The sequence below is a fragment of the Paenibacillus swuensis genome (genome assembly GCF_001644605.1).
Taxonomy (GTDB): domain Bacteria; phylum Bacillota; class Bacilli; order Paenibacillales; family DY6; genus Paenibacillus_N; species Paenibacillus_N swuensis.
Map to the genome: position 1 here is coordinate 2,805,515 of NZ_CP011388.1, position 230,686 is coordinate 3,036,200.

195 protein-coding genes, 5 tRNA genes, 1 pseudogene and 1 riboswitch (2 of these 202 cut by a window edge) are annotated in these 230,686 nt (G+C 49.0%); of the genes and pseudogenes, 150 read left to right on the plus strand and 51 right to left on the minus strand.

The annotated features are described in order from the left end of the window. From SY83_RS12400 to nagZ, 3 genes are all read left to right on the plus strand, one after another. On the plus strand, nt 1-202 hold the end of the coding sequence (locus SY83_RS12400; RefSeq protein WP_068606918.1) for a carbohydrate ABC transporter permease. Its footprint begins 629 nt before the window's first position; only the last 202 of its 831 coding nucleotides appear in the window; its start codon lies beyond the left edge, outside the window; its stop codon occupies nt 200-202. Between the two features lie 29 nt (nt 203-231). Beyond that, entirely contained in the window at nt 232-2,052 is a 1,821-nt protein-coding gene (locus tag SY83_RS12405; protein ID WP_068606920.1) for a cache domain-containing sensor histidine kinase, read from the plus strand. Between the two features lie 399 nt (nt 2,053-2,451). Then, nucleotides 2,452-4,080 carry a beta-N-acetylhexosaminidase gene (gene nagZ / locus SY83_RS12410; RefSeq protein ID WP_068606922.1) on the plus strand — a complete coding sequence of 543 codons (1,629 nt, stop codon included), beginning with the start codon at nt 2,452-2,454 and terminating at the stop codon, nt 4,078-4,080. Here nagZ and SY83_RS23100 read toward each other — a convergent pair. Continuing rightward, on the minus strand, nt 4,022-4,312 hold the full coding sequence (locus tag SY83_RS23100) for a hypothetical protein (RefSeq protein WP_157279849.1): 291 nt from the start codon (nt 4,310-4,312) through the stop codon (nt 4,022-4,024). The genes nagZ and SY83_RS23100 overlap by 59 nt on opposite strands. A 458-nt stretch (nt 4,313-4,770) precedes the next feature. Here SY83_RS23100 and SY83_RS12420 point away from each other — a divergent pair, with 458 nt between their 5' ends. From SY83_RS12420 to SY83_RS12440, 5 genes are all read left to right on the plus strand, one after another. Further along, the gene (locus SY83_RS12420; RefSeq protein WP_068606926.1) at nt 4,771-7,086 is read left to right on the plus strand and encodes an arylsulfatase; all 2,316 of its coding nucleotides are present in this window, start codon (nt 4,771-4,773) and stop codon (nt 7,084-7,086) included. A 192-nt stretch (nt 7,087-7,278) separates the two neighbouring features. Beyond that, nucleotides 7,279-8,046, plus strand: coding sequence for an ABC transporter ATP-binding protein (locus SY83_RS12425; RefSeq protein ID WP_068606929.1), 768 nt, complete (start codon nt 7,279-7,281; stop codon nt 8,044-8,046). A gap of 12 nt (nt 8,047-8,058) precedes the next feature. After that, nucleotides 8,059-9,120 carry an aliphatic sulfonate ABC transporter substrate-binding protein gene (locus SY83_RS12430; protein WP_068606931.1) on the plus strand — a complete coding sequence of 354 codons (1,062 nt, stop codon included), beginning with the start codon at nt 8,059-8,061 and terminating at the stop codon, nt 9,118-9,120. Next, nucleotides 9,120-9,995 carry an ABC transporter permease gene (locus SY83_RS12435; RefSeq protein WP_068606933.1) on the plus strand — a complete coding sequence of 292 codons (876 nt, stop codon included), beginning with the start codon at nt 9,120-9,122 and terminating at the stop codon, nt 9,993-9,995. The genes SY83_RS12430 and SY83_RS12435 overlap by 1 nt, the downstream gene beginning before the upstream one ends. Before the next feature lie 37 nt (nt 9,996-10,032). Then, nucleotides 10,033-11,004: a TauD/TfdA dioxygenase family protein gene (locus SY83_RS12440; protein WP_082882498.1), complete on the plus strand. Its 972-nt coding sequence runs from the start codon at nt 10,033-10,035 to the stop codon at nt 11,002-11,004. Between the two features lie 75 nt (nt 11,005-11,079). Here the strand turns inward: SY83_RS12440 and uvsE are convergent, their stop codons facing one another. Together uvsE and SY83_RS12450 are read right to left on the minus strand one after the other, a co-directional pair. Beyond that, complete coding sequence (uvsE, locus tag SY83_RS12445; protein ID WP_068606935.1) at nt 11,080-12,027, minus strand: UV DNA damage repair endonuclease UvsE; 948 nt, start codon at nt 12,025-12,027, stop codon at nt 11,080-11,082. A gap of 82 nt (nt 12,028-12,109) precedes the next feature. After that, nucleotides 12,110-12,901, minus strand: a pseudogene (locus SY83_RS12450) (formylglycine-generating enzyme family protein); the annotation flags it as partial. A gap of 501 nt (nt 12,902-13,402) precedes the next feature. Here SY83_RS12450 and SY83_RS23105 point away from each other — a divergent pair. Together SY83_RS23105 and SY83_RS12460 are read left to right on the plus strand one after the other, a co-directional pair. Then, nucleotides 13,403-25,606 (plus strand): tandem-95 repeat protein, encoded by a 12,204-nt coding sequence (locus tag SY83_RS23105; protein ID WP_068606939.1) that lies wholly within the window; start codon nt 13,403-13,405, stop codon nt 25,604-25,606. Nucleotides 25,607-25,810: 204 nt separating this feature from the next. Continuing rightward, entirely contained in the window at nt 25,811-26,992 is a 1,182-nt protein-coding gene (locus SY83_RS12460) for an MFS transporter (RefSeq protein ID WP_068606941.1), read from the plus strand. Nucleotides 26,993-27,028: 36 nt separating this feature from the next. Here SY83_RS12460 and SY83_RS12465 read toward each other — a convergent pair whose 3' ends face one another. Continuing rightward, the gene (locus SY83_RS12465; RefSeq protein ID WP_068606943.1) at nt 27,029-27,811 is read right to left on the minus strand and encodes an IucA/IucC family C-terminal-domain containing protein; all 783 of its coding nucleotides are present in this window, start codon (nt 27,809-27,811) and stop codon (nt 27,029-27,031) included. A gap of 265 nt (nt 27,812-28,076) precedes the next feature. On the opposite strand from SY83_RS12465, the gene SY83_RS12470 reads away from it, so the two are divergent. The 4 genes from SY83_RS12470 (at nt 28,077) to SY83_RS12485 (ending at nt 32,997) form a co-directional block, all read left to right on the plus strand. Next, nucleotides 28,077-28,934 (plus strand): ABC transporter ATP-binding protein, encoded by an 858-nt coding sequence (locus tag SY83_RS12470; protein ID WP_068606945.1) that lies wholly within the window; start codon nt 28,077-28,079, stop codon nt 28,932-28,934. 124 nt (nt 28,935-29,058) lie between these two features. Continuing rightward, the gene (locus tag SY83_RS12475; protein WP_231891245.1) at nt 29,059-30,099 is read left to right on the plus strand and encodes an ABC transporter substrate-binding protein; all 1,041 of its coding nucleotides are present in this window, start codon (nt 29,059-29,061) and stop codon (nt 30,097-30,099) included. A 155-nt stretch (nt 30,100-30,254) separates the two neighbouring features. Beyond that, complete coding sequence (locus SY83_RS12480) at nt 30,255-32,222, plus strand: iron ABC transporter permease (RefSeq protein ID WP_231891246.1); 1,968 nt, start codon at nt 30,255-30,257, stop codon at nt 32,220-32,222. A gap of 118 nt (nt 32,223-32,340) precedes the next feature. Then, nucleotides 32,341-32,997, plus strand: a complete 657-nt coding sequence (locus SY83_RS12485; RefSeq protein ID WP_068606947.1) for a bifunctional 4-hydroxy-2-oxoglutarate aldolase/2-dehydro-3-deoxy-phosphogluconate aldolase — start codon at nt 32,341-32,343, stop codon at nt 32,995-32,997. Nucleotides 32,998-33,622: 625 nt separating this feature from the next. Here SY83_RS12485 and SY83_RS12490 read toward each other — a convergent pair. After that, on the minus strand, nt 33,623-35,074 hold the full coding sequence (locus tag SY83_RS12490) for a methyl-accepting chemotaxis protein (protein ID WP_068606949.1): 1,452 nt from the start codon (nt 35,072-35,074) through the stop codon (nt 33,623-33,625). A gap of 231 nt (nt 35,075-35,305) precedes the next feature. Then, nucleotides 35,306-35,498: riboswitch (Lysine riboswitch) on the plus strand. A 104-nt stretch (nt 35,499-35,602) separates the two neighbouring features. Between SY83_RS12490 and SY83_RS12495 the strand changes: the two genes are divergently transcribed. The 6 genes from SY83_RS12495 (at nt 35,603) to SY83_RS12520 (ending at nt 42,489) form a co-directional block, all read left to right on the plus strand. Next, the gene (locus SY83_RS12495; RefSeq protein WP_068606952.1) at nt 35,603-37,036 is read left to right on the plus strand and encodes an amino acid permease; all 1,434 of its coding nucleotides are present in this window, start codon (nt 35,603-35,605) and stop codon (nt 37,034-37,036) included. A 138-nt stretch (nt 37,037-37,174) separates the two neighbouring features. Further along, entirely contained in the window at nt 37,175-37,753 is a 579-nt protein-coding gene (locus SY83_RS12500; protein WP_068606954.1) for a sigma-70 family RNA polymerase sigma factor, read from the plus strand. Further along, nucleotides 37,740-39,329: an ABC transporter substrate-binding protein gene (locus SY83_RS12505; protein WP_068606956.1), complete on the plus strand. Its 1,590-nt coding sequence runs from the start codon at nt 37,740-37,742 to the stop codon at nt 39,327-39,329. Before SY83_RS12500 ends, SY83_RS12505 begins: the two co-directional genes overlap by 14 nt. Beyond that, the gene (locus tag SY83_RS12510; protein WP_068606958.1) at nt 39,322-40,713 is read left to right on the plus strand and encodes an ABC transporter substrate-binding protein; all 1,392 of its coding nucleotides are present in this window, start codon (nt 39,322-39,324) and stop codon (nt 40,711-40,713) included. Before SY83_RS12505 ends, SY83_RS12510 begins: the two co-directional genes overlap by 8 nt. Nucleotides 40,714-40,846: 133 nt before the next feature. Continuing rightward, nucleotides 40,847-41,611, plus strand: a complete 765-nt coding sequence (locus tag SY83_RS23800; RefSeq protein WP_068606961.1) for a 3D domain-containing protein — start codon at nt 40,847-40,849, stop codon at nt 41,609-41,611. Between the two features lie 56 nt (nt 41,612-41,667). Then, nucleotides 41,668-42,489: a serine/threonine protein kinase gene (locus tag SY83_RS12520; RefSeq protein WP_068606963.1), complete on the plus strand. Its 822-nt coding sequence runs from the start codon at nt 41,668-41,670 to the stop codon at nt 42,487-42,489. Here SY83_RS12520 and SY83_RS12525 read toward each other — a convergent pair. Next, complete coding sequence (locus SY83_RS12525) at nt 42,486-42,689, minus strand: hypothetical protein (RefSeq protein WP_068606965.1); 204 nt, start codon at nt 42,687-42,689, stop codon at nt 42,486-42,488. The genes SY83_RS12520 and SY83_RS12525 overlap by 4 nt on opposite strands. A gap of 202 nt (nt 42,690-42,891) precedes the next feature. Between SY83_RS12525 and SY83_RS12530 the strand changes: the two genes are divergently transcribed. The 4 genes from SY83_RS12530 to SY83_RS12545 all read left to right on the plus strand — a co-directional run bounded on the left by SY83_RS12530 (nt 42,892) and on the right by SY83_RS12545 (nt 46,041). Beyond that, the gene (locus SY83_RS12530; protein ID WP_068606967.1) at nt 42,892-43,221 is read left to right on the plus strand and encodes a PadR family transcriptional regulator; all 330 of its coding nucleotides are present in this window, start codon (nt 42,892-42,894) and stop codon (nt 43,219-43,221) included. Then, nucleotides 43,214-43,759 (plus strand): HAAS signaling domain-containing protein, encoded by a 546-nt coding sequence (locus SY83_RS12535; protein ID WP_068606969.1) that lies wholly within the window; start codon nt 43,214-43,216, stop codon nt 43,757-43,759. Before SY83_RS12530 ends, SY83_RS12535 begins: the two co-directional genes overlap by 8 nt. A gap of 7 nt (nt 43,760-43,766) precedes the next feature. Continuing rightward, complete coding sequence (locus tag SY83_RS12540) at nt 43,767-44,603, plus strand: DUF4097 family beta strand repeat-containing protein (RefSeq protein WP_068606971.1); 837 nt, start codon at nt 43,767-43,769, stop codon at nt 44,601-44,603. Nucleotides 44,604-44,751: 148 nt separating this feature from the next. Continuing rightward, complete coding sequence (locus SY83_RS12545) at nt 44,752-46,041, plus strand: glycoside hydrolase family 18 protein (protein WP_068611078.1); 1,290 nt, start codon at nt 44,752-44,754, stop codon at nt 46,039-46,041. A gap of 61 nt (nt 46,042-46,102) precedes the next feature. On the opposite strand, the gene SY83_RS12550 is transcribed toward SY83_RS12545, so the two are convergent. The 3 genes from SY83_RS12550 to SY83_RS12560 form a co-directional block, all read right to left on the minus strand. Beyond that, nucleotides 46,103-46,999: a manganese catalase family protein gene (locus SY83_RS12550; protein ID WP_068606973.1), complete on the minus strand. Its 897-nt coding sequence runs from the start codon at nt 46,997-46,999 to the stop codon at nt 46,103-46,105. Nucleotides 47,000-47,118: 119 nt separating this feature from the next. Next, nucleotides 47,119-47,382 carry a YuzF family protein gene (locus SY83_RS12555; RefSeq protein WP_082882502.1) on the minus strand — a complete coding sequence of 88 codons (264 nt, stop codon included), beginning with the start codon at nt 47,380-47,382 and terminating at the stop codon, nt 47,119-47,121. A gap of 151 nt (nt 47,383-47,533) precedes the next feature. Beyond that, nucleotides 47,534-48,631 (minus strand): ParM/StbA family protein, encoded by a 1,098-nt coding sequence (locus SY83_RS12560; RefSeq protein ID WP_157279852.1) that lies wholly within the window; start codon nt 48,629-48,631, stop codon nt 47,534-47,536. Between the two features lie 188 nt (nt 48,632-48,819). Between SY83_RS12560 and SY83_RS12565 the strand changes: the two genes are divergently transcribed. The 3 genes from SY83_RS12565 (at nt 48,820) to SY83_RS12575 (ending at nt 50,606) form a co-directional block, all read left to right on the plus strand. Next, a complete protein-coding gene (locus SY83_RS12565; protein WP_068606977.1) occupies nt 48,820-49,866 on the plus strand; it encodes a M23 family metallopeptidase in 1,047 nt (348 codons plus the stop codon). Continuing rightward, nucleotides 49,866-50,297: a bactofilin family protein gene (locus SY83_RS12570; RefSeq protein ID WP_068606979.1), complete on the plus strand. Its 432-nt coding sequence runs from the start codon at nt 49,866-49,868 to the stop codon at nt 50,295-50,297. Before SY83_RS12565 ends, SY83_RS12570 begins: the two co-directional genes overlap by 1 nt. An 84-nt stretch (nt 50,298-50,381) precedes the next feature. Then, on the plus strand, nt 50,382-50,606 hold the full coding sequence (locus tag SY83_RS12575) for a hypothetical protein (RefSeq protein ID WP_068606981.1): 225 nt from the start codon (nt 50,382-50,384) through the stop codon (nt 50,604-50,606). Nucleotides 50,607-50,699: 93 nt separating this feature from the next. On the opposite strand, the gene SY83_RS12580 is transcribed toward SY83_RS12575, so the two are convergent. Together SY83_RS12580 and SY83_RS12585 are read right to left on the minus strand one after the other, a co-directional pair. After that, entirely contained in the window at nt 50,700-51,641 is a 942-nt protein-coding gene (locus SY83_RS12580) for an SPL family radical SAM protein (RefSeq protein ID WP_068606983.1), read from the minus strand. A gap of 149 nt (nt 51,642-51,790) precedes the next feature. After that, a complete protein-coding gene (locus SY83_RS12585; protein ID WP_068606986.1) occupies nt 51,791-52,402 on the minus strand; it encodes a nitroreductase family protein in 612 nt (203 codons plus the stop codon). 191 nt (nt 52,403-52,593) lie between these two features. Between SY83_RS12585 and SY83_RS12590 the strand changes: the two genes are divergently transcribed. Then, nucleotides 52,594-52,995 carry a hypothetical protein gene (locus SY83_RS12590; protein ID WP_068606988.1) on the plus strand — a complete coding sequence of 134 codons (402 nt, stop codon included), beginning with the start codon at nt 52,594-52,596 and terminating at the stop codon, nt 52,993-52,995. A gap of 63 nt (nt 52,996-53,058) precedes the next feature. Here the strand turns inward: SY83_RS12590 and SY83_RS12595 are convergent, their stop codons facing one another. After that, the gene (locus SY83_RS12595) at nt 53,059-54,441 is read right to left on the minus strand and encodes an MATE family efflux transporter (RefSeq protein ID WP_068606990.1); all 1,383 of its coding nucleotides are present in this window, start codon (nt 54,439-54,441) and stop codon (nt 53,059-53,061) included. A gap of 78 nt (nt 54,442-54,519) precedes the next feature. Then, nucleotides 54,520-54,789: a hypothetical protein gene (locus tag SY83_RS12600; RefSeq protein ID WP_068606992.1), complete on the minus strand. Its 270-nt coding sequence runs from the start codon at nt 54,787-54,789 to the stop codon at nt 54,520-54,522. Nucleotides 54,790-54,908: 119 nt separating this feature from the next. Between SY83_RS12600 and SY83_RS12605 the strand changes: the two genes are divergently transcribed. Further along, nucleotides 54,909-55,613, plus strand: a complete 705-nt coding sequence (locus SY83_RS12605) for a DUF554 domain-containing protein (protein WP_068606994.1) — start codon at nt 54,909-54,911, stop codon at nt 55,611-55,613. 67 nt (nt 55,614-55,680) lie between these two features. Here SY83_RS12605 and SY83_RS12610 read toward each other — a convergent pair whose 3' ends face one another. The 7 genes from SY83_RS12610 to SY83_RS12640 all read right to left on the minus strand — a co-directional run bounded on the left by SY83_RS12610 (nt 55,681) and on the right by SY83_RS12640 (nt 61,756). Next, on the minus strand, nt 55,681-56,442 hold the full coding sequence (locus SY83_RS12610) for a hypothetical protein (RefSeq protein ID WP_068606995.1): 762 nt from the start codon (nt 56,440-56,442) through the stop codon (nt 55,681-55,683). Between the two features lie 168 nt (nt 56,443-56,610). Next, entirely contained in the window at nt 56,611-56,721 is a 111-nt protein-coding gene (locus SY83_RS22795; protein WP_082882504.1) for a sporulation protein YjcZ, read from the minus strand. Between the two features lie 597 nt (nt 56,722-57,318). Further along, nucleotides 57,319-58,920 (minus strand): UDP-glucose--hexose-1-phosphate uridylyltransferase, encoded by a 1,602-nt coding sequence (locus tag SY83_RS12620; protein ID WP_068606999.1) that lies wholly within the window; start codon nt 58,918-58,920, stop codon nt 57,319-57,321. 23 nt (nt 58,921-58,943) lie between these two features. Next, nucleotides 58,944-59,933, minus strand: coding sequence for a UDP-glucose 4-epimerase GalE (galE, locus tag SY83_RS12625; RefSeq protein WP_068607001.1), 990 nt, complete (start codon nt 59,931-59,933; stop codon nt 58,944-58,946). Beyond that, complete coding sequence (locus SY83_RS12630) at nt 59,933-61,111, minus strand: galactokinase (protein WP_068607003.1); 1,179 nt, start codon at nt 61,109-61,111, stop codon at nt 59,933-59,935. The genes galE and SY83_RS12630 overlap by 1 nt, the downstream gene beginning before the upstream one ends. Before the next feature lie 252 nt (nt 61,112-61,363). Then, nucleotides 61,364-61,555 (minus strand): hypothetical protein, encoded by a 192-nt coding sequence (locus SY83_RS12635; protein WP_068607005.1) that lies wholly within the window; start codon nt 61,553-61,555, stop codon nt 61,364-61,366. 12 nt (nt 61,556-61,567) lie between these two features. After that, nucleotides 61,568-61,756: a hypothetical protein gene (locus SY83_RS12640; protein ID WP_068607007.1), complete on the minus strand. Its 189-nt coding sequence runs from the start codon at nt 61,754-61,756 to the stop codon at nt 61,568-61,570. A 92-nt stretch (nt 61,757-61,848) separates the two neighbouring features. On the opposite strand from SY83_RS12640, the gene SY83_RS12645 reads away from it, so the two are divergent. Then, on the plus strand, nt 61,849-62,712 hold the full coding sequence (locus SY83_RS12645; RefSeq protein ID WP_068607009.1) for an AraC family transcriptional regulator: 864 nt from the start codon (nt 61,849-61,851) through the stop codon (nt 62,710-62,712). A gap of 52 nt (nt 62,713-62,764) precedes the next feature. Then, the gene (locus tag SY83_RS12650) at nt 62,765-63,172 is read left to right on the plus strand and encodes an RDD family protein (RefSeq protein ID WP_068607011.1); all 408 of its coding nucleotides are present in this window, start codon (nt 62,765-62,767) and stop codon (nt 63,170-63,172) included. Between the two features lie 4 nt (nt 63,173-63,176). Here SY83_RS12650 and SY83_RS12655 read toward each other — a convergent pair whose 3' ends face one another. From SY83_RS12655 to SY83_RS12675, 5 genes are all read right to left on the minus strand, one after another. Next, nucleotides 63,177-63,440 carry a hypothetical protein gene (locus tag SY83_RS12655; RefSeq protein ID WP_197479847.1) on the minus strand — a complete coding sequence of 88 codons (264 nt, stop codon included), beginning with the start codon at nt 63,438-63,440 and terminating at the stop codon, nt 63,177-63,179. A gap of 56 nt (nt 63,441-63,496) precedes the next feature. Next, the gene (locus tag SY83_RS12660; protein WP_068607015.1) at nt 63,497-63,808 is read right to left on the minus strand and encodes a hypothetical protein; all 312 of its coding nucleotides are present in this window, start codon (nt 63,806-63,808) and stop codon (nt 63,497-63,499) included. Nucleotides 63,809-64,048: 240 nt separating this feature from the next. Next, nucleotides 64,049-64,678, minus strand: a complete 630-nt coding sequence (locus SY83_RS12665) for a TVP38/TMEM64 family protein (RefSeq protein WP_231891247.1) — start codon at nt 64,676-64,678, stop codon at nt 64,049-64,051. Nucleotides 64,679-64,755: 77 nt separating this feature from the next. Beyond that, nucleotides 64,756-65,940: an MFS transporter gene (locus SY83_RS12670; RefSeq protein ID WP_157279853.1), complete on the minus strand. Its 1,185-nt coding sequence runs from the start codon at nt 65,938-65,940 to the stop codon at nt 64,756-64,758. Then, complete coding sequence (locus SY83_RS12675) at nt 65,924-67,126, minus strand: MGDG synthase family glycosyltransferase (protein WP_068611081.1); 1,203 nt, start codon at nt 67,124-67,126, stop codon at nt 65,924-65,926. Before SY83_RS12675 ends, SY83_RS12670 begins: the two co-directional genes overlap by 17 nt. A 253-nt stretch (nt 67,127-67,379) precedes the next feature. Here SY83_RS12675 and SY83_RS12680 point away from each other — a divergent pair, with 253 nt between their 5' ends. From SY83_RS12680 to SY83_RS12695, 4 genes are all read left to right on the plus strand, one after another. Continuing rightward, nucleotides 67,380-68,393, plus strand: a complete 1,014-nt coding sequence (locus SY83_RS12680; protein WP_068607019.1) for a methionine ABC transporter ATP-binding protein — start codon at nt 67,380-67,382, stop codon at nt 68,391-68,393. Continuing rightward, on the plus strand, nt 68,394-69,068 hold the full coding sequence (locus tag SY83_RS12685; RefSeq protein ID WP_407944594.1) for a methionine ABC transporter permease: 675 nt from the start codon (nt 68,394-68,396) through the stop codon (nt 69,066-69,068). Between the two features lie 93 nt (nt 69,069-69,161). Then, the gene (locus SY83_RS12690; protein ID WP_068607022.1) at nt 69,162-70,019 is read left to right on the plus strand and encodes a MetQ/NlpA family ABC transporter substrate-binding protein; all 858 of its coding nucleotides are present in this window, start codon (nt 69,162-69,164) and stop codon (nt 70,017-70,019) included. Between the two features lie 413 nt (nt 70,020-70,432). After that, a complete protein-coding gene (locus tag SY83_RS12695; RefSeq protein ID WP_068607024.1) occupies nt 70,433-71,377 on the plus strand; it encodes a hypothetical protein in 945 nt (314 codons plus the stop codon). Here SY83_RS12695 and SY83_RS12700 read toward each other — a convergent pair. Then, the gene (locus tag SY83_RS12700) at nt 71,292-72,395 is read right to left on the minus strand and encodes a serine hydrolase domain-containing protein (RefSeq protein ID WP_082882505.1); all 1,104 of its coding nucleotides are present in this window, start codon (nt 72,393-72,395) and stop codon (nt 71,292-71,294) included. The two genes, SY83_RS12695 and SY83_RS12700, sit on opposite strands and share 86 nt — an antisense overlap. Before the next feature lie 154 nt (nt 72,396-72,549). Between SY83_RS12700 and SY83_RS12705 the strand changes: the two genes are divergently transcribed. The 7 genes from SY83_RS12705 (at nt 72,550) to SY83_RS12735 (ending at nt 79,388) form a co-directional block, all read left to right on the plus strand. Beyond that, nucleotides 72,550-73,428, plus strand: coding sequence for a S1C family serine protease (locus SY83_RS12705; protein ID WP_068607026.1), 879 nt, complete (start codon nt 72,550-72,552; stop codon nt 73,426-73,428). 275 nt (nt 73,429-73,703) lie between these two features. Beyond that, a complete protein-coding gene (locus SY83_RS12710; protein ID WP_068607028.1) occupies nt 73,704-73,898 on the plus strand; it encodes a hypothetical protein in 195 nt (64 codons plus the stop codon). 204 nt (nt 73,899-74,102) lie between these two features. Next, nucleotides 74,103-74,855 carry a type I methionyl aminopeptidase gene (gene map / locus SY83_RS12715; RefSeq protein WP_068607029.1) on the plus strand — a complete coding sequence of 251 codons (753 nt, stop codon included), beginning with the start codon at nt 74,103-74,105 and terminating at the stop codon, nt 74,853-74,855. A 64-nt stretch (nt 74,856-74,919) separates the two neighbouring features. Then, entirely contained in the window at nt 74,920-75,744 is an 825-nt protein-coding gene (locus tag SY83_RS12720) for an AAC(3) family N-acetyltransferase (protein WP_068607032.1), read from the plus strand. An 11-nt stretch (nt 75,745-75,755) separates the two neighbouring features. Further along, on the plus strand, nt 75,756-76,148 hold the full coding sequence (locus SY83_RS12725; RefSeq protein ID WP_068607034.1) for a kinase-associated lipoprotein KapB: 393 nt from the start codon (nt 75,756-75,758) through the stop codon (nt 76,146-76,148). A gap of 56 nt (nt 76,149-76,204) precedes the next feature. Then, nucleotides 76,205-76,777, plus strand: a complete 573-nt coding sequence (locus SY83_RS12730) for a TetR/AcrR family transcriptional regulator (RefSeq protein ID WP_068607036.1) — start codon at nt 76,205-76,207, stop codon at nt 76,775-76,777. Between the two features lie 385 nt (nt 76,778-77,162). Continuing rightward, nucleotides 77,163-79,388, plus strand: coding sequence for an Ig-like domain-containing protein (locus SY83_RS12735; RefSeq protein ID WP_068607038.1), 2,226 nt, complete (start codon nt 77,163-77,165; stop codon nt 79,386-79,388). A gap of 234 nt (nt 79,389-79,622) precedes the next feature. Here the strand turns inward: SY83_RS12735 and SY83_RS12740 are convergent, their stop codons facing one another. After that, nucleotides 79,623-80,849, minus strand: coding sequence for a stalk domain-containing protein (locus tag SY83_RS12740; RefSeq protein ID WP_068607040.1), 1,227 nt, complete (start codon nt 80,847-80,849; stop codon nt 79,623-79,625). A gap of 268 nt (nt 80,850-81,117) precedes the next feature. Between SY83_RS12740 and gltB the strand changes: the two genes are divergently transcribed. The 17 genes from gltB (at nt 81,118) to htpG (ending at nt 108,440) form a co-directional block, all read left to right on the plus strand. After that, nucleotides 81,118-85,716, plus strand: a complete 4,599-nt coding sequence (gene gltB / locus SY83_RS12745; protein WP_068607042.1) for a glutamate synthase large subunit — start codon at nt 81,118-81,120, stop codon at nt 85,714-85,716. Nucleotides 85,717-85,889: 173 nt separating this feature from the next. After that, on the plus strand, nt 85,890-87,644 hold the full coding sequence (locus SY83_RS12750) for a sensor histidine kinase (protein ID WP_157279854.1): 1,755 nt from the start codon (nt 85,890-85,892) through the stop codon (nt 87,642-87,644). Beyond that, complete coding sequence (locus SY83_RS12755; RefSeq protein ID WP_068607046.1) at nt 87,641-89,104, plus strand: response regulator transcription factor; 1,464 nt, start codon at nt 87,641-87,643, stop codon at nt 89,102-89,104. Before SY83_RS12750 ends, SY83_RS12755 begins: the two co-directional genes overlap by 4 nt. A 111-nt stretch (nt 89,105-89,215) precedes the next feature. Further along, entirely contained in the window at nt 89,216-90,910 is a 1,695-nt protein-coding gene (locus SY83_RS12760; RefSeq protein WP_068607049.1) for an extracellular solute-binding protein, read from the plus strand. 125 nt (nt 90,911-91,035) lie between these two features. Further along, the gene (locus tag SY83_RS12765) at nt 91,036-91,890 is read left to right on the plus strand and encodes an ABC transporter permease (RefSeq protein WP_068611084.1); all 855 of its coding nucleotides are present in this window, start codon (nt 91,036-91,038) and stop codon (nt 91,888-91,890) included. Nucleotides 91,891-91,907: 17 nt separating this feature from the next. Further along, nucleotides 91,908-92,792: a carbohydrate ABC transporter permease gene (locus SY83_RS12770; RefSeq protein ID WP_068607051.1), complete on the plus strand. Its 885-nt coding sequence runs from the start codon at nt 91,908-91,910 to the stop codon at nt 92,790-92,792. A gap of 137 nt (nt 92,793-92,929) precedes the next feature. Beyond that, on the plus strand, nt 92,930-95,650 hold the full coding sequence (locus SY83_RS12775) for a PA14 domain-containing protein (RefSeq protein WP_068607054.1): 2,721 nt from the start codon (nt 92,930-92,932) through the stop codon (nt 95,648-95,650). Nucleotides 95,651-95,819: 169 nt separating this feature from the next. Then, complete coding sequence (locus SY83_RS12780; RefSeq protein ID WP_068607056.1) at nt 95,820-96,770, plus strand: lysylphosphatidylglycerol synthase transmembrane domain-containing protein; 951 nt, start codon at nt 95,820-95,822, stop codon at nt 96,768-96,770. Continuing rightward, on the plus strand, nt 96,767-98,323 hold the full coding sequence (locus tag SY83_RS12785) for an alkaline phosphatase family protein (protein WP_068607058.1): 1,557 nt from the start codon (nt 96,767-96,769) through the stop codon (nt 98,321-98,323). The genes SY83_RS12780 and SY83_RS12785 overlap by 4 nt, the downstream gene beginning before the upstream one ends. Then, complete coding sequence (locus tag SY83_RS12790; RefSeq protein WP_068607060.1) at nt 98,320-99,153, plus strand: glycosyltransferase family 2 protein; 834 nt, start codon at nt 98,320-98,322, stop codon at nt 99,151-99,153. The genes SY83_RS12785 and SY83_RS12790 overlap by 4 nt, the downstream gene beginning before the upstream one ends. Next, nucleotides 99,083-100,747: an ArnT family glycosyltransferase gene (locus SY83_RS12795; RefSeq protein ID WP_068607062.1), complete on the plus strand. Its 1,665-nt coding sequence runs from the start codon at nt 99,083-99,085 to the stop codon at nt 100,745-100,747. Before SY83_RS12790 ends, SY83_RS12795 begins: the two co-directional genes overlap by 71 nt. A 102-nt stretch (nt 100,748-100,849) precedes the next feature. Further along, nucleotides 100,850-102,025, plus strand: coding sequence for a hypothetical protein (locus SY83_RS12800; protein ID WP_068607064.1), 1,176 nt, complete (start codon nt 100,850-100,852; stop codon nt 102,023-102,025). 20 nt (nt 102,026-102,045) lie between these two features. Next, a complete protein-coding gene (locus SY83_RS12805) occupies nt 102,046-103,542 on the plus strand; it encodes a copper amine oxidase N-terminal domain-containing protein (RefSeq protein ID WP_068607066.1) in 1,497 nt (498 codons plus the stop codon). A gap of 90 nt (nt 103,543-103,632) precedes the next feature. After that, on the plus strand, nt 103,633-104,547 hold the full coding sequence (locus SY83_RS12810; protein WP_068611085.1) for an FTR1 family iron permease: 915 nt from the start codon (nt 103,633-103,635) through the stop codon (nt 104,545-104,547). 132 nt (nt 104,548-104,679) lie between these two features. Continuing rightward, complete coding sequence (tuaD, locus tag SY83_RS12815) at nt 104,680-106,005, plus strand: UDP-glucose 6-dehydrogenase TuaD (RefSeq protein WP_068611086.1); 1,326 nt, start codon at nt 104,680-104,682, stop codon at nt 106,003-106,005. Between the two features lie 66 nt (nt 106,006-106,071). Beyond that, nucleotides 106,072-106,392: a DUF4870 domain-containing protein gene (locus tag SY83_RS12820; protein ID WP_068607068.1), complete on the plus strand. Its 321-nt coding sequence runs from the start codon at nt 106,072-106,074 to the stop codon at nt 106,390-106,392. Between the two features lie 167 nt (nt 106,393-106,559). After that, nucleotides 106,560-108,440, plus strand: coding sequence for a molecular chaperone HtpG (htpG, locus tag SY83_RS12825; protein WP_068607070.1), 1,881 nt, complete (start codon nt 106,560-106,562; stop codon nt 108,438-108,440). A 270-nt stretch (nt 108,441-108,710) separates the two neighbouring features. Here the strand turns inward: htpG and SY83_RS12830 are convergent, their stop codons facing one another. Beyond that, nucleotides 108,711-109,619: a transposase gene (locus SY83_RS12830; RefSeq protein WP_068607072.1), complete on the minus strand. Its 909-nt coding sequence runs from the start codon at nt 109,617-109,619 to the stop codon at nt 108,711-108,713. A gap of 486 nt (nt 109,620-110,105) precedes the next feature. On the opposite strand from SY83_RS12830, the gene SY83_RS12835 reads away from it, so the two are divergent. The 5 genes from SY83_RS12835 to SY83_RS12855 all read left to right on the plus strand — a co-directional run bounded on the left by SY83_RS12835 (nt 110,106) and on the right by SY83_RS12855 (nt 114,320). Beyond that, nucleotides 110,106-110,429: a 2Fe-2S iron-sulfur cluster-binding protein gene (locus tag SY83_RS12835; protein WP_068607074.1), complete on the plus strand. Its 324-nt coding sequence runs from the start codon at nt 110,106-110,108 to the stop codon at nt 110,427-110,429. A 142-nt stretch (nt 110,430-110,571) separates the two neighbouring features. Beyond that, nucleotides 110,572-111,495 (plus strand): ABC transporter ATP-binding protein, encoded by a 924-nt coding sequence (locus SY83_RS12840; RefSeq protein WP_068607076.1) that lies wholly within the window; start codon nt 110,572-110,574, stop codon nt 111,493-111,495. Next, entirely contained in the window at nt 111,479-112,417 is a 939-nt protein-coding gene (locus SY83_RS12845) for an ABC transporter permease (RefSeq protein WP_197479848.1), read from the plus strand. The genes SY83_RS12840 and SY83_RS12845 overlap by 17 nt, the downstream gene beginning before the upstream one ends. A gap of 101 nt (nt 112,418-112,518) precedes the next feature. Further along, on the plus strand, nt 112,519-113,478 hold the full coding sequence (locus tag SY83_RS12850) for an aldolase catalytic domain-containing protein (RefSeq protein WP_068607080.1): 960 nt from the start codon (nt 112,519-112,521) through the stop codon (nt 113,476-113,478). A 179-nt stretch (nt 113,479-113,657) separates the two neighbouring features. Next, on the plus strand, nt 113,658-114,320 hold the full coding sequence (locus SY83_RS12855) for a hypothetical protein (RefSeq protein ID WP_068607082.1): 663 nt from the start codon (nt 113,658-113,660) through the stop codon (nt 114,318-114,320). Nucleotides 114,321-114,789: 469 nt separating this feature from the next. On the opposite strand, the gene SY83_RS12860 is transcribed toward SY83_RS12855, so the two are convergent. The 7 genes from SY83_RS12860 to SY83_RS12890 form a co-directional block, all read right to left on the minus strand. Continuing rightward, nucleotides 114,790-117,192, minus strand: coding sequence for a putative bifunctional diguanylate cyclase/phosphodiesterase (locus SY83_RS12860; RefSeq protein WP_068607084.1), 2,403 nt, complete (start codon nt 117,190-117,192; stop codon nt 114,790-114,792). A gap of 206 nt (nt 117,193-117,398) precedes the next feature. Continuing rightward, on the minus strand, nt 117,399-117,833 hold the full coding sequence (locus SY83_RS12865; RefSeq protein ID WP_068607086.1) for a bactofilin family protein: 435 nt from the start codon (nt 117,831-117,833) through the stop codon (nt 117,399-117,401). Beyond that, nucleotides 117,811-118,836, minus strand: a complete 1,026-nt coding sequence (locus tag SY83_RS23655) for a M23 family metallopeptidase (protein ID WP_068607089.1) — start codon at nt 118,834-118,836, stop codon at nt 117,811-117,813. Before SY83_RS23655 ends, SY83_RS12865 begins: the two co-directional genes overlap by 23 nt. A 72-nt stretch (nt 118,837-118,908) precedes the next feature. Beyond that, complete coding sequence (locus SY83_RS12875) at nt 118,909-120,372, minus strand: GerAB/ArcD/ProY family transporter (protein ID WP_068607091.1); 1,464 nt, start codon at nt 120,370-120,372, stop codon at nt 118,909-118,911. A 21-nt stretch (nt 120,373-120,393) separates the two neighbouring features. Continuing rightward, nucleotides 120,394-120,636, minus strand: a complete 243-nt coding sequence (locus SY83_RS12880; protein WP_068607093.1) for a hypothetical protein — start codon at nt 120,634-120,636, stop codon at nt 120,394-120,396. Beyond that, nucleotides 120,633-121,799, minus strand: a complete 1,167-nt coding sequence (locus SY83_RS12885) for a Ger(x)C family spore germination protein (protein ID WP_068607096.1) — start codon at nt 121,797-121,799, stop codon at nt 120,633-120,635. Before SY83_RS12885 ends, SY83_RS12880 begins: the two co-directional genes overlap by 4 nt. Continuing rightward, nucleotides 121,786-123,420 (minus strand): spore germination protein, encoded by a 1,635-nt coding sequence (locus SY83_RS12890; RefSeq protein ID WP_068611087.1) that lies wholly within the window; start codon nt 123,418-123,420, stop codon nt 121,786-121,788. Before SY83_RS12890 ends, SY83_RS12885 begins: the two co-directional genes overlap by 14 nt. Before the next feature lie 145 nt (nt 123,421-123,565). Between SY83_RS12890 and cls the strand changes: the two genes are divergently transcribed. Continuing rightward, nucleotides 123,566-124,954, plus strand: a complete 1,389-nt coding sequence (gene cls, locus SY83_RS12895) for a cardiolipin synthase (protein WP_068611088.1) — start codon at nt 123,566-123,568, stop codon at nt 124,952-124,954. Here cls and ligD read toward each other — a convergent pair whose 3' ends face one another. The 3 genes from ligD to ku are packed head-to-tail and all read right to left on the minus strand — an operon-like array spanning nt 124,955 to nt 127,615. Continuing rightward, a complete protein-coding gene (ligD, locus tag SY83_RS12900) occupies nt 124,955-125,845 on the minus strand; it encodes a non-homologous end-joining DNA ligase (protein ID WP_068607098.1) in 891 nt (296 codons plus the stop codon). 10 nt (nt 125,846-125,855) lie between these two features. Beyond that, a complete protein-coding gene (locus SY83_RS12905) occupies nt 125,856-126,764 on the minus strand; it encodes an ATP-dependent DNA ligase (protein ID WP_068607100.1) in 909 nt (302 codons plus the stop codon). Next, nucleotides 126,761-127,615: a non-homologous end joining protein Ku gene (ku, locus tag SY83_RS12910; RefSeq protein ID WP_068607102.1), complete on the minus strand. Its 855-nt coding sequence runs from the start codon at nt 127,613-127,615 to the stop codon at nt 126,761-126,763. Before ku ends, SY83_RS12905 begins: the two co-directional genes overlap by 4 nt. Before the next feature lie 241 nt (nt 127,616-127,856). On the opposite strand from ku, the gene tsaE reads away from it, so the two are divergent. The 4 genes from tsaE to tsaD all read left to right on the plus strand — a co-directional run bounded on the left by tsaE (nt 127,857) and on the right by tsaD (nt 130,963). Further along, the gene (gene tsaE / locus SY83_RS12915; protein WP_068607105.1) at nt 127,857-128,369 is read left to right on the plus strand and encodes a tRNA (adenosine(37)-N6)-threonylcarbamoyltransferase complex ATPase subunit type 1 TsaE; all 513 of its coding nucleotides are present in this window, start codon (nt 127,857-127,859) and stop codon (nt 128,367-128,369) included. 148 nt (nt 128,370-128,517) lie between these two features. Continuing rightward, nucleotides 128,518-129,312, plus strand: coding sequence for a tRNA (adenosine(37)-N6)-threonylcarbamoyltransferase complex dimerization subunit type 1 TsaB (gene tsaB, locus SY83_RS12920; protein WP_082882509.1), 795 nt, complete (start codon nt 128,518-128,520; stop codon nt 129,310-129,312). Between the two features lie 14 nt (nt 129,313-129,326). Beyond that, entirely contained in the window at nt 129,327-129,812 is a 486-nt protein-coding gene (gene rimI, locus SY83_RS12925; protein WP_068607107.1) for a ribosomal protein S18-alanine N-acetyltransferase, read from the plus strand. Between the two features lie 104 nt (nt 129,813-129,916). Continuing rightward, nucleotides 129,917-130,963, plus strand: coding sequence for a tRNA (adenosine(37)-N6)-threonylcarbamoyltransferase complex transferase subunit TsaD (tsaD, locus tag SY83_RS12930; RefSeq protein WP_068607109.1), 1,047 nt, complete (start codon nt 129,917-129,919; stop codon nt 130,961-130,963). 43 nt (nt 130,964-131,006) lie between these two features. Here the strand turns inward: tsaD and SY83_RS12935 are convergent, their stop codons facing one another. Further along, entirely contained in the window at nt 131,007-131,348 is a 342-nt protein-coding gene (locus SY83_RS12935; RefSeq protein WP_068607111.1) for a hypothetical protein, read from the minus strand. A gap of 257 nt (nt 131,349-131,605) precedes the next feature. On the opposite strand from SY83_RS12935, the gene SY83_RS12940 reads away from it, so the two are divergent. The 13 genes from SY83_RS12940 (at nt 131,606) to SY83_RS12990 (ending at nt 149,087) form a co-directional block, all read left to right on the plus strand. Further along, nucleotides 131,606-132,511: an SAF domain-containing protein gene (locus SY83_RS12940; protein WP_068607113.1), complete on the plus strand. Its 906-nt coding sequence runs from the start codon at nt 131,606-131,608 to the stop codon at nt 132,509-132,511. After that, nucleotides 132,508-133,755 carry a CpaE/TadZ family protein gene (locus SY83_RS12945; RefSeq protein WP_068607115.1) on the plus strand — a complete coding sequence of 416 codons (1,248 nt, stop codon included), beginning with the start codon at nt 132,508-132,510 and terminating at the stop codon, nt 133,753-133,755. The genes SY83_RS12940 and SY83_RS12945 overlap by 4 nt, the downstream gene beginning before the upstream one ends. A 15-nt stretch (nt 133,756-133,770) precedes the next feature. Next, on the plus strand, nt 133,771-135,195 hold the full coding sequence (locus SY83_RS12950; RefSeq protein ID WP_082882510.1) for an ATPase, T2SS/T4P/T4SS family: 1,425 nt from the start codon (nt 133,771-133,773) through the stop codon (nt 135,193-135,195). Beyond that, complete coding sequence (locus SY83_RS12955) at nt 135,189-136,106, plus strand: type II secretion system F family protein (protein ID WP_068607117.1); 918 nt, start codon at nt 135,189-135,191, stop codon at nt 136,104-136,106. Before SY83_RS12950 ends, SY83_RS12955 begins: the two co-directional genes overlap by 7 nt. 18 nt (nt 136,107-136,124) lie before the next feature. Beyond that, nucleotides 136,125-136,961, plus strand: a complete 837-nt coding sequence (locus tag SY83_RS12960; RefSeq protein WP_068607120.1) for a hypothetical protein — start codon at nt 136,125-136,127, stop codon at nt 136,959-136,961. Between the two features lie 12 nt (nt 136,962-136,973). Then, nucleotides 136,974-137,114, plus strand: a complete 141-nt coding sequence (locus tag SY83_RS23115) for a hypothetical protein (RefSeq protein WP_157279855.1) — start codon at nt 136,974-136,976, stop codon at nt 137,112-137,114. Nucleotides 137,115-137,138: 24 nt separating this feature from the next. Further along, nucleotides 137,139-137,351: a hypothetical protein gene (locus SY83_RS12965; RefSeq protein ID WP_068607122.1), complete on the plus strand. Its 213-nt coding sequence runs from the start codon at nt 137,139-137,141 to the stop codon at nt 137,349-137,351. Further along, complete coding sequence (locus SY83_RS23335) at nt 137,351-137,509, plus strand: hypothetical protein (RefSeq protein WP_197479849.1); 159 nt, start codon at nt 137,351-137,353, stop codon at nt 137,507-137,509. Before SY83_RS12965 ends, SY83_RS23335 begins: the two co-directional genes overlap by 1 nt. A gap of 31 nt (nt 137,510-137,540) precedes the next feature. After that, nucleotides 137,541-137,996 carry a hypothetical protein gene (locus SY83_RS12970; protein WP_068607125.1) on the plus strand — a complete coding sequence of 152 codons (456 nt, stop codon included), beginning with the start codon at nt 137,541-137,543 and terminating at the stop codon, nt 137,994-137,996. Next, the gene (locus SY83_RS12975; RefSeq protein WP_068607126.1) at nt 137,989-138,597 is read left to right on the plus strand and encodes a hypothetical protein; all 609 of its coding nucleotides are present in this window, start codon (nt 137,989-137,991) and stop codon (nt 138,595-138,597) included. Before SY83_RS12970 ends, SY83_RS12975 begins: the two co-directional genes overlap by 8 nt. Nucleotides 138,598-138,672: 75 nt before the next feature. Continuing rightward, the gene (locus SY83_RS12980) at nt 138,673-139,890 is read left to right on the plus strand and encodes an S-layer homology domain-containing protein (RefSeq protein WP_068607128.1); all 1,218 of its coding nucleotides are present in this window, start codon (nt 138,673-138,675) and stop codon (nt 139,888-139,890) included. Between the two features lie 330 nt (nt 139,891-140,220). Beyond that, a complete protein-coding gene (locus tag SY83_RS12985) occupies nt 140,221-146,145 on the plus strand; it encodes a glycoside hydrolase family 78 protein (protein WP_197479850.1) in 5,925 nt (1,974 codons plus the stop codon). Between the two features lie 461 nt (nt 146,146-146,606). Further along, nucleotides 146,607-149,087, plus strand: a complete 2,481-nt coding sequence (locus SY83_RS12990; protein WP_068607133.1) for a hypothetical protein — start codon at nt 146,607-146,609, stop codon at nt 149,085-149,087. 322 nt (nt 149,088-149,409) lie between these two features. Here the strand turns inward: SY83_RS12990 and SY83_RS12995 are convergent, their stop codons facing one another. Next, nucleotides 149,410-149,625, minus strand: coding sequence for a hypothetical protein (locus SY83_RS12995; protein WP_068607135.1), 216 nt, complete (start codon nt 149,623-149,625; stop codon nt 149,410-149,412). Between the two features lie 37 nt (nt 149,626-149,662). Further along, nucleotides 149,663-151,597, minus strand: coding sequence for an ABC-F family ATP-binding cassette domain-containing protein (locus SY83_RS13000; protein WP_068607137.1), 1,935 nt, complete (start codon nt 151,595-151,597; stop codon nt 149,663-149,665). A gap of 167 nt (nt 151,598-151,764) precedes the next feature. Here SY83_RS13000 and SY83_RS13005 point away from each other — a divergent pair, with 167 nt between their 5' ends. The 8 genes from SY83_RS13005 to groL all read left to right on the plus strand — a co-directional run bounded on the left by SY83_RS13005 (nt 151,765) and on the right by groL (nt 157,939). After that, nucleotides 151,765-152,355, plus strand: a complete 591-nt coding sequence (locus SY83_RS13005; RefSeq protein WP_197479851.1) for a 5-formyltetrahydrofolate cyclo-ligase — start codon at nt 151,765-151,767, stop codon at nt 152,353-152,355. Between the two features lie 153 nt (nt 152,356-152,508). Continuing rightward, nucleotides 152,509-152,940, plus strand: a complete 432-nt coding sequence (moaC, locus tag SY83_RS13010; RefSeq protein ID WP_068611091.1) for a cyclic pyranopterin monophosphate synthase MoaC — start codon at nt 152,509-152,511, stop codon at nt 152,938-152,940. Between the two features lie 23 nt (nt 152,941-152,963). Beyond that, nucleotides 152,964-153,464, plus strand: coding sequence for a MogA/MoaB family molybdenum cofactor biosynthesis protein (locus tag SY83_RS13015; protein WP_068607140.1), 501 nt, complete (start codon nt 152,964-152,966; stop codon nt 153,462-153,464). Further along, a complete protein-coding gene (locus SY83_RS13020; RefSeq protein WP_068607142.1) occupies nt 153,454-154,464 on the plus strand; it encodes a molybdopterin-binding protein in 1,011 nt (336 codons plus the stop codon). Before SY83_RS13015 ends, SY83_RS13020 begins: the two co-directional genes overlap by 11 nt. A gap of 96 nt (nt 154,465-154,560) precedes the next feature. Further along, the gene (gene tatA / locus SY83_RS13025) at nt 154,561-154,809 is read left to right on the plus strand and encodes a twin-arginine translocase TatA/TatE family subunit (protein ID WP_068607144.1); all 249 of its coding nucleotides are present in this window, start codon (nt 154,561-154,563) and stop codon (nt 154,807-154,809) included. Nucleotides 154,810-154,877: 68 nt separating this feature from the next. Continuing rightward, nucleotides 154,878-155,651, plus strand: a complete 774-nt coding sequence (gene tatC, locus SY83_RS13030; protein ID WP_197479852.1) for a twin-arginine translocase subunit TatC — start codon at nt 154,878-154,880, stop codon at nt 155,649-155,651. Between the two features lie 254 nt (nt 155,652-155,905). Beyond that, nucleotides 155,906-156,187: a co-chaperone GroES gene (groES, locus tag SY83_RS13035; protein ID WP_068607146.1), complete on the plus strand. Its 282-nt coding sequence runs from the start codon at nt 155,906-155,908 to the stop codon at nt 156,185-156,187. Nucleotides 156,188-156,304: 117 nt separating this feature from the next. Then, on the plus strand, nt 156,305-157,939 hold the full coding sequence (gene groL / locus SY83_RS13040; protein WP_068607148.1) for a chaperonin GroEL: 1,635 nt from the start codon (nt 156,305-156,307) through the stop codon (nt 157,937-157,939). A gap of 180 nt (nt 157,940-158,119) precedes the next feature. On the opposite strand, the gene SY83_RS23120 is transcribed toward groL, so the two are convergent. From SY83_RS23120 to SY83_RS13055, 4 genes are all read right to left on the minus strand, one after another. Further along, on the minus strand, nt 158,120-158,290 hold the full coding sequence (locus SY83_RS23120) for a PIN domain-containing protein (protein WP_157279857.1): 171 nt from the start codon (nt 158,288-158,290) through the stop codon (nt 158,120-158,122). A gap of 5 nt (nt 158,291-158,295) precedes the next feature. Then, entirely contained in the window at nt 158,296-158,520 is a 225-nt protein-coding gene (locus SY83_RS13045; RefSeq protein ID WP_068607150.1) for a hypothetical protein, read from the minus strand. 168 nt (nt 158,521-158,688) lie between these two features. Further along, entirely contained in the window at nt 158,689-160,236 is a 1,548-nt protein-coding gene (locus tag SY83_RS13050; RefSeq protein WP_068611093.1) for an S-layer homology domain-containing protein, read from the minus strand. Nucleotides 160,237-160,405: 169 nt separating this feature from the next. Further along, nucleotides 160,406-162,886 carry an O-antigen ligase family protein gene (locus SY83_RS13055; RefSeq protein ID WP_068607152.1) on the minus strand — a complete coding sequence of 827 codons (2,481 nt, stop codon included), beginning with the start codon at nt 162,884-162,886 and terminating at the stop codon, nt 160,406-160,408. 354 nt (nt 162,887-163,240) lie between these two features. On the opposite strand from SY83_RS13055, the gene SY83_RS13060 reads away from it, so the two are divergent. The 23 genes from SY83_RS13060 to SY83_RS23660 all read left to right on the plus strand — a co-directional run bounded on the left by SY83_RS13060 (nt 163,241) and on the right by SY83_RS23660 (nt 185,719). Beyond that, nucleotides 163,241-164,407 (plus strand): glycosyltransferase, encoded by a 1,167-nt coding sequence (locus tag SY83_RS13060; protein WP_231891248.1) that lies wholly within the window; start codon nt 163,241-163,243, stop codon nt 164,405-164,407. Nucleotides 164,408-164,430: 23 nt separating this feature from the next. Then, nucleotides 164,431-165,510: a mannose-1-phosphate guanylyltransferase gene (locus SY83_RS13065; RefSeq protein ID WP_068607157.1), complete on the plus strand. Its 1,080-nt coding sequence runs from the start codon at nt 164,431-164,433 to the stop codon at nt 165,508-165,510. A gap of 21 nt (nt 165,511-165,531) precedes the next feature. After that, the gene (gene gmd / locus SY83_RS13070) at nt 165,532-166,503 is read left to right on the plus strand and encodes a GDP-mannose 4,6-dehydratase (RefSeq protein WP_068607160.1); all 972 of its coding nucleotides are present in this window, start codon (nt 165,532-165,534) and stop codon (nt 166,501-166,503) included. After that, complete coding sequence (locus SY83_RS13075; RefSeq protein WP_082882517.1) at nt 166,503-167,465, plus strand: GDP-mannose 4,6-dehydratase; 963 nt, start codon at nt 166,503-166,505, stop codon at nt 167,463-167,465. Before gmd ends, SY83_RS13075 begins: the two co-directional genes overlap by 1 nt. Before the next feature lie 59 nt (nt 167,466-167,524). Beyond that, complete coding sequence (locus SY83_RS13080) at nt 167,525-168,298, plus strand: ABC transporter permease (protein ID WP_068607165.1); 774 nt, start codon at nt 167,525-167,527, stop codon at nt 168,296-168,298. Between the two features lie 12 nt (nt 168,299-168,310). Then, entirely contained in the window at nt 168,311-169,531 is a 1,221-nt protein-coding gene (locus SY83_RS13085) for an ABC transporter ATP-binding protein (protein ID WP_068607167.1), read from the plus strand. Then, on the plus strand, nt 169,528-170,982 hold the full coding sequence (locus SY83_RS13090; protein ID WP_068607169.1) for a methyltransferase domain-containing protein: 1,455 nt from the start codon (nt 169,528-169,530) through the stop codon (nt 170,980-170,982). Before SY83_RS13085 ends, SY83_RS13090 begins: the two co-directional genes overlap by 4 nt. A gap of 16 nt (nt 170,983-170,998) precedes the next feature. Next, the gene (locus SY83_RS13095) at nt 170,999-172,057 is read left to right on the plus strand and encodes a glycosyltransferase family 4 protein (protein WP_068607171.1); all 1,059 of its coding nucleotides are present in this window, start codon (nt 170,999-171,001) and stop codon (nt 172,055-172,057) included. A gap of 13 nt (nt 172,058-172,070) precedes the next feature. After that, nucleotides 172,071-173,240 carry a glycosyltransferase family 4 protein gene (locus SY83_RS13100; protein ID WP_068607174.1) on the plus strand — a complete coding sequence of 390 codons (1,170 nt, stop codon included), beginning with the start codon at nt 172,071-172,073 and terminating at the stop codon, nt 173,238-173,240. A gap of 51 nt (nt 173,241-173,291) precedes the next feature. Then, a complete protein-coding gene (locus tag SY83_RS13105) occupies nt 173,292-175,418 on the plus strand; it encodes a hypothetical protein (protein WP_068607176.1) in 2,127 nt (708 codons plus the stop codon). A gap of 21 nt (nt 175,419-175,439) precedes the next feature. Continuing rightward, nucleotides 175,440-175,814: a magnesium chelatase ATPase subunit I gene (locus tag SY83_RS13110; RefSeq protein ID WP_082882518.1), complete on the plus strand. Its 375-nt coding sequence runs from the start codon at nt 175,440-175,442 to the stop codon at nt 175,812-175,814. Between the two features lie 27 nt (nt 175,815-175,841). Beyond that, complete coding sequence (locus SY83_RS13115) at nt 175,842-176,987, plus strand: glycosyltransferase (RefSeq protein WP_068607179.1); 1,146 nt, start codon at nt 175,842-175,844, stop codon at nt 176,985-176,987. Continuing rightward, nucleotides 176,987-177,382, plus strand: a complete 396-nt coding sequence (locus tag SY83_RS13120; RefSeq protein ID WP_068607180.1) for a divergent PAP2 family protein — start codon at nt 176,987-176,989, stop codon at nt 177,380-177,382. Before SY83_RS13115 ends, SY83_RS13120 begins: the two co-directional genes overlap by 1 nt. Nucleotides 177,383-177,397: 15 nt before the next feature. Next, nucleotides 177,398-178,291, plus strand: coding sequence for a decaprenyl-phosphate phosphoribosyltransferase (locus tag SY83_RS13125; RefSeq protein WP_082882519.1), 894 nt, complete (start codon nt 177,398-177,400; stop codon nt 178,289-178,291). An 18-nt stretch (nt 178,292-178,309) separates the two neighbouring features. Beyond that, nucleotides 178,310-179,053: a sugar phosphate nucleotidyltransferase gene (locus tag SY83_RS13130; protein WP_068607182.1), complete on the plus strand. Its 744-nt coding sequence runs from the start codon at nt 178,310-178,312 to the stop codon at nt 179,051-179,053. A 12-nt stretch (nt 179,054-179,065) separates the two neighbouring features. After that, on the plus strand, nt 179,066-179,608 hold the full coding sequence (gene rfbC / locus SY83_RS13135; protein ID WP_068607184.1) for a dTDP-4-dehydrorhamnose 3,5-epimerase: 543 nt from the start codon (nt 179,066-179,068) through the stop codon (nt 179,606-179,608). A 17-nt stretch (nt 179,609-179,625) separates the two neighbouring features. Further along, nucleotides 179,626-180,615, plus strand: a complete 990-nt coding sequence (rfbB, locus tag SY83_RS13140) for a dTDP-glucose 4,6-dehydratase (RefSeq protein WP_068607187.1) — start codon at nt 179,626-179,628, stop codon at nt 180,613-180,615. After that, the gene (gene rfbD / locus SY83_RS13145; RefSeq protein WP_068607189.1) at nt 180,615-181,457 is read left to right on the plus strand and encodes a dTDP-4-dehydrorhamnose reductase; all 843 of its coding nucleotides are present in this window, start codon (nt 180,615-180,617) and stop codon (nt 181,455-181,457) included. Before rfbB ends, rfbD begins: the two co-directional genes overlap by 1 nt. A 6-nt stretch (nt 181,458-181,463) precedes the next feature. After that, nucleotides 181,464-182,408, plus strand: coding sequence for a glycosyltransferase family 2 protein (locus tag SY83_RS13150; protein ID WP_068607192.1), 945 nt, complete (start codon nt 181,464-181,466; stop codon nt 182,406-182,408). Nucleotides 182,409-182,480: 72 nt separating this feature from the next. Beyond that, nucleotides 182,481-183,350, plus strand: a complete 870-nt coding sequence (locus SY83_RS13155; protein WP_068607194.1) for a glycosyltransferase family 2 protein — start codon at nt 182,481-182,483, stop codon at nt 183,348-183,350. An 8-nt stretch (nt 183,351-183,358) separates the two neighbouring features. Then, nucleotides 183,359-184,765 carry an undecaprenyl-phosphate glucose phosphotransferase gene (locus SY83_RS13160; protein ID WP_068607195.1) on the plus strand — a complete coding sequence of 469 codons (1,407 nt, stop codon included), beginning with the start codon at nt 183,359-183,361 and terminating at the stop codon, nt 184,763-184,765. 30 nt (nt 184,766-184,795) lie between these two features. Further along, nucleotides 184,796-185,566, plus strand: a complete 771-nt coding sequence (locus tag SY83_RS13165; protein ID WP_068607197.1) for a tyrosine-protein phosphatase — start codon at nt 184,796-184,798, stop codon at nt 185,564-185,566. Between the two features lie 18 nt (nt 185,567-185,584). Then, nucleotides 185,585-185,719, plus strand: a complete 135-nt coding sequence (locus SY83_RS23660; protein WP_269453451.1) for a hypothetical protein — start codon at nt 185,585-185,587, stop codon at nt 185,717-185,719. A 34-nt stretch (nt 185,720-185,753) separates the two neighbouring features. On the opposite strand, the gene SY83_RS13170 is transcribed toward SY83_RS23660, so the two are convergent. After that, the gene (locus SY83_RS13170) at nt 185,754-186,287 is read right to left on the minus strand and encodes a hypothetical protein (protein WP_068607200.1); all 534 of its coding nucleotides are present in this window, start codon (nt 186,285-186,287) and stop codon (nt 185,754-185,756) included. A gap of 195 nt (nt 186,288-186,482) precedes the next feature. Here SY83_RS13170 and SY83_RS23665 point away from each other — a divergent pair, with 195 nt between their 5' ends. The 7 genes from SY83_RS23665 (at nt 186,483) to SY83_RS13195 (ending at nt 192,883) form a co-directional block, all read left to right on the plus strand. Further along, the gene (locus tag SY83_RS23665) at nt 186,483-186,611 is read left to right on the plus strand and encodes a hypothetical protein (protein ID WP_269453452.1); all 129 of its coding nucleotides are present in this window, start codon (nt 186,483-186,485) and stop codon (nt 186,609-186,611) included. A gap of 80 nt (nt 186,612-186,691) precedes the next feature. Beyond that, nucleotides 186,692-186,817 carry a hypothetical protein gene (locus SY83_RS23670; RefSeq protein ID WP_269453453.1) on the plus strand — a complete coding sequence of 42 codons (126 nt, stop codon included), beginning with the start codon at nt 186,692-186,694 and terminating at the stop codon, nt 186,815-186,817. Between the two features lie 217 nt (nt 186,818-187,034). Further along, nucleotides 187,035-188,297, plus strand: coding sequence for an outer membrane lipoprotein-sorting protein (locus SY83_RS13175; RefSeq protein ID WP_068607202.1), 1,263 nt, complete (start codon nt 187,035-187,037; stop codon nt 188,295-188,297). Nucleotides 188,298-188,486: 189 nt separating this feature from the next. After that, nucleotides 188,487-189,686 (plus strand): alanine racemase, encoded by a 1,200-nt coding sequence (alr, locus tag SY83_RS13180; RefSeq protein WP_068607203.1) that lies wholly within the window; start codon nt 188,487-188,489, stop codon nt 189,684-189,686. A 196-nt stretch (nt 189,687-189,882) separates the two neighbouring features. After that, on the plus strand, nt 189,883-190,164 hold the full coding sequence (locus tag SY83_RS13185) for a CopG family ribbon-helix-helix protein (RefSeq protein ID WP_068607205.1): 282 nt from the start codon (nt 189,883-189,885) through the stop codon (nt 190,162-190,164). Nucleotides 190,165-190,167: 3 nt separating this feature from the next. Next, complete coding sequence (locus tag SY83_RS13190; RefSeq protein ID WP_068607207.1) at nt 190,168-190,518, plus strand: type II toxin-antitoxin system PemK/MazF family toxin; 351 nt, start codon at nt 190,168-190,170, stop codon at nt 190,516-190,518. A 118-nt stretch (nt 190,519-190,636) separates the two neighbouring features. After that, the gene (locus tag SY83_RS13195; RefSeq protein WP_068607209.1) at nt 190,637-192,883 is read left to right on the plus strand and encodes a Tex family protein; all 2,247 of its coding nucleotides are present in this window, start codon (nt 190,637-190,639) and stop codon (nt 192,881-192,883) included. Between the two features lie 81 nt (nt 192,884-192,964). Here the strand turns inward: SY83_RS13195 and cmpA are convergent, their stop codons facing one another. Both cmpA and SY83_RS13205 read right to left on the minus strand, forming a co-directional pair. Then, a complete protein-coding gene (gene cmpA, locus SY83_RS13200; protein ID WP_068607210.1) occupies nt 192,965-193,150 on the minus strand; it encodes a cortex morphogenetic protein CmpA in 186 nt (61 codons plus the stop codon). 131 nt (nt 193,151-193,281) lie between these two features. Further along, the gene (locus SY83_RS13205; RefSeq protein ID WP_068607212.1) at nt 193,282-193,638 is read right to left on the minus strand and encodes a hydrolase/acyltransferase; all 357 of its coding nucleotides are present in this window, start codon (nt 193,636-193,638) and stop codon (nt 193,282-193,284) included. 124 nt (nt 193,639-193,762) lie between these two features. Here SY83_RS13205 and SY83_RS13210 point away from each other — a divergent pair, with 124 nt between their 5' ends. The 10 genes from SY83_RS13210 to SY83_RS13255 all read left to right on the plus strand — a co-directional run bounded on the left by SY83_RS13210 (nt 193,763) and on the right by SY83_RS13255 (nt 201,090). Further along, the gene (locus tag SY83_RS13210) at nt 193,763-194,227 is read left to right on the plus strand and encodes a SprT family protein (RefSeq protein ID WP_068607215.1); all 465 of its coding nucleotides are present in this window, start codon (nt 193,763-193,765) and stop codon (nt 194,225-194,227) included. Nucleotides 194,228-194,267: 40 nt separating this feature from the next. Beyond that, nucleotides 194,268-194,343 (plus strand) — tRNA-Asn (locus SY83_RS13215). A 17-nt stretch (nt 194,344-194,360) separates the two neighbouring features. Beyond that, nucleotides 194,361-194,448 (plus strand) — tRNA-Ser (locus SY83_RS13220). Between the two features lie 409 nt (nt 194,449-194,857). Further along, nucleotides 194,858-194,932: transfer RNA gene (locus SY83_RS13225), tRNA-Glu, on the plus strand. A 46-nt stretch (nt 194,933-194,978) separates the two neighbouring features. Beyond that, nucleotides 194,979-195,054: transfer RNA gene (locus SY83_RS13230), tRNA-Lys, on the plus strand. A 49-nt stretch (nt 195,055-195,103) separates the two neighbouring features. Next, a tRNA-Leu gene (locus tag SY83_RS13235) sits at nt 195,104-195,185 on the plus strand. Nucleotides 195,186-195,596: 411 nt separating this feature from the next. After that, nucleotides 195,597-196,910 (plus strand): hypothetical protein, encoded by a 1,314-nt coding sequence (locus tag SY83_RS13240; protein ID WP_068607216.1) that lies wholly within the window; start codon nt 195,597-195,599, stop codon nt 196,908-196,910. 135 nt (nt 196,911-197,045) lie between these two features. Next, nucleotides 197,046-197,789: a phytanoyl-CoA dioxygenase family protein gene (locus SY83_RS13245; protein WP_068607218.1), complete on the plus strand. Its 744-nt coding sequence runs from the start codon at nt 197,046-197,048 to the stop codon at nt 197,787-197,789. A 38-nt stretch (nt 197,790-197,827) separates the two neighbouring features. Continuing rightward, the gene (locus tag SY83_RS13250) at nt 197,828-198,685 is read left to right on the plus strand and encodes an AraC family transcriptional regulator (protein ID WP_068607220.1); all 858 of its coding nucleotides are present in this window, start codon (nt 197,828-197,830) and stop codon (nt 198,683-198,685) included. A 389-nt stretch (nt 198,686-199,074) separates the two neighbouring features. After that, the gene (locus SY83_RS13255; protein WP_068607222.1) at nt 199,075-201,090 is read left to right on the plus strand and encodes a beta-galactosidase; all 2,016 of its coding nucleotides are present in this window, start codon (nt 199,075-199,077) and stop codon (nt 201,088-201,090) included. Nucleotides 201,091-201,177: 87 nt separating this feature from the next. On the opposite strand, the gene SY83_RS13260 is transcribed toward SY83_RS13255, so the two are convergent. Together SY83_RS13260 and SY83_RS13265 are read right to left on the minus strand one after the other, a co-directional pair. Next, nucleotides 201,178-202,908: a cache domain-containing sensor histidine kinase gene (locus SY83_RS13260; RefSeq protein WP_068607225.1), complete on the minus strand. Its 1,731-nt coding sequence runs from the start codon at nt 202,906-202,908 to the stop codon at nt 201,178-201,180. Beyond that, the gene (locus SY83_RS13265; RefSeq protein WP_068607227.1) at nt 202,905-204,494 is read right to left on the minus strand and encodes a response regulator transcription factor; all 1,590 of its coding nucleotides are present in this window, start codon (nt 204,492-204,494) and stop codon (nt 202,905-202,907) included. Before SY83_RS13265 ends, SY83_RS13260 begins: the two co-directional genes overlap by 4 nt. A 203-nt stretch (nt 204,495-204,697) precedes the next feature. Between SY83_RS13265 and SY83_RS13270 the strand changes: the two genes are divergently transcribed. The 20 genes from SY83_RS13270 (at nt 204,698) to SY83_RS13355 (ending at nt 229,066) form a co-directional block, all read left to right on the plus strand. Continuing rightward, nucleotides 204,698-205,624 (plus strand): ABC transporter permease, encoded by a 927-nt coding sequence (locus tag SY83_RS13270; RefSeq protein ID WP_068607229.1) that lies wholly within the window; start codon nt 204,698-204,700, stop codon nt 205,622-205,624. Further along, nucleotides 205,611-206,510 carry a carbohydrate ABC transporter permease gene (locus SY83_RS13275; RefSeq protein WP_068607231.1) on the plus strand — a complete coding sequence of 300 codons (900 nt, stop codon included), beginning with the start codon at nt 205,611-205,613 and terminating at the stop codon, nt 206,508-206,510. The genes SY83_RS13270 and SY83_RS13275 overlap by 14 nt, the downstream gene beginning before the upstream one ends. Nucleotides 206,511-206,574: 64 nt before the next feature. After that, a complete protein-coding gene (locus SY83_RS13280; protein ID WP_197479853.1) occupies nt 206,575-208,182 on the plus strand; it encodes a DUF3502 domain-containing protein in 1,608 nt (535 codons plus the stop codon). 98 nt (nt 208,183-208,280) lie between these two features. Beyond that, nucleotides 208,281-210,821, plus strand: a complete 2,541-nt coding sequence (locus SY83_RS13285) for a carbohydrate binding domain-containing protein (protein WP_068607234.1) — start codon at nt 208,281-208,283, stop codon at nt 210,819-210,821. A 24-nt stretch (nt 210,822-210,845) separates the two neighbouring features. Next, a complete protein-coding gene (locus tag SY83_RS13290; protein ID WP_068607236.1) occupies nt 210,846-211,859 on the plus strand; it encodes a glycoside hydrolase family protein in 1,014 nt (337 codons plus the stop codon). A gap of 417 nt (nt 211,860-212,276) precedes the next feature. Beyond that, nucleotides 212,277-212,723: a hypothetical protein gene (locus SY83_RS13295; protein ID WP_068607238.1), complete on the plus strand. Its 447-nt coding sequence runs from the start codon at nt 212,277-212,279 to the stop codon at nt 212,721-212,723. Between the two features lie 28 nt (nt 212,724-212,751). After that, nucleotides 212,752-213,252, plus strand: coding sequence for a response regulator (locus SY83_RS13300; RefSeq protein WP_068607239.1), 501 nt, complete (start codon nt 212,752-212,754; stop codon nt 213,250-213,252). 182 nt (nt 213,253-213,434) lie between these two features. Next, complete coding sequence (locus SY83_RS13305) at nt 213,435-215,039, plus strand: sulfatase family protein (protein ID WP_082882759.1); 1,605 nt, start codon at nt 213,435-213,437, stop codon at nt 215,037-215,039. Between the two features lie 42 nt (nt 215,040-215,081). After that, nucleotides 215,082-217,349, plus strand: a complete 2,268-nt coding sequence (locus SY83_RS13310; RefSeq protein ID WP_068607242.1) for a helix-turn-helix domain-containing protein — start codon at nt 215,082-215,084, stop codon at nt 217,347-217,349. A 159-nt stretch (nt 217,350-217,508) separates the two neighbouring features. After that, nucleotides 217,509-218,468, plus strand: coding sequence for an ABC transporter permease (locus SY83_RS13315; RefSeq protein ID WP_231891249.1), 960 nt, complete (start codon nt 217,509-217,511; stop codon nt 218,466-218,468). Between the two features lie 16 nt (nt 218,469-218,484). Beyond that, on the plus strand, nt 218,485-219,375 hold the full coding sequence (locus SY83_RS13320; RefSeq protein WP_068607244.1) for a carbohydrate ABC transporter permease: 891 nt from the start codon (nt 218,485-218,487) through the stop codon (nt 219,373-219,375). 47 nt (nt 219,376-219,422) lie between these two features. Continuing rightward, nucleotides 219,423-221,033: an extracellular solute-binding protein gene (locus tag SY83_RS13325; RefSeq protein WP_068607246.1), complete on the plus strand. Its 1,611-nt coding sequence runs from the start codon at nt 219,423-219,425 to the stop codon at nt 221,031-221,033. A gap of 13 nt (nt 221,034-221,046) precedes the next feature. Continuing rightward, complete coding sequence (locus SY83_RS13330) at nt 221,047-222,408, plus strand: sulfatase family protein (protein ID WP_068607248.1); 1,362 nt, start codon at nt 221,047-221,049, stop codon at nt 222,406-222,408. Nucleotides 222,409-222,467: 59 nt separating this feature from the next. Then, a complete protein-coding gene (locus SY83_RS13335) occupies nt 222,468-225,398 on the plus strand; it encodes a carbohydrate-binding protein (RefSeq protein WP_068607251.1) in 2,931 nt (976 codons plus the stop codon). A 129-nt stretch (nt 225,399-225,527) separates the two neighbouring features. Further along, entirely contained in the window at nt 225,528-226,235 is a 708-nt protein-coding gene (locus tag SY83_RS13340) for a phytanoyl-CoA dioxygenase family protein (protein ID WP_068607253.1), read from the plus strand. A gap of 182 nt (nt 226,236-226,417) precedes the next feature. Beyond that, entirely contained in the window at nt 226,418-226,630 is a 213-nt protein-coding gene (locus SY83_RS23575; RefSeq protein ID WP_231891250.1) for a phytanoyl-CoA dioxygenase family protein, read from the plus strand. Further along, nucleotides 226,624-227,163, plus strand: a complete 540-nt coding sequence (locus SY83_RS13345; RefSeq protein WP_231891251.1) for a phytanoyl-CoA dioxygenase family protein — start codon at nt 226,624-226,626, stop codon at nt 227,161-227,163. The genes SY83_RS23575 and SY83_RS13345 overlap by 7 nt, the downstream gene beginning before the upstream one ends. Before the next feature lie 89 nt (nt 227,164-227,252). Beyond that, on the plus strand, nt 227,253-227,747 hold the full coding sequence (locus tag SY83_RS13350) for a helix-turn-helix transcriptional regulator (protein WP_157279860.1): 495 nt from the start codon (nt 227,253-227,255) through the stop codon (nt 227,745-227,747). 18 nt (nt 227,748-227,765) lie between these two features. Continuing rightward, nucleotides 227,766-227,858, plus strand: coding sequence for a hypothetical protein (locus tag SY83_RS23805; RefSeq protein ID WP_157279941.1), 93 nt, complete (start codon nt 227,766-227,768; stop codon nt 227,856-227,858). Between the two features lie 119 nt (nt 227,859-227,977). Continuing rightward, entirely contained in the window at nt 227,978-229,066 is a 1,089-nt protein-coding gene (locus tag SY83_RS13355; protein ID WP_068607256.1) for a mandelate racemase/muconate lactonizing enzyme family protein, read from the plus strand. A gap of 57 nt (nt 229,067-229,123) precedes the next feature. Here the strand turns inward: SY83_RS13355 and SY83_RS13360 are convergent, their stop codons facing one another. After that, nucleotides 229,124-230,686, minus strand: the 3' portion of a protein-coding gene (locus tag SY83_RS13360; protein WP_068607258.1) for a polysaccharide lyase 8 family protein. Its footprint extends 744 nt past the window's final position; the window shows 1,563 of its 2,307 coding nt (coding positions 745-2,307); the start codon falls outside the window, past its right edge; the stop codon is at nt 229,124-229,126.

Consider the following 230,686-nt stretch of genomic DNA (forward strand, 5'->3'; position numbering starts at 1 on the left):
TCTGCTCGCGAACTTCTTCATCAGCAAAGACAGCCTGAAGACGCTTCCTACCGGGATGGTCGGCTTCCGCGACTCGTATCAGACGAACTACAAGCTCATCTGCACAGGCATTGTGTACAGTGTGACGCCGGTTCTGATCGTGTACGCTTTCCTGCAAGAGAAGATTATCGAGGGCATTACGGCCGGCAGCGTCAAAGGATAACGGACTTAAAGGAGCAGTGAACTTAACCTATGAGGCTTCGCACGAAATTGTTTACTGCTTTCTTCGGGCTCATTATTCTGCCTATCTTCCTGTTAGGCGTAACGGCTTACTTTTTCCTGTCGGATTTGATTGAGCAGAAGTATTCCCGTCAAGCCGAACTGACGCTTCGGGCGCTCAGCCAGAGTGTCGAGTTTATTTTTCATGAGATGAACAAGGTGACGGACAGTACCATCGCGAGCACCGCCGTTCAGCAAGTGCTGGACAGCCGCGGCTACCCGTCCGAAACGGATCTCACCGAAATTGACTACCTGGCGCTCAATGATATTCAGCGGAATTTCCGCGAGCTGCTGGTGAATCATCCTTCCGTGAGCTACGCGTTCATGTATTCTCTGGACGGCATGCGAATTAACAAAATTTATTCCAAAGACCGCTTTAACGCGATGCCGTTTGATGTATTTAAGGAGCAGCCTTTGTACAGGGAAGTGCTTGAGCGCAACGGTCTGCCCAAGTGGGTAGGACCCTTCGAATCGCCGCAGTTGACGGGGCTTGAACCGGTATTTACGCAAATTCGGGTCGTTAAAGACATTAATACTTTAGATAACAAAGGAATTTTGCTCACACAGATTAAGAATTCAGGTTTGCAAAGCTTGTTCCGCTATTTCAGCTTCAAACAGCATGTGTATCAGACCCGTTTCTTTATTGTTAATGAACGAGGACTGATCCTGTTCGACAGTTCGGATAAAGCGCATGGACGCCAAATGAACGAATTCACCGAGGATTCTATGGATATGGGCGAGGGTTATCAGAGCGGACGGGTTACTTTTGCCGGGAATGACAGTATTCTGTCTTCGATAAACTTCGGGGATGAGCGCTGGCATCTCGTGTCCGTGGCGTCCTGGAGCTCGCTGGCCTCTGAAATCAATCAATATTCCAAGTGGGTCGCCGTCATCATCTCGTTCTGTTTATTATCAGCCTTCGTGTTTATCCTGTTCTTCGTTAACCGAATCGCCAAACATATTATCCGGATCGTTCGCTTCATGGGGCGCGTGGAGAGCGGCGAGATGAACATTCGTGTACCGCAGAGCGGCAAGGATGAGCTCGGTTTGCTTTCCAAAGGCTTGAACAGCCTGATCGAGCGGGTACAGGAACTGCTTGGACGAGTGAAGAAGGAGCAGGAGCAGAAGAACAAGGCGGAGATGAGGGTGCTGCAGGCGCAGATTAAACCGCATTTTCTGTTCAATACGCTGGAGTCGATTAATGCGCTGGCTGTGCAAAATGACGGCAAGAAAGTCAGCCAAATGGTGTTGCGTCTGGCTAATATTTTGCGGATCAGCATCTTGGGCAATGAGGAGATTACGCTGAAACAGGAAGTGGATCATCTTAAGAGCTACCTGGAAATTCAGCAGTACCGGTTTGCGGAAGTATTCGATTATATCATCGACATACCCGAGGAATTGATGAGCTGCACGATTCAGAAGCTGACTTTACAACCGCTTGTGGAGAATTGTATTCAACACGGATTTGACGGGTTGACGCGTAGAGGCAGCATCATGATTCGCGCGGCGTCTTCGGAGGGGAAGTTGATACTGACGGTGGAAGATAACGGGATCGGTATCTCGGGCGAGATGCTGTCCCGGTTCCAATACATGCAGGCCGATGAGGAAGCGGCCGAATCAAGCCTCACCGTGAATCACATGGAACGCCGCGGCCTCGGTGTACGAAGCGTGGCGGACCGCATCCGCATTCAGTATGGCGACGCGTATGGTTTGCTCATCTGCTCTTCGGCGGGCGAGGGTACGATCATTCAATGCAAGATTCCGATGTATGAGTACGGGGAGTTTCGTGGGTAGGGAGTGCAATAGTGGCGTAAGTAACAAGAGTAGATTAGTGGCAGTGTGGCGTAAGTAGCAAGAGTAGATTAGTTGCAGTGTGGTGTAAGTAGCAAGAGTAGATTAGTGGCAGTAGTGGTAAAAGCAATATTGGCATTAATGGTGTTCAGCTAATATGATGCACGCGTCCGCTAACGAATGCTGATATCCTTAGCGGTGCTGGTCTGTTGCTTAGGTAACTTTAACGAATCGTGATAACGCTAATCGTGCTTATGAAGCTTTGGAAAGCGTTTACTTAATGGAATAGTAATATGAGGATTCGTTACATTTTGGAAATGGGATGAATGATATGTTTAAGGTTATGAGGATTCGTTAGAACCAGAGAATGGGTTCTATCGCATACTGAAAGGGGCGAACGGGATGAAGGTAAGCGCATTAACGCTCGAGGAGAAGGTTGGTCAGCTGTTTATGGTTGGTTTTCAAGGGACGAAGGTGACGGATGAAGTCCGCACGATGCTCGAGAAGTACCATGTCGGCGGCATCATCTATTTCCGCCGCAACGTGGGGGAGCTCGAAGAGATCGCGGCTTTGTCCTCCGACTTGCAACGCATCGGAGGGAAGGAGCTGCCTCTTCTAATCGCGATCGATCAGGAAGGCGGCATGGTGTCGCGGATCGACCGCGAGGTGACGCTTATTCCAGGGGCGATGGCGCTGGGTGCCGCCCGGGATGCGGATGCGGTCTACGAGACGGCGCGAATCAGCGGACGCGAGTTGCGCGAGCTCGGCATTAATATGAATTTTGCGCCGAGTGTGGATGTGAACAATAATCCGCTCAACCCGGTCATCGGCATCCGCTCCTACGGCGAGGAGCCGGAGCTGGTCGGCGAGCTGGGCGCGGCGGCGTCCGCGGGGTATCAGGAAGCGGGTGTGGCCGCGACCCTGAAGCACTTCCCGGGTCACGGCGACACGGACGTGGATTCGCACTTGGGTCTCGGGCTCGTTCCGCATGACGCGGATCGGCTGGAAGCGGTGGAGCTGCTGCCGTTCGTGCGCTGCATGGAAGCCGGCGTGGACGCGGTCATGACCGCGCACGTCGTGTTCCCCGCGTATGAACCGAACGGCGTGCCGGCGACATTGTCCCACAGCGTGATTACGGAGCTGCTGCGGAACAAGCTCGGCTATGACGGCGTCATCGTGACCGACTGCTTGGAGATGCATGCCATCTCCAAGGAGTACGGGATTCCGCAAGGCGCCGTCATGGCCGTAGAAGCGGGCGCCGACCTGGTGCTCGTGAGCCACACCTTCGCCGAGCAAGCGGCGGCGGTTGAGGCGGTCACGGCAGCGGTCCGCGCCGGGCGTATCTCCGAAGCGCGCATTGACGCTTCGGTAGGGCGCGTGCTCGCGCTGAAGGCGAAGCGCGGCATGGCTTCCGGCGCAGCCGCGGGCTCCGCCGCGCGGGGCGCGATTGGCGCGCCGGCGGACTGGGACGTGGTGCGCCGCGTCAGCGAACGCAGCATCACGCTCGTCAAGGACGAGGGTCAGCTCCCGCTGTCGGCGGGGGAGCGGACGCTCGTGGTGTGGGCGGAACCTCGGGAGTCGACCGAGGTGATCGAGATCATTGAGCAGGACGTGACGCTGGGCACAGCGTTGTCCGCTTATGTTGCCGATGTGCGCGAGATGCGCATCGGCCTGGATCCGGCATCATCCGAGATTGATGCCGTGTTGGCTGCCGCGGAGGGGTGCGCGCAGGTGGTCGTAGCCACGCACAACCCGGTTGCGCGGCTGGGGGCCGGCCAGGTCCGCCTCGTGGAGGCGCTGGCCGCAAGGGAAGGCGTGAAGCTGGTTGTCGCTTCCACGCGTAACCCGTATGACCTGATGGAGTTCCCTCAGGTCAAAACGTACTTATGCGCCTACGAGAACCGCCCGATGGCGATGCAGTCGCTCGCCAAGGTGCTGGTTGGGCGCATTCCGGCACAGGGGCGGCTGCCCGTTACGTTGTCGGAAGCTTACCCGTTCGGATGGCCGACGGCTCAAGCGGCAACGACGTAACTTCAACCGGCAACCCGTAATGGCTGTAACTCGCAATGGTTGCAACTCGTAATCCGCAATGGCTGTAACCCGCAATGGTGCAATTCACAACCCGCAACGCTCTAATTCGCAATGGTTGCAGCTCGCAACCTGCAGTGCCGTAACCTGTATGGGCAACCGGAATCGTTTTTACCCGTAACCCGTCATGAAGGAAACGAGTTACTCTCCTCGGTACCCGAAGTACGTTAATCATAAGTTAGTTTAGACACATCATATATATTAACGATACGGATTTCCTTCGTGTGCGCTCCCGGACGCATACGAGGGAAATCCGTTTCCTTATTCCAAGATTCCGCGGTGAACCTTACAAAAACAAAGAAAATCCGCGATCGCTCAGCGAAAAGAGTTACCTTAATATAATAAATCACGTCATCTCTCTACTTTTACAGACTAGACCGAACAGCCTGCGAGAACCGACTCACCTTATTGACAAGGGAGAAACCTCTCAGCTATAATTACTTTATATAACCAAGTAAACAGGTAGGTTATTAAGGGTATTAAATAGATCCACCGGACTGCCGGAGATCCGACAATTGTGTTGGGTCTCTTTTTTGTGTTGTCTGGCGGCTTATCTGCCGGCTTGACTGCACATTTACTATCCTAGACGCCCGTCATATCCTTTTTTCTAATTCCCCTATAGGAGGTCATATCATGTCCAAGCAACAACCACGCAGAGGCAAGTCCAACCCGGCGAACACGCAACAATTTCAAGGTGTTATCGGCCGTACCGTGGAGGATTCCGTTGCGGATTGGTCCGGCATCAGCCGAGCTGAAAAGGATTCGCCCAACGTTGTATTTATCGTATTGGATGACACGGGTTTCGCGCATCTGGGCTGCTATGGCTCGACGATTACGACCTCCAATCTCGATGATCTGGCCGCTAAGGGACTGCGTTACACCAACTTTCACACGAACTCGATGTGCTCTCCGACACGCGCGTCCCTCTTGACCGGGCGCAATTCCCACACGGCCGGTGTGTCCATGATTACGGAATTCCAGAACGGTTTCCCCAACGCCCGGGGCAAAATCAGCAAGCAAACCGGCACGCTGGCCGAGATTCTGAAGGAACAAGGGTATAACACCATCGCGGTGGGCAAGTGGCATCTGGTGCCGGGCGAGGAGCAGACGTTCGCGGGTCCTTTTGACGGATGGCCGACAGGGAAAGGCTTTGAGCATTATTACGGCTTCCTGAAAGGGGAGACGGACCAATACAACCCCGAATTGGTTTCCTATCATACGACCGTCAAACCGGGCAAATCCGCCGCGGAAGGGTACCATCTGACTGAGGATTTAACCGACAGGGCCATTGACTTTGTACGCAATCAAAAAGCGGCCGCGCCGCACAACCCCTTCTTCTTATATCTCGCTTACGGAGCGACTCATGCACCCCATCAGGCGCCTAAAGCATACATAGATAAATACAAAGGTAAATTCAATCAGGGCTGGGACGCGATTCGTGAAGAATGGTTTTCCCGGCAAAAGTCGCAGGGCGTCATCCCGCAGAATACGGAGCTGCCCGCCCGCAATCCTCTCGTTAAACCTTGGAGCGAGTTAGGCGAAGAGGAAAAGACGCTTTTTGCCCGCGCGCAGGAGGTGTTTGCGGGGTATCTGGAGCATACCGACGACCAGATCGGGCGGCTCACCGCGTATCTTAAAGAGATTGACCAATTCGATAATACGATTATCGTGTTGATCTCAGATAACGGAGCAAGCCCTGAAGGCGGACAGAACGGCACTTTGAACGAATATAAGCACTTTAACGGACTGCCTTCCGATCCCCGGGAGGACATCAAACGCATCGATGAGCTCGGGACAGAAACGGTCTATAACCATTATCCGTTGGGTTGGGCCCATGCGGGGAACACCCCGCTCAAATGGTACAAAACCTGGGTGCACGCGGGCGGCGTCAAGGATCCGCTTATAATTTCTTACCCTAACGGCATTCGTGACGGCGGCGGGGTGCGAAATCAGTATCATCATGTGACGGATATCGTTCCTACCGTATTGGAATTGCTCAATCTGGAAGCGCCCGCCAGTCTGGGCGGCGTTACCCAGAAACCGATTCAAGGCGTGAGTCTGGCCTACTCGTTCGACAATCCGACGGCCAAGTCCCGTAAGCAGACGCAGTATTACGAAATGCTGGGTCATCGCGCCATCTGGCATGACGGCTGGAAAGCGGTGACGAACCATGTGCCGGGCAGCTCGTTCGAGTCAGATCGCTGGGAGTTATACCACGAAGCCGAGGATTATTCCGAGAGCAGGGACCTATCCGCCTTGTATCCCGATAAGCTTCGGGAGTTGATCGAGCGTTGGTGGGCTGAAGCGGGCAAGTATGAAGTGCTGCCGATTGACGGGCGCACCATGATGGAGCGGGCATTCGACTCCAACCTGAACCGGCCGCTAAGTCCTCAGGCGCAAGAAGATGGGAAAGGGAACATTACGTTCCGTTTCAAGCCGTCGAATCTTCAGCTTCATGCGATGCAGGCGCCGTTCGTCAGCAATCGGGCGCATCGCATTACAGCCGAAGTGGAGCGGGCAGATCCCGACGAGCGGGGGGTATTGGTTGCGGACGGAAACCGGTTCGGCGGCTATGCGCTCTTCGTTCAGGATAACCGGTTGGTGTACCATTACAATTGGCTGGGTGAAGCGCATTACACGATTACTTCGGAAGCCATATTGCCGCTCGGATCGGTTACGGTAGAAGCCGAATTCACGCCGACCGGCGCACATGAAGGGACAATCACGCTTTACGTTCAAGGCGCAGCGGCGGGGCAAGGTGAAATTCGCACGGCGCAGCTGAAAGGGCCCGGTGTGTTTGCGGTTGGTACCAATGTGTTGTCACCCGTCAGTCCTGCTTATTCAGGCGAATTCCCTTATAGCGGCGTATTGAAAGAAGTTAGAATTCAGTATCGGGTACAGCATACCGATGCTGCCGAGCTGTTGGAGCTGGAGTTAGCCTCAGAGTGAAATTTTAGTGAAAAAAGGGTTGACGACTACATCCAACCGAGCTATAGTAATTAAAACACACTAAACCAGTAGGAATAGTTTAATATTAGCGGAAGCCGACCGAACAACCGGAGGCGCCTTACAGTTAAGTCTGTAACGGCGCCTTTTGCCGTTTCCGGAGCCAAATCCCATAACTTGTTGGAGGTGTACAATATGTCGCCATTATTGGAGATTCGTCATTTGCACAAAACGTTTCACGGTCAAGGCAGCAGCACACCCGCATTACGGAACATTGATCTCTCCGTGAAGGAGAAGGAGTTCGTAAGCATCATTGGTCCGAGCGGCTGCGGCAAAAGTACGTTACTGAAAATCGCGGCGGGCTTAGATACGGAATTTGAAGGCACGCTGCTGCTGGATGGGGCCAAGGTGGAGAAGCCTAGCAAGAATCAAGGATTTATATTTCAAGAGCACCGGTTGTTTCCGTGGTTAACCGTGGAGAAGAACATTGCGGCGGATTTATCACTCAGCGATCCGAATATTAAGGACAAAGTGCAGGATGCGATCCGGTTGGTGAAACTGGAAGGCTTCGAGAAGGCTTTCCCGAAACAACTTTCGGGCGGCATGTCGCAACGCGTCGCCATCGCTAGAGCGTTGATTCGCAAGCCGAAGGTGCTGCTCCTGGATGAACCGTTCGGCGCCTTGGACGCGTTCACCCGGCAGCATATGCAGGAAGTGCTGCTGGACATCTGGGAGACGAACCGAACGACGATGCTGTTTGTGACGCATGATATCGATGAAGCGGTATTTCTCTCGAACCGTGTGGTGGTCATGGGAGCCAGGCCCGGCACGATTAAGCGAATTCTTCCGGTGGATTTACCATATCCGCGGAAACGGACAGGGACGTCGTTTCAACAACTGCGGCAAGAGGTATTGGAGACGTTCGAGCATAACGATGAGCTGAAAGATGAGTTTGTAATATAGGGGGAACGTGAAATGAGCCACGCAACGAACGTAAAGAAACGGTTGGTCCAAGGAAAGCTGACAGCGATCCTGATCTTATTATTCGCTTCCATCGCGACGGGCTGCGGAAACGGAGAGGAGAAGGCTGCCGCTACGGCGTCAACGGATTCCAATGCGGCATCAGGCGCCAAAGAGAAATTCACCGTTAACATCGGTATTAATTCCGGTATCGGGGTGTTGGCGTTGGCCAAGGAGAAGGGATTCTTCAAGGAGGCTTATGCCGAAATTAACGCGGATGTCACGTTTGCGGATTTCCCGACAGGTCCGCCGCTCGTGGAAGCCGTTGCCGCGGAGCGTATTGACTTAGGGTACTTGGGGGACGCGGCGGCCATTGGCGCTTTGACCGGTAATATTCCGATTACGCTGCTTTCGCAAGTGTCCGACGGCAAGCAAGGTTTGAACCATCTGCTGGTTCACAAGGACAGCCCGATTCAGAAGGTTGAGGATCTGAAGGGCAAGAAGATCGCCCTGACGAAAGGCACAGTGTTCCACGTCTTTCTGGTGAAAGCGCTGAATCAGGTTGGACTGAAGGAAACGGATGTGGAGATCATTCATTTGCAGCCGGATGAGGGCCAACCCGCCTTTGAGTCCAAAGCGGTGGACGCGTGGATCATCTCCAATCCCTATGTCGGTCTGCAAGTGCAGAAGAACGGGGCTCAAATCATTGCCGACGGAGAAAGTCTGGATCTGCCCGCGCCTATCTTTAGTTTTGTCCGTAACGAATTTGCCGAGAAGCATCCCGAAGCCGTTGAAATTTTCCTGAAGGTGTTTAATGAAACGCTGGAATATGAGCGTAACCACAAGGATGAGGCGCTTGAACTGTATGCCAAGTTGAAGAAGGTTGACAAGCAAGTCATTGCCTCGGTGCTGAAGACTTCTCCATCCGTAAACACACCAATTTCGCCGGAAGTGGTTCAGTTCGAACAGAATACCGCGGATTTACTTTATGACCTTAAGTTTCTGAAAAAGAAAATTGAAATTGCGAAATTCATCAATAACGACTATGTGCAAAAAGTGAATGGAGGTAATCCCTAATGGCGATACCCAGCGATAAGTTGACCCCGCCGGTCATCAGCCCGGCAGCCAAGCCGGTTCCCGCGCGCCAACCGTCCGGCCGTACGAACCAGGGAAGCTCCCATCGTTCCAATCGCAAGTGGGCCGTAGCGCTGAAAGGTCTGCTGCTGCCGCTCACGTTGCTGCTTCTGTGGCAGACGGCGTCCTCCAGGGGTTGGCTATCGCCAACCATGCTGCCTTCCCCTATTTTGATCGCCAAGGAGTTCTGGCAATTGATCATCACCGGGGAGTTGTGGCTTCACCTGAGAGTCAGCGTGGTCCGCGCGGCATTGGGCTTTCTTCTGGGCGGATCGCTGGGCCTGGCTTTCGGCCTGGCTGTGGGTTTGTTCCGCAGAGCGGAGCATGTGTTTGATCCCTCAATCCAGATGTTGCGTACCATACCGCATTTGGCCATCACGCCCTTATTTATTCTTTGGTTCGGATTCGGCGAGTTATCGAAGGTGCTTCTCATTTCGCTTGGGGCCTTTTTCCCCTTATATGTAAATACGTTTCTAGGCGTTCGCAGTGTGGATTCCAAACTGTTTGACGTCGCGAAGGTACTGGAATTCAACCGGTGGAAGCAGTTAACGAAGCTTGTGCTGCCGGCCGCCTTGCCCAATGTGTTATTGGGTTTGAGGCTGTCCATCGGGATTGCCTGGCTGGGCTTGGTCGTAGCGGAACTGATGGGTTCGAGCGAAGGCATCGGGTACATGATTACGGATGCCCGTCAATTCAGCCGCACGGCGGTCGTGTTCGTCGGGATTATGCTCTTCGCGGTTGTAGGTAAACTGGCCGATTCCTTCGTGCGTTTGCTGGAGAATCGGTTGCTGCGTTGGCGGGATAGTTACAAAGGTTAAGCGTTCCATACCGCGTAATTAAGAGAGGAGAATGAACATGTCGGAAGCATTAGCATCTTCATCCAACAGTAAGGCTAGAACGAAGGAAGCCCCTAACGTTCCCGTGGTGGAGAACATTGAATTGCCTCGGTGGGGGTTGCACCAAGGACCCATTCCATTGAGAAGATTGTCGGAAGGCGCATCGGAAGCTCCGTACACGCTCTTTAAATTGAAACCGCTGGGTCCTATTATCGGAGCGGAAATTGAAGGCGTCCTTCTGGATGGCGAGATTACCCCTTCGTTGCAGGCTGAACTCCACCGCGCGCTCCTCGAATGGAAAGTTCTCTTCTTCCGGAATCAGGTGATTACCTCTCAGGAGCACGCGGCCTTCGCGAAGCTGTGGGGACCGCTGGAAAGCCATCCGTTCCTGCCGCGGGGCGATTCCGAGGAGGTAACCCGGTTTGCGAAAGACGCGAATACGGCCGGATACGAGAATAACTGGCATACGGATGTTACCTGGCGACTGGAACCCGCGCTTGGCAGTGTGCTTCGCTTGACGGAAGTGCCTGAATACGGCGGGGATACGTTGTGGGCGGACATGGCCGCGGCCTACGACAATTTGCCCGATGTCATCAAGGAGAAGATCGATGGTCTGACCGCCATCCATGATTTCACCCATGTATTCGGGCGGAATCTGCCGCCGGACCTGCTGGCCGCCAAACAGGAGGAATTTCCGCCGGCGGAGCACCCGGTTGTGCGGACGCATCCGGAAACCGGACGGAAAACGCTGTTCGTGAATGCAGCGTTTACCACCCGCATCGTAGGTCTGGAACCGGACGAGAGCCGCAGCTTGCTCCTGTACCTGTTTCGGCAGGCGAGTCTCCCGGAATATCAGGTGCGATTCCGTTGGGAAGCGAACAGTGTCGCTTTCTGGGATAACCGGGCTACCCAGCATTACGCCGTGTCGGATTACTTTCCGCAGCGCCGCGTAGCGGAGCGCATTTCCATCGCGGGCGACCGTCCTTATTAGCACATTACGCAGTAAATAAGCTTCTTCCATTCAGGCGGTTCCTGAGGGAGAAGCTTATTTTTTTGCGGACACGGACTACCATTCCAGGACGGCGCCGTCCAACCGCTTAACCCCGCGGATTTTGCCCAGATCTTCGGCGAGCTTGAAGACGGCGAAATCCTTCATTTTGGCCTCGACCACAACATCGATCTGCTCTAGTCCGGCCTCTTTGCAGGCTTTAAGGAACTGGGACAGGGGCTCTGGATCCACATAGTCGGCATGCGCGCGAAACTCCTTCTCACTCTTGGGCGAGGAAACGTGAATTTTCATGGGAATATCACCCCAGGTCGACTGAATACGGTTAATGATGCTAATCGCTGTAATTTCCGATGGATTGCACCAATCATGATGGAGATCAAGCACCAAGGGACGGCGGATTCGCTCGCAAACCGCGAGGGTTTCCTCAAGTGTGTAGGTTTTGTCGTCATTCTCAAACGTCAGCCTGCGCTTCACATGCTCGGGCACGAGCTCCCAATTGGCGTATAACCGCTCCACCGCAGATGATTTATCCCCGTACACACCGCCGATGTGAATGTTGATAACACCGGATTCATCCATACCCATGCCGTCCAGAATGGCCGCATGATATTCCAGATCATGAATCGCCGCAGCCACAACCGCGTCACTACCGTTCAGCAACGTAAACTGATTCGGGTGCATCGTCAGACGAATTCCCTCTTTGCGCGCGTAGGCTCCCAATTGTTTCAGTTCTTTCTTATAAATGCGGCCGACATCCAGCATGACATCGGGGTGCGTCGCCAGCGGCACGAGCTGGGAAGAGAGGCGGAACGTCTTCACGCCGTGGGCCGCGTTGAAATACAGAATGCGTTGCGTCGCCCGCAAATTGTTATGTCCTACTTCGATGGCCCGCTTCAGTGCGTCCTCTCGCGAGCGTTGGGAGAACAATTTGTACGTGAACGTGGAGCTTGCGGTATTGTTGAAGATCCCCAACGCGATGGAGACGAAACCGAGTCTTACGATCATGGGATCCTCCTATATCTGGTCCGGTTCTAAGATGTGATTAATATAACCGAAATACAGGAAAATAAATCCTTCAATCCTCCATTCAGGAACGGACGCATCGAAAGCCGATATTTCCGCTTGAGCTATCGGGCGTATTGGACGAACGCGCCGCAACGCGGTATCGGTTGCAATAGGAGTGGTGGCATAGATAGGAGCCGCCGCGCATCGCTTTGCGATTGTGCTCCAGGGAGAAGAAATCGGAGCACATTTCCCATACGTTGCCTACCATATTGTAAAGCCCGTATCCGTTCGGAGCATACGTGTCCACGGGGGCCGTGCCGATATATCCGTCGCTTCCTTCATTGTTCACGGGAAACTGCCCCTGCCAAATGTTGCAGCGATGCGCTCCTTCAGGATGCAGCTCATCGCCCCAAGGATATCGCTTCTGGCTTAATCCGCCGCGTGCCGCATATTCCCATTCGGCCTCGGTGGGAAGCCGCTTACCCGCCCATGCGCTATAAGCCTCCGCATCATGCCAGGTCACATGAACGACCGGATGATTCCAACGGTCGGCAATTCCGGAATCCGGTCCTTCCGGATGCTGCCACGAGGCTCCTTCCACCACCCACCACCACGGCGCTTCTTGCACGCAATTATTAACTTTGCGCGATTGCTCGGGCGAGACGAGGGCGTGAAACACAAAGGACCACCCATACCGTTCGGCTTCGGTTACATAACCTGTAGCCCGAATAAATTCACTAAAGGCCGCATTGGTCACCGCATAGGGGTCGATCTCGAAAGCGGCCACCGTTACTTCGCGTATCGGTCCTTCGCCGTCTGCGGGAAACCCTTCCGCATCATTCGTGCCCATGAGGAACGTTCCGCCTGGCAGCCGAATCATCTGCTCAGCGTATGTCGGTTGGACCGTTTGGGCAAGGGGATCAAGAAGTGTATTTACTTGTAGCGGAGTCCGACCCCGTACATCGGGGTTCGCACTGGTACGGGTATGTATAACGCCGGTTCTGGAACCTGAGCAACAAGATGATTTTTTTTCAAATTCGGACATAATTGATGCTCCTTTCAATGAATTAAATAATCCTATAAACTTACTTGGTATTATACGCCAAAAAAACAAGAAAATCGATATTCCTTAAGGAAATAGCCCGATTTCTCGCGGGGGTTAAACTATTTTGCAACCGACAATCCAGAATCCCGTGTTACTGAAGTGATCTTAATCGCCATCACAGCCGCAAAAAAACAAACAAAGCCTGCCGCCACGAACGGAACCGTGTAGTACGTATTTTGCAATTCGAATAGGATGAGGGCGGATGTTGGGCTGTCACAGGTAGGCAAAGTTTCATATCCTGTGATAAAAAAGGAAATGAGGCTATATGGCATGCCGTTCATAACCAGGTATAACACCACGACGAATGGAGCAATTACGTTCACGGGCAACTCCCTCGGACTAAGTAAGCTCAACAACGCCAACGCGCCAGGCACGGCACATTCCATCGGCACCTTTATTACGGTGGACACGTCGCTCAGGGATAACACGTATCCGCTGGGCACGACCGCCAGCTACCTGCTGAACTCTTCAGCCGCTCAATTGCGATTACCTGTTCAGAGTGTGGTTTTGTATGCGGAGCTGATCTGGGGAGGGAGTTATTCCTTCGGCGGCGAGAATGTGGCCGCGGCTTTAAACAATGCCGTGAAGCTGACCAACAATGCAGGTACGTTTAACATCACACCTGAAGCCGCGACGGCCACAACGTTCACGTCCCGGGCTTATTATATACGGTCGGCCAACGTAACCTCCTTCGTCCAGCAGGGAGGCGGCGGCACCTACATTGTTGGAGGGGTGCCGGGAACGCAAGGCAATGCCGAGAATGCCGGAAATGCATGCGGATGGACGTTGGCGGTTGTGTACCAGAATGCTTCACTGCCTTCCAGAAATATGACTGTTTTTGTTGGCAGTGAGCTTGTAGATAATCCTACGAGCACGGCGGCGGCTTCAGTTTCGGGATTTTCCACACCGACGAGCGGGCCGCTGAGCGGACGTCTCTTAGTCAGCGCGGTGGAGGGAGATTCGGCGATCACCGGGGATCAGATGCAATTCGGTCCTACCGTGGCTTCGTTAAGCGCGGTCTTCGGTCCGAATAATGTGATAGATAACTTTTTCAGTTCGCAAATTAACGGGGATACAGGACTTTTGGATACATCAGGTACGTTCGGCACTTTAAATCATCCTTTAGGCGGCGCGGCATCCGGGGCAAGACAAGGATGGGATATTACGAACATCGACGTTTCTTCCAAACTAGTGAATTCGCAGACCAGCGCTTTTCTTAGAGGAACCACTACGGGGGATGTATATATTATCAACGGTCTGGCCCTTCAGGTGAACATCAACGCGCCTGTGCTGGCGGTAACCAAGAGTGTCAATCGAACTACGGCTTTCTTGAACGAGATTATCACGTTTACCGTGCAGATAACGAACACGGGCAACGCAACGGCAACCAATCTCAACCTGAAAGATAATGACACTCCCGGTACGACGTTTATTGCCAATAGTGTCACGGTGAACGGGACAACGCAACCCGGTGTCGATCCGTACATTGGAATGTCGCTAGGGTCGATTGCCAACGGTCAGAGAATTACTGTAACTTACCAGAGCCAGGTGACCAACCAAGCTTTTAACCCGCCTCGTTACGACAATCAAGTGATCATTACGTATCAGTTTCAGAGCGTGACGGGAGGGACCCTATTTAACGGAACGGTTAGCTCCAACACAGCGAGTGTGGCTGCGGGGAATAATCCGCCGGTTACTTCTGATGTAACCGGTACGATAGCCGAGGATACGCTGTTCAGCTCCCAGATTACGGCAACGGACCCTGAGGGTGCTCCCTTGATTTATACGTTGGGTGCCCCGCCTTCAAACGGCACCGTCACTCTGAACGGGAACGGAAGCTTCATATACACGCCTAGACTCAACTACCACGGTACGGATTCTTTCTCGGTTACCGTTAGCGACGGACGCGGGGGGAGTGCGGTAAGCCGGGTCATTATTACGGTTACGCCGGTGAATGATCCGCCTGTGGTATCGGACGTGAATGACTCCACTTCGGAAGATACGCCTACGATGAATCAAATTGTTGCCACGGATGTCGACGGGGATCCCTTAACTTACAGTTTGAATACCCCGCCTTCGAACGGAACGGCTGTAGTGACTCCCGGCGGCGGCTATACGTATATCCCTGATTTAAATTTTAACGGAGTGGACAGCTTTACCGTATTGGTGAGCGACGGTAACGGTGGAAGCGCCGTGGCGACGGTAACGGTAACGGTAACCCCGGTAAACGATCCGCCGGTGGCGGCGGACGCCGAATACACGATAGCCGAAGATACCACTTTGTCCGGGACGATTACAGGGACGGATGTGGATGGGGACGTCCTTACGATGAGCCTGCAGAATTCTCCGGTTCACGGTACGGTGGTAGTGAATGCGGACGGAACATTTCTGTATACTCCTTTTGCGGATTACAACGGACAGGATCAGTTTACGGTGCTGGTCAGTGACGGACAGGGGGGGACCGATTCGGCAACGGTTACGATTACGGTAACCCCGGTAAACGACCCGCCTGCAGCCTTGGATGTGTCGGATACAACGGCGGAAGATATCCCCTCGGTTAATCGGGTTATAGCCACCGACGTGGACGGGGACACGTTAACCTTCCTGTTGGGAGATCCGCCTTCAAACGGGACGGTCGTTGTGAACAGCGATGGTACGTACACTTACACGCCGAATCCGGACTATAACGGAACAGATCAATTTACAGTGGTGGTTAGTGACGGGAACGGGGGCACAGACACGGCGACGGTCACCATCGCAGTTACACCCGTTAACGATTATCCGGTTACCGCAGATGTATTTCTCACGACACCCGAAGATACGCAGGTATCGGGTCAGGTTCCGGGGACGGATGTCGACGGGGATGTGCTCACGTACAGTTTGGAGACTTCGCCTACAAACGGTGTTGTGACCGTTAATGCTGACGGTGCGTTTACGTATACGCCTCAGCAGGATTTCAACGGATTCGACAGTTTCACAGTTCGTGTCAACGATGGGCAAGGAGGGACGGCCGAATCCAATGTCGCCATCACTGTAACTCCGGTCAATGACGCTCCTGTAGCCCAAGACGTAACGGAGACCTTACCTGAAGATACAACTACAAGCGGCAAAATTAACGCCTTGGATGTGGACGGAGACACCCTCACATTTAGTTTGCTGAGCGGCGCCGCGAACGGATTGGCCGTGGTGAATCCGGACGGCACGTATACGTATACGCCGAATGCGGACTATAACGGACCGGACAGCTTCAGCGTGCTGGTGGATGACGGGAACGGCGGCACGGATACGGCAACGGTCTCGATCACGGTCACACCGGTCAACGATCCTCCGGTCACCTCGGACGTAACGTTAACAACACCGGAAGATGTCCCGGTTACCGGTCTGGTTACTGCGGCGGATGTGGACGGAGACGCGCTGATCGTTGTTGTATTTACAGGACCGACCCACGGTACGGTGCTTCTGAACGGTGACGGAACGTTTACGTATACCCCGTTTGCGGACTATAACGGCATCGATTCCTTTACCGTTCAGTTCAGCGACGGGAACGGAGGAACGGCGCAAGCGAATGTATTCATCACGGTGACGCCGGTGAATGATCCGCCTGTTGCGATGGATCTCACGGATACAACGGCTGAGGATGTGCCAAGTGAGAACCGGGTGACTGCTACAGATGTAGACGGAGATGCATTGACCTTTACCTTAACGGTTCCTGCAGAGAACGGAACGGTGACTTTGAACCCTGATGGCAGCTACATTTATACGCCTGACCCGAATTTTAACGGTGTAGACACGTTCACCGTAACGGTAGATGACGGGAACGGGGGGACAGATACCGCGGTTGTAACCATCAATGTGACGCCGGTGAATGATCCGCCAGTAGTTTCAGACGTAAATCTTACGACACCTGAAGACACGGCGGTAGACGGTCAGGTGATTGCAACGGATGTGGATGGGGACCCGTTGACGGCCTTGTTATTGACTGTTCCGGGACACGGAACAGCGGTCGTGAGTCTGGACGGCGCCTTTACCTATACCCCCAATCAGGACTACAACGGGACGGATACGTTTACAGTGCAGATCAGCGACGGCCAAGGCGGTACGGCGGAAGCCAGCATCTTCATTACGGTAACTCCTGTGAATGACGCGCCGGTTGCAATTGATGTATTTGATACAACCTCGGAGGATTTGCCTTCGACCAATCGTATTCAGGCAACGGATGTGGACGGGGATGTTCTCACGTACACGATCAGTACGGCTCCGACTAACGGTACGGTAACCGTCAACCCGGACGGAACCTATACGTATACGCCGAATCCGGACTACAACGGAACGGACGTGTTCACGGTTCTTGTTGACGACGGCAACGGAGGGACGGATACAGCTACCGTGACGATCGTAGTTTCCCCGGTGAATGATCCTCCTGCGGCGGCGGATGTTACGCTGACTACACCGGAAGATACGGCGGTTGGCGGTCAAATTACAGCTACGGACGTGGATGGGGATTCCCTTGCATACCGCGTATTAACCCCACCTTCCCGGGGAGCGGTTGCTTTGGAAACGGACGGAACGTTCTTATATACACCTTTCGCGGATCTAAACGGCACCGATACGTTTACCGTTGAAATTTCCGATGGTCAAGGCGGTACGGCGGAAGCGGGGGTGACGATTATAGTTACACCGGTGAATGATCCGCCGGTGGCAGCGGATATTAGCGATACGACGGCCGAAGATATACCTTCCACCGGCAAGGTCTCGGCAACGGATGCGGACGGGGATATTGTAATTTTCAGTCTGAATACCCCTCCAGCTAACGGCACGGCGGTGGTTAATCCTGACGGAACCTATACGTATACGCCGGCTCCGGATTTTAACGGCACCGACAGTTTTACCGTGCTTGCGGATGACGGAAACGGCGGAACGGATACCGCAACGGTGACGATCCAGGTCACACCGGTGAATGATCCTCCGGTAACGGCGGATATTACCGTAACATTGCCCGAGGACACGGTTGCTGCCGGGCAGGTGACAGCGACGGACGTAGACGGAGATTCTCTCACGTTCGCGTTAAATACGCCGCCGTCCTATGGCGTAGTGAACGTTGCCGTTGACGGAACCTTTACGTATACGCCGAATGCTGATTTTCACGGGCAAGACAGCTTTACAGTTAGGGTCAGCGACGGGAACGGAGGAACCGCAGAGGCGAATGTGACGCTGCTGATTACGCTGGTGAATGATCCTCCCGTGGCAATGGACGTGGCGGACACCACGTCGGAAGACACCGTGTCCAACGGTCAGGTGACCGCCACGGATGTTGACGGAGATCCGTTGACGTATGTTTTGGCAACCGGGCCAGCTAACGGCACGGTCATTGTTCAAGCGGATGGAAGTTACACGTATACGCCTGCTTTGAACTTTAACGGAGTGGATTCATTCACCGTGGAGGTCAGCGACGGCAATGGGGGTACCGATCTCGCCGTAGTCACCGTGACGGTGGTTCCGGTGAATGATCCGCCAACGGCTCCGGATCAGGCCTTAACAACACCAGAGGATACACCCCTTAGCGGATCTATTGGCGCAACGGACGTGGATGGAGATGCGCTGACCTATGTCATTGTATCTCCGGCCGAACATGGAACGTTTACCTTAAACGCGGACGGAACGTTCCAGTACGTGCCGAATCCGGATTTTAACGGAATTGATACCGTCATGATTCAAGTATCCGACGGCAACGGAGGGACGGCGGAATCGGATATTGTGATTACGGTCACGCCGGTGAATGATGCGCCGGTTGCTGAGGATATCAGCTTTGCCGTGCGGCAGGATTCATCGACAATCTCGCAGGTAACAGCTACGGATGTGGATGGAGACACGCTGACTTACGCTTTGTTGATTGCGCCTGTCAACGGAACTGCGGTTGTGGCCGCGGACGGATCTCTCGTGTATACACCGGCGCCCGGATTTACGGGTTCAGATTCGTTTACGGTTATCGCTAGTGACGGAAACGGAGGAACCGACACGGCTACCGTCTCGGTCTTCGTATACCCGACCATTAATGATGATTTGGCTCAGGATGTCAGCTTGACAACAGATGAGGATACGCCGGTAAGTGGAACGGTGCCAGCCACGCCCCCGGTCGGCAATACGCTGGTTTTCGGATTATTCAGTCCGCCTGTCCACGGCAACGCGGCCGTTAACCCGGACGGGACCTTTACGTATACGCCGAATGACAATTATCACGGGGTAGACAGTTTTGCGGTATTGGTTTCTTCCGATCCGGACGGACAGAGCGATATATCTGTAATTTCCATTACCGTTGCCGCAGTGAATGATGCCCCTGTAGCGGAAGACGCAAGCTTAACCATTGCTGAAGATAAATTAATAACTCAGAAGTTGAACGCTTTGGACGTCGACGGGGATGTCCTCAAATATAGTTTGGCGACGGAGCCGGTGAATGGCACAGCCAGTGTGGATGCTGACGGCAATTACACTTATACGCCTAATCCAAATTTCAATGGTACCGATGTGTTTACGATCCTGGTTGAAGATCCCGGAGGCTTGTCGGATACAGCAACCATCAATGTGACCATCCTGCCGGTCAATGATGCCCCTGTTACGACGAATGTAAGCCTGACTTCACCGGAAGGGACCCTTGCAACAGGGCAAATAGAGGCAGATGATGTGGATGGAGATCCGTTAACATTCAGTTTGAACACATCGCCTTCCTACGGTTCGGCCGCTGTGAATTTGGATGGTACATTCACGTATTCGCCTAACGCCTTTTTTCACGGAACAGATAGTTTCACCGTACTGGTTAGCGACGGAAGGGGAGGAACAGCCCTTTCCAACGTCACGGTCACGGTTACACCGGTGAATGATCCGCCAGTTGCGCTTGACGTCAGCGACTTTACTTCCGAAGATGTGCCGTCCAACGGGCAGGTTACGGCAACGGATGTGGACGGAGATGCGCTGACGTTCAGCTTAAACACGCCGCCGGCTAACGGTTCGGCCGTCGTAAATCCGGATGGCAGTTACACGTATACGCCCGCACCGGACTTTAACGGCACCGACAGCTTTACGGTGCTGGTGGACGATGGAAACGGGGGCACGGATATCGCTGTTGTCACGGTGCAGATTACCCCCGTGAACGATCCGCCTGTCGCTTCCGATTTAAGCTTGGCCACAACGGAGGACACCGCTGTGGGTGGTCAGGTTACCGCAACCGATGTGGATGGAGACACGCTTGTGTTCCAACTTCTAACCGAGCCTTCGCGCGGTGTTGTAAGTATGAATCCGGACGGCACTTTTACGTACACACCCGATTTGGACTTTAACGGTCCGGACACGTTTACGGTGCAGGTGACGGACGGGAACGGCGGCACCGATGAAGCCAGTGTGTTCATCACCGTAACGCCGGTCAACGATGCCCCGGTCGCTCTCGACCTCGAGGATACAACAGCGGAAGACATTCCTTCAATCGGACAATTATCAGCATCGGATGTGGATGGAGACGCGCTTGTCTACAGCTTGAACACACCGCCTACCCGCGGAACGGCGGTTGTGAATCCGGACGGTGCTTACACGTATACCCCGGATGCGAACTTTAACGGCACCGACAGCTTTACGTTTCTCGTTTCCGATGGAAACGGCGGAAACGATACCGGTACGGTCACCATTGCAGTCACTCCTGTGAATGATCCTCCTGTTGCGAGTGATGTAAGTTTGATCACTTTGGAAGATACTCCCGTCAATGGCCAAGTGACGGCGACGGATGTGGATGGCGATGTTCTCGTATACGACATCTTCACCCCTGCGTCCAACGGCACCGTTCTTATGAACCCGGACGGATCGTTTACGTATACGCCAAATCTAAATTTTAACGGTGTCGATACGTTCACCGTTCAAGTGTCGGATGGAAACGGGGGAACCAATGAGGCAAGTGTGTCAGTAACCATTACACCTGTCAACGATCCGCCGGCAGCATACGACGTATCGGATACAACTTCGGAAGACGTGTCTACAAGCGGAAGTGTCTCCGCGTTGGATCCGGACCGGGACGTGATCACGTTCACCTTGATTACACCGCCGGCTAACGGAACGGCTGCCGTGAGTCCGGATGGAAGTTACACCTATACACCTAATCCCGATTACAACGGGACTGACAGCTTCGTTGTGCAGGCGGATGACGGCAACGGCGGAACCGACACGGCTACAGTCACCATTGAAATTACGCCTGTCAATGATCCTCCGGTGGCCGAAGATGTAAATGTAACGACGGCGGAAGATACACCGGTCAGCGGGCAGGTCACGGCAACGGACGTGGATGGGGATACCATTACGTTTCAGCTCTTTACACCGCCTTCTCAAGGGACAGTGATCCTGAATTTGGACGGGACGTTTACTTATACGCCTAACCCAAATTATAACGGTCCAGATACGTTTACGGTTCAAGCGAGCGACGGGAACGGCGGAACCGATGAAGCAAGTGTGATTATAACGGTTACCCCTGTAAATGATGCGCCGGTAGCCTTTGATTTAGTCAATACAACTTCCGAAGATGTACCCTCCAGCGGCCGTTTGGCCGCCACGGATGTGGATGGCGATCCGCTTACCTTCAGTTTGGTGACACCGCCGGTCAACGGGACCGTGGTTGTGGAACCGGACGGCAATTACACGTATACGCCTAATCCGGATTACAACGGCACCGATGCGTTCACGATTCGCGTGGAGGATGGAAACGGAGGAAGTGATGAGGCGGTCATTACCATGGTGATTACACCGGTGAACGACGCGCCTGTTGCGCCGGATCTGAACATTACGACTCTGGAGGATACCCCTGTCGGAGGCCAGGTTGCGGCAACGGACGTGGACGGGGATGTTCTGATTTATGTGTTGACCAGCCTGCCTACGAACGGTGCGGTCACTCTGAACGCGGTCGACGGAAGCTTTACGTATACGCCCAACCAAGACTTTAACGGGACCGACAGCTTTGCTGTAACCGTGGACGACGGCAATGGAGGAACGGACGAAGCCAATGTTTCCATCGTAATCACACCTGTTAATGACCCGCCAACCGCGTTTAGTGTGAGTGACCAGACTTCTGAGGATCGGCCTTCCTACGGTCAGGTTATCGCCTTTGATGTGGATGGCGATCCGTTAACCTTTAGCTTGTCAGCTCCTCCTACAAACGGCACCGCCGTTGTAAATCCGGACGGCTCCTATATCTATACGCCGAATCCGAATTTTAACGGACTGGATGTATTCCCCGTTCTTGTGGATGACGGCAACGGGGGATCCACGATTGTCACGGTAACGGTTCAAGTGAACGTAACCCCGGTGAACGATCCGCCGGTCATCACGGATATCACCTTGACTTTGGCGGAGGATACAGCGGTAACAGGGCAAGCGGCAGCCACAGATGTGGATGGTGATTCGCTAACGTACGCTCTGTTCACGAGTCCGTCCAACGGGGTTGCTGTTGTGAACTCTGACGGAACCTTTACGTATACGCCAAATCAAGACTTTAACGGACCCGATACGTTTACGATTCTTGTATCTGACGGGAACGGAGGGACCGCAGCGGGCAGCGTGTTTCTCACGATAACGCCGGTAAACGATCCGCCGGTATTGGCGGACGCCTTCGAACAAATCTCAGAGGATACCGTATTTACATCGCGTTTGCAGGGTATGGATGTGGATGGGGATTCGCTAACGTACAGTCTGTCCGCACCGCCATTAAACGGTAACGCTATCGTGGAAACAGACGGCTCATACGTGTATACACCGAATGTGAATTATAACGGAACGGATACGTTTGAAGTTAGAGTGGACGACGGTAACGGGGCATTCGACACTGCGGTGGTTACCATCACGATCCTGCCCGTGAACGATCCTCCTCTAACAGCGGATATGTTCATAACCACTGCTGAGGATACACCTGTAACCGGCCAGGTTTCCGCCTCTGATGTTGACGGAGATTCATTAACATTTACATTATGGACGCCGCCAAGCAACGGTACAGTAAACCTTAATGCGAACGGTGAGCTTACGTACTTCCCGTTTACAGATTTTAACGGTATGGATAGCTTCACCGTTCAAGTGGATGACGGCAACGGCGGGACCGCCATTTCGGGTGTCTATATTACAGTGACACCCGTCAATGACGCTCCGGTGGGCATCGACGTATTCGATACAACAGACGAAGATGTGCCCTCGGACGGACTCATCACAGCAACGGATGTCGACGGGGATCCCCTAACGTTCGCCTTGGATGCCGGACCTGTGAACGGAACTGTCACCGTTGCGCCGGACGGAAGCTACAGATATGTGCCAAACCCGGATTATCACGGCACGGATGTCTTTACAGTTACCGTAAGTGACGGTCAAGGAGGCGAAGATAAGGTCACTGTGACCATAGAGGTTAGACCGGTGAATGACTCGCCGATCGCGGAGGATCTCGTTCTGACAACTGACGAAGATACACCGGTTACCGCGAGCGTAACTGCATCGGATGTCGACGGGGATGCGCTTGTGTTCAGCTTGAATACGGAGCCTGCTAACGGTACGGTAGCCATCCGAGCGGACGGTACGTTTACGTACACGCCAAACCCCGATTATAACGGGCCGGACGGATTCACTGTATTTGTAACGGATGGGAACGGCGGCAGCGATGTGGCGAATATTATTTTGACCGTGACGCCTGTAAATGACCCGCCTAATGTAGTGAGTGAATCCTTGTCGACCTTAACGAATTTGCCATTCGACGACCGGATTAAAGCAGAAGACCCAGACAGCTCCGCCCTCACTTATTTGTTAAGCGCAACACCTGTCAACGGAACCGTGGATTTGAGAGGAGACGGGACATATACGTACACGCCTGATTTAAACTTCAGCGGGTTGGATTCCTTTCAGGTTACCGTGTCCGATGAAGACGGAGGCAGCTCGGTAAGCACCGTTGAGATCAATATCGTACCCTTGGTTACCGCGCTCGAGGCCATGCTCTATACGTTAGTGAATACGCCTGTTAGTTCTTCTTTTCCCGTAAACCTTGAGGTTATTGTGGCCTCCGTGTTGTCGGTTCAGCCCGCAAACGGCACTGCTACGGTATTTGCGGACGGTACGTTCACCTATGTGCCTAATCCGGATTTTATAGGAAATGACTTTTTTACCATATCTGTTAACGGTATACCGGCTTTCATCCAAGTGAATGTGATCCCGAATAATCAGCCACCGATATTTAATGATATTGCCATTATTACAAGCAGAAACCGTTCCGTGCAGGAACAAATTGTCGCGTTTGATTTGGAAGGCAGCCCGGTCACGTACGCTTTGACAACACCGCCGTCCCATGGTACGGCACAAGTAGGAATCGACGGGATCCTCATTTATACGCCAAACCGTGATTTCACAGGTACGGACTTCTTGACGGTTGCGGCTGCGGACGCTGAGGGCGCCGTGACCTACAAGACATTGTATGTAACGGTTGAGTTCAGCAATGTGGCACCGAACGTACCTGATCTGTTCGTCTCAGCTTCAGAGAATGGCTCGGCATCAGGGATGTTATCCGCTTATGACGAGGACGGAGATGTGCTGATATATCAAATTTTCGGAGGGCCGGCGAATGGCATTGTCACGCTTCGAGACGACGGGACATTCATATATCAGGCAAACCAAGGATTTAACGGCACTGATACTTTTATCGTTAGCGTAAGGGACGCGTTCGGAGGAGAGGATACGGCGATCGTAACGGTAATCGTGGGCGGAATGCAGAGCCCGCCGGAAGTAAGTCCGGTGAATGCGGGCCTTTCGCAAGGCGGCACCATTACTGGACGATTACCGGGATACGATCCCGAAGGCGGGCAAATCCGATTCACGCTGCTAAGACGTCCCGCTAACGGAACAGCCATCATAGGAGACGGAATTTACACGTATACGCCGGATTCGAACTTTATCGGAAGAGATTCCTTCATCGTAAGGGCGACGAGCAGTGTAACAGGGCTTTCCTCGGATATTGTCATCACGATTGAAGTTTACGCAGGGGCGGAACCCGGCAAACGCCCGCCGCTCGATAGGGTTCCAGATGAAGCAAGGCCAGGGAACACAGCGCGGGAGAACCAAGGCGAAAACCCGGAAGATCGTCAAAGCGAAAACCAAGGTTTAACAAGAAGGGAATCTAACCTGGTATTCGATGCGGATAATGAAATGATTCTGACAAGAGATTATGACGTGTTTACGGCGGAAAACCAGCCTGTATCCGGCATAGCAATTGCCAGATCCACAACAGGCAGACGGTTAAGATACTTCTTGGGGATTCGCCCGGACCATGGCCGAGCGGACGTAAGCCCGGACGGAAGCTGGATGTACACCCCGGATTCGCGATATGTGGGCAAGGATGAATTCGTTATCCGAGTTACGGATGGGGAGCGATTCAACGTTTCGCGAATCCGGATCGTAATTGAACCGACATCGGAAGAATAAGAAGCGACATCTGAGACAAAAGAGGAATAAAGAAACCACAGCCAGAATGAAAATAGAAGAGATAACAAATAAAAGGAGCCCGCCCATGAACACATTCGCCAGACCGCCCTGTTAAGACTTAACCGACCGTCCGGCCCGAGCCCCTCCGTTTCTGTCCTAAAGCTGCGCAAAAGCTGAAGCAACAGAGACGGAAAGGAGCTAATTATGGATTACTCGGCAAATGTTTGGAAACTGTACGCGATGCGGTTCTTTTCCAGTTTGATTCCCGCTTATGTAATCGAGAGGCTTTACTGGGAAGAACGGGGGATGACCATTCAGATGGTCATCTACGCGGAGTTGATTTATGCGCTGACCATCGTTCTTCTGGAGGTTCCTACCGGAATACTAGCAGATCGATTCGGCAGAACTCGAATGCTCGTCCTGAGCGCCTTGTTGGGATGCGCCGAGTTCGCGATCCTGATCTATGCCACCGCGTTCTGGCACTTTGCCGCAGTTGTGTTCTTGGCGGGAATTAGCCGTTCGGCGAGCAGCGGTTCGGAGAATGCATTGCTGTACGACACGTTGAAGGTGCAAGGCAAGGCGGCTTCGTTTGAGCGGCAGCTTGGCTTCCTTAACGCTTTAGACCTAACCGCAGCGATCCTTGCCGCGCTATGCGGAAGTTTACTTGCCGGTCGGTTCGGATTAGAACTGAACTACTGGATTTCGTTGGGAAGCGCGGCGGTGGCATGGGTGCTTTCAATGACGTTAAAGGAGCTGGCTCCGATACAGAGTGAGGCTGAATCGGAAGAAGCCATTCCATTCCGTGAGTATGTTAGAGTGTCCTTGCGCTTCTTCCGCAAGAACCCCAATGTCTTGTTGGTGATGTTCACAGGGATGATCACAGGAGCGGCAATGGGTTATATTGAGGAGTTTTGGCAGCTGTACGTGGACAGATTGGGGTTCCAGGTGTTTTATTTCGGAATGATCTCGGGTTCCGTCATGCTTCTGCAATTGCCGGGCAATATCCTTGCGCATTGGTTGATCCAAAAGCTCGGTTATCGCAAGTTGCTGTTTATTCTTCTGGCCGTGTTTACCATCGGTTTTGCCTATGTGGCCACATGCAGGGATGTTGCAGGCTTAACAGCTATGTTGATCATTTGTGCCTGTTCAGGCGTCATGGAACCTCTGGCCTCCGGATACCTCCATCACCGGATCGATTCCTCCAAGCGCGCGACCATGGACTCGTTTCAATCGTTAGGGGAAAATGTGATGAGCATCGTGGCGGGGCTTGGTTTCGGCTATTATGCCACGAAGTATGATGTGTTTGGCGGATATGGATTTGTAGCGTTTCTGTGCTTGGGTTGTTGGATGTGGTTTATAGCGGCGTCACGCCGATTGGAACGATAAAAAGGAGCCCGCGGGCTCCTTTTTATCATATTCATATCAAGAAGACAGCAGCTTTGCCCGATCCGCCTCGGTTAAGGCTGGACAAGAGTAGCATTTCACGCCGCCTTCCTTGCGGTAATAAAAGCAACAACCGGAGCGCACCATGACCGGTTTGTCAGGATGCGACGGATGATCGAAATACTCGGGTTCAAAATCAAACGGGTTTCGACGCAAACCGAACCACTCGGCAGATATCGTCTTAAGCGCGGCATCATCCCGATTGAACGCCTCCATCACAAAGCAGCGGGAATCATGTCCAGGCATATAATCCTTTAAAAAAGCGGCACGCGAACCGAACTGATTCCAGATCAAGCTCGGTTTCACGCCAGCGCGCCACGCGATGGCCTCCGCCAAGGGACGAAGCGTTTGCTCCGTCAGCTTCTCGAACGCCCGAATCACCGCACGCTCCCTCGCTTCGGGTTCTTCAGGCAAAGCCTCACCCCGAACGGAGTTCATGCGAAATAACACCGTAGGATAGCCGTTATCCACTTTGATATGAAACGTCAAATTTCCAAGCGACAGGTCCGGTATCACCTGACTCTGAGCCATGTGAATTTGCGTCGAGCCGCAGAGTCCATACACGGCGAGGCCGAGAAAGGAGGCAGGCAAATCGAGTCCGAACGCGCTCAACTGTTCCTTCCCGATCCGCAGCAATTCATCCATACGCACGCCATGCAGCAATTCCTCGGCCGGACAAGCGATCAGTGCTCCCCCGACATCGTTGGAAGTTAGATTGAAATATTTTTCGGTCAGGCTAAAATCCATCTCAGTCGCGATCAAAGGGAGAACCTCATTTCCGTTCAATAATAGTGATAATCATTATCAATGATAAAGAAATTGTTCTTCGTTGTCAATGAACCTTTTGTTCCCATTATGAAGAGTGTCATGATCCGTCTCGTGAAAGTAGCGATCCAAGAATATAGGGTTGACACTTGTGATGATAACGATTATCATTTAGCATATTGATCAACGTTGATAATGATTCTCAAATGTATGCAAGATAACCCCAACAGGTAAACCTAAGTATAGAAGGAGTGGATTACTCGTGAACCGATTATTCGCGAAACAATTACATATAGGATACGGCGACAAAACCATCGTGCGCGATCTGGATCTGTCTATTCCGGAAGGAAAGATTACCGCATTGGTCGGCGCGAACGGTTCCGGTAAATCCACGCTCCTTAAAGCGATGGCGCGCTTGTTGAAACCGCAGCAGGGCGGTGTGTACCTGGACGGAAAGTCCATTTTTACCATGCCCACGAAGGAAGTGGCGAAGCAGATCGCGATATTGCCGCAGCATCCGGTGGCGCCTGAAGGGTTGACGGTCAAGGAATTGATCTCCTACGGCCGGTTTCCGCATCAAAGCGGTTTCGGTTCCTTAACGAAGCAGGACCTGGAAATTGTGCAATGGGCCATCCAAGTAACGGGTTTGACCGAGTTCGCGGAGCGTCCGATTGAACAAATGTCCGGCGGACAACGCCAGCGCGCCTGGATCGCGATGTCACTGGCGCAAGGAACCGATATGCTGTTTCTGGACGAACCGACCACGTTCCTGGATATGGCTCATCAACTCGAAGTGCTGCAGCTGCTTGAGAAGTTGAATCAGGAAGAAGGGCGCACCATCGTAATGGTCGTTCATGATCTTAACCATGCTTCCCAATTCGCGGACCATCTGGTAGCGATTAAATCTGGGGAAATTGTGTGTGAAGGTCATCCTCAAGAAATCGTGAATCAAGAGATGCTTCGTAATGTATTCGGTGTGGAAGCCGATATTGTGCAAGATCCGCGTACGGGCATGCCGCTTTGCATTCCCTACGGTTTAGCGGGCGGTGCAACCAGAATGAAGGCGAAACCGCAACAAATCAATGTTGAACGTAAGGCGGCCGCGGCGGTCAGTGTCTAATCTCAAAATCTAAAAGTTCATGCCAAAGCCATTTCCGGCCATGAAGCGGGAAGCCTTTTTCAAGATAGGAGGCGTCTTCGGTCGGAGGCTTTTTGTCATGGGCACAAACAGGAGGAATATGGGTATGTTGCGCTATTTTGCAGGAAAAAATGTAATGTTGATGGTGATGCTGTCGGTGATGTTGGGACTGACGGCTTGCGGCGGAAATACAGCGAATACAGCGAATACCTCGGGTACAACCAATGAAAGTAATGCGGGTAATGCAAATACAGGCAATGCACAGGTCAGTGAAGAAGTGAAACGCATCAAGCATCCGCTGGGTACAACCGAAATTAAGGGAATTCCGCAACGAATCGTCGTGCTCGAATGGTCCTATGTGGAAGATTTGCTGGCGTTGGGCGTGAAACCGGTGGGTGTTGCCGATATTGAGAATTATAAAGTGTGGGTGAATGTGAAGAGCGGTGAGCTGGCGGAAGCCACGGATGTCGGAACGCGTCAGGAGCCCAATCTGGAAACGATTATGAGCTTGAAGCCGGATCTGATCATTACAGATGATTTCCGTGTGGCTCAATCTTATGATAAATTAAGCGAAATCGCGCCTACCCTGGTGTTTGCGCCATATTCCGAGGAAGCGGCGAAAGATCAATATGCGGACATGGAGAACGCGTTCCGGACTTTGGCGGATATCGTAGGGAAAACAGCGGAAGCGGAACAAGTGTTAGACGATGTGCAAAAGACATATGACGAGGCCAAAACCAAGCTGGAAGCCGCGGGCAAAGCGGGTCAGGAGATCGTGCTGTCACAGGCGTGGTCGAATCAAAATGCTGCGGCCATGCGTTTATTCACAGATAACTCTTACGCGGTGAAAATCATGGAAAAGATTGGTCTGAAGAACGGCTGGAAGTCCGATAAGCTGGAATCTTACGGGTTTTCAGACGCCACCGTGGAATCTTTGACCAAGGTTAAGCAAGCCAACTTCCTGTACGTTGTGCAGGATGACGATAATGTGTTTGAGACGAAGCTGAAGGATAACGCGGTGTGGAAGGGGCTCGACTTCGTCAAGGAGAACCGGGCGTATGCGCTCGGAGGAGACACATGGCTGTTCGGGGGGCCGCTGACGGCTCAGTTGTTGGCTGAACGCGCTGTAAATCTGTTGACGAAATAATGGGGGAGCTTAAGCGAGGAAAGGTACTTCGTTTGGCGGAAAAGCCGGTTATCCCGTTGAATCAGCCGGCTGAGCAGCAGGGTTTAACCGGGCGACGGGGGCTGTCAGGCAGGGTTGCGCGAGGGTTGCTCGTCTTCGGCGGAGGCTTGCTGCTCTTGGCGGCGCTGCTGTTCGCCAGTCTGACGCAAGGGGAAGCGGATATTACGCTTCAGACCGTGACGGACGCGATTGTGGCTCCGACGGACGACCCGGATCAGGTGCTGATTCGCGGGATTCGGCTGCCCCGCGCCGTGATGGCGATGCTGGCCGGCGCGGCTTTGGCTGCCGCGGGCGTGCTGCTTCAGACCGTCACCCGCAATCCGCTGGCTTCGGCGGGGACGTTCGGCATCAACGCCGGCGCGTACTTTGCGGTGGTGGCGGCGACGGTGTTTATGCCTGCGGCGATTTCGCGGATGCCGCTGCTGATGGCATTGATTGGCGGCGCCGGCGCGGCGATCATGGCCTACTTCATGGCAGGCGGAGTTAAAGCCACACCGGTGCGCATGGCCTTGGCCGGCATGATTGTCGCGCTGGTGCTGTCTTCTTTCACCAGCGCGATTCAGCTCCTGTTCGAGGAATCCACGAACGGACTGTTTCTGTGGGGCTCCGGCTCGGTGGTGCAGAACGACTGGCACGGCGTTCTTTACAGCCTGCCCTGGATCGCGGGCGGACTGCTTGTGATCCTGTTGTTTGCCAGACGGCTGGATGTGCTCGGCTTGGGCGATGAAACCGCCCGGGCTTTGGGACAGCAGGTCGGGTTTACACGGTTTGCGGCGCTCGCCATTGCGATTCTGCTCGCATCGGTGACGGTCAGCGTAGTCGGTCCGATCGGCTTTATCGGACTGATGGCGCCGCATCTGATGCGTCTGACCGGGTACAGACGGCATCTGAGTTTGTTGTTATCAAGCGCGCTGTGGGGCGCGATTATTCTTGTGGGCGCGGACACGGTGGCGCGGCTGTTCGCGAGCGTGATCGGCGAGCTGCCCGCGGGCGCCGTGACGGCGCTCATCGGCGGGCCGTGGCTCGTGTGGCTGGCGGTGCGCGGCACCCAAGCGGTGCGGACGACGGAAGCGACGTCGTCCATGAGCGTGGGCGTCGCCGCGCGCAAGCTGCCGTTCGCGCTGCTCGCGAGCGGGCTCACCGCCTTGCTGGCGGCGGTGTGTTTGGCTGCGCTGAGCATCGGCAGCCTGCGTATTGCGCCGGGCGAGGTGCTGGCCGCACTGGCCGGCGGCGGGGAAGAGCTGACGCGGAACATCCTGTTCGACATGCGTCTGCCGCGTCTGCTCGTCGCCGCTGTGGCCGGCGCGGGGCTCGCCGTTTCCGGCGTGCTCCTGCAAGCGACAGTGCGAAACCCGCTCGCGGACCCGTCCGTGGTCGGGGTTACCTCGGGCGCCGGGGTTGGCGCGTTGCTGTTGATGTTGCTATGGCCAGCGGCGCCTCCGTGGTTGTTGCCGGCAACGGCCTTTGTGGGAGCTGTCGCAGCCGGAGCCATTGTGTACGGCCTGGCTTGGCGCCGCGGAATGAGTCCGACCGTGCTGACATTGGTTGGTATTGCCGTCACGGCCGTCGGTTCCGCCATCATCCAGTTCCTGGTGATTCGCTCCGGCATGGGCGCGGCACCTGCGCTGGCTTGGCTTGCCGGCAGCATCTACGCACGCGGCTGGAGCGATCTTGCGCTGCTGGCGATGCCGTTCGCCGTGCTCATCCCCTACGCGTGGCGGCTCGGCCGCAGCGCCGATTTGCTCGCCTTCGGCGACCACACGGCGCTCGGCCTCGGCCTGCGCTTGACGCGCACGCGCCTAATCGCTGCGCTCACAGGCGTCGCGCTGGCGGCCGCTGTAGTAGCCACCGTCGGCACGGTGGGCTTCATCGGCCTGCTTGCTCCGCATATGGCCCGCATGCTGGCGGGCCACCATCAGCGGCGGCTGACGGTGTTGTCGGCGTTGCTGGGCGCGGTGTTGCTCGTGTCGGCCGATCTGATCGGCCGCGTCGTCATTGCGCCGAAGGAGGTGCCGGCGGGGCTGGTGGTGGCCCTCGTCGGCACGCCGTATCTGCTGGCGCTGATGGTGCGCAGCGCCAAATAAGCTCCTGCGTTCGCGGGAGCTTATTTTTCTTTGTCCGAGTGGTTGACCCGTCGGACAGAGAGGGGGATAATGAGAAGGACATAATTGGGAATAATGAAACGGAGGAGAAATGAACAGTATGAAGACTACAGATTGTTTCGAACTTGTACAGAAGTCCAAATTAATTGCGATCCTGCGAGGCGTGGAGGATAGCAAAGCCGATCAAGTGGTGGATGCTTTGGAGCGAGGCGGTATCACCATTATCGAAGCCACGATGAATACCGAGGGCGCAACCGGCATGATTTCCCGCTGGCGTGAACGCTATGAAGGCCGCTTGCTGATCGGCGCAGGAACCGTGTTGGATGTGGAAATGGCTCGGGAAGCCATTGATGCCGGCTCGCAGTTTCTGATCTCTCCAAACTTTGATCCGGAAGTTGTTGCTTACGCGACGAAACGCGGAATCGATGTGTATCCCGGCGTGATGACGCCGACTGAGATTGTGGCGGCATGGAAATCCGGCGTTAAAGCGGTTAAAGTATTCCCATCCGGTTCCCTCGGACTTAACTATATTAAAGAAATTCGCGCGCCTTTGGATCGGATTCCGATGATTGCGACCGGCGGTGTGAACTTGCAGAACATTGGTGATTTCCTGGCGGCAGGTGTCTGCGCAATCGGCCTTGGCGGTTCGTTGGCGAGCAAGCAAGTGGTAAGCGAAGGCCGTTTTGATGAAATCGAAAAAACGGCACGGGCGTTTGTGAACGCGGTAGAATCGTTTACGGCAGCTTCCGTAAAATAATGTATTGTACCCTGCACGTGGAAGAATAACGAAGAAATTTTACGTTATTTTTGAATTTGATAAAAATAACGTAAATTTTCTACACTATCTCAAGGATTTCGCACTCATTCATGGGTAAATGGTCCCAATAACGTAGATTAATTACGTTATTTTCTACACAAATTTTAATAACGTAATTTATTTACGTTATACATATTTCCCGCGAAAATTTAAATAACCTAAGCCATGACAGAGGCTTAGGTTATTATTTATTCCTGCTTAGATGACAATATGGCCATATCCCAAAGACTCAGCCCCGCGCTGCCCGCGAGCAAATCACACGCAGTCCCGGTCATCGGCCCACACGATATCCCCACGACTCAGCCTATGATGCCGAGTTGCGTTGCGTCCCTGAGCCAGCATGTTGTCTTAATTTAACTCAAATCGGCCATATCCCCACGACTCAGCTCACAGATCTGCCCCCACACGTTGCCCGCGAGCAACTCGCACGCTGTCTTAGTCCGCGGTACACAAGCTATCCCCACCACTCAGCACAATGTCCAGTCCCGCACGCTGCCTTCGAACCAACTCGCACTTTGTCCTGCCGGTCCGCTACTTACACCAGCCACGTAGTTTCTCACTCGTACTAAGCCCGCGAAGCCAAAGCCTCCAGCTCCTTCGTTAACCGGCCGAGTCCCTCGATATCGTCGATGATGGCGGTCACGCGCATGTTCTGTTCCTCGGCGCTGGCGAGAAGCTGTTCCACCGAAGCGGCTGTTTCCTGGGTCACGCTGGATACAGTGGTGATCACATTCACAATATTTTCGGACGAAACCTTCAACTTCATATTCATCTCATCCACAATGGTCGACTTCTCGGACAAATTTTCCGTGTTCTCAGAGATCGCGCTGAAGAGTTCCACGGTCTTCGAAACTTCACGCGTTCCGGATTGAGCGGCGGTTTGACCGATTCGGATTTGTTCTGTGGCATGAGCCGTTAATTTCTGAATGTCACCCAGAATCGTCCCAATCTCGTTCGTAGCTTGTTGCGCATTGTTGGCCAGCTTCTGAATTTCTCCGGAAACGACGGCGAATCCGCGTCCGTGCTCACCCGCCCGTGCGGCTTCAATGGCGGCATTCAGTGAAAGCAAATTGGTTTGGTTCGTAATTTCACGGATCGAGGAGAGAATCGAGCCTATGCTGTTACTTTGGTTATACAATTGTTCCATGACATCCACGTTCATATTGATGATGGATTCGATTTTTTGAATTTCCGTTGCCATATTGTTGGATTGCTCCGTACCGCCTCGGGTCAAGTCTGCCGTTTCTACGGAGAGCTGTTTCATGGACTGGGAATTGTCCGTTACGATGACGATGGAGTGATCAATGGTTGACAAAGCATCGCTGACATCGGACACGCTCGACGTCTGGGACTCGATTCCCCGGGCTATTTCATTGAATGCCATCGTAAATTCACCGGTGATCTGGCCCGCCGCTTTCGCGTTCTGCTGAAGACCATTACTATAGATGACCAACGTGTTTACATTTTCCTTCAACTGAGCCAGAATGGTGTCGACTTTTTCTTTGTTGGCCAATGTTTCAATATGGTTGGTTTGCACATCTTTCATCATCGTTTCGCCGATGCGGCTCTGGGTAATCAAGGCAACCGCTGTTAGGACGAGCAGTAAATTGGTGGACACGATATCTATATTTTGAAAATCCGCTATGAACAGAGGCAATAAATTCGTCATGACCACAGCGCCGGCGGCGGTAAGCAAAATAGGTCTGAAGTTATGATACAGCGCAATCAGAGCCAAACTGAAGTACATCATGAAGTACGAGGTGTACCCGCCGGAAGATGAGAAGTTGAGGATGGCGGTGATGACCAAAAGCTCTGCAGCGATGAAATACATGATCCATTTCGACATAATTCGCTTCCAAACAAAGACGGTGAACAAGGCTGTGAAAGGTACCGTAAAACCCAGTAAAGCAATCAAGGTAACCTTAGCAGTCAGATTGGCCAATATGCCCAAAGCCAGCGCGCCCCATAGTAATTTGATCATCAGTTGATTCCGTAGTTGAAGCTGCGTTGCGTCCATGCCGAACATCTCCTCTGAAGTAATAGTGATCTATGCCAAAAAAAAGTTGTACCTATGTATTCGTCATTTTGCGACAAAATCATTAACCGTTTAACCGAAAAATAGAGCGTCCCCACAACAAGTTTGCGCGTTTGAATTGTTTGCCACTTGATATTTAACCAATGTTTAATTAATATAGTGAAATAGTGTTTAACTGAATAGTTTGAATAGATTTAGAACACCTCATCATACTGGTGAGGTAGAGGTCGCGGTATTTAGGAGTAGTTTGGCGGAGGCTTTCGAGACAGCCCGTGAAACCGAATGAAAGGAAATACTGCCGAAGTCTGTATGTCTCTCTCGAGCATGCGGGCTGGGGCCGTTCCCGAAAGGGACGGAACTGTCACATGTGTACTACCTAGTACAGATGTGTTGAGCTATCTTGCACAGGGATGATTAGGGGACGTTTTTTAGGCAACGACTGGAGCCGCCCGAAGCATTTCGGGCGGCTTCTTTTTATTTTTCTCAACCAGATTAGGGAGTGTTTACACAATGGAGCAGCAACAGCAACTTAGAAGAGGCTTGAAAGCAAGGCATATGATGATGATTTCCCTTGGCGGATCAATCGGGACTGGACTGTTTCTGGCCAGCGGCGGCGCGATTTCGACAGCAGGGCCGGGCGGAGCGCTGTTGGCATACTTGTTGATTGGTATTATGGTTTATTTTCTCATGACCAGCTTGGGCGAAATGGCTACGTACTTGCCGGTTCCGGGTTCTTTTTCCACCTATGCGACTAGATTCGTAGATCCTTCCTTCGGTTTTGCGATAGGGTGGAATTATTGGTATAACTGGGCGATCACGATTGCGGCAGAGCTTTCGGCGGCCACTTTGATTATGAAATATTGGTTCCCGGACAGTTCCTCATTGTTATGGAGCGGACTTTTCCTGGCGATTATGCTGGCGTTTAACCTGCTTTCCGTTCGGGGCTTCGGGGAGAGCGAATATTGGTTTGCGATGATCAAAATAGCTACAGTCATCATCTTTATCGTCATCGGCATTCTGATGATTGTTGGGATTTGGAATGGCGAGGCCAGAGGTTTCAGCCAATTTACCGCAGGTGATGCGCCGTTTCCGGGCGGGTTCCTGACCATTCTGGGTGTGTTCATGGCGGCGGGGTTTTCGTTCCAGGGTACCGAACTCCTTGGTATTGCAGCAGGAGAGAGCGAGGATCCTCGCCGTAACGTGCCGCGGGCGATTCGTTCCGTGTTCTGGCGTATCCTATTATTCTATGTGCTGGCGATTGCGGTGATCGGTTTGCTGATTCCTTTCAATGATCCGAATATTGCGAACAGCGATATTTCACAGAGTCCGTTCACGGTTATTTTTGAAAAAGCGGGCTTAAGTATCGCCGCCTCCGTCATGAACGCCGTTATTCTGACATCGGTGTTGTCGGCGGGGAATTCCGGGATGTACGCTTCTGCTCGGATGATCTGGGTACTTGCCAAAGAAGGCAAAGCGCCGAAGTTTCTCGCGAAGCTCGACAGCCGCGGCATTCCGGTAGCTGCGGTATTGGTTACCGCCGCGGTAGGCTTGCTTTCATTCTTCGCTTCCTTCTATGGCGACGGACAGGTTTATCTTTGGCTTTTGAACGCATCCGGTATGAGCGGCTTCATTGCTTGGTTGGGCATTGCAATCAGCCACTATCGATTCCGGCGGGCTTTTGTAGCTCAGGGTCGTTCGGTTTCGGAGTTGCCTTACCGCTCCTTGTGGTTCCCGTTTGGCACCATTTTGGCGGCTTCCATGTGTATATTGGTCATTGCGGGTCAGGCGATCGGCGCGTTCTCGGACGGCAGCATCGATTGGAAATATCTGATGGCTTCGTATATCGGAATTCCGTTGTTCCTGGTGTTCTGGTTGGGGTACAAGTTTAAACATCGTACGAAAGTATGGAGTCTGAAGGAAGTTGATTTGAGCACGGAGCATTAAGCTGAATTAAATGAGGGAGTCTTCGCCGTTTGATGGTGGAGGCTCTTTTTTTGTGCTTTCCCATTCCCCCGAAAAAAGATTTAATAGAAAGGGAACCTTTTCCAAAGAGGCACGTCCAATTGTAACGAGGTGAATGGATTGAGCTTTGATTACTTACAATCGATAACGGCTGGCTTGGACCGGAATGCGGCGCTGCATGATCTCATGACTGAGTTCGGGAGCGATGTGTGGAATTATATTTATTTCCTGACCCGATACAAGGAAACCGCCGATGACCTGGCCCAAGAGGTGTTCATTAAGGTATACGAAAAAATGTACACGTTTCGCGGTCATTCCAGTGTGAAGACATGGATCCTGTCGATCACACGGAATACGGTTCATGATTACCGGCGATCCGCCTGGTTCCGCAGAGTCATGCTTTCTTCCGGGTTCATGACGGCGCAGCAGGAAACAGCGCCATCGGCGGAGCAGGATTACATGAAGCACGCGCTGAGAGAAGAAACTTGGGAAGTCGTGTTAGAGCTGCCGATTAAACTTCGCGAAGTCCTGCTTCTGTATGCGCATCATCAGTTACCGATGCAACAGATCGGGGACCTGCTCGGCATCTCCCAAGGGACTGTAAAGTCTCGGCTGTCCAGAGCGAGAGCGAAGGTCAATCAACACATGCGCGTTCACGAAGGCGCGGACGAAAGGATGGCCCAGCATGAAGAAACCTGATTCGTTCGATTGGGAAGCGAAGCTGACCGGTTCACCTCTGAATAACGCCGGCTTCAATAAGGAGCTTATGCGTAAAGTGAGGGAGCGTGTGGAAATGAATGAACACACATCACGGAAACGCAGCTGGAAAACAGCTGTTGTATCTTCGGTTGCGGCCGTTATTCTTTTTGTCGGGAGTGTGACTTTATGGGCTGCACCGGGGTTATGGGAGGACACGAGGACGGCTTTTACCAGTTTATTTCAAAAAGAGAAAACACCGGACAAGCCTTTGCCGCAGCTAGATCCGGAGAAAGAATACACTTTGAAATTCAGTCACTTTAACGGAGATAACTTTCTGATGATGCAAGAAGGCCAGAGCTTTATCATCCGTCATCCGAACATGAATCTTCAGGTAACTCAACCGCGTGACTTTAGTAAGCAAGAGGACATAAGCACATGGCTGGATAAGACAGCTCCTGATGTTATAACCATATACTCTACAGAGGAATTCACAAAGCTGATTGAAGACAACCGACTACTCCCGTTGGATACCTACGCTAAACGAGACGGATTCGCGCTGGGGGAAGAAGCTTATGAGGCTGGACCAATGCAGCTGCTGAGAGAATACGGAAACGGAACTCTTTACGGGCTGGCCCCGCAATTTGAAACCTATGCTGTCTATTACAACGAAGAACTGTTTAAGAAGTTTGGCGTGGATCTGCCGACGGACAACATGACTTGGGATGAACTGCTTGCGCTTGCAGACCGCTTTGCCGGATTAAAAGATGGTGCTCAAACCATCTATGGTCTGGAGGGTAGCCGGAACGGCATGTTTGACCTGATTCAACAGATCGGAATGACGAACAACTTGCGTATGGGCGACTTGGAGAAGGGCAAAGCCTACATGAATACAGCGGAATGGCGTGTCATTTGGGAGCGGGTGCTTGCGGCATATGAGCGAGGAACTGTGCATACACCGGAATTTTTTGATACCTCGAAATCGTACACATATACCAAATTGTTGAAAAAGGATGCGTTCGCCAGCGGTTATGCCGCAATGAAAATGGAACGAAGCTCTTATGTGAGCGGTCTGCTGGAGTACACGCAAAAAGAGAATAAATCCCTGAAATGGAACGCGGTCAGTGCACCGGTCTATGCTGCAAACCCGGAGGAGTCTACCTTTTATTCATTCAACGCCATTTATGCCATAAATGCGAATTCTCAAAATCCAAGAGCAGCCTGGGAGTTGATCAAGCATCTTAACAGTAAGGAGGTTGCACAGTCTCATTCTTATACATATGAATTCAAACTTCCAACCCGTTCGGATGTAAAGTGGAAGCAAGAGAATGTAAGACGGGAATCGTTCTATACACTCAGACCTTCCATAGGGAAAATGGATCTAATACAAAGTCATTTTCCTCTATATAGTTTAATAAAACAGGCTTCCATACAGGCGGATCTGGCGGCACAAGGCAAGAAATCTTTGGATGACGCGCTTACTGATGTGCAACAGGAGGCTCAACACACGATAGCCGAATTAAAAGCAAAGAACGAGGATGCCAACACCGGGAAAGGAGCAGATTCCGAAGATGAATAAGCGAAGAGGATCCGTTCGGTTAGGGATACAAATATGCATTTCTATTATCTTCTTACTTTTGGCAGGTTGTACCGAAGCGCCCGAGGAGACCGGAAAAGGAACACTTAAAATTCTAACGTATAGTCAAGACTCATTTGATCAAATGTACGAGAATTACTTCTCCATCAAATTTCCCGATGTGGAGGTTGAGGTCATCCCAATCAGTGACAACCTTGAAGATCCCTATGCGCCCGTATCTAATGAGCAATTGAAGTCCAAGGTAGAACGGCATCGGCCGGACTTGTTAATTATCGATGAGAGAAACTATGCCAAGTCATCCTCCATGGATCTGTTATATAACTTGGAATCATGGATGGCACAGGATAAAGTCATGCATCCCGATCAATTTACGCCGGCAGCAATGGATTGGGCCCGAAAGTTCGGCGGCGGCGACATCTATGGGCTGCATCCGGAATTCACGACAAGAGTTCTTTTTTATAACAAAACCTTGTTTGACCGTTATGATGTGCCCTATCCGACCGACGGTATGAACTGGGAAGATCTAATCCTTACGGCACAACGTATAGTTGAGAGCCAAGGAGACGGGGACAACATCTATGGCTACCATGAGATGGGCATTCGAAATTCGGCAGGGTTGGTCAATGTCATATCATGGTCCGATCGGTTGTTGGCTTACAATTATAATCTCGGAAAGGTTACGATAAATACACCGGCATGGAACAAAGCCTTTACGTTGGCGACGGAGGCCGTGCGTAACGGTTTCTTCAGTAACCTGAAGCAGACTTCCACCCAGATCGACGGCGAAACCTACATCACCAAAGAGGATCAGGAGAACAACGACCTGTTCTTAAAAGGAAAGGCCGCCATGACATCAGAAGGTATGCACCTGTTAGAGCGGCTGGAGCAGAAATCTCCTTCCTTTGATTGGGGCATTGTAACGGCGCCGGCAGGCATGTCCAACCCTGATATGGATACTAATTATTACCCTCATCCGGTGATGGCCATCGGAGCCAATGCCGAGAACAAGGAGCTTGCATGGGAAGTGTTAAAATACTTCCATGGCGAGGAATATGCTAAAGTGCGCTCCAAGCTTGGTACAAGCAACTTGTCTACTCGAGCGGGAGATAAAATCAGCAAGACAGGAATCGCATTGGATACGTTCTATCAACGGAATCAGATTCATGATAAACATGAATTATATGTGGTGGATACCCATGATGAAATAACCCGCGAGTTTTACATAGCTTTTGACAAGCTGCGTGAGGAAAAAACGGACTTAATAATAACAGGTAAACTTACCGTAGATCAAGCGCTCCAGGCGATCCAAAGCGAGGGTCAGTTCCTGCTCGACCAAGCCAAAAAACGCGAGAAGAATACCCCCTAAACTTCACCAGGCATCCGTAAATTGCGGGTGTCTTTCTCATTTAAACAGCATTTTTTCCAATCCCGACGTTTACAATCTAGCATTTCGGTCGACTCTAGGTCTATGAAACTTTCATAGACTTGGAGGAATGAAGATGAATATGCGTTTCAAAGTATGGGGTTGGATTCCTGTTATTGTTACCTTATGTATGATACATGTGCCATCGGCGGGCGCCCATGAGTTTAGCGGCACGAAGCTGAGTGAAGGGGATATCCGCCCCCCGGCCTCCACAAACATACAATCATCGTTGAAACCTGCCTACTCTTCCACTCACATTACCTCAGGCACGCAGGCGACCAAAGCCACGGCCCGGACCGCCATCCATCGCACACCAAAGCCGCTTCAATACAAAGTCAGCTCCGGCGACACCTTATACCGTATTGCCCGCAAGTTTGGGGTAACGGTAGAAGCCATTCAAACGGCCAATCGCCTGGTTAATCCGAATGCGCTGACAATCGGCAAACCATTAGCTATTCCCGCCAGAGGAACAACGCCGGAGACGCTGCTAAGCGGGACCAAGGTCGTTCGCAAGGTGTTCATGGCCAAACTAACTGCGTACACAGCTGGCTACGAATCCACCGGCAAAAAACCATCCCACCCCGCCTATGGCATCACCTCATCCGGCGCTAAAGTGAAAGAAGGCCGTACGATCGCGGTAGATCCCCGCGTCATTCCAATCGGTACGACCGTATACATCGAAGGCATCGGACTGCGTCAGGCTGAAGATACCGGCTCAGCGATTAAGGGCGCGCGTATCGATGTGTTTATCCAAGACCTGAAACAAGCCCGCAAATTCGGCGTGAAGAAGGACGTTAAGGTTTATGTGCTGGCGGGATCAACCGATGTGGCCGCGTTATAAATCTGTTAAACTGAACATAGCATAACCCTCCTCATCCTACGAAACGAGGCAACCGCATGTTCAACTACTTGAGACAAAGAATCGAAGCCTGGAAGGACTATCCGCAGCGTTCGGGCAAACGGATAGGTCCGTATCGTATCGAGCGGTATCTGGGAATAGGCAGTTATGGCATAACTTATATTTGCACCAATGTACGCACCGGAGAAGCGCTGTTGCTGAAACAGGCGAAGCCCAGTAAGGGACGGCGCGCTTTGGAGCTTTTACGCAGGGAATCGGGCATGTTGAAGCGGCTTAAGGATGAGAGGATACCGGCATATCATGATTTTTTGGACCTGAAAAAGTCCGGGTACATGGTGTCTGAACTGGTACATGGATCTACGGTGGAGGAACTCATATTCTTGGAAGGCAGGACGTTCACGGAAGCGGAGATCGTTCATTTCATGCTGCGGTTGTCGGATATTGTGAAGTATATTCACGCTCAGGGCATCGTTCATCTGGATCTTCGGATTCCCAACGTCATCGTATCCGAGGAAGATCGGTTACATGTCATTGACTTCGGCTTGGCGCGTATGATTGGTGATGCGATAGAGGATTTGCCGCTAACCGAGCCTGAAGAAGAACTTGCCGAGTTTCGATTACGGCGTACGCCGGCGGTAGAAAGTGACTTCTATGCGATGGGTCATTTCATGCTCTTCATGCTGTATGCGGAGTACGAACCTTCGCCAGACGAACCGGAGCGGGGTTGGGAAGAGCAACTCACCCTTTCCGCTCATGTAAAAGGCGCCCTGCGGCGCCTATTGCAGCTGGATTCCCCTTACCGGGACGCGGACGAATTGCAGAAGCATCTGATCCTGATTCTGAATACGCTCACCGATTAGCTGGAGCTGCCGTAACGATTCTTGTAGTATTTATGCCCTTGGCGGTGCGAATGCTTAAAGTCCGAGCTGGAGTGTTTAAAGTGCGTCGGCCGGCGTTTGTAATCGCTGCTGCTGTGTTTGTAAGGACGGTAATGTTTGTTGTGCCCGGATTTGGAGCCCAGAAGCGAATGTAACAGTTTGCTTAACAGATGTTTCAACATGCTAACAACCTCCTCAAGGAATCATACTTTACATACGGGATGGGTGCGATAAGGTTTCATTTCATACAAAGAGAACACTATATTGCATTATAGAATAGTGTGTTATATAGTATAGTAAGAGCGAGGGGATTCCATCCCATTTTTTTTGCCCACGTATGCTGTATTGTTGAATAGCTTGTAATGAAAGATAGGTGAGATTTGGATGAATGTTCAATTTAAGAAAGGCGTGCTCGAAATATGTGTTCTGGCTCTTGTTTCCAAGGGTGACCGATACGGCTATGAACTGGCTGTGAAAATCTCGGAACGGTTCGAAGTCGCTGTAGGCAGCGTATATCCGCTTTTAAACCGATTGACACTGGACGGACTGTTTTCCACCTATTTGCAGGAATCTTCGGAAGGCCCGCCACGGAAGTATTACAAGCTGACCGATAAAGGGCGGGGGCACATGAAAGAACTGGTTCAGGAATGGCAGACGTTCACCACAGCTGTGAACGCATTTATAGCGGAAGGGGAAGGGGAAGGACATGAATAAACAAGCATTCTTTCATCAATTGGAATCATCGCTAAGCGAAGTTCCGGAAACACAACGGCAAGAGTGGATGTACGACTACGAGGAGCACTTTCGTATAGCGGAAGAAGAGGGTCGTTCCGAAGAGGAAGTGGTCAGGGAGCTGGGTGAACCTCAATCCATCGCGAAGGATCTGCTGTTGAATTATCGGGTGACCGTAGCAGAGGAGCATGGAACGGTGCCGAATGTATTCCGAGCGGTGTTAGCGGCGGTTAGTCTCGGCTTTTTGAACCTATTGTTCGTGTTGGGACCGTTTCTGGGATTATGCGCGGTTGTTTGCGCGTTGTGGGTATCGGGTGGCGCCCTGATCGTAGCGGGTATCGGATTCTTCGGCAGCGGGATCTATCTGGGAGGCGGAAGTATTTTGCAAGGATTATTTGTCGGCCTCTTACTGTCCTCTGCAGGTGTTCTTGTGTGTTATGGCATGGTTAAAGTGACTCGGACATTCTTAAATTTAACGTTACAATACATTCGATTCAATACGAAGATGGTAAAGGAGTGAGATCACGATGAAGAAGGGGATACGATGGGCGCTGTTAGGATTGGCTGTAGGCTTGGTCGGAACGGTATTAACCTTTAATAAGGGAGAGCTGCTGTCCACGAAGATGGAAGTGTTTTCTGAGACTAGAACGGTGAGTGCAACCGGAGTAAAATCCATCCACATTCAATCTGCAAGAACCAATATTGAAGTTATACCGGGGGAAGGTACCGATATTCGGGCGGATTTGGAGGGCAAGCTGAGCAAGCATATCGTAAACGATATAAAGTTTGAAATGGAGAATCGGAACGGAGAGATGTCCATTCGAACCGAGTTGAAAGATTCTTTTCTTGTCGGGATTAATATCGTTGATGTTACGTTAACGGTGAAGGTGCCAGCCAGAGCGTATGAGCAGCTCAAGATTGTTTCGGACAGCGGCAATATCCTGGTGAACAGCCAGAGCGCGGATTTAATGCATTTGAGCAGTGATTCAGGGAATTTGCATATTCAGAAAGGTAAGACGAAGGAGATTCAGTTTCAAACGGACAGCGGTAACGCTTTAATTCAAGATACACAAGCTAAATTATCGGGGGAGACGGATTCCGGAAACATCGATATTGAGGCGGTCACTTGGGATCAAGATGCCAGACTGAGTACGGATAGCGGACATGTCAAGGTAAAGCTGGCGCAAAAGCCGGATGGGTTAGCGGTTGAATATACAACGGACTCGGGACGACAAGAGATTGAATTTGAGGGGTTCGAGTACGTTAGCCATAAAGAGCAAGAATTTAGCGGGAAGTTTGGCGATGCCAAGCGGACGATGACAGTGAATACAGATTCGGGAAATTTCATCATGGAACCAAGATAATGAATATGGGATGCAAGCTGCCGGAACAATCGGCAGTTTTCTTTTTATTCGGACATGGAATGCCCTGGTCCAGAATACAATGATACCGTGTGGTACGGGCTGGATGGATTCGGCGTATTTCTATGGACAAAAAGGGGGCAAGAAACTGATGCAAATTCATGTCGTGCAGTCAGGTCAGTCTTTATACGGCATTGCCGGCGCCTATGGTTCTACGGTAGATGTGATCGCTTCAGCCAACCGGATCTCCGCTCAAGATCCGCTGGTCGTCGGGCAGACCCTGGTCATTCCCATCACCGGCAGCTTTTACTGGGTGCGCCCCGGGGATAGCTTGGCGACCATCGCGAAGAAGTACGATACAACTCCCGCGGAGCTGGCGCGGGTTAATCGTATCGTACCTACCGCTCCGCTGCAAGTAGGTCAGCGGTTGTATATCCCGCCGCAGCCCAAACGGAGCGCGGAAATCAACGCCTATGTCGAGCCTCGCGGAGATTCGGTATCGGCTCCGTTGCTGGAGGCATCCCGGGAGGCGGCGCCAAACCTGACTTATCTTGCGCCGTTCAGTTTTCAGATCAACCGGGACGCTTCCCTGGATGCCCCGCCGCTTGGTGAATTGCCCGACATCGCAAGGAATAACGGGGTTACGCTGATGATGGTCGTAACCAACTTGGAGAACGGGCAATTCAGCGGCGAGCTGGGCAGCCTTATCCTGAATAATGAGGCGTTGCAGAACAAGCTGTTGGACAATATTCTGTCGACAGCCAAGCGTTTAGGCTTCCGCGATATCCACTTCGATATCGAATATCTTCCTCCCGCGGACCGGGAAGCCTATAACCGGTTTCTGCGCAAAGCGGAGAACCGCATCCACGAACAAGGCTTTCTGATCTCCACGGCGCTGGCGCCAAAGACGAAGGCGGATCAGAAAGGGCAATGGTACGAAGCCCATGACTACAAGGCGCATGGGGAGATTGTTGACTTCGTAGTCATTATGACCTACGAATGGGGTTACAGCGGCGGCCCGCCCCAGGCGGTTTCACCGATTGGACCTGTCCGTAAAGTGTTGACCTACGCGGTCACGGAAATACCGCCGGCCAAGATTATGATGGGCCAAAATCTATACGGCTATGACTGGACGCTGCCCTTTAAACCGGGCGGGGAGTATGCGAAGGCGGTTTCCCCGCAAGCGGCTATAGCCCTGGCGCGCCGAAACAATGCCGCGATTCGCTATGACTATAACGCGCAAGCGCCTTACTTCGACTATACCGACAGCAATGGCAAGGCGCATAAAGTGTGGTTTGAAGATGCGCGCTCCATCCAGGCCAAGTTCAACCTGTTGAAGGAGCTCGATCTGAGGGGAGTCAGCTATTGGAAGCTTGGTTTACCTTTTCCGCAAAATTGGCTCTTGATTCAAGACAACTTTAATGTAAAGAAACGCGTTTAACATGAGGCATAGGAAAACCCCGGGACGCAGCGTATGCGTTCACCGGGGTTTATCATTATTATTAAATGCCCGCGGATCGCTTTAACCGCTCGGCAATTTTCATGAAATCCTCCGCGGAAATTCCCGGCGCGAATTCTTCAGGAATTTCCTCCAGATCCACATTCGGAGCGCCTTCCGGCATGCCCTCAATGACTTCCAGCGGAACGCCCGTTTCCGGATGCGGACCTTTCCATATATACTTTATGTCCTTATAATCCTCGTCGCTCCAGGTATACAATTTATTGCCTAACCCTTGATCCTCGAATTTCCTTGCGGTTTCAAACACGCGGTTGGACAGATTCGGAATAGGCAGCATCTTGGTAACGTCTACACCGGTTGCAATCTCCAACGCTTTGCCATAGGCGACAATATGAACCCCGCCGCGCACCAGCAAGTAACCTACAACTTCACGAAGTACAGGGTGGTCGCTCATTTCGTAAACACGCATTTTGTGCGCGCGGGCGCCGCATTCCAGGAAGAAGTTGTGCAATAAATCCAGTACCAGATTACCGCTGTTAAACACATTGTCGCCGCGCCAAGGATTTCCCATGGAGTCCGCCACCAGTGCCGTCTGGGCATTCGTGATAAAATGCTGTGTATTCCGAAGGTCTTTGGCATTCTGCAGCGGAGCGGCGTCCGGATCTGCGGGGAAAGTAGACCCTTGCAGCAATAAATCGATTCCGGTGGAGACAATCTCCACATGGCCGAATTCTTCGGCCGTAATGCTTGAAACGAGGTCGAAGAAGGGCTTGAGCTTGCGGCGGCCGCGGAAATTAAAGGATTGAAACATGTAATTGTTCAATGTGGACATTTCGCCAAACTTACCGCCGAGCAACTCTTGCATGGCTGCGGCCGCGTTTGGGTCGGCATATTTGGTTTTCGGAAGTTCAATAGCAATCTTATCGAAACGTTTAATCAATGGGATTCCCCCCTGCATGATGTTGGTCGGTAAGGTATATGACGTTTTCGACAAAAAAAGAACACCCCTTCAACAGGAGTGTTCTTACGGGGTGATTTTGACTGTATCCCGTATACGATCTATTCCGGCATAATCCAGATGATTTGTTGGATACGAATAAAGAATGTGGAATCACTGTCGACTGCCTTAATTACAATATGGTCGGGTTTGACGTCTGCTAACAATCCGCGAACCGTTCCGCGAGGAGTGTCGACAACGAGTTTCTTTCCGACAACCGTTTGCAGAGTTTGATAAACGTAGGGATCAATATGGAAAACCGGTTGTGGCATTTGCATCTGCATCGATGTTGCGGTGTTTCTATATAAGTATTGCGGGTAACCCATGAAATTCATTCCTCCTTTGTGCTTTACAGGAACAGTCTATGCGAATACCCAGAATTGGTATGGGCGGTTGCCTACTATGCGCAAATAACAAGCAACAGCCTCGTCCGGGGACAAGGCTGTTGCTCAGGTAAACGTTGTTATAACTTTGCTTCTACTCGACATATCCTGCTTGGTTGATGCGGCTCCTGGCTACTTTCAGATAACCATAGACGTTCTGTAACTCACTCTCGGGTACAAAACGCAGCTTGATCGGACCGGCCGCTTCCAGAATATGCGATTTCAGAGCGGTAGCACCGCCGCCAATGACGTAATAACACTGAATATCGGGATATTTCTTCCAACGCTTCTTAATCAGATCCACGATCCGCTGCGCAGCACGTTCAAAGTACTGATTCACAATCGGTTGGATACTCGCTTGTCCCTCACCGATTCGCTGAATAGTCCAGTCCCGGTTCTTGACGCGCGTGACAAGTTTAGCCCGGCTGGGGAAGGAATAGTTATATGTATCTTCCACATCCCGCATAATGGCATCCAGATAATTGGCCATACCCATTTGCTCGCCGTAGCTGAAGTTGTTGTCAATGCTCATGCGATTGACTACCGGTAGATCGGTAGTAAGCGAGCCGATCTCGCACACACCGATACAACCGTTGTAGATTTCTTCATCCCGCACTTGCAGGTTATCATGTGTCGCCAGATTGAACAATGCCGCCGCGCCCTCAATGGATACGATCGCTCTGCGAATCCGTACCTTGATTCTGCGGTTACGAAGCTGAGGCGAAGTAACGAAAGTAACTTCGTGCTCGCCTATGAGACGAGCCTCGAACGACTCGTGGAATTTCGTGTAGGTTCGAACGGGCAGACCCGTACCGATAATAAACTCCACCTCGTCCGTTTGTGCATACCCTTCGTTGCCGTTGCCCGTTCCTGCAACGCCGGCGTAAGCCAAGGACGTAAGAGCAACAATCAAGGATTGGTCTGACAATGCCTTGTTATCGGTCTCTTCCAATTCATAATTATCTTCCAGTTCCGTTGCCAGTTGACCGACGAACCATCGACGGTTGTTCTGCTTTAATGCCGGGCTGTAGACAATCACATCTAACGCTTTCAGAGGCGAATCCTCTTCCTGCAGAATGTGTCTGTCATAACCGGGCGTGATGATGTTCGGAACAATCAGCGGCTTGTAAGTGCCGTCAAGCACTACCTTAATGCTGTCATTGCCGACATCGATTCCTGCTAGCTTAGCCATTTCTTTCCTCCCCAACATTCCTATCCATGTACACTTAAGTTAATTTCTCTTCTAGGGCATAAAATCCTTCCTACTTTATACCTATTTTTGGCGAATGCCGTCTGATTATGAAGGTTTTTCGTGGTTTTTGTAGAATATAAGGTTGGGATTCCGGAAGCAACATGAAACCATACTCACGAGGAGCTGGCATGAAGATCAAGTGGTTTAAGCGAAAATTAACGTTAGTCATGATACCTGGGGCAAGAGGCACGGTACGAAGGCTTCATCTTCCCTATATGGTACTGTATCTTTCACTTGCCTTATTGACGGCAGGTGTAGCTTCGTTTGTGTACATTTACGCTACGCATGCGCAATCTTTGGTTGCTTATCAGCTTCTGAAGCAGGAGAAGGAGCATGCTACGGCTATTTATGGAGAACAATTGTCGGATAAGAGCAAGCTGATTCGCGAACTTCAGAATCAAGTCATCGGGCTTTCGCAACAAGCGGGAGAAGTGAAGCAGCAGGTTCAAGAGATGAAGAAATTGGAGAGTGATCTGAAGTCGATTTCCAAGGCGGGTCAGTCCCTCTCCCAGCCTGTAACGTATGAACAGAAGATTGCCGATAAAGCCGAAGCGGAGCAGCACACGAGTGTCGCCGGGCGGCTCATGGCCGATCCTTTGGAAGGGAAAGGCGGAACGCTGATTCCCGTGAGCGGTAAGGATATTGTAACGCTATCCGCGAAGGTCGGCAGTGAATACGAACAGTTGTCGAAAGAGATGGATTCCCTCGAGCATCGACTGACAGCGGTTAAGCAAGAAGCATTGCGCAAGGCTAAAGCGCTGCGATATACACCGAACATCTGGCCGACGGATTCGCGCCGTCTGACGTCTCTGTTCGGCTACAGGGAAGATCCTTTCACGTCGACGCCTACGTTGCACGGCGGTATTGATATCGGAGATAAGACGGGATCACCTGTATACGCCACGGCTGACGGTACCGTCATTGCAGCGGAAGAAGACCGCGCCCGCGGATTGAATATTCTGCTGGAGCATAAGAAAAGCATGCGTACCTGGTATATGCATCTCAACAAGATGAATGTAAGCCAAGGGGATGCCGTAACGAAGGGACAGATGATTGGAGAACTGGGTAACACCGGAAGAAGCACTGGCCCCCACCTGCATTATGAAGTATGGCTGAACGGCGAGCGGGTGGACCCGCGGTCGTACTTGGAACAAAACGGAAAGGATGAACATTAATGTTTAGCAAGAAGAAAGCGGCTCTTAATCCCAACACGACAGACACTTTGGTCGGCGAGGGTTCCATATTCGAAGGGAAGATTACCTCGGAGGCAAGCGTGCGAATCGAAGGACAAATTACGGGGGATATCTCTTGTCAGGGTGATGTCATTGTAGGTGAAGAAGGCATCGTGAAATCCAACATAGCCGCCAGGGATGTAGTTATTGCCGGAGCGGTGCACGGAAATGTAAATACGAAAGGCAAGCTGACGATTATGTCTACGGGTAAACTGTACGGGAATACGAACGCGGCGGCTTTCATCATCGAAGAGGGCGGACTGTTTCAAGGCATGAGCAAGATGGACACGGAAGCCGCTGTAGCCGAAGAAACGATTGAGATTGTTGAAAAACAGAAACCTGCGGCTTATGTCGAAAAAACAGTCCTGTTGTAGGTTGAAAATATTGCGTTGAAATACCGATTCACCCCCGAAAGACCAGGGTAAATACTACCAATAAGTTCGGAGGGGGAATGAAAGATGTACGGAACCAATATTGTTCATGGCAAAGTCATTGAATATCGGAACGATCGGGTCATTACCATTGAAGGCGATACGACGAGCACCTATCATCTGCGTTATTACCGCATGCTTCAGGAGGATTCCGTAACGCCAATTGAACCTCAGAAGGATTCTGCAGTCCCTGTGAAGAGCCATGCCGGTAAACTAGCTTTTATAGGACAACTCATCCCGTTCAATAAATGAATGATCTTGCTAATAAACTAAAGTCCCCGCCCAAAGTGACGATTTAAAGCCCAGAGCTGATTCTCACTTGAACGGGGATTTTCTGTGTACTCTTCAGAACGTAAAGCTGAGCTGAATCGGTCCTTCAGGCAGATCCGGGGTTGCATTCTCAGGGGGGCGAATAAACGGTTCCTTGTCAGCCAAACCATAACGAGCGAGCAGAGTATGAACTTTCTTCTTCATGGGAAGACGGTAACCATCTGGCAGGTGGTGTGAAGCATGATAATACGATGCATAAGTGGTTACGAATTCCGGGTAGTGCGTCCTCAGCGTTTCGAAAAACCAATATTTCACTTCGGAGGTATTAAGCCTCAGAAAGGATGGCATCACGAAGGAAGCCTTGCTCGCCGCGGCGACCCGAACAAATAAGTCCAATTCGTTGTCTGTATCTGTAATCAGCGGAAGGATGGGGGCCATGAAAATGCCTGCGGGCAAGCCTTCTTCCACCAGTGTCTTTACGGTATCCAAGCGCTTCGCCGGTGAAGGAGTCGAAGGTTCGAAGCGGCGCCAAACATTGGTGTTGACGGTATGGACACTTAAATTGATGGACGCCACTTTCATGCGTTTAAGTAGTTCCAGATCGCGGAGAATCAATGGAGACCGTGTGGTAACGGACACCGGCACCTCATACTCCGCCAACACTTCCAGGCATTGGCGGGTAAGCATAGCCCTGCTCTCAATCTGTTGGTAGGGATCTGTCGCCGTGCCTATGGCGACTGGACCAAAGCGGTCCAAACCTTGCTTGGATCTGGATGCCTTCACAAGCTGTTCCCGAAGCGCATCGGCTGCATTATTCTTCAGAAAAATATGATGTTGAAACGTATCGTCCGTGCGTTCTCCCAGGAAAGCATGTGTGGACCGGGCATAGCAGAAGCTGCAACCGTGTTGACATCCGCGATAAGGGTTCAAGGAGTAATTAAAGGGCATGGATGTAGCTTTGACACTATTGAGCATCGTCTTGGACTGAATGGATTCATATCTGGTGAGCTTGGCCATATGGTTCACCTGCTTTCCTGAAGGATGAAATTGTGAATTTATTAAATTAGAACGTGAACATATGTTCTTATTTATGCATCATACCACAACAAAAAAAAGAGGTAAAGCAGATTCCCGCTTTACCTCTATTTAGTTATGTTTTAGAACTTTTAGAACGATTCACGAATGACAATATCGGACAACGGAAGGCGTCCTGTCGCACGACCCGGTTGCGCCGCTTCACCGATCGTAATCATCATCACCGGCACGTAACGCTCAGGAACGTTCAATTCTTTAACTACCGCCGCATGATCGAAACCGCCCATGGAACACGTATCGTATCCCTTCGCTTTAGCTGCCAGCATCAATTGCATAGCCGCCAGAGAAGCGTTGCTTAGCGCGGACGAGATGCCCACTTGCGGGTTCTGGTAAGCGCTGTTGATTTGGGAGACCATGTTCGTGCGAACCGCTTCCGGCGCATCGGCGAAAACCGTCTCAGCAACCAGATTAGCTTGAACGTCACCTAGTACCAACACGACTACGGAAGCATCGGAAACTTGTTGCTGCCCGTAAGCCAGCGGCAACAAGCGATCTTTATTAGCTTGCTCGGTTACAACAACAAAACGCCAGTGTTGCAGGTTCCAAGCGGATGGAGCGCTGTGCGCCAAGGTTAGCAATTCGGTAAGTACTTCTTCAGGAATAACTACATCTCTCTTGAACTGACGAACGGAATGACGGGATAGAATAACTTCTTCCGCTGTTAATTGGGTTTGTTGAGTCATGATATCTCTCCTCTTTTCTATAGGTACATTTAACTAATGTATATTATATTACTAAAAGTAAGTTTGTGCAATTAGGTAACTGTAATTTACTTAGAATTAAACAGATGTTGAGCGGTTGGAATAGAGTTTAGAAGGGTAAATCATACTAAGTGCAACTCACATCAACGTATTCGAGAGGAGATTTGATTTCCATGGGAAAACATATTCAAGCTTATTTCCGAAATGAGAACGACGCATTGGACGTTACGACGAAACTTAATAAGTACAGCGCGACCAAAGTAGAGAGTTCGGAGCTTGTAGACCACCTCAACACGGATCGTGAACGGTTTCTGTTTCCGATCGCGGCTGTAAATGCCCCTACAACAGGGACGGGTGCGGGTAATTATGTAGCTCCCGCCGGAGTGCCCACAGCAGCAGGCGGAGCGGGCTTGCTCGGGTTTCTGGATACAACGGATACGGTAGGTCCTTCCGATGACGACAGATTAACGCATACCCTTACCGCTGAAGTCGGCGAGGCGGATTACAGCGAGATCGTCCAGATGATCCGTGAAAACGGCGGATATGTGGACAATGACGGTGACTTGAACCTTTAATGCTCTATCATAGGTTGACCCAGAAGGCCGGGCTTATTCCGGTCTTCTTCGTCATTCCGCTAATCAAGACGAATTCTTGCTCTGAGCCATACGAGCTCGTTTCCATCCGCCATAACGATAATACAGTACATTCAATACGGCGCCCAAAATAAAGCTCGCGGGAAAACTCCACCATATGGCATCAAATCCGTATTCGCGACCTAAGTAGTTAGCCAAAGGGATGCGAATAAACAACAGGGCCGTAAAGGTAATGACCAGAGGAATAATGACCGCACCGGCGGAACGGACAACCCCTGCAATAACATTGAAAATGCCGAAGAGGATAAATGACCATAGAGTCACCGCATTGATGTGAACACCAAGCTCCAGCGCGCGGCTGCCTGCGGGAAGAAATAACGAGAGGGCTTCCCGGTCAAGCCATGTGAGCAGAAGGACTAGGATCCCCGTTAGCGCAATGTTAAAGCCTACGCCGGTCCAGGTTAACCGGGATACCCGGTCCCACTTGCCCGCACCGATATTCTGCGCGGCAAAGGAAGTTACCGCCCCGCCGATCGCCATGGCCGGCATCTGAACGTAGTTGGAGATTTGCATAGCCGCTCCATAGGCCGCCGCCGCGTCTGAACCATACGTGTTAATTAAATGAATTAACAGCAGGTTACTCAGGGATACAACAATCATCTGCAGCCCCATGGGCACACCCTTGCTGATCAGCGTCTTGATAATACTCCAGTTGATTCGCAGAAGGTGGAGATCAGAACCGGTGATGCGCAGGAAATACTTTTTGTGATAAAGGTACAGGATTAACGAAACTAAACTCACACTTTGCGCAATAAAGGTAGCATAAGCCGACCCCGCAATGCCCAACTCGGGCAGTGGACCCAGTCCAAGTATGAGCAAGGGATTAAGCGCGATATCAATGACCGCCGACAGCAGGAGAAAGTAGAAAGGTGTTTTGGCGTCACCTGAGCCCCGTAACACCGCCATAATCAAGTTATACCCGAACATGAACGGAACCCCCGCAAAGATCACGCGTGTGTATGCCACAGCCATGGACTGAACATCTTCGGGCGTATTTAACCAAATGAGAATATCATGCGTGAACACTAACCCAACCGCCGCTACGATCAGGGACAGAATCAGAAAGAACACGGTGCTGGTGCCAACCACTTTCTTCGCCTCATAAGGTTGCTGGGCGCCCAGGTGTTGCCCGATCAGAATGACAGAAGCCATAGCAAAGCCAAATATGGCGCTGATCAAAAAAAACATGATAATGTTCGCATTGGAGGTCGCGGCCAGCGCCTGGCTGCCCAGAAATTGTCCAACCCAGATCGAATTAATGGAACCGTTTAAAGACTGCAGCACATTACCGAATAGAATGGGCAGGGAGAAGATAAACAGTGACTTGGCTATAGGTCCTTCGGTTAAAGAGGGTTTTCCGCTCGGCATGGTTCGCCTCCTGAATCATCAACGATGTAAAACCGCCCCGCGGGGCGGCTTTCAATCCGCAAGTTGGGTTCATTCCAATCAATCCGGGTCTTTCTGATGCCTTGTTCTGTGCTTGGATGCCTGGTTTTCGTTGACCTCATTTCCGAAACGCGGATTCAGCGTCTCCCCGGTGTGCTGTTCATCCATTGGATATTGAATCATGTTCCATTCGGTATTTCCGAGCATAACATCCGCCGGAAACGTTTCTCCGCGCTCCAGATATTCTTCACGGCCCCATTCCGTCTCGTACACGCCGCTGACTTCTACTTTTTCACCGGATACGGGGTCCATATTTTTTGAATTTGCCATATTACAATCCTCCTGTCCCTTTTCATCGATAAAAGCTGTAGCTCAAAGATAGTTTTCCATCCCGGCGAAGGTATATACTATAAGAATGTTTATTTTAACGAGAAGGGGTTTACGGAATCATGGTGCTTTGGGGAACAGCGGTGAATGCGGCGGCGATTATAGCAGGAGGACTGCTGGGTTTGTTACTGCCGAAATTAAAGGACGGAATCAAGGAAACCGTTATGCAAGGGCTTGGCTTATCTGTTGTTGTATTAGGCTTTTCCATGGCTTTGAAGTCGGACAACTTTCTGGTCGTCATCGCGTGTCTGGTGGCAGGAGGAATTGCGGGTGAGTTACTGCGGATTGATAAGGGGTTACAATGGTTGGGGACGCAACTGGAACGCCTTGTCGGAAATGGGGGTTCAGGTAAAGTCGCCACGGGGTTTGTTACGACAACTTTAATTTATTGCATCGGAGCTATGGCTGTTCTGGGGTCGCTGCAAAGCGGCATGGAGCAGGAACATAGTATTCTTTATACTAAATCGATGCTGGACGGGTTCTCGGCGGTCATTTTTGCTTCTACATTAGGGGTAGGCGTCCTGTTTTCCGCGATACCGGTGTTCATCTATCAAGGCATCATCGCATTGGCCGCCACTTGGATTGCGCTGGCTTTCGGCGATGTCATGCTGAACGAAATGATTACGCAAATTACCGCGGTAGGCGGTATTCTGATTATAGGAATCGGCTTGAATGTGCTCGAGATCAAAAAAGTCAATGTTGCCAACTTACTTCCGGCGATTGTGATGGCGGCTTTGTCTGTACCCGTTATGGCGTTGTGGAATTAAGAAAAGTACAGTAGTTTTTGGCCCAAAAAGAAACAAGCTCGTCCACTGGGATGAGCTTGTTGTTTGGTTACAGGTCTTTCATCTTCATCCGCATAGGCTTGCCCTTCGGTCCGGTTCCGTTCACGAAATCGGTGGCCATTTGAGCTGCTTTGGCCAAGTGCTGGTCTGCTTGAGCTTGGGTCAAGCTTCCGTCTTTCACCCGCTGGTTGATGGCGCTCTTCATTTCGGCGACTTGGGCGTCAATCAGCTTCTGCGGATCAACACCTTTGGCTTTGGCGAGCTCCGCCAGTGTTTTGCCGGAATGCAAAGCTTCATGCATAGCGGCTTCGTCCATACCCAGCAGGTTGCGTACGGCGGTCAGATCCATTTTGAACATAAGCCTTTTCTCGCCTGCAAATACGTTACCTTTGGCATCAATCATTTGATCCAGATGGTCCGCGAAGGCGGCTTTCTTCTTCTCCAGCCGGTCATTAAAGTCCTTCGTCATCAGTTCCTTTAGCTGTGTACGAGAAACACCCTGCGCTTCGGCTATGGCTGCCAGGGATTGACCGGCTTCCAATTTGGCTTTAAGTGCCGCCGCATCCAGTTTGAGGGCCTTTAGCAAGGTATCACTGTATCCGGCGCCGAATCCGCCACGTCCCTTACCATGCTTATGGAAATGGTCGAACGGCTCTAGGCCAGCCTGCGTTTGTATTGCGGAAGTGACGTTCGTGCCGGTGATGACATTCTTCTCCTCCGCCGCCGAAGCCGTGATCGGCAATGCCGCGGCGGTTAGAAGGGCTGCTAAGCTAAGTAATTGCATGCCTTTGGTTTTAGGTGATTTCCTCATAACTCATTCCTCCATAGGTATATTTTGTCTTACATCCGCAGTATGTATTCCGCACCTTAAAGTAAGCTTAGCGGAAGCTTAAATGAAGATTAGGCTAAGCTGAAAGTTTACTGAATGCGAAAAGAGGGAACCCCGCAAGCGGAGTTCCCGTTTCGTTCTCACAAAGGATTAGTAGTAAAATCCTTTCAAGATGATAACCAAAAGGATGTAAAGTACAAGAATCGCGCCAACGGAAGTTCCAATTCCGTAACCGCCGCCTGCTCCACAGTTTGCTGTCATTCGAAAGCACCCCCTTCGTGATGAAGTTAAGACAGCATATGCCGGGGGACCATACGTGGATTGGACGTTTACCCTGTATAACGCAACAATGACGCCTAAAAAAACGATGCGGCTGTGAATGAGCAAGGGAGAACGAGCAATGAAGCGACACGAGTTATAGTAAGCGTTAACATTAAGCTTTTTTCGGGTTTTTTTCCTGAAAACGGGGTGTTGCAGAACCTTTACTTTGTGTGTAAGAGATTGTATATTGAGTAGAGAATTTCGAACAGCTTTAAGGCTCACGCAGACCGTCGGAAGCATGCATTACACCACAGAAGGAGACAGAACCTTGCATTTTATTTTTGTTTTCGTTAACTTATTTATCGTCGGCTTTTTACTGCTAAGCTTGTTCGGAGTACAGACAGGCAAGAACGGCCCTTTCTGCCGGAAACGCCGCAGAAACCAAGTGCTCATATCCCTTTCGCAAGCACTTGTATTTTCCTTAGCCTATAACATGTTTCTGTACGTTCATTAGACAAGACATTAATGGAAATGAATAAAGAAGCCGATCCTTGGGATCGGCTTCTTCTCTTTTTGGCACACACATAGCGGAAATACCTATGATTTTGTTTCCTCAAAGCCCGCGTGAACCATGAAGCGTCGGAATGCCGCCTGTCCGGGCAGGTCCTGCTTGTAGACGCCGGCATCCTCCAACACTTGGAGAAACTTTAATCCGACTTCTTTGCGAACAGCCGCTTCTGCTTCATCAGCCTGCATGCTTGTGCCGTAAGATGTCACCATAGCCCGAATCCACTCAGTATGCTTGTAAAGCGGATGCTCGGGGTCTTGCTTCAACCCTTCGCTTAGCTCCTTGGCACCCGTCAGAATCGCGCTAATCTGCTCTAATTCCTCTTTCAGCCGTCCGGGCAGAACGGCAAGACCCATCACTTCGATCAGACCGATGTTTTCCTTCTTAATATGATGCAAGTCCTGATGCGGATGGAAAATGCCGTCCGGATGCTCCTGCGAGGTCCGGTTGTTGCGAAGAACCAAGTCCAACTCATATTCCCCGGCCGCGTTGCGCCGGGCGATCGGCGTGATTGTGTTATGAGGTGTTCGGGTTCCGTCCGTTTCCGTGTAAGCCGCGATATCCAGCATGGGATGGCTGTAGTCGCACCAATGGGCGAACACGCTTGAAGCAAGCTTCAGCAACGATTCCTTGTCCTGACCGGACAAGCGGATGACGGACATCGGCCATTCCACGATGAATCCTTTCACGCCGGGGTAATCCCGGTGACTGAAAGACGTAACCGTCTTGGCGCGCTCCATCGCGAAGGTATGACGGCCGCCCTGGAAATGATCATGGTTCAGGATGGAACCGCCCACAATCGGTAAATCCGCATTCGATCCTATGAAATAATGCGGGAAGCTGTCCAGGAAATCGAGCAGTCGCGCGAACGTTTTGGAAGACATCTTCATCGGAACGTGCTCATTATGGAAGATGATGCTGTGCTCGTTATAGTACACGTAGGGCGAGAATTGGAAATTCCAGGCCTCTTCCGTAAGCGTAAGCGGAATGACGCGGTGGTTCTGGCGAGCCGGATGGTTCAAGCGGCCCGCGTATCCGACATTCTCTACACAGAGCAAGCAGGAAGGGTAGTTGGATTGCTGCACATTCTTCAGCAGCGCGATTTCGCGCGGATCCTTCTCCGGCTTCGACAGGTTGACCGTGATTTCCAGTTCGCCATACGGCGTTTCCGTAAGCCAATACTGATTTTTGCGAATACGGTCCATTCGAATGTAGTTGGAATCCGTAGAGAATTGATAATATGCATCCGTTGCCGCTTCAATGCCGCGAGTTTCCGTTGTGTCCCGGAAACGCCGCACTACCTCCGATTGGCGCGGCATCAGCAGCCCCATAATACGCGCATCCATTAAATCGCGGTGTGTCAGGGTGTCGGCTTCCAGCAATCCGGCGGACGCCGCGTAATCCAGTAACGCTTCCAACACCTCGACCGGGGAATCCAGCGATTCCTCCGGCAGCGGGGCACCGGCATAAGGTTCAGGAATGCCGAACAGATCGAGCAGCGCGTTGCGCGACGGGATGACGTCTAATTCATCCACGAGACCGCGCCGCTGTGCGAATGCCAAGAGGCGTTCGATCTGAAGAGCGGCTTGTTGCACATCAGCTGAATGAAGAACGGTTTCCGTTCCAGTCATGTTGTTTCCCTCCCAAGGGTTGTTTATTGATCTCCGTATCCGTTCGGGTTCGCTTGATGCCAAGCCCATGCGCTTGCGATAATGTCTTTCATCTCGGCGCGCTTCGGATTCCAGCCGAGCTCGCTCTTGATCCGCTCCGAGGAGGCAATGAGCGAAGCGGGATCTCCCGCGCGGCGCGGTTCCACGACCATCGGGATCGGGTGGCCGGTCACTTCGCGGGCCACTTCGATGACCTCTTTCACGGAGAAGCCGTTACCGCTGCCCAGGTTATAAATCGCGCTGTCGCCGCCTTTGCGAAGTTTCTCCACAGCAAGGATATGGGCATCCGCCAAGTCCGTCACATGGATGTAATCGCGGATGCACGTGCCGTCGGCCGTCGGGTAATCTTCGCCGAACACCGAGATGTGCTCGCGTTGTCCCAGCGCGACTTGAAGAATAATCGGAATCAGATGCGTCTCCGGTTGGTGATCTTCTCCGATTTGCCCGCCCGCATGGGCGCCGGCTGCGTTGAAGTAACGCAGGGAAACATACTTGATGTCATGGCCCGTGTCGAACCATTTCATCATTTTCTCCATCGCCAGCTTGGTTTCGCCGTAAGTGTTCGTCGGCAGGTTGCGATCCGTTTCGCGAATCGGCACATTCTCAGGTTCCCCGTAAGTGGCAGCCGTGGATGAGAATACGATGCGCTTGACGTTGTATTCGTTCATCTTCTCCAAGAGACACAGCGTGCCGTACACGTTGTTGTGATAATATTTGGCCGGTTGCTTCATGCTTTCGCCTACAAGAGAATTGGCCGCGAAATGAATGACCGCGTCAATGGCATTCTCTTTGAACACCGCGTCCATAAAATCCGCATCCCGCAGATCCCCGACATACAATTTGCCGCCCAGAATGGCTTGTTCATGACCTTGCTGCAAATTATCGACAATCACAACTTCTTCGCCGCGTTCGAGCAGTTCAGCCACCGTATGAGAACCGATATATCCCGCTCCGCCTGTTACCAGAATAGCCATTACACTTCACGCTCCATTTCTTTGACGCCGTCGCCGATGGTACACACATAGAAATCTGCCTTCAAGCCGGTAGCTTCGGTATATTTCTCGCCTACTGTTTCGATGAATTCCTCGACATGATCTTCATGGACAAGGGAAACCGTGCATCCGCCGAAGCCCGCGCCCGTCATGCGGGAACCAAGCACACCCGGTACGGTGCGCGTCGCGGCAACCAGAGAATCCAGTTCATGACCCGTAACTTCATACAGATCCCGAAGCGAATCGTGAGAACCGTTCATCAGTTGACCGAAACGTTCCAGGTCGCCGCCCTTCAGCGCCTCTACCGATTTCAGCACACGGTCGATTTCTTCCACGACATGCTGCGCGCGCTTCTTCACCACTTCATCCGGGATGAGATGCTTATGCTCATTAAATTGATTCAGCGTCAGCTGACCGAGTAGCGTAACCTCAGGGAAAGCGCCTTGCAGATATTCAACTGCCTTCTCGCACTGCGCTCGGCGTTCGTTATAAGCGGAATCCACCAAGCCTCTGCGCTTGTTCGTGTTGCCGATGACGATCTTATAAGCTTTGCTGTCAAAAGGAACCAAGCTGTACTCCAGCGTATCGCACATCAGCAAGATCGCATGGTTCTCACGGCCGTTGGCCACAGCGAATTGATCCATGATGCCGCAGTTGACGCCGACGAACTGGTTCTCCGCTTCCTGGCTGACCAGAGCGAGGGCGACCGTATCGATGCCGTGGTTCTCCATCGCCATGAAGCCGTAGCCTGTTACAACCTCGAGCGAAGCTGAGGAGGAGAGACCCGCGCCGTTCGGAATCTCGCCGTGGAACAGCACGTCGTATCCGCCGAATGTGAAGCCGCGGTTCTGGAGATGCTTGATAACGCCTTTAGGGTAGTTGGTCCAGTCATGGGCTTCGTCGTACACAATCTCATCCGCGTTTACAGTTACTGTAGCAGGGAAATTGGTGGAAGCGAAATGAATTTCCTTGTCATCCCTCTTACGAATCAGCATGGTCGTGCCGAAAGTTAAAGCTGCCGGAAACACGTAGCCTCCGTTGTAATCTGTATGTTCTCCGATGAGATTTACCCGGCCAGGCGCGTTAAATACACGAACGCCTTGGGCATCGCCTTTGAAAATTTCAGTAAATTTGTCGGTTAGTAATTGGATATCAGCCACGATAGCACCGCCCGTAAATTATTTGTGGAATTGAGGTTCTAACTACCCTTAGTATACTTCTGCTTTCCCTTCGTGCATATGGAAACATGTGATTTTCACATGGATAAATGTCACTTTTGGGAGTAAAATATCAGACATCTAGGAGAATAGTAGTATAAGGTTCTTCCTTCATGGAATGGAGGCGGGACTTGTCTGGGGCTATTTTGGGCAAAAAAAAGACGCTTTAAGCGCCTCCTTAATGATTTAAGTCGTTTATAGATAATTAAGAGCAAGTACGATCAGTGCAAGGATGCCTGCGGCAATGAATAAAGTGATAATCTGGGATCCCAGGGAGGATCCGCCGCCGTTACGAATCTGGTGTTCTTTATCCGCCTGGAGCGATCTAGCTACGTCTTCATCCATCAGATTAGGTTGATTCGGGTAATTAAAACCGCCTTCACTCATCGTTCGGCCTCCTTAATTTGTGAAGTAAATCAGAAGGAACATAAAGATGACAAGCACGCCAATCGAAAAAAGCAGGTTTGCAAGTTTGCGCAATAAGCTGGGGCGGGTACCGGTTACGATCTGTCGTTCCACTTCGGCTTGTCTCGCCCGGGCTGTTTCTTCATTTAGAGGATTCGGTGTGTAGTAGTTGTTCGGGTCCATGATGTCAGACTCCTCAGATGTGGTGTACCTCGTATTATAACAGATTTTCCATATCAAGGGAACGGCAAATATATTGAAAGGGGGAGCAATTCATGCGTACTGAGAGTTATTATGTGGTGTCCAACCCTTCGGTTGCGGTGAAAGATCAGGGGTTACGGGTGCTTTTTGCGGGACATAGCCAAACCAAGCCGGGGCATAAGAACGGTCCGAAAGTGTTTGATTTCTTTCTTGTGCACTACGTAAAGTCGGGGAAAGGGGTTTTCACCTGTCTGGGTAAACATTATGAGTTGCAGGCGGGCGACAGCTTCTTCATTAAACCGGGCAGGCTGGTTACTTATCAGGCCGATGCTCAGGATCCATGGGAATACCGTTGGATTGCTTGCGCGGGGGAGGCGGCAGAGGCGATGTTCGATGAAGCCGGTATCTCATCGCATACACCGGTCATTCGAGTGGCGGGGAATCGGTGGTTTCCGGTGTTGTTTAACCAGATGGAGCGGACGTTGAAGGAGAAGGGCGACAATGTGAACAGGAAGACAATCGGCTATTGGCATCTGCTGCTGGCGGAGTATCAGGAAGCGCAGAGTCCGAAGCGGGATGCGGGACCGGACGTGTTTGACGAGATTGGACAGACCGTGCAGGCGGCGGTTCAATATTTGAGCACCCAGTACTCGGAAGCCGTGACGATTGAGATGATGGCGGAGAGCTTGGGGTATAACCGGGCCTATTTGTCCAAAATCTTCAAGCAACGCATGCAAGAAAGCCCCGTCACGTTCCTGCTTCACATCAGGCTGGATAAGGCGCGCCTGTTGATTCGGGAACGGATGGAGCTGACGCTGGAGCAGATCGCGTCCTCCGTCGGTTTTGGCGATGCGCTCTATTTCTCGAAGCAGTTCAAGAAGCGGTTTAGCCTTTCCCCTTCGGCCTATCGCCGGGAGATGGAGCGGATGGAGGAATGATTATGACGGGAGTTCCATAGAACTATATACATAACCGAAAGTGGGAGATGGTATGACCGTGAATGAACCGGCTGGGTTCTGGATTCGGCTAGGAGCATTGTTGCTTGACGCGCTGATCATAGCGCTGCCGCTGTCTTTAATAATATTGATTATCACGGGAGGGAGGCACTCGGAAGAAAATATATCCGAAATATTGTCGTTTCTATATAACTTGCTTACACCTGTCTTTTGGAACGGCTATACCGTGGGCAAACGAATATGCGGGATTCGGATCGTCAAGGTTAATGACGGAGCTTCGCCGGGCTTAGGAACGATGTTATTGCGGAACGTAGTTGCCTACTTGGTATATGTCTTTACTTTCGGAATTGCCGTCATCGTAAGTGTGATTATGGTGGCTGTCCGGGAAGATAAACGTTCACTTCATGATTTCATAGCGGGGACAATGGTTATAAGGGATTAATTGGTTATTCGGAAAATTGCACCTTTAGAATACGGCCCGTGAAACGATGGATCTTTACTTGAGCAGCTTCTTTGCGCTTCGTCATTCTTAGCGTGATTGTCCAAGTTTTAAAGTCGGATGATAATGAAGAAATTGTGTAAGTATTGGTGCTTTGATTATTAACAGCGGAGTTGGCGATTTGTTTAGCTTCTTCTTCTGTAGTGTACGAAAGTGGCCACACATTGAAGATGAAATATAGGGTGAGCAGATAGATTGCAATTTTACTCAAATTACTTTTATGCAAGATGCGTAGTTCCTCTCGGTGATGTTTAATGATGTTAAGTATTACTGCAGCCTTAAATCGCAAGAAGGACAAATTTCATGTGCCTGGGTAACGCGCTCTCCGCAAGCGGGGCAAGGCTCTTCAAACGTCTCTAATGCACTGGAATTGCTCTTGCCCATGTCATCCTCTGCATTCTTATTCTCCGGTGCGGCTGGGCGCAGATGAGCGGGGGTACCGAACATGGATTCGACGATTTCACGTACCCAGCTCTGCTTGTCCGAATCCTCGGTTGCTAATCTCACTACCATAAACATGCCACCCAGAATTACCGCAGCCACAACAATCACCGCACTGTAGCCAATCAGATTTAGCATGAGCCTGTCCCCCGACCCTATTTTTCAAAATAGTAGCGATCTCGCTACTATTTAAAAGAAACTAACCTAGATAATCGAAATAGGCGCGAAAACGCTACAAATGGTGTATGTCGATCCCAAGATGGGCTTGAACCTTGAGAATAGTAGCGTTCTCGCTACTATTTCCCGAACAAGTAACCTGATTAATCCAAATAGGCGCGATATCGCTACAAATGGTGTAAATCCTGCCCCTGTCCTCCGCTACTGCAACTTATACCGCGCCTCCAGCTTCTTGCCGCCCCACCACAACGCGGTTACCGCGCCGCCGACCAACACGAGCCGCCAAGGCTGTTGCAGCAGGGAGGGAATATCATGGCCCAAAAAGGCGATGATAAAGATCATCACGGCTTTCCCGCACAGTATGGCCAGAGCGAACGTTTGAAACGTCACCGTACTCAACCCCGAAACGATAACCAGAAAGAAAGAAGGCGTAAACGGGAAACAGCATAAGAGAAACAGCGGCGTAAATCCCTTATTCTCCATCCAATCAAAAAACTTCTGCGTATGCGGCATCTTCCGCGTGACAAACCCTCTCAGGCGGTTGCCGAACTTGCGGAAAATCCAGAATACCACAAAGCATCCCGCGCAGACGCCTATGTACGAGTACAAGAAGCCCAGCAACAAACCGTATGCGGATGCATTAGCGATAATAAAAACCCATAATGGCAACGCCGGAATAAACGCTTCCAAAAAAGGTAATAAGATACCCGGCAACGGCCCGTATGACCGATAGTGGTCCATAAACGACCGGATATCTTCCATGTCGATCTCAGATAAATGTCGAAGCCAATCCATTCGCTCACCCCAATGATTCCACACCAATTCTCCCATGATGACCAGTGCAAAAAATGTCGTACCTATCTATTACTCCAAAACCGCCTCAACGGTTTCGCAAATATTACAATGAATTAAGCGTTACGTTCTCCCTTGAAAGCCTCAAACGGAAAGAAAATATAGAAAACTCCGATTACGGCGAATAGTATAGCACTAATAAGCACCGTAGTCGAGGTGCCGTACCAGCTCGCCAACACGCCGCCTAAGGCCGGGCCGATCATGACGCCGATGCCCTCCACCGTAGAGAAGATACCCCAACCCAAGCCTTGTTGCATGGGCGGCACATAATAAGCGAGCAACGCGTTCCAAGCCGGCAACACCGCCGCGTAAGAAATCCCCAGCACCACAGCCCACATGATACTGATCCACAGTCCCGGCTGCGCCGTAGCAATGGAATATAATCCGAATCCGAAGATGCCGAATCCGAGGACGAGGAACCACTTTTTGCCCAACGCATCGGACAGCCTTCCCATCGGAATCAAGCCCAACACCGTAAATCCGCCGCCAGCCATCAATAAATAGGAATATTGCGTGCTCGACAAGCCCAACTCCGCCTCCGCAAAGCCAGGCAAAATCGGCACGAGCATGCTGGCCCCCAACGTTTGCAGCACCATGCCCGGCAGCAGCAGCTTCATCTGCTTCAACCGGTCGAAGAGAAGGGAGAATTGTTCCCGCATCGGCATCGGTTTGACATCTGTCGTCTTCACATTCGTAATTCGCAGGGAAAGGAACCAAGCTAATAAAGACAATCCAACCAACAGCCAGAACGTGAATGCGTAACTGACGTCCATGATGAAGTTCGCCGCAACCGGACCCGCGCCGAGGCCGATAAGCCAAATCGTATAGAGCAATCCCATCTGGGTCGCTCGATTCTCATTGGATACTTTGGTGAGACAGACGATCCAGATCGGGGAAATGCCGATGCCATAAATCGCTGCGGCAACGATGAATACCCAGGCGTAGGACGCGTAATGAATCAGAAACAACCCGACGAACGAAATGAACAAACCCGTATGTACGACAAACCGAACAGAGAAGCGGTCCAGTAAGTAGCCGATGAACATTTTGAGCGCGGTATCTGTTACATAATGGGCTGTGATTGCAATACCGATGATCCCTAAGGACAGACCAAGCGCCTTTTCCCCATAAATAGGAATGAAACTGATTAAAGCGGCACCCCGCACAAATTCAACCAGAAACAGAATGATGGAGAACAGAGCCATTTCTTTGCCAAGCTTCAAATTACGAAAAAGACTCAATACGATGATCCCCTTTGGCTAGCCGGAAGACGTAGTCCGGTTGTTGGTTCGTTAAAGTGGTATGGATGATGTCCGAAACGATACTTTCAGAGGAGTTGGGCTTGTGTAAAGCCTGTATGGCTTCACGCATTTCCGATAAGATCTGAGGATCCTGCAACAAGGTCTTAATCTGCCGGCACAATTCTTTCGGTTTATGGGAGATCAGGGCCGCGCCTTTGCTTTCCAGATAAGAGGCGTTTTCTTGTTCTTGACCGGGCACAGGACGATAGATCAGGATAGGCAGCGCGGAAGAAAGGGATTCGGATAACGTGATGCCTCCGGGTTTCGTCACAATGCAGGTGGAAATGCTCATCAGTTTATGAATCTCTTCCACGTAACCATAGACATGAATGTTCGGATAATTCGCAAAAGCCCGCCGCATCTGTTGACAGAGAAATTTATTGTTGCCGCAGACTAAAGCCACCTGCACGTCATCCGCCAAGCGGTCTAACTGAGCGCAAAGATGCTGCAGACCTTGCATCACACCGTGAGCGCCGGCCATGAGGAGCAGCGTTCTTTTGCCCGTATCCAATCCGAATGTTTGCTGAACTTCCGGGGAGGCCGCCGCTTGCATTTTGCCTAATGATGAAGATGAATGCTCTGTACGATTGAAAGCTTCCTTTAACGGGATCCCGGTCACTTCAATCCGACTTGCGGGTACACCCAGTTGCTCCACTTGCCCTTTCAAATCCTCGGTCGCCACGTAATACTTGTGAATATCCGGATGAACCCACCGATGATGAAGGTCAAAATCCGTTATTACATTATAGGTAGGAATGCGTATGCCCGCCGTTTCGTTCAGCTTACAAATCCCTTGCATGGGGAAGGTGTTAATCACAAGATCCGGATCGTACCGCTCAATCATTTGCTGCAGCTTCTTCGTTCCGAAAGAGTGCAAGATCTCGGCAAAGGCCGTGTCATGCTTCATCCGCTTCGTCACATTATAAATCCACCCGTAGACGGAGGGGAGAACGGTAAAGCTTTTGATATATAAAAATTTCGTAAATTTGTTCAACAAGGGATGAGCTTCCGCGAACAGGTCCAGCATATGCACTTGCACGTCCCTGCGTTGGAATGCGTCTCTCAGCGCTCTTGAAGCCTGCAAATGTCCGTCGCCATAGCTAGCGTAAAGAATTAACACCTTCATATTTGTGCGCAAAATGGAGCACCTCCGTCAACCTTTGTTACGATCATAACCTTCATTTATTAATAGGGAATAAACTGTGAATTGAAAATACGTTAATATTGTCCTATAGTATATATCTGTTTATTGGGTAAACATACGAATAGAATGTAGAAAAGATATTATTCCATCTAAACCGGTAGGGATTCTAAGTTTTACTTGTGCAAAACGGGACTTGTTGTTTATAATAACTAAGAATATACAGGAGGTACACCAATTGATTGTTCTCAAATCGTTAAGCAAGGATTACGGCGCCAAGCGCAAGTCGGTTCGTGCTCTGGATGATATTAACTTAACCATAAACAAAGGTGAAATATACGGGATTATCGGACATTCCGGCGCGGGCAAGAGTACATTGATCCGCTGCATTAATCTGCTTGAACGACCGACGCAAGGCACTGTGGAGATGGACGGGGTGAAATTAACCGAACTCACCGTATCAGAATTGCAGGAACAACGGCGTAAGATCGGGATGATTTTTCAGCACTTTAACTTATTAACCTCCGCTACCGTATTTGAAAATATCGCATTTCCCCTTAAGCTTGCCCGCAAGAGCTCTTCTGAAATTGAGAAGAGAGTCAGCGAACTGCTGCAATTGGTCGGACTGGCAGATCACAGGGATAAGTTCCCGGCTCAATTGTCCGGTGGTCAAAAACAACGGGTAGGTATTGCCCGCGCACTGGCCAATAATCCAACGGTTCTGTTATGCGATGAGGCGACCTCCGCATTGGATCCGCAGACCACCAATGCGATTCTCGCCTTGCTTCTGGATATTAATCAGAAGCTGGGGCTTACAATTGTGCTGATTACCCATGAGATGCAGGTGATCCGCTCGATATGTGACCGTGTTGCCGTCATCGACGGCGGGCGTATCGTGGAATCGGGGCAGGTGGTGGATGTGTTCTTGAATCCCGCGCAACCGGTTACCCGTGAATTCGTGGAACAAGTATCCGATTCGGCGGAGCTTGGAGATGTTCTGGGCCGCGAGAAGAAGGCGGGCACCCATCAGGTTATGAGGGTGACGTTCCTGGGGGAAATTACGTATGAACCGATTCTGTTTGAAACGATGCGGGAACTCGGGACAAGCTTCAGCATACTGCAAGGCACAATCTCCCGGATGAAGAGCACGCCTTACGGTCAGCTCATCGTGAAAGTGCAAGGCAATGAAGCTCAAGTCAGACAAGCTGTGGAGACGTTACGAATCCGCGGTCTTGATGCGGAGGTGATATAGATGGGCTTTCCAACTATGGATTTTTCGGAAGTGGATTGGGAAGGCGTAGGCGATGCGACGCTGGATACGTTGACGATGCTGGGTTTCTCCACATTGTTCACGGTGCTCATCGGTTTGCCGCTGGGGATCCTGCTCTTTCTCGTATCCAGAAATCAGATTCTTTCCAGCAGACCGTTATATGGATTGCTTTCGTTCGTGATCAACGTGCTGCGTTCGATTCCGTTCGTGATATTAATGATTCTGTTGATTCCGTTAACGAAGCTTATTGTGTCCACTTCTACCGGCGTGGAAGGGTCCATTCCTCCGCTAGTTATTGCGGCGATTCCGTTCTACGCGCGGCTGGTTGAAGTCAGCTTGCGCGAAGTCGACCGCGGTGTGATCGAAGCGGCTCAAGCGATGGGCGCATCGCATTGGCAGATCGTTCGGCGGGTGCTGTTGCCGGAATCCCGCGCGGGTTTATTGGCGGGCGCGACGATTACGACCGTAACCCTGGTTTCCTACACCGCCATGGCCGGCATTATCGGCGGCGGCGGCTTGGGCGATATGGCGATTCGCTATGGTTACCAACGGTTTGATACAGCCGTGATGTTGGTGACGGTGACAATTCTGATTTTGCTGGTGGTATTGTTGCAGGCCTTGGGCGACCGGTTAGTGTTGAAGTACAGCCGGAAATAGGTAATGACAAGAAGGATATAAGGTGAACCATTCACTTCTATATACATGCAGGGCAGAGAAATCATACAAACGGAATAAAGGGAGTGTCAGAAGATGAAAAAAAGTTTATTGGCTTTACTGTTCATGGCATTAATCGTTCTTACGGCTTGCGGTCAAAATAATAACGCGGGCAACAACGAAGGCGCGAACACCGGCGCTGCGAACGGCGGCAACACCGGCGAAGCGGCAGAACCGGTTAAACTGGTAGTCGGAGCAACGGCGGTACCGCATGCTGAAATTTTGAAAGAAGTTCAACCGTTATTGAAAGAGCAAGGCGTAGAATTGGAAATCAAAGAATTTACAGATTACGTACAGCCGAACGTTCAAGTATTTGAGAAGGAATTGGATGCGAACTTCTTCCAACACATGCCTTACCTGGAAGAGATGAATACAGGCAAGAAGATGGATTTGGTGGAAGTTATCGGCGTTCATATTGAGCCTTTCGGTGCTTACTCCAAGAAGGTCAAGAGCGTAGATGAATTGAAGGACGGCGCTCGTGTAGCTATCCCGAATGATCCTTCCAATGCCGGACGCGCGTTGGCCCTGCTTGAGAAGAACGGCTTGATCAAGATGAAAGCGGGCGTTGGTATTGCCGGCACCGTGAAAGATATCGAAGAGAACAGCAAGAACCTGAAGATTGAAGAGCTGGAAGCAGCCATGTTGCCGCGTGTTGTGGACGAGATGGACCTGGCCTTGATCAACACGAACTACGCGCTGGAAGCGGGATTGAACCCGATGAAAGACGCTTTGTTCATTGAAGGCAATGATTCCCCGTACGTGAACATCTTGGTTTCCCGTCCGGATAACAAAGATTCCGAGGCGATGCAGAAGCTTGCCAAAGCTTTGACATCACCGGAAGTGAAAGCTTTCATCGAAGAGAAATACAAGGGCGCGGTTATCGCGGCGTTCTAAATTATAATCAGTTGCTTGGCCCGGGAGAAATTCCCGGGTTTTTTTGTTGTTTGTATAGCGAAACGCCCGAGTGAAACTAACCTGCTCAGGTGTCTGGTTTATTATGAATGTATGGGTAAATGCTGGGTTATCCCTATTGCTCAGGTACTCTATATTTTCTCAATTTTGGTCGACTGAGTTAATGGGATAACCCAGCATCTGGCACGGGGAACTTAATATGTTCGTTCGGCTGAGTCTTAGGGATAACCCGGCATATGTAATGACGATTCGTTGGAAAGTTTCTGTTAAACAAGGGTTGTCGTTCTCAAAGTAAGGCTGCCATCATAGGTATTCTCAACGACGGGTCTGGTTGCTGCTGTACAATAGTGTATTCCCGCCCAACTCGTTGACTATGGAGCTCAGGAGGAGAGGCTATGGGAAGGATGTTGCACAAGGGGATTGGTATCTTGTTTGCGATGCTGCCGGGTGCCGGGCACTTCTATATGAACCGATTCCGAACGGGGACCATCATTATGGTGTCGCTGGGAGTATTAGCTTACTTATTTCTGCGTTCGCATGGAGGCCTGTTTCTGCGGATTTTTCCCGTGTTCGGGGTCCTGTATGGTTGGAGCATCTATCATTTCCTCAAAACATATTCGCGTGTAACCCGGGTCCGCCACACGCGACCGTCTCTGATCAATTCTATGCTAAACGGCTTGCTGGGCATCGCGTTTCTGGCAGCATCCATTCTAGGCGCCTACATGTTCCATGCTGTGCCGCATTTCTTCAGCAGTCCGTTAGAGCAATCTGTAGGCAAACGTATGATAGGGTTTCTGGAAGATAAATATAATCGCTCCTTTACTGTCGTTACGATGACTCGCGGCCTTTATGTCCGCCAGTTTCGGGCTATCGTCAGTCCCGAAGACCGGCCGGATTTGCGGTTCAGCGTGAGACACGCCAATGCGGGATCAATCGCTTTTGCCGATAACTATCTGCAGGTGCTGTGGACGGCGCAACTTAAAGAGAGCATCCAGCCTTTGCTGAAAGGAGTCTGGGCGGGTACGAAAGTAGATATCCAACTAGCTCTGCATGAGGAGTTTGACCCCAATGCCCATGACCTGGAGGATGTGTTAAGTAACGGGACACCGGAAATCCGCGGCATACGGATGGCTTTGTATACTCCGGACAAAGAAGGCATAGAAAGCAGCAAAGAGCCGACCGGAGAAGAGTTGAGCAAATTACTGCAAGGCCTTAGAGACTTGTCCGAGGAAGGCGCCGCGCTAACGCTGCTCATTAACGGCAAGCCGCAAGATTCCCTGACGTCAGCCCGGGCAGCACATACCGCTCCAGCAAAGCGCGCGGATGCTTCCACCGTCTGACGTCAGGGTCCCCCGTGAACACGGCGACAAGGTCGAGCGCCGGGAACACGTAGATGAGCTGTCCGCCGTGCCCCAAGGCGAATACAGCCTCTTGCCCGCCGACGGCGCCGCTCCACCACTGGTAGCCGTACCGGCCAACGCCCGGCAGCCCCTCCGTGTGCGGGCGGACGGCGTCGCGGATCCACGCCGCGGGGACCACCCGGCGGCCGTGCCAGTCGCCTTCGCGCAGGACCAGCTGGCCCAGCTTGGCCATATCCCGCGCCGTCAGGCGCAGCCCGATGTGGCCGGCCGTATGGCCTTGCGGGTCCGCGCGCCACGCCGTCCCCGCGATCCCGAGCGGGGCGAACAGCTTCGCCTGCGCATACTCATGCGCGGGCATTCCGCTGACCCGCGTCAGGATCGCGGAAAGCAGGTGCGAGTCGGGACTGCGGTACAGAAACGCGTCCCTTCTCGCGGGATCGACCGGCAGGCGCAGGATGAACTTCACCCAATGCTTGCTCGCATGCATGCGGTGAATCCAGCGTTCGCCGAGGCGGGCGCCGGTCTGCCAGTGAAGGCCGGACGTCATCGTCAGCAGGTGACGGACGGTCGTCTCCTCCGCAGCCGGCGGAATCTGCGCCGGCACCCAATCCGGAAAGTAGTCATATACTTTCGCGTCCAGGGACAGGAGCCCTTCCTCAATCGCGATCCCGATGAGAAGCGACATCACGCTCTTGGTCGCGGAACGCAGATCCATCGGCGTCTCCGCCGAAGTTTCATTAAAGTAGCGTTCATGAACCAGACTCCCGTTCCGGACAAGCACAAAGCTGTATAGCTTCGGATGTTCCCTCGCGATCCGCTGATCCGCTTCCTCCAGCTTTCGTGAGTTTAAACCGACATGCTCGGGTGTAGATTTTGCCCAACTTCCTTGAGACGTTCCCTGCTCCTCAAGCGCTGTGTCCCCGTTTGGCCCATGCGTGATATCCACTTCGTGCTCTGTATCTCCGACCTCGACCTTTCTTTGATCTATCGTTTCCATAACGGACAACCTCCCATCTCTCTGTTACTATCTTCTCTTATTCCCTCCAAAACAAACATTCGAATCAATAAGCGGCCAATCTAGCAATCTAGTATATTTACGGTCGGAGCCAGCCATACTGTTCACAGAGGGGACGAACGGAGGCGGATCGAGCATGCTCAGAGCGAGCAGGTACAGAAAAGGTGTATTCGGTGCTTCAATCAAAAGGGCTGCGATTTATATGCTTGTCTTTCTTAGCGGTGTCATTGTAACACAGATGATCTTTCGGACTGCCGAGGGACACACACCGATTCTAAGCGCCAGGGATAATGTTGTTCGGATTCTGGCCGTTACGGGTTCAGGCGAGGTTACCGCGGGTTCGGGATGGCTTGTGGGAGAGCGTGAGCACAGCGACGCCCGGTATGTGGTCACAAGCTATCATGTCACGGTTAACGGCGAAGCCTTATATGTTCAACAACAAGGGAAGACAATAGAGGCCGTTCCTGTGGCAGCGGATCCGTTGCGGGATTTAATTGTTCTGGGCATTGCCGAGCCTTTACCTGGACGTTCGGGACTCCGTTTATCCGATTATCGCGAGGCCGAGCCTACGGAGCAGCTATGGGCATTGGGATTTCCGGCGGTATCGGACACCGTTTCGGGTGAGATGAGCTCGAATACCGAGGAAGTCACGATTACGAACGGCATTGTCAGCAGGATGGCGGTAGACCCCGCGGGTCGGCACATTATTCAGATGACCGCACCAATCAACAATGGCAGTTCCGGGGGACCGGTGTTGAATGGACGGGGTGAAGTCATCGGCGTGAACACCTTCAAAGCGTTGGAGGATTCACAAGGCGTATTCGGCGCGGTCCATAAAGACGAGTTGATTCCATTATTAAAGGATGCCGGAGTGCAAAGGGATTATAAATCGGTTTTCAGCCCCCTTTCCTTTATTAAATGGATAGAATTCATTCCTGTAGTGTTGTGGTCAGGTTTATTATTGTTGTGGGTGTTTGCATATCGCAAAGCGGATTATCGAGTTTACCGATCATAGGGATGAGCGGCTTCTTTTTCAATTTAATGTTTAACTTGTCCCACATTAGGGTAATGATTCGGTAAACAAGTTCCGATAAAGTATTTACAGCAATTTAACATGAAATGCTTTCAACATGTGCCGGACCTTGTTATAATGAACGTGTATTGAAAGATACATATTCTTGGGATTTTTGCTATACACTACACCATGTCACACCGCTCCTTCTGTACAGCGGAACGACGCACCGTAGAATTGCCGAATGTGCTTTTTTATGACAATGGGAGGGATTCAGTGTGGCCAAAAGGAACGATGAAGTGAAAGAAAGTGTTATGGAAATGGCACGTATTTTTCAACCCCGGGACCCCAGAAAATTTGTAAAGGAGTATGTGAAGAAGTACAGAATTATGGGTGGCTATGAAGACGAATTGACATTGATCGTTGAAACCGAAATGCAGAAGATGAAGCTGGCTTCATTAGCGCAAGGATAGTTGAACGCGCGGCTCAACGAACGATTACATATAACAGACTAGATATGAATTACCTTTCGAGGTAACGGATGGCGGAGAGACTTGGGGAAAGAGCCCGGGTTTCTTTTTTTTTTGCGTCCAAAAAAATCCGGATGTTGAGTGAAGTTTGGTGACGCGGCATACATTATGATATATTGAAAATACATGTAACGGAGGGGAACCACTTTGATCGTAATCAAGACACAAGAACAGATCTCCAAGATGAAAGAGGCGGGCAAGATTCTCGCCGATTGCCACCATGAAATACGCAATATGATTAAACCGGGCGTCACCACCTGGGAAATTGACCAGTTCGCTCAGAAGTTTATTGAAAAGAACGGCGCAATCGCCGAACAAATAGGATATAACGGATACCCTTACGCCACGTGCGCTTCTGTGAATGACGTGATTTGCCACGGATTTCCCAAGAAAGAGCCGCTGAAGAACGGGGATATCGTGACCATTGATATGGTGGTTAACTTAAACGGCTGGCTGGCGGACTCCGCTTGGTCTTATGCCGTCGGAACGGTTTCCGAAGTGGCCCGGCAGTTGTTGGATGACGCTAAGGAAAGTCTGTACATCGGGATTGAACAGGCGATCGTCGGCAACCGGATCGGGGATATCTCGAACGCGGTTCAGCGGTTCGGGGAAAGCAAGGGATACGGCGTTGTGCGTCAGTTCATCGGGCACGGCATCGGTTCCAAGATGCACGAAGAGCCGCAAGTGCCGCATTACGGACCGGCGGGCCGAGGGCCGCAGCTGAAAGAAGGTATGGTGTTTACCATTGAACCCATGCTAAACACAGGCGGGTATATGGCCGTCATCGACTCCGACGGATGGACGGCCCGTACGAAGGACGGCAGTTTGTCGGCGCAGTACGAGCATACGATTGCAATTACCAAAGACGGTCCGCTGATTCTCACAAATCAGAACTCATAGATATAGAACCCCTTTGGGAGGGTAAAGGTAAGAAGCAGAATTCAGCCGGATAGGGGGAAACGGGATGGCTGAACATGAACCGAAGAAGATAGTTACGATAACGGGTCTGACGCGAGACCTGGAAGCTTTAGGTTTACGCCAAGGCATGACCGTAATCGTGCACAGCTCCATGAAAGCGTTGGGCGGCTGGGTTTGCGGAGGTCCGCAGGCGGTCATCGAATCTCTGCAACAGGTGGTGGGTACGGAAGGCACATTGGTCATGCCGACGCAATCCGGCGATTTATCCGAGCCTTCCTATTGGAGCAGGCCTCCGGTGCCCACGGAGTGGTGGGAGACCATACGCCGGGAAATGCCGGCCTATGATGCGGCGTTGACGACGACGCGAGGCGTCGGCATCCTGCCGGAAACGTTCCGCAAAGGCAGCGGCGTGCTGCGAGGCGAACATCCGCAGCTGTCCTTCGCGGCGTGGGGAAAGCATGCGGAGCATGTGGTTTCCCCGCACGGCCTGCAGGACGGGCTGGGCGATGCTTCGCCGCTCGGACGACTGTACGAGCTGGGCGCATTCGTGTTGATGCTCGGTGCCAAGCATGACAGCAATACGTCTTTGCATCTATCCGAATACCGCGCGTCCTTCGCGGGGAAGAAGGAGATTATGCAAGGAGCGCCAGTGATGTCCGGCGGGGAGCGGCAATGGGTTGAGTACTTCGAGCTGGAGCTGGATAGTGATGATTTTGAGGTGATCGGGGAAGCTTTTGGGCGGGAGAAGAAGGTTGTGCAGGTTGGCCAGGTAGCGGATGCCGCGTCCATGCTCATGCCTATGCGGGATTTGGTCGATTACGGAGTCACATGGATTGAAGCGTTCCGCGGAACGCAAGAATCGGAAGGGTGAGTGAACACGACATGCAGAATCAGGACAAGGTTTCCCTATCAATTGGAGATATTGTAACTGCCACCTATAAGACCGGTGAATATATCGGGGAATTAACAGAGCTATCCTCGCCTAGGGGCGTCGTGAAGATCCTTGCGGTCATCAAGCACCCGACACAGGGCGATTTGCATCAGTTGTATGAGGCGGATGTGGCGATGTTCCATCAACGGAAGGCGCTCGCCTATACGGAGAAAGCACTGGTGCCTTTGAGCGCGATTCATCCTTACAGCGGCAGCATCCCCGGTTATAAAGAATCGTTGCAGAAGGCCGTGCAGCTGGAGATGGAAATGCTGAGCCGAACCGGAGATTGGGCGCGGCGGGCGCTTGAGCAGCTGGAAGAGCTGAAGAAAGATTACACATTCTAGAGGCTTCCGGCATGCGCAATACATAGATTGACGGGACAAGCACAGGGGGTAAGGACATGTCTGTTGACCGCAGGAAGTTGATCGTGGAAGCTGCGAGTCATTCCTTCGCCAGATTCGGATACAAAGCGACAACGATGGATCAGGTGGCCAAGATTGCCAATGTCGGCAAGGGGACCATATATACGTTTTTCACGAATAAGGAAGAGCTGTTCGACGAAATCATGCGCAATCTCATTCAGGACATGAAGCACGCGGCTGAAGAGGTGTATGACGAGAACGTGCCTTTTTTTGATAATTTGAACACTATTCTGTACAAAATGCTGGATTACCGCTCCACGCACGAGCTTGTGCTGAAGCTGTCCCACGAGGTCAAGGATATGGGAACGCTGATGGCGCAGGAAGCGATCGCCGCGTTAGAGAATGAAGTAGTCCGCTATATCGAGCGGAAAGTGCAGCGGGCATTGGACCAGGGCGAGATCAAGCCGTGCGATCCGTATATGACCGCTTATGTGGTGGTCAAGCTGTATCTGGCGCTGGCTTCCGATTGGACAACCAACCATGAGCCGTTGAGCAAGCAGACGATCGCGGATTTGTTCCGATTGTATTTGAAAGAGGGATTGGCGACTTAGGTTGCATAGGACTGTGGTGAGGGAACTTGCTGCGGTCTTTTTTTGTGTTTACAGGATCGGGAATGTTCTAACGAATCGTAACGACGCTTAGAAGACTTTTGGCAATGGTTATAATCTCTAACGAATCTAAATGACTCTTAGCGGGCTATTCGGAGCAAATCAGATGACCAAAATGCCTCTAAGAATGCATACGATTCGTTAGAAAATAAAGTATGGTGTTTTTTGACGTTAAGCATCGCTACGATTCGTTAGAATGTCCCCCGCAATAAAGGGATATCAGTGGTAACAAATTAATATGTAAATAATTAGGAAAACCCTCAACTTTTGCGACTCCCTGTCCGTTATATATAGTAGAAAATACGAACAGATAGGGAGTTACGAATCGATGAATAAGTTTAGGTTGAAACGTCTGGCCGGTATGGTTCTCGTCCTGTGTATGATTTCTTCGTTGTTGGCGGGCATCTCCCCGGCACGTGCGGCAGAGGAAATAGTCCAAGGGGTGGAATTCAGCACCTATCCTTCGCCCCTTTATGTATATGTTGCGGATCAGACCTATTCGCTCCAGCTGTTAGCTACGATTGAGGGTCAGACCGCACGTAAGAACGTAACGAATGATGCGATCTGGACCTCCAGCGAATCTTCTATAGTCAAGGTGGAGAAAGGCGTTCTGACAGCGTTAAAGCCCGGAACGGTTACGATCACAGCAACTTATAGCAATAAACAAAAGACCGTTACAATATATGCGAAACACTTGTTCAAACAATTCAAACTGACGAACCCGGGCTCCGCCTCGCCGGAGAATGCTTTAACCGGTAAGGTGTCGGCCGAGTTGGGTCAAGGGCTCGAGTTGAATGCCAAGGCGGTTAATGACAGCGATGTTTCCAATAACGTTACTGACTCCGCGGTATGGAGCAGTTCCAACACTTCTGTATTCACGGTTGCCAAAGGGAAGATAACCACAGTCGGTGAAGGCACCGCCACACTGACAGCAGCATACAAAGGTATGGAAACTCAGGTGGATGTCGAGGTTGGCAAACCTTATAAATCGGTGACCATACAGAACGCTTCCGGCACCGAGCCCATCCTTGAATATACGGTTGGTGAGTCGGATTATCCGTTGAAAGCCGTAGCAGAATCGATCGCAGGTACATTTAAAGATGTTGCCGATACAGCGAAATGGACATCCAGTAATGCGGCCGTTGTTATGGTAGACAAGGGAATTTTGAAGCCCGTAGGCAAAGGCACCGCCAAAATTACGGTAGAATACCTGGGTGTTAAAGATGAGTTCAATCTAAATGTCCGCCTCAAATACCAAGCGATGACGATGACTCCCGCGGAAGATATCTCTTTATTTGTCAGCGATATTCCTGTGACCTTCAGCGCGCAAGTGATGAATGATATAGCGGATGCGACGAACGCCGCGCCGGAGTGGAGTACTTCCGATCCGATCGTGGCCACGATTTCGACTACCGGTGTGGTAACCCCTAAATCGCCGGGAGTTGCAGTCATCAAAGCATCCTATCTTGGCTTGAACAAGCAAATTACCGTCAACGTCATGCAGAACTTAACCGCGCCATTAGTTATAGAGCCGGAAGCTGTTGACACGTATCGCGGTGACTCGGAGAAACTGCCTGTAGTGAAAGCGAAGACGATCACCGGCGAAAGCATGGATGTATCCAAAATCGTGAAGTGGACCTCCGATCAACCGGACCTAGTCGAGATTACTAAGGACGGCAAGTGGTTGGCCAAAGCGAACGGAAGCGCGGTTCTGACTGCAAGCATTCGGAAATACACGGCAGCAGCGGATGCGGCTCCTTATGTATCCAAGTCGGTGAATGTAACCGTGAAGGAGAAAGCGCTGGCTTTAATTCCTTCTACCACTGTTTTATCCTTGTTCGCTGGGCAGGAAGTGGATTTACCCTCGGTGGACGCGGTTTTTGCGGACGGGGTTGAAGAGAACGTAAGCGCCAAGGTTACTTGGAAAACATCCTCCGACAACCTTTTGATCAAGGGAACAAAGGTTAAGGGGCTTGTCGGTTCCAAAGTTACACTTACCGCATGCTATATGAACAAGAGCGTCAACATCCCGGTTACGATCGAAGATCGGATTCTGACTTATGAGATTGAACCGGAGACATTGGTTATCTATCCGGGCAAAACGCAGTCCATTAAAGTGACAGGCTACACCAATACCGGCAAAAAGCTGTCCGTCGGAAGCAAAATCAAATGGACCATCGGCAACACCAATGTAGCTATCGTGAAGGGAGCAAGCGTCAAGGGCTTGATTGAAGGCGCGACCGTTGTGCGCGGAACGTATCAGGGGAAACTTCTCGAAGTTCCAGTGACCGTTTACCTCCGATTGCAAAAGCTGACCCTCGCCGAGAAATCCGCCAAGCTGAGCTCGGGTTCGTCGGTTACACTGAAAGTGAACGCCGTGTTCGATACCGGCCGCACAGTGGATGTCAGCCCGCTGGTCACATGGGTTAGCTCCAACAGCGCTTCGGTTACGGTGAAGGACGGCGTCGTCACAGCCGTGAAGAAAGGCTCCGCCACGATCAAGGCAATTTATCAGAACAAGTATGTTACGTTCCGCGTGATGGTTTATGCTTAGAATCTGAAGAAAATGAGCTCTATATACTTCTATCTCAGATCTAACGAATCAAGATAGCGCTATTTAGGGTACTCAGCCGCTAAAGGGTATGTTCTAATCCCAATAGTGATACCACGATTCGTTAGAATTTTAAAATGCGATTTATTAGCCGAATAGCGTTACCACGATACGTTACAGAAACGAAAGGGAGTCTCCGCAATAGCGAAGGCTCCCTTAATCGTTTAAACAAATTGACTATTTATTAATATAGATCGTTTGGCTCTTCCCTGAAAAATAAAGCTTGAACCCCAATCCCTCCGTAAGCAGGCGAAGCGGCACATAGGTTTTCCCTTGTACGAACCGAACCGGGGACGTTACCGCGACCGTCTTGCCGTTCACGATCATTGTCTTCGCGCCGCCCTTCAGCTTGACAACCTTCCCGCCGTACGTGACGACGGTGCTCTTGGAAGCCGCATCCCAGCGAGTTTTGGCGCCGAGCGCATCGGTAATTTCTTTAATAGAAACCGAGGTTGTTCCGTTCACCACGATCGGTTTGTAGGGGCTGACGATCTCTTTGCCGGCCGCGACGACAGCGGGTTTAGCAGGATCGGTTAATGTGTTGTATTTCCCCCATATGGTTTCGGCAAAGGCTTTGGCCATCGCTTCATAGCCGGACTGGTTGGGATGTATGTCCCGGTTCATCACGATATGGGTGAATTCCCCTTCACGTCCCTCGAAGGCTTTCCCCACAGGAACAATGACCGGCTTCGGACCCGTGGTTTGGGAAGCGGCAACCTCCTCCATCGTTAAGGCAAACAGATCCGTAACCACCGACAATTCAGCGTAAGCATCCTTGTTTACGAATTCAGGCAGCGGTTGATATTGATCGGAAAGGACGATTTCGGCCGTCGGGTTCAAGGTGCGTAACATGCGCAAGATCTCTACGATATCCCGTTTGTAGTTATCCAATATAGCTGGAACCTCAGCTGCAATGGTATCAATTCGGTTAAAATCATAGCCGATAGTCTCTAGTAAATTGAGGAAATCATTGCCCCCAATCGTAACCGTAATTAAGGTAGCGGACTGCAGCTCCTTCTTTACCTCAGCCGTCTGTCCCGCGCGTTTGTCGGCCAAGTCACCGGAGAGTTCCGGCTGAATTTCGCCTGCTGTAATTGTGAGATCCTCTGCAATAGCGGCTATGTATTTCTTCAATCCACTCGTGGTCAGCCCATTAATCCCGTAATTCTTCACCTCGGTCATACCGTGGTACAAAGCCTGTTCATAGAGCCGTTCCACAAAGCCGTAAGGCGCGGAATCCGCTGTATAACCTGGCTCATAGCCGACCGTGAGGGAATCGCCCAAGGCTACATATTCAATGTTCTGGCTGGTTGGATTCTTAACGGGAGCCGCGGTCACGGCTGAAGTAAGCAAAGCGGTTAGAACCAACGACACAGCGCCTGCACTCAGTACCTTTGTTAACATAGATTCCACTTCCTTAGGATAGATTAGCAAAAAATGACATACCTCCATTATACAAAAAAGGGACTGCGAAAAGTGCAAATTTATTATTTTCTGACGAGGCGTGTAAGCATTTATTAATCAACCACATAAAAAATATTAAATTGCCATGCCATTTTGGCGGTGTTAAAATAGTATAAACTTATTACGCGTATAGAGAATATTGCGAAAATTCCGTTTTTTAACACAATGCTTATGATGCCAACAATTCATAGATGGGAAGGTTGACACAATGAAGTTAAACGGTTTGCCGGTGAAACAGGGGCTCTATGATCCGCAATTTGAACGTGATGCCTGCGGGATGGGGTTTGTCGCCAACATTAAAGGGAATAAATCGCATGCTATTGTCAGTGAAGCACTTGAAGTATTGAAGAACCTGGACCACCGCGGCGGTCAGGGCAGTGAGAAGAACACAGGAGACGGCGCGGGTATTATGCTGCAAATCCCTCATACTTTCTTTGCGAGAGAGCTGGGCAAAGAGGGCGTGACGCTGCCGAACGAAGGCGCATATGGCGTAGGGATGGTATTTCTTCCGTTTAATGAAGAACAGCGTACCTCATTTGAACAGACGTTGGAGAGAATTGTACGGGAAGAAGGACAAACCGTCATTGCTTGGAGAACGGTGCCTACGGATGACAGCTTATTGGGAGATTCCGCGAAGTCCGTTCAGCCTTATGTACGTCAAATCTTCATCGGCAGCGCGAACGGCGCGGGTGAAGGCCTTGCTTTTGAACGCAAGCTGTACGTTATTCGCAAGCGCGCGGAGCAAGCGATTCGTTATTCCGGTATGCAGGGCGGGGAGTCGTTCTATTTTGCCAGCTTATCGTGTAAGAAAATTGTGTACAAAGGCATGTTGACCACCGAGCAGGTGAGTTCGTTCTATCAGGAACTGAATGACCCTTCTTTGGAGACGGCGCTTGCTTTAGTGCATTCCCGCTTTAGTACCAATACTTTCCCGAGCTGGGAAAGAGCGCATCCGTACCGCTATGTGATTCACAACGGTGAGATTAACACGCTGCGCGGTAACGTGAACTGGATGCATGCGCGCCAGTCCATGATTGCGACGGAAGTGTTCGGCGACGACATCGGCAAGATTAAACCGATTATCGACAACGACGGTTCTGACACGGCTATGTTCGATAATACGCTGGAGTTCCTGTATCTGTCCGGACGGTCGCTGCCGCATGTGGCCATGATGATGGTGCCGGAACCTTGGGCTAACCATGACACGATGAAGCCTGAGAAGAAGGCTTTTTATGAATACCACAGTACGCTCATGGAGCCATGGGACGGACCTGCGGCGATGGCGTTCACGGACGGCACCCAGATCGGGGCGATCCTCGACCGTAACGGTCTGCGGCCTGCGCGCTACTATGTAACCAAGGATGACAAGATTATTCTATCCTCCGAAGCGGGTGTCTTGGACATTCCGGCGGAAGATATCGTATATAAAGATCGTTTGATGCCGGGCAAAATCCTGCTTGTTGATACGGCGGAAGGCCGCATCATATCCGATGAAGAGCTTAAAGCTTCGATTATCTCGGAGAATCCGTACCAGCAATGGCTGGACGAACATTTGGTGTCATTGGAAGAGTTGCCGGATGCGACCGAATTGCCGGAACCGGACCACAAGTCCGTGTTGCTTCGTCAGAACGCGTTCGGATACACATTTGAAGACCTGCGCAAAGTGTTCGAGCCGATGGCGCAAGCGGGTGTGGAGCCGATGGCTTCCATGGGGTATGACGCTCCGTTGGCTGTGTTGTCAGGGAAACCGCAACGTTTGTACAACTACTTTAAGCAACTGTTCGCGCAAGTAACGAACCCGCCGATTGACGCGATTCGCGAAGAAATCGTCACGGCTACAGGAACGACGGTCGGACCGGAGCGCAACCTGCTGCTGCCGGAACCGGAAAGCTGCCGCCAAATTCGCATGAAATCGCCGATTCTTTCTAATGAAGAATTCGCGAAGCTGCGCCATATTCGCCGTCCGGGCTTCCGCTCGATGACGCTGCCGATTCTGTTCACCGCGGCTGACGGCGCGAAAGGGCTCGAGGACGCGCTGGATCTGATGTGCGAAGCGGCGGACCGCCTGATCGGCAAAGGACATAACCTGCTGATCCTGTCGGACCGCGGTATGGACCGCGAGAATGCGGCGATTCCGGCTTTGCTGGCTGTTTCTTGCCTGCATCATCACCTGATTCGCCAAGGTACACGGACGAGAGTGAGTTTATTGCTGGAATCCGGCGAGCCGCGTGAAATTCATCATTTTGCGTTGCTGCTGGGGTATGGTGTGAGCGCGGTGAATCCTTATCTGGCTCTGGAATCGCTGGATGATATGATCCGCCAAGGCCTGCTTACGAATATTACGCATCAGAAAGCCGTGCAGCACTACATTAAGGCGGCGACGAAGGGCGTTTTGAAAGTTCTTTCGAAGATGGGCATTTCCACGATTCAATCGTACCGCGGCGCGCAGATTTTTGAAGCCGTCGGCTTGAAAGAAGAGTTTGTGAATAAGTACTTTACCTGGACACCGTCTCGAATCGGCGGCATCGGGTTGGATATTGTGGCGGAGGAAGCTTTGACGCTGCATAACCGCGCTTTTGCCGATGAGGGTGTGGATTTGACGCTGGAAACGGGCGGCGACTACGCTTGGCGTAAAGACGGCGAAGAGCATCTGTTCAGCCCGCAGACAATTCATACGTTGCAGCAAGCGGTTCGCCGTAACGATTATGGATTATTCAAGAAGTATACAGGCATGTTCGATGATCAGTCTGAGAAGCATCTGACGCTTCGCGGCATGCTGGAGTTTAAGCTGGATCAAGCGGTTGCGGTTCCGTTGGAAGAGGTTGAACCGGTCGAGTCGATCCTGAAACGCTTCAACACAGGCGCGATGTCGTACGGTTCCATCTCCAAGGAAGCGCATGAGGATCTCGCGATCGCGATGAACCGCGTCGGCGGCAAGAGCAACACCGGCGAAGGCGGGGAAGATCCGAAGCGCTTTATCCCGGATGCGAACGGCGATTCCCGCCGCAGCGCGATCAAGCAGGTGGCTTCGGGACGCTTCGGCGTAACGAGCAACTATCTGGTGAACGCCGACGAGATTCAGATCAAGATGGCGCAAGGCGCGAAGCCGGGCGAAGGCGGACAGTTGCCGGGCCGCAAAGTGTATCCGTGGGTTGCGGAAGTGCGCGGCTCCACACCGGGTGTGGGCCTGATCTCGCCGCCGCCGCATCACGATATTTACTCAATCGAGGATCTGGCGGAGCTGATCCATGATCTGAAGAACGCCAACCCGCGCGCACGTATCAACGTGAAACTCGTTTCCGAAGTTGGCGTCGGCACGATTGCCGCGGGTGTGGTCAAGGGCCTCGCGGACGTAGTCCTGGTGAGCGGTTACGACGGCGGCACCGGCGCGTCCCCGCAAACCTCCGTGCGTCACGCGGGCTTGCCTTGGGAGCTGGGTCTGGCGGAGACGCACCAGACGCTGCTCCTGAACAACTTGCGCGACCGCGTCGTCGTACAGACGGACGGGAAGCTGATGTCCGGCCGCGATGTGGCCGTGGCGGCATTGCTGGGCGCCGAGGAGTACGGCTTCTCGACGGCGCCGCTGGTTGCCCTGGGCTGTATCATGATGCGCGTATGCCATCTGGATACTTGCCCGGTCGGCGTAGCGACGCAGAATCCGGCGCTTCGCGAGAAGTACATGGGCGATCCGGAGCACGTGGCGAACTTCATGCGCTTCATCGCGGAAGAGCTGCGGGAGTGGATGGCGAAGCTGGGCTTCCGCACCCTGAACGAGATGGTCGGACGCAGCGAATTGCTGGACACGCGCAAAGCTCTGACGCACTGGAAGGCGCGCGGGCTGGATCTGTCGCCGCTTCTGTATCAACCGGAGATGGGCAACAATAAGACCCGGTATGCGACGTTCACGCAGAACCACGGCTTGGATTCCACGCTGGATATGACGCAGCTGATGCCTGCGGTGATGCCTGCGCTTGAATCCGGTACGCCGGTTCAAGGGATCTTCCCGATCTGTAACACGAACCGTGTTACGGGAACGATTGTCGGCAGCGAAGTTACTCGCAGATACGGGCTTGCGGGCTTGCCGGCGGATACGATTCGCCTGCACTTCAAGGGCTCGGCGGGTCAAAGCTTCGGCGCTTTCGTGCCGAAGGGTATGACGCTATCGTTAGAAGGCGACTCCAACGATTACGTCGGCAAAGGTTTGTCCGGCGGCAAGATTGTGGTGAAGCCGTCCGAGCGGGCGACGTTCGCTCCGGAGGAGAACGTGATTATCGGCAACGTGGCGCTGTATGGCGCCACGGCAGGTGAAGCGTACTTCAATGGCAGAGCCGGCGAACGCTTCTGCGTGCGGAACAGCGGCGTGCAAGCCGTTGTCGAGGGCGTGGGCGATCACGGCTGCGAGTACATGACAGGCGGACGCGTCGTTATTCTCGGCGCGACCGGACGGAACTTCGCGGCAGGGATGTCGGGCGGTACGGCATATGTGCTGGATGAGCACAATCAGTTCATCAACCGCTGTAACATCGAGATGGTGCTCCTGGAGCGCATTGAGGATGAAGAAGAGGCGGAGTTGCTGCAATCGATCATCCGTAACCATGTCGAGTACACAGGCAGCCCTTTAGGCCAGCGTGTCCTGAGCGATTGGGAGACCATGTTGCCGAAGTTCGTGAAAGTCATTCCGAAAGATTACAAGCGGATGATGGACGCGATTGAACGCGTGAAACGCTCAGGTGTCAGCGAGGATGAAGCGGTTATGGCGGCTTTTCAAGCCAACATGCGCGACCTGTCCCGCGTCGGCGGAAATTAAACGAATATGAACTCCCCGGTTCTTAGTGAACCGGGGAGTTTTTTTGCGCCGACAGCATGAAAATCGCCTGAACATGGTGGGAGAATCGTCTGATTCGACGCAGTGCTATATTCCATTTTGCTAAAATTAGATAAACTAAAAGGAAATAAGTTCCTGTGGTGGAGTGTGACATTGTGAAAAGAAAGCGCTTTAAAATCCCTGTGCCCTATACGTTACGCAACCGCATGATGATCATGCAGATTACAGCCATTCTGGTACCGGTGTTACTTATCGGCAGTATGTCCTACGTGGCGATCTATCACATTCTGGAGAATAAGATTCAACGAGGCGTGGAGCTCAATTTGAAGCAGGTACGGTCCAAGCTTGAGACAACACTGGATAATATGAATTACGTCACCAAACAGCAAGCGCTTGATGAGCGAACCGTTAACCTGCTTCAAGCGTATCGGAATGCCGACAAATATGATCGGTATCTGATCAAGCGGGAATTTGACTCCCGCATGCTGCTGATGAAGAACACGAATCCCGACATCGGCATGTTGTTCTTCTACTTTCCGGGAGAGGAAGGCGTCCTGTTCGAGAATCCGACCGTTCGGCTGGAGAGGGACCCGAGAACATTTCCACTGTTATCCCAGCATGAGGCCCAAGGATACAATGTCTATGGACCCCATGAATCCATGGATGGCAATCCAGGACTGGTTATCTCCTTTCTTCGCAAAGTGCAGCCGGACAATCCCGGGCTACATCAGGGTTATTTCTATTTGGAGACGAAATTTCCTCTGTCTGAGAGCCTGATTCATCATCAGCAGTATGGCATGGCGGTAAAGCACGTGCTGGCGAATCAAGCCGGAAAGATCGTGTTCACCGAACGTCCCGAAGCCTATCCGCAAGGGAATCAATTAATTGACGCTGTTAAAAAACATTATGACAAGGATCACCGAATGTACCTGTTTCATGAAACCAGTTCGCAAGGCTGGACCATAACGGCTTCCGTAAGCCGATCCGAGCTTAGAGGAGAAATCTATTCCTGGCTGACGAATTTCACAATCATTCTCGTCTTCTCCGTCCTGCTCGGTTTCTTCCTGGCGCGGCAAACCTGGCGAATGATTGTGGACAAGCTGGGATCGTTCAAGAAAGAGATTGAACAGGTTGCAAACGGTTCGTTCCAAGAGCCTCCCCAGATGCTGGACGTTATGGAATTCGACGATCTGATTTTGAAATTTGATCATATGAGAGAACGTCTGCTGCACTTGATGGAAGTCGTGGCGGAGAAGGAGAAGAATAAGCGGGACCTGGAAGTGGAGAAGCTGAAGTACCAGATTAATCCTCATTTCATCCATAATACGCTGAATACCATTCAATGGATCGCGAGGTTGAACAAGCAACACGAAATTGATCATCTCATCGCCGTGTTCACCAGACTGTTGCACTATAACTTGGGGAAGGAAGGGGAGATGATACGTCTGCGTGAGGAAATTCAAGCCATCACCGACTATGTGGAGCTGCAGCGGATTCGGTATCAATTCCATTTCCAGGTGCTGTTTGAAATTCCCGAGGAAGCCGCAGATATATACATTCCGGGTTTCCTCTTGCAACCGTTAGTGGAGAACTCCATGTATCATGGTTTTACGCAATCGGATGGTTCCATCACGATCGAAGTCAGCCGACAGGCGGAAGAATGGATTGTGGAAGTGCGCGACAACGGTCAAGGGATAAGTGAGGAAGATATCGCGCGCTTGTTCGTTGACGAGCCCTCCCGCCGTAAGTCGGGACTCGGCATCGGTCTAAGCTTCGTGGACCGGACTTTAAAGAACCGTTACGGCGATACGTACGGCTTGCAGGTTTCCAGCACGGTCGGCGAGGGGACAACGATGCGTATACGCATTCCTGTCTTTCCTGTTCAAGAACTAGGAGGAGAGAAATCATGAGGACATTGATTGTGGATGATGAGCATTTTGTACGTAAAGGACTGATGTTTACACTGCCTTGGGAGTCATTTCAGTTCAAGATTGTCGGGGAGGCGGATAACGGACAGAGCGCCCTTGCGTTCATGCGCGCCCACGAGGTGGATGTGCTGATTACCGATCTGACCATGCCGATCATGAACGGTTTCGAGCTCATGAAGCAGGTTCGCGAGGAGTTTCCATATGTGTGGATTGTCGTGCTCACGTGCCACCAGGATTTTGCTTATGCCCAGGAAGCGCTGCAGTTAGGTGCCATTGATTATTTGGTCAAAACACAGATAGAGGGCCAGCACTCTTATGAAACGCTGCAACGAATTTCCAGAAGAATTACACACGAGGGAAGCTTAAGGCACTCTTCTTCGGCCGAGCCCTTTCAAGGTGTGAACGCGACAGAGTGCGAACGTTGGGATTTCCTGTTAATACCGGTTCCGCCTGAGCCAATGGCGATTGTGGAGGTTTGGGGAGAGCTGCAACATGAGGATATGACTCGGGTAGGAGAGGTTGGTTGGTTCATCAGGAATCATCGTTACCGATCGAGAAGTGAACTGCTGGATGCGCTCCTTGAACAGGAACGCTACAAGCGCTATCTCATTATTGTAATTTCCGGAGAATCCACTTCATGGACTCGAGGATTTGAGAGGTATGTGGAACATCTCGTATTCTACGAATTCCATCCCGACCAACCCGTCTTATTCGAGTATGCGCAATCCGGCCAAGCATCGGAAGGTTCGTCCGATTCAGCAATAGCAGAGGAGCTTCGAAGCCAATGGCTGACGTTCCGATGGATTTATGGTGATCATGTATTCCACGAGTGGATGCGGACCGTTCAGCGTGTCAGACCTGCGAAATCCGCATTGATGACTATTATGGGGGACACGCTTTTTGCATGGGAATTTATCGAGGGGGTCCGGGAAATGTTGGAGCCTTGGCGTGTGACCGGCGGACCTCGGTGCTTGCGAGACCTGGTGTCCATGCTTCAAAGCATTCGCGGGATCCTAAGATCCAGACCGGTGACGGAGGAAGTTGCGATCTGCATCTGTAAAGCGGTGCGGCACATGTCCGAAAGTCTGCATGAACCGTTAGGACTCGAGGAGGTTGCCCAACGTGTAGGGCTGAGCCGCGGTTACTTCAGTCAGTGTATACGTCAGGTCACCGGTAAATCTTATCATGACATGATTATAGAGATGAGGATTGCTCATGCTTCCCGATTGCTGGCGGAAACGAATGCGTTAATCTACCAAGTGGCTGAACAGTCCGGCTTTCGCGACGAGAAATATTTCAGTAAAGTGTTCAAACATTACACCGGTCGTCTGCCCACGGAATTCCGCAACGTTTGTAATATTCAATCCCGGAACAGCCAAGGGAGAAAATCGCAAGATGAGGGTGGAATTTCGGCCGGGATGAACGAAACACTTAACTCATAAACGGGCGTAATTCCTCCAAATGAAGCCGTTCTTCTCTCTCTTCATTAAGCGGCACCGGCGTACAATGAGGGTGCAACATATTCAAAGCGGAACATAGAAGGGGGACCATCCATGTTAAGAAAGCTTGCTGTAGTATCGCTGCTGGCTTCTGTTGTTTTTGTAAGCGCATGCGCGAACTCAGGAAATACAAATGTTGAGGGTCAAAATATTCAAAACAAAACAACGAATAAAGTGGAAGAGGAGAAGATGGATCCGTATGCCCCTTACACCGAAACCATTACCTATACGGCGGCCAGAGGCGTGGATCAGAACCCGAACTTCCCGGACGGACAGAGTTGGGAGAAGAACGATTACCAGGATTTCATCGAGAAGCAACTGAACATTAAAGGCAAGCTCTTGTGGACGGCGCCAAGCGATAATGAGCAGTATTCCAAGAAGCTGTCGCTAAACATCGCAAGCAATGATCTGCCCGACTTGTTCGTTCTGACAGGGCAACAATCCTATTCCCTCATGAGGAAGCTTGTGGATAACGGCCAAATTGAGGATTTGACGGACGTTGTGGAGGCGTATATGTCTCCGACCGTTAAGGAAATTTACAAGGCTACAGAGAATAAGGCTTTCGATCCGGTGACATTCGACGGCAAAATCATGGGTCTGCCCGGCGTAGCGGAATCCCCTCATGCGGATTATGTATGGATTCGCGAAGACTGGCGGAAGAAGCTGAACCTGCCTGAGCCTACAACCGTGGAATCGTTGCGGCAAGTGTCGAAGGCGTTCGCCGAGATGGATCCGGACGGCAACAAGAAGAAGGATACGATCGGCCTGGCGGCCCAAACCGAATTCGCTTCCTGCGCGGCCAATATGCATACGCTGGATCCGTTATTCTACGTAAACAACGCGTTTCCGGTTTGTTGGCAGAAGGACGCTGAAGGCAAGATATCCTGGGGAGGTATCCAGCCGGAGAACAAAGCGGTTCTGCAATTGCTTCGCGACATGTACAAGAACGGAGAGCTGGATCCGGAGTTCGGTCTGAAGGATAACGGCAAGACCGCGCAGGAAACGGGCTCGGGCAAGATCGGCATGGTCTTCCAGCCGTGGTGGGCGCCATTCTACCCGCTGGGTACGACGCTGAAGACGTTCCCGGATGATCCGAATGTGGAATGGAAAGCTTACGTGTTGCCGGATCAGGACGGGAAAGTCGTCGCGACAACAGCGGGATATTCCTCCGATACGTTCCTTGTCGTACGCAAGGGTTATGAGCACCCTGAGCTTGCGGTGAAGATGCTGAACTATATGACCGACTGGGGTCTGCATAAATATCCGGAAATCGAGGAATTAAATCAGGTGAAATTTAAAGGGCGTCAAAGCGCGGGCTCCCAATATGTCGGTCTGGGCATCAATTATCCGGACACCGTATTTAAACAGCTGCGCAGTGTAGAAGAGGTGTTGAAAGGCAGTGCCGAGGCAACCGCATTGACGCCTGCGGACGCTGATTTGTACAAACAGCTGAAGGATCCGAAGGCGACCCCGGACAATCGGATTTCGACAGCGGCCTATCTAAACGGATTAAAGCTGGATGCGGAATCCGACATGAAGGTTGTCGTGAACGCTTATACAGGTCAGACAGAGACGATGGCCACAAAGTGGACGACACTGCTGGATACCCAGAAGCAAGCCTATCTGAAAATTATTCTGGGCAAGGAGCCTGTGGAGTCGTTCGATACTTTCGTTGAACAATGGAAGCAATTAGGCGGAGACCAGATTACACAAGAAGTGCAAGAGGCTGTGGAGAAGCTGCCTAAATAACGGCGACAGGACGGGGCGTGTACGCGGATCATCGGTGCGCGCCCTCTTCATCTACTAAATTGAACAAGGCGGTGAGAATCGTGCTAGGCAAGCTGTGGCATTCCAGAACAACACATTTATTGCTCATGCTGATTCCGGGCATCATGCTCGTCATGTTGTTCAGCATTATTCCCATGGCCGGCATCGTGATGGCGTTCCAGAAGTATAACCCGGTCAAAGGCATGTTTCATTCGGAATGGATCGGACTGGATAATATACGGTTCATGCTGATTAATCCGGAGAGTGCGCAAATTTTCAAAAATACAGTCATCATCGCCCTGCTGAAGATGACCGCGGGCTTGCTCGTGCCGATCGTATTCGCGCTGATGCTCAACGAATTACGTGTGTTGTGGTTTAAACGAGTGATCCAAACCGTCGTGTACCTGCCTCATTTTCTCTCCTGGGTAATCATTGCGGGCATTATTAAAGACATTCTCTCCTATAACGGCGTGGTCAACGTGTTGTTAGGCTATGCGGGATTTGAACCGATTAAATTCATGGGCAGCAGCGTCATGTTCCGACCACTACTGGTTGTAACGGATGTGTGGAAGGAATTCGGATTTTCCGCTGTTATTTATCTGGCGGCATTAACGGGTATCAGCCCTCACTTGTATGAAGCGGCCGAGATCGACGGAGCGACGCGCATGCAGAAACTTCGCTACATTACGCTTCCAGGCATTGCCGCAACCGTCGTTCTTCTCGCCACCCTCAGCTTGCAAAATGTATTGAACGCCGGATTCGATCAGGTGTTCAATTTATATAATCCGCTTGTCTATTCTACCGGCGATATTATCGACACCTACGTGTACCGAAGCGGACTCGAGCAAGGAAATTACGAAGTGGCCACCGCCATCGGCCTGTTCAAGTCGGTTATCAGCTTTGTGTTGATTATCGCCGCATATCATCTGGCCAAGAGATTCGCCGGCTACAAAATTTTCTAGCAACGGGAGGTGTCCGCATGAGTACGGCCTTTACTAAACGATTTAGTTCTTTCGATTGGATTCTCATAGGGTTGCTGTTTCTGGTCATGGTGTCTTCTTTCGCGCCGATTCTGCATACGATATCCGTCTCCTTCAGTAATCAGGCCAAGGCGGACTCGGGTCTTGTGACCTTGTTTCCGATTGGCTTCAACTTGAATTCCTACGAGAAAATTGTAGAGGACCGGCAGTTTCTGACGGCGTTCTGGGTATCTGTGAAACGCGTGTTCTGGGTAGCTTTGCTTAGCTTCGTCGTGACGGTCCTTACCGCATATCCCCTAGCCCAGGATCCGCGCCAATTCCGTTTCCGTAACCCGGTGATGTGGCTGCTGGTGTTCATCATGCTGTTTAACGGAGGCTTGGTGCCTTTCTATATGGCGGTCAAGAGCTATCACATGTACAACACAATGTTCGCATTGGTGCTGCCGAATCTCTTCAGCGTGTTCAACATCATCCTGGTCGTTAACTTCTTCCGCAGCCTTCCACGGGAGCTGGAGGAGTCCGCAAGTATGGACGGCGCAGGGCCTTGGCGTATGTTATGGAATGTCATTATCCCGTTGTCTGTTCCCGTATTGGCTACAATTACGCTGTTTAACATTGTCGGCACATGGAATGAATATTTAAGCGGGTTAATCTTCATCCGCGATCAGGAGCTGGTGCCGCTTCAGACATATATGCAGACCTTGTTTGTGAAGATGGACCCGACCCAGCTGACGGCTGAAAATGTGAAGCAATTAAGCGAAGTGTCTAACAAAACGCTGAGCGCCGCCAAGACATTCGTGTCGTTAATTCCAATCCTGTTAATTTACCCGTTCCTGCAGCGATACTTCATCACAGGCATTATGTTGGGTTCCGTCAAGGAATAGCTGATGCGGCATCTTTAAGGAAACTGTTTTATGAAGGGTGGTGATAATATATCAGCATTAGATTCATGCATCTTGACCTGAGGTCTTCGACAGATGGGATTGAAGCTTAACCTAATTCATGAGACGGAGGTAAGTTAATGAACATGAATGTGAAGAAGAGTACGCAGCCGAGTACGGTGAAAATGAGCAAGATGAGAATGAGTAAGGTGAAGATGAACTCAGCCAAGGCTGTAAAAGCATTTCTCTGCATGGCAGTTGTCGCTTCCGGCCTTACAATGCTCTCCTCGCAACCGACGCCCGTATCAGCTGCAAGCACGGATATCTCTTCAACCTATCAATGGAAACCATTGAAGACCGGAGCAGGCGGATTCGTGACCGGTATTGATGTACACAAGAACGGAAATACGGTCTATGCCCGCACGGATGTGGGAGGGGCGTACCGGTTGAATGCAGACAAGACGGCGTGGATTCAAGTGGTTACATCGGACAGTATGCCGGATGAGACGCCGGGAAATCACCAGGGTGTCATCAGCTTGGTGTCCGCACCGGGCGATGAGAACCTGGCTTATATGGCTTATGTGGGAAGCGTTTACAGATCTACCAATAAAGGCTCATCGTGGTCCAAAACCAATGTTTCAGGCATCTCCGGCGACGCTAACGGAAACGGCCGGACTACGGGCGAACGATTGGCGGTAGATCCCGCAAACGGCAATGTAGTCTATTACGGCACTCCCGGAAGCGGCTTGTATAAAACTCGGGACGGCGGGGCCAATTGGTCACAAGATACATCCTTGCCTTCAACAGGGGAATCGGCACAAGGCGTAACGAGCGTAGCGGTTGACGCTGGGAGCGGGACTGTATCGGACGGCGGAGTAACCCGGACGAAGACGGTATATGCCTCAGTTCATAACCAAGGAATATTCCGTAGTGATAACGGGGGAAGCAGCTGGAGCAAGATCACCGGTAACGGACTGGCCGACGCCAGAGGATTTGCAGATTTGAAAATTCGTTCCGGTGTACTCTACGTAGTGTCCGACGGAGTTTGGAAGTATGCCGGCGGGACCTGGAGTAATATCTCGCCGGCGGGCGGTATTGTAAGTGTAGCGGTATCTCCCCACACCCAAGGTAAGCTGCTCGCCTTCAACGGCGGCGGGACACCGTTCCGCTCGGTGAACGACGGCGTCAACTGGACTCAACTGTCCAAGAGCAGAACGGCATCGGATGTTCCCTGGCTGGCTTGGACGGAAGAGGACTGGATGTCGGTCGGGAATGTTGTTTTTGACCCGATTATGCCGGATAAATTGTGGTTTGCCCAAGGGATCGGCGTATGGACTTCCACCGATATTAATGACAACGACCTGACGTGGAACTCACTGAACAACGGGATCGAGGAGATGGTGTCCACAGATGTTGTAGCGCCTCAGGGGGGGAAGCCCGTCACCTCCTTCTGGGACCGTCCGATTTTCTACCATGGGAATCCGGATGTGTACCCTTCGGTCCATCAGCCGTCTCCTCGCTTCAGCTCCGGCTGGGATCTGGATTATTCCTATAACAATCCGAATTTCCTTGTAGCTGCGGTATCGGACCACCGCTTCTGCTGTGAATCCGACGGTCATGCGTACTCAAGCGGGTATTCCACAGACGGGGGCCAGAACTGGACCGCCTTCCCGTCCGTACCGGCGGAGATGCGCTTCGGTAACATCGCGGTCGCCGCATCGGATACGAACAATATCGTGTACTTGCCGTCAAACAACAAGGCGCCGTTCTACACGAATAACCGCGGCCAGTCTTGGTCACAAGTAATCTTGCCAGGCACGGAGAACAGCTACGATGAGCAAGGGAATTACAATGGCGGCTCCCACTTTGCCTACTATCTCAACCGACATGTGCTTGCGGCCGATACGGTGAATGACCTAACGTTCTATCTGTATCATCAGAACTTGGGAATGTTCCGCAGCACGAACGGGGGACAGAACTGGTCCCTTGTGAATACATCTCTGCCGAAGGGGTGGACAGTCGGCTGGTTTAACGCCAGCTTGAAATCGGTTCCCGGCAAAGCGGGGCATTTGTTCCTGACATTCGGGCAGCTGGATGAAGCCTCCTATTCCATGTACCGTTCCACCGACGGCGGAGTAAATTGGACGGAAGTGACGCAAGTCAAGGACGCGACGGCCATCGGCTACGGCAAGGCGTTAAACGGCGGCTACCCAACGATTTATGCAGCCGCAACGGTGAACGGCTCATACGGTGTATGGCGCTCCACGGACGAGGGAGCAAACTGGGAGAAGACGGCTACCTATCCGCTGGGACTGTATGATCGCGTAACGGCAATCGACGGTGATAAGGATACGTTCGGCAAGGTGTATGTGGGCTTCAAAGGGAACAGCTTTGTCTACGGGGAGCAGGCAGGCGCCCCAGGTAATAATAACGGCAGTGGAACCGGATTGACGGCAACATATTGGAACGGTTTGAACTTTGAACAATGGGTGACCAATCGGACGGAGAATGTCAACTTCGATTGGGGTACCGGTTCGCCGGGCGGGGGCGTAAACAGCGACAACTTCCTGGCAAGGTGGGAAGGTTACGTGCAGCCGAAATTTAATGAAACATATACGTTTCATACTTGGTCAGATGACGGCGTAACACTTGAAGTGAACGGTCAGTCGCTCATTAATAAATGGGTGGATCAGGGACCGACTGAATGGACCGGAACCATAACGCTTCAAGCCGGTCAGAAATACAGCATTCGCCTTAACTACTATGAGAAAACCGGGGGAGCCGCTTCGAAGCTTTATTGGTCGAGTCCTTCTCAATCTAAAGAGATCATTCCGGCATCGCAGTTGTATACTGCTAATTAATTTCACAATAAGGAACCCTATTTCCACGCAAGGTGGAAATTGGGTTTCTTTGCTTGCTGAAGAATTGATTGACGCTTATATGGAAACCCGATATACTAGGAACGTTATTTGAGAATTATTCTCATTAGGTTATGAGTCAGGTTAATTATAAAGCAGAGGAAATCTATTTATGGCCAAACGTGGGATTGCAATCATCGCCTTCTTCATATGTTCGAGCTTCATCATCTACGTTTCGTCCAGGTGGAACGCGTTGGATTTGGGAAGCAGCTTAGCGAGGCTGGCCGCCAGTCCGGGATGGCTGCTGTTCATGTCAGCCGGCTACCTGCTGTCCTTCGCATTGAAGGCCAAAGCCTGGCAGCTGTACCTGCGCAAAGAGGCTCGCCTGCCGTTTCTCGAGAGCATGGCCGGCTTGTTGTACAGCCTCGCCGTCAACCATCTCCTGCCGGTGAAGGCGGGAGATGCGGCCCGCATGGCTGTGGTTGCCGCCAACGGACGCGTCCCGTGGGCAACCGCCGTGCATTCTGTCGTCATCATGCGCGTCCTGGATCTGTTGGTCCTCGGCGCATTCGCGGGAACGGGCGCCCTGGTCCTGGGTTTTGGCTCCGTGACAGGGATCGTTTGCGCCATCGCGCTCACAGCAGCAGGACTGGCATTCCTTCGGCCACTCAGCCTACGCATTCCCTACCAGGCCGTCGCACGGCATCTGCAGCATATGGACGTAACGCTTCGTTCCAAGCAAGGCATCACTATTCTGTTCCTGATCCTAGCCTCTTGGCTGGCGGAGGGCGCCGTTGTTTACGGAACTTGGCACGCGCTGGGCTGGAACTTCACCGCGATTCAATCCGTGTGGCTGAACAGCCTGACGGTCGCGGGCCAAATTTTTCACATTACACCCGGGGGCATCGGCACCTACGAAACGACCTTTGCTGCAGGAGCAAGCCTGCTAGGCTTTGCGGGGAAGGACGCTTTAAGGGCAGCGGTTGCCGCGCATGGGTTTAAGTTTATTTTTTCCTACATAGCGGGATTATGGGCCTGGTGGTACATGCCTCTGAAATGGAAAGATATTCGCGACTACCGACAACGATTGAGAATTCAAGCAACTGAGGAGAAACCACAATGAAAAAAGCATCCGGTTTTGAAATTATCGCCGCAAGATGTTGGAACTTGCTAAATGAAGGCAAGCCGTTCACGCCGATTTTTACGGTGTCTGTGTATTTGATGTACCATTTCCGAGACCTTGGTGACCCTGGATTTCTGGCGTCCGCCGGATTGTCCCTGCTGTTCATCCTGCCTTTATTCGCTCTGTTCTTCCTGTTCGACTTTCCGTTAATGCTGCGTAACTACCTGTGGCTTCCCTTGGTTGCGGCGCTCCTGATTTGGGAACCGTTCCCGCTGTCGCTGGCATGGACCGGACTGGGGCTCTATTTCTTTTTCACCGTATACTTCTGGGGCACCTTCTATTATCATCTCCGCATCGGTACCTCTTGGTGGAACTTCCGGCGATTCTGGAAACTGGTTCTGAAGAACAGCGACTCCACCAGCGGCAACGCGCAAGAACAGATGCCTAAGTTTCTGTTGCTGCTTTTTCTATGGGAGGTGTACACATGGTCATTATCCTCCGGGCCCGATCAACTAAACCCAACCGAACTTTTGCCACTCCTGTGGTTTACCCTGGGTCTCGCTGTATACGCATGGATTTTGCACCGTAATCTGTTTGACTGGAAACCGAAAGAACTCGCGACCGGCTTAACGCAACCCCTCAACGACCCACCCGTGGCGGTCAGCGAGAAAGTGATTGTGATCGTGATTGACGGGATGCGGAAGGATCGTTTTGAAGAGGCAAATGCGCCTTTCCTGAAACAGCTGCGCGCCGAAGGTACCGAGTACACCCAGATGGAAACGGTTTATCCCGCGCGGACCGTGGTTTGTTTCTCGTCGATGTTCACCGGGACGTACCCGAGGGAGCACGGCATCAAATCCAATATGGTGTGGAGTTTGGGTATCAAGGTGGAAAGTATCTTCGATTCACTGCGGCGGGTTGGGCGTAAAGGACGTCTCCTCGGTATCGCTCACCTGATCGACTCCATGGGGGACGATGTGGAAAGTGTGACCGCCGTCATGCACAATGACCTCGCGGATCGCAACATTATTGAACGGGCCAAGCTGATTATGGCGGAGCAAAATCCCGACCTTCTGGTAGCGCAGCTCATCGCGACGGATCAAACCGGGCATAGCATGGGCGCGCTGTACGACGAATATGTGCAGAAAATCGAAGAAGCCGACGCCTTAATCCGCGAATTCACGGAATGGCTGGAAGCGCGGGGCATGATGAAGAACACGACGCTGCTCATCTGCGCCGATCACGGCCAAGCTGACGGCATCGGCGGACACGGTCACCTCGATGAGGGCGAGCGCTTCGTGCCGTTCTTCCTGCACGGCCCGCACATCGCGCAAGGTCAGCGCATCGACACGAGGCATTCGCTCGTGTCGGTCGCGCCGACGATCGCGCATCTGCTCGGCGCGCCGATGCCGAGCCACAGCCGCGGCCCCGTGCTGGCGGAAGCGCTGAAGGCAGGGCACGGGAACGGGACCTTGGAGGGGGCTCAGCTCGTTGAGTCCGACAAGGTTTCGGGGCTTGGCGCGGCGGAGCCGGCGCTCGGGGTGAGGCGATGAGCGAGCGGTACGTTGTCGCGACTCGGACTGATGCCGAACGGAGCTTGCCGGCGATCGTCGTGTTCTTACCTGCCCATAACGAAGAGGCCAGCATCGGCGGCGTTATCGCCCGCATCCCCCGCGACTTCGCCCCCGGCTACCGGGTCGAAGTGCTTGTCATCGACGACGGTTCCCGGGACGGAACCGTCGCCGCTGCATTGGCGGCGGGCGCGGACCATATCGTCCGCTTCCCCGCCAACCGCGGCCTGGGCGCCGCCGTGCGCCGCGGCCTGGCCGAATGCTGCCGGCTGGATGCCGCAGCCGGCTTAATGATCGACGCGGATAACGAGTATCCGCCGGAGCAGATTCCGGATGTGCTCGCGCCCATCTTGGGTGGAGAGGCCGATTACACGTTCGGCTCGCGTTTCCTCGGGCACATCAAGGGCATGTTGATCCATCGCCGGCTCGGCAACTATGGATTCACGTTACTGCAGTCGGTGCTCCTGCGCAAAGTCATCTACGACGGCCAGTCCGGGATGCGGGGATTCTCGCGCGAGGCGATGGAGGAAGCGGAGATTATTCATGATTACAACTATGCTCAGGTGCTCACGCTGAATCTGGTGCGCAAGGGCTTCCGCCTGAAGGAAGTGCCGATTCAGTACCAAGTGAGAACGGAAGGGCAATCGTTTATTAAATTTAAAGCCTACATGAGTTCAGTGCTGCCAGCCATCTATCGCGAGATGAGACGTCCGGTGAAGCGCAAGACGAAGGAGCAGAGGTATGCGCGGAGAGCGGAAGAAGGAGCAGGGAGAAGACAAGGTACGGCCAGGGAGCAAACAGGGCGAACATAAATCCAAAACAAACCATTCCTTGCCCGATCGTGCTCACATGAGCACTAATCCCGCGCAAACCGATTTTACTCAGCCTGCTAAAGTACATTCGAGCATTATTCCCGCCACCATTCTAAAAGTCGCCCCCTGGCTCCTGCTTCTTACCGTTGCCATCTTCTATCTGTCATGGGGAATCACCCATAGCGGTCCTGTCCGCACTTGGGATGAGGCGGATTTCGCCTTGGCGCTCCACCGCTTTGATTTGCTGGCGATGCAACCTCATTTCCCGGGGTATCCGTACTTTGTGCTCGGCGGTATATTGATGCATCGTTGGCTGGACGATCCGGCGCAGGCGTTGGCCGCATGGAATTTGCTGCTCACCGCTACTGCCTTGGTTCCTCTATACCTTCTATCCCGACGTTACCTAACACCCATGACATCTGCTGCCCTAGCCGCTTTCCTCATCACCATGCCTTACCTGTGGCTGCTAGCCTCCCAACCGATGTCCGAAGCCTCGGGTATTGCCGTGCTTTGGTGGTTTCTGTGGAGTCTCGCCTATGCCCTGGAACACAGGTCCACGAAACGATTATTACTTTCGGCGGCGCTATTTGGAGTGTTGATGGGCATTCGTCTGTCTTTTGTCCCCTTCGGCGCAGGCTTGGTGTATTTGTGGTACGCGCATTACATCAGAGACTACACGACTAAACGACGCAAATTCTACCCTAGACTATTGTTCATTCTCTCCACGGCGTTGGCGTTCCAGCTCATATGGGTCATCGGCTTGGCCGCTTCGGAAGGGGGGCTTGCGGGCTTTCTGCAGCTGTCGGTGGCCTTTGTGCAAGGACATTTCAGCGAATGGGGCGGGGGAGCGGCGTCATCCTCGTTACCTATGGGGGAGCGTGTCCTGCAGTATGGCATCAACTACTTCTGGACCGGGTTGGCAGCTCAATCCTGGATCCAGGCCGGCGCATGGGCGGTCATCGGTTTAACCTCCGCCTACTCATTCTTATCCCGCCCCAATAACTCTTCCACCAAACCCGACCCTATCCTAAAACTCATTCTATTGGTGGTTACCGCTTACGGGCTCTGGGCCTTTTTTGCTCAAAATATCGAGAAACCCCGCCATCTGTCCCCGCTCGTAGCGGTCTCCGTATGGCTTGTTCTTGCATATGCCTTGCAGACTGCGAGCAAAACTCAGCTGCATCGCGGCCTTCTCGTCGCGCTTACCGCGGGCATCGCAATGAACCTCTACACCGGGACGGGATGGCTCACCGAGCAAAGGATGAAACCCTCGGCCGTGGCGCAGCTAGGTAACTATATGGAATCGGTAAACGAGCCGCTAGTCCTTTACACATGGGAAGAAACCCGGGTGCTGGCCTACAATGGGGCGGATTTTCCTCATCAGCGGATCGAGACCTTTGAACTATTTAAAGCGGAAGCAGAGGCTCAACAATCCACCAAACGTGTATTCGTGACGGACCATGTCCTGAACGGATTCCACGCGCAAAATGCAGAACTGGACGGCCGATTTGTGAAAGTGGCGGCGTTTCGGGCACATCCGATTTTTGACCCTGTATATGCGGATATTGTGCTGTATGAATGGCTTTCCCCATAAGGCTGAATCGTCTGAAAATTTAGTATTGACACTCTCATTGAAAATGATTATCATTATCCTCGTGGTCAAAAAGATGGAAAATTGTTAACAGCGAGGTGCAATATGTCAAAAGTGACAAAGTCTTTTGGAATCTGGGTTTTCGCACTCCTTCTTCTGTTTCCTATACAGGTCCAAGCCTACTCTTACGGGGATGCCAACGAAGAAGCGGTGGCTGAAACGTTCAAGCTGGTGATGTCGAAGGTCAGCGGTTCCACACCGGATTGGGCCGGAGCGCTAGCCGCATATAAAGTAAGTCGTTCGGAGATCTCCTCCCATTTTGGAGCTTCGGTGGCAACTACCCTGGATAACAACTTCAAGGACAAGAACAAAGAGTTGGTCATGGCGAACTTCAAAGCCGTGATGATTATGAATCTGGACCGCCGAATCGACTATGCGAAGAAGGATTTCAAGGATTATACGAAAGCCAAGCTTCTGCTCGCCAAAGGTAAAGCCACATACGATGCCTTGGCGCCATACATAAACAGCGATGCGAAAGTAACGCAAGCGGGTCAGAACTTTGAGACCGCATTGGAAGCGCTAGGGAATCCCGGATTGTTCGGGGTAGGGGAGAAGCCGGCCGACTTTGAATTATTCAAGACGAGCCTGAATGACATCTACACGTCGGTGAAATCCACCTTCCCTTACAAAGAAGCCGCTGCGCCAGCAACCAAGCCGGATCCGAAGCCTTCCACACCTGTGGTGAAGCCGACTCCGAAGCCGACTCCGAAACCTACGCCGAAACCTACGCCGAAGCCGGCAACGGACACGCCGAAGCCTTCCGTGAAGCCCTCGGAGCCTGCAACTCAGCCTGCTAAGCCTGCAGAAACGATCAAGCCTGCAGAGCCAACAGAGCCGGTAAAAGTGCCTGAAACCGGCACCGCTACGGATCCAGCAGTCAAGCCCGCAGATCCGGCAACGGATCCTGCGGTGAAGCCTGCAGATCCGGCAACAGACTCTGCGGTAAAACCTGCGGATCCGGCAACGGATTCAGCGGTAAAACCTGCGGACCCCGCTGCAACGCCGCCCGAAACAGCGGATCCGCCAACCGAGCCGGCTGAAGAGCCCGCTACGGAAGTGACTTCCGCAGAAGTAACCGCCGACAGCGAAGCTGCCGCCGAACACGCTCCGATGGAGCGCGTTTCCAAGACGAACGGCGCGGTAACCGTAGGCTTCATTGCCGGGTTAGCCGCGGTGTTGGGCGCCATTCTATGGTTTTTAAAGAAGAAAAAATACATCTAATTCACAAAGGAGCTTAACGCATGCGCACAAAATTCACAGCTTTACTTACGGTACTCGCCCTGATTTCTTCTGTATTTTTCGGATTGTCCTCCGCCTTGGCCGCGGATAGCAAGTATGCAATTACAGCTGACGCCGAAGTTCAGGCACAGATTGACGCTTTTGCCGCAATAAAGAAAATGTTCGATGATTCCGCACCGCTGGCTGATATTAAAGCCAAATATGAAGAGAAATTCAAAACACAAGTTGCAGCCATTGACGCGACGATCGCCGAAGGCAACCCGAAAATCAACGACAACGTTTTATTCTTCCTGGACGCTGCGGTGAAAGGCGACATGAACGCCGCCCAAGCGAAGCAAGCGGTAGACAAAGGTTTACAATGGTACTTCTACTTTCTGACGAAGAGCATGTTCAGCAAGCAAGTAAGACCGGCACTTGAAGCGAAGGACACGGCGAAAGCTAAAGTGGAACTGGAGAAAGCGATCCAAATCTACGAGCAGGTGCTGGAGCCGACCGTAGTGAAGCGCGACGCCAAGTTTAAGACGAAGATGCAAGATGAGCTCGCTACCGTGGTTATCCCATCCTTGCAGAAGGATGTAGCCGCAGGAGACCTGGATAACTACAAGTTGCACTACCAAATGTACGACAAGACTCTGATCAAAATGTTTTCTTACGCAGCCCTGACGTACGCTGAAGTTTCTCCGACGAAGCCGGTTGCGGACCAACCTGCGGCGATGACGGAAGGTTACTTCTTCTTCTCTTCCGTATACAGCTACCTGAAAGGCGGCAGCGCGGCAGATGCAGACTATATTCTGAAAGCTTTTGCAACCGGTAAAGCCTCTGAGCTGGATCTTGCGAAAATCAAAACAGCGATGAACCGCGCCATGATCGGCAAGGTTAGAGAATACGTGTTGAAAGCCGCGGATTACGCGTCCCAAGGCAAGTCCATTGAAGCGCAAGTGTATGCTATGGAAGGTAACATGTTCCTTGCAGCTCAAGAAGTATTCATTTCTGAGAAATTAGGCGCGGATGCTTATACAGCGGCTGTTCTCAACGGCGTTCAATTCGCCAAAGCCATTGCGGCTAACGATGTAAAAACAGCCCAAGCCCACACGTTCCAAGTGATGAAGACATTAGCGAAGCTAAACGGACTTTCCTTCATCATCGGTACCAAATCCGTTGAAGTTAACGGCGTGAAGAACACGATCACGAATGCTTCCTTCGCTAACGCAAAGACGAACCGCACCCTGGTTCCAACGCGTTATGCCGAGTTGTTGGGAGCAACGGTTACTTTTCAACCGACAACGAAAAAGATCGTCATCAACTACAACGGCACAACAACGGAGTTGCTTCCGAACGAAGCAGCAGTTACGGTGAACGGTGAAGTGAATGCCGAGAAGAAGCTGGATCAACCGGTTGTAGCTTTGAAGGGTGTAAGTTATATCCCGATGCGCGCCGTAGCGAACTTAATCGGATATGAAGCTTTTTACGCTAAAGGTGAAGTACTTATCGTTAAGTAAGATTAATCAAGAGACAAACACTTGGCCCATGTGGGTTCAGGTGTTTGTCTTCTGTACCATACAGATACGGCAAAGGGGCTGCGGAACACCATGGATTTGCAAGCTTTCTTGATCACGTTTCGGGAAGCGCTGGAAGCGATATTGATTGTGGGTGTCATTGTTACATATTTAAAAAGAATCGATCAATCTCAATGGAATAAATGGGTTTGGATGGGTGTCATACTGGCGCTTGGCGCGAGTTACGTGGTGGCTCTCCTGTTCCAGGTGGTTCTAACCGGATACGGGATGATGTCCAGCCAAAATTACCTGAAGATGGGCATTATGGTCGTTTCCGCCCTCTTGTTAACCCATATGATTCTGTTTATGTCCAAGCAAGGCAGGGACCTCGAGGGTGAAGTGAAAACCCAGGTCACGAAGATTCTTACGACAGGCAGCATTATCAACATGGTGCTTCATTCATTCCTGATCGTTCTCCGGGAAGGCGTCGAAACGGTGTTCTTCTTCGCGGCCATCACGGGAGGAGACATCGGCCGCGCGCTGGAAAGCTGGGGCGCGCTGTTCGGTGTGATCCTGGCGCTGATCATCGGCTACCTGTTCTTCCGTTCCGCCAGAAAGGTGAAGCTGAGCACGTTCTTCCGGGTGACTTCGTTCTTCCTGATGTTGATTGCCGCAGGGTTATTGGTGCAGGCGGTAGGCATCGCCCAGGATCTGAAAATCATCGGCACCGTTTATCGGACCGCTGGCGGCGAAGTGGGCGAGGTGTATAACATCACCTTCCTGATGCCGGAGCATCCCCTGGATGAGCAGCAATACATTCGGGATACCGGCGAGAAGCCGTTGATTAACGGGCAGGTGGGCACGTTCCTGAAAGCATTCCTGGGCTATTCGCAAAACCCGTCCGTTGAAGAATTCGGCTTATATTGGCTGTTCTACTTTGTGGTGTACATCCTGCTTTCTGCCAAGAAGAAGCGCGAGGAACAAGTTCGAGCGGCTATAGCGGCATAAGCGATTGTGACTAGAGACATCGGCGGGGTTATCCCTCTCGGTGTCTTTTTTTGACATATAGGAAAAATGTTGATATTTCAATAACAAAAGCATGGTACGATAAGAGAAAAATGTAAGGGGCGGCTCATGCTCATGAAGAAAATTACGGTCATCGGCACAGGTTATGTCGGATTGGTTTCGGGTACGTGTTTTTCGGATTATGGCAACCGGGTGATATGCTGCGATATTGATGCGAAGAAGATCGATCGTTTGAAGAACTATGACATTCCGATTTACGAGCCCGGGTTAGAGCCTTTGGTGCGCAAGAATGTGGAGCGGGGGAACCTTAGCTTTACGACGGATATTTCGAACGCGATCCAGGAATCCGATATTATCTTCATTGCCGTGGGCACACCGATGTCCCCTTCAGGCGAGGCGGACTTAAGCTATGTGAAAGCCGCGGCGGAGATGATTGCCAGTCATATGAACAGTTACAAGGTGATTGTGGTCAAAAGTACCGTACCTGTCGGGACGGGGCGGATGGTGCAGAAGTTGATTCAGGAACACATAGGGGAGCGGTTAGTCTCCTTCGATGTGGTATCCAATCCGGAGTTTCTTCGGGAAGGCTCAGCGGTTTACGACTGCATGAACATGGAACGCGCCATTATCGGCTCCACCGGGGAGCAATCCGCCGATATTATCCGGGAGCTGCATGCTCCTTTTGAAACCAAAGTGTTGGTTACCGATCTGGAAACGGCCGAAATGATTAAGTATGCCGCCAACGCTTTTCTGGCTACGAAAATTTCGTTTATCAACTCCATCGCGAATCTGTGCGAGCGTTACGGAGCGGATGTAGGGCATGTGTCGGAGGGGATGGGCATGGACAGCCGAATCAGCGGCAAATTCCTGCAAGCGGGCATCGGCTATGGCGGCTCCTGTTTTCCTAAAGATACCGAGGCGCTTCGCTACATGTCACAGCAGGTGGATTATGATTTCTCCATGCTGGATGCCGTTATCCAAACGAATGAAGCTCAACGCATGATTGTTGTCCGCAAGGCGCAGGACCTGTTGGGGGACTTGGGTGGAAAGACGATTGCTGTGCTTGGGTTAACGTTCAAGCCGGATACGGATGATTTGCGCTATGCCCCTTCGTTGGATGTTATCCCCGCACTCGTCAGGGGCGGAGCTTATGTGCGCGCCTTCGACCCGGTTGCTGCGCATGAGGCTGAGATGCTGCTAGGAACCGAACGTATTACATACTATCGTGACTTATACGAAGCGGTGGAGGGGGCGGATCTTTGCTTGATTTTGACCGAGTGGGAGGATGTGCTGCATATGGATTTGGCCCGGGTGAAGGAGCTGGTGAAGCAACCCAAATTCGTGGATGGACGGAATTGCTTCTCGCTTGAGCTAATGCGTCAACGGGGATTCAGCTATCGGTCCGTAGGCCGGCCGGATGTGGACGGCGTCTTGGTCTAGTTCTCTTTTGCCATAGCAGAGCGTAGGTTAAGAAGTAAGTTCAATAAGTGTAAAGGGTGAGAAGGAATGGTTTCCACGGAGGATAAAAATTTCGCGTTACTGGCGCATTTGCTCGGGTTATTCACGAGTATTGTCGCACCGCTGTTAATCTGGCTGTTGAAGAAAGATTCCGCTTATGTGGAACGTCATGCCAGGGAAGCAGTCAACTTTCATATTTCATTAATTATTTATTATTTTGTGGCCGGGATTTTGTGTATCCTATTAATCGGTTTTGTGCTGTTGCCGCTCATCGGGTTGTTGCATCTGGTGTGCACGATTCTAGCGTCTGTGAAAGCTTACAACGGCGAGGAATATCGGTATCCGTTAACGATTCGGTTGCTTAAATAAAAATATCCAACTAAGCCAGAATTCCTTAGGGGGTCTGGTTTTTTTTGTTGTGAGTGCGGGCGTGCTATTGACATCGAAAATCAACAATGTTATATAAAATAGTGGATAGCACTCAAGAAGACAGAGTGCTAAATGTGTACCATTTTGAGAGGAGAATCACCATTACTATGGAGAAGAAACAGTTCCAAGCTGAATCCAAGCGTTTGCTGGAGATGATGATTAATTCCATTTACACACAAAAAGAGATTTTCCTAAGAGAATTGATTTCAAACGCCAGCGATGCGATTGACAAGATTTATTACAAGGCGTTGACGGACGATACACTGGTTTTTGACAAAGAGAATTACTTTATTAAGGTTACGGCGAACAAGGATGCGCGCACGTTGACCATTCGCGATACCGGAATCGGGATGAATCAAGAAGATCTGGAAAGCCACCTCGGTGTCATTGCGAAATCCGGTTCCCTGGCGTTCAAGAAGGACAATGAGGCGCAAGAAGGGCACAACATTATCGGACAATTCGGGGTGGGTTTCTACTCCGCGTTCATGGTGGCTGATACGGTTACAGTGATTAGCCGTGCTCTTGGTAACCATCAGGCGTACAAATGGGAGTCCACCGGCGCGGAAGGCTACACGATTGAGCCGTGGACGAAGGACGAGGTTGGTACGGAGATCATCCTGAACATCAAGGAGAATACGGAAGATGAGAGCTATGATGAATATCTGGAAGAGTATCGTCTCCGTTCGATCATCAAGAAGTATTCCGATTTCATCCGCTACCCGATCAAGATGGATGTGTCCTCCCGCAAGTTGAAGGAAGGCACTGAAGACGTTTACGAGGATGCCAGCGAAGAGCAGCAACTGAATTCGATGGTCCCGATCTGGCGCAAAAACAAAAGCGAACTCACGAACGAAGACTATGAGAAGTTCTATGCGGAGAAGCACTACGGCTTCGACAAGCCGCTGAAGCATATCCATGTGAGCGCGGACGGCGCGGTTGTGTATCAGGCGATTTTGTATGTTCCGGAAAGCATGCCTTTTGACTATTACTCCAAGGAGTATGAGAAGGGGCTGGAGCTGTACGCGAACGGCGTGTTGATCATGAACAAGTGCGGCGACCTGCTGCCGGATTACTTCTCCTTCGTGAAAGGGATGGTCGATTCCGAAAGCCTGTCATTGAACATCTCCCGCGAGATGCTGCAGCATGACCGTCAGCTGAAGCTGATTGCGAAGAACATTCAGAGCAAGATCAAGAGCGCGTTGCTCAGCATGCTGAAGGACGAGCGCGAGCAGTACGAGACGTTCTACAAGGCGTTCGGGCGTCAGCTGAAGTTCGGCGTGTACAGCGACTACGGCATGAACAAGGATGTGCTGCAGGATCTGCTGCTTTTCACCTCGTCGAAGGAGAAGAAGCTGATTACACTGGACGAGTATGTGTCGAACATGCCGGAAGATCAGAAATACATCTACTACGCATCCGGCGAGTCCAATGAGCGCATTGAGAAACTGCCGCAGACGGAGATGGTATCCGATAAGGGCTACGAGATTCTGTACTTCACGGACGACATTGACGAATTCGCAATCAAAATGATCATGAAATACAAAGACAAAGAATTCAAGTCCGTATCCAGCGGTGATTTGGGTATCGAACAGGACGAGAATAAGGACGAGTCCGAATCGGAGTCCGCGGAGCAAAAGGAACTGTTCGAGCACATGACGACACTATTGGCCGGTAAAGTATCCAAGGTGAAAGCGTCCAAGCGTTTGCGCAGCCACCCGGTGTGCCTGTCCACGGACGGCGAAGTGACGATCGAGATGGAGAAAATCCTGAACGCGATGCCGAACAACCCGAACGTGAAAGCGGAGAAGGTGCTTGAAATCAACGTGAACCATCCGGTGTTCACCTCGTTGAAAAACGCTTATGCGGCCGACAAGGAGAAAGCGAACCTGTACACCGCGCTGCTGTACAATCAGGCGTTATTGATTGAAGGGTTGCCGCTGCAGGATCCGGTGGAGTTTACGAACGATATTTGCAAAATTATGGTGTAATGAGCAGAGCCACCCTTCGGGGTGGTTTTTTATGATAGAAAGTATTTAATGTTGGATGATACCGAGGGTTTACACTTTTTTAGGTAGGGTGTTCGTTTACTTATTTGAACTGGAATGCCGGGTTATCCCGAACGCTCAGTGGTGTGGTGTGATGTGGTGTGATAGGAGAAGGCAATGAAAAGAGATTTGGAAAATGAGGGATAATGTGTTTAGAGAAGTGAAAATGTTTAGTAGAGTGAAAATGAATTGTAAAAAATGTTTGTCCATGAGTTAGGCAACCTGTACATGTAAGCACATCGGTTTGCGTGAAATGAGTTGTTTATAAGTAACAGCAGGTGTATCTATGAACAGCCGAAATAACTTCGACACAGCACGGTTCGGTTTAAACGAATGATTGATACGATAGGAGACTTCATCCAGATACGATTGTAAATGCTTGTCACTTACTCCGTAATATCGCTCGTTTATTCTAACAGGAACAGAATCACAAATGATATTTAATGTGTCGCAAGCGTTATACTTTCTGTAACCGTAATGAACAAAAGGAACTCGGACCGAATGACTGACATGATTCTGAATGAAGTTGGAATAATCCCAATAACTAAGTTCTTTGTTAGGATGATGTTTCGGTATAAAAACATGCTTCAGCTTAATATAGGAAACTTCACCATAGTTAAGAGTGGCCCCACCAACAAATGGCTGCTCATTGCGCATTTTCTTAAAGCCTTTAATATGGAAATTGCACGGATTGTACTCAGCTGAAATCACTTCGACAAGTCCGGTGAGCAGCTGATCTGCATCTCCTTGCTGAATGGCATGGCGAAGTTTGTGAAGGATCAACCAAGCCGTCTTATAAGTGACTCCAATAATGGTGGATAGTTGCACCGCGTTGATTGAAGCTGAAGGGTTAGCAATGAGAAATAAAGCTTGAAACCATTTATGCAGCAAAGTACGGCTTCCTTGCATAATCGTCCCCACGAGAAGAGAAGCTTGATACTTGCAGTTGCGGCATTCATACAGAGGCAGCCGACGTGTAGTAATGACATGGGCATCAGCGCAGTCGCACCGCGGACAACGGTAACCGTTAGGCCACTTGGTGGAGATCAGGATGGGAAGACAAGAAGCCTCATCATGATACTTATGTCTGAATTGGTCGAAAGTTACTTCGCTAATAGACATAATCCTCAATCCCCTCAATTAATTAAGAACAAGTGTTCGATATATGTCATATAATACCAAACAAATGTTCTTATTTCAAGTGTTTTTTTGAAAAGAACCCAAATCGTTTTCAGCTGATTCCTCGGGATAACCCAGCATCTGAATTAAATAATGTTTACCTGATTCTTCGGGATAACCCAGCATCTGAATTAAATAATGTTTACCTGATTCCTCGGGATAACCCAGCATCGGAGTTGAAATACATAAATACTTGGCAGTTGACCAAGCAACATTGACTAAGCAACAGAAGTCGGAATTGAGGGATTTCCCGGCGCTACACGATCGTGACGCACACGGCTTTTTAATGCGGTATTGCTAAGGGTGGCTGTTGTCATCGATATACATAAGATGTGAGAGCGATACCTTTTTTTTTTGCAAAAAGTCCCCACTAGGTTATACTATCACTGTAACTGCGATTGAAATCTAATCCAAACAGGAGGAATGAACATGCCAACTATTCAAGTAGAAGGTAAAGGCTCGTTTCAGACGGAAGAAGGTACGAAGCTGGTGCTTGCCCTAGAGGATAACGGGGTAGATATTCTTCACCGTTGCGGCGGGAACGCCAAGTGCACAACCTGTCGTGTTGAGGTGTTGGAAGGCGATGCAGGTCTCGTTGGTGAAGCGGAAGCCGCGCTGCTTCAAGCCAAAGGCATTACGGAACCGAACATCCGTCTGTCATGCCAAATCCATGTAAGCTCTGATCTTTCCGTTACCCCGCTGATGACCGTTGCATCCTCCGGTATGGAAGCCGGAACGCGTCCGCAAGATTAAATTACATAAGCTTACGAGCTAACGTCAGATGAAACCGCGCCGCTCCTGCCTATGATGGGCCGGGTAGCGCGGTTATTTATGTTGGGTTACACCAAAATATGGTATGATGTAAGCTGATCTTATTCTATCGGAGGTATAATCTATGACAACTCCCATTGTGCAGTTGCGCAATGTAACCAAGCGCATCGGTTCCAAGACCATCATCGATGATCTTACGTTTGATGTACCCCAAGGCGAGGTCTTCGGCTTTCTGGGCCCTAATGGCGCAGGGAAGACTACAACCATCCGGATGATGGTCGGATTAATCTCCATGACCAAAGGCGAGATTCTGATTCACGGACACAGCATCTCCAAAAACTTCGAGCAAGCCATCCGCCACGTAGGCGCGATTGTCGAAAACCCGGAAATGTACAAGTTTCTGACAGGCGCCGACAACTTGAAACATTATGCACGCATGATACCCGGTATTACCAAGGCCCGCATTCAGGAGGTCATTGACCTTGTCGGCCTTCAAAACCGCATTGACGAGAAGGTGAAAACCTACTCCCTCGGCATGCGCCAACGGTTGGGGGTTGCGCAAGCGTTATTGCACCGCCCGAGCCTGCTCATCCTGGACGAGCCTACCAATGGCCTGGATCCGGCCGGCATCCGCGAGCTGCGCGATTATCTGCGCCGTCTGGCGAAGGAAGAAGGCATCGCTATCGTTGTTTCCAGCCATCTGTTGTCAGAGATGGAGTTGATGTGTGACCGTGTCGCCATTATCCAGCAAGGCAAGCTGATTGATGTTCGCCATATTCGCGAAGAGGGTGTGCTGCAAACCGGCGCGATTACCTCGCTTGACGTGGATCAACCGGCACATGCCGCGGAAGCTGTGAATATGTGGAATGACACGCTAAATGCCGCCGCTGTGGAAGGCATGCTGCAAGTGGTCGCCGAACGTGAACAAATTGCCGAACTAAACGCATTCCTCATAAAACAAGGATACAAAGTATACGGCATTCGTACAGTAACGAAGTCGCTGGAAGATCAATTCTTAGAAATGACAGGAAGTGATCCGATTGGTTAACCTCATTCAGAACGAGAACATGAAAATCTACAAGCGTTGGCGGACGTGGATCATGATTATTTTGCTCGCTGCGCTCACGATTGTAATGGCTTATGTAATTAAGCAGGTGAGTCCTGACAGCACGGGAGACTGGCGGGTAAAGCTGGAGGAACGGGTTAAACAGTCCGAGGATTCGCTCAAGGATACACCGGAGTTTCTTCGTAAACAGGTCGAGGAACAGATTGCTGTGGACCAAGAACATCTGAAACGGGACATTCCTCCTTCGGATACGACGTTCTGGGGCGGGGTGAACAATGCTTCCTTATTAATTGTCCTGGTAACCATATTCACGGTAATCGTAGCCGGCGAAATCGTGGCGGGGGAGTTTACCTGGGGAACGATTAAGCTTTTGCTGATCCGACCTGCGAGCCGCGCAAAAATTTTGCTCTCCAAGTACATAGCCAGCTTTCTGTTTGCGCTCTTCATGCTGTTGGTGCTGTTGCTGACATCCATTCTGGCGAACGGGGTGCTGTTCGGTTTTAACGGCGGGCTCACCCCTTATTTGTATATGAATGACAAAGGAACCATTTCCGAAATCCCTGTCGTGCTGCATGTGCTGAAAACCTACGGCTACCAATGCGTTCAGCTGATTATGGTCGTGTCTTTGGCTTTTATGATCTCAACCGTGTTCCGGAGCGCTTCGCTCGCGATTGGTTTGTCCATCTTCCTGATGCTGATCGGTCCGAACATTACACCGCTTCTGATGAGATACGATTGGGGCAAATACTATTTATTCGCGAATACAGATCTGACGCAGTATATGAACGGCATACCGAATGAAGGCATGAGCATGGGATTTTCGGTGGCGGTGCTGGCCGGGTATTTTATTCTGTTTAACGTGCTTTCCTGGTTCATTTTTACTAAACGAGATGTCGCTGGGTAATTCAGGTTATCGTTAGATGTGCGTTGTTTCTTTTGGCAAAATAGTATATAATCGCATAAAAGCTTTAAAGCGCTAAATTCACTGACGGGAGAATACGAATCATGGACAAGCATAAGAAGTATAACATTGTAGACTGTACCATCCGCGATGGAGGTCTCGTGAATAATTGGGATTTCAGTATTGATTTCGTACAGAATTTGTACGAAGGGCTGAACGAAGCCGGCGTGGAATACATGGAGATCGGCTACAAGAACTCGCCTAAGCTGTTGAAAGGTGCGGAAGATGCGGGTCCTTGGCGTTTCCTCGACGACGATTTCCTCAAGAAGATTATTGACAAGAAGGAAACGAAGCTTTCCGCTCTGGTGGATATCGGACGTGTGGATGAGCATGATATTTTGCCGCGCAGTGAGAGTTTGCTGGATTTGATCCGGGTCGCATGTTATGTGAAAGATGTGGATAAGGCGATCGACCTGATTCAGAAGTTCCATGATAAAGGCTATGAGACGACCCTGAATATTATGGCGTTGTCCAACGTGATGGACAATGAGCTGATGGAAGCGTTCGAGGAGATCAAGAACAGTCCGGTTGACGTCGTGTACGTGGTGGATAGCTTCGGTTCTCTGGATCATAATGACATTAAATATTTGGTGGAGAAGTTTAAGACGCATCTGCCGAACAAGAAACTGGGAATTCATGCGCATAACAATATGCAGATGGCATTCGCGAACACGTTGGTTGCGGCGGAATTGGGCGTGGAATACCTGGACGCTTCCGTGTACGGTATGGGCCGCGCCGCGGGTAACACCCCTACGGAGCTGCTGGTTACGCACCTGAAGAACCCGAAATACAACACGCGTCCTGTCATCGATTTGATTGAGCGCCTGATGGTGCCTCTTCGCGAGAAAGAGGAGTGGGGCTACATTATCCCATACATGATTACAGGTTCCCTCGATGAGCATCCGCGTTCCGCCATGGCATTGCGTGACTCCGAGAACAAGGACAAGTTCCTGGATTTCTACGATCAGTTAACTTCCCCGGAAGTGTTGCATAAGAAGGATTAGGTTGATATAGGTTGAAGGGCTAGAATGAAGAGCTTAATTGAAGAGCTGATTGAAGGGCATAATTGAAGAGCCGTAATGAACTATTGTAGCGCGTGAAGAATGCCGCTCCTTTCCGATGATAAACGGATAGGGGCGGTTTTTATTTTAGGTAGGATTCTGTGTGAGGAGGAGAAGTGGGAATGAGTAGTTTTAAATTGGCGTATGAGGGTTGGATGGAAAAGCAAATTCAATCATCTTCAGGGGAACGGCGGCGCCGGTTATTGAACCATGGGCATGCAGAGCGGGTGTTTCTAGAGACAGTGTGGTGGCCGGCGGTGGGTAGATTCGATTGTTTGCAAGCAGAATATGAAGTCATGGATTACAGGGATCGTACGCGTTATCTGGATTTTGTGTATTTGCGGGCACCTTACCGTGTTTGTCTGGAAATTGACGGATATGAGACACATGGGCGTTCGGACCGATATACCTTTTCCGATGATCGGCGCCGACAGAATGGATTGGTTGTGGAGGATTGGAAAGTGCTGCGCTATTCATTTGATGATGTGAAAGATCAGCCGCGGCAATGTCAATTGTCTTTGCAACAGTGGATGGGACGATGGTTTGGAACACGTATGGAAGAACAAAAGGGAGGTGCGTTGGGCATAGTTCATACGGAAATTATCAGATTTATGTCATCTGGAGTAGGGACATCGGTTAGTTTACAAGACATCCAAGCTCATCTGAACATAGGAGAGAAATTGGCGCGTAAGCACCTGAGAGAATTGATGCGACAACAATGGGTTGCCCCGGTATCCGGGACCCAGCGTATTCATGCCTACAAGTTGGCCGAACGAGGCCGTTAGCGTGAGCGGATCGCCAGCTAACGGCGCAAAAGGCCGTTAGCGTGAGCGGATCGCCGGCTAACGGCGCAAAAGGCCGTTAGCGTGAGTGGATCGCCGGCTAACGGTGCAAAAGGCCGTTAGCGTGAGCGGATCGCCGGCTAACGGCGCAAAAGGCCGTTAGCGCGAGCGGATCGCCGGCTAACGGCGCAAAAGGCCGTTAGAGCGAGCGGATCGCCGGCTAACGGCGCAAAAGGCCATTAGCGCGAGCGGATCGCCGGCTAACGGCGCAAAAGGCCGTTAGCGTGAGCGGATCGCCGGCTAACGGCGCAAAAGGCCGTTAGCGTGAGCGGATCGCCGGCTAACGGCGCAAAAGGCCGTTAGAGCGAGCATATCACCGGCTAACGGCGCAAAAGGCCGTTAGAGCGAGCATATCACCGGCTAACGGCGCAAAAGGCCGTTAGCGCGAGGCGATATGCACGCCCACGCCCAACTACAGCGCGGCAACCCGCACCACCCCTTGTCCGCTCGGCCGCACATACAACGCGGTAATCTCCGAAGCCGGCAAAGGCTTGCCGAAGTAAAAGCCCTGAGCAGTGTCGCAATGCAAAGACCGCAGGATCAAGTACTGTTCTATCGTCTCCACGCCCTCGGCTACAATTTTCTTGCGCAGATCATGCCCCATCGAGATAATCGCCTTGGCAATCGATTCTCCGTCGCCCTCATCGTCCATATGGGAGATGAACGAGCGATCAATCTTGATCGTGGAGATCGGCAGCTGTGTCAGTACACTGAGCGAAGAGTAACCTGTGCCGAAATCATCAATCGCAATCCGTATACCGAGACCGATGAGATCCTCCAGCATTTTTCTTGCGACCAGAAGGTTGTTGACGACCGTACTCTCTGTAATCTCCAAACATAAATAGTTGGGATCCGCTCCCGTTTCTTCGATAATTTCCTTGACCATCGCTGCAAAATCCGCCTGCATAAACTGTTTCGATGACACATTGATGGACACCGTGAAGGGGGCGCTCGCCTCGTCCTGCCACAGCTTGGCTTGCCTGCAGGCTTCCTGCAGCACCCAACGACCGATGGGATGGATCAATCCGGAGTTTTCCGCAACCGGAATAAATTCCACCGGTGAAATCGATCCATGCTCGGTGGAGTTCCAGCGGATTAAAGCTTCTACGCCCGTGAAGTTCGTTGTGGAAATATCCACCTGGGGCTGATAATGCACGCTCAGTTCATTACGTTCGAGCGCCCGCCGCAGCAGATGCTCTAACCCCACGTCCTTCATCACATTGTCATTCTGCTCCTTGCTATAGATCCGGTATTGATTCCCGCCGTTTCGCTTAGCATGGTACATTGCCATATCCGCATGTTGAATTAACGTTTCCGCATTCCAGCCGTCGTAAGGATACACGCTGATTCCGATGCTTCCCCCTAGAAAGAAGTCCATATCCTGCAACGTTACCGGCAACATGAACACCTGCAGAAGCTCTTCCGCATACTGCACGACCTCATCGTACTCTTTCACTTCCGGAATCAAAATAATGAATTCATCACCGCCGAACCTGGCGAGCACGTGGCCTGGGTTCAGCTTGCGGCGGAGCCGGTCCGCAATATGCTTTAACGCTTCGTCACCAAAGGCATGCCCCAAAGAATCATTGATCATCTTGAAACGGTCAAGATCAATCAGCATAACCGCTAACTGGTTACCGTTCTCTTGGACGGCAATCAGCGAAGCCTCCAGCTTATGATGAAACATCAAGCGGTTAGGCAGCTTGGTAAGCGTATCGTGATGAGCCATGTAATCCAGGTAGGCTTCTTCTTCATTGCGCTTCGTTACATCCTGAATGACAGCGAGGACATACCATCCGCCGCTGACCGGCATAACATCCGTATCCATCACAAGCATCCGCTGTTCCCCTAGAAAATTCCGCACCAACCATTCCTTATTCATCCAGGGGTTGTTCGGAAATTCCTGCGTGAATTGAGTACGAAATGCATGCTTCTGCTGACCATCCAGAAAATCCACAAACGACGCTCCTAGCAGATGATCAGACATATCCCCGAACAGACGCAATGCGCTGGGATTGGCCTCCCGAATGATTCCATTCTTGTCCATCATCAGGATCGCCGCAGGGGAGAGTTGATAGAGCACTTGAAACCGCTTCTCGACCGATGGCAGGAAATTGTACTTCATCATCAGGATGCGTAAGGATATACCCCAGATAGAAGTGGCGATAAAAAATACCGTTAAAGGAATGACAACATAAGGTTTCGCGGCTTCTATAAGGACATAAAGCAGCAGAACGCCGCCTTGATAACTAAGATTGGCCCGCAGCAAGATAGCATAACGGATCCGTTCGATGGCGGCGGAAGATTTGCGGGCCGCCCAGACCGACACGCCCAAATTAACATTCGAGAATAAAACCAGAACGACGAAGATTACAATTAGACTCGGACCTATATGTTCTATTTTCCAGATTCCTTCTTCACTCGCGCCCGAGGACAGAAAACCAGGACCCCGCAGAAGAAGCGCCGCCGCATAGACGGCCATGGGCAAGAAGGCGACAAAACTGACTTTGCTTAAAGGAAAGCGTGATGACAGTCCGGCAATCTTCAAATGGAGGAGCAACGAGGTGCCCGCGGAAAGAAGGGAAGCCGGGTATACGAAGCAGGCAGCTATATATACAGCGTATTCCTTAGGAAGAAGCTGTTGAACGTATTCAAAGAAGAGCATCATGACCAGAAAGAGCGTTGTAGCTGAAGCTAAACGATTCTCAATATGTTTCGGATCTCTTCGGTAGATAACGAGTGTTGTATCCAGCAGAAAGCAAATGGGCAACAGGAAAAAAATAAACATCAGAACTGGATCGAAAGTCATATTCATCTGTTATTCACCTCATTATGTATAGGTCTTTCGAATTATACTATATACATTCTCGTTCAAACATGTCGATTCCTGCTTCGATACAGATATTTAACAAATTAATACACATTTATGTATAATTATGCAAAAAGAAAAAGGACCGACCTCCGAAGAGTCAGTCCTTGCCGTATAAACGCATGTGCTATGCCCACGATGCCGCGCCTGACCTAACCCGCCGCCTGCGAAATCTCTGACGCCTCCGTCTTCGGCTCCGTCAAAGGCAGCTCGCGCACGCCCTTCACAGCGGCGTCGGCTCGCTCCATGCGACTGACGCCGTTGAACACGCCGCCGTCCTCTACAACCAGCGCGGCCGCGCTAATGTTACCATGCAGCTCGCCGCTGCGGGAGATGATCAGCTTGCCCTTGACCGTGACGTTGCCGACGACTTTGCCGGCAACAAACAACTCGCGCGCGGTCACATTGGACCGCGCCACACCTTGTTCGCCGATCACGACGTCTCCGGCGCATTCAATATCTCCGCTGATTTCGCCTTCAATCCGGAGGCATGTCTCACAAATCAGCTTGCCCTCCAACACGGCGCCCTCGCCGATCAAAGTTCGAACAGAATTTACGTTCCTATTAGTCTTCGTTCTCCCAAACATAGCTGACATCCTTTCCCATGGGCTTGATATAAAGCTGAGGATTGATTTCTTTCCCGTCCCGGTGAATTTCAAAATGGAGATGCGGCCCCGTGCTCCGACCCGTAGAACCAAGCAATCCGATTACGGTTCCCTTGGTTACATGTTGACCGGGCTTGACCATGCGTTTGCTAAGATGCAAATAACTTGTGCTGATCCGGCTTGTATGCCCCAGTACGATATATTGCCCATGCTGTCCATCGGAGTCTGAAACTTCCACGGTACCGTCTGCCGCCGCAAACACCTTGTCCCCCGTGTCTCCCGCGATATCCAGTCCTCTGTGAAAGCTGGGTCTATGATGAAAGGGGTCACTGCGGTAGCCGAAGAGAGAGGTGACTGTACGGGAGGTAGTAGGCCATAGCGTTGGAGTAACGGCTAATTTATGCTGAGCTTCCCGAGCTTTGGCAAGGGTTTCGGCAAGATTCTTTTGCATCGTGCTTAAAAGTGTGTTTAACGAATCGTATTTGGCATTTAAGGTGGTGCTCAGGGCAATCATTTCCTCGTTACTAGGGGGCAGCCATTCCCCGCCGGCGGCTGAGGAAATCGTTTCCGACTCTGCCGAAGGTTTCGCATTCTTGGCGGATGCGGACCGGGACGAAGATTCCTTTCCGTTTCCGAGAAATCCGTTAATCTCAACCTCTAATTCCTGTAAACGGCCAAGTTGCTTCGATACTTGGTTCGCTTGCCGGGAGAGACGAATGACTTCGCTTTGAAGTTGTTCTATATCACTGTTTTTATCAATGACGGTGCGTGTAAATTGGTGGGACTGCTGACGTAAGTCCGATTCCAGCTTGGACTGCGTGTGGCTCGCGTCATAGTGCATCGTGAGAAAGATATACGTTAGTGCCGAGACGCCAAGCAAAGGTAGAGTAAAGATTAGCCACTTGGAAAGACGGAAATGCATCACTGAACGCTCAGGTTCCGGAATAATCAGTAATGTGAATTTACGCTTGTGTTTTCCGAACATGACTACTCCTTTCCGTTTAAATTTGATGGGACCCTACCTTAACGTATTCCTTGTCTATATGAAACATGCCCTTTAATTCGATTCGGACAACCCTTGCTCTTTGCCGCTCTGGGTGGAAGAAGCCTCTTGATTCTGCGGCGGCACGGTGACTTTAGCCAATTCAAAGTGGCCTGCTACCGCGCCTGCCAGAAGGCAGAAGAAGAAGGTGCCTGCGCAGATATTGGCCGCTATCGGTGAGGAAGAACCGACGAAATACCCCACGATTACGGAAATCAGGCTAATCACCGGCATGATGGTTGCGAACCGTACAATCCCCGGGTACGTCATCCGTTCAAAAAAAGGCTTAACCGGCTCAGACCCGCGGTTTTTCTTCGGATCTGCATTCGTTTCCTCAGATTTCGTATGGGACGTCCCCTCCGCAGGTGTGTCTTTGCCGGTATTTGACTTGCTCCCTTTAGAACGCCTTTTTCTAGATGCGACTAAGAGAAGTATCAACAAGGGATAGGGCAATACGATCGCGAAGAGGGGCATCACCTTGACAAAGGCAAGTAAATCAACCACATTCCTTATCGCAAAATTCGATGTCAGTAACACAATCCAGGCAAGTGTCTTGTTAAAGAACGCGGGATTGCCGCCTTTAAAGAAGCTGGACAAACCGTTTAAGATGGCGTGATAGGTCGCGATGATTTTGAACAGGAAAATGGGGAACCACACGCTGTAGAAGAAAATTTCGATGCGGTCCAGAAAATCCGTCAGATGGATACTTTGAACAAGCATATATAGGGGGTAGATGGATCGGCCGCCAATGCTGGGACCAAGAACAGCTACGGTAATTAGAATAAAGACCGTGCTGGTAAAGCTGCCAAACAGAATCCCGTAACGAATAGAGGTATGTACCTGTCTGGGCACCGTAACCATATGGAGAAAGGCCCCTACAATAATTAAGTCGCCGTAACTGCCCAATGTCAGAATGTTGGTAACGGCAAACTCCCCGAGATTGTCATTAAACAGCGGCAAAATGTCGCGGAAAGCGAACTCGTTGGAAATGAAGATAGGCAGTGTCGCGACCATGATCATGAAGATCGGGAACATAATATCATTCACCCTCACCGCCACTTCGAAAGAGCTGCGTCCAAAGTAGATCAGCACGGCGAACAATGTAAACAGAAGTATTTCTTCCGGTGTGCGTTGAAGAAGCATAGTCTTGATAAAGATGGTAAGTCCCTTGAGATCCTTGCATAGGAGCATCCAGAAATACAGGATCAAGATCAGATTAATCAGCCCGCCGCCGACATTTCCTAATTGCATCCGGCAGATTTCGAATATGTTTTTGCCCGGAAACACGGTTGCCAATTTATAAATCAAGTAAGCTAATCCAAGCGAATACAACATCGGTCCGACGGTGGTCACCCAAGCGTCAATACCGGAAACACGGATGATCTCTTTATAAGAAGCGCTGAAGCTTCCTGTAATCAATATGGTTGCTGTCAGCCAGCCCAACTGGCGGGCTCCCATTTGTTGAATGACGGGTTTCATAGCTATTCACCTCCGTTTGTTCTAATGTCGCAGATGCAGTAAATCGGAAAACCAGGGGGACACATAGCGAATGATGAACTGCGTCGGCAACATAGGTGTGATATCCAACAACACCATCAACCAGAGTACGAGGAAAATCCCGTTCAGGAAGTAATAAGTTCCACGCACGGCGCCGGACGGCTTCACCTCCCGAAACAGTTTGCGGTCGACAAGCAAGGAACATACATATCCGATAGTCATGATCAATAACAGCGTAGTACTCACAGTTTCGGCTCCTTTTTTACAATATTTTCTGAAATGAGTCCGGAACGGGTAATGTTGGTTGAAACATGCACATGAAATTTAGAATTGGGGAAGCCCTGTTCTTTCCAATTATTCTTCATACGCTTCCATTCTCCGGGAAATTCACGTGAGATGACTCGACCAAAACCAACGGCATCCGATTTGTTTTCTTGTAACTGCGCAAGCATTTGGGTCATTTTCACTTCAAATTGTTTACTTAATTTTTCCTCAATTTTCCGGTTGTTGGATTGATGAGTTACGTCCATCATACTTTCGTTCTCCACAATGGTAACGGCAGCGGATGCGTGAATATCGAACTCCGGTTTATTTCTGACCAATTTGGATTTAATCTTGAGTCTGCCTCCGGTTACGAACAGTTCAATACTTTCGTCTTTGGTAATTTGCAGCGTTGTGAACGCAACACGCCGATTGGTAAGAAAGCCGAGCGCGACAGCGTTTCCGCCGCTCAGATTACCTGTCATCTTCCCTTGGTCGAACAAGGCGTATCCCTCAAAGGAGATTTCTTTGGACGGCTTTGCTCCTTTCTGCGATTCAACCACTCCCATATATGGAATCATGCTGTCTTGACCTTCAATACTCATGGAATCCGCAACGTCTTTCACCGTGATTTGCAATGGCTTGACGAGCTCGCGCAAAGCCTCCGCGGGGAACCGTTCGAATTTGGGCTCCGCATTCAGCAGATCGTATCCCTTGCCTTTGGCGATAATCATGTAGGAAGACAGGCGGAATTCTGTACCTCTCCCCATAGATGCGAATATATTTACAATTCCTTCTTTTTTGGCAAGTTCTTCACCAATGATGTTTACACGGACATGAGACGTTGTCATGAATCGGGACATCCGATTTTGCATTTTATTGATGGCGTCGCCTACGGTCTTTCCCGTATCCGAATCGATGTAATAGCTCTTGTCTCCCCCGGTCCCGCCGCCTCCGCCCGAAGCTCCGCCCATCTGACCCGGAAGTGAGATTTGGACCGTTACACGGTATTTCCCGTCATCTTCGAGGTCAACTGCGGTAGCAAGCACAAACCCGACATCATTAATTTCTCTGCGGTCCCAACAGCCCGTCATCAGAAGAACGGAACAAGCCAGAAGAAGCAGTCCACATCGTTTAATTGGTTTCATCGGGTTTCCCTCCTGACGGATCATGGGGAATCGATTTCCCTTTCTGACCGCTCTGCTGAATGATCATATGCTGCATGCTCGGATCGACCCGCTGCTCATTGTGCACAGGCATATACTTCGGCCGCTTGTTTAACAGATGCAGGGGTGCCCGAACCAGCGTATCCTTCATATCCCTCAGGGTGAGCGGGGCTGCCGGGGACAGATAAGGAATGCCGAAGGAGCGGAGGTTGGCCATATGTCCCAACATGAAGAAAATGCCGAGCAGAATTCCGTACATGCCGAAGGTTGCCCCCAAAAACATTAGCGGAAAGCGGAGCATTCGCACCGCGATAGCGGCGTTATATCGCGGGATCGCGAAGGAAGCGATCCCTGTCAGGGAAACGACGATAACGACAGGCGCGGAGACGATGCCCGCGGTTACGGCGGCTTGTCCGATCACCAGCGCGCCCAAGATACCCAAGGCGGATCCTACCGCTTTAGGAAGTCTGACCCCGGCTTCGCGCAGGGATTCAAAGATAATCTCCATTAATAACGCCTCAATCACGGCGGGAAATGGAATCGCCTCCCTTGCGGCGGCGATGGAAAGCATAAGAGAAGTAGGCAGTAAATCCTGATGGAAAGTGGTCACGGCAACATACAAAGCGGGTGTGGTTAAAGACAGCACGAGTAAGAAATAACGTAACAGACGGACCAGACTGGTAACCCAGAACCGTTCGTAATAATCTTCACTGGCTTGCATGTACTGCCAGAAGACGGTTGGCACAATGAGAACGAAAGGCGTACCGTCTACGAATATAGCCACCCGGCCTTCCAGAAGAGAGGCCGCAACGGTATCGGGCCGTTCCGTGATCTGGACCTGGGGGAAGGGGGAATACACACTATCCTCGATTAATTCTTCCACATAGGCGCTTTCCAGAATGGCGTCAATATCAATTTTCTGAAGACGCTTCTCCACTTCTTCCACGACCGCCTGATCGGCGATTTGATCCAGGTAAGAGATGACAATGTTGGTGTTGGTCTGTTTCCCGAGCACCAAGGCTTTCATTTTCAGATGTGGAGTTTTTAACTTGCGGCGCACCATGGAGGTGTTCGTTCTTAAATTCTCAATAAAGCCTTCCCGCGGACCTCTGACCACAGATTCCGTTTCAGGCTCGGCTACAGATCTTGTGGAAGGACCGCGAAGTCCCAAGAGCAGTACAGAGCTGTCCCCTTCCAGAAGAATTCCCGTGTCTCCGCCAAGCACGGCGAGCAGAAATTCGCTATAATTACTTGAGGTTTTCATTTGTCCGGAAGGAATGGAACGCTCCGCCAGCTTCTCAATAGTCGGCTCATCACCTTCGAGAATCATGATGGCTTCGAGGGCGGCGTTAACTTGCTGCGAACTCACCAATCCGTCGATGAATACGGCCAAGGCTTTCTTGCCGCCCTGGACCTCAAATGGCAGAACGACAAAGTCCGAGCTGTCTTTGAATAAAGCTTCGATTTGTTTCTTATTTTCTTCAAGACGGGTGGAGAAGCGCTTATCCTTCAGTTCGGTCACAAAGTCATATTCCAGCAAACCCGTTTCCGGTTTGGATTTGGACTTCGATTTCTTCGTTCTCAATTTTCTTTTCAGCAACATGTGCATACCCGCCTTTCTCTTTTGTAAGAACCGCATTGGTCATGTCAAAAGTGGTTATATCTATGTAGAGTGAAATTTGCCCGGGGGTGGAAAGCAATTGTTTTGGTTTTGGATCGCGGCTGTACTGTTTATTTTCATAACGCAGATGGCAACCATATTAATACTTGAATTCCGGCATCCGTCGAAGACGATCGCTTGGATGTTTATTCTGTTTATTTTTCCAATTATCGGATTTGTTATGTATTATTTTTTGGCCAAAGAGTACAAGCACCGTCGCAGAGTACGTCGGAAAGGGAGTCTCATATCCAAGGAGGTTCGAGAGTTTGTCTTTAAAGAGGCGAATATCGTGCGCAAGCCGGAAGATGTGTGTAATGACGAATTCATGGAACAGCATAGGTTATTCGGGTTATTGCAGGCTTTGCCGGACTCCCCAATAACAACTTGTAATGAAACGCAGGTGCTTACAAACGCGGAGCAGACGTACGAAGCGATCTTTCGAGCGATTGAAGGGGCCAAGCATCATGTGCACGTGGAGTATTACATATTTCAGCCGGACAAAATAGGGACGAAGTTCAGAGATTTGCTCATTCGCAAAGCGCAAGAGGGCGTTGAGGTGCGGCTGATAGTGGACGGGGTAGGCAGCCATAATCTGGGGGCTAAATTTCTTAAGCCGCTTAAAGACGCGGGTATCGAGCAGCATTTCTTTCTGCCGCCGATGGTTGCTTTTTTCGACAAGAGAGTGAACTATCGCAATCATCGCAAAATCGTCGTCGTAGACGGTCTCACGGGATTTCTTGGCGGTATTAATATTGGGGACGAGCATCTTGGAGCCAATGAAATATTGGGATTCTGGAGAGATACGCATTTACGGGTTACGGGAGACGCTGTGTATTTTCTGCAACATACGTTCCTTACGGACTGGGCTTTTGTCAGCAAAAGAAAGATTACGCATCTGGAATATTTCCCGAAGCATGGTTGCGTGGGCAAGGAACAGGTACAGATTATTTCCAGCGGTCCCGATGTACAGTGGGATTCCATTCTGGAGATGATATTCGGGGCGATTACCGTTGCCAAAAAGAGAATCTGGATCGCCTCGCCTTATTTCATCCCGGATGACAGCATCTATATGGCTCTCAAAACCGCGGCGGTCAGCGGGCTGGACGTGCGGTTAGTGCTGCCCGGTATTCCTGATTCCAGATTGGTTGAACTAGCGGCTATGTCTTATCTGGAAGAATTGATGCAAGCAGGGGTGCGGGTGTTCTCGTACCAGAAGGGGTTTATTCACGCGAAAATCATGGTCATCGACAACATGCTGGCCACGGTGGGGACGGCGAATATGGATATGCGAAGCTTCTTCAGCAATTTCGAATTAAACGCCGTCATGTTTGACAAGAAATCGATTAGACGTATAGAAGAGGATTTTCAGCAGGATTTGAAAGACAGCAAAGAATTAGACCTCAAGGAATTTTCCATGAGGTCCCGAATGCAGAGAAGCAAGGAAGTATTGGCCAGATTGCTGTCGCCGTTATTGTAATTACTTCAGATGTTGGAGAATAGAATACAGATTCTGAGCGGGGACCTCCTGAATGAGGTCCCCGTATGTATGTAATCGTTCCTGGATATTAAACAGGTGGAAGTCTTGCGCGGTAATGCCCATCTTTAGTTCCTCCCATTTAAGCGGAGTCGACACCGGCGCGAAAGGGCGTGCCCGAGGGGTATAGGGGGCGGACAAGGTTTTGCCGGAATAATGCTGTAAATAATCGATATAAATGAGGTCGCCTCGGTTCTTCTTCAAGCGTTCAATCGTGAATAGGTTCGGGTGGGACTTGACCAGAAATTCTCCGATGAATTGCCCGATTTTCCGCAATTCGTCGAAAGTGATGCCGCGTTCGATCGGGACATAAATCTGGACGCCGGTGGCGCCTGACGTCTTTGGTACTGCCTGAATCTTTAGTGAATCGAGCACTTCGCCAACAAGATAAGCGGCTTCCATGATGCGGGGTTCGACTTCAAGGGAAGGGTCGATATCAATCACCCATTCGGCAGGCAGGGGATCGTTGATGTAATTAAAGGAGGGGTGAAATTCCAGACAGGCCAAATTCCCAAGCCATAACAGGGTCGGGAGAGAGTCCAGATTTACATAATCAATGCCGTCCAAGGAAGCTGTGCTGACGAATTCAGGTGTAGGCTCAGGGCAATTTTTCTGATAGAAAGACTTTCCGTCAATCCCGTTCGGCCAACGGATGGTTGTCAAATACCGATTGTCGCAATACTTCAATAAATAAGGCGACAACGCGGCCAGCTTGGAAAGGTAATCCGCCTTGGTGATCTGTTGATCGGGCCATAAATATTTATCCGGGTTGGATACGGTAATTTCACAGCCTTCAACGATGACAACGCCTTTCTTTCCTTTAGCAGCGCACATAAGAGACCTCCTAAACTTCAGGTACTTTAACGATTTGAGGGTGGCGGAGCAGTCCGGCCGATGTAATTTCCAATCCGGTAACCGGGCAAGGGAAAGGTTGGCTTGTCCATAGCACCGTTTCCCCTTTCAGATCGGCAGGTAAAGCGTGAAAGGGCCGTTGATCCAAGGGATGGTCCTGGATATACTGCATGATTCTCCTTTTATGGCCTACATTCAGACCCAGCGATACGCGTCCGAAATAAACACCGTCGACAGCCATGACCAGACTTGCGACTTGACCTTCCCGCACCGTGACGCCGACAATATCCACCGTCAAGTTCACCGTAATTTTCTTCTTAAACCAATCCTTGTGTTTCTTCCCTTCTTTATAAGAACCGGACAGCCGCTTGCTGACGATGCCTTCCCAGCCGTTGGTGCTGACCCAGTTCCATAGGGCGGCCCCGTCATGGAATAAATCGCTCACCAACAGATTCGGATGCTTGTCCGGAAACCGGGCAAGCAGACGTTGATGGCGCTCGGCGTAAGGAAGCTTCCGCAGATCCTCGCCATCTTCGTAAAGCAAGTCGAACAGGACATAAACGACGGGACTGCGTTCCATCATGTCCTTGATTCCTGTGGCGGAGCGGGTACGTTCCCGTTGGAGCACCTTCTGGAAGACAGGACGTTGCAGCACAGGATCAATGACGACCGCTTCCCCGTCCAGAAGAAGCTCTCCCTTCAGGGAAGAGAGGCGCTGCGCCACTTCAGGATACACGGAATTTTTAAGCAACATCTTCCGGGAATAGAGATCGACTTTGCCGTTCCCCACGGCGGACAGTAACCGAACTCCGTCCCACTTGATTTGATACCCCCAGTCGTCTCCTTCAGGAATGGCTTCCTGAAGGATCGGAGCCATCGGGTTTCCGGGCAATGGAATCATCCGATATCTTTGGCTTTCGCTTTCGTTTTACGTTTCTTCTTCTCTTCGGGAGCAGCTTCGGCGGATGCTGCGCCTTTTCCAGCCGGTGGGGCGGCGGCGAGGGAAGCTTGCAATGCGGACATCAGGTCAATGACATTGGTCTGTTGCTGCTGAGGAGCAACTTTAATTTCCTCGCCCGCGACTTTGGCTTGTATCAGGTTCATCAGATCCTCTCGGTATTGATCCTTATACTTACCCGGTTCGAACGGTGTCGACAACTGTTCGATCAACATTTTGGCCATCGTCAACTCTTTATCGTTCACTTGGATCGCCTGAGGCAGGTTCGGAACTTGGGAAATCGGGCGAATTTCATCCGGATAGAAGATCGTTTCCATGGAAATACAGTTATCTATTACACGGATGGCCGCCATGGAGCTTTTGGAACGAATGGAGATTTGAGCGATACCGATTTTACCGGATTGGCGCATGGCTTCCAGCAATAGATTATAGGCGTTGGCTCCCGCTGAATCCGGTGAGAGGTAATACGTTTTCTGGAAATAGATCGGATCAATTTCATTCAAATCCACGAAGTCCAGTATTTTAATTTCTTTGTTTCCCGCGGAACCGATGGACTCCAGTTCATCCTTCTCAAACAGAACGAAACGGCCTTTCTCATACTCATAACCCTTTGCGATGTCTTCCCATTCCACTTCCACATCATGCACGGGACATTTTCGGATATAAGCCAGCGGCGAACCGCAATCTTTATGTATGTAGCGCATGGAGATGTCTTTGTCTTCCGTAGCGGAGAACATCTTAACAGGGACGTGAACCAGGCCAAAGGAAATGGCGCCTTTCCAAACCGTATGCATAATAAACCTCCAGATCAATTAGATTTTCGGGTGTATCCCGAGGATTGATATTCTAGTATACGTAGAAGTCTGAACTTAAATATCCTGAAGTATCATTTTTCACCATATAAGTCCTTGGTATACCTGACAAAAGCCACTTTAAGCGGTGAATTGAGAAAGCTTTGCTATGTACAGAAACTAAATTCCGGTCAATGTTTGCGGCTTGTACTTCGTACCGATATAATAATAGACAGCCATTGTCATGTTAGGAGTGAGCTTTGTGTTCGCAGAGCCTGTAGGCTATGAGTTTATAGCAAGAACGGAAGAAGATACGTTAAGATTGGCCGCGCTTCTGGCCGGGCGCATTCAGGCAGGTACGATTGTGGCGCTGGACGGCGATTTAGGCGCGGGGAAGACGCGGTTTTCGAAAGCTTTCGCAGAGGCTATGGGCGTACCCGGGGTCGTGAACAGTCCGACATTTACCATTATTAAAGAATACCGGGGGGAGGTATTTCCCCTTTATCATATGGATGTATATCGTATTTCGGAAGAAGAGGCCGGCGATCTGGGACTGGATGAATATTTCTATGGAGACGGTGTGACGATCGTGGAATGGGCAAGCATTGTGGAAGATTTGCTCCCCGCGGAACGGCTTTCCATGTTCATTGAACATCTGGGCGGCGAGGAGCGGCGGTTTCGAATCGATGCCCGCGGGGAACCTTATGTTCATTGGTGCGAGGCATTGGAAGAAGCCGGTGTTGTACGGAAGAGGTAGAATGGTAACAGTGAAGGAAAGCGAAAAGAAAAGCAAGAGATGGCAAATTGTCAGGCAGCCAAATGGATAGCCAGCCGAATAGCTAGCATGAAACATGGTTATTGACATTAGGTAATCTATCTGTTGCAGCATAAAGGGGCTTAGCGCGGTGAGCGATTCAAGGGAACATAACAAAGCTGTAGACAAGCATAGCCGCATTTTAGCGATGGATACTTCCACCTCGTCGATGTCGGTAGCGGTATTGGAAGGCAACCGGATGCTGGAAGAAGTAAATTCGTTCGCGGAGCGGAATCATTCCTTATATCTTCTTCCGATTATCCAGCAATTGTTGGGCGCGTTGAATATGCAGGTGTCCGATCTGGACGGGATTGCCGTAGGTCGGGGACCCGGCTCCTATACAGGGGTGCGCATCGGCGTAACGGTAGGCAAAACGTTGGCGTGGGCAAACCGGATTCCTGTCATCGGGGTGTCGAGCTTGGAGGCGCTTAGCTATGGAAGCAGGGGAATGTGCAAGGGAGAACGTGGCGATGCCCTGAGCAATGAGTGGATCGTACCTCTGATGGATGCCCGCCGAGGTCAGGCTTATACGGCGCTATTCCGTTGCCGTAGGGATGGATCGGGTTGGGAACGCATGGCTGAGGATGCGGTACTCCTTGTTGAACCGTGGTTACAGGAACTGAAGAAACGTATGACCGGAGAACAATTGCCGGAACGGGTTGTGTTTGTCGGAGAACTTGAGAAGTTTACGGAGCTTATTCATGCGTTCGGGGAAGCAGCCGGAGTTGAAGTGCAGATCTCAGACCGCTCTATACGCGCGGAACATATCGGTCAATTGGCGTTTGAGCAATGGTCTTCGGGCATGCAGGAGGATACTCACGCTTTTGTGCCGAATTATACACAGTTGGCGGAAGCCGAAGTGAATCTTAAAGCGGCGAAGAAGTAAGGGGAGATCATTCCATGTTGGACGCTAAATTTCATGCGCAAGAGACTGAAGGCTTGGCATTTCGGCCTATGCGGGTCGAGGACATTCCAAGCATCTGTGTCATCGAGGAAGAATCATTCAGCACGCCTTGGACATCGGGTGCTTTCTATAATGAATTGACGAACAATCATTTTGCAAAGTATATCGTTATGGAAATTCAAGGGGAAATCGCCGGATATGGCGGCATGTGGCTTATTATGGACGAGGCGCATGTTACGAATGTCGCTGTTCGCGAACCTTTCCGCGGCCGCAAGTTGGGTGAACGGATGATGCGGGAAATGCAGGCTACGGCCGTAAGTTCAGGTGCCGTTAAGATGACGCTCGAGGTGCGCGTCTCCAATCGGGTTGCCCAAAACTTATACGAAAAGCTGGGCTTCACACAAGCCGGTGTGCGCAAGGGCTATTACAGCGATAACCAGGAAGATGCGCTGATTATGTGGGCGGATTTACCTTTGAAGTAAAAGATGGGATGAAGCGGTATGATTTGAATCGCGAGAATAAGCGAGGATGCCGCATGATGTAAGTAAATACAGTGATGACAAGATGATATAGGAGCAATTTCCTCATGACGGAGACAACATCGGATCGGCCATGCCGAATCCTTGCAATAGAAACAAGCTGTGATGAAACGGCTGTGGCGATTGTCGAAGACGGCACTAAAGTGTTGGTCAGTCTGATTTCAAGTCAGATTGAGACCCATCGTCAATTCGGCGGCGTGGTGCCTGAAGTGGCTTCACGTAAGCATGTGGAGTCCATTACACGGATTATTGAAGACGCGTTGAACGAAGCGGACATGACCCTGCGGGATATGGACGCCATCGCGGTAACCCAAGGGCCCGGACTAATCGGGGCCTTGTTAATCGGGAGTGTCGCGGCGAAGGCGCTCGCGCTGTCAGCCGGCCTGCCGCTGATTGCCGTGCACCATATCGCGGGACACATTTACGCCAACCGGCTGGTCCAGCCGCTGGCGTATCCGCTTCTCGCTCTGGTGGTGTCCGGCGGACACACCGAGCTTGTGTCGATCGAGCGCCCTGGGCGCTTTGAAATCATAGGCCGGACGCGGGATGACGCGGTGGGTGAGGCCTATGATAAGGTTGCGCGGGCGCTCGGGTTCCCTTATCCAGGCGGTCCGCATGTCGACCGCCTGGCCGTGGAATCGGCGCAAGTCATGCCGCTGCCGCGGGCATGGCTTGAGCCGGGCTCTTACGATTTCAGCTTCAGCGGGCTGAAATCGGCTGTCTTGGCCGCGCTGAATACGGCCAAGATGAAAGGCGAAGCCGTCGATCCGGCAGCGCTGGCGCGGGGCTTTCAGGAGTCCGTCATCGATGTTCTCGTAGAGAAATCGATGCGGGCGGTGAAAGCCCTGGGCGCGAAGCAGCTGCTGCTCTGCGGCGGCGTCGCCGCCAACAAGGGCCTGCGTACCGCGCTGGCTGCGCGGTGCGAGGCTGAGGGCGTGCCGCTGGCGGTGCCGCCGCTGGCCCTGTGCACGGACAACGCGGCGATGATTGGCGCCGCCGCGTATCTCAAATGGCAAACGGGTGAGTTTGCCGATCTGAACTTCAAGGCGGAGCCGGGGCTGTCCCTGGAAGAGTGGTCCGTACGGGCTGACTAATTAAGCATAAAAAAAGAACGGCTCAGGCCGTTCTTTTCCGCATCTATTGGATTTTATTTTTTAGTTTGGCCAACTCTTCGTTATGTTCCCCTAGGATTCGTTGGTGTGCATCCAACCGTTCCTGTATAGGCGGGTTATCAGCCGCAGGCGTTTCTAACACAGCTCTTTGAAGCTGCTGGATATCTCCGCGGACTTCTTGAATCTCACCCCGGATCTCCTGCATTTCACCCCGGATTTCTTGGACTTCGCCTCGAATCTCTTTAATATCACCGCGAACCTCCGAAAAACCTTGACGCATTTCCTCACGCAGTTCAGCATTTTCCTTGCGAATTTCTGCTAATTCTAGCTTGAATTCATTTAATAAACCTATTATTTTGTCCTCCATGATTAACCGCCTTCCATCATGATGAACCTATTATACTTTGGAATATGGCTTCAATCTAGTACTTTTGACACACTTTAAATAAAAATTTCCAATATTGTGTTGACTCCAGAGAACAACCTGTGATAACTTACTAGTAACTAAACATGATTTGTGCGGAAGTACCGCCCTTGAATGTGCTGATAACAGCGCGTTTTGGGGCGGTTTTTTTGCGTACATTCACCTAGTACACTTGGGAGTTTCACAGAAAGGAGCGATTCATGCACAAATGGATATCAGCGCTCATCGGCATGTTCATCATGGCGGGGAGCGTGGTTTGCTTCATTTTTTACATGAAAGCCTATGAGCAAGATTTAACCATGATGGTGACGTACAAGCCGAAATCTATGATTTATTCGGGTGAACTGATCAAGGAGGAGATGATTCAGCAAGTAGAAATTCCGGTTGTACAGCACGTGGACAATGCCATTACGAACAAGAGTGAGATTGTCGGTAAGCTGGCCGCCATACCGATCGGGGAGAGCGAGGAGTTCCTCTCATGGAAGCTGGAGAAGGATAACATATTCCCACAGGAAGGTGAGAGTTACTACGGTTTTGAAGTAACGGGGATACAAGCGGTGAACAACATGCTGCGCAGGGGAGATCGGATCCAAGTATGGACGGAGATTGATCCGGCTAAGAGAGAGGCCGAAGATGCAAAAGGAGGAGATTTATCTGAAGCTCCAAGCGACGCTAGTAACCTCAGCGACTCTAGTAATCCAGCGGATCTTGCCCAACCAGACGACTTAACCCAAACAACCGCTCCTGACCCTGCAAGCCCCGCTCAATCCTTATCCACTAATGTTTCCCCCGCTGTTGAACTTATTTTGCAAGATGTGAAAGTCGCCTCAGTAAAGGATACGGAAGGTCATGAAATTACCGATGCCAAACCTACCACCTTAGGCAATCTGAAGGGTTTGACCCCGGAAGAACGGGACCAGTTCCGTTTTCAAGGATTCAGGACCTCCGCAACAGGCTTCCCCGCAACAATCACCCTCATCATGACACCCGCGCAATACAATCGATTTACAGAGGGACGGCAACGCGGAATATTACGATTTGGCTTAGATAACCCGTTCTTAACCCTGAAAGAGGAATCCACTCGAGAGAAAGGAGCGAAGCCGTGAAGATTGTTCTCGCGGTAACCACACCGGAAATCGGTGAGCGAATGATGGAATGGATGCCGGAACCGAAGCGTGCAGAGGTTTGTTATACCGACAAAGAACTGATTACACGAACCGCGCAGCAAGGAGACGAGCTTACTCATATATTCGTTATGGAAGATTTGTTTAAGGATGAATACCCCTGGGATTGGATGCCTCGGCTGCGCCGCAGTTGTCCTCAGGCGAATATCGTTTTAAGCCAGCATCACCAGGAAGATCCGCTTTTTCGGGAAGTAAAGATTAGTCTGGGCTTGGAGTTTAACATTGGAATGATACCCCCCTATGGTATTTTCCAGGATGTTATACATGAACTGAGCACACGCTTCTTCAATTCTCGTAAAATCACGAATTCAACAGGGGGCAATCTCATAAGCTTTCTGTCTGCTGCTCCCAAAGACGGTTCGACTTCGGTTGCCATATCCACGGCGCTGGCACTGGCCAAGAACACCGGCAAATCAATTGCCCTGTTGGATCTCAACTTCAAATCTCCTGAGATTCAGGATCAGCTACGCTTGAAAGGCGCCAAGGGATTTCCTTATATTCAGGCGGAATGCGACTCGGGCACACTCTCACCGGATACGCTCTTGCGCGCATGTCTCCCTATGCCGGGAACGCCTAATCTTCATATTCTAACGGGATTGCGCAGAAGAGAATGGGCGGAGAGAATTCTGTCTGAGGAGATCGGACACTTGCTTGAAGTGGCCAGAGAAACGTTTGATATTGTCATTGCGGACGTTCATAGCTTCCCTGATCAAGCGGCGACAGTCGAATGTGTGCGAAATGCGGATATACGGTTCGTTGTAGTACAACCGCTCGTTACAAGCTACGAAAGTGCGTGGCATGATTGGTATCGCGGGGTGTGGTCCTATTTTGGATTGGGTGAGCGAGATTTCCGAATGATCCTGAACCGTTCTGTCAGCGGCGGTCATAATGCGCAGGACGTGCGTAAGAGCACAGGGTTTGAGCCCGTCGCGGTGCTTCCCGATTTAGGGTCCCCTGAAGGCGCCAAAGCGGTAAACGAGGGAATCCCTCTCTACTGCTCGGAAGGTCGTTCCGCGGAGGAGTTCAAGGGAGAGATTGGTACACTCAGCCGGTGGATTGCAGATCAAGCCGGAATTCAGTGGATTGAACAGCCGTCGACTTCCCAAACAAGAGCGAGACATAAGTCCATCGCGATGATTCTGCCTTTTATGAAAAATTTTAAGTAACCGCAGAGGTGATGTGTGAAAGCATACGGGTCCCCTAACAAACGTGAACGTTACTCTATTCTCGAACAATTAAAGAATATGCAAGCGAAAGCGGAACATTCAAACCCGGATTCGGCAAATTCTGTGCAACAGAGGGGTTATGAGCTTAAGGATTTACATGAAGTTGTGAAACTTGTTCAGGAAGAGTTGAAGACGAACACCGGATTACTCATGCGGAACTTGGACTACAAGGAAGTTATACACCGCGCGGGTCTGGGCCATCCTCAAGCACAGGAACAAGTCAAGGCTATGATCAAAAAAATCATACAAGACCGGCAAATCTATGTCACTTCCGGCGGTATATTGGAACGGATGGGGCTGAATGAAGCCGTATTTGCCCTTTCCATCGGCGCGGGATACATTGAGGATTTATACAAGCAGAAGGACGTAGAGGAAGTGCAAGTGAACGACCGCGACATCTTTGTTATGAGGAACGGCGTTTCCGTCAAACATGCTCAGCAATTTGATTCAACGGAACAAGTAATCAGGCTGCAGGAGCGCCTTGCACTTTACGGTCGGGCACGTATTAACGAGCAACATCCGATCTGCCATACCTATATGTATAATCGCGCCAGACTTACCATGACCCAGCCGAATTATTCCGCATTTCCTACGATAACCATTCGAAACTTTATCCTCAAAGATCCATCCCTAAGTTCATTGCAAGATCAAGGAACTTTAAATGCTCCCATGAGCCGTTTGTTATCTTTGCTAGTCCAGTTTCATGCCTCCATCATCGTCGCCGGAGGTACCAAAACAGGCAAAACCACCACATTATACGCCCTATCCAGAGAAATTCCTATGAAAGAGCGTGTGCTTACACTGGAAACCGAATTCGAAATGATGCTGCATGAAAGATTAGGCGGAGGACGCAATATCGTTCCATTTCAAGCGGTGAATGAGCTCGGCATCTCCATGGAAGAAGCTTTCAAGCCTTTGCTTCGCAACAGTCCGGATCGGATTATTGTCGGAGAAATTCGCGGCGCTGAAGCCTCGCAGGCGGTACAGGCCGCGCTCAGAGGTCACGACACGATGGTGAGTCTGCATTCCAAGTACCGGAGTATGATTATATCCGACATTATGGACATGGTGAAACAGGACGGACGGTCGCATGACGATAAGCTGCTGAGGCATCGCATCGCGCGGGCGTTCAATATTGTTATTTTTCAAAGGTTAGTGAAAGAGAATGAATTCAAGAGCAGGAGGGTTATAACTGAAATCAGTGAAATTTGTGCATCCGACGACGGTGAAGTTAGCTTGGTTCCTCTTATTGTGTGGAATCATAGCGCAAAAACCTGGGAGCGAACAGGAAACCGTCTGAGCAACGAGCTCATCGAGCATATGGAAAGCTACGGGGCGGATCGGGAGTTGTTGGAACGGATAGGTGCGGATGAATGGTAATTAGCTGGCTGATCACGGTCTCTTTTGCCATCGGAATCCTGTTAGTGTTGCATCCTGTCGTCTACGGAATTTCCCGATTGTTGGTCAAAAGAAACACCTATTCCTTCTTCCGCCGCCAACGTAAAGAGCCGGAACGGCATCAGTTGCTGGACCTGGAGCGTTTACCGGGGTTTGCTCGTCTGGAAACGTATATGAGTGTCGCGGGAGTCCAAAGCTCGCCGTTTCTGATTACATGCCTGAGCATCATTATATTTATTGTGTTGTTCTCGGTTACTTACCGGACTTTGGCTTCGTTCATCAGCAGCTTGGTCATCGGAGGCTTATTTAGCGGACTTCCGTTCATTTACATCTGGCACCGGTATCAACGAATGCAGCAACGTATGGCTCGGGTCATGATTCCTACAGTTCAAACGTTCATCGGGTATTTTACAGAGGCCGAAAATTTAGCAGGGGCGATTTATAAAGCAGGAGGGGCAATGCCAGCCGAGATGGCGGGGGAATGGGCAAGGTTGACGATGGAACTGGAAACCGGCGAGGCTGCGGAGCCTTCCGTCATTAAGTTTGCGGAACGAGTGGGGAATCATTGGGCGCAGGATTTTGCCGATATTCTCATCATTCATCTGGAAACGGGAACCGACATTGTTCCTTCCTTGTTCAAGCTCATTAATGAGATGCAGAATGCCATGTATAACGAGGAGAAAAGAAACACATTGCTTGCCGTCTACCGCTACGGGACCCTGCTCATGATTGCGATGGCTGTATTTATTGTCGGTTTTAACATCTGGATTCAACCTTCCAACCGTGTGTACTACTTCACGGATCCTGGGGGCAAAAAGTACGTTACCGTTACGGTAGTGGTGTTATTCGCATCCTTCATCGGAGCGCTGCAGCTAGGCAAAAAGAAAATATAGAAAGGATGAAGCCCGGGAATGATATGGTGGTTTGCCATGCTTTTTGGAGTCGGATGCGCGGTATTGCTTGTAGCAGTGATGTTAATGGTACCTGTACGGAACCGAGTGCGTACGCCTTATTTAGTGTTAAAGAGAAAGGAAACGTTCCGTAAATGGGCGGAGGATCAGATGGGCCGTGTACAGCGGAGTACTTCCAATGAGAGCCTACGCGCACTTCTCAAGCTGGCAGGGCAGCCGTTCGGGATGGGGGTGTTTCGATATCGGGTAATTCAGTTGTTGTTGCCTGCTGTGATAGCAGTCGGATTGTTAGCTAACAGGCCTTACTCCTTGATCAAAATCATTCCCTTTCTTCTGCTTTCATTCATCTTGCCGCCCCTTACGGTACACCTTCTTGCATCGAAGCGGAAAGAACAACTTACCGCGGAAATTGTGAAGTTTTCTCATCGATTAGTCGTTAGTCTTAATGATCAAATCCAGTTGTATTATGCGATACGCCGCGCGGGCCGAACTTGTGTTGTGCTGGCTCCTTACCTGGAGCATCTGCTCTTGGATTGGTTAGACAATCCGAAGCGGGCCATTCGTCAATTTGCGGATGATGTGGGCATTCACGAGGTGTTGCCGTTAACGAACACGTTACTTGCCACCTGGAACGCGCCGCAGGATAAAATTCTGAGTCTGTTTCATCACCAGATCCGCAACATTGATACGATGCGAGATTTTCAAATCAAAAAAAGTATCGAAGTATCCCCGCTTCATGTCACATTCCTGATTGTTATTCCCTTTATATTTGTTGTCGGTTTAATACTGCTGCCATGGTATATGGAGGCAATTGCGCTGATGCGTGAAGCTTTTTGAAGGAGGAGTGAAGTGGATAAGTTAGTGATCAGCATTGTTGTGACGGTTATCTTAATCGGAATCGCTTTTTATGTGTTTAACGCGGAGATTGGCCCGGGTCTCGTAGGTGGCGGCGAGAATCTAAAACTTAAAATCGAAGATGCCACATCATAAAACAAATATTGGAGGACTGAATGCATGGATAAATTGGTGATTGGGATTTTGATGGTTGTATTGTTGATCGGCGGTTGTTTCTGGGTTTTTAATAACGATAACGGCATAAATGATGCCATCGAAAACGGAGGCAGAACGATTAACTCAAAGACGAGCGGTTTTGATTATAACGGCATGACCGCGCCTGGAGCAGGACATTCCACGGATTGGGTAGCGACCCCGACAACGAACGATTAATGGATAAATTGGCGGTTACGCTGGTCATGGCTATTATTGTTTTGGGCATTGGGGTGTATGTATTCCTCGGGGACGAGGGAATTAATCAAGAGCTGGAGGAGGGGCATACCCGGTTACAGCAGGAAGTGCGGCAATGGGGATACACGACGGTACCCTAGACTATAGGTGAGCAGAGGCAGGTTGTAATCCATGTGGAAGCGATTGTGGAAAGAGGAAAGCGGGATGGCGGAGATGGTCTCCCTATTAATCGTGATGGGGGTATTCCTGTTTGTTTCTATGGGAATGGTTTCATTCATGACGTTTATGATGCGCCAGGAGAAGCTGGAGACGATTCACCATCGCGCATTGGAAATGAGTACCCAGGAGGGGTATATTACACCATCCATTATGGAGGATACCAGGCTGAAGCTGCAAGCTTTGGGATTCCCGTCGGTACAGCGAAATGGAGTGGATTACCCTTCGTTTGAAGGCAGTACATTGATCAAAGTGCAGAGGGATGATGCGGATCCAACCGTGCAAGTTACGATAAAATACCCTGCTACGTTGTTACAACGCATGGTGGGCCTAATTGGAGGGAATGCGACGGAGGAAGAAGGCTATTATTTGATTGAGGGAGCGGGTCGGAGCGAGGCTTTGGATGATTAAATTGTGGAAGGACGAACAAGGCGGCGTTTCCATTATGGTTCTCAGCCTGATTGTGCTGGGTATGTGTATGTTGGCCTTCATGGTGGGCGTGGACTATGTCAAACAAATCTCTACGGCTTCCCGGGTGAAGCAGCATTTGAATATGGCCTTGCACGGAGCATCTCTGTCTGTGGATAAGACGAAGCTTGCGGAAGGAATCATCTCTCTGGACACCGTAACTGCTTCGTTTCGGGTACAGGATCAATTTGCGGCTATTGTGCGAAAGAATATGGGAATTGATGACAGGTGGAAAGTCTTGACCAGCAGTTATTTGGAGGAAGAAAGTGACTTTGTGGTGCATGAGTTGATTTACGCGGATCCAGGGAGTTTGGTATTTGATAATTTGATTCCTGATGCATCCGCATGCTCTATGTTTGGCTCGCGTATGCAATGTACTGTGAAGTTATATGAAGGAACGGTTAAAGAAACGACTCGCGAGATTGATGAAATGTTGGTCGGACCGTCTTTGCTGGCGGTTGTTGAAGTCGAACATGAGGGTGTGGGTTGGTTGAATGACGAGCCGGTTGTGATTGCTAGTGTGCAGGAGGTCCGTTTTCAATAAATAGTATTGATGGATTGTAAAGGCTCATGATATGTTTGTTGGTATATTTATACATATAGTAGTGGGGGAGTTTCTATGAACAAAAGCGGGAGTAAGAAAGCAGTATCCACTTTGTTGGCATTGGTGTGTTCAGCGAGTATATCAGGGAATGCTTACGCACTAAGTTTCTCAGATATCAATAGTCATTGGGCCAAGGCTGGGATCGAAAGTGCTGCCAAAGAAGGCTTAGTGACCGGATACAATGGAAAATATCTGCCTGATGCTCAAACATCCAAAGCGGAATTTGCTTCTATTTTGGATCGTATGTTACACCGTGCCGATTCAGCTAGTGTTGTCGGACTGCCAACTTCTATGAAAACGCATTGGTCACGTGCCTCTGTGGAAAATTTGGTTCGCTTAGGCGTTATTTATAATACGGAAGCATCCCGCTTCATCCCTACGGGAACGATTAGCAGGTTTGAAATGGCAACATGGTTGAGCCGTGCTCTGGCAACTATAGACCCTAGCTATGCGGATGCTTTGAATGACTTAAAGGGAGAAGCGGCGGTTATTCCAGTATCGGAGTTTTTCAAAAATAAAATGACTATGGACCAAAACCCGGCGGTTGGGTTGATGATCGGTACGGGCATAATGAAGGGCTTGCCGGATGGTTCATTTGGGTTTGCGAAAGTAGCCACGCGGGCAGAAGTTGCTGCGATAGCTTTACGGTTTAAGGCAGTTTCGAGTAAGACAGCTGATACGTTCAGTGAACTGAACGAACTGCGCGAAGTTGGAGTCACCGGAACAAACCTGACTTCGCTCACTCCATATAAGTTTGGAGCTCCGCACGGTACAATAAAGGATTTCAGTCATGTCCGCAATAAAACATACACCATGGACAATGGAGCTGGGAAGATAGATATACATCGAATGTTATTAGTGGACGCGGATTCTAATAAAGAAGTAAAAGGTGTTTATGGGAAGCTTTTTATTAATGAAAGTTCTGATGTTCATAAAGGCCCTCATTATTTTGGTTATATGCAAATCACAATCACGCCATCTATTAATAATTTTACATTAGCTAAATACTTGCAAGGTGCAAGTGGAGATGGGATCGTGAGCGGCTTGCATATCTCTAGATTTTCATACGATGTATTCGGAATACAAGGCCTCCCGCAGGGAGATTGGTCTAAATTTTTCTATAAAGGAAAGCCGGTAACGTTTTGGGTTAGCTCAAATTTTTCGAAGAATGCTGAAAGTGAAAAGAACTATGTAATAAAGACAGATGATGGATATATATCCATATACAATTAAGCGAGGTTTAATTTTAATTTGATAAAATCAAAATTATATATAATTTTCCTAACTGTATTAACATTGTCGCAAAATATGTTCTGGGTTCCATTAAATTCAGAAGCAAACGCAAGCTATAAATTATATCCTGATTACCCTGCAAAGAAACAAACAAAAATCAAGGATATACAAGGCACCGATACAACAGACGGGGTTGTATATTGGTATCAACAAGACGACTTAAAATGGGTTGCAGAAAAGGTCGGCACAGCATCTGACGTGGTTACCGCCAACACCAACGCTAAAGGTATTCCTCTTCCAGAGGATACTAATGTGCCTGCTATACTAAATATGAACAATTATTTTCCTGACCAGCTATTAGTTTCGGGTAAAGCATACGCTAAATCCGTTATAAAAGATCTTAAGATGAATGGTCACCCGAAGAAAATTGGAACCATTAATTATCTGGATATCGTAGATTCACATACCGATCCAGATGGAGTTACGGTGCACATTGTTACTCGCAGTGGAGTAAGTTATAGCCATGGTTTTCACAGTAGCTATGGAAACGGTCCAAACGGTCCAAAGTTCCGTGTGGAATACCCGCTTATCTTTGAGTATGAATGGACAGGTTACATAGAAGAATCCAAAGAAGTCGATGTAGCCGGCTCTTCATCTATATCCCTTGGGCAAACCTCAAATGCATCAGCCAATATTAAAGTAAAAAACTTTGATTCCAATGTTTGGTCGGGTCCCGTTAATGTAACTCAAGCAACAGAAACAACTTGGGACTCGACAAACAAAGGTGTTGCAACAATCAGTGACTCAGGAAAAATCACAACGATTTCCCAAGGAACGACAACAATAAAAGCAACTTGGATCAAAGATGGATACACGTTGGTGGATTCATACACCCTAACTGTTATAGCACCACCCAACCAACCAGACTTAACCCCAACTTCCGTCACCCCAGACAAACCCTCTATCCCGATCGGATCGACCATTACATTCACAGTAGAGGTTCAGAACATTGGCACACAAGCCATTCCCAGTTCAACTCCCGTTGCCGTGAAAGTATTCGACCAAACAGGGAGATTGGTTAAGAACACCACCATTTCCGGAGGGTTTACAGGGGGGCAGAAGAAAACTTTTACCTTCCAAGATTCCTTCCCCACCTCAGGAGCTACTCGTACCTATCAAACGATTGTCGATCCAGCAGGATCAATAACTGAAGCCAGCGAAACTAACAACGAAAGACAAGATACATTCAGCGCTGCAGCTGGTGGCGGAGGAATCACAGGAGACTTCGACATTCTACCCGGACCAAACATTAAGTACAGAGACAGCTTCACACTACACCCGAAGGATATCACGAATAGCGGGTCCTGTTCATACTCACGACACACGTTCAAAATCACTCGTGACGGTACAACATACACTTCCCCGTTTGTTTACTCCAAAACCCAAGACAGCAGCTACACCGAATCGAATTATCCCTATGTAATGGGCGTCGGCAGCCATCAAATCTCTTTAACCATCCACAGTAATTGTGGAGAAATCATTATCGGTCCCAAAACACTCGAAATAACAGGCCCGCAAAATAACAATCCACCTCAAGGCCAGATTGGATTTGTCCGCTCTTCAGATCGAACGAAACCGTTAACAACTGTATTGGAAGGAACACGTTTAGACTTAATCCTTATCCAAGATCCGCGCGTACCCACACCGCATGACCCAGATGGAGATGATATCTACCTCGTGGGCTTTGATTTTTCAGAAAGCGATGCTTGGACCAAAGAAATTGATATGAAATACGCCAATAATTATACTGACATTGGCTATCTCAACGTGCTCATGGATAAAGTAGGCACTCACCGCGTAAAGGCAACCATCCGTGACGAATTCGGCGCAACAGCGATTCTTTCAACCGTGATTGAAGTTGTACCCGAAAATCCAATCCCCGTCATCACAGGACCTACCGAAGTGGTCGAAGGCCGACCGGTTTCCCCTCCTTTCGACGCTAACGCGAGCTTCAGTCATATGGGCAGGCAAATCGATCACAGCCGCGATCAATGGACGAATCTCAGAACCATGTATCCCGACATAGGAACCGAAATTCTTTCACTTGACGTGTTTGACGAAATCGGACTACAGTCGCTGGCACCAGATACCCATACACTGACCGTTAAACCGGATATCCCGCCAACCCCCAAGCTAGAATACACAGATAAGGCAGTTCGTAACTCCAATGTACTATTTCGAAATACATCCTATAGCCCCGACGGAGATAACATTGTTACCAATTCAGTCACCTATAAATACGATGCCAATCATAACGGTACGTTTGCGGACGACGGGCAACAACCTATAACGATGACACCGCAGAAAACCTTCACCTTCAACCCAACCCGCGTGGGTAAATACCAGTTTTGTGTTTATGTCCGTGAAGATTGGGGGAAGGACGCCAGAGGTTGCTATGATTTTGAAGTGGTCAACGACAGTCCTTTTGTTTCATTTACGGTTTCGTCTACTACTACAGAACCGTTTGCGATCAACAATAAACCCGTTACGGTCATTGATTTCATGAGCGGCGCGTGGACGAGCAACGATTACCTTCATGCCAATAAATCCAAGGCGTGGATGCGAAATCCCCACACAGGCGTCCTTGCTGCCGTTCCCTTCCAAAAGCCGACCATAGATGCGCCAACAAACCCTACGATTACGCTGATGGACCAACCCTTCAGCACCGGTGACCGCGAAAACGGCAGAACCTACTATTTGGAAGACGGCTATTACCTATCCTGGAAGCAATATGACTATGGAGGATCCACAGCCGCTTACGTGTATATCAAAAAATACAAACCATCCTACCCCGATCCCGCCAGAACCGGAAATTTACACAATGTGATGTTTGACGGACCGCATCGAATCGATTATGAGAATAAAATCATATACGTCCGCGAGCAAGGCTGGGGCTATGAAAGCTATTATGTGGATCGGGTGAAGGGTTACAACATTCATGATTTTATTACATTAACCAATCCCCCTGTTGTAACTATGGTTAACTATAGTGATTTTATCAAAACACCCGTTGATCTCGGTTACGAAGACCGTTGGATCGGTACGGACGGAACGGTGAATTCCTACAGCTGGGATCGTCCATTGAACGGCGGCCCGTGGTCAACCTATCAGGATAACAACACATCCTCCTATGGAATGAGCTTGTTGCCGAACGGGGACTACATTTACGGTGCGGATGCGCAGTGGAGATTGAATGTCTATGACGGTGCAACCAGAGCTCTGAAACGAACGCTCAACCACCGCTTTTATTGGTATGGCGAGCCCTATATGAGCGCGGATGAAAAAGCAATCGGTGTAGTCAACTCCAATCACAGCAGCTTCTCTCTCTATCAATATCAATCCGAGCAAGAATTGTTAGCCTCGAACGGATGGACAAGCTACACCGGTCGATACGAAAACATCTTTATTTACAGTTATTACAATGGCACCATCAATGCTATGAGCGCGGTAGATTCTAACGGGACCATTCGCTGGACTACACCCGGTCATGCAAATACACATTCCAGTATTATTACGAATGACGGGTTTCTGATTTATACACTGGAGTCCAGGCTGATGAAAGTGAATATTTTGACGGGAGCAACCAGTATAATCGCTGAGTTAAGCGGATACCGACCGAATGTAAGCGAGGGATATTCCCACTATTACTCTTTTCCGACATTTTTACCGGACGGAACAATACTGGTCAACATAAACAGCCATAATTTCAGTACAGACAGCGACTATGTAAATACGGTTATCATTGACAGCACGAAAGAAACTACATCCAACCGGTTTACGTTAAATCAGCTCATACCAACCACGCCAGCCAACTATGCGCTCGGAGACAGCTACCAAATCTCTTACACGTTACGTATGAACAAGTTTCAACATGACCTTGCGGCGGGGATGTCCTTTGGGATCCTGAACCATCAAAACATGCTCCGAGTGGAAAGCAACCCGAATCATACCCGCCTTGTACGGATTACGAACGGACAGAAGACTATACTTCGGGAGATCCCTTACCCATTGGCCAAAAGCACCTATCATACGTTCAAAATCATGCGAATGGGAGACCAAATCAAAGTTTACATTAACGGGGTGCCGCTCATTACTACACAAGAAAGCTCCTATAAGAACGGCACCTTCGGGCCCTTTACCGAGATCGGGAAAGCGGAGTTTAAAGCGGTAACCTATGCGGATTTGTCCCAGCTTAACGGCAGCAGCAAAGTGAACAATTACGGAATTGTGGGGGAGGAGTTAGAGTACTCAGCCTTCATGATGGATACGGAAAATGACCCGGCCATCCCTGCGCTCAATGAGTGGAAGTACGAGCAGCTTTCCCAAAAATTTCTGGATGCGGGTGACGGAAAATCCGGGGCATCTTCATTGCACAATCGAACTTTTAATACATCCAACCCCATTTTAGATAAAGTGGGACTGTACCGGATCTCATATTCCACCAAGGATGACCCTCACCCGGAGCATCGGTATGGAGATATGATGTTTAACAGCTACAGGCAAAAGTCGAATGTATACGCCAACAATGTCATCATACACCGCAAACCTATTTCCCTGTTCACGCTATCTCTAAACCCGAATTATTCTGTTCGATGGCATGACAGCAGCTATGACCCGGATCGATGGCTGAGCCCAGGGCATTATTCCACAGAGCCGACAGGTATTCCTTATGGTTCGAATCGGGGTATTTTGCAGGCCAAATATTATTATGTATCTCCAAGCGGAGCCACGTTCTACGAAAAGCTAACCTCACCGCAAGAGACAGGCACATATGAGGTGGGAATGGCGGTTCAAGACGAATACGGCGCATGGTCCGATTGGAATGTTGAATATTTGAATGCCACCGTTACGGGGCCAGGCAATATGTTTCCGCCTGCGGCAGCTTTAACAAACCCTAACGGCACTCAGTCCGCTCCGACCCTCTATTCGACGTTGAGACCCAACATAACATGGGCACAGTCGGATCCTGATGCAGGTAATGTGTTTACAGGTTATCAGATCCTTATTTCAAACGAACAAAATACCCAAATGCTGCTGGACACAGGAGAAAGCGGTCAATGGACGAGTAATACCTGGGCGAACTGGGCTGTTAACCGTGATTTGCCTGCCAACGAAAAGCTGAGGGTTCGGGTGCGAGTAAGGGATAATCAGGATCATTGGTCCGCGTATTCGACAACCCAGTGGATGCTGATCAACAGGGAGCCCAACGCGGTCATGATCGTTCCATCCGGAACACAGGGATCACCTACACCGATGATTTCCACTCGTCCTACGCTCAAATGGAATCAAACGGACCCAGACGCCGGCACGGTGTTCCAAGGCTTTCATATCCAGATCCTTAACGAAGCTAATCATGTCCTGAGGGACACAGGCCCTCTCTGGCAACAATCGGGTGCGGGCACCCAATGGTGGAACCTGGATCAAGACTTGCCGCGTGGGCAGAAGCTTCAAGTCCGCGTTAGAGTTCAAGATAACTTGCACACCTGGTCTCCTTGGTCCCAAACCACTTGGATGATCATTAACCGGGCGCCTGTGGCCGATTTCGAGTGGAGCCCGACGCCAACCTATGAAGGAGACGTCATTAACCTCGCGAACTTATCAACAGACCCCGACGGCGATGCTATGACCTATCAGTGGCAAATTACCGGACCTGGGGGGTTAACGAAATCTTTTGCTACCCAGAACGGCGCCTTATCTTATGCGGAAACGATTGATCGAATCGGACCTTACCATGTAACATTAACAGCTACCGACCTTTATGGAATGACCAGTGAGCCTGTGAGCAAAACGATTATCGTTCTTCCTCTAACGATCATTGGCGAGGTGTTTCATACAGAACTCTGGGATCAGAAACGGATAGAGTACAATCTGAAAGAAACGGGGAGTTCGGATGCGCCTCGTGGGAGGGATGTGTTTTGGGCGGGAGAGAAATTCAGGCTTCGTTCACAACTCACGGATACAGGAGGTTCCTCTACCAAACCGACGAGAGTCCATGTTCGCTTTGAATCCACAGGGCATTCCGTCGAGCTTACGTCCACACCTTCAGGCAACTGGACCGGCGAGTTATGGCAACAATCGATGGACGGTTTGGCGGACGGCACATATTCGTTTCGGTTTACCTCGTATTGGAGTAACAGCGCCGTCAAAATAACAACGGTACTTGTTGAACTTCGGGACAGATCTGGGAGGTCATAGAAACGCACGCGATTCATTAAAAGCGATTGAATAAAGAAAGCAGTCATTCCGTACAAACGGGTGGCTGCTTTTGTGCGGATATGATACAATATCTCTCCGTGCCGTCGTGCTGTGGACATTTTGTTAACAGTGCCTGTGGACAATTGTGGATAACATTATTAAATCTTTGAATCAACAGGATTTGTGATGTGTGCAAAATAGAGGATATCTTTTTCAATGAAAATTGTGGATAATGTGGATAAAACGGTGGATAGATTCGAAAAGCTTTACAAATCAATAAAATTAGCCTGTTCATACTGTGCATAACCTTGTGGATATGTGTATACGTTGTATAGCGCTTTCTTAATCAGGAGAGACTGTGGGCATTCCATAGGATGTAAGTCATTAAAAAGGGGGCATTTGTGGTGTTGTGCAGACCGCGGCGTAGACGGACAAGTTTTATGTTCATGGGTGTACTATTGATGATGTTAATAACTTTATTGCCAATCCAGGCCACCGGCTTAGCCGACAATTCTGCTAAAGCAAGCAAAGTCGTGCTGGTTGCCATTCCGGACTTATCTTTCGATGATTTTGCCAGTCTTACCCAAGTTAATGAGCTGGCTTCTCGAGGAGCTTTAGGGGCTCTAAATATACGTACTCCGCTCAAAGGTGAGTCGAACAGTTATCTGACGATTGGCGCTGGCGCTCCCGCGGCGGCACCTTCGGTTGAAGCACCCGGCTATGTCATCACACCCCAGAAGCTTTATGAAATTCAAGTCGGTCCCATTCCTGCGAACAGCGCGATTGTGGTTCCGGAGATTGCACATTTGCAAGCTGAGAATAAGAAAAGACTTCATGACGCCGAAGCAGGCTTATTAGGCGAAACTTTACATAAGAATAAGATTCCTGTCTATCTGTTTGGAAATCGGGATGCGCTTCCTTCGGACCGTCCCAATCAATTAGTCATTAAGCGCCAAGCGGCCTATATGATGATGGATCAACAAGGTGTTATCCCTTATGGAAATATGGGCGGAACGATGCTGATCAGAGATGAGACAAGCTCCTTGCCGAATACAACAAATTATCAAGCGATGCTGCAGGAATGGTCGGCGTTGCCTGCTGGTTCGGCTGCGGTCATGTTTGAGCTGGGGGATCTGGATCGGCTGTATGTGTCGCAAGGATTCTATTCGGCACAAAAGTGGACAGAGTCCAAGAAGACTATTCTTGGCCAAATGGATGATTTTATTGCTCAATTATCCAAACAGCTGGGAGAGAAGGATCGTCTTATTCTATTCTCGCCGTCCGTCAATACCGATGCTGTAGCGGAGAAATCTTTACTTGCTCCGGTGTTGGTTTGGCAGGGGGGAAATGTTAAGGGAATTGTGAAAGGTCCTATAGGCTTCCATCAACAGTCGATGTTAAGCTCAGGGACGACGAAGCAGCCAGGACTCGTAGCCAATGTGGACATTGCCCCTACGGTGCTGCAGGCATGGGATATCCCGATCCCTCAGCAGATGAAGGGCATGCCGATGACCGCGGAAAAAATGACCGGCGGGGCTGCCTGGTTGCAACGTGAGCTGCAGGAAATGCAGACCGTATATAAGCTACGCCCAAGTCTGCTCTATTCGTTGGTGACGTATGAGGTCATCGTTCTTCTGTTGAGTTTAATGGCTGTTTTGCTCAGATGGCGGAGAGGTTTGTTCTGGATTCGAATGTGTTTGTTATCTATCTTGGCCGCGCCGATTCTGCTGTTGGCTATGGGATGGTTGTCTCATTGGTCCATTGCCGGCCTGGTTTCCATCTTTATACTAGGAAGTTTGGCAACGGGTTATTTCCTGAGTTACCGAAGACATGAGTTTTCATTAACCGTGTTAAGCTTAGGGATTGTTCTGTTTGTGGTCGCGGATGCTTTTACGGGATCCAGCGCAATGGAGCGATCCGTGCTTGGCTATGATCCCATGGTAGGCGCGCGCTATTACGGCATCGGCAATGAATTTGAAGGTGTGTTTATCGGAGCGGTCGTGCTAGCGGCATCATTGCTTCTGCAGCAGCTTCAATGGCGGAAGAAGAAGAGTCCTCAGGCGGAGCTGGGGGATGCGGGAGCTGGACGGGCAGATACGGGAGCGGGGCATGGTGATGCGGGAACGGAAAAGGGCAATGGAGAAGCGGGGCACGGGGATGCAGGAACGTTGCACATCACGCGTTCGCAAATTCACTCTGCGACGGTGGAGGAGGAAGAAGCGGAGTATATAGTGCGTACGGTGAGCACCACCACGGATGCGCTGCGCGGCAAGCTCGTTCCGCGCAGCGCGGTGTTCGGCGTGTCGCGCGGTACAATTCGCGCGTACAAGCTGGGTGTAGCGGCCGCGTTCCTGCTCGCGGTCGCCTTTCTCGCCGCGCCGGCGCTCGGGGCGGACGCGGGCGGCGCCATTGCCGCCGCCATCGCCTTCGGCGCCGCCGCGCTGCGCATGCTCCCCGGAAATGGCCTGCGGCCCATTTCCGTGCCGAGGCTGCTGCTGGTCGCAGCAGCCTCGGGCGCTGCAGCGCTAGCCCTGTTGTGGCTCCTCAACGCTGTGCTGCTGCCGCCCGCGGCAACAGCACAGCAGAGCCACATCGGGCGCGCGCTGCAGCTGCTCCAGGAGGGTCGACTTGATCAAATCGGCCACATCATCTTGCGCAAGCTTCAGATGAACTGGCATTTGATCAACGTCTCCGCCTGGAGCAAAGTGCTGATCACCTCCTTGGTGGTCATGGCGGTGATTGTGTTTCGCCCTCGCGGGGTGTTCCGCGAGTGGCAGGCGCGCTACCCGTATGTGATGCACGGGTTTAGCGCGAATACCGTCGGCGCCATTGCCGTGCTCGTCCTGAATGACTCGGGCATTGTCGCCGCCGCGACGCTCATCGTGTACGTGGCCGTCCCGATGTTGCTGCTGCGCCTGCAGGACGCTCCCCAATCGCGATAATGTACATAACCGCAGCGCATTGTAGCCGAGCAGATCTAGCTAACAGTGGAGCCATAATGAATAAATGGCCTTATCCTACCTTGACCAATTGAGTTTTACCGCGATAGTGTACAAATGCACATTATAGCCGCTCGGATCTAGCTAAAGTGGAGCATTCTGTCTGCCATTTCATACATAAGGAAATCACTTTCTCTCAAATGCAGCACATTTACGCTATTCCCCGAGAATTTCGGTGATAATACAAAAATAAAGAAACGAATTTCTCTCATGTGATGCCTAGAAAGCACATGAAGGAAGTTCGTTTCTTTGTTTTCCGAAATTATTAATTAGTTGTCAAAAATAAGGTAAATGAGTGTAAGACGAGCGAAAACAGGTTCCTTAAAGTGTGAATGCAGACCAGCACAACCAGCACAACCAGCACGATCAGCATATTCAGGATATCCAGCATTGCCAGCAGCACCAACAAAACACCTGCTTGCGGCTCTTGGCTAAAATTCTCTAAATGCTGCTCCGCACACGCTCCGCACACGCCCAGCACTCCGCACACGCTCCTCACTCGCACCTCATTCACTCCATCACTCCATCAAACTTTCCCACTCCGCATAAATATTTTCCAAAGCCTGTTTCGATTGCTCGATTTTGGTGGTAATTTCCTGTAAGAGCACATAATCGTTAAATACAACGGGATTCGCCATTTCGACTTCCTTCTCGGTAATATCCGACTCCAATCGGGCAATTTCCGCTTCCAACTGCTCCAACTTTCGTTGCCGGTTGCGTTCATCCCGTTTGGCTTGCTTCTCCGATTCATAGCTTACTGCTTTTTCGACAGCGTCTGATGGCCGGGATGGCTTATCTTTCGCCGTTTTTTGCTGTTCTTCGGCTTTTAACTCCTCAATTTCTTGCAGCTTCTCTAAATATTCATCATAATTTCCCAGGAAATGATTAGCGCCGCCCGGAGTCAATTCAACAATTCTCTCAGCCATCTTGTTCAGGAAGTATCGATCATGCGATATAAAAAGCAGAGTGCCGTCGAAATCCATCAACGAAGCCTCCAACACTTCCTTGCTATATAGGTCCAAATGATTCGTAGGCTCATCGAGAATCAGCACGTTAGCCTTCAACAACATCAGCTTGGCCAAAGAAACCCGTGCCTTCTCCCCGCCGCTCAACGCCGAAATGCGCTTCAACACATCCTCGCCGCTAAATAGAAAATTGCCCAACACCGTACGAATCCGGGATTCCTCCAAATGCGAATAGTTGCTCCAAAGCTCTTCCAGCACCGTGTTCTGCGGGTTCAGACCCGTTTGTTCCTGATCGTAATATCCGATTTTCACGTTCGAACCCCAACGATAACTTCCCGAGAAGGGCTCCCGCTGCCCGACCAAAGTCTTAAGCAGCGTAGATTTACCGATACCGTTCGGACCGATCAGCGCCGCCGTATCCCCGCGTTTCAGGTCGAAAGTCACATGATCGAACAGTTTCACCTCACCGTCAAAAGAAACCGACACATCCTGCACGAACAGCACGTCTTTTCCTGTCGTTTGCTCCACCTCAAAGGAGAAGCTGGCTTTCTTTAAATCCCCCATAGGCTTGTCGAGGCGATCCATTTTCTCAAGTGCCTTGCGCCGACTTTGAGCCCGTTTCGTTGTAGAGGCCCGCACAATATTCTTTTGCACAAAATCCTCGAGCTTCGAAATCTCATCTTGCTGTTTCTCAAACAATTTCATCTGAATCTCATATTCCTGAGCCTTCAGTTCCATAAAACGAGAATAGTTACCGGTATAACGCTTCGATTGATGACGCTCAATCTCGTAGATGGTGCCAACTAATGCATCCAGGAAGTAGCGGTCATGCGACACAACCAGAATCGCGCCCGGATAAGAACGCAGATACCCTTCCAGCCAAGTTAATGTAGGAATATCAAGATAGTTGGTTGGCTCATCGAGCATCAGCAGGTCCGGGGATTGAAGGAGGATGCGCGCTAAGGCCAAACGCGTTTTTTGCCCGCCGCTTAATGTATGTATTAACGTCTCCGCAGGGAAGTCGCCGAATCCCATGCCGTGAAGGACGCCGCGAATGCGCGCCTGAATCTCGTAGCCGCCTTGTTCCCGAAACCACTCCGACTTGGCCGCATAGCGTTGCATGACATCCGCATACTCCCGCTCATTCGCCAGCACCTCCGGCTCCGACATCCGAGCTTCCAACTCCCGAATCTCCTTCTCCACAGCCAAAATAGGCGCGAACACATGCAACATCTCATTCCAGATCGTACGGTCGGACTGTAACCCGCTGTTCTGGGCTAGATAGCCGATTTTCGTTTCCTTGGATTTGAAGATCTCCCCGCCGTCATGGCTCATCTCACCGGCCAGTATTTTCAGCAAAGTGGATTTGCCCGCCCCGTTGACGCCTACCAGACCAATTCGTTCTTTCTCCAAAACTTGAAGCGATATATTTGATAAGACTGTTTTTACTCCGTAATTTTTGCGTATGCTGTTGGCTTGAAGCAACATGTGAAACCCTCCCGAAAATCTTGCTTCCTCTAGTTTACATGAATTTTCAGCAGGTTGCGACAGCATCCCCCCGGAAACACATTCTGATTTCGCCCCAAAACATGTTAAAATATAACTATAATCATCTTTCAAAGAATGGATTTGGAACTATGACGGATCTAAAGGATATGAAAAAGCTGTTAAGAGCCGAAGTCATCCGCCAACGTGCAGAGCTCACCTCACAGGAACATGCAGAGAAATCCAAAGCCGCCTGTATACATGCGCAACACTTGCTAACCTCTTATTTCAAATCAGGCTCGACCCTGTTAACCTACATTCCGTTTGGAACTGAAATCGACGTTACTCCTTTAATGGATTGGTGGCGGAAGCGCGGCGGCAACATTGCCGTACCCAAAGTGGATATGGCGAAGCGCTCCATGATGTTTTATATCATTAATAAATCGGATGACCTCGTTCAGGGTGCATATGGTATTTTGGAGCCGAGAGAGGGCTTGGAGCTTTATGAAGCTTGGGAGGAGGCCGTTGCGCTGATCGTTCCTGGGTCTGCTTTTGACCGTAATGGGGGAAGGCTTGGGATGGGCGGAGGATATTATGACCGTTTTCTGCAAAAGGTTGTTGGGAGTACAAATTCGCCAGTCCGCATAGGCATCGCGTTTCAATGTCAGCTGGTTGATCAGATCCCCATGGAACCGCATGATTTCGACGTTCAACAGCTGGTTACGGAGCAGGGTACTCTGGATTGTATTTCCAAAACTTAATAATTTATTAACTTCAGTTGACAAGCTTTCCTGAGCATGAAACAATGTGGACAAAGTCACGAAAATTACAGGAAGTTCTCACAATTAAACGGAGGCGGTTCTGTGAGCGATTCAGGCGGTTTCACGCATTTCAATGAACAGGGACGCGCGCATATGGTCGACGTTTCGGACAAAGAGATCACCAAGCGGGAAGCATGCGCAAGAACAACAGTTACCATGCACCCCGATACATTGGTTCTGATCCGTAAAGGCGGTTTAGCCAAAGGCGATGTGCTGGCGGTTTCACAAGTGGCGGGTATTATGGCGGCCAAGAACACGGCGAATTGGATTCCCATGTGTCATCCGTTGCCTCTGACAGGAATTAATATTGAATTTAGCGATAATGGTCATCATGAGTTATATATAGAAGCAACAGTGAGAACAACCGGAAAAACCGGGGTGGAGATGGAGGCTTTAACCGCTGTCTCTGCAACGGCTTTGACCGTATACGATATGTGCAAGGCTGTGCAAAAGGATATGATTATCGGACCTACGCTGCTTATTTCCAAAACCGGGGGTAAGAGCGATTACACTTCTGTAACCTAAATTAATCAGGGGAGGGATAGAGCATGAATTGGAGAGTTGCAATATTGACTGCCAGTGACAAGGGGTCACGGGGAGAACGGGAAGATACAAGCGCTCAGGTTATTCGCGAGCTGGTGGAAGAAGAACTTCAGGGAGAAATCGTGGAATACCGGATCGTTCCGGACGAGGTGAATGATATCAGCGCGGCGTTGATTGAAATGGCGGAGTACTACCAAGCGGATCTGATCCTGACCACAGGCGGAACCGGGCTAAGTCCGCGTGATGTTACGCCGGAAGCCACGCTCAAGGTCGTGGAACGGTTAGTGCCGGGAATCGCCGAAGCGATGCGGATCGCCTCGATGGAGAAAACACGCCGGGCGATGCTTTCGCGGGGAATTTGCGGATTGCGCGGACAGACGCTGATTATTAATTTGCCGGGCAGTCCTAAGGGCGTAGCTGAGAATTTGGATGCGATTATGGATCAATTGCCGCATGCCTTGCAAATTCTGACGGGACGTATCGGAGAACATACGTATGAATCCTGATTCCATGCTTCGCGAAGTTAAAGTGGAGGATGCGGTCGGGATGGTGCTGGCCCATGATTTGACCCAGATTATTCCTGGGCAATTTAAGGGCCGTTTGTTTCATAAGGGCCATGTCATTACCGAGCAGGATATCCCAAGCTTACTGAACATCGGCAAAGAACATATTTACATTATGGAATTGCAGCAAGGCTATCTGCACGAGGATGAAGCGGCGGGGCGCATGGCTAGGGCTGTATGCGGAAATCACATTGTGTTGTCAAGTCCCCATGAGGGAAAAGTGACGTTAAAGTCTGAAATTCACGGGTTGGCCTACATTCACAAGCCTTTCATAGATGAAGTGAATCGTCTTGGTGAAATTGCGATGGCGACGGTGAAGTCGGATACGGTTGTGCAACCTGGGCAAGCGTTAGTCGGAACACGCGTGATCCCGTTGATCGTGGAGGAAAGCAAAATCGCAACCGTGGAAAGGTTGGCTGCGGAGTATGGCGGCGGGGGGCAGGCGTTGGTGTCCGTGAAGCCTTTTCGTTCATTAAAGGTCGGGTTAATCACAACCGGCAGCGAAGTGTTCAAAGGGCGGATTCAGGACAAATTCGGCCCTGTCGTCCGGAACAAAGTAGCCGCTTTCGGCTCCGAGGTGATCGAGCAGCGGCTTGTATCGGATGATATGAAACGCATTGTGGAGGAAATTCATTACTTCAAGGATGCCGGTTGTGAGCTCATTCTGGTGACGGGAGGCATGTCAGTCGACCCGGACGATCGGACACCGGGCGCGATTAAAGCTTCCGGGGCGGAGATTGTCAGTTACGGCACCCCGATGCTGCCCGGATCGATGCTGATGATGGCTTATTTGGACGGCATTCCGATTATGGGTTTACCGGGTTGTGTGATGCATGATCCTTATACTTCCTTTGATGTGCTGTTGCCGAGAGTTTGTGCGGGTGAAGTTATTTTGCGCGAAGATATAGTGGCGATGGGGTATGGCGGTATGCAGGGTTGTTAAGTTTTCGTTACAATTTCCGGAAACCGATGTTTTTGGGACAAGAATCGGATACAATGGGAAGATAGCACGACAATTCGTCTACCTGGAGGAATATTCATGGGTTTAAACAGTATCGGACCTACGGGTTTTATTCTATTAGTAGTTATTGCATTACTGTTGTTCGGACCGAATAAGTTGCCTGAGCTGGGACGCGCATTCGGAAGAACGTTGCGTGAATTTAAGCAAGGGGCCAAAGATATGATGTCTGACGATGATGATAAGCCGCGCCGTCAGGATATTACACCCGGAGATGCCGGGAGGCTCGATGCCGAACGTAAAGACGACAACCGCCGGTTGCCTGAATAATTGAATGTAAGAGTTGCCCCTTCCGCCAACGGGAGGGGATTGTTATGTCCGGGAGAAGGTGTAGGTGTATGGGAATGGAACCGATGGACGATATGTCCTTAGTTGAACATTTGGGTGAGTTGCGCAAAAGAATCATCTGGATCCTGATCATCCTCGTGCTGGGCATGGTGGTTGGATTTTTTGCGGCACAGCCGATTATAGAGTACCTTAAATCCACAGAGCCGGCGGCGTCGATGTCGTGGCACGCATTTTCCCTGTGGGACGGGATCAGCATATATATGAAGTTCGCGTTTATAATCGCATTAATTCTGGCGCTGCCTATGATTCTGTATCAGATCTGGTCGTTTGTCAGTCCGGGTTTACGTCCGGAGGAGCGGATGGCCACACTTCGGTATATTCCGATTGCCGTACTGCTGTTTCTTACAGGCGTTGCGTTCGCGTACTATGTGATCTTTCCGCTGGCCTTTAATTTCACATCAACCGTTACACGCAGTTTGAACTTGGTCGAGACGTACGGTGTGAGCCAGTACTTTACGTTTATGTTTAACATCGTGTTGCCGATGGCGCTGCTGTTTGAGTTGCCGGTCATCGTGATGTTCCTGACCAAGCTGCGAATTCTCAATCCACGACTCCTACGCAAAATCCGTAAAGTAGCCTACTTCGCGCTCATTGTCGTAGCTACGCTGGTCACGCCGCCGGATTTCATCTCCGACATCCTCGTGGCCATCCCGTTATTGCTGCTCTATGAGTTCAGCGTATTGCTGTCTGGCATGATCTACCGTAAGCAGTTGGCGGCGGACGCGGCGTGGGAAGCGGATTACAGCAGAACGGATCCCACCTAATTGCATATAGACGCAAAGCACACCGACCTAAGATAATAAGGATCGGTGTGTTTTTTTCATCTAGAGATCGAATATACACCCAAATATTGGTTACAATGATGAAGGTTTGAGAATTTTTTGTTAAAAAGATTCAGAAGGACTTGAAATCTTCCTCGAAATTCCGTATTATAAAAATTGTTATTAGCACTTGAGCATATTGAGTGCTAACATAAATCGACACATCCTTACCAAATCCAAAGGAGGCAAATTTTCTCATGATTAAACCATTAGGTGATCGCGTAGTAATTGAAGCTATTGCTAAGGAGGAAACGACTGCAAGCGGAATCGTATTGCCAGAAACAGCTAAAGAAAAGCCACAAGAAGGCAAAGTAGTTGCTGTAGGCAGCGGCACGCTGAAAGACGGCGTTCGTGTTCCTCTGGAAGTGAAAGAAGGAGACCGCATCATTTTCTCCAAATACGCAGGCACAGAAGTGAAATTCGAAGGCCGCGAGCTTCTGATTCTTCGTGAAAGCGATATTCTTGCAGTTCTTGCATAATATCAACTCTCGTGAGAGGTTCAACTCTGTAACCTACTTATAGAATCTCAATAAACACATAAGCGATCGTCAGGGTCGCTAAACTATACTAATTTAAACTAGGGAGGCATTTTACTCATGGCTAAAGAAATTAAATTCAGCGAAGACGCACGCCGCGCTATGCTTCGTGGTGTGGACGCGCTTGCGAACGCAGTTAAAGTAACATTGGGACCTAAAGGACGTAACGTCGTTCTTGAGAAGAAATTCGGTTCCCCGCTTATTACGAACGATGGTGTTACGATTGCTAAAGAAATCGAGCTGGAAGATGCATTCGAGAACATGGGTGCGCAACTGGTTAAAGAAGTAGCTACGAAGACGAATGATGTTGCCGGCGACGGAACAACAACAGCAACCGTTCTTGCACAAGCTATGATTCGTGAAGGTCTGAAGAACGTTACTGCGGGCGCAAACCCTATGGTTCTTCGCAAAGGGATCGACAAAGCGGTTAGAGCGGCTGTTGAAGAGCTTAAGGCTATCGCTAAGCCAATCGAAACGAAACAAGAAATCGCACAAGTTGCGGCAATCTCCGCGGCTGACGACGAAGTTGGCGAACTGATCGCTGAAGCGATGGAGAAAGTCGGCAAAGACGGCGTTATCACCGTTGAAGAATCCCGTGGATTCCTGACTGAGCTTGAAGTGGTCGAAGGTATGCAATTCGATCGCGGATATATCTCCCCATACATGATCACGGACACGGACAAAATGGAAGCTGTTCTTGAAGATCCGTACATCTTGATCACAGACAAGAAGCTTACGAACATCCAGGAAATCCTGCCTGTTCTTGAGAAAGTCGTTCAACAAGGTCGTCCATTGTTGATCATCGCTGAAGATGTTGAAGGCGAAGCTCAAGCTACATTGGTTGTAAACAAACTTCGCGGAACATTCACTTGCGTAGCGGTTAAAGCTCCGGGCTTCGGTGACCGTCGTAAAGCTATGTTGCAAGATATCGCTGCTTTGACTGGCGGCCAAGTGATTACAGAAGAGCTTGGATTGGATCTGAAATCCACGACTGTAGATCAACTGGGACGCGCTCGTCAAATCCGCGTAACTAAAGAAAACACAATCATCGTTGACGGAAACGGCCAACCGGCTGACATCTCCGCTCGCGTGAACCAAATCCGTACTCAATTGGAAGAGACTACTTCCGAGTTCGATAAAGAGAAACTGCAAGAGCGTCTGGCGAAATTGTCCGGCGGCGTAGCGGTAATCAAAGTCGGCGCAGCAACGGAAACTGAGCTGAAAGAGCGTAAGCTTCGCATCGAAGATGCTTTGAACGCGACTCGCGCAGCGGTTGAAGAAGGTATCGTAGCAGGCGGCGGTACAGCGCTTGTGAACGTATTTGCAGCTGTAGCAGCTGTATCGGCAACTGGCGATGAGCAAACAGGCGTAAACCTGATCCTTCGCTCCCTGGAAGAGCCGGTTCGTACGATTGCGGCGAATGCTGGTCTTGAAGGTTCCGTTATCGTTGAGCGCCTGAAGAAAGAAGAAACAGGCATCGGCTTTAACGCTGCAACTGGCGAGTGGGTTAACATGATCCAAGCCGGTATCGTTGACCCAGCGAAAGTAACACGCTCAGCGTTGCAGAACGCTGCATCCGTTGCAGCGATGTTCCTGACAACGGAAGCGGTTATCGCTGACAAGCCAGAGCCGAAGGGCACAGGCGGCGGCATGCCAGACATGGGCGGCATGGGCGGTATGGGCGGCATGATGTAATAAGGGCTTCAGCCCTTATGCATTAACGGTCTGACCATATAAAAATAAGAAGAGGCTTCTCACAGTTCAATTTGAACTTGTGAGAAGCCTCTTCTTATTTGACCCTATATTTTTAGCAATGTCATTCCATACTCATTCGTAACAAAGTTCATGTCGGAATCACGGGAAACCAGTACCAAGTTAGCTGTGTTTGAGACCACTTAGTACTTCACATTCCGTAATGGTCGAAAAGAATATTTGCCGTTGTTCTTCTTGCGCTTGTCGTACTAAGTTAACTACGGAATGATCATTGTCCAGAATGGCAATGACGATGTTCGAATCAAATAAATATCCGGAGTGGTTGTGGGTCATTTTCCCTAGTCCTCCCGTGACTCCTTAATGTGGTCTAATAATTCTTGTGCTTCCCCGGGCTTCAGAATTCCAGCTACACTTAAAATGTCATCGACGGAATAATCATCAAAGTCCTCGATTGTTTCTGCTTCAAGATCAATGACAAGTTTTTTGGTGGAAATATTGTTTATAGATAAAAACTCCCTTAAGTCTTTCGCAATATGAGGATGGAGTTTGCGTACCATTGACATGGAGAACCACTCCTTAATCGAATTATGTTGCTAAATCTTATTTACAATTATACCCGATAATGGAATGAATGGATACGACCACGGAACAAAGCGCCTTACGAAGTGTTCAACAAATTGAACACACAAAAAAATCCCGGAACCGAAGTTCCGGGATTTCTTATTTAGCTATTAGTCGATGAAGCCAACAGTTCCAAGGAAACGTTTCAACATGGAAGCAGCTTCAGCACGTGTAGCATTTGCAGTAGGAGATACTTTACCAGCATATCCAAGAACTACACCAGCTTTAACAGCTGCGGCAACTTCTTCTTTAGCCCAAGTCAATTTGCTAGCATCTTTGAAAGAAGCAAGAGCAGTTGCTTGTTCTGCAGTAGTAAGATTGGATTCTTTACCAGCGTAAGCCATCGCGCGAACTACCATTGCTGCTAGTTCTTGACGAGTGATTAAAGCGTCTGGCAAGAATTTACCTTTGTCATTACCTACAACGATACCAGCAGCTGCAGCAGCTGCTACATCAGCAGTGTACCATTTGCCTTCAGCAACATCGCTGAATTTGTAAGTGTTGTTAGTAACACTGTAAGTGCTAGCTGTAAGGCCCAGGGAACGAACTGCAAGTGCAGCGAATTCAGCACGAGTGATGTTACGGTTCGGAGCGAATGTATCAGCAGCTACGCCTTCAACTACAAGCTTGCTAGCCAATAATTCAACTTCTTCTTTAGACCAATGTTTAGCAAGGTCAGCGAACTTCTTGCCGCCTACAACAACAGCATAGATGCTGTTCGTAGTGCTCCAGAAAGTAGCTTCAGTTGTTGTAAACTTGGAAGGAACGAATGCCCACTTGCTTCCGTCTTTACGAGCTACAGTAGAAGTCTTAGCGTCTGCAGCAGTAGTTGTGAAGATACCGCGTTGTACGTAAGTTTTACCAAAGCTTGTTAGAGCAGCAGTTTTTCCAGTAACGCCGATAGCATCAATGGAGAAATCAACTTCTACCGGAGTAGCTGTAGCATTTTTCTTAATAGTTAATTTAAGAGATTTAAGTGCTTCGCCAGCAGATTTAGCTAGACCATCAAAATCAAGAACGGATAGTGGCAATTTGTAATATCCAGTAGCGTTCTTAACGATTAGAGTAGCGCCAGCTTTCTTAGCTGCTTCTTTCAGTGCGTCAACAGGAATTGTAACGGTGTCACCAGTGAAGATAACTGTTACAGTTGTGTTGTTTGTGAAAGCGTTAGTGATGTCGTATCCATTAACGGAATCGATAACGTTGATAGTACCGTTAACATTTCCACCTGGAATGTAGATACCACCGCCACCATTACCACCGTTTGATAAAGTTATGTGATGGTATACAGCGGAGTAAACGCTTTTGTTAACTGTTTCCCATACGAACGGGTTCAAAGTGATCTTTGTTGTTGACGTTGGAGCGATTACTTGGTTAAAGCTGTAATATGTATTGCCATAGACGGATTCTCCGACTTGTTTAGCATATACATTGCCAAGGACTGCTCCGTTAGCGTCATAAACATTAACATAAACGGACTCACCTACTCCAACTTCACCGTCTGCAAAGTATACTTGACCTTTAACGGTACGAGTGCTGTTGTCGTAGCTTACGTCTTTAAATCCTGTTGCGGCAAATGCCAGAACCGGTGCTAATGCGGAAAGCAATAGCATAAGTGCTAGTAGACCAGAGGTCTTTTTCAAGAAAGCGGATTTCATAGTATGGTTTTTCCTCCTAGTGGAACTTTTCTGTTTTGGGTTAAATTCATTTTTTTCATGAACCATTAGTCTCATTTCACCTCCTTCTTATGGTAATCATTAGCTATTCTATCAGAATTCATATGAAATGAATAGACAGAAAAAGTAAAATGTTGAAACTTAGGGAATTTTAGCGTACTGAGGAGAGAAGTTGTTCGATGGAATTAACTTCATTCGCGTCAGCAGCTATTAATTTATTATATAAAGCTTCGTCCTTATTACCTAGTAAGTTTAGCGAAGCGATATAGAATCTAGCAATATTACGGTTAAGTTGAGAGATCGACTGGTTTTCGTTACTAAAGTCCTCCGAAATGGCGGGGTGTAACGTCTCCGAAGTCTTTTTGAAATCTTTATTTGCGAAAGCGACTTTGGCAAGCGATAACCTCAAATTCGGTGTGACACTGAATGGACGTCCACGCAATTGTTCTTTAGGCAAACTGTCGAGATATGCCGTTTTGTCGACAACCGTAACATAGAGTTCTTGTACACGATCCAGATGTTGCTTATCAGCAGATTGTCCAGAGCTAAAGTTCATAAGCCATAAATCGGCATGTAGTCCAGCAGCTCGTTCGTAGAAGGATATTTCCCAAGGGAATTTCTTAATTCCTTCTTCCAGCATCCTCAACGCATTCTCGTTATCGCCTTGAGAGACGTACAATCGATATTCCTTCTCTAATAACATTCGATTGTTCGGTTCTGATTTGCGGGTGTTGACAATTAATTCCTTGGCTTGATTTACATAATTTATATCTTTGGTCTGGTCAAATCCTTGAAGTAAGAAGTCAATCTTCGTGTCATTATAAATAGGATGACCTGGTTCTTTATTGATCGCACTATCCAGTGGTACAAATACTTCATTCAACGGCTTTTGATTCTGGGCATAAAATAAAGCGGCATTGTAAGAGCTGTTGGCTGTTAATTTGCTTAATGAGATAAATAAAAGAAAGATTCCAAGGATCGTTAAAGCTACAGGATAACCCCATCTTGCTTTGTTGATAGATTCAGAGGCTCTGCTTACAAAGGGTTCAAAATGGATACCAGAGAACATAGCTCCTAAACATAAGTAGAACAAGCAATCAAAATACACATAACTCATTTCAAAATCGATCGCACTGTGAACCAATAAGGTTAAAGCAATGATATAAAATATGAAATGTAGGTCTTTCTGCTCAGTGGTAGATTTATAATATTTAACAATATAAGTATAAAATACCCACAATACCAATGTCACAAACACAATAAATCCGAAGATTCCCACTTCAATTAAATATTGCAGGAAGAAGTTGTGCGCTTGCTTACTAGAGTAAGGGTTGTTCTGAAATTGTTGATAAAGACTCAGCCAACCGCCGCCGCCTGAACCAATGATCGGACTCTCTTTAATGATCTTAACAGCGTCTCGGTAGAACGTATTACGTTCGAGTACACTATGCGTATTAAAGTTAATCGATTCGATCCTGACTTGCATGGTTTCAGGTAACAGCTTAATAAATGTACTGCTTCCTAACAGCAGATATATGCCTAGACTACCTAACAGAACCATAGCCGCAGGCATCATGACCTGAGCGTATTTGTATTTCGTGAAACGAGTTAATGATCTCTCTAACCATGGGGCTACAAAACGTTGGATAAGAAAACTTGCTCCACCAGACAACAAGGACATAAGCAGCAGCAAACCCCAGCCGGTTATCGATTGAGAACTAAAAACAGAAATGGTTGAAGCCTTGCCTGTAGTTGCGACGGTAGGGAGAACGATATTCGCAATCTCCAGACCTAATGCAGTAACTTTGCTAGAAATGAGTAACGACAAAATTCCAGCTACACCCATATGTAAGATGAATAGTAGCTGCCTACTAAGTGTTAGGAAAGGAAGAATTAATAAAATGATAAAAGGCATAACCACAATACCACCGCGCGAAAGCGTGAGCAAAATGGAAAGTAACACAGGGACAAGCATAATACCATGAAGCGTTATGCTATACCAAGAATTAGAACGAATTATGGTGTATATACCCGCGAATAGCAATGCAATTAATAAGGCCGCATAGGCGTTAGCATACTGAAACACGGAAGTTAAACGAATACCCTGCTCTAATATAACGGAATCTTGGTAGTAAAGGTTGCCAAAGAATGTGAAAAATCCGAAAAAAACTATAACATAGCCAGAAACTAATATGAAATACTGCAACAAAGTCGCACCAAGTTTACGTTGGATAAAATAAAGACCGAGTATAAAGAAGGAGGCGTACATTACATTTAACAGGACTAGATTCATAGACAAATGCTTCGAAGCTGCGTTGAAATGACTAATTAAATATGTAAGTGGAATAAGCCAAATGAGCAGAGCAGCTAGATCTTTCTTGTCAGTGAAGGTCCAGTTGTAGAAGAAGTAGAGGGAGAGAAGGAAGATGATGATTGCTGACCATATTAAAGCAGAGTAGATTGGCTTTTCAAAATTCACTTCATCTCCGTTAAAGAGCCCTGCAAAGAATGGGGTGATGAAAAGGAAGAGTCCAAGGAATAGCATGCAGCACCAATAGATGATTGAAGAATTTTCGTTAGGTACAATTCTACTGTTAGGTAATTTGGCTTCTCGGGCAACAGACGGTTTCATTATAGACTCCTTTAATGGCATAAGTATTGTGTAGTATAAAAAATACTAGCATAAATTTTACAACAAACCAATCATACTTTCGATAGAAAAAGCATTTAACTATAAACTAGTAAAACATAGTTAACATAAAACTGATTGTAGTAAAAAGGGTTTTAATATAAAATAGTAATGTTCTACTGAACAAATGTATAAAACTGCATAATTTAATATACTACAGGAAGGCTTATGGATATGAAAATGTTGCGTGTTAGACTAGCCAGGACTTTATATGCATATATTGTCAAATTAAAACCATACATAAACCGTTTCATCCCTTTCCGGGTGAAGGAATTGTTGAAACCAAACATTTTGGAGATGGCATATCCTGCAGATATTATACCCATAAACAGGGATCTTTATATGAATGCTACACATCCCAAAGGTATTAACTTAATTGGTTATAGTAGGGCTGAGATGGGAATCGGTGAATCTTGCAGGATCGCTGCCCGCTCGATAAGTGCAACGGAAGTACCTTTCTCTATTATTAATTATGAGTATAATAATCCCGCAAGAATGCAGGATCATACATGGATTCATAAAGAAGTAAATCAAGCCCAATTCAAAGTTAACATCTTTCATCTGAATGCTGACCAAATGATTTTTGCGAACGCTCATCTCGGCAACTCATTCTTTACCAACCACTATAATATAGGATATTGGCATTGGGAACTTCCTGATTTTCCTGACGAGTGGAAGATTGGGTTTAATCTTGTTCATGAGGTATGGGCTCCATCCAATTTTGTTGCAGACTCTATCAAGGTGAAGTCGCCGGTTCCAGTTATAACGATTCCGCATAGTATCTTCGTTGATTTGGGAGAAGTCCACTTTGACCGTGTTCATTTTAATCTTCCTACAAATCGATTCTTATTTATGTCGATGTACGACGTGCATAGCTTTCAAGAGCGTAAAAACCCGAAAGCGGTCATTCGTGCGTTCCAAGAAGCATATTCTCCGGAGGATGAATCAGTTGGTCTAGTTCTTAAAGTAAATAATGCAAGTAGCAACCCGGGTGAAATTAAGGATTTGGTAGCGATGATAGGTACATATACGAACATATTCATCATCAAAGAAACGTTAAGTAGGACAGAAATGAATGGCTTAATGAATGTGATAGATTGTTTTGTCTCTCTTCACCGCTCTGAGGGATTTGGTTTAGGGCTTGCAGAGGCAATGTTCTTAGGAAAAGCTGTTATAGGGACGAATTGGTCATCGAACACTGACTTTATGAACCCTTACAATTCTTGTGTAGTTAATTATAAACTTGTTAAAGTGGGTAGAGATTATGGACCTTATAAAGCGTATCAAGATTGGGCCGATCCTGATACATCTCATGCTTCGGAGTATATGAGTAAACTATCCAACGACTCTGAATATTACAAATCGATATCACGGGCCGGTCAAGAGACAATGTTAACTGAATACTCACCACAGCGTATAGGTCAATTAATAAAAGATAGATTAAAGGAAATACAACTTTACTAGAGAAACCACACGGAGGAGATTATATGAATACCATTACTGCTGTAGTTATGGCTGGAGGTAAAGGGGAACGTTTCTGGCCTAAGAGCAGAACGAAGTTACCTAAACAATTCTTAAATATATCAGGCAATAAATCTATGCTTCAACAAAGTATTCAGAGACTGGAAAAACTCATTCCTTTGGAACAAATATTTATTGTAACTAATGATTTGTATGCAGAGTTGATAAAAGCGCAAATTCCAAATTTGCCTCAGGATAATATTATTGTCGAACCTATTGGTCGGAATACGGCTCCGTGTGTAGGACTAGCATCAATCATTATAGAAGAAAAATTTCCAAATAGTTCTATGATTGTCTTACCTTCCGATCACATCATTAAAAATGAAGAGGGATTTTTACAAATAGTACGAACCGCTGTAGAAGTTTGTGAAAAGCATGACAGTCTAGTTACATTGGGTATTAATCCAACTTATCCGGAGACAGGGTATGGGTATATCGAAAGTAATATGGACATCTTTGAACTCAATGAATTAAGTGTTGAGAAAGTTAGCAGATTCGTAGAAAAGCCTAACGAATATACAGCGAAAAAGTACATTGAGGCAGGTAATTTCTACTGGAATAGTGGTATATTTGTCTGGAAAGTCAGTGTGATTCGTAATCATATCCAAAAACTTATGCCGGATATGCATGATCTACTAGAAACGATGAAACATGCATTTATCTCAAATACTCGCAATGAAGTTATCAAATCTGAATTTCCTAAAATGCCCGATATTTCAATAGATTATGGTATTATGGAAAAGGTCAATAACATATATGTAATTCCATGTATTTTTGGATGGGATGATGTAGGAAGCTGGACAGCCCTTGAGCGAATCGACGAGCTCGACGAAAACGGTAACGTGGTTCGTGGTAACATTCTTAACCTGGATACCAAAGGGTGTATTATCGAAAGCAATGGCAAATTAATTGCAACATTAGGTGTTGATGACTTAATTATTGTAGACACAGAAGACGTCACATTAATATGTCATAAAAATAAAGCTCAAGAAATTAAATCTATAATCAAAGAGCTTAAAATTCAAAAACTAGAACAATATTTATAATCAAAAGGAGAACAGAACAGAATGAGTAAAACAGCACTAATTACAGGAATTACGGGTCAAGATGGATCATATTTGGCTGAATTATTATTAGATAAAGGTTATAAAGTATTTGGTCTTAGAAGAAGAACGAGTGTTCCAATTCTAGAGAACATTGAGCATATTAAGGACCAAATAGAATTTGTCGAGGGTGATCTATTGGACCTTGGCTCCCTTATTCATGCGGTGAAATTGTCGAATCCTGATGAAGTTTATAACTTGGCTGCCCAATCATTTGTCGGAACTTCGTGGGATCAGCCTGTATTGACAGGGCAAGTTACAGGTATTGGTGTAACAAATATGTTGGAAGCTGTACGTATTGCCAAGCCAGAAGCTAGATTCTATCAAGCTTCGAGCAGTGAGATGTTCGGTAAAGTAGTAGAAACACCACAGAAAGAAACGACGCCATTCTACCCGCGCAGTCCGTATGGCGTAGCTAAAGTCTATGGACATTGGATTACTGTAAATTACCGCGAAAGCTTTAATATGTTCGCATGCTCAGGAATCCTGTTCAACCATGAATCTCCCCGTCGTGGTGTTGAGTTCGTAACTCGTAAGGTTACGGATGCTGCAGCGCGTATTAAGTTAGGTCTGCAGAAGGAGCTGCGCATGGGTAACCTTGATTCTCAACGGGATTGGGGTTTTGCGGGAGACTACGTGAAGGCTATGTGGTTGATGTTGCAACAAGACACGCCAGATGATTATGTAATCTCCACAGGAGAAATGCATACTGTAGAAGAACTTGTCGAAATCGCATTCAGCCATGTTGGACTGAACTGGCGTGATTATGTCGTTGTAGATCCAAAATTCGTTCGTCCGGCTGAAGTGGATTTATTGTTAGGTGATTGCACGAAAGCTAAGGAAACTTTGGGATGGGAATTAGAAGTTTCATTTAAAGAACTTGTTACGATGATGGTGGACAGTGATATGAAAAAGTATCAAGCACTAGGTAACTAATGATGAAAATCCTTATAACCGGGTGCAATGGCTTTGTAGGAAAACATTTAGTAGAGTTTTGTCTTAGCCAACAGTGCGAGGTCATAGGAATAGGTCGTGGAGAGGGTTCGCAAGAACCCTCTGATATACACGATAAATACACCTATGTTAAAGGTGATTTCTCTGATGTAGAATTTGTAAAAAATCTATTAGATCATTTTCAACCTGATGGTCTTATTCATTTAGCAGCTCAAAGTTCTGTAAAAGATTCATGGTCTGATATATCTGGTACTGTTGATGTAAACCTTTCAAAAACCGTATCGTTATATGAAGGTATAAGAAAAAGTACCCTTGCTAATAAGCTCAAAGTATTGTCTGTAGGTTCCTCAGAAGAGTATGGATATATCGATCAAGGTAAAATGCCAATTAGGGAGTCTGAGCGACTCTTACCTGTAAGCCCGTACGGTTTATCTAAGTATTTAGTTGAAACGGTGAATGAGTATTATATTAGACAATTCGGTTTGAATATATTGCATGCAAGACCTTTTAATCATATCGGACCAGGACAATCATTGGGATTCGTGGTACCAGATTTTAGTGCACAAATAGTTAATATCGAACTGGGAAAACAAGCCCCTGTTATGAATGTTGGTAATTTAGATGCGAAGAGGGACTTCCTTGATGTTAGGGATATTGTGAGAAGTTATTTCCTTCTGCTTCAATATGGCACTCAAGGTGAGATTTATAATGTATGTTCGGGGATTTCCATCTCTATTCGATCTATACTGGATACACTTGTTAGTATGTCGAATATTAAAATTACTGTTAATGTTGATCCGAAATTAATTCGCAAGATTGATGTACCTGATTATTACGGATCTAACGAGAAGATACAGCATGAGTTATCTTGGACACCTGAATTCCATATATCAACTTCATTAGCTGATTCCCTGAATTATTATAGAGAAATCATTAAAGTCTGATAACTTCTCTTATTAAGACCTCTTAGACAAGAATCAGTCCACAAAGTGAGGTAAGTTAGTTGAACAAAATTATTGAATTATATAACTATCGTCATATGTTATTCTCTCAAACAAGTTCAGAGTTGCGATCAAGATACAGAGGTTCAGTTTTTGGAATGCTATGGACCTTTATGATTCCGTTACTTATGTTAGGCGTATATACTCTGATTTTCTCAACCATTATGAGAATGGACGTTGAGAATTATTCAGTATTCTTGTTTGTAGGTTTATTGCCATGGTTAAATTTTTCTGCAACTGTAAACACGAGTACAGGAATTTACATCAGAAATTCTAATATTATTAAGAAAATTTACTTTCCAAGAGAAGTACTTCCCTTAGCTAACGTTCTAACAGGTAATATTAATTATTTATACGGTATGGTTATTCTTATTGCAGCTTTGTATATTTCCGGAATAGGATTGAGTGTTTACGCTCTATATTTCCCGCTCATATTAATTATTCAATCTATTTTAACTTTTGCCATCGTATTAATTCTCTCTTCATTAACTGTGTATTTCAGGGATATTGAACATATTACCAATATTCTTACCATGTTATGGTTTTACTTTACTCCTATCATATATCCTTCTACATTAATTCCTCAAAAATATAAACAAATTTTCGAACTTAATCCTGTAGCACCCATAGTCAAGGCATATCAGGATATTTTCTATTATCAAAAAAGCCCCGATTTCGCATCTTTAGCAATTTGTGCTTGTATTTTTACATTATTATTGTTTTTTGCTTATTACTTACACCACAAACTTAATAGAAGAATGGCTGAAATGATATAGAGGTGAAAGAGAATGTATAGTGTTGAAATTTCTAATGTATCTAAAACTTATAGGAATGTTACTGCTAGAAAGAAAACTCTTAAAGAGATCTTTGTACAAAGGAAATTGGACAAGGTCGAAAATCAAATTGAACCTGTTGTCTTAAAGAATATAGATATTAAAATTAAAAAAGGTGAGACAGTCGCCTTAGTTGGACGTAATGGATCTGGAAAAAGTACTCTTTTAAAATTAATTTCGAAAATTCTATACCCGGATAAGGGGGAAGTTAAGGTAACTGGTAAAGTATCCAGCTTGTTAGAATTGGGTGCAGGCTTTCATCCGGAGTTTACGGGGCTTGAAAATATATATTTAAATGCAACAATCTTGGGATACTCTAAAGAAGAAATTAACAGCAAGCTCAACGACATCATTGAATTTTCAGAGTTGAAAAGTTATATCTATAAACCCGTTAAGATATATTCTTCGGGTATGTATATGAGGCTTGCTTTCTCAATTGCTATAAATGTTGAACCTGATTTGTTGTTAATAGATGAAATATTATCAGTAGGGGATGCAGCCTTTCAAACGAAATGCATTGAGAAGATCAAACAATTACAATCATTGGGAACTACTATTGTCATTGTAAGTCATGACAATGGTACCATTGAAAGATTGTGTCACCGTGCTATTTGGATTGAACTTGGTGAAATTAAAGAAGATGGTAATGTTAAAGAGGTTGTTCTGAAATATATGAACAAGCTTAATAAAGGAAATGAGTCACATCAAATTCAAGAGGAATCCATTACTAACGAGCAATTCGGAAATGGTTCTGTGAAGATAACAGATATTTATCTATACGACAGTGAAAATGTCCAAATAAATAAATTCAGTTCTTCCGAGAGGATTAGAATTCAATTCCAATACAAAGTAACAGACTTCCCGACCTCTATTGTCTTCGGATTTGCTGTATATACTAAGAATCGAGAATGTATATATGGTACAAATACATTGATTGAACAGGTACCCGTGATATTGGGAGAATATGGTCGTGTAGAAATTAAAATCCCTGAACTAAATTTACTACAAGGGTTATATGAAATTGACATTGCCGCTCATCATGAGAATGGTGCGCCATATCACTATATTAAGAGTGCCGTAGAATTTTCTGTCTTTTCCAACACAGCAGAGCACGGCATGTTTAAGATTAATCACGAGTGGCAGGTAACAAGTAATGAGAAAGTAGGTAAATTATGATAGAGATTAAAGACAGTAATGTGGATGTTACTTTAATTATGGAAGAGATAAAGAAGGATTTGATAGAACGAAATATAACTGAGGATTTAAATGATCCAATGATCGATTTAAAGGTGCTGTATAGCGCGCATGGCCAAACGAACGAGGATTTGATGGAGTTATTAGATTCGAATCAGCGTTTAAACCGTTCGTGGAATTATGACAGTAATTTTGAAATTACCTCACACCGCAGATTCATTGGCCCTTTCATTGTTACAGCAAAGAAAGTGATAAGAAAGATCACAAGATGGTATGTAGGTGTTAACTTTCAGAGACAAATTGATTTTAATGCAAATTTAGTAAGATATTTAAATCAGCAGTTAAAATCAACTCAAACTAATCCTCATTCTGAAAAAGAGAGAATGAATTTCATCAATAAACTAGATGAGAAACAAGCAAAACTAGTTTATCAAAATAATACACTGACTCAAGAGTTACAAAAACTAACGGCTAAAATTGCAACTTTAGAGTCACAAGCCGAAATGGTTAAAACCGTTAGTGATAAATTTGAAAAACAAGTTGCTATAATGAATGAAAGTTTACAACGCTTGACCGAAGAACGCAACAATGATTTATTTAAAGTTTCACAAATAAACAGCAATATGATTCAACAATTTAACCATCTTCAAGCAGTTGCAAATATTCATAATCACCAGTTGAAGAATATGCAACAGAATCAGCCTGGCAACATCCAGGAAAGAATCGGTAATGATTCTGAGACTAGTGAGAAAACATATTTTGACTATTTTGAATTCGAAGAGCAATATCGTGGACCCCGAGAAATGATTAAAGGTAAACAAAGTCAGTATCTAAAATATTGGAATAAACCCAATTTGTTAGTTCTGGATATTGGTTGTGGCCGTGGAGAATTTACAGAACTACTAAATGAAACCGGAATAGATACTATTTCAATAGATTTAAACAAAGATGCGGTTGATTTTTGTAATAGGATCGGAATTCCAGCAGTTCATGGAGATGCTTTAGTTTATCTTAAACAACTTGATGATGATTCGATAGACGGTGTATTTTTAGGTCAAGTTATTGAACATCTGACTTTGGAACAAATACTTGAGGTAGCACAGGTTGCCTATCAGAAGCTTAGAAAAGACGGATGGTTTATAGCTGAGACCCCTAACCCGATGTCATTATCTATATTTGCCCAAAGTTTCTACCTGGACCCGACACATACTAAGCCAGTGCACCCATTCACTGCTAAATTTATATTGGAGTCGAAGGGTTACAAAGATGTTGAGCTTCAATATTTCTCACCGAATGAAGAAAGATTAATTGTCCCTGCTTTGAAATTGGAGCATGAGAATGAAGACACTGCTAATCGATTTAATGAAACCATAAGCATAATGAACGAGTTTATATTTGGTAAACAGGATTATTTTGTTGCAGGCAAAAAGTAAGGGGATATATAGAAATATGGAGATAAACCAGCTATTATCAACTGTGTCTTACGGTGATGCTGTAAGTAACTCTGCTCTAACCATTATGCGGTTATTAAGAGATCATGGCATCAAATCTAATATTTATGCTGAAAATGTACACCCTAAACTTAAACAGATTGTAAAGGATATTAGCGATTGTCCTAAAAACAAAAATATTATATATCACAAGTCTATAGGCAGTCAGATTTCAGAGACAATTAGACATTATAAAAAGAAGAAAGTAATGATTTATCACAACATAACTCCATCGCAATTCTTCAGTGGTTATTCTAATGATGCTGAACATCTGTGTAAATGGGGTAGGGAGCAATTGGGAACTTTAAAGCCACATGTAGATGCTGCGTTCGGTGATTCTGAGTACAATTGCAATGAACTGATAAACTTGGGATACGAGAATGTAAATGTCTTACCTCTATTAGTTAATTTTAATGATTTTGAGGAAACGCAACCTAATTCAAAAATACTCGAAAATATAAGCAAAGTAAAAGGAACTAAATTACTGTTTGTAGGTAGAATCGCACCAAATAAGAAGCAAGAAGACATAATTAAGACATTCTACGTTTATAAGAAATATTTTGATGCCGAATCTAAATTATATTTGGTTGGTAATTATCTGGGCATGGAAAGATACTACTTAGAATTGAAGAAACTAATATCCATCTACAATCTTGATCGAGATGTAGTAATTAGTGGACATGTTACATTTGATGAAATTGTTGCTTATTATCAAAAATCAGATGTATTTTTAGTTATGAGTGAGCATGAGGGGTTTTGTGTACCTCTATTAGAAGCAATGCATCATGAAATACCGATTGTTTGTTTTAACTCTTCTGCATTGCCAGAGACTCTTGGCAATGGTGGTATACTATTCAAGGAAAAGAATCATCAAGTTGTTGCAGGAGTTATTCATTATCTTCAGAAAAACCCACAATTAAGAGATACTATAATAACAAATCAAAAAAGAATTTTAGAGGAACAAGGTTCAGAGAAAACAAGTAAAGATTTTATTGAAAAGATACTATCTGTATTTTAATGGAGAGATTATTGTGAAGAAGAAGATAGCATTCGTAATTCAACGTTATGGATTAGAAGTAAACGGTGGTTCTGAGTTGAGCTGTAGACTTATTGCTGAGCGTTTAACTAATGATTATGACGTTGAAATTATTACTAGCAAAGCAATAGATTACGTAACTTGGAAGAACGAGTATACAGAAAATATTGAAGTTATTAATAGTGTAACTGTACGTAGATTTAGCGTAACTAGTCCTAGAGATAACATAAAATTTGATAAAATCAATACCCGAATGCTTACTCAATCCCATTCTATTCATGAAGAATACGATTGGATGGAAAATATGGGTCCACATGTACCAGATCTTCTAACTCATTTAGAACAACATAAGGACAGCTATGATAAAATCATATATTATACCTATTTATATTACCCAACCTACTTCGGTATACATATTGCGCCGGAAAAAAGTATATTTGTACCTACAGCACATGATGAACCATATATTTATTTAAATATGTTTAACTCTGAATTTAATTTACCTAAGTATCTCTTGTTTTTAACTCAAGAAGAGAAACATTTCGTTCAGAAGAGATTCAATAATGCCCATATTCAGAACGATGTCATTGGAATTGGTGTGGATTGCCCGGACGAGCTATATTCTAAACAAAATATAATGGAGAAATATAATCTTCCTGAAGATTATATTATCTATGCTGGCCGTATTGATGAATCCAAAGGTTGTAAAGAAATGCTGAACTATTATATGCAATATATTGAAAATGTTCCCAATGCTCCACAGTTGGTGCTAATAGGAAAAGCTGCTATGGATATTCCCAATAACCCTAAGATTAGACCTCTAGGGTTTGTAAATGAGAAAGAAAAATACTCATTTATGAAATATGCTAAAGCATTAATTATGCCTTCCCAATATGAATCGTTTTCTATGGTAGTTATTGAAAGTCTCTCATTGGAAGTTCCGGTAGTGGTTAACGCGAAATGTGATGTGCTCGTAGGTCACTGTGTAAGGTCCAATGGCGGATTATATTATAATAATGTACATGAGTTCGCAGCTGCAATTGAATACATTATAAGAAATCCGGAAGTTTCCTCTCAGATGGGCGTCAACGGAAAGTTGTATGTTGATAGCAATTATTCATGGGATGTTATAATAACAAAGTTCAAGGATGCGATAGAAAGCTAACTTCAATAAATATTGAACACCAGCTTAATTCATAAAGGATGGTACAATTGTATGTTTTATTTTCTTATTGTTTTAATTTTTTATGTATCTTTATCCTCTGCATATGGATTAGTAACAAGAATAAAGTTTGTTGATAAATATATTGATAATCAACAAGGGAGTGTTATTTTGCTCCCTTTTTTAGGTATGTCAATATTGATTTCTATTCTTCAAACGGCTGGAATATTTGTAGGTACGAAATATATTACACCTTTAATCGTTACTGGTGGTCTGATACTTGCTATAAATATGACAAATAAAGTTAGAATTAAATCTTACCTAAACAATAATGTTAATTACTATGTTGTAACCATATTAACATTAGTTGTGTTGATATATTCCATGCCGTCAATCATTGCTGGTTTCCCTACTTCTTTTTCAAGTATAAACAATGATTTAATTTTTTATCTATCCATACCTGAATGGCTTCAAGATCACACTTATTTTGCTAAGCCTATATCTGACCAGTTGCATCCATTTTACTCAATTGCGGAACTTCACTTTTCTCGCTTTTCTCGAGTAGGTGCAGATTATATAAACACATTGGGCATGGATTTTTTTAATATCGGTGCAATACATACATTTAACATTATGTCTTGTTTATATGTGATATTTGTAGCTTTAGCAACTTACTATGTGTCAAAGTACTGTTTTAAACTCTCCAACTCAATCACATATACATGGATGTTTCTGTCATCAATAAACTCATTAGTTTACTGGATGTTTACCACTCAATACATGCCACAACTTGGTGGTAATGCTTATTATTTGTTAAGTATAGGACTATTATATCGGTTATTTCATGAGAAGAACAATAAACTTCTACTGCAGTCTGCGTTAAGTATAGTTGGCTTAATATCAATATATAGTGAATATACTGCTTACTTAGCTCTTCCTGTATTCATATATATTGTATATCTTGCGATTATAGAAAAACATAAACTACTTGATTTATTAAAAAGGTTATCGTTACTTATCGTTTGTTGTATACTTCTTAATCCGGTTGCTGTATATCTCTGCGTCAGATATAACTTATTTGCGTATACAACAACGCAAAATAATACTGGTATTGTTGAATACATTCCATTTTCAAATCAAATTTTAATGTTGTTGGGAATAAAAACGCTCGATTATAACAAACCTACTTTGTTAATAATATTAATTTCAATAATTATTATAGCAGTAATGTTATTCGGTTTAATAAAATTAAAGAAGGAAGTATTTAGATATATTCTGTTATATCTGTCTTTTATTGTATTGATGTTATTTTACTTAACTTTTATAAATCATTTCCCATATGGTTATTACAAAACATTAATGTTCGCAATACCTATAGCTATGTTACTATTCTCAGTGGGTACGAATGAACTACTTAAAAATGAAAGAAAAAGATATCTACCTTTACTTCTCGCGGTGTTATTAATTTTTAACATTCCTCAAATGTACAAGCTACAAAACGGAATATTAAATAATGGTCACCTGATAACAAACACCTATCTGGAATTGAATGAAATGGAAAAACTCATTCCAATAAATGAAACCTTGTATATAGAGGGTTATACAATGAATGAGCAACATATGATTGCATATTTTTTGAAAGAACGAAGTTTATTTTTTGTTAATTCTAACTCATACTTCACTCCATTGAACAAACAAGAGAACGCCCCTGTTAAATATACACTCAAACAAAGTGCTACAGACATCACACCCCAAAATGGAGAAACAATCTGGAGTAATCAAAAGTTTAATTTAATACGCAATTCGAACAACGATTTTAAGTTAAACTTAGGAGTAGGTTGGCATCAGATTGAGAGATGGGCTAATGTTCCAACAAGGTGGACAGAAGAGAAGTTTACTCTCAACTTAAGTTCGAGGAAAAATATAAGTAATTCCATAGAATTTAATGCTTATTTACCGCCAGAAGTTAAAGAGCGTACTTTAGACATATTCGTCTCGGATAAGAAAATTTCCGAAATAAAGATTACAAATGACAAGCAAACATATTCCATTCCAATATTAAATTCGAATAGTAGTTCGGGCTTTGAAATTCAAATTAAGGTTCGTGAAGGGGCTGTACAAGTAGGTAGTGATCCGAGAATGTTAGGCATAGCTATCCAAAATATTAAGATGACAGAGTAAATAAGGAGTCTAACTTAAATTATGCTAAAGATGTTTGTTATGATTTTCATCATTGTTTTAACTGGTGTTGGAGGACCTCCTTTAATTAAGCTTGGAGCTATGAGAGAGACTAATAGGATTAATTCAATAATGAGTGGAGATATATTATCTGTCTTTTATGTGTTAATTAATCCTTATATTTTCTTGGGACTGGTACTTTACTTTGTAAGTGCTGTAACTTGGATTGTAATTCTATCTAAATATCAACTGAGTTTTGTAAGTCCTTTGTTATCAGTTAATTATATATTTTCGTTGATTGTAGGTTATTACTTATTTCAAGAACCGGTTAACATGGCTAGAATTATTGGAGCTGTAATAATAACTATCGGTGTTGTAATTATGACATTAAAGGGTTAGTCAAAGAAAAGAGAGGTAAGTAGTAAAATGAAAATATTAATAGTGTTAAATTACTATTATCCTTATATAAGTGGGTTATCTGAATGTGCTCGTTCATTAGCAGAAGAGCTTGCCAAAGATCACGATGTTACGGTATTAACGGCTAAGCATGAGGAAAACCTAAGTAACACCGAGCATATTAACGGTGTAAAAGTGGTTAGGGCAGATATTTTATTTAAGATAAGTAAAGGATATATCAGCCCTGCATACCTAAAGTTATTCGCAAAGTTACAGAAAGAGGCGGATATAGTAAATTTACATTTACCTATGATAGAATCTGGAATTTTAAGTATGCTAACTGAGAAACATAAACTTTATATTACATATCAATGTGATATCCACTTAACTAAATCAACGCTTAATCAACTTATAACAAAAGTAATGGATAAATCATCGTCTGTTGCGTTGAATAGGGCAAATAAAGTAATTATCTCAAGTAGTGACTATGCTGAAAATTCAAGATTTCTTCCTAAATTTGCAGAGAAATTAATTGAAATTCAACCTACATCTCCTACTTATGAGAAATTATTAAACCATCATGACAATATAAACAAATCTAAAGAAAAACTTCGTATAGGTTTCTGTGGTAGGATAGTAGAGGAGAAGGGGATAGATGTATTATTAAGAGCAGCCCCTAAGCTTAAAGAAGTATTTCCAAATTTGGAAATTGAAATAGTTGGTGATTACAAAAGCGTTGCAGGCGGTAGTGTTTATACGGAATTGAAGGCTAACATAGGATGGGATGAAAGCTATGTACATTTCACAGGCCGCTTATCAGATAGTGAAATCTTAAACTTTTATCGATCAATTGATATATTTGTATTACCTAGTATTAATTCTCTCGAGGCTTTTGGAATGGTACAGATAGAGGCCATGCTTGCAGGGGTTCCGGTAGTGGCAACGAATTTACCTGGGGTAAGAGAAATTGTAGGGAACACAAAGATGGGAGAGATTGTAGAGCCCAAAGATGTTAATGATTTAACCAATAAAATTATTACAGTATTACAAAATAAGAATCAGTACGTTAAACCTACAAGTTATATTAACTCATTGTATGGTGTAGAGAGTGCAAAGAATAAATATATTCAAATGTTTAAAGATAATAATCAATTTTATTCACAGGAGATAAACTAATGCCGTATTTCCTAGTTCCGCTCGTTGCTTGGTTTGTTGCCGGAGTTCTTAAATTTGCTATTAATGCTATACAACATGGCTCGGACGCAAAGAAATTAATTGGAAATGGTGGCTTCCCAAGTAATCATACAACTGTAATTACCTCCATAACTTCATTAATTGGTTTAAACGAAGGTTGGTATGACCCCGCATTCGGACTTGGCATTGCTGTACTAATGATTGTAATATTTGATGCCAGCGGTATAAGAAGACAAGTTGGGTACCATGCAACCTATTTGAACACAAAGGATAATGAAGCCGGATTAAGAGAAAGAGTCGGACATAGCAAAATAGAGATAGCGGGCGGATTGATATTGGGAATTTTAATATCACTCGGTTTTCATATTTGTTTTTAGAGGAGGTGTGGATAGATGAATAGAGTAATGGTTGCTGCTAAAAAGAATCAAGCCAATATGATGCTAAATTTACTTTTAGAGATGCGTCCGAAACAATGGACAAAGAACATCTTGGTGTTCGCATCTGCACTATTTTCAGGAAACATATTTCTAACTTCCACTTTTATTAATGCATTTTTAGCATTTATAGCATTTTCATTCATTTCTAGTACGGTTTATATAATTAATGATATTGTGGATATCGAGAAAGACCGCCAACATCCAGATAAATGTAAACGTCCGTTAGCTTCAGGTGCATTATCTGTTCCTGCTGCAGTGACTTCAGCAATTTTCTTATGTTTTATTTCTCTAACTATTGCATTCTTAATAAATACAGAAGTTCTTTTCATTGTTATGCTTTATTTCATTATTAATCTGTTTTATACGCTCAGATTAAAGCATGTAGTATTAATTGATGTGATGATAATAGCTTCAGGATTTGTCTTAAGAGCAGTATGTGGAGCCTTTGCAACCGGTGGGGTAATAACATCATGGTTTATTCTTTGCATACTTGGTCTATCGCTCTTTTTAGCATTGGGTAAAAGAAGGCATGAATTAGTTTTGTTTAATGACATTCCTGAGAAGCAAAGGAAAGTTCTGCAGCATTATAGTGTAGAGTTACTTGATCAACTTATGACTGTTATAACAGGACTGTTATTGATGTTCTTCTCTATGTATGCTGCATCTCAAGAATCTGGAATGATGTACACAATTCCATTGGCAATTTATGGGGTATTTCGCTATTATTATCTTATTCATAAGAAGAATGGTGGAGGAAAGCCTGAAGAAATACTACTTAACGATAAACATATTCTAGCGACTGTTATTATGTTCGGTCTAGTTGTGGTTCTGATTAAGACACAATTATAAAAATATAGGAGGTTCACCATGAAAGGAGTCATACTAGCAGGCGGAACAGGATCGAGATTATATCCTCTGACTAAAGTAACCAATAAACATCTGCTTCCTGTAGGTAAGTATCCTATGATCTTTCATAGTATCTCCAAGCTAAAGGAAGCTGGCATTATTGATATTCTAGTTGTTACCGGAAAAGACCATATGGGCGACGTAGTGAATTTGCTGGGCAGCGGGGCTTCCATGGGGACAAATTTTACATATAAGGTTCAGGATGAAGCTGGAGGTATTGCCCAAGCATTGAGCTTGGCCGAGCAATTTGTCTGCGGTGATCAAATGGTAGTTATTCTGGGTGACAATGTCTTCTCAGAGTCAATAACTTCCTTCGTGAACAATTTTGCTGAACAAGAAGTTGGTGCTAAGATCTTGATTCAGGAAGTACATGACCCCGGACGGTACGGAGTTACTGAACTGCAAGGTGATAAAATTATCTCCATCGAAGAAAAACCGCAGAAGCCTAAGAGTAACTTCGCGGTGACCGGCATATATATGTATGATAGCCGTGTGTTCGAGATCATCAAGACATTGAAACCTTCAGGTCGCGGAGAATTGGAGATAACGGACGTTAATAATGCTTATATTTCTGATAACCAACTTACGTACGATATCCTTACTGGATGGTGGACGGATGCGGGAACGCATGCCTCCTTATCTAAGGCCAATGAACTTGCCTATGAACTTTCTTTTGGTGAAGAATTTGGGAAACTTAAACTATAAGTGGGTGCATAAATGAATGTAATCCAAACGAAGCTTGCTGGCGTACTAATTATTGAGCCGGCTGTATTCGAGGATCATCGTGGCTTTTTTCTGGAAAGTTACACGAGTCATAAGTTTGCGGATGTTGGAATTAACATGACTTTTATTCAAGATAATCACTCACTCTCTGTTGAACCAGGCGTATTGCGTGGACTACACTATCAATTAGCACCGAAAGCACAAACTAAATTAGTTCGTGTTGCTAAAGGCGCAATTTATGATGTGGCAGTGGATATACGCAAAGAATCGTCAACCTATGGTCAATGGGTAGGTGTTATTCTTAGTGAAGCCAATAAACGGCAACTGCTTGTTCCTCGCGGGTTCGCTCATGGATTCTGTACCATTGTTCCTAATACAGAGGTTCTGTATAAGGTAGATGAGGTCTACTCTCCAGAACATGACCGAGGAATTGCCTGGAACGACCCATCCTTGAATATTGATTGGCCAACGTTGAATCCAATTCTTTCCGATAAAGATCAGAAACACCCCCTGATGAAAGATGCGGAGACTTTTTAGATGGAGGTCCGGCGAACATGAATATTCTAGTCACCGGCGGTGCCGGATTTATAGGCAGTAACTTTGTTATTTACATGCTGAACAAGTACGAGAACTACAACATCATCAACCTGGATGCGTTGACGTATGCAGGTAACTTGGAGAACCTGCAGTCTGTTGCTAATCACCCGAACTACACGTTCGTCAAAGGCGATATCGCGGACAAAGAGCTAGTTGAGCGGATTTTTGCCAAAGGTGTAGACTATGTAGTTCACTTTGCTGCGGAATCGCACGTGGATCGCAGTATTGAAGGTCCTGAAGTGTTCGTCATGACGAATGTGATGGGAACGCAAGTGTTGCTGGATGCGGCAAAGAAACACAATGTGAAGAAATTTGTCCATGTGAGCACGGATGAAGTGTACGGAACGCTGGGTGAAACGGGTTTGTTCACGGAAGAGACGCCTTTGGCGCCAAATTCTCCGTATTCCGCGAGTAAAGCAGGCTCCGACCTGTTGGTTCGCGCTTACCACGAAACTTTCGGTCTGCCTGTTAATATCACACGTTGTTCGAACAACTATGGACCTTACCAGTTCCCTGAGAAGTTAATTCCACTTATGATTGCAAATGCACTAGCGGATAAATCGTTGCCAGTGTATGGCGACGGCATGAATGTGCGTGACTGGTTGTTTGTCGAGGACCATTGCAGCGCAATTGATTTGGTTCTTCACCAAGGGAAGAACGGTGAAGTATACAATGTCGGCGGGAACAATGAGCGTCCTAATATTGATATTGTAAAGACGATTCTACAACAATTAGGGAAGCCGGACAGTCTGATTCAATATGTACAAGATCGTCTTGGACATGACCGCCGTTACGGCATCGATGCGACCAAGATTACGAACGAGCTTGGCTGGAAGCCGAAGCATAATTTCGACACAGGCATTGAATATACTATTCAATGGTACCTGGACAATCAAGAGTGGTGGAACCGGATCCTTACCGGCGAATACCAACAGGTGAACCCGTAATGAAGGTTCTGGTTACTGGTGCAAACGGTCAATTGGGGCAGGATGTGGTCCTGCTGTTTAGGAAGGACCATGAAGTGCTGGGGCTCGGACGAGACGGTTTGGATATCACCAACGCGGATCAGGTTAGGACGCAAGTCCTTGCCTTCCATCCCGATGTGATCATCCACTGCGCAGCCTATACGGCGGTTGATCTGGCGGAAACCGAGGTAGTTCAAGCTTACGCGGTGAATGCGGTCGGTACGCGGAATTTGGCCGTGGCTGCGCAAGAAGTCGGAGCCAAGATCTGTTACATCAGCACGGACTACGTGTTTAACGGAACGGGAACCCAGCCTTACCGCGAGTATGACAATACAGACCCGCAAAGTGTCTACGGCGCAAGCAAACGCGCAGGGGAAATCCTTACCCAAACCCTCAACCACCGATATTTCATCGTACGCACCTCATGGGTGTACGGCGAATACGGCAACAATTTCGTGAAGACGATGTTGAAATTTGGTCGTGAACGCGACGAGCTAAAAGTCGTCCATGATCAAATAGGTTCGCCTACCTACACGGTGGACTTAGCGCAATTCTTGCTGGAACTGGTGCAAACCGACAAGTTCGGCGTATACCATGCTTCCAACACCGGGGCTTGTTCCTGGTTTGAGTTCGCTCAAGCGATTTTCGAGGAAGCATCCATTGAAGTACGTACCGTTCCATGCACGACCGAGGAGTTCCCTCGACCGGCCAAACGCCCGTCCAATTCCGTGATGGAGCACCTGTCGATCCGCACAAATGGACTCACAGACTTGAGACCATGGAGAGAAGCGCTTCGCGACTTCCTATCCCAACACAAAGGATAAACCCACATGAAACTTAGTGTTCATATTGTTACCTACAACAGCGCAGAAGATATTAACGACTGCTTGCAAGCGGTGTTCAAACAAACGTATCCGATCCGGGAGATCATCATCATCGATAATGCTTCCACCGACGGGACGAAGGAGCAGCTTCAGAAGTACAGGGAACGCTGCAGGGTGAGCATCAATTCCAGCAATGTCGGGTTCGCCCAAGGTCACAACCAGGCGATCCAACTGTCCAACGCCGATTATTACTTGGTTCTTAATCCGGATGTGGTTCTGCATCCGGATTACCTTTATCATCTTATGAAAATCGTTGAAAACAACCCAGCCGTCGGCAGCCTCACCGGCAAGTTATTGTCCGCGGAACACCCCGATTTGATCGACAGCACCGGCCTCGATATCAAGGCCTCCCGCCGTTGCTTCGACCGCGGCCAAGGCCAGCCGGAAGCGAACTTTAACGAACCCGCCGAGGTATTCGGGGTATCCGGAGCCGCTGCACTTTACAGCCGCGCGATGGTGGAGGATATCAGCTGGAAGGGGGAGTTTTTTGACGAGACCTTTTTTGCCTATAAAGAAGACATTGATGTGGCCTGGAGAGCGCAAATTCGCGGATGGACCTCCCGTTACGTTCCTGAAGCAACCGCTCATCATGAGCGTGGGTGGAAGCCTAAATCCCGAAACTCCAGACCGCTTTTTATACGGAAATACTCCTATATCAATCGGTACCAAATGATGCTCAAAAACGAATCCCCGCTCTACATGCTCAGAGGAGCGTTCCGAATCCTGCCTTTTGAAATCGCAAGCTTCGGTTATATGCTTCTGAAGGAGCCGCAAGTGTTAGGGGCTTGGGTGGATCTGGTGCGCAACATTCCGGAAATCCTGGAGAAACGCAGGCATCTGATGCGGGGCCGTAAACGGGGCTGGAAGGAAATCTATCGATTTTTTACATAAATGTTCATAGTCTTTTAACAAAATAGTAGTATAATAGGAAAATAAATGTCGAATTTACTTGGTGAACAACGAATGGATTTAAGCATAATCATTGTGAATTATAACACGGAGAAGCTGACGCTGGATTGCATCGCCTCTTTGGAACGCTCCGAAATGGGTACATATGCATATGAAGTGGTTCTGGTCGATAACGGATCCGTCGATGATACGATGCGCCAAGTGGGCATGAAGTTTCCCCAAGTGCGTAGGATAGAGAATCACGCGAATTTGGGTTACTCCAAAGGCAATAACATCGGCATCCGCGCCGCATCCGGTCGATACATCCTGTTGCTGAACTCGGATACCTTGGTGGAAACGGATACGCTGCGTACGATGATCACATTCATGGATGAAAACCCTACGGTGGGCGCTGCGGGCTGTAAAGTTGTGCTTCCGGATGGCAGCCTGGATAAAGCCTGTAAACGGGGTTTCCCGACTCCCTCGGCTTCTTTCTATTACGCGTTCGGGTTCTCCAAGCTGTTTCCCAAGGTAGAGCGGTTTAATCAATATCAGCTGGGGTATTTAAACCCGGATGAAGATTATCCTGTCGATTGCCTGGTGGGCGCGTTCATGATGGTTCGCCGCGATACGATTGATGCAGTTGGGATGCTGGATGAGGAATTCTTCATGTACGGCGAAGATATTGACTGGTGTTATCGGATGAAAGAAGCCGGTTGGGGCATTTACTACTACCCTAAAGCCCGGATAACGCATCTGAAAGGCGCGAGTTCAAGGAAGAAGCCAAAGAAAATTATTTATGAGTTTCATCGCGCGATGATTCTCTTTCACCGCAAGCATTATCAGAAGAAGTATCCCTGGCTGGTGAACGGTATGGTCTACGCGGGTATCGGTGTTAAGTACGCCATGTCGTTGTTGTTGAATCGATTCGGATCTGTGAGGTGAGTGGTTAGATGGTAAGGCAAAATCAATCGGTCTTTGCACAACTATACGCAATTACGGATATCGTGTGCATCCAGGTCATTTTCCTGCTGTCCTACTGGCTTAAATTCCAGAGCGGATGGATTCCATTCGAGCATTCATTACCTTTTAATCGGTATTTCCTATGGGCGCTCGTATATGGACTGATCGCTGTAGGTACAGGGTATATTGTCGGTTTCTATACTTCCAAGAGGCGCAAAAACTACGCTTTTGAATTCTATAAGGTCATTCAGGTCCATATTATCAGTTTGTTTATCTTGCTGAGTGTCCTCTTTATTTATAAGGAAGTGGACGTTTCCCGTTCCTTCCTGCTCCTGTTTATTATGAATAATATCCTTGCGTTAAGCTTCTACCGCTATCTTCTGAAGGTAACCCAACGGGGCATGCGCAGCCGGGGATACAACAAGCAGTTCGTCTTGATTCTCGGTGCGGGAACGCTGGGCCGCAGATTCTATAAATCCGTGAATCATCATCCTGAGCTGGGCTTTGAAGTGCTGGGCTTCCTCGATGATCACAAGGATGTGCACGACCAGCCGAATGAAAATATGAAGCCGATTCTGGGCGCTATTGACGATCTCGAAGCGACGTTGAAAGAACATCTCGTGGATGAAGTCATCATCGCGCTGCCGTTGGACGCGCATCACAAGTATGCGCAGATTATCAACGTATGTGAGCGCGACGGCGTCAAGACGCTGATTATCCCGGATTTCTTCGATGTGCTGCCTTCGCGGCCGTACTTCGATAATTTTGCGGGGATTCCTCTAATCAATGTGAGAGACATTCCGTTGGATGAGGTTCGGAACCGCCTGTTGAAACGGGCTTTCGATATTCTGTTCTCCGCGGCCACGTTGCTTATTATCAGTCCGTTGCTGCTGCTCATTGCGCTCGCTGTCAAGCTGGATTCCAAAGGGCCTATTATCTACAAGCAAGAGCGCGTCGGGTTAAATCGACGAAATTTCTTTATGTATAAATTTCGCTCGATGCGTACGGATTATGCGCATACGTCGGATACAGGCTGGACGGTGAAGGACGATCCGCGCATGACGGCTCTCGGGAAGCTCCTACGAAGAACAAGTCTGGATGAACTGCCGCAGTTCCTGAATGTTCTGCTGGGGCATATGAGTGTCGTCGGACCTCGTCCGGAGCGTCCTTATTATGTGGAACAATTCAAGGAAGACATCCCTAAATATATGGTCAAACATCATATTCGCCCGGGCATCACCGGATGGGCCCAGATGAATGGACTGCGCGGCGATACCTCGATTGAGGAGCGCATTAAGCATGACATATTTTATATAGAAAATTGGACGTTCTTGTTCGATCTCAAAATCATTATGAAGACGTTTGTGAACGGGTTTGTCAATAAGAACGCGTACTAATGGCCGCAGGGCAGACGGAAGGTGCACATCATGATTGATATTCACACACATATTCTGCCGGGCGTGGATGACGGGGCGCAGGTTATGGAAGATGCGATGAACATGGCGGAAGCGGCGTTCAAGGACGGAATTCGGACCCTTATCGCAACACCGCATCATGCGAACGGCACGTATTGGAATGAAGCGGACGCGGTGTCCGTCGCGGTTGAAACGTTAAATCTGAAGCTTCAGGAGCGGGCGATCAACCTGACGATCCTTCCCGGTCAAGAGGTGCGGGTCTATGACGCTTTGCTGGATGATCTGGATGCGGGGAAGGTCCGAACGCTGAACGGATCGCGTTATATTCTGCTCGAGTTCTCCTCCGCGCGAATCCCCCGAAACATCAGCGAGCTCATGCATGAGCTTCGGATTATGGGAATTACCCCGGTGATCGCCCATCCCGAACGGAATGCTGAGATTTCGGCCGAGCCGGACAAGCTGCAGCGCCTGGTGGAAGACGGAGCCCTCGCTCAGATTACGACACATTCGTTGCTAGGCGGCTTCGGTGACAAGATTCAGAAGGTATCGTACGATCTTTGCCGTAGCAACCTGATCCATTTCGTATCATCAGATGCTCATAACTTGACACACCGGCCGTTTCGAATGACAGAGGCCTATGCCGGAATCGCGGCGCGGTTGGGTGACACCTATGTGGAATACTACAAGCAGAATGCCCAGCTCCTGGCCGGGAATGAGGACATTGAAGCATGGCCGATCAAGCAGGCCGCTTCCTCAAAAGGTTGGTTTAAATTCTGGAAGTAGTAAGCGGGGGAACACGATATGGACGACAAACGTAAAGAGGAACCGAAACAAGATCCATTGTCGGTTAGCCGCGGAATTCTGATCGGTATGACGCTCGGCGCCATGCTCTGGATTGCCATTATAGCTATTGTGGTGAAATATGTGCTGAAGTAAAAGGAAACGCCGCAGCGGTCGCTGCGGCGTTATTTTATTTCTTCGATGCGGCAAGTAAAGCCTGAATCTCTTCCGCGGTGAAACGCGAGAGGATGTCTTTCTTGATCTCTTCTTTCTTCTCGGGTGTCAGACTGCTTTGATTCCGATACAGATCCATATATTTAACGATTTCCTTGGCGCTAAACTTGCTCATGGCATATTGTGTCGCTTCATCTTTGGAATCAAGCTTCGGTGCTTTGGAAGCGGCTTTCGAGTCGGTTGCTTTCTCAGGGTTTGAGCCCGATCCGGCACCCGTTTCTGTTCCGGTGTCAGCTTCCGCACCGTTCCCCTTGGAATCCGCTATGGCGGCCTGACCGGTCTCTTCGAGAATGGCTTGGGCTTTGGCATCGTCCGACAGCTCTTTCGTAATCTGATCCAATTCCTTCTGCGTCTCGGGATTATCGGCTAGTTTCGTGATGACGGAGACCATCTGATTGGATATATAAATTTTGCCTGCCCAAACCGCTGCACCGGCAAGAATAACGATCGCGCCTAACACAAACCAGATGGTTTTGGAACGTTTCCGCATAAAAAGTTCTCCCCCCTTATAAAGTTGTAATACAGCCAGTATACCAATTTCGTTAGAAGATTGCCTCCCTGTCATGGCAGCCATAGTCAAATTGACATTAAATTAATTTAATCCTACTACAAATTGTGACAAAATAATCGCTCTTGTCATATTAAAATTAATATAAAACTAACGTAATGAGGAGGTTATGACAACATGCCGCTTTATAATTTCAGTGAAATATGGACACCGCTGAAGATCGCAGGGATTCGGTTTTACCGGGATGAAGAGGCGAGAATCTGGATTAAGCTATGGTCAAAGTCAAGAAGGTTGCTGCGCAGATAAATCGTACCGATCGTCGTATATTCTGTGTCCCTTCCTCCTATACTGATAAAACAAGCAGTTGAGTGGCGGGAGGGATGCAGATGGAAGAGAACCAAGTGCCGGAACCGGATTCCGTGACTATCGGAAGAGGCCTCCTTATTGGCATCGTACTCGGGGCGGTTATGTGGATTGTGATTCTTACCGCGGTCTTTAAATATATATTTTGATCTTATTCCCCACAATGTGCCCTCGCAGCTGAGCTGCGGGGGTTTTTTGCGTGTAAAGAATGAGAAATCAACCGGGAGAGTGATGTCGGCGACGGCTTAGGCGAATGATTGTGCCCCGAATAAATAAGTGCTTGTCATGCTAGTCTGCATAATTGTCCAAGTACCCTCATAGACATGTTATCAGTTGTGAAACCATTAATCATAAGGGGTTGAGCTTATGCGGAAAGTCGCCTGGATATTGGCCATGGTGATGTGCGTATCCTTTCTGTTGGCAGCATGCGGGGCGAAAGATGCTTCAGGCGTGGTCAAGGAACTGGAAAGTAAAGCGAAGAAGTTGGACAGCTATCAAGGCACTGGCACGATGACGCTTCATACGGGGCAGCAGCCTCAGGAGTATAATGTGGAAATCTGGTATAAGCAGCCTCATTTCTACCGGATTTCTCTGCAGAACGAGAAGAAGGATATTTCCCAGGTGGTATTGCGCAATGATGACGGGGTATTCGTCCTGACGCCGCACTTGAACAAGAGCTTCCGCTTCCAAAGCAACTGGCCCGATCAACAAGGTCAAGTGTATCTGTACCAAACGCTGCTGCAAAGCATTCTGATGGACCAAACCCGCCAGTTCGCTTCGGACAAGGAAAACTACCTGTTTGATGTGGTGGCTAATTATCAGAACGGATCGCTGGCGCGCCAGAAAATCTGGTTGAGCAAGGATGACTACGCCCCGCAAAAGGTTGAAGTGTCTGATTCCAACGCCAATGTGGTGGTGGAAGTGAATTTTGATCAATTTGAATTCAATAAGAAGTTTGATAAGGATTCCTTCGATATGCAGCGCAACATGACAGCGTCCTTGTCCACGATCCCGACGATCAGCAAGGAAGAAGCGGACGTAGCACAAGCTGTAGCCGGCGAAGCTACCAAAGAGACTGAGGCAGGAGAGACAGAAAGTACTGATGCAGCTGGTAAGAAAGCCGCGGATGAGGCTGTGAATGCGGAAGTGAACGATAAAGGCAAGGAAGAAGCTCAAGGCACGGAAACCGAGGGAACAGAGGCAGAAGGTACGGAGACAGAGAAGCAAGAGGAAGAAGCCGCAGCCGAGAAAGGTCATGAAGTGGCCGAGCAACCGGAAGCTCAACCAAATCTGCCTGTTATCGAACCGGATTACCTGCCTGAAGGTGTCGTCAAAAAAGATGAAACCGAGCTGAAGCTGGGCGAGAGCAACGCTGTAAGCATGCGCTATGCGGGCGAGTATAACTATACGCTTGTACAGACGCGCTCCAAGGTGGACTCCCACACGGCAACTGCTATTCCCGGCGATTTGATGGACCTTGGCTTCCCGCTTGGCGTCATCTCAGGCGAAGCCATTCGTACACTTACCTGGAATCATGACGGCGTGGAGTTCCGCTTATCTTCCGGTGATTTGACGGACAACGAATTCATTCGCATCGCGCAATCCGTACAGGGTGAAATTGGCAAGTAAAACAACCGCCCAAATTGTAGGATATATAGTAAAATAATAGACTGTAGGACGGGTGGAGCCTCTCTAAGCTCCACCTTTTCACGGTATCTGCGGAACTCCTGTTCATTGACAGTACAGGCGAAGCCCTTTAACATAAGGGATATGACTTAATCGCTAGTAATGGAAGATGAAGCAGGTGAACACACAATTATGGAGAGTTACTATCGTCCCACCCGGGCCGAAATTGATTTAAATGCGCTCGAGCATAATCTTAACGAATTCAGAAACAGGCTGCCGGCCGGTCAGAAGATCATGGCTACGGTGAAGGCCAACGCTTACGGGCACGGTGCAGTCGGCATCGCCAAAGCGGCAGTGCGATGGGGCGTTGATTATTTAAGCGTTGCCTTTCTGGATGAAGCGATTCAGTTGCGTCAAGCGGGTATTGCTTCACCGATTCTTGTCCTGGGGCATACGCCCGCCGAGGGGATTCAAGCCGCCATCGATCATGATATTACTTTAAATGTGTACACAAATGATGTATTGGAAGCAGCGGAATGCTGTTATGCAAGCAAGGAGAAGGGGACCGGGCAGCCGTTGCGGATTCATGTGAAGGTGGATACGGGCATGGGCCGGATTGGTATTCTGGCAGAGGATGCCGTCCCTTTTATACAGAAAGCGATGGGTATGCCTGGGGTGAGGGTAGAAGGGGTATTCACTCATTTCGCCTGTGCGGATGAAGCGGATTTAAGTTACACGCATATGCAATACCAACGGTTTCAAAAGGTGCTGGATACATTCGAGGCCCAAGGCGTATCGTTTCCGTTGATCCACACCGGGAATAGCGCAGCCGCGATTCAGGTTCCGGAATGGAGCTATTCCATGGTCCGGCTGGGCATCAGCATGTACGGCTTATATCCTTCGGATGAGGTGCCCGCGGATTGGGTGGATTTGAAGCCGGTCATGCGCATTGTGAGCCGATTGTCCAATGTGAAAACACTCCCTCCAGGCGAGGGTATCAGCTATGGCGTAAGATATTATACGCAGACGCAGGAACGCATCGGGACCGTACCGATCGGCTATGCCGACGGATACTCCAGAATGCTGACAGGCAAAGCGGAAGCTTTGGTACGAGGTCAGCGGGTACCGGTTGTAGGCACCATATGCATGGATCAGTGCATGTTGAACCTTACGATTTTGCCTGAAGAGGGAATGGATGTTGGGATCGGGGAAGAAGTCGTCCTGATGGGCCGGCAAGGAGATTTGGTGATCTCAGCGGAGGACATTGCGGCTCATTTGGGTACGATTAACTACGAGGTTACGTGCATGGTAGCTCACCGGATTCCGCGGGTTTACTTGCGTGAAGGGCGTCCCGAAGAGGTTGTACACGCGCTGATGCCTGTCGAAGGATAAAGATGGAAGCAGCAGCAGGGCCGCTCAAAAGAGGAATATGTCGCTTCGTGTTGAATAAGGTAATAGATCCGTCTGTGTAGGACGAATACAACATAGTTGATACACGATGCGCATATATTTACTCTTGTATAATTTGGCTGAAGTCACGACATAATGGTAATAACGGTTTTGGAAATGTTTTGGGGGTGCGGGATTAGTGTCCAATATGCATAACACGAAGAGAATTATGATTAGTTTGCCGGATTATCTACTTCAGGAGGTCGACGGGATCGTGGAAAAAGAAAATTCCAACCGCAGTGAATTTATCCGTCAAGCCATGAGATTGTATCTCACCGAACGTAAGAAAAGGCAGCTTCGTGATTCGATGCAACGCGGTTATATGGAGATGGCCAAAATCAACCTAAACATGGCATCGGAAGCGTTCTATGCGGAGGAAGATGCGGATAGCATTCTGGACCGTCTAGTTAGCGGGGTGTAACCATTGATTGTGAAACGCGGCGATGTATTTTTTGCCGACCTTTCTCCGGTCGTCGGGTCCGAGCAAGGCGGAGTCCGTCCGGTGTTGGTCATCCAGAATGATATTGGCAATCGCTTCAGTCCGACTGTGATTGTAGCGGCCATCACCGCTCAGATCCAGAAGGCGAAGCTTCCGACGCATGTCGAGATTGAGGCGGAAACGCACGGTTTTGACAGGGACTCGGTAATTCTGCTTGAACAGATTCGAACGATCGATAAGCAGCGATTAACGGATAAGATTACCCACCTGGACGAAGAAACGATGCGTAAAGTGGATGATTCGTTACAGATTAGCGTGGGGTTAATTGAATTTTAAGGGACCAGGCGAGAGGCGCTTAGCTTCTCGTTTTTTTGTGTTTGGTGGGATATAATGAGGGGAAGAGTTAAGTTGATGAGTTTAAACGAATTCAGTAAACCTACTAAGGATGGTACATATGACGGAACAACAAATCACGCTAGAGAATCCGGCACAAGTCAAGGAACGCATTACGAAGCAAATGGCCGGGGAGCTGCAGCTTGCGCTGAAGCAAGTGCGCACGACGGTGGATCTGCTGGACGAAGGAAACACGATCCCGTTCATCGCAAGGTACCGGAAGGAAATGACGGGCGAGCTGGATGAGAATCAGCTGCGCTCGATCGAGGAGCGCCTGCAATACCTGCGTAACCTGGAAGACCGCAAGTCGGAAGTGATTCGCCTGATCGATGAGCAGGGGAAGCTGACCGATAAGCTGCGCGGGCAGGTCACAGGGGCGGTGAAGCTGCAGGAGGTCGAGGATCTGTATCGACCGTACAAGCAGAAGCGGAAGACGCGCGCGAGCGTAGCGAAGGAGCGCGGACTCGAGGGGTTGGCCGAGTGGCTGCTCTCGCAGCCTGCGGCGGGCTCGCTGACGGCGGAAGCGAGCAAGTACGTGGACGAGGCCCGCGGGGTTCCCGGGCCGGAGGAGGCGCTGCAAGGCGCGATGGACATCATCGCGGAGGGCATGGCGGACGATCCGAAGGTCCGCGCGTGGGTGCGGCGATACACGCAAGACCACGGGATTGTGGTGACGGAAGCGAAGGACGCGGCGGCGGAGTCCGTGTACGAGATGTACTACGCGTACCAGGAGCCGGTGAAGAAGCTGCCTCCGCATCGCGTGCTGGCCATCAACCGCGGGGAGCGGGAAGATGTGCTGAAGGTGTCGCTGAGCGTGCCTGCGGACAAGGTGCACGAGTTCATGGCGCGGCAGGTGCTGCGGGGCGGCGGCAACGGTGGATCCGGCGTGAAGGGCGCTGGTGCAGGAGCAGGATCAGGCGGTGGTATCGCCAGGGAGTTACTGCTCAGCGTCGTCGAGGATGCGTACAAGCGGTTGCTCGCGCCATCGGTGGAGCGTGAAGTGCGAGGCGAGCTGACTGAGAAGGCGGAGGAGCATGCGATCGCGATTTTTGCGGAAAATCTGCGGAATTTGTTGCTCCAAGCGCCGATCAAGGGCAAGGTCGTGCTCGGTGTGGACCCGGCGTATCGTACCGGGTGTAAGCTCGCTGTTGTCGACGAAACCGGCAAGATGCTCGAGATTGCCGTGACGTATCCGACGCCGCCGGTGAACAAGGTGGCCGAGGCGGAGCGCAAGTTCTTGGAGCTGATCGACAAATACGCGATCGAGCTGGTCGTCATCGGGAACGGCACGGCCTCCCGGGAGACGGAGCAGTTTGTCGCCGATGTGATCAAGAAGGTGAAGGAACGGAAGCTTCAGTATCTCATCGTGAGCGAGGCGGGCGCCAGCGTCTACTCCGCGTCGAAGGTGGCGCAGGAAGAGTTTCCTGCGCTGGACGTAGCGGAGCGGAGCGCGATTTCGATCGCGCGCCGGCTGCAGGATCCGCTGGCGGAGCTGGTGAAGATCGATCCGAAGGCGATCGGGGTCGGGCAGTACCAGCATGACGTCACCCAGAAACGTCTGGAAGAGAGCCTGAAGGCCGTCGTGGAGTCCGCCGTGAACCATGTGGGCGTGGATCTCAATACGGCGTCGCCGTCGCTGCTCTCGTACGTTTCGGGCATTTCCTCCACAATCGCGAAAAACATCGTGAAGTTTCGAGAGGAGAACGGCAAGTTCGTCAGCCGAAAGCAGCTTGCGAAGGTGCCGCGTTTGGGACCCAAAGCATATGAGCAATGCGTGGGATTCCTGCGGATCAGCAGCGAGGGCGGCGCGAACCCGCTGGATAATACGCCGATTCATCCGGAATCTTACAGTACGGTTGATGCGCTGTTCAAGGAGCTGCGTGTGGAGTTGAGCCAGCTGGGCTCACAGGAGCTGAAATCAAAGCTGTCGGAGCTGGAGCCGGAAGCTGTCGCTACGCAACTGGGTGTGGGCGTGCCAACATTGCGCGATATTCTGGACAGCTTGCAGCGTCCGGGGCGGGATCCGCGGGACGAGTTGCCTTTGCCTATTTTTCACACAGACGTATTGAAGCTTGAAGATTTGGTTGCCGGTATGGAGTTGCAGGGTACGGTTCGAAACGTGATCGATTTTGGGGCGTTTATCGATATTGGCGTGAAAAATGACGGTTTGGTACACATCTCGCAGCTCAGCGATCGTTTCGTGAAGCATCCGATGGACGTAGTTTCGGTCGGGGATACGGTGACGGTGTGGGTGCTGGGTGTTGATCTGAAGAAGGGCCGTGTCAGCTTGACGATGCGTAAGCCTTAACATGAAGAAAGCCGAATCTCCTGTGCGGAGGCTCGGCTCTTTGTGTGTGCTGGCGCTGTATGTCGAATGTGCGTCCGTTGGTTATAGCTGCGGCGCGTTGTGCTGCCCCGGCATGGGGAAAGCTTCATTCTCTTCGTTCTCTTCGTTAGAACCTGTGTTCACTGTTTTCGTGCGATAAAAGTACCAGCAATCGGTCAACAGTTTAATCTGACGACGATCCTTCTTCACATAAGCCCTCATAAGTTGATTGCATAGCCATTGCGGCATGGGCATCATCTTCCTTCCCCGCAGTTCTCAGGTGACATTTCCCGTGTGCTGTTACGTTGACAAAAGTGTATACCTATAGAATATGGGAATAGGTGGATGTCCGTGCAGGTCCGACCGCAAAAAATTAAAAATTAGTGAAGAAGCTCTTCTTCCTCGTACCATTGTTCCAGCTGGGCTTGCAGTGCCCGAATTTCGGTAAGGAGGGAGATAAGGGGGTACGTCCTCTCGTTAATGGATGAAAAAGATTGCTCCAGCTCGTTAATATACCTCATTCCGCTGATAACGGAATATTGCGGATCAATGAATTCGAGATTGTCGCATTCGGCGACAGCATAGGGCAGTATAGGGACGTTCGTTGCAGTTAGTTTGTCCAGTTCCTTATGTAATCTTCGGTTCAAAGCGCTAAGTTGGTAGGCATAGTCGGCGGGCATTTCGACAAAATGCAATTGGTCCTGCATTCTGAAAATGACATATCGCATGTTCGACATGTGTTGACCTCCCCTCGGCAGAATGTTACGTTCTTACTTGACAGTGTAGCTTATTAAATGGTAAAAATTCAAGTGAAAAAACGCTTAAATTGTCGAGGTTGGGAAGGAGGCCGAACTGGGTCTAATGGAACATTTGGAGCTACAGGCATGGGTAGAGCGAATCTCACTAGCATTCTTCGGGCGGCCTTTCCTGCACCGAGCGACGTTTAACGCGCGCTTGCGTTCCACCGGCGGCAGGTACTTTCTGCGATCCCACAACATTGAGATTAGTCCGCGGCAGTTGGACATGTTCGGCGTGGATGAAGTGGAAAAGATCATCAAGCACGAGCTCTGCCATTATCATTTGCATTTGATGAACAAAGGATACAGACATCGGGATTCGGATTTCAAACGCTTGCTGGCTGAGGTCGGCGGCAGTCGTTTCTGTCAGGCGGCACCGGGGGTGAGGCGGGTGGAGCCTTATCGTTATAAGCTTGTGTGCGCTTCTTGCGGCACCGAATTTATGCGTAAACGCAGCGTGAATGTGCACAAATACGGTTGCGGGAAATGCCGGGGGAAGCTGGTACAAACCGTTCTTGACTCCGTATGATGATCATGATAAATTTACAATTAGTTTAGGTTGCAAGCGTTCCCTGATAGCTCAGTTGGTAGAGCACTCGACTGTTAATCGAGTTGTCACAGGTTCGAGTCCTGTTCGGGGAGCCACATTATTATATTGGTTTGGGGAGATACCCAAGTGGCTCAAGGGGACCCTCTGCTAAGGGGTTAGACTGCGCAAGCGGTGCGAGGGTTCGAATCCCTCTCTCTCCGTATAGGAATACTTCGTCAGCAAGGGATTAGAACCCGACAGGGTTCGGTGGAGCATAAGCTTCGAGTTCTAAGGTGAGTAGCTAAGTTTATCCAGACTGTCCGAGATAATTCTTATGGTAACAAATTTCGTTCATCTGCTAGGCAATTACGTTGTTTTCACTAGTTTGAAGCAATATTCTACGAATAAGGAAACGAATTTCTCTCATGTGCACTGGTGAGTACATATGAGGGAAAAACGTTTCCTTATTTTGATGAGGTACAATGAGCTGGGCGCGTAATAGGGTAAATGGATGATCGACGAGAGAAATTAGTTACCTTCTGTATGAAACTGGAACAGAATAATGCTTGTCATTATGCTATATTTGCGCTATAATCATTTTTGTCGCCAAAAACGACAGCATGTCAACGAGGCCCGTTGGTCAAGGGGTTAAGACACCTCCCTTTCACGGAGGTAACAGGGGTTCGAATCCCCTACGGGTCACCATTCTTTATTAGCTGCTAGTGAGCTAATTCATCCAGATTTGCAGCACGAGCCATTAGCTCAGTTGGTAGAGCACCTGACTTTTAATCAGGGTGTCGTAGGTTCGAATCCTACATGGCTCACCACTTTATTCCTCAGATAAGTGGGAGCGGCTTATTTTTTTTATGTATATGCGCGGTCGTGGTGGAACGGCAGACACGCTATCTTGAGGGGGTAGTGCCCAATGGGCGTGAGGGTTCAAATCCCTCCGACCGCATACGAAGGAAGTCCTTACTGGGTAAGGGCTTTTTTTGTTTTAGTAAATAAAGAATACGCACCGCACTTTGCATTGTGATGTTGAAACCGGTCCTAGACTGTGGCATGTCCACGGTTGGGGCCGGTTGTGCGTTTATGGTAATTGTTAACCTGTGTCTAAAGCACTAATTGGAAACATCTGGAGTTCCAGAGTTGCATGACATTCTCATCAGTACAAGGACAGCGAATTGTGATATATCTATAATGATACAATATGTATCATTATAGATATAGGAGTTGAGTGGATGTGAGAGGCATGTTGAAATGGATTAACGTAGTTACCTTAGTTAGTATCCTCTGTACAGTCCCGTATCCTACAGGGGCAAAAGCAGTAGGAGGCTCGTCATCACCAAACACAGGTTCTTATGCACAAGTGCTCCAACGCTGGACCGAATGGTTCGAAGCCATTCATAACCGGGACTGTGCCGAAACGGACAGTTGTCAGAAACGCGATGAAGAAATTCGGAGCATTCAGGGATTCCGAGACCAGCTGAACGCTTTGAATCCAGACTTACCTGAGCATTTGGCGCTGGTGGATCCCCTGTGGAATGAAATTAAATCACAGTTCCCTAAGGATGAGCATCTGCTTATTCGTAAAGAACTACTGGAATGCATCAAGCTGTTGGGCATGGTGTATGCCGGAGACGGAAAAGATCTGCTTAAGCTGTACAAATCGTTTCAAACGAAGCGAGGATTATTATTGAAATTATCAGAGCCCGCAGGTATCCAGGGCGGAATCCAGGTTGCGGATGTGGTGGAGTTTTTATTGGGTAGTCAGCGTTATAGAGGATTTGAGGAGCATTTCAAATACTACTGGCACGGCAACGTGGATAGCCTTTATGACATGCTTGAAAGCAAAGCATCTTCCGCATGGTACGTCCACGAGATGAAGATTTTGCAAGAAATGTTGAATAGACGCGGTGCAAACGAAAACAAGGTAGCCAAACTAATCAACTACTACAAGCTGTTGTCTCCGCAGACGATCGTTGCCTTAGGAAAGCAGGAGCATGTAGGAGCCCAGCTGCTAAGCAAGTATCCTGCAGCACGCAAGGCAGTATTTAATGCCCTAATCCGTGCAAATATGAAAATGGACATCAGATGGTTTAATGTAGGGACGAGGGCGGAAGTTAGATTATACGTCTTTGGCAGACCTGTAGATCTAGTTTATTGGAAAGACGGTAAATACCACAGAAGATACGCATATAACGATTTAGGAGATGAACATGTATCTTTTGATATAAATAAAGGAGATTATTTGGGGGTCATCATTCACCCGATTCGAGAAAGCGCGAAATTTAAAGTGCGGTTCGAGCTGTCTCCAGATACCGATACATCCACTTTATCCGTAACCGAGATCTTCCAATCCCAGAGAGGGGAGTTATACCCAGCCAATCAACCTGCCATTAAGTATATGAGCGAATATAAAGAAGGAAAGTATATTTATGGGTACTTTGATTTTACTTATAATCGCTACAAGCCTGACCGATATCTAGTTTATGTATCTGTTGACGGTTTACTTCGAAGAGAGTTTCCAGAACATACTTGTGCGCTAGGTGGAGATAACTGCTCATATGGACTATATCTGCCTAATGGTCGTACTACAATCATCTATGTGTATTACATTTATGGCGAATCGGTCAGTACGCCCCTGATTTATGAGTATAAATCACGCAATCCACTGGATTAACCAGCCTAATTCATGCCAAAATAAAGTTATATATCTGAAAATAAGCAAAGTTTTTCCGTAAATACGATGAGCGCTTTATGCATCTCCATGCGACAATCATATTAACCCCAAAACACAAAGGAGATGTTATAATTCATGAGTAAACTTACGGAGAAACTATCGGAACAAGAAGTGCAGTTCTATAAAGAACAAGGTTACCTTCTGTACAATAAGCCTTTATTTTCTGAAGAAAAGTTGCAAGCTCTAACAGGTCTGTTCGAAGAACAACTAGCCCAGAAGGGCAGTAAATTATCCGATGAGCTGGACACTCCGCATTTCCGTGAGGAACGCCTTCTGGACTATTTGCTAAGCGATGAAGTGCTTGATGTGGTGGAGCAATTAATCGGTCCCAATATCGGACTCTGGTCCTCCCATTTCATCTGTAAAGATCCGTTCGTCGGCCGCAAAACACCTTGGCATGAGGATTCCTCCTACTGGAAAGGCCGTGTAAGCAATTTCGACAACATCATTACGGTTTGGCTGGCTATTGATGATTCCAATAAAGAGAACGGTTGCATGCAAGTCATTCCCGGCTCCCATGCCAACGGATTCTCGGACTATGAGTCTGTCGACGGAGAAAAGAATTTATTTAACACGCAAATCAAGGACGTGGATGTATCGAAAGCGGTGCATTTCGAACTGAAGCGGGGCGAATGCTCGCTGCATGATTCCAGAATTATTCACGGCGCAGATGCAAACACAAGTCCGAACCGCCGTTGCGGGTATACGATGCGTTATTTTGCAACCGATATTGAGATTTATGCTGATAAAAACCCGGACTTTAAAGTATGGCTCGCCCGCGGCAAGGACCTGGCAGGCAACAAATATGCGAATCAATAAATAGAGATGTCATGCTAATGAAGGAGTGAACCCATCAGGTGGAGCCGAAACGACTGACGAAAGAGCATTTTCTGGGGCTCAATGTACCCTTGCGGTTGTATCATCAGATTGTGGACAACGGGGTTGACCTTCATTGGCATGAATTCTATGAATTTTGTTATATTACGAAGGGCTCGGGTGTGAACATCATTAATGGTTCCCCGGTTCCGTTGCAAGCTGGGAGTATGTTCTTGCTCACGCCGGCGGACTTTCATGAGATTTATCCGAATCCGGGTGAGACACTGGAATTGTACAATGTGGTGTTTGCTGAAGAGATTTTGTCAGAGGAGCTTAGGGAAGTGCTGTTTGCCAGATTCAGGTGGTACAGCGCCTATGTAGAGCCGCATGAACATCAACGCATCTGCGCGGAGTTCGAGACGATCGGAACGGAAATGACAACACTGAGGTTAGGGCACAGCATCATGGTGAAAGGCGCATTGGAGCGGCTGTTGCTGGAGCTGGCCAGACGTGACGATACCTCGGCTTCATCGTTGGAGGTGTTGGTTTCTTCGCATCGAGCTGCACCTATACGTAAAGCCCTTGTACACATACAGCATTACTTCCGGGAAGAAATTCGGCTTGAAGACGCGGCGAATCAGGCAAGGCTGGCGCCTAATTATTTCAGCGAATGCTTCAAAGAGACGACAGGCGTGAACTTTCAGACGTATGTGCAGAACCTGCGGATTTCATTTGCTCAGTCGTTGCTGCTTGCATCCAAGATCCCGGTAACGGACGTGTGTTACGCGTCGGGGTTTCGGAGTATAGCCCACTTCAATCGCGCGTTCAAAATGAAAACAGGCGTTTCGCCCCGACAATATCGACAACAGGAAACGGTGAGCTCGACAGAGGTTTATTAGGTTTGTTGAAGCGATGACTGCTTAAGCAGTTTCCGGATTTGAGGATCACTATATGCATACGGCCCCTTTCACCAATGAGCCTGTTGTGGATTTATGGGAAGTGAATCAATGGATGACGGATCATATGAAGTCACTTTTTGAGCAAAAGTTTAATCTGTAAGTGGTTGAAGTGCTGAACTGGGTTCAGCGCTTTTTTTTTCCTCATTTAGCCAACTTGACCAGCTTTGGGAGAAACATGGAGTAGGAGTAGGGGGATATTTTAAGTTATTTATTTCTGTTTCCATAAAAAGTCCTAACATCCAACATATTTCTTGCTTCGTCACCCACTTCGTTCTGTTACGATCAATATAGTAATCGCTTACATAATTTTATGGACGAAGGTGACGATCATGTATTTTGGTGTGGATTATTACCCGGAACATTGGCCCAAGGGGCGTTGGGCGGTCGATGCAGCTATGATGAGGGAGGCCCATATCAACATTGTGCGGCTGGCTGAATTCGCATGGGCGAAGATGGAGCCGGAGGAAGGCCGATTCGATTTCACATGGCTGGATGAAGCGATTCGTATTTTCCAAGCGGAAGGCATTCAGGTCATATTGGGTACACCGACCGCGGCTGCGCCCAAGTGGCTGATGGATCTCTATCCTGACATGTATCCTGTGGATGTATACGGAATGACCAAAGGGTTTGGCACAAGAAGGCATTATTGTCCGAATCATATCATTTATCGTCAATATTCCCGGATAATCGTTCAGAAGATGGTTGAACATTACGCGGATCAAGAACAAGTCATTGCATGGCAAATCGATAATGAATTTGGCGGTGCTTGTTACTGCAATCATTGTCTGAAAGCGTTTCGATTGTGGCTTAGGAACAAGTACGGCGATATTCAGACGTTAAATGCGGAATGGGGCACGATCTTCTGGAGCCAGACTTACCGGCACTGGGATGAAATTATTGTGCCCGCCTATTCTTCAAGTGACGGATTTAGTCAGAATGCGAACGCCGAGCAATGGATGAGCACGCCTTACAATCATAACCCAAGCCTGCTGCTGGATTACCAGCGGTTCTTTACCGATGCAACGGTTGACTATCAACAGCTCCAGATTGATGTGCTTCGCCAATATACAAAATTGCCGATTACGCACAATCTGATGGGACATTATAGCGAACTGGATTATTATAAGCTGGGCGAACCTCTGGATGTGATTTCTTGGGATAACTATCCTAACAATATGTGGGGCAAAAGCTCGTGGACGGATATCTCGATGGCTCATGATTTGATGCGAGGCGTTAAAGAGAAGAATTTCTGGATGATGGAGCAGCAGAGCGGTCCCTGCGGATGGCAGATGATGGGCGATACACCGGAACCCGGGCAAATTCGTTTGTGGACATATCAAGCGATTGCCCACGGTGCCGAGGCGATGGTTTACTTCCGCTGGAGAGCTTGTACAGTAGGCATTGAACAATATTGGCACGGCATTCTGGACCATGACGGCATCGGCAGAAGAAGGTTGCGGGAAGTGACGCAGGTCGGCGAGGAATTGAAGCGGGATGCGGCCTGGTTCGTGGATTCTGAGAATCGCAGCGATATCGCGCTAATCAAGAGCTATGATAATTTCTGGAGTCATCGCGGTCAGCCTCACAATTCCAAGTTCAATTATAACGCACTTCTAAGCCAATATTACGGCGCACTGGCTACCCAGCATTATGGCGTGGATGTTACAAAAGCGGAGACTAATTTCGCGAAATATAAACTGGTTCTCATGCCTGCTTTCAATCTGGTAACCGAGGAGATAGCAGACAAATGCGAGCGTTATGTCGCTGACGGCGGGGCTCTTGTTATCACATTCCGTTCGGGAACGAAGCTATGGAATAACCAAATGAGCACTCTAACGGTGCCCGGGTTATTCAAGGACATGGCAGGCGTGGAACTCGAGGAATTTGATTCCGTTAACTTCGGGAGAACGGTAGCGGTGGACGGCAGTTTCGGCAATAGTAACGCCTCCATGTGGTGCGATGTGCTGAAGCTAAACGGCGCGGAAGTACTTGCAACTTATGGCAGCCACTATTACGAGGGAAAACCCGCAGTGACGGTCAATCGTTACGGCAAGGGTACGGTTTATTATGTCGGCTGCGATCTGGACACGGCCGGTATGACCCATTTGTTGAAAGCCATTGCATCCGAGCAAGGTGTTCGGCCGGTTCTAAGTCAACCCACCGAAGGTCTGGAAGCGGTCCGCAAACGTAAAGACGAACAGGATTATATCATGCTCCTGAACCATAATGCACATGCCTTAGAGGTGACCCTGCAAGGCACTTATACAAATTTGCATGACGGCGCAGTTATGGAGGGCAGAACGGAGATTGCCGGTTATGGCGTGCGAATTTTAATCCAAGAATGATTTAACAATCAATGAAGCCCGGCTCAAGCGATGAATTCGCTGTGCAGCCGGGCTTCAAAGGTTTGAATAAACTTCAAATGGCCCGTTTCACGGCTCCTCTACAATCGGAAGCGTAACCATCACACGCGTACCTTCTCCAACCACACTCTGGTATTTCAGCCCATACGACAGCCCGAAATACAGCTGAATACGGTCATGTACATTTCTCGATCCATACCCCGTATGGGAAGGTGTAGGCTGCCCTTCTTCTCTTTCGATCAGCATGCCTATCCCATTGTCTATAACACTGATCATGACCGAAGTATTCTCAAGCCGGCCTTCAATCCTAACGGTGCCGGTCTTATCCGCTCTGCGCAGTATTCCATGCAGAATCGCATTCTCCACTAATGGCTGCAGGATGCTTTTCAACGTGTACAGCTGTCTTATTTCTTCCGATACGTCGATGATTAAGGTTAGATTTTGACTAAAACGCATATTCTGGATGTCAAAGTACAAGCTCACATGCTGCATTTCCTCTTCCAGTGTGATAACGTCCCGGCCGCCGCTTAGGCTAATTCGGTAGTATTGAGCTAGTCCCTCTACAACCTGAGACACCTGTTCCCCGCGATTTCTCCAGGAAAGCCAATTAACAAGTTCCAGAGTGTTGTATAAGAAATGGGGACTGATTTGTGCCTGCAAGGTACGCAGCTCCGCACTCTTCAGTGCTTGTCCCGCTTCATATTTCTCCTGAACAAACCGATTCAGCATACTCAGCATATAGTTGTAATCGCCGATCAGCATGTCAATTTCATCCTTACCCTGTACGGCATCCATGGGCGTCAAGTTACCGGTGTGAACGGAACGCAGTCTGCGCGCCAGGCGGGTTAATCGGCCGGTAATCGATTTGGAGAAGAAGAAAGCGATGAAATAGGCGCCTGTTCCCAGGAAAAACAGCATCAACAGGATGTAATTACGAATGCGGTTGCTATCCGCCATCATTTCATGTAAGGAAAGCACAGTGACCATCGTCCAGTCCGTGTTGTCGATTTTCTTGGAAGCGACAAGCACATCCTGCGCATGCTGATGTTCCCTGCTCCAGTCGGAGTTGGCAACCAGTTCACGGAGCTTGTAATCCGAAATTTTATATTTAGAGAGCATCCCAGTGTTTGAAGCGGCAACGACATCACCGTAACTGTTGACGATATAAGTGACACTATTAGGCGTTGTACTTGCCTTAGCCAGCAGATGGGTCAAGTCATCCGCGGAGAATTCGAAATGAACGCTGCCGAGCCGGTTCGTGTAATTATCGGGATCCACAATGGTTTTGACATATGCCAGATACGGCGGGTCGTCCTCGCCTTCAACCCCCAGATATGCCGCGGGAGCCCAAAAGTTATTCAGGTGTTCGCGCTCCATCTTCTGATACCATCGTTCCTTCATCCCGTCATCCAAACTGAACAGATTCACATTCTCATGGGAATACAGAAGCTCGCTTCGGACATACAGCTTCGCCATCGTTATATTCTCGCCGTCTTGCAGGGTAGTCAGATAGTTACGCAGCACATACATATCCTGCATTTGCTTGACGAGATTGTCGGTTTGGGTTGACTTCAGAAGTCGGATTAAATTCGGATTCTTGAATAATAGGTTCGCCGACTGTTTAATGTTATAAATTTTATAACTCAAGAATGTATACGACTGCTCGAAAGACTGCTCCGCGGCGAAAGTGACTTTATCCTCCACAAGCTCAGAAGAGGTATGGTAGAACAAGTAGGACATCATACCGAGAGGCATGAGGATGAGCAGAAAGTACGACAGAAGCATTTTGCGCATCATCATGAGATGGTTCGCTTTCGAAACTCGGAAGGGGTTAATCCCGTATGCTTGCGGAAGATCCTCGCAAAGTAATTGGCATCCTGCAGCCCGACACTTACGGCGATATCGGCAATGGATTTGTCCGTTTGCGTAAGCAGTTCAATCGACTGTCCGATGCGATATGCGGTAATGTACTGAGTAAGCGTCTGTCCGGTCTTCTGTTTGTACAATGAGCTTAAATACGCCGGAGTAAGAAATATGTGCTGACTGATGTCAGGGATCGTTAATGCTTCATCCTGATAATGTTTAAATATATAACGGTGCACCTGTTGGACGAGATCGACGCTTGGTTTGGGAGTATTGTGTCCATCCCGGAACGATGCGACCATCTCCAACAGTGACCCATGTATCGCTTCCAGCAGATCATATTGAATAAAGGTTTCCCACAGAGCTGTATCTTCCTGAGCGTACTTGCCCAGTGGAATGCCTTGCTTTCGTGCTGTGCTGCTCAGTTTCTGAGCCATTCGCGCATAAATGCGTTTCACTTGCTCGACCGGTAAATAAGCCTGTTCCATGCACCTTGATTGGATGCCCTGAACGAACAATTCCACTTGCTGCCCTGTGTCCTTGCCGAGTAAACCGTCAAATTCGGCCAGCCACCGGTCCAGTGTGCGCTCATCCAGAAAGGATGTTGATGCGGTTTGCATAAAAACAAGACCCTCATAACCTTGATAAAACCTATGGGAAAGACCTTCTCTCGCCGCCGCTGTGGAGCTCATAATAAGCTCAGCGCGGTCCGCGGGTGCACCCAAGCTGAGAAATAACTTATGTTCTTCAACCTGATTCACAAGGTCCCGGGCAACGCCCCGCAGCGTCTGTTGAAACCATACCTCCTTGTCAGGCACGACGCTGAGTAAATGCGCGACAACGGTCCGCCCATCCACAAAACAAGCTAATGTCTCAAAGCCGCGATGCCTGCAAACTTGATCCAGCGTTTCCAGGAACAACGGTTTGTTTATCGGATCGGATGCAGTAAGAGGAGACAAGCTAATCCACACAGGCAGGGCGCGGAAAGATGAAGTTGCATGAATGCCTGTCATGCCGGCCTCGTCCATCATACGCTGCAATTCTTCGCTTGAAACGGTTCGCTCCGTTAATCGAAGCGCAGCTTCGGACTTTACTAACGGCAAAGCGGATTGCAGCTTAAAGGACCACTGTTGCTCACGCTCCTGTTTCTTCCTGCTTTCGACACATTCATCGGCGGCTTGCTTTAACGTTTCGGTCATTTGTTTAATATTCAGCGGTTTCTCAATATAAGACAGCGCTTTCAGGTCGATGGCGGATAACAAATACTGCTTATCCGTATATCCGCTCATGAAAATTACTTTGCAATGAGGGAACTGCTTCACAAGAAGATAGGACATTTCTACTCCGTCCATGTGCGACATGCGCACATCAGTCAATATAATGTCCGGAGTAAACGTTGCGCAGAGGGTGATTGCCGTGGTACCGTCATCGGCTTCCTTGACCTGTGTGACGCCAAGCTCCGACCAAGGAATTCTCTCCACTAATCCTTCTCTTGTTAACTTCTCATCATCTACTACCAGCACATTCAGCAGGAGAAGTCCCCCTTTAACTCAAACTGATAAAGCGTTTACATTTCAAGTATACATGAGGATGACGCCGGTTTGTAACATCATTTCAAGGTTCGTAGAAAAATGCTTAAATCATAAATATTTCTTGCTTCGCCCATTCCAGGCTTCTGTTACGATGAGATCAACACAGCGGGAGCAGGATCGAATGGAGGTTCGCCATGATTAACGCATTAAGTCAAACGGCTAGAAAAGTAATCAAGTACCGTGTCATGCTTCTTATGTTATTGCCCGGCATATTGTTCTTCGTGATGTTCAGTTATCTTCCAATGCTGGGAATCGTAATCGCTTTCAAAAAGTTGAATTACACGGACGGCATTTGGGGAAGTCCCTGGGTTGGTTTCGAGAATTTCAGGTTTTTATTTCTTTCCGGTAATTTGGGAGCGATTATTCGGAACACCGCTTTGTATAATCTTGTTTTTATTATATTAGGTAACGGCTTGGCTATCGGGGTCGCGATCATGCTTGCGGAATTGACGAGCCGCCTGTTTAAGAAAACGGCACAGTCTTTGTTGTTCATCCCTTACTTTATTTCATGGGTAGTTGTAGGCGCTTTCATCTATAGTATTTTCAACTATGAGTTCGGACTCTTGAACAGCCTGTTGAAAACCTTACATATCGAGCCTGTTAACATCTACGACCAGCCGCCGGCATGGGTTTCCATCATCATCTCGTCTTACTTGTGGAAAAACATCGGCTATTTCTCCATCATCTATCTGGCCGCCATATCCGGAATTGATCAGGGATTGTACGAGGCGGCGCAAATCGACGGGGCTAATGTGCTGCAGCGTATTCGATTCATAACACTGCCTTCGCTCATTCCGACTGTTGTGGTGCTCATTTTGCTTGCGCTCGGAAACGTATTCAGGGGCGATTTCAATATGTTCTTCCAGATTGTCGGCGACAACGCCATGGTATTCGGTCACACGGATGTGATCGATACGTTTGTGACAAGATCCCTGCTGAAAACACGGGAATTCGGCATGTCGTCCGCGGCGGGACTGCTGCAATCGACTTTGTGCTTCGTTCTCATCGTAACTGTAAATTCGGTCATAAGGAGAGTGGATAAAGAAAATGCCCTCTACTAAACAAATCCGGCGCACTGCCGACGAAACGATATTTCGGGGAGTGTCATACACCGTCATTACCTTGCTCTCGATAGCCTGCCTGTTGCCGTTCATCGTTATCATCTCAGGCTCGCTGTCTAATGAGGAAGCGATCTTGCAGTACGGATACAGCTTATGGCCGAGAGACTTCAGCCTGGATGCATATGATGCGATCTTCTTGAACTCGGGACTTCTGCTCAAATCCTACAGGGTGACGGTGCTTGTCACGTTGTCCGGCACGCTGCTCGGGCTGTTTCTGACCGCTATGACGGCCTATGTATTATCAAGGAGAGATTTCGAGTGGAGGAACGGATTCGCCTTCTTCTTCTTCTTCACCACCTTGTTTAACGGGGGCATTGTTCCTTGGTATATCCTTTGTGTACAGTACTTTCATCTGAATGACAACTTTGCCGGTCTGGTGCTGCCGATGCTGCTGAACGTGTTCAACATCATTATTATGAAGAGCTTCATGAGCCGAATACCGGATGCCATTACGGAATCCGCGAAGATCGACGGAGCGGGAGACTTCCTGATCTTCCTTAAGCTGATCCTGCCGCTGTCCAAACCCGTACTAGCCACTATTGGTTTGTTCATCGCGCTTAACTATTGGAACGATTGGTTCCTGAGCTTTATTTTCATGCAAAATGAGAACTACTTCACGCTGCAGTTTACGCTGTACCGCGTGCTGACGATGGCTCAGGCATTGCAGAGCACGGCGGGGACGGTGGCAGGCACGCAGGCTGTCATTCCGACCGAGACGTTGAAGCTGGCCATGACGGTTGTCGCAACCGGTCCGATTCTGCTCCTGTATCCTTTCCTGCAGAAATATTTTGTTAAAGGTCTGACCATCGGTGCTGTTAAAGGGTAACCCCGCAGATTGCGGATTATCATAGATACGATATTGAGAAGGGGAGCTGAAAAAAGTGAAGTCGATGTTTAAATTGCACAGCTTATGTCTAGCGCTTCTGATGGTGACCGTTGTTATTCTGTCAGGCTGCAGCGGCGGGAACAAGGAATCGAAAGATGCGGCCAATAACGCTTCAAACGCAAGCGTCAATACCGGAAACGCGGTAAATACAAACACGGAAACAGCCAAAGAGCCAAATCCGCTCGATACAACGGAAGAGAAGAAGCTCAGCATTTACCTGCTTGGTGACGCTCAAGCGGATGCGGGTATCGTCTATGATGAAGTCAATAAGAAACTGAAATCCGATCTTAACGCTACATTGGATGTGAAATATATTCCGTGGGCTGACTGGCAGAGCAAATATAATCTTGTGTTTGCTGCCGGAGAAGACTTTGACGGCATTTATACAGGCAGCTGGACTGGATATGCCGAGCAAGTAACCAAAGGCGGCTTCATGGAAATTACCGAAGAGATGCTCCAAACGTACGCACCCGACTACTACAAGATTCTGCAGGAGAAATATCCAACTGCGCTTAGTGAAACGAAGATCAACGGAAAAAGCTACATGCTTCCTGCATTTGACGTATGGGCAGACAGCACAATGGTAACCATTCGCGGCGATCTGCGCGAGAAATACGGCTTATCGGAAGTGAAGACGATCGATGACTTCGATAATTACCTTATGACCGTAGCGAAGAATGAGAAAACGCTTGTAGCGTTCAACGCGAGCGGGCAGGACATGTTCCAGGATTACATGAATCTCGCTTACTATGTGCCTAATAATATGATGCCGGTGAATACCGGCATGCCTTACCTCGCTTACAAGCTGGGCGAAGAGCAGCCAAAGATTGTTAATGTGCTGGATGACCCTGCTTACAGAACAGCGCTGGAGAGAGCGAAGAAGCTTGCGGATGCCGGAGCCATTCCGAAAAGCGTGCTTACGAATAAAACCCGCGCTCAAGACACATGGAAAGCGGGCAAAACAGCAGCTGTTCCGGGAGGACTCGCGGTTGTTAACGGACGCCAGAACGAAGCGGACTCTGATCATCCGGAGTGGAAAGCGGAGACGATTGATCTTTGGCCGGATGCGGTCAAAGCGGTCGGCCCGGGTAACGGTTCCGGCTTTGCGATCCACGCGGGCTCCAAGAATTGGGAACGTCTGTTGATGGCATACAATCTCCTGATTACAGACAAGGCTTACCAAACACTGACGCAGGTTGGTATTGAAGGCAAACACTACACTGAAGATAACGGTGTTTATATCAAGGGTCCTGACGGCGACAAATTTGCAAATTCAAGCAACTGTCCGTGGGGTTGGCAGAACAAAGATTTAATGCTTCGCCCGGGTAAAGGTGCATGGATCCGTATGGATTATGATCAGAAGTGGCGCAATGAAGGCAAGGCGATCTCGCCGGTGTTAAGCGCGATGAACTTTGTGGACACCGATGTGAAGAATGAATTGTCCGCGATCAACAACATGATTCAGACTCGCGGCTATATTCTCTCAAGCGGTAAACCCAAAAATATTGATAGTGAGCTGCAGAAGCTGCAAAGTGAACTGAAAAGCGCAGGCATTGAAAAAATACAAAAAGCGATGCAGACCCAAGCGGACGCGTTTATCGCCAGCAGATAATAAAGTTGAGAATATGGTAAAGGTACGAGGTCATTTGAAACGATTGCTGTTTTGATGACCTCCGTTTTCTTTAAATTATAGGACCAGGAGGCGAACTGATGTTTCTTTACAAATGGGCTAAAGCGGTAAGGATTGCTGTGCTCATGGCTTTGGCGGTTCCAACGGGATGGATGCCTGTACAGGTGGCTGAAGCCGCAAGCGAGCAAGGAGTTGTGTTATCGAAAAACCCGGGGTTTGAAACCGGGGATGCGACGGGTTATCTGTCTTGGGGCGCGATCCAATATAATAACAGCTCGAATGCTTATAAAGGCAGTTATGCAGCGAGAATAGATGCCGGCAGCGGAATCTATCAGACGGTGGAAGGGTTAAGCCCGAACACGGCGTACACCGTAAAAGTGTACGGCAAGAAGGAGACTTCAGGCGGAAGCACAGGCGGACTGTATGTAAAGAATTATGGCGGCAGCGACCAAGTGGCTGAATTCACATCGACCGCTCACACCGTTTATACACTGAATTTCACAACAGGTTCAAGCTCAACTTCCGCTGAGATCGGCATCTGGAACGGGAATAACACAGGGGGCAACATCCTGTATGCGGATGAACTTATTCTAATATTGCCGGCTGCTAATCTGATTCAGAATCCGAGTTTTGAGTCTGGAGACGCGAGCTGGACGCTGTGGAACAACGCGGGCGCCGTTGCCAATAACGCGAATTCCGGAAGCTACAGTATGCGAGTCGGTGAAGCGATCGGGGACCGATATCAAGATATTACTACCGGCTTTACAGTCGGCAAGACCTATACCGCAAGCGGCTGGGGAAAAGTGAGCAAGCAGGGCGCCGTCGGTTACATGGTTATATCGGCTTGGAACAGCAGCTATGTGAAGCTGGAAGAAGCCATCATCCCCTTTTATAACTGGCTTGAATATACGCAGAACTCCGCAACAATTGTCGTACCTCCGAATACGGTACGTCTTATGGTAGAAGTGAAGAATAATGAAGGGAACAACGGTTACGCTTATTTTGACGATTTGATTCTGAAAGAAAACAGCGGACCGACGTATTATATCGATACAGCAGCGCCCAATGACAACAATAACGGGACGTCTCCGTCTACGCCATGGAAGTCGATTGCCAAGGTGAACAGCACGGTGTTTGCGCCGGGTTCCACCATCCTGTTCAAAGGCGGGCAAACGCATAACGGGAATGTTCAGTTTGACGGGAGTGATTTGGGTACGATTGCAAGTCCGATCACCGTTGCTTCCTATGGAACGGGCATGGCCACCATCTCTGCTGGGAATGGTTCGGGCATTAAGCTTACCAATACGTACGGATATTCGATACGCAATGTGATATTGGACGGGGGTAATCGGCTTACGAATACGGGAAAGGGGATTGATGTTAACAACAACAGCAGTGCAAGGAAGCTGAAACTTCTCCATGTCTATAATACGACAGTGACTCATTTCAGAACGGGCATTATGCAGAGAACGCTGCTGGACACATCCACGTATCACCGTAAACTCGAGGCGGCTAATTTTATCAATAATAACGTGCATACAGTCTTTGAATATGGCATCACTTCGCAGGAATTAACTTCAACCGGCGCCGACAGGGATGGGAATGGTTATGCCATTGGTGTAAACTCGGACACCGTCAGCCATGTCTATGCCGGAGGCAACACGATTTATGACAGTGTGAATCCGAATGACGAAAGTTGCTGGGGACTGTTCTACGGCGGTAAAGCTTATATGCTTATGGTGGAACGCAATACCGCTTACGACGGCAGAGCTAAAGAGGGATTATGGCACTGGGGCGGCAGCAACAGCGTCTATCAGTTCAATACGGTTCATGACATTTACACAAGCGGAGCAGACGGGGACGGCATTAATCCAGGCGCTTCCAGTAACGCACTGATTCAGTATAACTATATTTATAATTGTGATGGTGCCGGGGTGCTTCTGGATATCGGCTATGGGGAAGATTTTGTCGCAAGGAATACGGTTACCCGCTATAACACAATCCATGACACCTACATGAAGTACGGCGGCGGCCTGTGGGGCGAGTTGTACGGCGGAATTGCGATTAACGGCAAGGGAGAAAACCACACCATCTATAACAACACCATCACAACCGAGAACGGGTCGCCGGCCATTACGATACAAGGAGCGCATTATAACTGGGATCCGAATTCAACGAATATTCTCGGCACTAATAACTTCAAGATTTATAACAACATTCTGAATGCCTATAATGGCAGTATTTTGCTGGCAACCAGCGTATCTTCAAGCAGTACGGGAGAAATCAAAGGGAACTTGTATTATACAAACGGAGGTTCGTTCAAAATCATCAACCGGTACGGCAGTGACACGGTTTACACCAGCATGTCATCTTGGAGAAGTGCTCTGGGCTATGAGACGAGTTCGGGAGCGGACACGTCAACAACTGGCAACCCGCAGTTGGCTAACCCGACTGGGAGCGGATCCATTAACAACTTCAAGATTGGCTCAACCTCAGCCGCGAAGGACAAAGGCTTGAATCTTGCGTCCTTGTATGGTTTCGACGTAGGGAAGATCGATATTTATCAAAATGGAACTCCATTTAATACGTCATATGATATTGGAGCCCATGAGTTCAGATAATACGGGAAATAAAGGAGTCCGTGCATGAAAGCTAAGCTCGCAGAGCCGTTATTCGATGTAAGTTATGTTCATCAAGCGCCTATCGTTACGGAAGGAAGTCCGGGTACAGAGGGTAATATGTTCGGTTTCGAAGGAGGGTTTGCGCTTAAAATCAGCGGAACTTATCATCTGTTTACGACAGAGATGGCAGGTCTCCCCATCTGGACAAAGACCAGGCTGGCCTATTGGCGAAGCCGTGATTTGCTGCACTGGGAGCGGGTCGGCACGTTGCTGGAATCCAGCGGAGACTTCACAGGCAGCGACACACATGCCTGCTTGTGGTCACCAATGCCGATATGGGAGGAGACGCAGAACCGATGGGTACTGACGTATGTCTGTTATCGGTCCAAGCCGAATACCAAGGAAGCCTGGTACCGAAATTATGACGGGCGCATTGCGCTGGCCGCCTCAGAGACGCTGGGCAAGGATGGAATGGGCGGACCTTATAAGGAACTGGACATTATTATGAAACCCGGGGCAGAATCAGCAGACTGGGAAGGATTGATGGGGGTAGACTCGTTCTTCCCTTATATGACTGATGATGGCTGGAAGGCGTGGTATGGCAGCTCCATCGAAGTCAATGGACTTGCGGCGGCTCCGGCGCTTAGCGGACCCTGGGAACGAATCTCATATGAGGCACCGGTAAGCCGGCATACGGAGAATCCGGTTGTCACTAAGCTGCAAGACGGAACCTATGTCGCTTTCTTCGACGGGTGCGGACATCTGCAGAAGTTTGGTTACATGGTCAGTGAGGATGGTCTAAACTGGTCTGAGCCTATCGTAATTGATCTGGACGGCCACCCCGGCAAATGGTGGGGACTGAGCCGCACACCTCTTGGCTTAATCGAGGAAGGCGAAGGTGAATATACGCTACTGTTCACCGCTTATAATCGTAATTTCTATGACATTCCCGGAATCTGGTCTGCGGGTACGGATGATGTGTTCGACGGGTATTATGCAAGTATTGGGTTTATTCGATTAAAGGATATCCGAATATAAGCAAAGTATTTCCGTAAATATGTTGAGAAGCCCTTAGTAGCCCCGCCTCGCCGTTCTGGCGAGGCGGGCTACTAAGGGCTTTTTTTGTGTGTATTGAATTAATGTGCGCGAACATCATTTATATGCTAAGGATTCCCCTGGAGAATAACATTGCCGCTAGACGCTTCATTTCCAATAATGGTTCATTCTTTTTTGTTTATTTGCTACATTTGTTTTATGAACAGGACATCCTCCATTGAATCTTCTTTGATGAAGATAAGCACTGGCAAAAGTTTGTGGCTATACAGAGCGAAAAAATTCGTCCCGTGGTCGGTTCGCTGAAAGGTTAAATTCCATAGCTAAGAAGATATCTAAAGTAGGAGGCCTGAAGGCCGACGCGTCGTATGGTGGGGACCGCAGGGTGTTTTCTGGGATCAAGTGAATGCAGACGGGTATCCTAAATTCACAGAGAACTGGACGGAGATGCCGGATACAGAAAAGGTTAAATTCAAGCTCCAGTATTTCAATTTCGCAGGTAACGCGACATTCATTGATACGGCGAAAATGAAAAATGAAATGAATTTACCCGAACCGAAGCGTAAATGGTCCACTGTTGCCCAAACCAATGTATTCTGGAAAACGTCCAAAAATGTAACCGAATTTCTGAATTTGGATCCTTCGGCAGAGCTGCCCGAAGGTATTGCAGCCCAGTCTGTCAAAGACATCTATGCGCAAACTTTCGCCAAATCGTTATTCGCCAAGGATAAAGCACAACTGGATAGTCTATTGGATCAAGGGTTGGACAATATGGAGAAGGTCGGCTTGGAGAGAGTCTTGAAATTCAAAACGGAGGCATGGCATAAGAATTTGGAACTGCTTAAATAATGATCTTAATCTGGAAGGAGAGCTCGGAATGTATCATGTATTACTGGCCGATGACGAGCGATTAGATCTGGAAGGCTTAAAGAGACTAGTTCCGTGGGAATCCTATCAAATGTCTGTAGACGGAGCAGTGAACAGCGGGTTTTCCGCCTTGGATCATATGAAGAACCGGTCAGTGGATATTCTGGTTACGGATGTAAATATGCCTCGGATGTCAGGTATTGAATTAGCCCGGGCAGCCCTCGAGATGAATCCTTCTTTGAAGGTTATCTTTGTCAGCGGATACGAGGACTTTCATTATGCTCAATCGGCACTACAGATGGGTGCGTGCAGCTATGTGCTTAAGCATGTCGATGACGTCGAATTCCTTTCATGGGCTCTTGCAGCAGGATGCACGACAGTAATCAAACCCCTCCGACCGCATACGAAGGAAGTCCTTGCTGCTTTGCTGGTAAGGGTTTTTGTTTTTTTTGGAAATGCCATCTTACCTAGGCAGGAGCGACAAGCGATGTTTTTACGAGTGAATTCATAGTAAAAATTTATCGTTATTCCTCATTGACGATTGTATGATTTAATTTGACAAGTCCAGATTCCGATTCCAGGTTGATAAAATGTAAGGGTTCACATGATCTCACTACTGGATGTATCCAGACTTCTATGCTAGATTAATAGTTAAATAAAGGAAGGTGCTAACACATGACGGCAAACCCACATATGCGTAAGGAACGACAGCCCAATATACTATGGATATCCCTGGAGGATACAAGCCCACGATTCGGTTGCTACGGGGACCCGATTGCCTGCACACCGAATATTGATCGCCTGGCAGATGGTGGAACGATGTACCGCAATGCTTACTCGGTAGCGGGGGTATGCGCGCCAAGCAGATCCGCCATCATTACTGGTATGTATCCTACCTCAATCGGGACGCATCATATGCGAACGGCTCACACAAATCCTTATACGCCGGAGCTTCCGACGCCCTACGAGGCGATTCTGCCTCCATATGTCAAAACGTTTACTGAATACTTAAGAAGAGCTGGATATTATTGCTCAAATAACGCAAAAACAGATTACCAGTTCGCTCCCCCGCTAACCGCATGGGACGATTGCAGTCATAGTGCGCATTGGCGTAATCGTGATAAAGATCAGCCGTTTTTTGCCGTATTCAACCCGATAATAACGCATGAAAGCGGCATGTGGAAAGACGAGAATCCGTTGAATACAGATCCGGATCGTATCGCCATGCCACCATATTTGCCGGATACGCCCAAGTCGAGACAAGCGCTAGCCCGCCATTACGACAATCTCATGGTGGCAGATCAGGCGGTTGGTCGCCTATTGGAAGAACTGGAGGAAGACGGGTTAACGGAACAGACCATTGTTTTCCTCTGGAGTGACCATGGCGAAGGTTTGCCAAGGGCGAAACGCTGGCTTTACGATGCAGGCATAAGGGTTCCGATGATCGTGAGTTGGCCAGGGCAAATTCCTGCAGGTCAGTCGACGGATCGGCTTGTGAGCCTCGTCGATCTGGCTCCGACCGTTTTGAGCATGGCTGGACTTGAAATTCCTGCCCATATGCAAGGTGTGCCTTTCTTGGAAACGGACTTGGCCGACCGTGAATACGTCTTCGCAGCAAGGGATCGCTTTGATGAATCCTATGATATGGTCAGAGCCGTCAGGGATCGGCGCTACAAATATATTCGCAACTATTACCCTGAGCTCCCATACTTGCTCTGGATTCCTTACAGCCATCAGCATCCGGTGCTGCAGGAGCTTCAACGGCTGGAAGACACAGGGGCTTTGACGCCACCGATGAAATTGCTGCTGCAACCGTGTCGGCCGACCGAGGAGTTGTACGATTGCGAGGCAGACCCGCATGAAATAAATAACTTGGCAGGTGAACAAGCCCATGCTGTCCAATTGTCCCGCCTTCGAGAAGCGATGGATGGTTGGCGAAGCCGTTATGGTGATTTGGGCGATATGGATGAAGAGTTGATGGTGCGATTGAGATGTCCGGAAGGCGTGAAGCCAACCGCTGTGAAACCGATACTGGTGCCGATCAACGCACAGCATGCCGGCATCATTCCGATTACAGACGCTCATGTCGAGTATAGCGAACTTACGAAATTGCTGCTGCATACCGCTACGCAGGGTGCGAGCATTGCCTATACAATGGAAGATGGAGACATCCCGAGGTGGAAGATCTATAACGGTCCGATTCAGTTGGAGCGAGGGAAGACGCTAGTGCGCGCTCGTTCGGTAAGAATCGGCTTTTGCGACAGCGAAGAGGCTCGAGTTGTCATTACCATTACTTAAATGTCTTTTATTTTATTTTGTTAAGAAAGGGCGAATAATTGGATGGCCAAATGGAAGCTGTCCTTATGGAATAAATATCTGCTCTCCTACTTGCTCGTGTTATTGCTCCCTGTGTTACTTATGGGACAGATTGTCTATGTTCACTTCATCGGTATTCTGAAAGAGCAATCGACTGAAGCGAATCGGACCATTCTATCGAAAATAAGCGAACAAATGGACAACAATCTCAACGAATTCTTGAGTATTGCTGCGCTTATCTCCCGGTCTTCTCAACTCATGGAGGCTGATCCAAGGACAACCGCCGAATTAGGGAAACTGTTGGGGCAACTGGATTACTCCGCTGCGAATGAATATATTGATGAATTGATCGTCTATCGAAAAAACAGTGAATTGTTGCTTTCCAATAAAAGCACCTATTTACCTGTCATCTTCAATAATGAAGTGTTCCAGATTGACGGTTGGAACGCGGACGAAGTAGCGGAGAAACTTCAGGCGCTGCGGGGTCCGGTTATTAAAACGGCCATCCAAAAAACCAGGCAAGCTGTCGATCCTAAGGCTATTGTCTATATGGTGCCTATTCCTTTGAATGCAGAGCAACCTCAAGGGGTGGTCATGTTTGTCATGCAGGAGTACAAATTGAAGCGTCTAATCACCCCCGCCTCGCCGATGTCAAGCCGCAGTTCCTTCATCCTCGATAGCAGTGGTGCTATCTTAACGCAATCACAGCCTCAGCTGTATTCAAAACCAACCTATCTAGAGAAGGTGACTAAGCTCCCGGGAGAAGGGGGGGCGACAGTAATGAACGGAAGCGATACGTATCATGTATCGTCGCTCCGCTCGAACAAGTCCGGCTTGACCTTCGTCACTGTTATTTCGGACGAGGAGTTGATGCGTTCGGCTGTCCAATTTCGGAACCGTGCGCTAGTAGCTTTAGGATGCATCGCTTTTGCGGGAGCGATTCTGATTTATGCCGTGATGCGCCTGAATTATAACCCGATCAAAAGGCTTATCAGGTTGACTGAAGCCCGCTGGGGGAATAAGCTGGGTCAGGCCATCGGTTTGGAGAAGCTGCACGCAGCCATGGATAAAGCAGAGGAAGCGTACAAGGCATGGGAGGCGCAGTCCCAAACCGCAATCGGAGCCAGACAGCAACAGCAGCTCGCGGAGCTGCTGCGGGGCGGATTCGACAGCATAGATTTGTTTAATCGTTCAGGAGCGGAGATCGGACTCGTGTTAACGCGTAACACCTATCAAGTGGTGTTGATTGAACAGGTTCGAAGAGGCAATCTAATCGAACAGCTCTCATCTCTGAACCCTTCTGATTACCTGCCGGAGGCCCTAGAATCTTTCCACATTCAATTGACTACCGGTGAAAGGGCCATCTGGATTGTCTCCTATGAACCGGATGACCCCATGACAGCGGAACGGTGGAGGACGATGCATCGCCAATTGGTTGAAGAGACTGGCGAACAGCTAACGATCGGCATTGGCGGAGCGTGTACAACGCTTGATGGACTAGGCAAATCTTACATTGAAGCGGTGTCCGCCTTGCAGTACTCGGCCGTTCTAGGCAAGAACAATGTTATATTGTTCCAGAATACACCCGTCGAACAGCCCGGAGACAACGGTTGGGATCCAAGCGAACAGTTTGCCAGGATACGTGAACTGCTGACACGAGGTTACACAGACGAAGCAGCTAGGCTAACGGAGGAGTTGGTACAGTTGATTGCCGCTCGCAGCTCAACGCTGTACCTAGCGACTTATTGGTGTTATGAATTGATTCATACGGTTACCAAGGTGGTTTCATCACTACCTAACGTACAAGCCCAAAGTCCATCTATTCCCTATGTGGCCTTATTAACACAGTTGGAAAGCTTCGAGGATCTAATGATTATGGTACAAAAAGTATGTGCCGAAGCTTATTCGCAACTCGCAACTCTTGAAGACCGAACGGGGGAAGATGTAAAGCACGAGCTATACAACCGAATACTGGCGTATTTGAACGAGCATGCCTTTAACCATCAGTTCACCGTTTCGATGCTGGCAGAGGATTTATCCAGCTCGGAAGCCTCGCTTCGGCGCGCATTTAAGGAAGCGAGCGGCACAACCATTTTTCAATATGTTAACGAGCTTCGCATGAACAAGGCGAAATCCCTGTTGGCGACAACGGACATGTCCGTGCACGACATCGTGGAAGTCGTAGGATACAGCGACGACTCCAGCTTCATCCGCAAGTTCCGGCAAGAAAATGGACTGACGCCCGGTGATTATAGGAAAAACCAATGTGCGAATCCAAGCAGGATCCAATAGTGCCAAAGCCAAAAACCCGCTCTGTAAGCGGGTTTTTGGCTTTTTTATCGTCTGTTCTGATCAGCATATTGACCATCTGTGACTTAAATTGCTATAGTCAATTCTGACAAAACATATCGGATTAGTTTTAAATGTTAGTGCTAAGGAGGACACTTAGAAGTGAAAAGAGCAGTTTTGGAACAAACGCGACTTTCTTCGAATAAGAAAACCGGCAGGCTTGAAAGCCGTACATGGAAGCTAATGTTGCGAAATTGGCAGCTGTATGTACTCGTATTACCGGCTGTCATCTATTTGATTGTGTTTCAGTACGCTCCCCTGTATGGGCTGCAGATTGCGTTCAAGCAATACAGTGCAACCAAAGGGATTTGGGCGAGTCCATGGGTCGGTTTTGATCAATTTGAACGGTTTTTTCAGTCGGCTTCCTTCGTGACTACATTAACAAATACGCTTTATTTGTCGGTATACGAGCTTATTTTGTTCCCGATCCCCATCGTCTTGGCCTTGTTGATGAATCATTTGGTTGGCCCTTATAAAAGCGTCGTGCAAACGATTCTATACTGGCCGCATTTCATCTCAACGGTCGTTCTGGTTGGCATGCTTTCGCTCTTCTTAAATCCGCGCAGCGGCCTTGTGAACCATTTCCTTGGTTCTGCAGGGTTGCCAAGCGTCCATTTTATGGCGGAACCCGGTTGGTTCTCCTCTATTTTTGTGTGGTCGGGCGTTTGGCAAAACGCAGGGTGGGGGACCATTATTTACTTGGCCGCATTAACGGCCATACATCCGGAACTGCATGAAGCCGCGATCATGGACGGTGCGAATAAGCTGGACCGCATTCGTCATATCGATTTGCCGGGTATTATGCCCACTGTCATCATCATGCTGCTGTTGGCCTTCGGTTCCTTTATGACGGTCGGGTTCGAGAAAGCCTACTTGATGCAGAATCCGCAGAACGCACCCGCTTCGGAGATCATACAAACCTATGTGTATAAAAGCGGGTTGTTGGGTGCCCAGTTCAGTTATTCGTCCGCGGTTGGGTTATTTAACAACGCTGTGAACTTTCTTATTCTTGTGGTCATGAACGGGATTCTCAAAAAACTCAAACAGACAACGTTATGGTAAGGAGGAGCACACCGTTATGAACAACGCTCGTAACCAGAGCTTAGCAGACCGGCTATTTGACCTTTGCAACATATTCTTTTTTGCCCTGCTGCTCTTGATAGTCTTATATCCCCTCTATTTCATCTTGATCTCGTCAGTAAGCCATCCTGACAGCGTTAACCTGGGGGCGACCTATTGGCTTCCGGATGGCTTTACTTTGGAGGGTTACCGTAAAATTTTTTTGAGCCAGCGGATTTGGCAAGGGTATGCGAATTCCACTTTATATGTGATTGTCGGCACGTCTATCAAACTTGCCTTAACGATATCTGCCGGCTATGCCCTTTCGCGGAAAGATATGCCCGGTCGACAAATCCTCATGATGCTGTTCGTCTTCACGATATTCTTCCAAGGCGGCATGATCCCAAGCTATCTGCTGGTTCGTGAACTGGGCTTATTGGATTCGATCTGGGCAATCGTATTGCCCGGCGCCATAAGTGTTTATCATTTGATCATCGTCCGTACCTTCTTTCAGTCGACGATACCGGATGAACTGCTTGAAGCTTCGCAGATGGACGGGGGTACGAATTGGATCTTCTTTTTCCGCATCGCGATGCCTTTGTCGCTTCCGATTGTCGCCGTCGTTGCTTTGTTCAGCGCAGTCGCGGAGTGGAATGCCTATTTCCAAGCTTTGCTATATATCAAGGATGTGACGAAACAGCCGCTTCAAATCGTACTTCGAGAACTTCTGATTCAAAACCAGCAGTCGCTAGGCACGGATGCGGGTTTGGATGTGCTGGAGCAGCAAAATGCTGCTGAACAGATGAAATACGGTGTGGTCATTATCGCAAGCTTGCCCATGCTTGTCTTATATCCGTTTTTGCAGCGTTATTTTGTCAAAGGGGTAATGATCGGTTCCATCAAAGGTTAATCCGTTGGTGAGCCTTCATATAATAAACAGATAAGGGAGTAATTGAAATGAAAAAAGAGGTTCGCAAGTTCACGAAATGGATTCCGCTTGCTGTTATAACAACAGTGGTGGCCCTTACGGGCTGCACATCGAACGAAAAAACGGAATCGCCAAGCAGCACAGCCGTTATTCAATCGTTCCCGCTTGAGCAGCCGTTGACATTAAAAGTGTTCACAAGCCGGAATGTCAATTCGGAAAAGCCGTACAATGAGATGAAATTGTTCAAGGATCTGCAGGCCCAAACGAATGTCAACATTGATTGGTCGTATGCATCCGGCCAGGACCTCCAGGAGAAGAAAAACCTCTTATTTGCAAGCAACGATTTGCCGGATGCCTTTTATGGACCTTATACCCTTAGCGTGGACGATTTGCTTAAGTACGGGCAGGAAGGCACATTAATCCCATTGGAAAAGCTGATTGATTCTTACGCGCCTAACATCAAAAAGCTGTTCGAAAAACGGCCGGAGTTCAAAAAAATGGTGACGTCCTCTGACGGGCATATTTATTCACTTCCCATGGCAAATTACACAGCCAAAGGCAATACGGTTCCCGCAGCGATGTATATCAATAAAAAATGGCTGGACAAGTTGAACTTGAAAATGCCAACCACCACAGCCGAACTAGAGCTGGTATTAAAGGCATTTAAGGAGAAAGATCCAAACGGCAATGGGAGGGCCGATGAAATTCCACTCAGCTCGCTGGGAATGCGGCATCATTTCCAAAGTCTGACGCCTCTGGCGTACGCTTTCGGCAAAACGCTGCCAATCAATGGCGGTTTCTGGCATGTAGAAAACGGCAAGGTAAATTTCGCTCCGACGTTATCCGAGAACCTGGACTTTTTCAATTATATAAATCGCATGTACAAAGATGGACTGATTGATAAGGAACTTTTCACACAAAATGAAAAAGCCTATCAAGCCAAGCTACGGGCTAAAGAGCAAATCGTCGGCGTTTGGTTCGGATGGAGCGATTTGGCGACAATGGGCGTCTCGCAATCAGATTATGTCGTTGTGCCCCCGCTTAAAGGGCCAAAGGGTCAGGCGGCATGGCCGCAACAGGACAATAACTACGCCTTCACCGGTTTCCAGATTACGAAAGTGAATAAAGCGCCGGAGGTGACGATGAAATGGGTCGACCTTTCTTATGATCCATTACTCAGCTTCCAGATGATTCAAGGTGCCATCGGTACTACTTGGAAAGACGAGAACGGAACCCTAACGGAGATTCCGGCGCCGCAAGGCTTAAGCCCGATTCAGCACCGATTGACGGATTCTCCGGCCTCATTTGGTTTGGGTGTCGTTCTAGCTAACGATGTGAAAAGCGCCAAGAGCAAAGAAGACCAGGTGAAGGACGAAGTAATCAAGGTCTATGAGTCGGCTTTGATTAAAGAGTGGTATCCCAAATCTGTACTGATGAGTCCGGCAGATTCCGAGAAAAGCAGACAATGGAACGTTGATGTAATGGCAACCAATGCCTATTTGGATCAACAGTTTGCCAAGCTGGTTGTAGAAGACAACCCGCAAGTGACATGGAATGCCATGGTAGCACAATTGAAGAAATACGGCCTTGAAGAGCAAACTACGCTTGCCCAAAAGTATTTTGATGCAGCACGCAAATGAGGTGAAGATTTAATTGCCCAAACAACCTAATATTGTTTTGTTTAACTGCGATGACTTAGGATTTGGCGATCTCGGCTGTTATGGTTCTACCCTGAACGATACGCCGGTCATTGACCGGATGGCAGCGGAAGGGTTGCGGCTAACGAGCTTCTATGTGGCATCTCCCGTGTGTTCGCCTTCAAGAGGGTCGCTCATGACGGGCTGCTATCCGAAGCGCGTGGGCTTTGACCAGTTCGAGGGGAAGGCGGTGTTGTTCCCGGGCCAAGGCGTCGGCCTGAATCCGGAGGAAGTGACCATCGCTAAATTGCTGCAAACGGCAGGATATCATACGTTGCACATCGGGAAATGGCACTGCGGCGATCAGCCGCAGTTCCTCCCAACCCGGCACGGCTTCGACCATTATTATGGTCTTCCTTACAGCAATGATATGGGTATGCAAGCGGGGAGAGTCAACCGTTATCCACCTTTGCCGCTGCTTGCGGACGAAGAAGTGCTGCAGGAGCAGCCTGACCAGGCTTCGCTGGCCGAGCGGTATATGGAGCAGGCGATTCGTTTCATTCGAAAAAGCGGGGAGAGTCCATTCTTTCTTTATTTCGCTCCCTTGCAGGTCCATCTTCCGTTGTATGCGCCAAGTCGATTCGTGCAGCAATCCCGCAACGGCGATTACGGGGCGGCAGTCGCTTGCATCGACTGGTGCATAGAAGTGCTGCTTTCTGAGCTGAAACGGTTGTCGCTGGCTGAGGATACGTTGGTCGTCTTCATGTCAGATAACGGCTCTCGCGGAGATCACGGCGGAAGCAATGCCCCGCTTCGCGGAGCGAAAACCACGACATGGGAGGGGGGGATGCGGGTGCCGTGCATCGCTTACTGGCCAGGCAGGATTCAGCCGGGTAACGTAAGTGATGAGATCGTAGCGGCGCTCGATTGGTACCCGACGTTCGCCAGATTGGCGGGGATTGAGCTGCCGGACCGGACGATTGACGGTTTGGATATAACGGATTTCCTGCTGCAGGTGCCCTCGGTGCCATCGCCCCGCCAAGTGATGTTCTATTACCACAAGGATGCGATTGAAGCGGTTCGGGACGGGAAGTGGAAATTACATGTGGGCAAGATAGGCGAGCCATTCGAGGCGCTATTCGATCTGGAACAGGATACGGGGGAGACGGACAATGTCTGGGAGCTTCACCCGAACGTCGTTGCGCGGTTGAAGCAGCTTATTGCCAAATGCGGTGAAGAGCTTGGAGATCGAGCAGCGGGGTTACCCGGTACGAATATCCGAAAAATCGGACAGGTGGAGCGTCCATCGACGTTAACTCACGTAACAGACGATCATCCTTACATGTGCGCCTTGTATGACAAACCTGAGTTCGGGTAGTGAAGAATTATTGAGTAGTCCATTCGCACTTCTATTCCAAGATAAATGGAGGAACAGTCATGACGAGAAATGGTATTATATCTCAAAAGTCGATTGCGACAGGTTTGGCCCTGTTACTGCTCTGTATCACTCTGCTCACGGGCATGCCGGGCATTGAAACTGTGCATGCGGCAAGCACAACGATTGAAGCTGAGCAGCTGGACGTTACGGTGTCGGTGGGCAGGAGTAACACCGACATCGCCGACAGTCTCAGCAGCGGCGGGTACCTCAACACAACAAACTTGAACGGCGTAGACAAGTATGTCGAGTATAAAGTACCCGTGGCCAGTCCGGGCTCATACACAATCGACCTTCTAGTAAGAAAGATGAAGACCACCGGAGCCTTCCAACTGTCGATCGATGGAGTGAATCAGGGTAATCCGGTCGACAGTTATGCCTCATCCACATCTTACGAAACCTTTCATCTGGAAAATGTGACGTTTGCCACGGCGGGGGACAAGATGTTCCGACTGACAATCGTTGGGAAGAATGCGGCTGCTACCAACTACAACACGGGACTCGATGCGATTGTATTGACGCTCATCCCACCCATCTCGCAGAACTTCGAGACGGGCACCATAAGCGATTTGACCAACCCTTCCGGGGCCAATCATTGGACGTTATCGGGAAATCCCAACGATGGATCCAGTATAATTACGGACAGTTCCAAAGCCAACAGCAAGGTACTGCGCATCTTCAGAACGAATGGCGGTACGACTAACCTGACCTGGCATGCGACGGACACTTCCGCCAAGCTCGCTTTGGACAATACGGTATCAGGTAAGGCTGAAGTTTCCTTCAACATTCGGCAGACGGCGAATGGCGGCCGCAAAGTCACCCGAATCGTAGACAGCAGCGGCCATGTGGCGGCGACCTTGTATTTTAATAATAAGTTCGGTGAAGACATAAACAAAGTCTATCTGAACAGGAATGAATCTTATAACGATTCACAGAATGCTGAGGTGAACGTAGGGGTTCTAGTGCCGTCGTCCTACACGTCCAATCAGTGGATAAAAACAACATTCGAGCTGGATTACGGCGCTAAGACCTACGATGTAACGATTCGGGACACGTTGACGAATGCGGTGATCGACCAGCAAACTGACATCGATTTCTATGACCCGAATGCGTCCAATGTGTCAGCAGTCGAATTCGGCATGTATGCGGCAAGCTACGGGTCCATGTTTGCAGACGATATATACGTCGCATCGCTTGGAACAGGCGGAGTGCCTTCGGCAGACATTACGACCTCTGAGGTGTTGAGACTGACGCTGCAAGGTGGTCAGAATGATCAATACGGTCAGTACCAACCAGCGATTCCGTATATGGACGATCCGATACAGTCCAATCAAGATCTGTTGGACGAGAATGCGGCGGAGCCGCAATATATTCACAATTCGGTTGTCTACGACAATTATGGCGGTATTCGTACCGGAGGAACGATTGATACACCCGGGGGATACTTCCGCACCAAGATGGTAGACGGCAAGCTGTGGCTTGTTACACCGGACGGCAACCGATATTTCTATAAAGCAATGACGACAGCAATGCCCTATAGCTATGTTCCCATATCCAAGACGGACAATATTCCCGCTACTTGGAATACAGCTGGCGAATTGAAACCAGCGTATGTAACAGAAGGGAATTTGGATCGGTATTCACCGGTCATAGCCAATTATATTCGTAGATACGGAGAAACGAATTGGGAAAGCCAATGGTATACAAACACCTACAATCGGTTGAAATCCTGGGGATTTAACGCAATCGGAGATTGGTCGGCACGGTCTGTGATGAAATTCCAGACGTTGGCGCCGGGCATGCCTTACGTACGCACGATCAGACTAGGAGATTCTCCCGTACCGAAAATCGGAAGCAGCATGCCTCAGCAGATTCCGGATCCGTTTGATCCTTTACTGCCGCAATGGATCAAAAATGTAATTGACGGATACATCGCAGAGAATCCAGGACAGGTGACCGACCCTAATCTCATCGCTTATGTCGTTGGTAACGAGATGCTAATCGACGGATGGGCAGATTCGAAACCATATCTCGTCATCGCGGATATCCTTTCCGCTCCAGCGGCAAGACTTGCCAAACAAGACATGGTCGATTGGCTGAAGAATCGGTATAACGATAATTTCACCGCTTTCAACGCTGAGTGGCAGATTGCCAATGTGGCTAGTTTTGACGATGTGCTGAACACCCGCATCTACGGCTTCGATCCCGACATCAAGAGCGCAACGGCTAAGGGGGATATGAAGGCTTATATCCAGCGTTTCGCGAATCAGTTATTTGGAGTGGTAACGGATGCCATCAAAGATAAGGATCCTAATCATATGATCTGGGGCTCACGCTTCGTCGTTTGGCCAGAGGACTTTGTCGTCGAGAGCGCGGCACAATATTTTGACGTTCTTGCGTTCGATATGTATTCCTATAGTACGTATCGAGATAGGTTTGACCATTTCCGCAACTTGATCGAGGCGACGCATCCCGATGTTGGCTTTATTATTTCCGAGTTCGGGATGGAAGATATGAGCCTGCCATTCTATATAACAGCCACGACCTATAATGACATGCGTTTGTTCGCTCCGTTAGAGACTAAGGAGAAACTAGGCGCAACCTATGCCGGCTTTGTTGAGTCATTGGCGGATGCTCCGTATTTCGTCGGATTCAGTTATTTCAAATATTATCCTACTGATGGGATGCAGACATCACTGATTCAGGTTAGCGATCGGTTCGATCCGGAGATTGTCAACCCCGTGAAGAACGCGAACAATCGTTTGGAAGCGATACATGACGGAAGTATCACCTCCATTGCGCCAACGGTATTCCCGGCAGGAGTACTTACCGGCCTTGGCAAAGTACAGGCGAGAATCCCGTACGACATTCCAGCATCCGGAGTTTACGATAAAATTTATCATGGAGCAGGGCTGTTTTTCCCTGAAGATTAGCACTTAACGTTGAAGTAGAAAGAGATTAGGAGTTGTCTTGAAGCCCATGAGAGGCCAGGCAGCTCCTGTCTCATTTTCAGTAGATTATGAATAGGATTGGAATTAACGAACAGAACAGGAGTGATGTGAATGCGTAAATTAACGCAGAATGAGCTGCATCTTTACGAGGAACAGGGATATGTTGTCTTGAAAGATTTTTTTCCCAAGTCCGAGATGAACGTCATGAATGAAGAGATCAACCTATTAGAACAAAGCGGTACGCTTCCGCCTCCCAAAGTAAGCGATCACGAAGGGTTTATATTCGAATTGGCTATGCTCTCCGATAAAACCAGAATGTTTGCCAGCGACGATCGCATACTGAACGTTCTGGAAGATATCGTGTACCCGGGAATTTCTATTTATTCCTCCAAGTTGGTGTCCAAATTACCATATTCGGAAACGGTTTGCCATTGGCATCAGGACGATGCCTATTATCATAAGGTCGGTGAAAGCAAAGTTCGCATGTCCATCTGGGTTCCATTAACAGACGCGACACTTGAGAATGGCTGCATATGGGTTGTGCCGCAAAGCCACAAGCTCGGGTTACAATCCTTTCAAGCTAAGGATTACGGGACTTGCCGACTCGCGCTTGTGGAGGATCAGGTGGATTTATCCCCTGCCATCCCGTTGGAGCTGGAGGCTGGAAATTTGGTGTTGTTCAGCGCGATGCTGTGGCACAGTTCCAAAGGAAATCAAACAGATCAGACTCGTCGGGCGTTTATTGTCTCTTATCAAGAAGCCACCATACTCAAAGGTAATGGCCGGCAGTGGACGATCTTGAGACCCGCCGAGCAATAATAGCGGATTTGGTGCCGCTTGTTTAATGAATACCCACCTCGAATTCCTATGGGCGAACGAAATAACGGAGAAGTTACATTCTGAAGATACGCAAATTTTTTCCGTAAAATACGATGAGCGCTTTTATGCATCTCCATGCGACAATCATATTAGCCTTAAAACCAAAGGAAATGTTATAATTCATGAGTAAACTAACGGATAAATTAACGGAACAAGAAGTGCAATTCTATAAAGAGCAAGGGTACCTTCTGTACAATAATCCTTTATTTTCTGAAGAAAAGTTGCAAGGACTTACTGCTCTGTTTGAAGAACAATTAGCGCAGAAGGGCAGTAAATTATCCGATGAATTAGACACCCCGCATTCCGGGAAGAGCGTCTGCTGGATTAATTGCTAAGCGATGAAGTGCTTGATGTGGTGGAGCAACTGATTGGTCCCAATATCGGACTGTGGTCTTCCCATTTCATCTGTAAAGATCCGTTCGTCGGCCGCAAAACGCCATGGCATGAGGATTCCTCCTACTGGAAAGGCCGTGTAAGCAATTTCGACAACATCATCACGGTTTGGCTGGCGATTGATGATTCCAATAAAGAGAACGGTTGCATGCAGGTCATTCCCGGCTCCCATGCCAACGGATTCTCGGACTATGAGTCTGTCGACGGAGAGAAGATTTTATTTAACACGCAATTCAAGGACGTGGACGTCTCGAAAGCGGTGCATTTCGAGCTGAAGCGCGGCGAATGCTCTCTGCATGATTCCAGAATTATTCACGGGGCAGATGCGAACACCAGTCCGAACCGCCTCTGCGGATACACGATGCCTTATTTTGCAACAAATATTGAGAGTTATCCGGATAAAAATCCGAACTTTAAAGTCTGGCTCGCCCGAGGGAAGGATCTGGCAGGCAACCGATATGTGAATCAGAAGTAGCTAGGAATCTCATGCTGATGAAGGGGGGACAGCTCGGATGGAGCCGAAACGACTGACGAAAGCGCACTTTCTGGGGCGAGACGCTGGAATTGTATAACGTGGTGTTTGCTGAAGAGATTTTGTCCGAGGAGCTTAGGGAAGTGCTGTTTGCTAAGTTCAGGTGGTACAGCGCCTTTGTGGAACCGCTTGAACATCAACGCATATGTGCGGAATTCGAGATGATCGGAACGGAAATGAAAACATTGAGGCTGGGGCACAGCATCATGGTGAAAGGCGCATTGGAGCGGCTGTTGCTGGAGCTGGCCAGACGGGATGATACCTCGGCCTCATCGTTTGAGGTGCTGGTTTCTTCGCATCGCGCGGCGCCTATACGTAAAGCCCTTGTGCACATCCAGCATTACTTCCGGGATGAAATCCGGCTCGAAGACGCGGCGAATCAGGCAAGACTGGCGCCGAACTATTTCAGCGATTGCTTTAAAGAGACGACAGGCGTAAATTTTCAGACGTATGTGCAGAACCTGCGGATCTCATTCGCCCAGTCGTTGCTGCTTGCATCCAAGATCCCGGTAACGGACGTGTGTTAAGCGTCGGGATTTCGAAGTATTGCCCATTTCAATCGCGCGTTCAAAATGAAAACAGGCATTTCGCCAAGACAATATCGGCAACAGGAAATGGTAGTCACGGCAGAGAATTAGTAAATTTAATGCAGTACTGACTAATCAACCCGAGAGACCGACACTTAAAAAGTGTTCGTCTTTCGGGTTTTTGTGTTTTAATCAATCCAGCAAAATGTTGATTAAAAGGAGAAATAAATTTGAAAATAACTCAAATTTCTTGTTACTTGGGCTCGGGCATATTCTATGTGAAGGTGGACACCGATCAAGGGGTTTCAGGGTATGGAGAATGCAGCCGAATGAACAACGAAGCGGTCTTGTCCTTGATACGAACCACGATCGCTCCTGCTGTACTAGGAATGAATGTATTTGATCTGGAGAAGATTGAGGAAAAGGTCATGAAGCACCATTACAAAATATCCGGACAATTGCTCGCTATGGCCTACAGCGGTATCGAAATTGCCTTATGGGACGCCAAAGGAAAGCTATTGCATCAACCGATCTATAATCTGCTTGGCGGCTCCTACAGGAATCGGGCAGAGGCCTACGGCTCAAGCCTTCAACGTGATTTAAGCGTCGTTGAGGAGGCAGAGCGATTGAAAGAAGCTGTTGATACTTTGGGTCTGCGGGCAATTAAGATTAAGACTGGGCCTCGAATGGGAAGAGGTGCTCCTAATCTGAGGGAAGACGCGTATAAGGTAAGAAGTGTTCGAGACGCGCTAGGTTCAGAAATTGACCTTATGATTGACGGAAACTCTTATTATACCTACATGCAGGCTATCCAATTATTTAACATGATTGAAGATTGCAGGCTTTACCACTATGAAGAACCTTGTCCTTATGATGATGTGGAAGCTTACGTAAAGCTGGCCAACCGCTTACCTGTACCCATTCATGTGGGTGAGCAAGATTGGAACTTGTATACATTCCGGGATTTTGTCGCACGCGGCGCTTGCCATTACTATGCTGTCGATGCTGTCAAATGCGGAGGATTTGCAAATGCGATGCGCGCTTCTGTACTGTGCAGGGCATTCGGAATCCAATATGTTCCCCATAACACCTCTCAAGGTATTGGTTTGGCGGCGACCCTGCAACTGGCTGCTACGGTACCTCATTTCGGCGGGTATGTGGAATACCGTATTCTAAGTAAAGACCACGGTTGTGAATATGTTGCAAACAAGTTTCAACTTCAGAACGGCGGATTCGCCATTCCGGACGGACCCGGACTAGGGATCCAGATGGACGAAGAACGGATGGAGAGAGAGTTGGTTAAGGTCGTCTTATGCTAATGGACAAAATCACCCCCTGACTTTATCAGCGGGTGATTTGAACATTTACCTAAGGGTTTACTTGTCTTTCAGTCTAAACCTTGCCTCAAACGTTCGGCCCGCGGCCCCGCTCACGTCAACACTGATCACAAGATGCCTGGCGTGCGCCTCTACATAAACTCCCGTATTCAGGGAGAGGATCATATCAACGGATTCTTCCAGCGTGAGTTCTACAACACCGTGATGGATCTGGGTAGGATCGGAGACCGCTACAGTCAATATATTGTCTTGTTTTCGGATCATCACGGACGCGGGCCCGGAGCAAGCGATCCCTGCAGCACGGCTCACGCCTTTGCCCCAAAAGGTAGCGGCGGTTATACCCAGTTCATGGTGCGCGACAGCGTGCACATCATCCGTGAGCGCAAGAATCTCGACAGGTTGCCGCTGGGCAAACAACTGCATGTCCGAGGGAGTGACCTCGGGCAGTACCGCATAGGCATAGCTTGCTCCTGCGGGATCGGATCCGTGATCAATCCACAGCGTATGATAATTCCTGCGCAGCAACGCTTTGCTCGTCAGGCTTCCCTGATTCACATTATGCCATGAACCGCTGCGTTCCTCGTAAATACCCCATACGCTCGCAGGTTGCAGAAGCATATACCCCGTACCGGTATTTGTTGCCGCATCCCGCTCCAGATGGAACCATCCCCGGTCTGACAAATCGGTTACCGCTCCGGGTTCCGCCAAGATAACATCTCCGTCAGCCAGCATATGCCCGGTTCCATCCGTTCCGCTTTTGCGATTCTCGATAATCGTCTCCGCCTTGCCTGACGGGAGCGTAATATTGGACCCAAGCGCAACCATCTCTTGGTCGAAGAAGAACCAGGATTTCCTTGCCGTGAGCTCGCTGCCCTCCGCACAAAGCTCCAAACCGGATGCGCCGTACGTTCCTTGCAGCGACACGCCGCCCGACCAATGATTGGAGCACTCGAATTCTTTGCCATACAGAACGGAAACGGCTTCCCGGGGACGCGTATCCACCGTAGTTCCAGGCATGCGGTAAGCATCGACGGTCGGCCAATAATCCTCCTCATAGTGCGCCAAGTCGCCGTTATACAGATACAGCATGCCGTCCGCGGTGTACCAGGCTTTCAGGTTTTCCTGATTGATACACTCATATTTCCGGCACCGGGAAGAAGACAGACTTAACCCCCAGGCATACCCCGGCCGATGATGGACAACCCTGTCCATGGATGCGAATACTTTATGCATGCTTCTTTCTTCCAACCGCGGAATCCCCGAGTCACCGGTCAGAGATTGAGCTAATACCGTCAAGGGCAAGGAAGCATTCTCCGCAAAACTTCGATAGGTGTCCCTCTCGATCATGGAGACGGCAAAGCTTCTCAACCGGAGCGCATTCGCTTCTTCCGCAATGATGCTAAGCAGTAAAATCGACGAAAGCACTTCGTGACCGGACAGATGACCGCCGGAATGACGGCGCGAACTTTCCCGCCCCCTCGTCATATCCATCATGGAACCACGGAACAGCAGCGGCGCAAAGGCGGAATCTATCCATCCGACCACAGTGGAAGTGTGCTTCCCGTCAAGCTCCCAACGGCTGCCGTCGAGCAGGAACATCAG

Excerpts from the sequence above, each read along its gene's own strand:
- SY83_RS13175 (WP_068607202.1), top strand. The coding sequence starts at position 187,035 with ATGCGGAAAGTCGCCTGGATATTGGCCATGGTGATGTGCGTATCCTTT.
- SY83_RS12765 (WP_068611084.1), top strand. The coding sequence starts at position 91,036 with ATGCTGATTCCGGGCATCATGCTCGTCATGTTGTTCAGCATTATTCCC.
- SY83_RS12505 (WP_068606956.1), top strand. The coding sequence starts at position 37,740 with ATGAAGAAACCTGATTCGTTCGATTGGGAAGCGAAGCTGACCGGTTCA.
- SY83_RS13055 (WP_068607152.1), bottom strand. The coding sequence starts at position 162,886 with ATGAAACCGTCTGTTGCCCGAGAAGCCAAATTACCTAACAGTAGAATT.
- SY83_RS13245 (WP_068607218.1), top strand. The coding sequence starts at position 197,046 with ATGAGTAAACTTACGGAGAAACTATCGGAACAAGAAGTGCAGTTCTAT.
- SY83_RS12530 (WP_068606967.1), top strand. The coding sequence starts at position 42,892 with ATGAATGTTCAATTTAAGAAAGGCGTGCTCGAAATATGTGTTCTGGCT.
- SY83_RS13210 (WP_068607215.1), top strand. The coding sequence starts at position 193,763 with ATGGAACATTTGGAGCTACAGGCATGGGTAGAGCGAATCTCACTAGCA.
- SY83_RS23800 (WP_068606961.1), top strand. The coding sequence starts at position 40,847 with ATGAATATGCGTTTCAAAGTATGGGGTTGGATTCCTGTTATTGTTACC.
- SY83_RS12525 (WP_068606965.1), bottom strand. The coding sequence starts at position 42,689 with ATGTTGAAACATCTGTTAAGCAAACTGTTACATTCGCTTCTGGGCTCC.
- SY83_RS12590 (WP_068606988.1), top strand. The coding sequence starts at position 52,594 with ATGGGAAAACATATTCAAGCTTATTTCCGAAATGAGAACGACGCATTG.
- SY83_RS12565 (WP_068606977.1), top strand. The coding sequence starts at position 48,820 with ATGAAGATCAAGTGGTTTAAGCGAAAATTAACGTTAGTCATGATACCT.
- SY83_RS12405 (WP_068606920.1), top strand. The coding sequence starts at position 232 with ATGAGGCTTCGCACGAAATTGTTTACTGCTTTCTTCGGGCTCATTATT.
- SY83_RS12935 (WP_068607111.1), bottom strand. The coding sequence starts at position 131,348 with ATGGAGGACAAAATAATAGGTTTATTAAATGAATTCAAGCTAGAATTA.
- SY83_RS13255 (WP_068607222.1), top strand. The coding sequence starts at position 199,075 with ATGTATTTTGGTGTGGATTATTACCCGGAACATTGGCCCAAGGGGCGT.
- SY83_RS12810 (WP_068611085.1), top strand. The coding sequence starts at position 103,633 with ATGGATTTGCAAGCTTTCTTGATCACGTTTCGGGAAGCGCTGGAAGCG.
- SY83_RS12600 (WP_068606992.1), bottom strand. The coding sequence starts at position 54,789 with ATGGCAAATTCAAAAAATATGGACCCCGTATCCGGTGAAAAAGTAGAA.
- SY83_RS13085 (WP_068607167.1), top strand. The coding sequence starts at position 168,311 with ATGTATAGTGTTGAAATTTCTAATGTATCTAAAACTTATAGGAATGTT.
- SY83_RS12705 (WP_068607026.1), top strand. The coding sequence starts at position 72,550 with ATGCTCAGAGCGAGCAGGTACAGAAAAGGTGTATTCGGTGCTTCAATC.
- SY83_RS12840 (WP_068607076.1), top strand. The coding sequence starts at position 110,572 with ATGACAACTCCCATTGTGCAGTTGCGCAATGTAACCAAGCGCATCGGT.
- SY83_RS13170 (WP_068607200.1), bottom strand. The coding sequence starts at position 186,287 with ATGCGGAAACGTTCCAAAACCATCTGGTTTGTGTTAGGCGCGATCGTT.
- SY83_RS12985 (WP_197479850.1), top strand. The coding sequence starts at position 140,221 with ATGAACAATTATTTTCCTGACCAGCTATTAGTTTCGGGTAAAGCATAC.
- SY83_RS23660 (WP_269453451.1), top strand. The coding sequence starts at position 185,585 with ATGGACGACAAACGTAAAGAGGAACCGAAACAAGATCCATTGTCGGTT.
- SY83_RS13125 (WP_082882519.1), top strand. The coding sequence starts at position 177,398 with ATGAATAGAGTAATGGTTGCTGCTAAAAAGAATCAAGCCAATATGATG.
- rfbB (WP_068607187.1), top strand. The coding sequence starts at position 179,626 with ATGAATATTCTAGTCACCGGCGGTGCCGGATTTATAGGCAGTAACTTT.
- SY83_RS13130 (WP_068607182.1), top strand. The coding sequence starts at position 178,310 with ATGAAAGGAGTCATACTAGCAGGCGGAACAGGATCGAGATTATATCCT.
- SY83_RS13090 (WP_068607169.1), top strand. The coding sequence starts at position 169,528 with ATGATAGAGATTAAAGACAGTAATGTGGATGTTACTTTAATTATGGAA.
- SY83_RS12690 (WP_068607022.1), top strand. The coding sequence starts at position 69,162 with ATGAAAAAAAGTTTATTGGCTTTACTGTTCATGGCATTAATCGTTCTT.
- SY83_RS23335 (WP_197479849.1), top strand. The coding sequence starts at position 137,351 with ATGGATAAATTGGCGGTTACGCTGGTCATGGCTATTATTGTTTTGGGC.
- SY83_RS12855 (WP_068607082.1), top strand. The coding sequence starts at position 113,658 with ATGAGTAGTTTTAAATTGGCGTATGAGGGTTGGATGGAAAAGCAAATT.
- SY83_RS12510 (WP_068606958.1), top strand. The coding sequence starts at position 39,322 with ATGAATAAGCGAAGAGGATCCGTTCGGTTAGGGATACAAATATGCATT.
- gltB (WP_068607042.1), top strand. The coding sequence starts at position 81,118 with ATGAAGTTAAACGGTTTGCCGGTGAAACAGGGGCTCTATGATCCGCAA.
- SY83_RS13000 (WP_068607137.1), bottom strand. The coding sequence starts at position 151,597 with ATGTTGCTTCAAGCCAACAGCATACGCAAAAATTACGGAGTAAAAACA.
- SY83_RS23575 (WP_231891250.1), top strand. The coding sequence starts at position 226,418 with ATGAGTAAACTAACGGATAAATTAACGGAACAAGAAGTGCAATTCTAT.
- SY83_RS13285 (WP_068607234.1), top strand. The coding sequence starts at position 208,281 with ATGTTTCTTTACAAATGGGCTAAAGCGGTAAGGATTGCTGTGCTCATG.
- SY83_RS12475 (WP_231891245.1), top strand. The coding sequence starts at position 29,059 with ATGTTGCGCTATTTTGCAGGAAAAAATGTAATGTTGATGGTGATGCTG.
- SY83_RS12685 (WP_407944594.1), top strand. The coding sequence starts at position 68,394 with ATGGGCTTTCCAACTATGGATTTTTCGGAAGTGGATTGGGAAGGCGTA.
- SY83_RS12560 (WP_157279852.1), bottom strand. The coding sequence starts at position 48,631 with ATGGCTAAGCTAGCAGGAATCGATGTCGGCAATGACAGCATTAAGGTA.
- ku (WP_068607102.1), bottom strand. The coding sequence starts at position 127,615 with ATGCATACGGTTTGGAAAGGCGCCATTTCCTTTGGCCTGGTTCACGTC.
- SY83_RS12635 (WP_068607005.1), bottom strand. The coding sequence starts at position 61,555 with ATGAGTGAAGGCGGTTTTAATTACCCGAATCAACCTAATCTGATGGAT.
- nagZ (WP_068606922.1), top strand. The coding sequence starts at position 2,452 with ATGAAGGTAAGCGCATTAACGCTCGAGGAGAAGGTTGGTCAGCTGTTT.
- galE (WP_068607001.1), bottom strand. The coding sequence starts at position 59,933 with ATGGCTATTCTGGTAACAGGCGGAGCGGGATATATCGGTTCTCATACG.
- SY83_RS12890 (WP_068611087.1), bottom strand. The coding sequence starts at position 123,420 with ATGTTGCTGAAAAGAAAATTGAGAACGAAGAAATCGAAGTCCAAATCC.
- SY83_RS13105 (WP_068607176.1), top strand. The coding sequence starts at position 173,292 with ATGTTTTATTTTCTTATTGTTTTAATTTTTTATGTATCTTTATCCTCT.
- tatA (WP_068607144.1), top strand. The coding sequence starts at position 154,561 with ATGGGTTTAAACAGTATCGGACCTACGGGTTTTATTCTATTAGTAGTT.
- SY83_RS12785 (WP_068607058.1), top strand. The coding sequence starts at position 96,767 with ATGAAAAAAGCATCCGGTTTTGAAATTATCGCCGCAAGATGTTGGAAC.
- rfbC (WP_068607184.1), top strand. The coding sequence starts at position 179,066 with ATGAATGTAATCCAAACGAAGCTTGCTGGCGTACTAATTATTGAGCCG.
- SY83_RS13305 (WP_082882759.1), top strand. The coding sequence starts at position 213,435 with ATGCGTAAGGAACGACAGCCCAATATACTATGGATATCCCTGGAGGAT.
- SY83_RS12960 (WP_068607120.1), top strand. The coding sequence starts at position 136,125 with ATGATATGGTGGTTTGCCATGCTTTTTGGAGTCGGATGCGCGGTATTG.
- alr (WP_068607203.1), top strand. The coding sequence starts at position 188,487 with ATGGAGAGTTACTATCGTCCCACCCGGGCCGAAATTGATTTAAATGCG.
- SY83_RS12730 (WP_068607036.1), top strand. The coding sequence starts at position 76,205 with ATGTCTGTTGACCGCAGGAAGTTGATCGTGGAAGCTGCGAGTCATTCC.
- SY83_RS12725 (WP_068607034.1), top strand. The coding sequence starts at position 75,756 with ATGCAGAATCAGGACAAGGTTTCCCTATCAATTGGAGATATTGTAACT.
- SY83_RS12540 (WP_068606971.1), top strand. The coding sequence starts at position 43,767 with ATGAAGAAGGGGATACGATGGGCGCTGTTAGGATTGGCTGTAGGCTTG.
- SY83_RS12990 (WP_068607133.1), top strand. The coding sequence starts at position 146,607 with ATGATGTTAATAACTTTATTGCCAATCCAGGCCACCGGCTTAGCCGAC.
- SY83_RS12545 (WP_068611078.1), top strand. The coding sequence starts at position 44,752 with ATGCAAATTCATGTCGTGCAGTCAGGTCAGTCTTTATACGGCATTGCC.
- SY83_RS13280 (WP_197479853.1), top strand. The coding sequence starts at position 206,575 with ATGTTTAAATTGCACAGCTTATGTCTAGCGCTTCTGATGGTGACCGTT.
- SY83_RS13260 (WP_068607225.1), bottom strand. The coding sequence starts at position 202,908 with ATGATGATGCGCAAAATGCTTCTGTCGTACTTTCTGCTCATCCTCATG.
- SY83_RS13115 (WP_068607179.1), top strand. The coding sequence starts at position 175,842 with ATGAAAATATTAATAGTGTTAAATTACTATTATCCTTATATAAGTGGG.
- SY83_RS12440 (WP_082882498.1), top strand. The coding sequence starts at position 10,033 with ATGTCGGAAGCATTAGCATCTTCATCCAACAGTAAGGCTAGAACGAAG.
- SY83_RS13205 (WP_068607212.1), bottom strand. The coding sequence starts at position 193,638 with ATGTCGAACATGCGATATGTCATTTTCAGAATGCAGGACCAATTGCAT.
- tatC (WP_197479852.1), top strand. The coding sequence starts at position 154,878 with ATGGGAATGGAACCGATGGACGATATGTCCTTAGTTGAACATTTGGGT.
- SY83_RS13060 (WP_231891248.1), top strand. The coding sequence starts at position 163,241 with ATGGCATATCCTGCAGATATTATACCCATAAACAGGGATCTTTATATG.
- groL (WP_068607148.1), top strand. The coding sequence starts at position 156,305 with ATGGCTAAAGAAATTAAATTCAGCGAAGACGCACGCCGCGCTATGCTT.
- SY83_RS12835 (WP_068607074.1), top strand. The coding sequence starts at position 110,106 with ATGCCAACTATTCAAGTAGAAGGTAAAGGCTCGTTTCAGACGGAAGAA.
- SY83_RS12490 (WP_068606949.1), bottom strand. The coding sequence starts at position 35,074 with ATGGACGCAACGCAGCTTCAACTACGGAATCAACTGATGATCAAATTA.
- SY83_RS12760 (WP_068607049.1), top strand. The coding sequence starts at position 89,216 with ATGTTAAGAAAGCTTGCTGTAGTATCGCTGCTGGCTTCTGTTGTTTTT.
- SY83_RS13335 (WP_068607251.1), top strand. The coding sequence starts at position 222,468 with ATGACGAGAAATGGTATTATATCTCAAAAGTCGATTGCGACAGGTTTG.
- groES (WP_068607146.1), top strand. The coding sequence starts at position 155,906 with ATGATTAAACCATTAGGTGATCGCGTAGTAATTGAAGCTATTGCTAAG.
- SY83_RS12520 (WP_068606963.1), top strand. The coding sequence starts at position 41,668 with ATGTTCAACTACTTGAGACAAAGAATCGAAGCCTGGAAGGACTATCCG.
- htpG (WP_068607070.1), top strand. The coding sequence starts at position 106,560 with ATGGAGAAGAAACAGTTCCAAGCTGAATCCAAGCGTTTGCTGGAGATG.
- SY83_RS12775 (WP_068607054.1), top strand. The coding sequence starts at position 92,930 with ATGAACATGAATGTGAAGAAGAGTACGCAGCCGAGTACGGTGAAAATG.
- cls (WP_068611088.1), top strand. The coding sequence starts at position 123,566 with ATGGCAACCATATTAATACTTGAATTCCGGCATCCGTCGAAGACGATC.
- SY83_RS23655 (WP_068607089.1), bottom strand. The coding sequence starts at position 118,836 with ATGTTCGGAAAACACAAGCGTAAATTCACATTACTGATTATTCCGGAA.
- SY83_RS13270 (WP_068607229.1), top strand. The coding sequence starts at position 204,698 with ATGATTAACGCATTAAGTCAAACGGCTAGAAAAGTAATCAAGTACCGT.
- SY83_RS23100 (WP_157279849.1), bottom strand. The coding sequence starts at position 4,312 with ATGATTAACGTACTTCGGGTACCGAGGAGAGTAACTCGTTTCCTTCAT.
- SY83_RS12700 (WP_082882505.1), bottom strand. The coding sequence starts at position 72,395 with ATGGAAACGATAGATCAAAGAAAGGTCGAGGTCGGAGATACAGAGCAC.
- SY83_RS12735 (WP_068607038.1), top strand. The coding sequence starts at position 77,163 with ATGAATAAGTTTAGGTTGAAACGTCTGGCCGGTATGGTTCTCGTCCTG.
- SY83_RS13110 (WP_082882518.1), top strand. The coding sequence starts at position 175,440 with ATGCTAAAGATGTTTGTTATGATTTTCATCATTGTTTTAACTGGTGTT.
- SY83_RS12495 (WP_068606952.1), top strand. The coding sequence starts at position 35,603 with ATGGAGCAGCAACAGCAACTTAGAAGAGGCTTGAAAGCAAGGCATATG.
- SY83_RS12430 (WP_068606931.1), top strand. The coding sequence starts at position 8,059 with ATGAGCCACGCAACGAACGTAAAGAAACGGTTGGTCCAAGGAAAGCTG.
- SY83_RS13340 (WP_068607253.1), top strand. The coding sequence starts at position 225,528 with ATGCGTAAATTAACGCAGAATGAGCTGCATCTTTACGAGGAACAGGGA.
- SY83_RS23120 (WP_157279857.1), bottom strand. The coding sequence starts at position 158,290 with ATGACCCACAACCACTCCGGATATTTATTTGATTCGAACATCGTCATT.
- SY83_RS12740 (WP_068607040.1), bottom strand. The coding sequence starts at position 80,849 with ATGTTAACAAAGGTACTGAGTGCAGGCGCTGTGTCGTTGGTTCTAACC.
- SY83_RS12850 (WP_068607080.1), top strand. The coding sequence starts at position 112,519 with ATGGACAAGCATAAGAAGTATAACATTGTAGACTGTACCATCCGCGAT.
- SY83_RS13165 (WP_068607197.1), top strand. The coding sequence starts at position 184,796 with ATGATTGATATTCACACACATATTCTGCCGGGCGTGGATGACGGGGCG.
- SY83_RS12975 (WP_068607126.1), top strand. The coding sequence starts at position 137,989 with ATGATTAAATTGTGGAAGGACGAACAAGGCGGCGTTTCCATTATGGTT.
- SY83_RS12955 (WP_068607117.1), top strand. The coding sequence starts at position 135,189 with ATGGTAATTAGCTGGCTGATCACGGTCTCTTTTGCCATCGGAATCCTG.
- uvsE (WP_068606935.1), bottom strand. The coding sequence starts at position 12,027 with ATGATCGTAAGACTCGGTTTCGTCTCCATCGCGTTGGGGATCTTCAAC.
- SY83_RS13065 (WP_068607157.1), top strand. The coding sequence starts at position 164,431 with ATGAATACCATTACTGCTGTAGTTATGGCTGGAGGTAAAGGGGAACGT.
- SY83_RS13195 (WP_068607209.1), top strand. The coding sequence starts at position 190,637 with ATGACGGAACAACAAATCACGCTAGAGAATCCGGCACAAGTCAAGGAA.
- SY83_RS12575 (WP_068606981.1), top strand. The coding sequence starts at position 50,382 with ATGTACGGAACCAATATTGTTCATGGCAAAGTCATTGAATATCGGAAC.
- tuaD (WP_068611086.1), top strand. The coding sequence starts at position 104,680 with ATGAAGAAAATTACGGTCATCGGCACAGGTTATGTCGGATTGGTTTCG.
- SY83_RS23105 (WP_068606939.1), top strand. The coding sequence starts at position 13,403 with ATGCCGTTCATAACCAGGTATAACACCACGACGAATGGAGCAATTACG.
- SY83_RS13015 (WP_068607140.1), top strand. The coding sequence starts at position 152,964 with ATGAATTGGAGAGTTGCAATATTGACTGCCAGTGACAAGGGGTCACGG.
- SY83_RS12805 (WP_068607066.1), top strand. The coding sequence starts at position 102,046 with ATGCGCACAAAATTCACAGCTTTACTTACGGTACTCGCCCTGATTTCT.
- SY83_RS12800 (WP_068607064.1), top strand. The coding sequence starts at position 100,850 with ATGTCAAAAGTGACAAAGTCTTTTGGAATCTGGGTTTTCGCACTCCTT.
- SY83_RS13045 (WP_068607150.1), bottom strand. The coding sequence starts at position 158,520 with ATGTCAATGGTACGCAAACTCCATCCTCATATTGCGAAAGACTTAAGG.
- SY83_RS12970 (WP_068607125.1), top strand. The coding sequence starts at position 137,541 with ATGTGGAAGCGATTGTGGAAAGAGGAAAGCGGGATGGCGGAGATGGTC.
- SY83_RS12755 (WP_068607046.1), top strand. The coding sequence starts at position 87,641 with ATGAGGACATTGATTGTGGATGATGAGCATTTTGTACGTAAAGGACTG.
- SY83_RS12610 (WP_068606995.1), bottom strand. The coding sequence starts at position 56,442 with ATGAGGAAATCACCTAAAACCAAAGGCATGCAATTACTTAGCTTAGCA.
- SY83_RS12940 (WP_068607113.1), top strand. The coding sequence starts at position 131,606 with ATGCACAAATGGATATCAGCGCTCATCGGCATGTTCATCATGGCGGGG.
- tsaE (WP_068607105.1), top strand. The coding sequence starts at position 127,857 with ATGTTAGGAGTGAGCTTTGTGTTCGCAGAGCCTGTAGGCTATGAGTTT.
- SY83_RS13290 (WP_068607236.1), top strand. The coding sequence starts at position 210,846 with ATGAAAGCTAAGCTCGCAGAGCCGTTATTCGATGTAAGTTATGTTCAT.
- SY83_RS13075 (WP_082882517.1), top strand. The coding sequence starts at position 166,503 with ATGATGAAAATCCTTATAACCGGGTGCAATGGCTTTGTAGGAAAACAT.
- SY83_RS22795 (WP_082882504.1), bottom strand. The coding sequence starts at position 56,721 with ATGACAGCAAACTGTGGAGCAGGCGGCGGTTACGGAATTGGAACTTCC.
- rfbD (WP_068607189.1), top strand. The coding sequence starts at position 180,615 with ATGAAGGTTCTGGTTACTGGTGCAAACGGTCAATTGGGGCAGGATGTG.
- moaC (WP_068611091.1), top strand. The coding sequence starts at position 152,509 with ATGGTCGACGTTTCGGACAAAGAGATCACCAAGCGGGAAGCATGCGCA.
- rimI (WP_068607107.1), top strand. The coding sequence starts at position 129,327 with ATGTTGGACGCTAAATTTCATGCGCAAGAGACTGAAGGCTTGGCATTT.
- gmd (WP_068607160.1), top strand. The coding sequence starts at position 165,532 with ATGAGTAAAACAGCACTAATTACAGGAATTACGGGTCAAGATGGATCA.
- SY83_RS12595 (WP_068606990.1), bottom strand. The coding sequence starts at position 54,441 with ATGCCGAGCGGAAAACCCTCTTTAACCGAAGGACCTATAGCCAAGTCA.
- SY83_RS12650 (WP_068607011.1), top strand. The coding sequence starts at position 62,765 with ATGACCGTGAATGAACCGGCTGGGTTCTGGATTCGGCTAGGAGCATTG.
- SY83_RS12780 (WP_068607056.1), top strand. The coding sequence starts at position 95,820 with ATGGCCAAACGTGGGATTGCAATCATCGCCTTCTTCATATGTTCGAGC.
- SY83_RS12580 (WP_068606983.1), bottom strand. The coding sequence starts at position 51,641 with ATGGCCAAGCTCACCAGATATGAATCCATTCAGTCCAAGACGATGCTC.
- cmpA (WP_068607210.1), bottom strand. The coding sequence starts at position 193,150 with ATGCCGCAATGGCTATGCAATCAACTTATGAGGGCTTATGTGAAGAAG.
- SY83_RS12980 (WP_068607128.1), top strand. The coding sequence starts at position 138,673 with ATGAACAAAAGCGGGAGTAAGAAAGCAGTATCCACTTTGTTGGCATTG.
- ligD (WP_068607098.1), bottom strand. The coding sequence starts at position 125,845 with ATGTGCGCTGCTAAAGGAAAGAAAGGCGTTGTCATCGTTGAAGGCTGT.
- SY83_RS13120 (WP_068607180.1), top strand. The coding sequence starts at position 176,987 with ATGCCGTATTTCCTAGTTCCGCTCGTTGCTTGGTTTGTTGCCGGAGTT.
- SY83_RS13275 (WP_068607231.1), top strand. The coding sequence starts at position 205,611 with ATGCCCTCTACTAAACAAATCCGGCGCACTGCCGACGAAACGATATTT.
- SY83_RS13020 (WP_068607142.1), top strand. The coding sequence starts at position 153,454 with ATGAATCCTGATTCCATGCTTCGCGAAGTTAAAGTGGAGGATGCGGTC.
- SY83_RS12790 (WP_068607060.1), top strand. The coding sequence starts at position 98,320 with ATGAGCGAGCGGTACGTTGTCGCGACTCGGACTGATGCCGAACGGAGC.
- SY83_RS23670 (WP_269453453.1), top strand. The coding sequence starts at position 186,692 with ATGGAAGAGAACCAAGTGCCGGAACCGGATTCCGTGACTATCGGAAGA.
- SY83_RS12675 (WP_068611081.1), bottom strand. The coding sequence starts at position 67,126 with ATGAAGGTGTTAATTCTTTACGCTAGCTATGGCGACGGACATTTGCAG.
- SY83_RS12460 (WP_068606941.1), top strand. The coding sequence starts at position 25,811 with ATGGATTACTCGGCAAATGTTTGGAAACTGTACGCGATGCGGTTCTTT.
- SY83_RS12665 (WP_231891247.1), bottom strand. The coding sequence starts at position 64,678 with ATGGGAGAATTGGTGTGGAATCATTGGGGTGAGCGAATGGATTGGCTT.
- SY83_RS12860 (WP_068607084.1), bottom strand. The coding sequence starts at position 117,192 with ATGAATATGACTTTCGATCCAGTTCTGATGTTTATTTTTTTCCTGTTG.
- SY83_RS12660 (WP_068607015.1), bottom strand. The coding sequence starts at position 63,808 with ATGCTAAATCTGATTGGCTACAGTGCGGTGATTGTTGTGGCTGCGGTA.
- SY83_RS12695 (WP_068607024.1), top strand. The coding sequence starts at position 70,433 with ATGGGAAGGATGTTGCACAAGGGGATTGGTATCTTGTTTGCGATGCTG.
- SY83_RS12770 (WP_068607051.1), top strand. The coding sequence starts at position 91,908 with ATGAGTACGGCCTTTACTAAACGATTTAGTTCTTTCGATTGGATTCTC.
- tsaD (WP_068607109.1), top strand. The coding sequence starts at position 129,917 with ATGACGGAGACAACATCGGATCGGCCATGCCGAATCCTTGCAATAGAA.
- SY83_RS13325 (WP_068607246.1), top strand. The coding sequence starts at position 219,423 with ATGAAAAAAGAGGTTCGCAAGTTCACGAAATGGATTCCGCTTGCTGTT.
- SY83_RS12885 (WP_068607096.1), bottom strand. The coding sequence starts at position 121,799 with ATGAAACCAATTAAACGATGTGGACTGCTTCTTCTGGCTTGTTCCGTT.
- SY83_RS12425 (WP_068606929.1), top strand. The coding sequence starts at position 7,279 with ATGTCGCCATTATTGGAGATTCGTCATTTGCACAAAACGTTTCACGGT.
- SY83_RS12795 (WP_068607062.1), top strand. The coding sequence starts at position 99,083 with ATGCGCGGAGAGCGGAAGAAGGAGCAGGGAGAAGACAAGGTACGGCCA.
- SY83_RS12865 (WP_068607086.1), bottom strand. The coding sequence starts at position 117,833 with ATGTTTGGGAGAACGAAGACTAATAGGAACGTAAATTCTGTTCGAACT.
- SY83_RS23665 (WP_269453452.1), top strand. The coding sequence starts at position 186,483 with ATGCCGCTTTATAATTTCAGTGAAATATGGACACCGCTGAAGATCGCA.
- SY83_RS12820 (WP_068607068.1), top strand. The coding sequence starts at position 106,072 with ATGGTTTCCACGGAGGATAAAAATTTCGCGTTACTGGCGCATTTGCTC.
- SY83_RS13005 (WP_197479851.1), top strand. The coding sequence starts at position 151,765 with ATGAAAAAGCTGTTAAGAGCCGAAGTCATCCGCCAACGTGCAGAGCTC.
- SY83_RS13300 (WP_068607239.1), top strand. The coding sequence starts at position 212,752 with ATGTATCATGTATTACTGGCCGATGACGAGCGATTAGATCTGGAAGGC.
- SY83_RS13050 (WP_068611093.1), bottom strand. The coding sequence starts at position 160,236 with ATGAAATCCGCTTTCTTGAAAAAGACCTCTGGTCTACTAGCACTTATG.
- SY83_RS12420 (WP_068606926.1), top strand. The coding sequence starts at position 4,771 with ATGTCCAAGCAACAACCACGCAGAGGCAAGTCCAACCCGGCGAACACG.
- SY83_RS12905 (WP_068607100.1), bottom strand. The coding sequence starts at position 126,764 with ATGATTCCATTGCCCGGAAACCCGATGGCTCCGATCCTTCAGGAAGCC.
- SY83_RS13160 (WP_068607195.1), top strand. The coding sequence starts at position 183,359 with ATGGTAAGGCAAAATCAATCGGTCTTTGCACAACTATACGCAATTACG.
- SY83_RS13310 (WP_068607242.1), top strand. The coding sequence starts at position 215,082 with ATGGCCAAATGGAAGCTGTCCTTATGGAATAAATATCTGCTCTCCTAC.
- SY83_RS12485 (WP_068606947.1), top strand. The coding sequence starts at position 32,341 with ATGAAGACTACAGATTGTTTCGAACTTGTACAGAAGTCCAAATTAATT.
- SY83_RS12640 (WP_068607007.1), bottom strand. The coding sequence starts at position 61,756 with ATGGACCCGAACAACTACTACACACCGAATCCTCTAAATGAAGAAACA.
- SY83_RS12830 (WP_068607072.1), bottom strand. The coding sequence starts at position 109,619 with ATGTCTATTAGCGAAGTAACTTTCGACCAATTCAGACATAAGTATCAT.
- SY83_RS12875 (WP_068607091.1), bottom strand. The coding sequence starts at position 120,372 with ATGAAACCCGTCATTCAACAAATGGGAGCCCGCCAGTTGGGCTGGCTG.
- SY83_RS12605 (WP_068606994.1), top strand. The coding sequence starts at position 54,909 with ATGGTGCTTTGGGGAACAGCGGTGAATGCGGCGGCGATTATAGCAGGA.
- SY83_RS12570 (WP_068606979.1), top strand. The coding sequence starts at position 49,866 with ATGTTTAGCAAGAAGAAAGCGGCTCTTAATCCCAACACGACAGACACT.
- SY83_RS12620 (WP_068606999.1), bottom strand. The coding sequence starts at position 58,920 with ATGACTGGAACGGAAACCGTTCTTCATTCAGCTGATGTGCAACAAGCC.
- SY83_RS12585 (WP_068606986.1), bottom strand. The coding sequence starts at position 52,402 with ATGACTCAACAAACCCAATTAACAGCGGAAGAAGTTATTCTATCCCGT.
- SY83_RS13095 (WP_068607171.1), top strand. The coding sequence starts at position 170,999 with ATGGAGATAAACCAGCTATTATCAACTGTGTCTTACGGTGATGCTGTA.
- SY83_RS12555 (WP_082882502.1), bottom strand. The coding sequence starts at position 47,382 with ATGGGTTACCCGCAATACTTATATAGAAACACCGCAACATCGATGCAG.
- SY83_RS12965 (WP_068607122.1), top strand. The coding sequence starts at position 137,139 with ATGGATAAATTGGTGATTGGGATTTTGATGGTTGTATTGTTGATCGGC.
- SY83_RS13320 (WP_068607244.1), top strand. The coding sequence starts at position 218,485 with ATGAACAACGCTCGTAACCAGAGCTTAGCAGACCGGCTATTTGACCTT.
- SY83_RS13150 (WP_068607192.1), top strand. The coding sequence starts at position 181,464 with ATGAAACTTAGTGTTCATATTGTTACCTACAACAGCGCAGAAGATATT.
- SY83_RS12720 (WP_068607032.1), top strand. The coding sequence starts at position 74,920 with ATGGCTGAACATGAACCGAAGAAGATAGTTACGATAACGGGTCTGACG.
- SY83_RS13155 (WP_068607194.1), top strand. The coding sequence starts at position 182,481 with ATGGATTTAAGCATAATCATTGTGAATTATAACACGGAGAAGCTGACG.
- SY83_RS12645 (WP_068607009.1), top strand. The coding sequence starts at position 61,849 with ATGCGTACTGAGAGTTATTATGTGGTGTCCAACCCTTCGGTTGCGGTG.
- SY83_RS12535 (WP_068606969.1), top strand. The coding sequence starts at position 43,214 with ATGAATAAACAAGCATTCTTTCATCAATTGGAATCATCGCTAAGCGAA.
- SY83_RS12435 (WP_068606933.1), top strand. The coding sequence starts at position 9,120 with ATGGCGATACCCAGCGATAAGTTGACCCCGCCGGTCATCAGCCCGGCA.